A 230,686-nucleotide genomic window follows, 5' to 3' on the forward strand; every position below is an offset into this window, starting at 1 on the left:
TAATTGTTGGAAATTTTAAGGAACGAATTTACTATTTTAGTGATTCGTTCCTTTTTTTATTAATAAAACATGATTAAAATAATTCAAACATTAATACTAATTCGTCTTAGAAAATTTCTGCCTGCTAAGGATAAATTGGCTGTCATGATTTTTCTTTGTGGTTGCCTATTATATCTTTTCTGCTTAAATGAAAAGTTCCAAGTTTTACGAAACTATTCCCTTTTATTTTCTTTAGATATTTTTTTCTACCATCTTAATCGAAAAGATATTGAGTTGCTGAAACTAAATAAGAAATGGAAATTAATATTATTCGGAGAATATTTTATTTATAGTTTGCTCTATTTGCTTTTGCTTGTTATAAACAAAGAATATCTATTGGTTTTAATATATCTTGCTTTAATTACTGCGTATATTGTTGTTATTGTTCCTGAGTCTAATAATAAGATAATTAAATATCCTTTTAAATTATTTGACCCGTTTTGGCATATTTGCTGGAGAAGGAACAAGTTAGTTTTATTTCTTCCAATAACTGTCTTTCTTGTGATTTTAGGAGATTTATACAATAATGAAAACCTTATTATAGCTTCATTTTTTATAACATCATTATTTGGTGCATTGCCTTCTTTTCAAAGGGAATCTATAGAGAGTGTAAAAATTAGTTTTTATTGTGGTAAATATTACCTTAATAATCAATTCAAGACTGTAATTGTGAATTCATTAATGGTAACTATTCCATTAATTGTTAGTCTTCTTGTTTTTCAGAAATGGGAATTACTTTGTTTTGTCCCCTTAATTTTTGCAATTCCATTACTTAATATCATATTCAAATACTCATTCTTTAAGAATCAATTTCAACATCAACTTATGCTTGCTGTTTTTTTAAGCATGCTTCCGCTCGGAATACCTGTTATAGCTATTCCGTTTTTGTATTTAAAATCGGTTAAAACCATTAAAGCTATTCAGTATGCTTCAAATTGAAATAAAAAATAAGTCGTATAAAGACAAATTAGTTTTAGAAAATATTTCGATTTCTCTATCTAAAAATGGAATTTATGGAGTTGTAGGGAAAAATGGAGAAGGAAAAACTACATTATTTAAATGTATAATGGGGTTAACTTCTTTTGCAGGTTCTATTAACCATGCGAAAGAGCTTTCTCTTCATGGCAAAATTGCTTGGTGTCCTACGGAGCCTTTAATTTATGATGAATTAACTGCAAGAGAATTTGCGATTTTCTATCAGGAATTACTAAATATTGAGAATAATGATTTTCAAATGTTTGATGTGCCACAGGATAAATTAATTAAGGAGTTTTCTACAGGGATGAAAAAGAAAGCTTACATGAATGCTGTTTTACAGAAAACATATTCGATTTATATTTTCGATGAACCCTTCAATGGCTTAGATTTAGAATCTAATTATTTATTAATGAGTTATATTCGGGAATTATCAGAAACTAGTATTGTTTTTATTTCTTCTCATATTCTTGAAATACTGTATAAAGATTGTGATAAAATTTTTCTGCTAAAAAATAAAAAGATACAGGAGTTTGAAAAACATCAATATAATGAAATTTTAGAAGAATTATTCTCAAAATAAAATTGAGAATGCAGAGTTCCGTCCAATTTTTTTGGACGGAACTCTTGTAAGTTTGTTATAAAATAAGTTTTCGAGAAAATGATTTGTTGGATTTATTAATTAACCATTTAAAATTATGGAATTAGAAAATTTAAATTTAGTTGAGTTTAATGCTCAGGAAATAGAAGAAGTTGAAAGAGGGATATTGGGCAATTCTATTGACTGCTGTAGGGATGTCTTGCGTTGGTGCGGCATGGGTTTTTGATAAAGGAGAAGCTTATGGAAAGCATTTAGCTGAAAAATAATTGTTAAAAATCTTATCATGGAAATAATTGAATTAAAAGAGTTAACACAAAAGGAGTTAATTGAAATCGAAGCAGGATTTGGACCACTTTATTATGCCATTGTTGGTATATGGTCATTAGGTGTTAGCTATGGTTATTTAACTAATATATAATTGTAAAATGAAAGCTAAAAACAAAATTTACTCTTTGCTATTATATGCATTAGCAATTTTCATATTGTTAAGTATTTATATATTCCAAAAGGGAATGCTCTTTGGTAAAGCTTTGGCGGATTAGAAAATAACGTGAGAAATACTTAACTCTAGACCTCGCGTTTTTAATTATTGGAAGTTAATTAATAAGGTATTGAATATCCAGATATAAAAAATAATAATAAAGAAAACCCATCATTTAATGAGTATATTGGAATTTTATATTTTGGAAAGAAAATATCTTTTATTAGATCGTTATACTCAAAGATTAATTACTAAATAGCTATTAATTCCTTTGTTGACTTATTTCTGCTAAAATTTTAATTCATGGAAACAAATAAAGATTTAATTCTTAGAAGCATTAAATATCTGTCAGATTTTTTATCAGCTTTATTAAAACAAAAGCCTTTAGAAATTGAAGATATTGATGGTTATATTAACGAATTTACTTTGCAACACTTCGGTTTGTCACTAAAATTAGTTTTAGAAAAGCAAGCTGAAGAAATTGTGGATATAATTTCAGGGAATGTTGATTATGAAAATATTAAAGATTTTGCTGATCTATTATATATAAAGGTTGCTAGTGAAAACAACTTAGATTTTAAAAAGAAAATATCAGAAAAGATTATTCAATTGTATCAAATTTATCAAAGTAAATCAAATACTTATTCTTTTGAAATTAAGTTGAAAATCAATGAGTTGAAGGGTTAGTTTTTTTGTTTTCGGCTTTTCTGTGATTTTGGGAACAGTTGAACATTCATCATGAATGTCAGCTTTTAATTCATAGGAGTTTTTGAAGTAGTTTTATGTTTTTCAATTGAAATTTAAAAGAAAAATTTTAGCGATTCACATAAATATTAATTGTTAAAAAGAAAATTTACTAAACAATAGAGAGTATGCAAAATAATTTTTTTTCACAAAAAGACTTTTTTTTAAAAATAGTATTAACATCCATTATTGGGTTGTTTATGTTATATTTTATTGGATATGTAATAGGTCAAGCGTATTATTATTTCTGTCATTAAAGTCAAAAACAGATTTTTTGAGTTGTAAAACACCAAGAAGTCTTGGATATAATTTATACAATACTAATTCGAACGTCTTTTTTAATACTTTACTTATAAAGCCTGCTGTGGAGCAATTGTTTTTATTTGGGGGTATCTATCAGGTCATATCTTAAAATAAACCTATGAATTTTAGTTTAGATCCTATAAATACGCTCGAAAATTTAGTCGCAAAAAATAAAACTAAAAGTTTTTCGATTTACGTTATTATTGTTTTTGCAATTATAATATTTTTGGTGCTATTGCCAGTTATTAAAGTAGATATCAGTAGTCAAAGTCGAGGTATTATTCGCACTATGACTGACAATGTGCCTGTTACAACGATAGTTAGCGGTCGCGTAATATGGCTGTCGCTAAAGAATAATAACATTGTACAAAAAGGTGATACACTCATAAAAATTTCAAAAGAAAACTTAGAAACGGATAAAAGAACACAAGATACTTTGTCTGGTTCTGTTTCTGCACTTTTAAATGATGTTTCGAATTTACTACAAAATAAAACTTCAACTTTATCTACATCTGCGGCACGAGAGGATTTGTCTAAATTTCAGTCAGGTAAAAATGAATTACATAGTAAAGTTTCGCAGGCCCAAATAAATTACGACCGAAATAAAATATTGTATGATAAAGATATTATAGCAAAAGCTGATTTCGAAAAATTGGAGTACGAATTACGCTTAAATAAACAAGCTTTACAGAGTTATATAAACCAACAAAAATCTACTTGGGAAAATCAAAAAAGAGATTTAGAAGAACGATTAAAAAACCTAAATGGAACTGTTGCAAAAATAAAAGTAGAATCCAGTAATTATGTTGTTCTTGCCCCTATTTCTGGAACAATAGAAAATTTTTCAGGGATTCAAATAGGTTCCTATATAAATGCGTCACAATCTATTGCTACAATTTCGGCGGTAGATCGCCTTATTGTAGAGAATACTATTTCTTCCAACGATATTGGACTTATTAAAAAGAATCAGAAAGTAAAATTTCAATTAGATGCTTTTAATTATAATCAATGGGGTTTTTTAGAAGGGAAAGTAATTGATATTGATCGAAATATAACCATACAAGGAGAGCAGGCTTTTTTTAAAGTTCGCTGTGCTTTAGATTCAACAACACTACAATTAAAATCAGGTTATCAAGCCAATATCTCTAAAGGTATGACCTTAACCACAAGATACATTATAACTCGCAGAAGCTTGTTTGATTTATTATTTGATAAAATAGACGATTGGCTAAATCCAAAACAAGTATCATCAAAAAAATAATTAAAAATGGCTTCAATAAAAATAAAGCAACATGATATTAAAGATTGTGGTGCTGCTTGTTTGGCATCTATTGGAAACCATTTCAAGATTAATCTTCCTATAGCTAGAATTCGTCAGTATGCTAATACAGACAAAAGAGGAACAAATGTATTGGGAATTATTGAAGGTGCCGAAAAAATGGGATTTACCGCCAAAGGGGTAAAAGGTAGTTTAGATTCTCTGGATAAAATTCCACTTCCAGCTATTGCACACATCATTACAAAAGAGCAATTTCATCATTATGTTGTAATTTATAAAGTTGAAAAATCTAAAATCACCATTATGGACCCTGGTTTTGGTAAGATGGAAATTTATACTTTTGAAGATTTTCAAAAAATATGGTCAGGTGTTTTTATTCTTTTTGCACCTAATGATTCTTTTAAAGCCTCAAATGACATAACCTCTCCGGTAATGCGGTTTTGGAATTTAATTCAACCACACAAAATTATTTTAATTCAGGCTTTGGTTGGTGCCGTAGTATTTACTCTACTAGGATTGACGATGTCTATTTATATTCAAAAAATTACAGATTATGTTTTGGTAGGCGGTAATAGAAATTTACTCAATTTATTAAGTATTTCTATGATTGTAATTATCTTGCTTCAAGCTTACATTGGTTCGAAGAAAAGTATTTTTGTAATGAAAACGGGACAGTTAATCGATGCAAAATTAATTCTCGGTTACTATAAACATTTACTTCATTTACCGCAACGTTTTTTTGATACGATGCAAATAGGCGAGATTACATCCAGAATAAATGATGCTGTAAAAATTCGTTCTTTTATAAATGAAGTAGCGATCGAAATGATTGTAAATGTTTTTATTGTGATTTTCTCATTCGCTTTAATGTTTACTTATTATTGGAAATTAGCATTGGTTATTTTACTAGTGATTCCGTTTTATACTGCAATTTATTTTCTTTTGAATAAATTCAATAAGAAAGTCGAAAGAAAAATTATGGAGAATGCCGCTGAATTACAAACCCAATTAGTTGAAAGTATTACTCATGTCAGGACCGTAAAAGAATTTGGAATAGAAGAGTTTTCTAACATAAAAACGGAAAATAAATTTGTAAAATTATTGTTCACAACTTACAAATCAGGTTTAAATGTAGTGTTTGCGAATACTTCTACGCAGTTTTTAGCATCTGCATTTACAGTGGTTCTCATGTGGGTTGGATCTGGATATGTAATTGAAAGGTTTATTACTCCGGGAGAATTGTTTTCTTTTTATGCTTTAATAGGTTATTTTACTTCACCTGTCGCTTCTTTAATAAGTATGAATAAAACAGCGCAAAATGCATTAATTGCGGCAGACAGACTTTTTGAAATAATGGATTTGGAAAGAGAAGAGACAGAAAATAAAGTTGAATTAAATAAAGAGAATCTAGGAGACATAAAATTTGAAAATGTTTCTTTCCGTTATGGATCACGAATAGAAGTTTTTAAAAATTTCAATGCTATATTCAAAAAAAATGAGACAACAGCAATTGTAGGAGAAAGTGGTAGCGGAAAGACAACTTTGATTTCACTTCTTCAAAATTTATACCCAATAAAAGAAGGAAAAATTTATATTGGAGAATATGATATGCAATTTATCCATTACCAAAGTTTGAGAAAAATTGTTGGGGTAATTCCCCAACAGCTTAATTTGTTTTCAGGAAATATTATTGAAAATATTGCATTAGGAGATTCATTTCCAAATATTCAGGAGGTTTTAAATTTGTCAAAACAACTTGGAATAACAGATTTTGTCGAAAAGCTACCCAATGGTTTTGAAACCCAAATTGGAGAAAATGGTGCAATGCTTTCCGGAGGACAAAAACAGCGAATTGCAATAGCGAGAGCATTATACAAAAATCCAGAAATTTTATTAATGGATGAAGCGACAGCATCATTAGACACTAATTCTGAAAAAGTTGTAAAAGATGTTATTGACGACTTTAAATTGCAAGGCAAAACTATAATTGTTATTGCTCATCGTTTAAGTACAATCGCAAATGCAGATATAATACTAGTAATGAAGAACGGTGCTATTGTTGAATCTGGGAGTCATAATATCTTATTGGAAAAAAAAGGAGAATATTATAATCTGTGGAGTAAACAGAATTTATTTTAAATGTTTGTTAATTAATAAACATTTAGAATTCTACTTTTCCGAAGAAGCTTTAACTTTACTTTTTTAAAGACTATCATACCTTATAGGTAGTACAAAACCATTAAAAGTTACAATTATGGCGTCACTATTATTTTCTCCACTTAAGATAAAAGAAATTACATTAAAAAACAGAATCGTTATTTCGCCAATGTGTCAATATTCCGCAATCGACGGATTTGCAAACGATTGGCATTTGGTTCATCTTGGCAGTCGTGCCAGCGGTGGAGTTGGTTTAATCATTCAGGAAGCAACCGCAGTTTCTCCCGAAGCAAGAATTTCACCTTCAGATCTTGGAATTTGGAAAGATGAGCATATCGAGAAACTAAAAACAATCAACGAATTTATCGTTTCACAAAATGCCATTCCGGGAATTCAGTTGGCACATGCCGGCCGAAAAGCAAGTGTTTCTGCTCCTTGGGAAGGCAATAAAAAATTAGATTTCGCTCAAGGCGGATGGCAGACAGTTTCGGCAAGCGCGATTCCGTATCACGATGACGAACCGTTTCTTCCGGAAGCTTTAGACAAAAATGGAATCCAAAAAATAATTTCAGATTTCAAATCATCAACAAGACGAGTTGTTGAAGCTGGTTATAAAGTGTTGGAAATTCATGCGGCACATGGTTATTTATTGCACCAGTTTTTATCTCCACTAACCAATATCAGAACTGATGAATACGGCGGAAGTTTCGAAAATAGAATTCGTTTTACCTTAGAAATTCTGGAAGCAGTTCAAACCGAATGGCCTTCAGATTTGCCTTTATTCGTTAGAATTTCAGCAACAGATTGGGCAGAAGGTGGATGGAATCCGGAAGAATCTGTACAACTTTCGAAAATATTAAAAGAAAAAGGAATAGACCTGATCGATGTTTCGTCAGGCGGATTAGTTTCTTATCAAAAAATTCCTGTTGGACCAGGTTATCAGGTTAATTTTGCAGCTAAAATCAAAAAAGAAGCACAAATAATAACCGGAGCAGTTGGTTTAATTACTGAAGCCAAACAAGCCGAAGAAATTTTAAAAAACAATCAGGCCGATTTGGTTTTGTTCGCCAGAGAATCGCTAAGAAATCCAAACTTACCTTTAGATTTTGCCAAAGAATTAAACGACGATATTCAATGGCCAAAACAATACGAAAGAGCTAAAATTTAAATTCTATTAACCCACGACCCGAGCGATAGCGAACAGGCGAAGCAATTCACGAATTACAAAGCTTTCTTTTAAAATTAATTCGTGAATTCGTGGCGAAAAAAAATCTATACCAAAATGCAAAAAATAAAAACAGCACTATTATCATACGGAATGTCGGGGAAAGTTTTTCACGCTCCATTTTTAAATATTCATCCGGGATTTGAATTATTAGGTTCTTGGGAAAGAAGCAAAAAACTAATTCAGGAAGATTATCCAAGCGTAAAAAGTTATCCTTCAATCGATGATTTATTAGCAGACGATGTCGATTTGGTAATTGTAAATACGCCAGTTGGAACACATTTCGAATATGCTAAAAAAGTATTATTAGCAGGAAAACATGCCGTTGTAGAAAAAGCATTCACTACAACTGTTGCCGAAGCCGAAGAATTAGCAACAATCGCAAAAGAAAAAGGTTTGAAATTAGCCGTTTTTCAAAACAGAAGATGGGATAGTGATTTCAAAACCGTCCAAAAAATAATTAAAGAAGGAGTTTTAGGAGATTTGGTCGAAGCCGAATTTCATTTCGACAGGTATAATCCTTTATTGAGTGCAAAAGCACACAAAGAAACCGCAAATGACGGAGCAGGAATCCTGAAAGATTTAGGACCGCATTTAATCGATCAGGCAGTTTGTTTATTTGGTTCACCAAAATCGGTTTTTGGAGATATTCGTTATACAAGAGACAATTCTTTAGTAGACGATTGGATTGATTTATTGCTGATTTACGAAAATTTCAGTGTGCGACTAAAAGCAAGTTTCTTCGTTAGAGAAGCAAATCCGGCATACACAATTCACGGAAAAAAAGGTTCTTTCTTAAAACCTCGTGGCGATGTTCAGGAAGATGAATTGAAACTCGGCAAAAAGCCAAACTTAGAATCTTGGGGAACAGAATCTGAAACTTTACAAGGACTTTTGCACACAGAAATAGACGGAAAAGAAATCAGAGAGAAAATCCCAACACTTCAGGGAAATTACTTTTCGTTTTTTGATGGCGTTTATGATTCGATTGCAAACAACAAAGTCGAACCAGTTACAGCACAAGACGGAGTAAAAGTCATGCAAATTATCGAAGCTGCAATCGCAAGTAATGCGCAGCAAAAAGTGATTAATTTGTAAATAAAATTGCCCGCGGATTTGACGGATAAAACGGATCAACGCAGATTTTTTTTAAAATTACATTGTAGAGACGCACAGCAGTGCGTCTTTTTTTATGGTATAGATAGAAAACCTTAGTCCCTTAGCATCTCAGAATCTTAGTCTCTTAAAAACAACCTTTGTCCCTTTGCAACTCTGAACCTTTGCCCCTTTTAAAGAAATTTATAAACATACAACGTTATAAATTCACGAACTAGTCGGGTTTTATAGTCTGTAAAATTGCTTTTTAGTACTTTTATGGTATTAAATCTAAAATGCATTCACTTTGATCAATTTCAATCCATTATCATTATTCCAAACCAAGGGAAAAATCAAGAAAGTCTATAGAGAGGCAAAAGCTTCCTATTTAAACCGAATTCGTTTTGCTGTTGGAATGTTTTATTTCGGAATGGGTTTGAGTTTTGCAACTTGGGCGAGTAGAATTCCGGATATTAAAACCGCCTTGCATTTGACCGAAGGAGATTTGGGTTCAATACTTTTTGCGCTTCCAATGGGGCAATTGGTAATTATGCCTTTTTCGGGAAAAATGGTAACCAAATTCGGGAGTCACCGTATTTTAGTTTTCTCCTTAATAATGTATGTTTTGTGTCTGGCTAATTTAGGTTTGGCAACTTCAGCCTTACAATTATCGCTGGGATTATTTCTGTTTGGATTATTTGGAAATCTAGCCAATATCGCCGTAAACACACAAGGCGTTTATACAGAAGTTCTTTTTAGAAAAACCATTATGTCATCGTTTCACGGAATGTGGAGTTTTGCCGGATTTACAGGAGCTTTAGTTGGTTTAGGAATGTTAGCTTTAAACCTCACACCATTTCATCACTTTCTAATTGTTGGAGGAATTGTGTTGCTAATGGTTGCATTGAATTTTAAATTTTTAGTCAAAGCCAAAGAAAAAATTAAACATAAAACTTCTGAAAAGAAAAAGCTTTTTGTAAAACCTGATAGTGCCTTAATCTGGCTTGGCGTAATTGGTTTTTGCAGCATGGCAAGCGAAGGCGTAATGTTTGACTGGAGCGGAGTTTACTTTAAAGATGTCGTGAAAGCGCCCGGACCATTAGTAATTTTAGGATATACTTCATTCATGATTATGATGGCAAGCGGAAGATTTTTAGGAGATGGATTAATCAATAAATTTGGTCGTGAACGTGTGATGCAAATTAGCGGAATCATGATTTCGGCGGGACTTTTTACAGCAGTTTTTCTACCTTATATTATTCCTTGTACAATTGCTTTTATGGCAGTTGGTTTAGGAGTTGCGACAATTGTACCAACTGTTTATAGCATGGCAGGAAAAAATCCAACAGTTCCGCCAGGCGAAGCTTTAACCATAGTTTCAAGCGTAAGTTTTTTGGGATTTTTAATGGGGCCACCAGTTATTGGTCACATTGCAGAAACTTTTGGGCTTAAATTTTCTTTTGCTTTTATAGGAGTTTTTGGTGTTTTGATTGCCTTTTTGGTATCTAAAATAAGAACTACATAGTTTTTTAAGTTACTATTTGTCATTTCGACGAAGGAGAAATCACACTAGAAACTCTATGCCTAAAGTCGCCAATCTTTGTCGAGTTACGCGTGTGATTTCTGCTTTGTCGAAATGACATAAAATGAGAAAAAAGCTCCACTATCATTTTTATTTTAAAATTTAATTAAAAATAAAGCAATTTCTTGTTAATTTTTAAACTACATTTGGCTTCAAATCAATATTTGTTTTGTTGATTTTGAATTTCGCATAACTCTTTTCCAGAAACCAATTCTATCTTTTGATGTAAAGATTAAAATGTTTTAAACCAAAGCAATTTTAATCTAAAAACTATTTATCAAAAATAAGTTGGGGATTTCTATGGGAAAAAAATACGTGTTGCTTTTTATTTTATTGTCTTTTAAGGTTGCTTTTGCACAACAGGAAACTACATTCGTTGGAATAGTACTGGATTCGAAAACACAAAATCCTTTAGAAAATGTTGTTGTAAGTATTCAAAATTCGGCAGCGACAGAACTCACAAACAAAAACGGAAAATTTGAATTACATTCTGTAAAAACAGGCGAACAATTGCTTTTGCTACACAGTCAGGGCTATAAAGATTTACTTTTAAAAGTCCAGTCAAACTTTGGGCAAAAAGTAAATTTAGGAATACTTCAATTAGAAGATCGCTTTTCAGACGAAACACCTTCAGCCTTAATTTCTTTATTAGAAAGCGATTTATCAGACGATAGCAGTTCATCAGAAATGACTTCCGGTTTATTACAATCCTCAAAAGATGCTTTTATGCAAGCGTCCGCATTCAATTGGGGTCAAGCCCGATTTAGAGTTCGTGGTTTAGATAGTGAAAACGGAACCATGATGCTAAACGGCATGGTGATGAACAAAATCTATGACGGAAGACCACAATGGAGCAATTGGGGCGGTTTGAATAACGTGCTAAGAAATCAGGAATTCTCTGTTGGAGCAGCAGCTTCAAACTATACATTTGGTGGCGTTTTGGGAACACAGCAAATATTTACCCGAGCTTCAACGTATCGAAAAGGCACACAACTAACATTCTCAGGAAGCAATACAACTTACAATTTACGAGCAATTGGTACTTATGTCTCAGGAATGAATGCTTCTGGTTGGGCATTTGCGATTTCGGCAGGAAAACGTTGGTCAGGAGAAGGCTATTTTGAAGGAACAAATTTTGACGCAGAATCCTTTTTTATAAGCGTAGAAAAGAAATTAAACAAAAGACAATCTTTAAATTTTACCGGATTTTATACACCAAGTTCTCGCGCAAAAAACTCGGCAAACACAAATGAAGTAACACAATTAACGAACGAGAAATACAATTCATATTGGGGCTTTCAGAATGATGAGAAACGAAATGCCAGAATTAAGAAAGTCGAAGAACCGTTGTTAATGCTTAATCATTATTTTAAGATCAATGAAAAAACAAATCTGAATTCGAGCGTAATGTATCAGTTTGGAAAAGTAGGAAACAGCACCATAGATTATCAAAACACAAACAGCCCGGATCCTACTTATTATCGGAAATTACCAAGTTATTACAGTTCTCTTTATGCAAAAGATAATGGAGAATTCTCAGGAGAATTTACGCCGGATTATGAAAGTGCCGAGAAAAGTAAAATATCATTTCTCAAAAATCCTCAAATAGATTGGGAAGCAATATATCAGGCAAATCAAAAGCCAATTATAAATTCTAATGGAGTGATTACAGGTTATGAAGCTTCGCAAAGTCATTATGTTTTATATGAAGATCGAACCGACGATAATACAATTGCGGCAAATTCAAATTTAAACATACAGTTTTCAGAAAATAGTGCTTTTGATGGCGGACTTACCTTTAGAAATTTGAAATCCCATCAGTTTCAATATCTTTTAGATTTACTTGGAGGACAATATTTTGAAGATAAAGATACTTTTTACAGCGGAGATGCAGCACAATCAGATTCGCAAAATCCGAATCGTCAAGTAAAAGAAGGTGATATTTATGGCTATAATTATAATTTTACAGCAACTACAATTGATGCTTTTACGCAGTTTAAATTCTCCTATAAGAAGGTTGATTTTTATTTAGGACAATCTTATTCCTTTTCAAATTATCAAAGAGAAGGATTGTATCAAAACGGAATTTATCCAACATCTTCTCTTGGCAAAAGTGAAAAAGTCAATTTTGAAAATTTTGGTTTTAAAGGCGGATTCACGTATAAAATTTCAGGAAAACAGTGGTTGTTTTTTAACGGAATGCATCTTACAAGAGCGCCATCACTTCGGAACACATTTTCGAATTCACGTTTAAATAATTCTGTTGTTGACGGAATCGAAAATGAAAATATCAGTAGTGCCGAAGCGAATTATGTTTATCATTCTCCGAGGCTTAAAATGCGATTTACAGGATATTATACTTTGATAAAAAACACAACCAAAACTTCCTTTTTTTACGCCGAAGGAATTTTTGACAGAGGCGCAAGTTATAATAGTACAGATGCTTTTGTCAGCCAGACTTTAACTCATTTAGACAAGAAAAATATTGGGCTTGAACTGAGTTTTGAATATCAAATTTCAATAACATTAAAATCGACTTTTTCTGCTGCTTATGGCAATTATACCTACAATAGTAACCCAAATGTTTCAATAACAAATGATGCAAATGTAGCCAAAGGAGACAGTCAGGCAACTTTTGATTTTGGAGAATCTTATCTTAAAAATTACAAACAATCAGGCATGCCGCAACAAGCCTATTCATTTGGATTGGAATATCGAGATCCGAAATATTGGTGGCTGGCATCGAACATTAATTATATAGCGGAAAGTTATATCGATGTTTCACCCATTGCAAGAACAGCAAGGTTTTATAAAAATTCGATAAGCGGTCTGGTCTTTCCCGAAGCGACAGAAGAGCGCACATTTACATTATTAAAACAAGAAAAATTTGATCCAATGGTACTTTTAAATGTTTCCGGAGGGAAGTCGTGGAGAATCTCCCGAAAATACATTGGGCTTTTTGCGAGCATAAATAATGTTTTGGATTTAACTTATAAAACAGGCGGTTTTGAACAAGCCAGAAATGCCAATTTTAGAGCACTTAATCAAGATGTATCAAGTGGAACGCCGTCTTTTGGACCCAAATATTTTTACGGATACGGACGAACTTATTTCGTGAATCTGACCATCAGTTTATAAAAATTTAAAAACATATTTCTAATGAAAAATAGATTCTTAATTCTCTTTTTAGCATCATTATTCGCCTTTTTTTATAGTTGTAATAATGAAGTTGAAATTCCAAAATTAGCATGTACACAACCTGATTTAACGATAAATCAAACGGTTCAAAAAGTCAAAGATATGTCAGGTTTAGTTCCCAAACAATACAGTTATAATGATGTAATTGAGGCATACGTTGTATCAAGTGATCAGGAAGGAAACTTTTTTAAGGCAATTTCATTTCAAACTTTGGCAACGGACAAAACACCAGCAATAGGATTTAGTATTCCGGTTGATGTTTCAAATTCCTATATTGATTTTCGTATTGGAAATAAAGTTTACATAAAACTTAAAAATCAGTTTACAGATCTGTATTTTGAAGGTTTACGCATCGGAAGTTTGTATGTAAGTAATGCCGGAGATCCAACAATTGGGAGGGTTTCGCAAAATGATTATAAAAATGTATTAAATGCTTCCTGTACAATTATTGATGAAAGTCAGTTGGTTCAGACGGTTTCTATTGAAGAAGCATTAAACGAAAGTAAACTCAATACATTAATAGAATTAATAAATGTGCAATTTACGGAAGCAGCAATTGGACGACATTATTTTGAAGAATCAAATAATGTTGGAGGTTCTACAAATTGGAATTTAAGAGATAAAACAGGAAATCAAATTATATTCAGAACAAGTGGTTATGCCAGTTTTGCAGATCATTTTGTACCCGAAGGAAGTGGAAAAGTCAGAGGGATATTGACAAAATTTGGATCAGATTATCAATTGATGATCAGGTCAGAAGAGGATGTAGAAATGAACGGGAAAAGAAACATTCCGTTTTTTGATGAAGATTTTCAAACGGTAAAGAATAATGTGAATTTTGCTTTGCCGGGTTGGAGTAATATTGTGCAAAAAGCTTCAAAATTATGGAAAAGCATGTTGTATGCCGGAAACGGATATGCAGAGTTTAATACAACAAGTACAACAGCTGCCGAAAATGTTGCATGGCTCGTAACTCCAAAAATCAATTTAGGCGATTATAAAAATGTGGTATTTTCTTTTAGAAGCGCACAACATGATTTAAAAGTTGATTCGCCATTGAATTCATTAGAAGTTTATGTGTCAACAGACTTTAACGGATCAAGTGTTACTAAAGCAAATTGGACAAAACTAGAGGCTAATTTTCCATCATTGTCAACGCCTTCGCGACAGTTTATAAGTTCAGGAGGAATTGATTTGTCTTCATATTCGGGAAATATTCATATTGCATTTAAATACATCGGATCTGGAAAAGATAAAACGCTTAACGGTGCTTTTATGGTGGATGATGTTAGAATTTTTGGCGAAAAGTAGGTTGTGTTTTCTTTAAAAATATATTTAAAGTGTTGATTTTTAGATAATAATTTAATAGTGTACTGTTTTTGAGATTTAAACTGTTAAAAATTGATAGAATTTTGTATTTTGGTCATCCCAAACTAATACAAATACTACATGAAAACCTACTTTATCGCCATCATGATGATGGTTTTACCATGCATGCTGCACAGTCAGGACAGCCCGGTTCGATTAAAACAAATTAACATTGTCAAAACAAATTATCAAAACTCTAAAGATGGAGAAATCGTAAATAAAACGGTTTTGTTCAAAGACGGAAAAATCCAGACTATTACAACTTCTGATGTTATACAGCATTTCTTTTACAATCCTAAAGGACTTTTGGATATGACCGTAAAAGACAAAGTTGGAAGTGATTGGAAAGAAGTCGTAAATTACTCTTATGATGCTGATAATAACATTACAAAATTTGTAAAGAAATATCAGGAAGGACCTGATTATATTACTAAAGTTGTGACATTTGCTTATGAAGGCGCAAGGATAAAAGTAACAACTAAAAAAAGTACAAATCATCAGAATTTAGTTGATGATATAGAATATATCGTTGAAAACGGAATTATCGTAAGACGTACTTCACGTGATAGAAATAAAGCAATTATTGGTAAAATCGAATATGTTTACACCAATGATAATGTTGTAAAACATAAAGGTTTGGTTGGAGATAAAATTTCTAAAACCTATACTTTTGATGACAAAAAATCTGTAGATCAGTTAATTGTTCAAAGTCTTTTTGGAGATAATTATAAAGTAATTGTACCGATGATTTCTTATCATGAAGACGAATTTAGTTTTGAAGCAATCTCTTATAATAACGAAGTAAACTTTAGTCCATCGTCTGCAGTTTTAGTTGCTGTAAGTAGAAAATACAAATACAATAAATTAAATTTTCCGATTTCATGTTCTCAAATTGAAGAAAATGGAATTGTAAAAACTGAAAAAACATTTATTTACGAATAGTTTTTGTCTTTCGACTTAATTTAAAAACCATTTAAAAATTAGATTTTATTGAGATTAAGTTCTTGATATTTTTAATTTTTGAATGGTTTCTGTTTTTAGGAAACATGATAAAATGCTAATAAGAACTTAAAAAAGAAATTCTGTAAGCGTTAGTACCTTACAAATCATTAAATTTGCACCTTATTCAAAGCTATGTTAGAAAAAGAAGTTATAAATTTTGAGAGAACAGCCATTGTTGGTATTGTGACTCAAAACCAAAGTGAGGAAAAACTTAACGAATATCTGGATGAATTGGAGTTTTTGACTTTTACCGCTGGTGGTGAAGTTATTAAACGCTTTTCTCAAAAAATGGAGCGCCCAAACCCAAAGACTTTTGTTGGAACAGGAAAAATAGAAGAAATCAATCTTTTTGTAAAAGAACATGATATATCGACTTTAATATTTGATGACGAATTATCACCATCGCAGCAAAAAAATATTTCTAAAATTATAGATTGTAAAATCTTGGACAGAACCAATTTGATTCTGGATATTTTTGCGCAAAGAGCCGAAACTTCATACGCAAGAACTCAGGTTGAGTTGGCGCAATGTATCTATTTATTGCCAAGACTTTCGGGATTATGGACACACCTTGAGCGTCAAAAAGGTGGTATTGGTATGCGTGGTCCGGGAGAAACGGAGATCGAAACCGATAGACGTATTGTACGTGACAGAATTTCGTTATTGAAAGATAAAATCAAAACGATTGACAAACAAATGGGTGTTCAACGAAGCAATCGTGGCGCGATGGTGCGTGTTGCATTAGTTGGTTATACCAATGTTGGAAAATCGACTTTGATGAATGCTGTTGGTAAAAGTGATGTTTTTGTTGAAAATAAATTGTTTGCAACTCTGGATACAACAGTTCGAAAAGTGGTTATTAAAAACTTGCCATTTTTGCTTTCAGACACTGTAGGATTTATTAGAAAATTGCCAACACAATTGGTTGATTCTTTTAAAAGTACGCTTGATGAAGTTCGTGAAGCAGATTTGTTGTTGCACATTGTAGACATTTCGCATCCTGATTTTGAAGATCATATTGAATCTGTAAATCAGACTTTGCAGGATATAAAAGCACATGAAAAACCAGTTATAATGGTTTTTAATAAAATCGATGCTTATAAACATTTGACGATTGATGAAGATGATTTAATGACGGAAAAAACGCCAAGACATTATACACTTGATGAGTGGAAAACGACTTGGATGCATCGTTTAGGCGAAGATAATGCACTGTTTATTTCGGCGACGAATAAAGAAAATTTTGAGGAGTTTAGAGAAAGAGTTTATGAAGCTGTTCGTCAGATTCATATCACGAGATTTCCTTATAATAAATTCTTGTATCCGGATTATAAAGACGCAATCGAAAAAGAAGAAGAACAAGATCAAGAATAAATAGAAATTTTTACAGCAAAGAGCGCAAAGATTTTTATATTGAAAGTATCTCATAAAACACAAAGTTCGCAAAGCTAAATCTATATAGCTTTGCGAACTTTGTGTTTATTAAGCGCAATCTAAGAAAAGACTTTTGCGCTTTTTGCGGTAAAATACAGTTTCAGATTAAAATCCGAAATTAACTCCTAAGCCAAATACTTCTCTCGTTTGAAAACCTTGAAAAGCATTGTCATCATAAATTGCCTGAAAGGATAAATTAGCAGATAAAAATTTATTTACTTTCATGATAATATTCAATGAGTAATTGATATCTACGTTTTGAGGATCTTCTAAATAGTTAGAATATAAATTCAGAATATTTTCGGCAGTCACGTTGGTCATAATGGCTAATTTGTAATAAACAGAAGCATAAAAACCAAGTTCGTAACGCATCGTTTTATTCGCGTCTACACCAAAATAATCTCCACTAACATAAGGTAAACCTGTTGCCTGATCGATACCTGAAGTATAAGCACCATCAACAAAAGTGAACTTTGAGGTTAAAGGCGCAAAATTTATTTTCAGATTATCATCTTTTGTCCAGTAAATACCGGGACCGGTAGTAAGATAACCCGGAGACATGAATTTTGTATTTTCCGTTCTGATTTCTTTTCCATTCTCATCTTTTCCATACAAATAACCAGTTGAGAATTGAGTTCTGAAATTTAGAAAATAAGAGTAATACCATTGACCAAAAGCCTTTTTTCCAAGAATTGAATTGAATTCAAAGCGGTCATCAGTTTTCTTTTCGAAGTCAGCATTTTTAGTTTGCAAAAGTCCGTAAGACGCTAAAACTTTGTTGTCCCAGGTAAGATCGTTCTTTTTGTAATTGAAATCATAGTTGATTCCTAAAGTACCTGAAAAACTATCTTCACCTCCAGCAATCCAATTGTTGAAGCTTGATTGATTTAATAAAAGAGAAACGGTTCCTTTTGTTTTCCAGCCTTCACCTTCGATAGTGTCATTTATTTTCTTGACTGCTTTTTCGGTATTCTGAATTAATTCTTTTTCTGAATTTTGGGCTTGAACAAAAGTTAAGTTCGCTAAAACGAAGAGTAATAAAGCTAGCTTTCTCATGGTTTTTAATTTAAGTGTATTAACAAATATACTAAAAACCGAGAAAAGGTGTAGGATTTATTGTCTATAAAAGGAAGTTATTTCTTGGATTCTTTGTATAAAGGTACTGCAGAACAAGCTTCGCCATACATAATGCTTCTTGCAAATGGCTGTAAGTAAGTTGTCGCCAAAATATACGCGCGCATAGGAACTGGTTTTCTGGAACAGCCTTTTACAATAACGGGTTTGCTTTTGTATGCCGAGTAATCAATTGTAGGCAAGATTTCTTCGTATAAACTAGCGTCAAGATCTTCTATTGTTCCATTTACTACTTTTTTGGCAAATGGAGCTAATTGTACTGCTACTAAAATTAATGCCCAAGCAGGAACTATAGCATCTGTACTGCAATTTACTGCCACATATTGATCTTGATATTGTGACCAATCGTGATTTTTTAAATGCTCTCTAAAGTCTTTTTCTTTCAATAAAAAACCTTCTAAAAGCCATTGCGAAATATCAATTTGCACACGAGCTCCTTTTGGATAATAATCCTCAAGATCAAAAACTTCTAATGCGCTATTGGCAACTTTATTAATGATTTCTTCCATAAGTGAAGTCTTAAAGTTTTAAAGTTGAAAGTCACAAAGCCATTAACTTTTGACTTTATGACTTTCAACTTTATGACTATTTATTAAAGCATTCCTAATTCTAATTTTGCTTCTTCGCTCATTAAATCTTTACTCCAAGGCGGATCAAAAGTAATTTCAACATCAACATCTTTAATGTTTTCAATTGTTTTTACTTTTTCTTCAACTTCTCTTGGTAAACTTTCCGCAACAGGACAGTTTGGAGACGTTAAAGTCATTAAGATTTTTACTTCGAAATCAGTATTTACCATTACGTCATAAATCAAACCTAATTCGTAAATATCTACAGGAATCTCTGGATCGTAAATGCCTTTTAAAACTTTTACAATTGATTCTCCTAATTCGTTTGTGTCTATTTCTTGTTCCATTTTTTGTGTGTTTTACCATATAAGTTATATAAGTTCATTTAAGCATTGCACTTATTATTATATGGTTATTCTTTATTTGTTAATCTTCTAACCAACGGTATAATTCGTTGATATATGTTTTTTGACCTTCGTGATAAATATTTGTAACATTGAAATTTATCATTAGTCCTATCGGAGATTTTAAAAGCTTCATGTATGACATTAATTTTGCAATATGAATTGGTATAATTTTATCAACAGCTTTTAATTCCAGAACTAAGCAGTTTTCAATAAATAAATCACATCTTAAATCAGATTCCAATTTTACGCCTTTATATTCAACCGGAATTATTAATTCAGATTGAAAATTAATTCCTCTTAAAGATAATTCCTTAATCATACATTTATGATAAATATTCTCTAAAAGTCCGGCTCCAATATTTTTATGAACTTCAATTGCTGCACCATTTACATGGTAAATTAAATCAGTCAAATATTTCTTTGTAATCATGCTTTCTTAGCAAGATATAAAAATAAAAAGAAAGATAAAACTTACTTTAATTGTTTTTTACTATATAATAGAACTTCATTTAACAGCAAACTTAAATGTTCTTTATTTTGTTTGCAAAGTAAACACAAAGCTTATATTCTCTTATATAACTTATATGGTTTAAAAATTTAGTTTTTGTTTTTTGAATCAAAAGCCAAAGCGTACATTTTGATATTTTTAATCATCGAAACCAATCCGTTTGCGCGAGTGGCTGATAAATGTTCTTTTAAACCAATGTCGTCAATAAATTGAGTGTCGGCATTTATAATATCTTCAGCTTTTTGATTAGAGAATGCACGAATTAAAATCGCAATAATCCCTTTAGTTAAAATAGCGTCACTATCTGCAGTGAAAACAATTTTATCATCGTTTTGTTCACCTTGCAACCATACTTTTGATTGACAACCTTTGATTAAATTCTCGTCAGTTTTGTATTCTTCTTTGATTAACGGAAGACTTTTTCCCAATTCGATGATGTACTCATAACGCTGCATCCAGTCATCAAACATCGAAAATTCGTCTATTATTTCGTTTTGTATTTCTTTTATTGTCATAATTATTCTTTCGTAAAATCCAGTAGCAAATTTACCAATTTTTCTATTTCCTTTGGAGGATTGCCATTGTCGAAACCTTTAGTTTCATATGTTTTCTGATTCTGGACAACTTTTAAGTTTCCAATTGCAGCGCCATCATAAAAACGTTTTTCACTTGGAGCTTTTAGAGTTGGAATACTTTCTAAGTTAATCTTTGAAAATTCTGCTGCAATTTGTTTCCATTTTGCGTCGCTTATTTTGCTTTCTACAGCTTCGGTATTTTTACCATTTATAATAGAAACTGTTTTATTTTGAACCATTATCTTTTTGTAAAGACCACGAGACATTGCAGAATATTCTATTTGTGTACTTGTCATATCGGCTGTTTTTTGACTTGAACAACTTGTCCCGATGAAAATCGTTAAGAGCAATAAAGATAATATTTTCATATAAAGAGTTTTTTTTAGCTTAACATGGTTTTTGCTTTTTTAACCGCTTCAACCATTGTGTCAATTTCTTCGATTGTATTGTAAAAAGAAAATGAAGCACGAATAGTTCCCGGAATACAGAAAAAATTCATAATAGGTTGAGCACAATGATGTCCGGTTCTAACGGCAATTCCTAATTTATCGATAATTGAACCAATATCATAAGGATGAATTCCGTCAATATTAAACGAAACCACAGAAGCTTTATTTTTTCCGGTTCCGTAAATTTTCAAACCTTCAATTTCTAACAAACGCTTTGTCGCGTGCGCTAATAATGCATTTTCTTGTTCCTGAATATTATCAAAACCAATGTTGTTTAAATAATCAACAGCAGTTCCTAAAACAATTCCTCCAGCAATATTTGGAGTTCCCGCTTCAAATTTATGAGGAAGATCAGCGTAAGTCGTTTTCTCGAAAGTAACTTCTTTGATCATTTCTCCGCCACCTTGATAAGGAGGCAATTTATTTAACCATTCTTCTTTTCCGTATAAAATTCCGGTTCCGGTTGGACCACACATTTTATGCCCTGAAAAAGCATAAAAATCACAATCTAAATCCTGAACATCCGGTTTTAAATGCGGAACTGCCTGAGCGCCATCAATCAAAACAGCTGCACCAACCGCATGTGCTTTTTCAATAATATATTTGATAGGATTTATGATTCCTAATGCGTTCGAAATATGATTTACAGTAACAACTTTAGTTTTCTCTGAAAGTAAAGCGTCAAAAGCTTCCATGATCAATTCGCCATTTTCATTCATCGGAATAACCTTAAGAGTTGCTCCGGTTTTCTCGCATAACATTTGCCAAGGCACAATATTGCTATGATGTTCCAGTGAAGAAACTACAACTTCGTCTCCAGGTTTTAAAATAGAAGCAAAACCATTTGTTACAAGGTTGATTCCGTGTGTTGTTCCAGAAGTAAAAAGTACTTCATGCGAAAATTTAGCATTAATATGATGTTGGATTTTCACTCTTGAAATCTCATAAGCATCAGTTGCCAATTGACTTAATGTATGAACGCCACGATGAATATTGGCATTGATTTCCTGATAATATTTTGCGATTGCATCGATCACAATTTGTGGCTTTTGCGAAGTTGCGCCGTTATCAAAATAAACCAAAGGTTTTCCGTTTACTTTTTCCGAAAGTATCGGAAAATCAGCTCTTATTTTTTGGATGTCTAACATGTCTTATTTAGAAAAATTCTATTTACAAAAGTACTAAAACTAAATTGTTTTATGCGGCTATTCCATAATTTCCTTTTATGGCGCCATCAATTAGAAGCTGATATGTTGATTCTGTAAAATTTGATTCTATTTTGTAAACATTATGAGTTATAATTCTAAATTGACTCATAATATCGTGAACATAAATTAATTATATTGCATTAAAAACATCTAACTATAATTATGAAAAAATTTCTCAAATTACTTGCGCTTGTTTTAGTTCTTGCATTTCTGTATTTTGGATTCACAACTTATCCGAAACTTGATTTGATTTCCGGCTTTTCAGCCAAAAGTATTGCGTCGGGTCATTTTTTAGATCATAGATCGAAAGAATTAATCGAGAAAACCGACAATGATATTGATATGATTGATTTGGCAACAAATACAATTAATGATGCTGGAAAATTTGCAACTTCAAATGTTTATGGCTTAAAAGAGCGAAAAGCAATTTATCGCGAAGGACTTGGAGCAACTTTGATTAATGATGATTATGATGTTTCGAAGCCATATTTGCTTCCAAAGAGAACCAAATTGGTAAATAATCTTCCTTTTCCTTACGGGAATAATGAACCGAAGGATTCTGCTTTTTCGAATGTTGATTATTCAAAATTGAAGAAAGTCATTGATGATTCTTTCGATAAAAATGGAGGAAAAGCAAAACGTACTCGCGCCGTTGTAGTTTTATATAAAGACAAATTGATTGGCGAAAAATACGATACTGGTTTTAATAAAGACAGTAAAATTCTAGGTTGGTCGATGACAAAAAGTATTACAAGTTCTGCTTTTGGAGTTTTAGCCAAACAAGGAAAAATTGATATTTATAAACCGGCTCCAATTGCCGAATGGAAAAATGATGATCGTAAAATTATCACGATAAATGATTTACTTCATATGAATTCCGGTTTAGAATGGGAAGAGAATTACAGTACGATTTGCGATGCTACAAAAATGCTTTTTCAGGCCGAAGATATGGGGAAAGTTCAAATGGATAAACCGGCACAATTCAAACCAGATACACATTGGAATTATTCTTCAGGAACAACTAATTTATTATCCAGAATTTTAAGAGCACAATTTAAAACGCAACAAGAATATCTTGATTTTTGGTACAGTGCTGTAATTGACAAAATCGGAATGAATTCGATGATTGTCGAGCAAGATATGTCGGGAACTTTTGTTGGTTCGTCATACGGATGGGCGACACCACGGGATTGGTCGAAATTTGGATTATTATATCTCCATAAAGGAAATTGGAATGGAGAACAAATTCTGGACGAAAGCTGGGTAAAATATACAGCAACTCCAACAAATACTTCAGAAGGAAAATATGGTGCTCAGTTTTGGTTAAACGCTGGAGGGAAATTCCCTGATGTTCCTCGTGATATGTTTTATTGCAGCGGATATCAAGGTCAAATGGTGGCAATTATTCCGTCTCTGGATATGGTAATCGTGAGAATGGGAGTGAAGGAAGAAGAACCGGGATTTGATTTTAATGGCTTTTTAAAAGGGATAATTTCTTCGGTTAAAAAATAAATTTATAATGAAAAATTATCTATTACCTATTTGTTTTGTAATTATTGGTTGGCTTCTTGCAGGTTTTGGATTTACGACACCATTGGGACATCCAATAAGTACAATTTCTTTTTTCCTTGGATTAAGCCTTTTTTTCCTTGGATTTATATTGCTTTTTACAGTAAAAAAATAGTTTAGATACAGAAAACCCGACAGGTTTTTAAAACCTGTCGGGTTTGAATATAATGCCGAATAGAATTTTCTACAAATCAAATCCTAAATTCACGCCCAATTTCATGGCAATGATTTTAGTAATTCTTTGTTTTAATTCTGGTATTTTAATGCTTTCGATAACGGCATTTGAGAATGCGTACATCAATAAAGCTTTAGCTTCTTTTTTCGGGATTCCACGAGATTGCATGTAGAACATTGCAGTTTCATCAAGTTGTCCAACTGTACAACCGTGAGAACATTTTACGTCATCAGCAAAAATCTCTAATTGTGGTTTTGCGTTGATAGTAGCTTTATCACTCAATAAAATGTTATTGCTTTTTTGGAAAGCATTTGTTTTTTGAGCTTCTTTTTCTACCAAAACTTTTCCGTTGAAAACTCCTGTTGAACGATCAGAGAAAATTCCTTTATAATCCTGGAAACTTTCGCAATTTGGCGTTGCGTGGTTTACCAAAGTATAATGATCAACGTGTTGTTTGTCATTTAGGATAGAAATTCCGTTAAGGGTACTTGTCAATCTTTCACCAAAGTGATAAAAATTCAAATTGTTACGAGTCAAATTTCCTCCAAAAGAGAAAGTGTGCACATAAGCATGACTTTCTTGTTGTTGCGAAACGTAAGTGTTGTCAATTAAATTGGCTTCACTATTATCGTTTTGAATTTTGTAATAATCAACAATCGCACGTTTTTGAGCAAAAATCTCTGTAACCGAATTGGTTAAAACAGGATTTTCATTCAAACTTTGGTGGCGCTCGATAATTTGAACATGTGAATTTTCGCCCACAATAACCAAATTTCTTGGCTGAACCATTAATGCAGCTTCATTTCCAGTTGAGAAATACATAATCTCAATTGGCTTATCTGCAACTTTTTTCTTCGGAATATTAATAAAAGCTCCTTCACTTGCAAAAGCAGTATTCAATGAAGTCAAACTATCATCTTTACTTGCGATTTGATTGAAGTAAGTATCAATAATCATTTTATATTTTGGTTTGGTCAATGCCGATGACATCAAACAAACATCGATTCCGTCATGTGTTGTAGAAGATAAATGCGAACTAAAAACGCCATCGATAAATACCAATTTATAAGTGTCGATTTCGTGTAAAAAGTATTTTTTTACCTGATTAAATTCAATTGCATTTTCTTGCTTAGGAAAAACCGTAAAGTCATTTTTTAAGATGGCGTTTAGCGATGTATATTTCCAAGCTTCTTCTTTTTTGGTTGGGAAACCTTTATTTTCAAAGTTTTTTAAAGCATTTGTGCGTATGTCGTGTAAATCTGAATGTACATCGACACGCTCTTCAAAAGCCATAAAAGACGATACTAATTTTTCTTTTAAATCCATTTTGTTTTTGTTTCCTTCGGTGTTTCAGGTTTCAAGTTTCAGGTTGCCTGTTGTGACTTAATTCCTTTGAATCCGTATTGTTTCAGTTTCAGGTTTTCTACTGAAACTTATTTCCTTTGAAATCTTTTTTATTGAGATAAGTAATAAAGTTTTTTATTTTACCACTTAAATTTCCGTAATCTGTTTTTAAAGCTTCAAATTTTTGCTCCGAAATATATTCAAAATCAAAAACTCTATAAAGCTGAGATCTTGTTTCTCCTGCAGAACCTTTTGCTATTGATAGAAATTGTCGAAACTCTAAATTCCCATCTCTTTCAAATCCTTCAGCAATATTATCCATCACTGAGCCAGAAGAAGCTTTTATTTGATTTTTAAATCTGAGATCTGATCTTAACTCTGTATGAACTGCGATAAGATGAACTTCTTTCGCTAATCGTCGAGCTTCTTTCCAAATTTCTAAATCCTCAAATCTGTTAATTGTTGCCATATTTCTGTTTTTTAATGCTTAAGTTTAAACCTACAAATGTAGCTCAACTTGAAACTAAAAAAACATGAAACTTGAAACAAATTTAATTCTCTGCTTTAATCCAGTCGTATCCTTTTTCTTCCAATTCGTAAGCCAATTCTTTTCCGCCTGATTTTACGATTCTTCCGTTGTAAAGAACGTGAACGAAATCCGGAACGATATAATCTAACAAACGTTGGTAGTGTGTGATTACGATAATTGCGTTTTTCTCACTTTTCAATTTGTTAACTCCATTAGCAACAATTCTTAAAGCATCGATATCAAGACCAGAATCGGTTTCGTCAAGAATAGCTAATTTTGGCTCTAACATTGCCATTTGAAAGATTTCGTTTCTTTTTTTCTCTCCTCCGGAAAAACCTTCGTTTAAAGAACGAGATAAAAATTTACGATCGATTTCTAATAATTCAGATTTCTCACGAATTACTTTTAGCATTTCGTTAGCCGGCATTTCGGCTTGACCATTTGCTTTACGAGTTTCGTTGATTGCAGTTTTCATGAAGTTTGTAACACTTACTCCAGGAATTTCTACAGGATATTGAAACGAAAGGAAAACTCCTTTGTGTGCTCTTTCTTCTGGAGCAAGATCAGCAAGATCTTCTCCGTCAAGGAAAACTTCTCCGTCAGTAACTTCGTAGTTTTCGTTTCCGGCAATTACAGCCGAAAGGGTACTTTTTCCAGAACCGTTTGGTCCCATGATAGCGTGTACTTCGCCAGCTTTAACTTCTATATTAATTCCTTTAAGGATTTCTTTATCACCAATTGAGGCGTGAAGGTTTTTTATTGATAACATTGTTTTTTTTATTTTATATAAATGTCAATTCTATTTTTGTTGTTTGGTTTAGGATGTCTGCATTAAAATGTGCGTGTCCTAAATATTCCATGCCTAAATAATCGGCTGATTTTTTGAAAGGGATGTAAAAACTTTCTTCAATTTCATTGTCGTGTGAATTTGATATCACGCCAATTTTCTTTCCTCTAAGTTTTCTTCCGGTTTCTTTTTCAATTCGGATTAAATCCGAAAAACGATCAAAGAAAACCTTCATAATTCCACTCATATTATACCAATAAATTGGTGTTGCAAAAATTAAGGTGTCGTACTGTTCGAGTATTCTTCTTATTAAAGGAAGAAAATCATCCTCTTTGTTTTTGCTTTCGTAATCATAATAAGAAATACTATAATCACTTAAGTCAATTACATCGATTCCGGTATCTTTAGAAATTTCATCAACAATTCGGGTTGTGTTTCCGTTTTTTCTGGATGAACCTAAAATGATTACTTTTTTACCTTCCATTTTGCAATTAACCTACAGATCCTTCTAAAGAAATCTCTAATAATTTTTGAGCTTCAACAGCAAATTCCATTGGTAATTTGTTCAATACATCTTTACTGAAACCATTTACAATTAAGGCAATCGCTTTTTCAGTCGGAATACCTCTTTGGTTACAATAAAAAACCTGATCTTCTCCAATTTTACTTGTAGTTGCTTCGTGCTCTATTTTAGCCGATGGATTTTTACTTTCGATATAAGGGAAAGTATGCGCTCCACAATTGTTTCCCATTAAAAGAGAATCACATTGTGAAAAGTTACGAGCATTTTCAGCTCTTGGGCTAATTTGCACTAATCCACGGTAACTGTTTTGTGATTTACCAGCTGAGATACCTTTAGAAATAATAGTCGATTTAGTATTTTTACCTAAATGGATCATTTTAGTTCCCGTATCTGCTTGTTGATAATTATTGGTAACGGCGATTGAATAAAATTCTCCTACCGAATTATCTCCTTTTAATACACAAGAAGGATATTTCCAGGTTACAGCAGAACCAGTTTCTACTTGTGTCCAAGAAATTTTTGCGTTTGTTTCGCATAAACCTCTTTTAGTTACGAAGTTATAAACTCCACCTTTTCCTTCTTTGTTTCCTGGGAACCAGTTTTGAACGGTAGAATATTTAATTTCGGCGTCATCCATAGCAATTAATTCAACTACAGCAGCGTGCAATTGATTTTCGTCACGACTTGGTGCAGTACAACCTTCAAGGTATGAAACGTAACTTCCTTCATCAGCAATAACAAGAGTTCTCTCGAATTGTCCTGTTCCTGCCTGATTGATTCTGAAATAAGTTGAAAGTTCCATTGGGCAACGAACGCCTTTTGGAATATAACAGAAACTTCCGTCAGAGAAAACTGCTGAGTTTAATGCTGCATAGAAGTTGTCTTTTTGAGGTACAACAGTTCCTAAATATTTACGAACTAATTCCGGATGTTCTTTTATAGCTTCTGAAATTGGACAGAAAATAATTCCTTTTTCAGCCAAAGTTTTCTTGAAAGTAGTAGCTACAGAAACAGAATCGACAACAATATCCATAGCGACATTGTTCATCATTTTTTGTTCATCGACAGAGATTCCTAACTTTTTGTACATTTCAAGAAGTTCCGGATCTACATCATCTAGAGTTTTGTTTGGATCTACTTGTTTTGGAGCAGAATAGTATGATATTGCCTGAAAGTCAGGTTTCTCATAATGAACGTTTGCCCATTCCGGTTCGATCATTTCTTTCCATGCACGAAAAGCCTCGATACGCCAATCGGTCATCCATTGTGGTTCTTCTTTTTTAAGAGAAATAGCTCTTACGATATCTTCGTTTAAGCCAATAGGAAATGTATCTGATTCAATATCAGTGTAAAATCCGTATTCGTATTCTTTAGTTTCGAGTTCGATTTTTAAATCGTCTTCAGTGTATTTTGACATTTTTTAGTTTTTTAAAACGCTTAAAAAATAGAATTCCTTAAGCGTTTAAATTTTTGCTTTCGTTAAATTCTTTTTAATTTATAGCGAAAAAGATTCTCCGCAACCACAAGTTCTGCTGGCATTTGGATTATTAAATACAAAACCTTTTCCGTTTAATCCACCAGAGAATTCCAGAATTGTTCCGGCTAAATATAGGAATGATTTTTTTTCAACTGCAATTGTTATGTCGTTGTCTACGAATATTTTATCGTCGTCGCCTTTGGTTTTGTCAAATTTTAAGTCATAAGACAAACCAGAGCATCCGCCACTTTTCACGCCTACTCTTACGTAGTCGCTAGCAGCATCAAAACCATCGTCTTTCATTAAATCGATGATTTTCTTTTTAGCTGTATCAGAAACTTTTATCATTGTTTATGGTATTTGTTTTTATTTTCAACCGAATTTTCTTTAAAATCGTAATTTTAATATTACAATTTAAAACGCTGTAACTCAATGTTGAAATGAAATTATCTGCAAAGATACGACTTAAAAACCTTTTTCCATAACGGTTCACATTATTATAACAAATGTTAAAATAGATAGAACTTATTTTGATGTATTATCAAGAGAAATAAGATTTGAATGTTTAATGCTTAACGAAAAAGGGTTTCTTTTTTCTAAAGTTAAAAAACCGTATTTATACCTGTTTGTGCTGACAAATTATTGGTATTTTTGCAAAAAATTGTGAGTAATTATGAAAAAACAGTACAAAGATAAGTGGTTAAAAGCACTTTTAGCGGTGTTTTTTGTTTTTGGAATAGGTGCTACAGTCTTTATTTTTAGTAAAGAGTCAAATGAAATTGTTGAGAAAAGTAAAGAAGGATCAAGTAGTTCCGGAAATTTAAAATTAAGTCAGGAAGATCTTGCGCAAAAGAATATTTTGGATTCTTTAACGAATTTAAAGTTGGCTTATGATCAGGCTATACTTGAGAAAACGGAATTATCGCAACAATTAGAAATCGAAAGAAAGAACATTGAAAATTTGATGGAAATCATTAAAGTTTCTAAAAATCCTTCGGTTGAACAAATACATATTTATAGAAAACAACTTTCAGATATGAACACTGCATTAGTATCGAAAGGAATAGAAGTTAAAAATTTAAAATCTCAGAATAAAAGTTTATTAACTGAAATTGAAAGCCAGAATGTTGTCATGTACCAACAAAAAGCTGAAAATGACACTTTGATTTCCAAACAAAAAAAATTAGAATCAACGTTAAAAGATGCTTCGAGATTATCCTTAAATACCTTTAAAGTGATTGCGCTTCGCGAAAAAAAATCTGGTAAAGAACTGGAAACTGATAAAGCAAAAAGTGCAAAGAAGTTAAAAGTTAGTTTTTCGATCAATGGAAATTCTGTTGCTAAAACAGGAAAAAGAGTATTTTATATTCAGGTTCTGGATCAAAATAATACTGTTTTGGGCGAGAATAAACTAATAGAATTCGGCAATGATAAAGCGTTAGTTTATAGTTTTATTGTCTCAGTAGATTTTCAGGGAAAACCAGCAAATGTGTATGGAATTTTAGATTCTGGAGATGATCATTTTGTTAAAGGAACCTATTTTGTCAACTTCTTCGACAAACAAGAAATCATGGGAAGCGCTTCAATTACTTTGGAATAAAAATTTTTAGCCCGCGGATTTCTGCTGATTTAACAGGTTTTCGCTGTGTTTTATTTATATCAAGGCGTAAAAAATAATATGTGTAAATCTGCTAAATCCGTAAAATCTGTGGGCAATTTAACAACTAGAGTTAGTTTAAGGAGATTGGATTTCCTAGCTTTGTTTTCTTATTAGAAAATTACGCTTATGAAACTTTACCCTATAGAATCCGGAAATTTTAAGTTAGACGGAGGCGCAATGTTTGGTGTTGTGCCCAAAACAATCTGGAATAAAACCAATCCTGCCGATGCTAATAATTTAATTGATATTGCAGCTCGTTGTTTACTTATTGAAGACGGAAATCGGCTGATTTTGATTGATACCGGAATGGGTGACAAACAATCTGAGAAGTTTTTTGGTTATTATTCGCTTTGGGGATCGCATTCTATAGACAAATCATTGGCTAAATATGGTTTTCACCGACATGATATTACAGACGTTTTTATGACGCATCTTCATTTTGATCATTGTGGAGGAAGTGTACAATGGAATTCAGCTAAAACAGGATACGAACCGGCCTTTAAGAATGCTAAATATTGGAGTAACGAGAATCATTGGGAATGGGCGACAAAACCAAACGCTCGTGAAAAAGCTTCATTTTTGTCCGAAAATATTTTGCCAATGCAGGAAAGCGGACAATTGAATTTTATAAAACGTCCTGAAGCTGATTTTGGCTTTTCTGAAGAAATGAATTTTGGAATTTATTATGTTGACGGACATACCGAAAAGCAAATGATTCCGCATATTAAATATCAGGATAAAACCATCGTTTTTTGTGCCGATTTATTGGCGACAGCAGGACATATTCCGTTGCCGTATGTTATGGGTTACGATACAAGACCTTTATTGACAATGCCGGAAAAATCTAAATTCTTGAACGCAGCGGCGGATAATAATTATTATTTGTTCTTAGAACATGACGCACACAATCAAATTATAACAGTTGAACATACAGAGAAAGGTGTTCGATTGAAAGAAGTATTTACTTGCGAAGAGATTCTTTAAAAAGAACTTTAAATCATAAAAAAATCCCATTTGCCGAGGCGAATGGGATTTTTTAGTTTTAACTAATTGTAATTATTCTACAATCACTTTTTTGGCAGAAGCCGCATCCTGATTGATTAAGTATACGTAATAAACTCCTCTTGGAAGTCCTGATAAATCGATTGTATTACTTGTATTTGCTGAATCTAAAGTAAAGGATCTTACAAGCTGACCTAAAGTATTATAAACAGTAGCTTTTTCTAAAGTTACATTACTAATGGTTACTTCTCCTTTTGTTGGATTAGGGAACATCACTACTTTTTCAAAAACAGAATCTTCAATGCCTAAATTTTTACAAGTTGTAGAATAGGTTGCTGAAGTTTCTTTAATTCCAGACCATTTTGAATTCGAAAATTCTACATTGTCAACCTGAATACAAGAAAGTGTCTTAATTTGCAAAAAGCTTGTATAATTCATAGGATCAACCATTTTTTTCCCAGTAACAGGTGGTACAATGAAGTTTTCATTATTTCCATTTTGCACATTTAAAGTTGTCAACGGATTAAGAACAAGATATACCAAAACTAATTTCTTATTTTGGGATAAATCCAGACTTGTAATATTATTTGAAGCCGCATTTAAACGTGTTAATTCTGTATTGTGGCTAAGGTCTAATGAAGTTAAATTGTTACTATAACATTGTAAAATATCTAACTTAAGATTGTTTGAAAGATTTAATGCTGAGATTTTGTTTAATTCACACAACAAAGTAATTAGATTGGCGTGATTTGATGTATCCAATGTCGTTAAGTTGTTAGATCCGCAAGAAATAATTTCTAATTCATTGTTTGCAGTCAGATCAAGTACGCTTAATGAATTATAATCAGCCGATAAGTAGTGAAGCTTTTTATTTTGCGATAAATCAATTGTTGAAATTTGATTTCCTGCAAAACTCAGGTTGAATAATTCTTTGTTTGTGCTAAGATCTAAATTGGTAATCTTATTATAATTTAAATCTAACTTAAGAAGTAAAGTGTTTTGACTAACATTGATTGTACTTAAGTTGTTAAGAGAAAGATCTAAATAAGTTAAAGATGTAAAATCTTCGATTCCGGTCGCATCAGAAATATTAGAATTGGAAAGATCTAAATAGGTAACTTTTTTGATACTAGCACTTAGAACTTTTCCATTCTTGCCGTCTTTGTCAATGTCTAAAGCAATCAGTTTATCTTCAAAATTAGGATCCGGAATTGAAGTGTAAGCATTACAATCTACATTATAACTTGCTGTTGCATCTTTAATGCTTGTCCAAGTTGTAGTTGCATAATCAGCATCTTCAACCTGAATACAAGTTAAATCTGCATTATTACTAAAGTTAGATCCTGAAGAAAAATTGGTTTTATCTCCGTTTTTCAAGTTTAAGCTCAATAGTTTATTATTGTTGCAATCTAAAGTTGCTAAAAGTTTGTTTTGAGATAAATTCAAATTTGAAATTAAATTCCCTGAACAATCCAGATTTTTCAGATTAGTAAAACCTTCTATTCCAGTTAAATCTTTAATAGAACTATTTGAAACGTTTAGCGTAAGCAATGATGAAATACTACTGTTTAAAACAGTTCCGTTTGTACCATCGGTATCGATTCCTAAATCAATTAATTTGGCTTCAAAAGCAAGGTCTGGAATAACAGTAACTGAAGAACAATCTACAGTCGAAAATCCAGCAGAAGCATCTTTGAAACTTGTCCAATATGTATTAGAATATAAAGCATTATCTACTAAGATGCACTTTAAAAATGGGTTGTTTTTAAGATTGATAGATGTATTTGTTATCGACTGATTGTTTCCATTCTTTAAGTTTATACTTGACAATTTGCTATCAGTACAAATTATTGCTGTTAAAGAAGTGTTTTTAGAAAGATCTAAAGTTGTTATTTGATTTGAAGAACACCATAAAGATCTCAATTTTTGGTTTTTGGTAACGTCGATATCCGTTAATTGATTTGATAAACAAGTAAAGTATTGTAAGTTATTATTATGCGAAACATCTATACTTGTAAAATTATTATTGTTGATTGATAAGTTTTCAAGTGCAATATTTTTTGAAACATCTAATGTTGTCAAAGTATTCCAGCTAACATTTAAATACGTTAAAGCTAAGTTTTGAGAAACATCAACGCTTGTTAATTTGTTTGACATAACACTTAAACTTGTCAACGAAGCAAAATCCTGAATTCCGGTTAAGTCTGTAATAAATGATCCATAAAGATCTAACTCAGTTATAGAAGAAATTTTAGAGGTTTCAATTTTTCCGTTCGGAGTTCCTGAATCAATTCCTAAAGCAATCAATTTGTTTTCAAAATTTACATCTGGGATCAAAGTATATAAAATACATTCAGTGTTGAAACTTGCCGTTTCATCTTTGAAAAATATACTAGTACTTGCGTTTGCAAATGATGGATTATCTACTGAAATACAACTTAAAGTTGGGTTTTTAACTAATAAAGCACCTTGGAAATTATTGTTATTTCCGTTTTTTAAGTTTAATGTTCTTAATTTATTTTCGGAAACATTAATGTAAACCAGTTTTGTGTTTTTAGAAATATCTAAGGTCGTTATTTGATTTTTATTAGCCTGCAAAGTAGTAAGTTCTGTATTCGCAGTCAGGTTCAAAGCTGTTAGATTATTGCCATGAGTGTATAATTCGATTAGTTTTGAATTCTTAGAAACATTCAAAGAAGACAAGTTGTTAAACTGACAATTAAGATATTCAAGAGCAGTAAAATCTTCAATACCTGTTAGATCGTTTATTTCGCTTAATTGAACATTTAAATCTGTAACTTTTGAAATTGATGCAGTTAGAACTTTTCCGTTTTTACCATCAATATCGATTTTCAAATCAATTAATTTTTGTTCAAAATTAGAATCCGGAATTAATGTAAAAGCATTACAATCTTCTGTAAAATAAGAAGTCTTGTCTAATTTTCCATTCCAATTATCATTAGAATAAATAGCATTATCAACCTGAATACAGCTTAAAGCCGGGTTTTTTGTAAAATTAACGCTAAACCAATCTAAGTTGGTGTTGAAACCATTTTTTAAGTTTAAAGTATTCAAAGCATTGTTTGAAAAATCAATTTTAATTAAAGCTGGATTTTTCACAATACTCAAACTTGTAATTAAATTATAAGCAACATTTACATCAGTCAATGCAATATTGTTGTCTAAACTTAGAGCAGTGATTTGATTTGTGCTAGAGTTTAAAACGCTCAATTTTTTGTTTGCACTAATATCAAGAGCTGTTAAGGAATTAGTAGAACAGTTTAAAGTTGTCAAAGCAGCAAAATCCTGAATTCCGGTTAAGTCTGCAATTGAACTGTTTGAAATGTCTAATGTTGTAATTGATGCAATATCTTCAGTAACAACTTTTCCATTTTTACCATCTTTATCTATATTTAATAGAATCAATTTATCTTCAAAATTTGGATCAGGAATCAAAGTAAAAGGTCTGCAATCTGTATTAAATTCGGCTGTTGCATCTTTAATAGCGGACCATGTTGCAACAGAATAAGCAACGTCATCAACCTGAATACATTTTAAATCAGGATTGTTAGAAAAATTAGAAAAAGTAAGATCTAAATTCGTATTTCCGCCATTTTTTAAATTTAAGGAAGTCAATTTATTATTCTCACAAGCCAATTCAGTTATTTTAGGATTTTTAGAAATATCTAAGCTTGTTAATTGATTGTCTAAACAATCGAAAAGAACTAATTCTGTGTTTTTTGAAACATTTATCTCTGTCAATTTGTTATCGTTACACATGAAGTTCTGAAGCAAAATGTTATTAGAAACATCTAAACTTGTGATTTGATTGGTGTAAGCGTAAAAATTTACCAATGCTGTGTTTTTCGAAACATTTATACCAGTAATCTGATTGTAACCGCAATTCAAATCGGTTAAAGCCAGGTTGTTTTCAACATTTAAATCTGTCAGTTTATTTATTGAACAGGAAAGATCTTTTAGTGCAGTTAATGTCGAAATATCTAAAGTCGTTAATTTATTAGCGCTACATCCTAAAGTAGTCAACGCTGTATTTTTAGAAACATTTAAAGTAACTAATTGATTTTTTTGAGCTTGTAAATTTTCTAATTTAGTATTGCTTGATAAATCTAAGTTTGTTAAAAGGTTTTGAGAAACATATAAGTCTGTTAAAGCCTTAAAATCCTGAATACCTGTTAAGTCTGAAATAGAACTTTTAGAAACATTTAAAGATGTTAATGAAGCAATATTTGATGTTAGTACTTTTCCGTTTTTACCATCTTTATCAATATCTAAAGCAATTAGTTTATCCTCAAAATTAGGGTCAGGAATCAAAGTATAAGTGCTGCAATCTAAATTATAAGAAGCTGAAACGTCTTTTAAAGTTGTCCAATTTGCATCTGAATAAGTTACATCATCAACCTGAATACAAGTTAATTTTAGATTTGAAGTAAAAGTTAGATTTGCTTTATCTAATAAAGTATTGTTTCCGTTTTGTAGATTCAAACTTTCAAGACTATTGATGTTACAACGAAAGATTGTTAACAATGGATTTTTTGAAACATCTAAAGTTTTTATTTTATTTTCTTCACAAGAGAATGTTTTTAAAGCAGTATTTTTAGATACATCTAATACTTCTAATTGATTTCGACCGCAAGTAAATTCGCTTAAAGCTAAATTTGCAGAGACATCTAAAACAGGTAATTTGTTTCGTTGGCACCATAAGGTTACCAAAGTACTGTTGTTAGAAAAATTTAAACTGGTTAATGCATTATCTGTACAATAAATATTAGTTAACGCAGTATTAGCCGAAAAATCTAAACTTGTTAGTAAGTTATTATTACCATTAAAATATTCTAAAAGTGTGTTTTTTGAAGTATTCAATGAAGTCAACTTGTTGTTTCCGAAATACAAACGTTTTAGATTTACTAAATTTTCGATGTTTAAATCGGTAAGCTGATTTTTTTCAGCATGGAAACTGGTTAATTTTACATTGTTCGAAAGATTTACACTTGTTAATGCATTGTTTGAAAAATCAACTGCTTCTAAAGAAACAAAATCTTCAATTCCGGTTAAATCCGTAATACCGCTTCCGCTAACATTTAAAGCTTTAACAGATGCAATACTTGTTGTAATAACCTTTCCGTTTTTACCATCAGTATCAATACTTAAAGCAATTAATTTGTCTTCAAATTTTGCATCAGGAATTAATGTATAAACGTTACAATCCAGATTATAACTTGTAGTATTATCTTTTTGGATTTTCCAGTTTGCAAGAGCAAAATCAACATCTGCAACCTGAACACATTTTAATGTGCTGTTTAAATAGGTATTTACTTCTGTTAATTTATTATTTTTAGAAAGATCCAAACTTGTTAGTTTGTTATTATATAAGACTAACTTTTTTAGTTCTGTATTATTAGAAACATCAATCGTTGTCAAACCACTAGAAGTAGCAGATAGTTCGTTTAATAGTTTGTTGTTTGAAACGTCTAGTGATGTCAAGTTTTTACTAGAACATTCTAATACAGTTAAGTTTATATTATTTGAAACATCTAATGTGTTTGCTTCTAAATTGTTGCATTTTAATGTTTTTAAAGCTGTATTTTTAGTAACATTTAATTTCTGCATTTTGCTTGGTGGAGTAATCAATACTTCCAGAGCAGCAAAATCTTCTATACCGGTTAGGTCTTTAATGTCTACATAGTTTGTGTAATTCAAGTCAAGCTCCTTAATTGTAGTTGCAACAGCTGCTGTTAATACTTTTCCGTCTATTACACTACCAGCACCTTTAATGGCCAAATAACCTTCAAATGCCGGATCAGGAATTAAAGTATATTTTGGAGTTTCGCATACAGCCGAAAAATGCTTCCAGTCTTCCTTGCTCACAGACCAGTTAGCTTCTGAAAATTGAGGATCATCAACTAGAATACAATATAAACCAGGAGTCTTTTTTAAATATAAATTAGCAGGATTAATAGAAGTATTGGTTCCGTTTTTTAGATTCAATGTTTCTAAATACTCAGCATTTTCACAAATTAGCATTTTTAATGCGGCATTTTTTGAAAGGTCAAGATTGCTAATTTTTGTTTGTGAAATTGACAATACACTTAAATTGATATTGTTTGAAAGATCGATGCTTTGAATTTGAGAACAATAATTAAGATTAAGGTCTTTTAAAGCAATGTTTTGAGAAAAATCAAGATTAGGTAAATTACTAGATTGAAAACTAATTTTTTCCAATAACGGATTAGTACTAAAATCCGGATTTGTAATTTTTTGATCATTTAATTCCAAAGTTCTTAAGTTTTGGTTTTGAGAAAGATCAATACTTGTGATTAATCCTCCTCCGGCCATTCCTCCTCCGGAAATTGTCAGTGATCTTAACTTTAGATTTGCAGAAACATCTATACTCGTTAAAGGAGTTCTAACGAATGAAAGTATTTCGAGATTGACATTTTTAGATAAATCCAGTGTGCTTTTTTGTAATCCGTCAAATCTAAGATCATATAAAGCGAGGTTTTTTGACAAATCTACAGTTGTTACATCATTAAAAGAACATCTGAAATTCTGTAGCGCCGTAAAATCTTCAATACCGGTTAAATCTGTAATAGAGTTATTAGAAAGGTCTAGAGATGTTACGCCAGAAATATTTGCAGTAGGTACTTGTCCGTCTGCTGGTGCTGTATCATAACCTAAAGCTATTAATTTGTTTTCAAAATTAATGTCCGGTATTGCGGTGTTTTGTGCATAAATAGAAAAATTTGCTAATAACAGCAACAAGAGTAGTTTTGTTTTCATAGATTGAGTTTATGATTCAGTGGCGCAATTGTACAAATTACAATTGTAAATTCCTTACGGGAACCCGTAAAGCGGGGAATTAAAGATTTTAAAAAACAGTAAAATATAATTCATTAAACTAAAAAAATCCCATTCGCCGGGGCGAATGAGATTTTTAGTTTTAACAATTTAATTCTAACTTAATTTTAATTGGTTTTGAACTTCCAAACCTGACCAACAGTTTCCCCACCTTTATTATCTTTTACTACAACTTTCCAGAAATATTCTTTTGTAGCATTTAGGGTTACATCAAATGAAGTTGCACTTGTGTTTTCGCTAACTTTTACCGTTGGTGGATTTGTAGTTCCAAAATACACATCATATGTAAGAACATCTGTCGCATCGACGTCTGAAGCATTCCATTTTAAAGTTGCCGTTGCAGTATTCAAAAGAGAATTAACCGCCGGTTGTACTAATTCCGGAGAAAATGGTAAATGATTTACAACAGCTTCACCAGTAGTATAAAGCTTATAAGTAGGCGAATAAGCACTTGATAATCCTTTGCTGTCTGTAGCTTTTACTCTCCAGTAATACGGTGTGTTTTTGTCTAAACTTATCGAAGAACTATTCGCATTAACGTCGTTTGTTTTTACGATTTGAGTAAAGGCATTATCTTTTGCTACCTGAATTTGGTAGGTAATGACATCATTATTAGCATCTGTAGAAGCATTCCATTGAAAGCCAACGGTATTATCTACGCATAATTTATTATCAACCGGAGCTGTTAAAGCAGGAACAGTAGGAGCAACATTCACAACTTCAGGAGTTGCAGAATCATCACTTCCGCCGCCACATGAAACAAGCGAAAATCCAATAATTGACAGGTATATAAACTTCTTCATTTTTATTTTTTTATAATTTTTAGATATTCCGGAGTTTCTAAATAGACTTTTACAGCATAAATTCCTGAAGCTTGATTTTCAAGATTCAATAATGCTTTTCCATTTTCGATAGTATAAGTTTTACCAGAAATTAATTGACCTCCAAAATTGTACAACTCTATTTTAACTTCTGTTTTATTTGTTGGAATTTGAATTTCAAAACTTCCCGAAGTTGGATTTGGATATGCAGACAAAATTTGTGATTCGAAATCTGAAACAGAAACTTTTTTAGCAAAAACACCTTCACACGCTTTGGCAGTTGTAACTTCTACTACCGCATTTTTATCAACATTTACAGAGAAAGCTGCGTCATTGGTTTGAAACTGTTTAGCTCCATCAACAAAAACTGTAAATGGTGCAGTTCCTTGTGTAATTTCAACATCAACAGTTTTCGATGTTATGCTTGATTTTCCTGTAATAGTAACGGCTTTTGCAATTGTTAGATTAAAAGTTTGTTCATATACTTCTCCCGGAATTGTTACAATAACAGCATAAGTTCCTGGTGCCAGATTATTAACTTTTAGACTCTTGTTTGTAAATGTGCTGGTTTTTCCGTTTACGCTTGCAGTATATGAAAATTCGGCAGTTGCGGTTATGCTAATTTCGCCATTGTTTTCTCCAACACAAGATTCACCTTTTGTTTCTACAGTAAAGTTTTTTGAAGGTAAACTAAAGCTGCATTCTGTATTATAACTTGCAGTTTTATCTTTAAAAGTAGCCCAAGTTTTATTAGAATAATCAACATCATCAACAAGTATACAAGTTAAATTTGGATTATTTGTAAAAACACTGTTATACACAATTTCAAACTTTGTATTGTTGCCATTTTTTAAATTTAATTTGGTCATATTATTGCTTCCACATAACAGTTGCTTCATGTTTGGATTAGCAGATATGTCTAAACTAGCTATTTTATTACCGCTACAGTATAAACGTTCTAATACAGGGTTTTTTGATACATCTATGCTTGTTAGTTGGTTATACTCACAGGCTAAAAAAGTTAAGCCTGGTTTTTGAGATACATCTAATGTTGTTAACTGATTAAAAGAACATTGTAGATTCTCTAAAGCAGGATATTTAGAAAGATCCAGACTTGTTATTTGATTAGATTCGCAGGAAATAAATTTTAAAAGTTTATTGGCAGAAAAATCAATAGATGTTAGTTTATTATTACTCACATTAATAGAGGTTAGCTTTAGGTTTTTAGATACATCTAATCCAACAATTTTATCGTTTGAACTACAATCTAAAACTTCTAAATCAAGATTTTGAGAAAGGTCTAAACTTGTTAATAAACCTTGTAGGGGACTATAATTACCTTCTTCATTAGATGCAGCACATGCTAAACTCTTAAGTTTTTTGTTTGCAGTAACATCCAGGCTTGTCAATCTGTTTAGAGAACAATCAAGTTTCGTTAATTCTAAATTTTTTGATACATTAAGTGTTGTTAAATTATTTCTATAAAGATTTAATTCAGTTAAAGCTAAATTATTAGAAACGTCCAGAGTTTCTAATTTAGTTTGATAAGAGGTTAGTTTTCTTAAAGCTAAATTGTGAGAGATGTCAATTGTTTTTAGAACACCACTGTTATAAGAAGGTAATGTTAATTCTTCAAGTGCTGTAAAATCTGCAATTCCTGTCAGGTCTTCAATTTTTAGATTAGTGTAATAATCGCTCAAATCTAAAACCTTGATAATAGCAATTTTGCTAGTCAATACTTTACCATCTTCTACAGCATCAATACCTTTTTTTATTAGGGATTTTTCGAAATTAATATCTGGAATAAGAGTATATTTTACAGGAGCACATGGCGCATTTGTAAAAATTGTATAAGGATCAATATTTGATGTCCAATTTGCAGTAGAATAAGCAACGTCATCTACAATTAAACAGTATAAACTTGGAGTTTCACGAATAGAGAAATCAGTATCTTTTATTTTGGTATTATTGCCATTTTTTAAATTTAGCTCACTTAATAATATATTTCCAGTACAATTAAAATAAGTCAAATTAACATTTTTAGAAACATCTAAAGTTTTAAGTTGATTATAACTACCATTAAAAAAATCTAAATTTATACTAGCCGATACATTTATAGTTTGTATTAAATTTGATTGAAATTCAAGTTCAGTTAAACCAGTGTTAGCAGAAAGATCTAAACTTGTCAGTTTGTTATAAGCACAATTTAAATTCTGTAAAGAGGCTCCGCTAGAAGTTTTGAGGCTTGTCAATTTATTAGAAGAGCAATCCACAAATCTCAGTTTTGTGTTTTTAGACAAATCTAATGTAGTAAGTGAATTAGTTGTAATAAATAAATATTCTAATGTAGTATTATTTGAAAGATCTATAGTACTTAATTGGTTTCCTAAACATTTAAGATATCCCAGTACTTTATTTTTTGAAAGGTTTAAAGAGGTTAATTTATTATAACTTACTTGTAAAGTTCCTAAGTTTTCGTTTTGAGAAATATCTAAAGTAGTTAATAAATTACTAGTTAAATCTAAGAAGTTCAAAGAAGTGTTTTGTGAAAAATCTACATTTTCTAACTTATTAGCAGAAGCATTAAGATTGCTTCCTGCTTTATTGATAGTTAAACTAGTTAATAGATTATGGCTACAGTCAATATTTAATAATAATAAATTTTTTGAAAGATCAAGATTCGTCAAATTGTTATTATTGCAATACAATGAATACAAAGCACTAAAATCCTCGATTCCACTTAAATCGCTAATTGAGCTATTTGATATATTCAAAGATTGTAATGTATTGATTTTTGATGTTAATACTTTACCATCAATAGCACCAGAATCAATTCCTAAATCGATCAGTTTCTTTTCAAAATTTACATCAGGAATCATTGTGTATTGTGCAGGAGCTTCGGCAACATCTACAAGAGAAACATTATCAACCAAAATTTCAGAATCAAGAGATCCGTTTGTCCAGATATCTACTTCAATATTCTCAGAAGTAGGTGAATTATATTCAAATTCAATTTTTCTCCATTCAGTAGTTGAGAACGTAACGTCTGATTTTTTGACTATTTCTTCTTTGAATACGCCAGGTTTGTGGTAAACGCTAAAATCAATAGAAGAAAATGTACCTTTTACAACTTTGTGATACATCGTTACACGATATTTTTTACCAGCTTCTACAGCAAAATAGTCGGTATTTATGTAGTTGAATGTACCGCTGGCAATCATCATATTAGTACTTGATGTACCATTTTGAGCAGTTGTGCTTTGAGAAACATAACCACTTAAGAAACGATTCCAATGATCTGGTTGAGATGACGAAGACCAGGCTTCGAAGCTCCCATTTGGAACTAAGTTGGTTTGTGCAAAAATTGAAAAATTTGCTAATAACAGCAACAAGAGTAGTTTTGTTTTCATAGAGAGGGTTTATAATTCAGTCGCGCAATGATAAGCAATCCACATTAGTTTTCCTTACGGGAAACCGTACGTGTAATTTGTTTCTCCTTAAAATTTTATAAAAATGAAAACAGTATATTTATAGATGAATTGATTAAAAAAACATGATTTAAGCCGTTTGATTGGCTTTAGACAATACTTAAGAAAGTGTCAAAAATCATAAGGCATTGTTAATCGTTAGTTTTTTGTAACAAAAAATCATAATTTAGGCCCATCTTTTAACTTTATAATAATATACAGATACATGAGTCATATAAAACCCTTTACTTTATCTGCTTGGGTATTACTTGCTTTAGCAGGTAGCGCAACCGTACAAGCACAAGATTCAGCGCCTAAAGTTGTAATTACAGCACCTTTGGCAATTGTTAAAAAAGCGCCTGTTAGCGAAAACGAATTAAAGAGATGGAGTCACCTTGATTTAATTAAAGATTCGATTCCGGGAATGAGTGTTGATAGGGCTTACGCCGAATTATTACAAGGAAAAACAGGTAAAAAAGTAATTGTAGGTATAGTAGATTCAGGTGTCGATATTGAACATCCGGACTTACAAGGAATGATCTGGACAAATCCAAAAGAAATTCCTGGTAACGGAATCGATGATGATAAAAATGGATTTATTGATGATGTTCACGGATGGAATTTTCTTGGAAATGCTGTTCACGAAAATCTTGAATTAACACGTATCGTTAAAAAAGGCGATGACGGATCTGCACAATACAAAGCAGCTTTAGCACAGTATAATGAAAAGATAAGCGAACTTCAAGAAGATAAACAACAAGTTGATTTTTTAATAGATGTACATAATACTATTAAAAAGGAGTTAAATAAAGGAGATTATAAATTAGAAGATTTAAGTAAGATTACTTCAACAGATCCAAAAGTTTTGAGAAGTAAAGATATCATGACTCAGGTTTTTGGTAATGCAGGGCCAACTTTTAATCCTGAAGCTGATTTTGAAGAGTACAGAGAACAAGTTTACGATCAATTCAATTATAATCTGAACAAAGAATATGACGGAAGAAAAGTTGTAGGCGATAATCCGGAAGATCTTAAAAACAATCATTACGGTAATAATATAGTTTTTGGTCCGGATAAAGAAAAAGCACTTCACGGAACTCACGTTGCGGGAATCATTGCGCAAATTCGCGGAAATAATATTGGAGGAGACGGAGTTTCTAATAATGTTGAAATCCTTACAGTAAGAGCAGTTCCAGACGGAGATGAGTACGATAAAGATATTGCTTTGGCGATTCGTTATGCAGTAGATAATGGCGCAAAAGTAATCAACGGAAGTTTCGGAAAAAGTTTTTCTCCGCACAAACAATGGGTTTATGATGCGATAAAATATGCAGCAAAAAAAGATGTTTTAATTGTTCACGCAGCAGGTAATGACGGATATAATATTGATGAAACTAAAAACATCAATTATCCAAATGATTCTGAAGACAACATTAAAGAATTTGCTGATAATGTAATTACAATTGGAGCAATCAATAAAGAATACGGCGAAAATGTAATAGCTTCATTCTCAAATTTCGGAAAAATAAATGTTGACGTTTTTGCACCGGGAGAAGAAATCTACGCAACGGTTCCAAACGATAAATACAAATATTTGCAAGGAACATCAATGGCATCGCCAAATGCTGCAGGAGTAGCAGCTTTGATCCGTTCTTATTATCCAAAATTAAAAGCTTCTCAGGTAAAACATATTTTAATGGAATCCGGAGTTGCACTTCCAGCGAAGGTAGTTTTAGGTAAAAATCCAAATCCAAACGAAAAACCAGTTCCGGTTTCATCAGCTGAATCTTCGAAAACAGGTAAAATGGTTAATGCTTATAATGCTTTATTGATGGCAGAAAAAATGTCAAAGAAATAAAATTAAAATAAAATACTAACCTAATGGAAGAGTGGCAACTCTTCCATTTTTATTAAAACAATCATGCGAAAAATTATATTACTATCTTTTTTGAGTTTGGGTTTAAACTCTTTATCTGCGCAAAATGCTCCATATTGGCAACAACATGTCGATTATAAAATGGAAGTTTCGATGGATGTAAAAAACTATCAGTACAAAGGAAAACAGGAATTGGTTTATACCAATAATTCGCCTGATACTTTAAGAAAAGTTTTTTATCATTTATATCCAAATGCATTTCAGCCAGGAAGCGAAATGGATGCTCGTTTGCATTCTATAAAAGATCCTGACGGAAGAATGGTAAGTAAAGTAAAAGGTGCCGATGGTAAAGAGGTTAAACAAAGCCGAATTGAAACTTTGAAACCAAATGAAGTTGGATATCTAAAAATCACAAATCTTAAACAAGATGGAATAGTGGCTCAAATAAGAACCTCAGGAACTATTCTTGAAGTTACTTTGGCTAAGCCAATTTTACCTAATTCACAAACTACATTTACGTTAGATTTTGACGGACAAGTTCCGGTTCAAATTCGTCGTTCAGGACGTAATAATTCTGAAGGAGTTGAACTTTCGATGTCACAATGGTATCCTAAATTAGCCGAATTTGATTTCGAAGGCTGGCACGCAGATCCATATATTGCGAGAGAATTTCACGGAGTTTGGGGTAATTTTGATGTAAAAATCACAATCGACAAAGACTATACAATTGGAGGTTCAGGATATTTGCAAGACAAAAACCAAATTGGTCACGGATACGAAGATGCTGGTGTAACGGTTGTTTATCCAAAGAAAGCAAAAACATTAACATGGCATTTTATCGCGCCAAATGTTCACGATTTTACTTGGGCAGCAGACAAACAATATACACATGATGTTGTAAAAGGACCAAATGATGTTGATTTGCATTTCTTCTACAAAAATGATGAAAAAACAACCGGAAACTGGAAAAAATTAGAGCCGTTAATGGTTAAAGTAATGGATTTTTACAATCATAAAGTAGGCGCATATCCATACAAACAATATTCATTTATTCAAGGTGGAGATGGCGGAATGGAATATGCAATGTGTACTTTAATGTTAGGAAGCGGAACTCTTGAAGGTATTTTGGGAACAGCAACGCACGAAATGGGACATTCTTGGTTTCAACATATTTTAGCTTCAAACGAATCAAAACACCCATGGATGGATGAAGGTTTTACAACTTACATCGAAGACATGGCTTTGAATGAATTAAAAGGAGATAAAAAAGTAGAAAACCCGTTTAAAGGAAATTATACAGCTTATTACAACTTAGTAAATTCAGGAAAAGAACAGCCAGAAACTACTCACGGTGATCGTTATGACGAAAACAGACCTTACAGTATTTCATCTTATGTAAAAGGAAGTATCTTTTTGTCACAATTAGAATATGTGATTGGAAAAGAGAATGTAGATGCAACTTTAAAAAGATATTACAACGATTTTAAATTCAAACATCCAACTCCAAATGATATCAAAAGAACTGCAGAAAGAGTTTCCGGAGCAGAGTTAGATTGGTATTTAATTGATTGGACAGAAACGTTAAATACAATTGATTACGGTATCAAAGATGTTGCAGATAATGCTGGAAAAACAACGGTAAGTTTAGAGAGAATTGGAAGAATGCCAATGCCAATAGATTTAACTGTAGAATATACAGACGGAACATCTGAGAGTTTTTATATTCCGTTAAGAATGATGAATTTTATTAAGCCAAATCCAAATCCAAACGTAAAAAGAACAGTTTTGGAAGATTGGGCTTGGGCACAATCAAATTATAGTTTTACAATTGATAAAAGCAAAACGGCAATTAAAAAAATCACAATTGATCCAAGCGGATTAATGGCAGATATTAAAGCATCAAATAATGTTTATGAAGTAAAATAAGCTTCATTTGAACTCATAAAAAAAGTCTCGTTTAGTATTTAAACGAGACTTTTTTATTTTTATATCTTTATCTTTTAAGCTTATTGAGCCAAATGTTCCAACATATCTTTTGTCATAGTTTCAAGATCAAAAGTATGTTTCCAACCCCAATCTTTTCTCGCCTCAGAATCGTCGATACTTGCCGGCCAGCTGTCCGCAATTTTCTGACGGAAATCAGGCTCATAAGTAATCGTAAACTCAGGAATATGTTTTTTGATTTCGTTTGCAATTTCAGTTGGAGTAAAACTCATTGCGGCTAAATTGTATGAAGAATGTATTTTGATTTCTTCAGCCGGAGCTTTCATAATATTAATCGTCGCATCGATCGCATCATCCATATACATCATTGGCATTTTTGTCTCAGATGATAAAAAGCACTCGTATTTTTTATCGGCAATAGCCTTATAGAAAATATCAACAGCATAATCTGTAGTTCCGCCACCAGGAGGAGTTGACCAGCTAATTAAACCAGGATAACGGATGCTTCGAACATCAACGCCATAAATATTATGGTAATATTCACACCATCTTTCACCGGCTTGTTTACTGATTCCGTAAACCGTTGAAGGTTCCATAACAGTATATTGAGGTGTATTTTCTTTTGGAGTAGTTGGTCCAAAAACTGCAATACTTGAAGGCCAGAATATCTTTTTTATTTTTTTGGCTTTAGCCAAATTCAAAACGTGAAATAATGAATTCATATTCAAATCCCATGCAAAAGCCGGATTCTTCTCAGCTGTAGCAGATAAAAGTGCCGCCATCAAATAAATATCTGTGATTTGATGCACTTCGACAAGATGTTCAATTTGATTGAAATCTAAAGCATTCACCACTTCAAAAGGACCTGAATTAACAACGTCAGTATTTAATTTTCGAATATCAGAAGCAATTACATTTTCTGTTCCGTATAACTTACGTAGTTTTTGAGTCAGTTCAGTCCCAATTTGACCGCAAGCGCCAATGATCAATATTTTTGGATTCATTTTGAATAGTTTTTAGAGACGCAAATATAACGTTTTCGCAATTATTTTTACTTTTTAGAAAAACAAATTATAAATTTAACAAGGATGAAGTTCGTTTTTTGGATTATTCTCTGTGAGAGTATTATTGCAGGTTTTAATTTTAGAACGAATTTAGCCACGGGTTTGGCTGGTTAAACGGATTTAATGCGGATTGTTTTTAAAATCTTTATCTGGAAAATTTAACCGCAAAGTGCGCAAAGGTTTTTTTGTTTAGGATTACGCAGATTAAACGCAAAGTTCGCAAAGTTTTGTGTTGATTTAGCTTTGCGAACTTTGCGGTTATATGCACATTTTAGGTAATAAAACTTTGCGTGCTTTGCGGTAAAAACAATCTGCGTTAAATCCGTTTAACCAGCCAAATCTGTGGCCCAAAAAAACGCACCTGATTTATAGAATCTTTGGCAAAAAACAGACTTCGTAATTGTAAAATTACTTTGTAACTTTGTAGCTTAATGTTTTACCAAATGAAATATAAAATATCTCTTTTTCTGCTTTTAATTTTTGTACTGAATTCATGTCAAAATGAAGATGAAAGACGTCGAGCTGAGAATGAAAAAGAAGCAAAGAAAAACGAAATCATTTTTAATAATATAAATAAAGCCTGGACATTTATTGATGAACCCATCAATGAAGTTGCAGAACAAAAAGTAAGTTCGTGGGCCGAATGGCGTGATTTTCTTAAAGAAATTGGAGATAAACCAAGAAAAACGATTGGAGCTTTTCAAAAAAAATCAGCTGCAATTTCAAAAAAGGCATTTGCTTTAAACAACAATATTCCTGCAGAATTTAATGTTCCTCAGATAAAAAGCCGAATCTCAATTTTGATTACCAAAATCAAAATGATGGATTTATTTATTAATCTGAATACAATTCCGGATAAGAAAGTAACGTTTCTGATTGGAGATATTAACAAAGAATTGGTTTCATTAGAAAGACAAATGGATCAGGTTGTTGTAAAAAGTAAAATTCCAAAAGAAGAAGGAGAAGCAGATTTCTTGAGAATGTTAGATACAACGCGCGCTATTCCGAATTCGAATACAGCTCCGGTTCTTCCAGCGCAGAATATAAATAAAAAGTTACCAACAGTTGACTAAAAACGCCTTATATACAATGTATGATAATCTGCCTAAAAACGAGCAGATTGCCAAACAATTACTAGAACAAAATCAGATAAAAATGCATCTTAACGGATTGTTAGGATCAGCAGTTTCATTTGTCATACGCGCTGTTTTCAAGAAGACAGAGTTGCCTTTTTTGATTGTTCTGGACAATAAAGAAGAAGCCGCTTATTATTTGAACGATCTCGAGCAAATGATTGGCGAGCAAGATGTTTTGTTTTATCCTGCATCATTTCGACGTCCGTATCAGGTTGATGAAACCGATAACGCGAATGTTTTGCTTCGCGCTGAGGTTTTAAATCGAATCAATTCCCGAAAAAAACCAGCCATAATTGTTACGTATCCAGAAGCACTTTTTGAGAAAGTAGTTACACGTCAGCAATTAGACAAAAACACGTTGAAAGTCGCTTTGAATGATAAAATTTCGATCGATTTTATCAACGAAGTTTTATTTGAATATGAATTCAAAAGAGTCGATTTTATTACAGAACCCGGAGAATTTTCGGTTCGTGGAGGAATTGTCGATGTATTCTCTTTTTCAAACGATCATCCTTATAGAATTGAATTTTTTGGTAACGAAGTAGACAGCATCAGAAGTTTTGATGTAGAAACGCAATTATCTGTAGAAACACATAAAAAAATCACCATAATTCCGAATGTCGAAAACAAGATATTTCAGGAAAACCGAGAAAGTTTCTTAGATTATATTGCTGAGAAAACGGTTCTTTTTATTCAAAATACAGACGGACTTTTCAGTCAGTTAGACAAACAATTTGCAAGAGCCGAAGAAGCTTTTGAGAAACTTTCGAAAGAAATAAAACACGCTCAGCCGGAACAATTATTCTTAAATCAGGCTTCGTTTACCAAGCGAGCTTTAGATTTTTCGGTTGTAGAATTGGCTTCAAAACCAATTTTTAAAACAAGTAAAACATTCGAATTTCATATTCAGCCGCAGCCATCTTTCAACAAGCAATTTGATTTGTTGCTGAATAATTTAAGCGACAATCATTTTAATGGATACAAGAATTATTTGTTCTGTTCGAATGAAACTCAGGCAAAACGTTTTCATGATATTTTTGAAACTTTAGACGAAGCGAATTCCGAGAATATTCGCAAGCAATATCATACCGTTGTATTGCCTTTATATCAAGGTTTTATTGACGAAGAAAATCAAATTACGGCGTATACAGATCACCAGATTTTTGAGCGATATCATAAATTCAACATCAAAAATGGTTATTCTAAAAAGCAAAATATTACGCTTAAAGAATTAACCGCGCTTTCGGTTGGTGATTATGTAACGCATATCGATCACGGAATTGGGAAGTTTGGCGGATTGCAGAAAATTCAAGTCGAAGGAAAAACTCAGGAAGCCATAAAACTGGTTTATGCCGATAATGATATCGTTTATGTAAGTATTCATTCGCTTCATAAAATCTCCAAATACAACGGAAAAGACGGAACACCTCCGAAGATTTATAAGTTAGGATCGAACGCCTGGAAAATTTTAAAACAAAAAACCAAAGCGCGTGTCAAACATATTGCTTTCAACTTGATTCAGTTGTATGCAAAACGTCGTTTAGAAAAAGGTTTTCAATTTGCGCCGGACAGTTATTTGCAAAACGAATTAGAAAGTTCGTTTATCTATGAAGATACACCGGATCAAACTAAATCGACACAAGAAGTAAAAGCTGATATGGAAAGCGATCGCCCAATGGATCGTTTGGTTTGTGGTGACGTAGGTTTCGGAAAAACGGAAGTTGCGATTCGTGCCGCTTTTAAAGCTGTCGATAATAGTAAACAAGTTGCCGTTTTAGTTCCGACTACTATTTTGGCATACCAACATTATAGAACTTTTACAGAACGATTAAAAGATATGCCGGTTTCAATAGGTTATTTAAACCGATTTAGAACCGCAAAACAAAAAGCGCAAACCTTAAAAGATTTAGCTGAAGGAAAACTTGATATCGTAATTGGAACACATCAATTAGTAAACAAAAATGTAGTTTTTAAAGATTTAGGTTTATTGATTGTCGATGAGGAACAAAAGTTTGGTGTAAACGTAAAAGACAAGCTTAAAACCATTGCGGCAAATGTTGATACGTTGACATTAACGGCAACGCCAATCCCGAGAACGCTTCAGTTTTCGTTAATGGCGGCAAGAGATTTATCGGTAATTACAACGCCTCCGCCAAATCGTTATCCAATAGAAACAAATGTGGTTAGTTTTAATGAAGAAGTAATTCGTGACGCGATTTCGTATGAAATTCAGCGAAACGGACAGGTTTTCTTCATTAATAATCGAATCGAAAATATAAAAGAAGTGGCCGGAATGATTCAGCGCTTGGTTCCAAATGCAAGAGTCGGAATTGGTCACGGACAAATGGAAGGCGCCAAACTCGAGGAATTGATGTTAGGTTTCATGAATGGAGATTTTGATGTTTTGGTTGCAACCACAATTATTGAAAGTGGATTGGACGTTCCAAATGCCAACACGATTTTCATTAATAATGCCAATAATTTCGGATTATCAGATTTGCATCAAATGCGCGGTCGAGTAGGTCGAAGTAACAAAAAAGCATTCTGTTATTTCATCTGTCCGCCGTATTCGTCAATGACCGAAGACGCCAGAAAACGTATTCAGGCGTTGGAACAATTTAGCGAATTAGGAAGTGGTTTTAACATTGCGATGAAAGATCTTGAAATTCGTGGTGCAGGAGATTTATTAGGTGGCGAACAAAGTGGTTTCATTAATGAAATTGGTTTTGATACGTACCAAAAAATCATGAACGAAGCGATCGAAGAATTAAAAGAAAACGAATTCAAAGATTTATATCCTGAAGAGAATGATATTGAAACCAAAGAATACGTAAAAGATCTTCAAATCGATACGGATTTTGAGCTTTTATTTTCTGATGAATACATCAATAATGTTACAGAACGTTTGAGCTTGTATAACGAATTAGGTTCTGTAAAAAATGAAGCCGAATTAGTTATTTTCCAAAATAAATTAATTGACCGTTTTGGTCCAATGCCTCCGCGCGCTAATGCGTTGATGAATAGTATTCGCATCAAATGGATTGCGACAGCTGTTGGTATTGAAAAACTGGTGATGAAAAAAGGCAAAATGATTGGCTATTTCGTTTCAGATCAACAATCAGATTATTACCAATCGAAGCGTTTCCATAAAATGATAAAGTTTGTACAAACGCACAGTAATCTTTGTACTATGAAAGAAAAACAAACACCAAATGGTTTACGACTTTTATTGACTTTCGACAATGTAAAATCAACCAAACGAGCTTTGGAATTGATGGAAATGTTAGGAGAATAATTAAAAAAAGTTGCCACGAATTTCACGAATTAGCACAAATTTAAAAAGGAAAAATTAATTTTAATTCGTGTTCATTCGTGAAATTCGTGGCAAAAAATATTGAATTTAAAAGACTATTTGTCTTTATAGAATTTCTCTAAATGCTCGTTTTTATCTTTTTCTGCCTGAACCAAACGTTCGTAAAGTTCTACTACTTTGTCAAGAGGATTAAAAGTGCAATGATGATTTCCATGGTGATTTCCTACAGTTCCCTGGCTATTATCATAAAAATTATTAAAATAATTAAACACAGCTTCTTCCGAAAAATGTTCAATTGCTTCCACACTTACACCAAGTGCTTTTGCAACTTCTTTGAGTTTTTCGTCATCGATAGTTTCGCTATTTTCGATTGCAGAAACTGTCTGTTGACTGATTCCTAAAGCCTGAGCAAGTGCTTCCTGCTTCATGTCTTTCAGTTCACGAATACGACTGATATTTCTTCCTATATGATGTGGTTTTGTTATTGTGCTCATAGCTCAAAGATATTAAAATTCTGAAAGCAAAAATTGATTTCAGTAAAAAACAGTTCTGTTTTTGTAAGATACATTTTACAATAAGTAAGTGTTTTTAATTCCTCCAAAAAATTTATTTAACAAAAATACACTTTTCAAACAACTACTATTTAAATACAGGAATTAGTTAAACATAATTCGTGTTCATTCGTGAAATTCGTGGCAAAAAGCGATATGAAATCTTAAGTTTTATTTATCTTTTACTTAAGAGAAATCTTAGGACGAGAAAGTTTTCTTTGAATCAAAATTTTAAAGAAACTTCCACATGCAATATCAATTTATTCTTCTGTTTTTATTTTTTGGATTAACGACAATTTCAGCTCAGCAAACAAAGAAAATCGTTTTAAATGATTCTCTAAAATCAGAAACAATTGATCCTTTACGTCCTGCAAAAGCTGCATTTTATTCGGCTATTTTCCCCGGATTAGGACAAATTTATAATAAGAAATATTGGAAACTTCCTTTGGTTTACGGAGCAATTGGAGCGAGTACTTATTTTTATATCGACAGCAAGAAAAATTACAACATTTATCGAAACGAATACAAAAGCAGATTATTAGGGAATACAAGTGGTTCTGAATATTTGGCGAACTTAAGCAATAGTCAATTAATTGCTGCCCAAAAACAATATCAGCGAAATAGAGATTTATCGGCTTTGTTTATAGTTGGTTTTTATGTTTTAAATATAATTGATGCCAATATTGATGCCGCTTTATCTCAATTTAATGTGAGCGAACAATTAGCCTTTAAACCAGCAATAAATTTTAAAAATGAAAATGTGCAATCTAATTTTGGATTTGCCTGTGTATATTCGTTTTAAGCAATTTACTTTTGTCATTTTAAAGTCTTTTTTCTAAATATTAACCGCCCTCAAATAGTATCTTACTTTTTGAAGGTGGTTTCGTTTTCTTTAAAAACATGGGTTTTTTCCTTTCTTTTTGTTTTTGAGAATTGAATTTACCTTATATTTATAGGTCACTAAAATTGCTTGAATTCTTCTTTAATTAGTAATTAAGCATATTATTACCATTATTCTTATGACAGATATATTTAAAGATTTTATTTCTGAATTAGCAGAGGTTAATGCTCAGGATATGAGTAGAATAATGTCTTGTATTACTGCTCATAAAGTAAAACGAAATACCATTATTTTATCTCAGGGAGAAGTCTGTAATAAATTTTATTTTCTAGAAAAAGGCTGCATGCGTACTTATTATATTACACAAGATGGCCAGGAAAAAACAAGATTAATTTCATTTGACAATACTCCCGTAACTGCACTCACTAGTTTTATCAATCAAAAACCTTCTGTTGAATATATTGATGCATTAGAAGATTCGGAAATACTTTCTATCTCTTATGATGATTTTTTTATTCTTGTGAATGAAATTTCTAGTTGGGGATTATTTTATAGAAGAATGTTAGAATTAGCCTTTACTTTTCAAAATAACAGAATAGAAGATTTGGTTACACTATCAGCCAAAGAACGTTATGAAAAACTATTAAAAGAGAGACCACATTATATCCAACGTCTTTCGAATAGAATAGTAGCTAGTTATCTGGGTATTTCTCAGGAAACTTTAAGCAGACTCAAATCTAAATAACGATTTTGACATTTGTCAATGCAGACGTTTTTCTATCGGCCTAATTTTGTCCTATAAATCATCAGAAAACAAACTGATGTTAATAATAAAATTAAAAAGGTTTGATCATGAAAACACTATTAAGAAAACCACTTGGAAATACTTTAGAAAATGTAACTGATAAATTCAGTATCAAAGAACTCATAGAATTTGAACGTTTTTGCAGAGACAATGCACAATGGGAGGAAATGAAGAAATGTTTTGCAGAAAATTCTACTGTAACAATTTCATGGTTTAAAGGATCTGGACATGGTTTTGTCGACGCTTCAAGCAAAATGGAAACTTATGCTCCACACAAATTATTTGATACTTTGGTTTGGTTAAATAATGATAAAGCGGTTGCAATTACCATGGCAACAATTCAGATAAGACAGGAAATTGACGGACATTTATTAGAACTGCAATCTGATGTAAAACTACTGTACAAAACTCAGAAAATTAATGGTCTTTGGTCTATTATTTCTATGGAAGGAATTTACGAAAAAGATGCTTTAATTCCAGTTTCTCCTGCTGATGGTATTATAATTCCAAAAGAGGAAATCGCCAAGTTCAGACCAAGTTATGCTAATATGTCTTATGCTTTAAGCAAAAGCGGATATACTGTAGATGTTAATTTGCCTGGAATTGATAAACCGGAAAGTGTCACAAAATTGTATCAGGAATCTGAAGAATGGTTAAACTCTTAAAACTAGAAAAAATGAAAATTATCACGATAGAAGAACATTTTAGCTCACCAAAAATCAGTGAGAAAATGAAACAGTTTCAGCCACAAAGTAGTGACGCTGAAAAAAATAAAGACATGCAGGAATTGATAAAACATTTTTTGCCTACAAATGATGATATTGAAGATGTTGGTGCACGCAGAATTAAATTTATGGATGAAAGCGGTATCGATATGCAGGTCATTTCGTATGGCGGAGGAAGTCCACAAGGAATTGCAGACCCTAAAATTGCAATTGAACTTTGTGCTGAAGCCAATGACGAATTAGCACATTTAATAAAACAAAATCCAACTCGTTTTGCCGGTTTTGCAGCTTTGCCAGTTGCTGATCCAGTTGCAGCAACAGCTGAATTAGAACGTGCTGTAAAAAGTTTAGGTTTTAAAGGAGCTTTATTAGCGGGGACTTTTCAGGGCAAATTCTTTGATGAAGCTGAATTTTTTCCAATTTTTGAAAAAGCAGCTGAATTAGATGTACCCGTTTATTTGCATCCGGGAATTATTGAAAAAGAAGTAGCAGACCATTATTTTAGAAATGATAATTGGTCAAAATTAGTAAACGGAGTTTTTCCGGCTGCAGGTTTTGGCTGGCACATGGACAGTGGAATTCATGTAATCAGAATGATTCTTTCGGGAGTTTTTGATAAGTTGCCCAATTTAAAAATAATCTCTGGACATTGGGGAGAATTTGTTCCTGCTTTTCTCGAAAGATTAGACGAAACTTTATACAGTGAAATAACACATTTAAAACGTACGATTTCAGAATATTATAAAGAGCATGTTTATATCACGCCAAGCGGAATTTTCTCTGAAACTCAACTAAAATTTGCGATTGCACAAATGGGAGCGGATCATATCATTTACTCGGGAGATTATCCTTATTTGATAAAAACCGAAACAGGAGATTTTCTTAAAAACGCTTCAATTTCTGAAGAAGACAAAGCAAAAATAGGGCATCTGAATGTCGAAAAATTATTGAATTTATAATTCTTAAAATACAAGAGAAATGGAAAATACCAAACAACCAATAGAAGGTGTAACAACAGGAATATTAAATGTATCAGGAGCTGAATTGTATTATGAAACGAAAGGAAACGGACCAGTTTTATTAATGATTCCCGGAGCAAACGGAGATCATTTTATCTTTACGCCTATTCGCGAAATATTATCAAAAACATTTACAGTGGTAACTTATGACCGTAGAGGATTTTCAGGATCTAAATTAGTAGGCGAACAAGATTATACACATCGTATCGATACGGATGCAAATGATGCGGCAGCTTTAATTAAACATTTGACTAAAGAACCGGCTTTTGTATTTGCAAGCAGTTCAGGAGCTTTGGTTTCGCTTCAGTTGATGGTGCTTCATTCAGATATTATTAAAGCGCTTGTTCCGCATGAACCAACAGCTTTAAAATATCTTCCGGACTTTGAAAAATGGAAAGCGCAAAATCAGGCAGTTTATGATCTTTATAAAAAAGAAGGCGAAGGTCCAGCCAAAGAAAAATTCGTAAATGAAATAATTCCCGGAACACAAGACGGAGAATTCATGAAAGCTGGAAAAGGACCGGAAACACCAAACACAACGTATTGGTTTGAAAACGAAATAAGACAATATCCTCCGACTGATTTTGATACTGATAAATTAGAAGAAAATAAGGATAAAATTATTTTTTGCGTAGGAAGAGATTCGGTTAATACAATGCCGGCATGGCCTGTTACCAATTTAGCAAAACAATTTGGAACCGAAGTTTTATATGTTCCCGGAGGACATTTAGGATATGTACTTCATGCAGCTGAGTTTGCAAAAGATTTACTTGAAGGTTTGCAAAAAAGAGGTAAGCTTTAAAAAAGAAAAAAGTTGCCACGAATTCACGAATCATTATGTACATTGTTTTAAAATAATTCGTGAATTCGTGGCAAAAAAAATGCCGTATGAAATTTTTCATACGGCATTTACTTTATAAAAGAAAATTAAAATTATTTAACGATCAGTTTTTTAGTCACATTATATTCGTTTGAATTAATGTTTACAATATATAAACCTTCTGCTAAATTGTGATTAATTTGTCCTGAAGTCGAAAGTTTTTCTGTTAAAACAGTTCTTCCGTTCATATCAGAAACCGTAATTGTAGTTACGTCTCCAGTTTCTGATTCCGGTAACAAAACATGAAATTGATTATCGGTAGATGGATTAGGATAAATGCCAATTACTTTTTCAGATGATGAAACATCTTTAGAATTCACAACAGATTTTGAAGTAGAAACAGTTGTTGTTTCCAATTGCCATTGTGCACTGTACCAACCATCTTGAGAATTACCATATTGTGCAGATCCTGTTTGGTTTTCAACATGAATAATGTTTCCGGTTTGCCATCTGTTTCTTAATCTAACCCAAGTTCCGTCGATATAATCGCTAGACCATTGTGCACTCCAGAAAGTAGTATCGGTTATATTTGCCTGAACATTTCCGGTTTGACTTTCGATATTCATTAATTCGCCAGTTGCTACATTTTTAAGTACAAAATAAGTTGCGTCAATAGCTATTTTTTGCCATTTGTAATTGTTGTTTGCAACCGTTGCTCCATAACCTACATTTGCTCCGGCATCAGATAAATAGGCACCTGTCCATCTGTTTTTTATTGTATAATAAGTTCCTGTTGCAGTCGAAACTGTTACAGCACAAGTACTTGTTTTGCTTCCATCAACTGTAGTTACTGTAATAGTTGCTGATCCGTTTGCTACAGCAGTTACTAATCCAGATGAATTTACAGTTGCTACAGCGGTATTGCTCGAACTGTAATTTACAGATTTGTTTGTTGCATTTGCCGGAAGAATTGTTGGAGTCAATTGTTGCGTTCCACCTACAGATAATGATGCTGAAGTTGGACTCAAACTTACGCTTGTTACAGCTACATTTGTTGCATTTACCGTTACTGCACAAGTTGCTGTTTTTGCTCCATCCTGAGTTGTAACTGTAATTGTTGCAGAACCTGCAGCTACAGCAGTTATTAATCCCGAAGCATTTACAGTTGCTACAGCAGTATTACTTGAACTATAAGTTACTGCTTTATTTGTTGCTGTTGCAGGCGCAACTGTTGGCGTTAATTGTTGTGTTGCACCCACTAATAAAGTGGCAGTTGTTGGCGATAATGTAACTCCTGTAACCGCTACAACAGTTCCTGGATTTGAATCGTACCAAGTTGTATTCATGTACCAACCTGTTTTGTTTCTGTTTAAATCAGCTGTTTGACTTGTTCCGTCATTAAAAATTAAATTAGTCGAAGTTACATTTGTAAACGTGTAACTGTACCAACCATTTCCGGCATCGGTCATGTTTACGCCTGGCCATGAAGCATCAGCTAAAACGCCTGTTGGTAAAGCGCTCCAATAATAAATTTTAATTCCAGTTCCCCAATTTGATGGTTTGTAGAAATAAACTGTGAAATTAGTATTTGCGTTTACAGTAATGGCTGCAATTGCAGTTTTGCTTCCGTCTTGCGTTGTTACAGTAATATTTGCTGTTCCTGCTGAAACCGCTGTTACTAATCCAGATGAATTTACAGTTGCAACAGCTGTATTGCTAGAACTCCACGTTACGGTTTTGTTTGTTGCATTTGCCGGAGAAATCGTAGCCGAAAGCTGTTGTGTGTTTCCTGCATATAAACTTGCCGTTGTTGGCGAAACACTTACGGAAGAAACCGGAATTGCCGCAACTGTTATAGCTGAAGTTGCTGTTTTATTTCCGTCAACTGTTTTAACGGTAATAGTTGTTGTTCCTGCTGAAACCGCTGTAACTAATCCAGATGCGTTTACAGTTGCTACAGCTGTATTGCTTGAAGTCCATGTTACGTTTTGATTTGTTGCATTTGCAGGAGCAATTGTTGGATTTAATTGTTGTGTAGATCCTAAACCAACCGTCGCTGTTGTTGGACTAACCGAAACTCCTGTAACGGCTACAGTTGCAACATTTGTATTAGTTAAAACAATATATTGAAAAGCATTAAAAGATTGTGTAGCTCCAGAAACCAATGTTACGTTTGCACCAGTATAAGCATCTTTATAAGTTCCTGCTAATGCCGCCGGAATCACAAATGTTTTACTTGCATTTCTAAGATTGGTCATTACAATAACTTTCTCTGTTCCTAATGTTTTTGTAAAGGCACAAATATCATCACTTGCATAAGGTGTCATTGTACCACGTCTGATAGCGGCACTACTATTTCTAAAGTTAAGAATCTTAGCAAATTCCGGTGTGGCAGCGGTATTGCTCCAGTTGATTTTTACGCTTGTATAAGGCCACGGAATTACTTGATTAAAAGCTACTTCTTGTCCGCTTGTTAAAAAAGGAACTCCTTTCATATAACCCGAAACTAAGAAATTTGCCACTACTCCGGCATTACTTTTAAATACAGTAAAAGGAGCAGTATCGCTATTGTTTTCTGAATCATGGTTTGCAGTCCATCTTACTTCTTGCTGACTTCCTGTTGCATAGGTATATTCCATGTCATTTGTGGTTTGGAATCTTGTAGAAACCGGACCTCCGCCTGCAACATTTTTCAACGCATCATAAAACCATTTATCACCAAAATTCATATCAAATCCTGCCTGAAAATTTTGTAAACGATCTCCTTCGGCAAGCATTAATAAGTTATGAGAAGTAATACCTCTTAAGTTACTAATAATTTCTGTCCAGAAATCAATGGGAGGATTATTAGCAAAATCACAACGATATCCATCAATATTTGCTGCAAAAATCCAATAACGCATAGCATCTTTCATTGCTGCCCTAAGTGCAGTATTGTTAAGATCCAGTGCTGCTATATCGCTAAAATTTGCCAGCTGATTAATCGTTGTTCCGGTTCTTTGATAATATTCCGGATGAGATACGGTCCAGGGATGATCCCATGAAGTACCGTTTACAGCAATGTCAAGCATTACCGCCATACCTTTGGCATGGGCAGCATCTACCAGATTACGCATATCTGTAAGTGTTCCGTATTCAGAACCTACAGATTTGTAATCTTTGATACAATAAGGAGAATTAGAACTTCTTGAATCAGTTCCGTAAGGATAAATAGGCATCAAATAAAGTACATTGATACCAAGTGATTTAATTCGATCCAAATCAGACGTAACTGCGGCTAAAGTTCCGGAAGCACTATGCGGACGAATATGAACTTGATAAATATTTGCATCTCTCGGGTCCGGAACTCCTGTATATGGCGTACCATATTGAGCCGGATCTTGTGCATACACTGAACTTGCAAATAATAACAGAAAACAGACTATTGTTTTCGTAAAATGAAATAATCTTGGGGTAATTTTTATTTTCATGATTTTTTGTTTTTTGCATGCTTGTCAGCATTTCTAACTAAAATTCATTCTCACTCGCATTGTTTTTAAATTCGACAAACATTTTGTGGTTAATAGTTTTCAAGTAGTAAAATTTTTATTTTTTGTCCAAAAAAGGACATAGGTTTTGCCACGAATTTCACGAATTAGTACAAATTTTAGTCTGCAGTCTTAATTCGTGGAATTCGTGAAATTTGTGGCAAAAGCTTAGAAACTTAGTGTCTCAGAACCTTAGAACCTATTTATTATAACTTTTTCAATCCCTTTAATTCTGTAGCATTTCCTTCCTTAATGCTAATTGCAACACCTCCGCCCGGAGCTAAATACTGTTTTAAAATTGTTTTTGAGGTTACAACAACTTTAGTTACGGTATATTTTTGTGGGTTTTCATTCCAATTCGCTTCTTTCGCATCAGCGTAAATTGTAGCGATGAATTTTTTTCCGGCTGGTAAATAATCAAAAGTAATGTTGGCAGTTCTTGAGTTTTCGTCTGTGATTCCTCCAATAAACCAAGCGTCTTTTCCTTTTGCTTTACGAGCAATCGTGATATAATCTCCCGGTTCAGCTTCAAGAATATAACTGTTATCCCAATCTACAGCAACATCTTTGATGAACTGAAATGCATCTGGAAAACGCTCGTAGTTTCCAGGAATATCAGCTGCCATTTGCAACGGACTATACATCGTAACATAATATGCCAATTGTTTTACCAAAGTTGTATTCACACGTTGTGTACTTCCTGTTCCGTAATATGAAAGATCGGTCTGGAAAATTCCCGGAGTATAATCCATTGGTCCACCCATTAAACGTGTAAATGGCAAAATCGTGGTGTGATCCGGCGCTAATCCTCCCATAGATTCAAACTCCGTTCCACGTGCAGATTCTTGTGCAATCCAGTTTGGGAAAGTTCTGTTTAAACCTGTTGGTCGAACCGCTTCGTGACTGTCAATCATGATTTTATAATCGGCTGCACGTTTGGCTACATTAATGTAATGATTGACCATCCATTGTCCGTCATGATGTTCGCCACGCGGAATAATTTTACCTACATAACCTGTTTTTACAGCATCGTAACCATTGTCATTCATAAACTGAAAAGCACGATCTAAACGACGCTCATAATTTGTTGCTGATCCTGAAGTTTCGTGGTGCATGATAATTTTTACACCTTTTGAAGCTGCATATGCATGAACTGCTTTTACATCAAAATCAGGATAAGCGGTTACGTAATCAAAAACTTCCTCTTTCCAGTTGTTGATCCAGTCTTCCCAGCCAATATTCCAACCTTCGATCAGGATTGCATCAAAACCATTTTTAGATGCAAAATCAATATATTCTTTTGCGCGTTCTGTTGTGGCTCCGTGTTTTCCGTTTGGCGTCAGTTTGGTAAAATCATCTGTTAATTTTACGTTTGTTTCTTTTCCGAATGCCCACGTACTTCTTCCTGCTACAAAATATTCCCACCAAATTCCGATAAATTTTACCGGTTTTATCCACGAAACATCTTTGTAACTTGTTGGTTCGTTGAGGTTCAGGATTAATTTTGAAGCCAAAATTTCAGTTGCTTTATCGCTTACTACAATAGTTCTCCAAGGCGATTGCGCATCGGTTTGCATATATCCTTTTGCACCAACGGCATCAGGCGCTAAATGACTGCGCATTTTGTAATTTACGGCATCAACTTCAAGATACATTGCCGGATAATTGATCAAACCTGCTTCGTGAATGTTGATGTATAAACCGTCATCAGATTTCATCATTGATGGCGTTTGCACAGACAATTCTTTGATAGGCCATTGCGAATTGATATCGATCGTAGCTTTCTTCATTAACGAAGGAACTTCAGAAATTTTCGAAGTTGTATAAGCATATTCATTGGTATCATAATCTCCCGGAATCCAGAAGATTTTATGATTTCCAGCCAAATTAAATTCAGAACGTTCTTCTTTTATTACAAAATAATTCAAGTCATTTTGCTTCGGAAATTCATATCTAAAACCTAATCCGTCATTGAATAAACGGAAACGAATGCGAATATATCTGTTGTTATTTTTTGCTTGCGCCAAAGTGACAACCAATTCATTGTAATTGTTGCGGATTGTTTTTTCTTCGCCTAAAACCGGATTCCAAGTATCATCAACAGAGGATTGTGCTGTATTTGTAACGGTAAAACCATCCAAAAACGAAGGCAAATTTTGAAGTTCTAAACCCAAAGAACTTGGTTTTATAACTGCTTTTTGTTTATATGATAATTGGTAAGATGGAATTCCACCTTCTTTTAATTCAAATTTTAGAGAAAGATTTTTGTTTGGCGAAGTTATTTCCTGTGCCTGAACCCATAATGAGTTTGCACACACAAAAAGTAAAAGCGCTACTTTTTTGCCCAAACGAATTTGAAGCAGCATTTTTTGGGATTGAAAATTCATGTTATTTAGTTTTTTAGCAAACCTAATTTGTTTCTAAAGTTGCTTTTGTATTAGTTTTTCAATACTAAATATTGAAAAGGTTGTAGCGTTAAGTCGGCAGCAACAGTTACTGCATTTCCTGTAAAAGCATCTTTCCATGTTCCTTTTAATGAAGGAGTAACTAAATATTTAACGGCTGAATTAGTTAAATTAGAAAGAACCAGAACTTTTTCGGCATCTTTTACCATTGTAAAAGCGCTTATTTCATTACTGCTATATCCAGTAAAACTTCCTGTTTTTATGGCATTGCTTGAATTTCTGAAAGCGATAATTTTTTTGTATTCTGCCAAAACAGAAGCATCCGCAGTAGACCAGTCAATTGGAGTTTTTGCGAAATAATTGATTCTTTTATTATAACCAACTTCTTGTCCGTTGTAGATCATTGGAACAGATTTCATATAAGCAGCGACAACAAATGTAGCGATAGAACCTTCTTTACCTCCAAAAAGTTCGTAAGGAGTTCCTTCAGAAAGGTTTACGTCATGATTGCTTGTGTATCTTACAATTCTATTTTCGGGTCTGTAATTAGTCGCATATTCAGTTGCGTTTGAATCCTGAATAGTTGTAGCAGGTTTACTTTCTTTGAATACTTTTTCTAAAGTCGAGAAAAAGTTAAATCCAAATGTATAATCAAAACCCGAAACAAAATGACTCGCTTTTGAACCTTCAGCAAGCATTAAGATATTTTGATTTTTTTTGATGGTTCTTAATTTTGTGATTGCATCTGACCAGAAATTCTGAGGAACTAAATCTGCATAGTCACATCTGAAACCATCGATATTTGCATTGTAAACCCAGTAAGACATTGCGTCGATCATTGCATCTTTCATTTCAGCATTATTGAAATCTAACTGTGCAACGTCATTGTAATTTGTTCCCGGAGGAATAATAATTTCTCCTTTGTCATTCTTTTGATACCAGTTTGGATGTTGTGTAATCCATGCGTTGTCCCAAGAAGTATGATTGGCAACCCAGTCAAGAATTACGGCCATATTTTTTTTGTGCGCTTCTTCAACTAAAGTCTGAAGATCTTGCAAAGTTCCAAAATCAGGATTTACAGCTTTATAATCTTTCACAGCATAAGGAGAACCTAATTCCCCCGAAGCTTTTATTTTTCCAACAGGATAAACAGGCATTAGATACACAACATTTGCGCCTAATTCCTGAATTTGAGTAAGTCTGTCCTGAACACCTTTTAGAGTTCCTGCCTGACTAAAAGCACGAATATTTACCTGATAAATTATAGCATCTTCTTTTTTAGGCATTTTGTCAAATGATGCGCCATATTGTTGATAAGGAGAAGCCGGAGCTGAATCGTTATCTGACGAACTACACGATACAAATGCTAATGCAAGTATTAAAGTATAGACGATTTTTATATTTGATTTCATATTTTTTGAATTTATTTAACAAGCCCGAAGTTTAAAGATATCCTGCCTTTTGCTCAAGAAAGGCAGGTATCACTCAAACTAATCTAGCTTATTTTAAATGTTAGATTATTTTTTAACGATAGTACAAGTTGCAGTTGCAGGGTAGCCATTGCTTGCCGGATCTACTTCGTTTATTGTAAAGGTTACTTCATAAGTTCCTGCTTCTCCAATGGTATAAGCTGCTGTATTACCAAGGTTAATTGTATTTGTTGAAGAATCTGCAGGACCATAATTTACATCCCACGAATTATTTAATCTAAATTTTAAGGCTCCTGGCGCTAGAGTGGTAGTGATCTTCCATGTTTTGGTTTGGTGATCATAGCTCATTGGAGTACTTGCATCCCAACTTCCGGCTGTTGCTGTTCCAACAATTCCCCAAGAATAAGCGGTAGCGGTCCATTTTAAAGTATTTAAATTTACTTTTATCTGATACGAACCTGGTCCTGAAAGAGTAAAATCAGTATCACTCATGTTTTTTAGATCAGAGTTTGTAGCTCCTGCACCAAAGAACTGAGCCCAGTTTCTCTCTCTATTTATTTTAAATCCAGGACCTGCACCTTCAGGTAAAGTCATATAACCTTGAAATATTCCTACTTGTATTTCTTTTAATCCAGCTGCTGTTTCTATAGCCCAACCTTGATAACTTCCCGGCATATATATTTCGCCAAATACGACTACTTTTTCGTAAGGCGTAACGGTTATTGTAACTGGAGTTGAATAAATTCTATGATCCATAGTAGATTCAACACGAATTACTAATTCTCCGGGAACGTTAGGTTTTAGACCTAATTCTGTAGCAATTTTATTCAATTCGAGTACAGTAAAAGATTTGCTTAAAACATCTTGTCCAACTTCAACTCGTTTAGCTTTTCCCCAAGCTTCGCTTCCTTTGATATCGGTACTTAGATCAAATTGTAAAGCATAAGTAACGGGCGCAGCGATTGGATAAGTCACTTTTGGCCATGAAACAAGTAAGACTTGCTGATCAGATACATCTTCTTTAAGCACTATTGTACTCGATGAAACTTCAATAGCAGAAGGGAAAGTTACCGTTGCTAAGGTTGTTAGTTGTCCATCAGTTTCGCAGGAAGCTGCTAAAAAAAGCAAACTGCCTAGTACGAATAATTTATTTATATATTTTTTCATAATAGTTTTTGTTTTTAGTAACCTGGGTTTTGTTTAAGTCCAGGATTAGCATCTAATGCAGATGTTGGAATTGGGAACAATTTTCTGTAAGCAGGAGATTCTGGTCTGAATTCGTTTGCCAATAAAAATTTGTCAAAACGAATCATGTCTTGTCTTCTGTGACCTTCCCAGTTTAATTCAAAACCTCTTTCATCATAAATATTATCAAGAGTTGGGTTTGCGTCAAGAGCAGCTAAACCTGCACGTTTTCTTATTTGATCTACAAAAGGTTTTGCCGCACCAGGATTTCCTAAACGAACATTACATTCTGCCATCATTAAAATTACGTCAGCATATCTGTAAATTGGAAAGTCATTTGAAGCTCCTCCACCAGATATTGCTCCAGCAGGATAAAACTTAATGTTACGAACTCCAGCCTGAGGATCAGCTCCCGGATCGTCTAAAGAAGCAACATCAAGCGTATAATTAAATCCGCCTTTTTGTTCTCCAACTAAAAACTGTTTTCTTCTAACATCGTTTAAAGCATATTTCAGGAAGAAATCTTTAGGCACTATAGTTCCGTTCCAAGTATCAAATCCAAATAAAGATTTACCATGCGGACCATATAAACTACGATTGGTATAAATATTACGAGAAACAACATCAAGTGTAGCATAGATAGGTAAAATAGTTTCATCATCCGGCAATACATCTCCAAATAATTCGTAATATTTATTTCCTAATGGGCTGGCAGTATTTTCATCACCTGAGTGTAGTGTATATCCGCCTTCACTTACTTTATTACAAGCTGCCAAGCATTCGTTCCATTTTGCTTCTCCTGTGTATACTTTTGCATTTAGATATACTTTTGCTAATAAGGTATATCCTGCCCATTTATTGAATCTTCCGTAATATTTTCCTCCTTTTGTCACTGAAAGAAGTTCTACATTATCAGTCAATTCTTTTACAATAAAATCATATACTACTTTACGGCTTGCCTGAGGAATTTTATCTACTGTAGTATTGTTATCCGTATAAAAAGGAACATCTCCAAAATCGTCTATCAATAAATAATAAAAGAAGGCACGTACTACTTTTGCTTCAGCAATTTTTGAAGCATCAGCATTTGATTTTTCTAATAATTCAACCGCTAAATTGGCTTTGAAAATACCATTGTATAACCATCTCCATGTATTGTTAATAATGGACTCAGTTGGAAGCCATACATGTTTGTGCAAACGAGCAAAATCCTGTTGCCAGTTACCATCATTTCTATGCGGAATTACCTGCTCATCTGATGACATACAGTTCATGTCATACCAGCCGTTATCTGCTCCTGCATAACCAACACCTGGTACGCCTTTACGTTCAAAATCTCCTGGAATTTCTGCGTAAACACTTGCTAAGGCAAGATTTGCTCCTTCAGGAGTTCCATAAAAGCTGTCTGGTTGATATTTGTCGTATATATTTTCGTTGATATCAGAACAGCTAAAAAGGCTTAGGAAACATACGCTTCCTGCTATTACTATATTTTTAATTTTCATTTCTTTTTACTATTTAAATTTTACAGTCAAACCAAATGCAACACTTCTTGTACGAGGATAAATACCTTTATCCTGACCAAAATTATCAGCAGGGTCACCACTTGCGCTTACGTTCAATTCCGGATCAACACCTGTGTAATCTGTGATAAGAAGTAAGTTGTTTCCTGTAAGAGAAAGTCGAATATTGTCGATGTACTTATCAGTAAAACGGAAAGTATATCCTGCAGTAACATTATCCAGACGTATGAATGAACCATCTTCTAACCATATATCAGATCCGTATGGTGAAGAACGAATTCCTTTGTCTACAGCACTTTGTAAAATATTTGAACTACCGGTATTCTCAAGCATGCTTAATCTTTGATTAAGGGCGTTGTAAATTTTGTTTCCTCCGGAACCTCTCCATAACATAGATACATCAAAAGCTTTGTATCTATAAGTTGGGTTAAAGGCAAATGTATAAGTTGGTAATGCTGAACCTGCATTATAACGATCTGCGCTTCTTGCGCCTTGATCTATAAGACCGCTTCCATCACGATCCTTTACAGTTTCAACACCGTTTCCATTTACTCCGGTATGCTCTAAAGTGTAAAATGAACCAATTGGTTGTCCTTGTACTAAATATAAATTTGGCGTACCAGCCCAGCTTACATAATTAGTATTTAAAGGAATACCATTAATGTTGCCGGTTAAATTAAGCACTTCGTTTTTCATAAAGGACACGTTTCCTGCTAATGTAAGTGTGCTATTTTCTGATTTTATAACATCATAAGCAAGAGCAACTTCTAATCCTTTATTTGAAATGCTTCCTACGTTTGCTTTAATTTGATCGTATGGATAAGGCGGTTGTGGTACCGTGTAGTTGAATAATAAATTATCTGTTGTAGAATCGTAAACATCTACGCTACCTCTTAATCGATTGTTTAAAAGGGCAAAATCAAGCCCGATATTGGTTTGCTTTTTTGTTTCCCACTTCAAATCAGCATTTGCATTTTGAGAAATACCAAAATTGGTAATAAGAGATCCTCCAAAATATATAGTTCCGGCACTATCAACTAACGGCAATGAAGTTTGTGGTACAAGACCTTGTTGATTACCGGTTTCACCATAACCTACGCGTAATTTTAATTCAGAAAATAAATTCTGATTAGTCATAAATGATTCTTTGTTGATTTGCCATGCCACAGATGCAGATGGAAAATTCCCCCATTTATTATTTGCTCCAAACACAGATGAACCATCTCGTCTGATACTAGCTGTAAGTAAATAACGATCTAATAAAGAGTAGTTTAATCTTCCTAAATAAGAAACTAAAGTTCTGTCGTTTTTATAAGATCTGATATCTCCGGTTCTTACTTTAGACAAATCGCCAAATTGAAGTGCATTGTAACTAGCCTCATCACTGATAAAACCTCTTGCCTGAGTATAATTACCCTGATAAGTTTGGCTTTGCCATTCGTATAAAGCCAATGCATTAAAGCTATGGATTCCGAAAGTCTTTTTGTAGTTAAGACTAAGATTAGTTAATTTTTCGTTTTGTCTCTTATTATCAATATTAGCAAAACCGTTTTGCTCAACAGCATTAGCATCTGTTGATTTCGATGGCATGTAAAATCCTGTAGAAGAATTTGTCTTTCTCCAGCTTCCAAACCAGTTTGCTGAGAAACCTTTACCTAAATCTAATTCGGCCTTTAAACTTCCAAATAAATTGTCTTCTTGTCTTTCATTTGTAACTTCTTGTGCAGCTGCATAAGGATTTAAATAGTGAAATACCGTTGAATCTGTAAAATAACTTCCATCAGTATTAAAAACAGGATCTGTTGGTCTTGCCAATAATGCATTTGTAATTAAGTTTGATGAGTAACCTACAGTTCCAATATTACCAATACTGCTCGTTACATTATTTACTCCCGAATTTAAATTAAACGTCAATTTTAATTTGTCATCAAGAGCCAATTGCGTCGCTTGCAAACGACCAATATATTTTTGATTGCTTGAATTAATTACCACACCATCTTGCAAAATAGCTGTAATAGATGCTCTGTAATTAAATTTATCTGTTCCTCCACCAAATGATAATGTGTGAGTTTGAGTTATTCCTGTTTGAGTCAAAAGACCGTACCAATCTGTATTTGAGCCATGATTTGAAGATGCTGGAACACCAACACTTTGGGCTGTTTGCCACCATTGGTTAGAATCAAGCATATCCAATTTTTTTGGAATAAAATCTATAGAAGTATATCCATTATATTCCAAAGTAGTTTTTCCCGCTTTACTTTTTTTAGTAGTTACAATGATAACTCCAGGCGCTCCTCTGGAACCGTAAACTGCAGTAGCCGAAGCATCTTTTAAAACATCTATAGTTTCAATTTCAGAAGGCGGAACCTGATTTAATAAATCCATGTTTCCCTGAATTCCATCTACAACAACTAAAGGATCATTTCCTCCAATCAAAGAAGAGATTCCTCTAATACGAACGCTTGGTCCTGAACCTGGCTCACTACCAACTTGAGTAATGTTTACACCAGCTGCTTTTCCCGAAATCAAAGATAGCGGATTTACAATCGCACCTTGATTCATGTCTTTTGCAGCTATTGAAGAAACAGCTCCGGTAACATCTTTTCTGGCAGTAGTACCGTAACCAACTACAACAATTTCCTGTAAGTTTGTGGCATCAGGAAGAAGCTGTATATTGATAACGCTTTGGTTTGCGGTTACTTTTTTCTCTTTATATCCAATAAAAGTTACTACAATTACAGCCGTATTGCTTTCGACAGTAAGTTTGTATTTACCGTCAAAATCAGTTACCATTCCGTTTTTAGTTCCTTCTTCAAAAACAGATGCTCCAGGCAATGGCAAACCATTTTCATCCGTGATAATTCCGGAAACGGTTTGTTTTTGAAACTGAATAATTTCTGTTTTAAGTTCTGGCTTTTTTAGAATAATCTGAGTATCGCGAATTTTAAATTCGGTTGGAGTTCCTTTAAAAAGTTTATCCAAAACAACATATATCGACTGATCTTTTACAGAAATTGAAATCGTTCGATCTAAGTCGATGTCATTCAGTTTGTAAATAAACCTGAAATCTGTTTTTTGTTCTATGGTCTCAATAACCTTTTCGATTGTTGAATTGTTTAATTCAAGGGTTACTTTTGTTTTTTGGGCATAAGTATTCCCTCTAATGTTAAACATGGCGACCAAAATAAGTAGTGTAGTTAATTTCAATTTTAGGTCATTTTGGAACACTCGGTATAAAAACCCAGTATTCTTTGATTTTTTTTTCATAATTTTGTTAATTGATTGTAGTTAATTCGTTATATTCAATCACTTAGTTAATCGGAAATTGTTCGCAGCTCTTTCCGATTTTTTTATTTTAGTACTTTTCTTTCTTCATTTTTTTTCATTGGTTAGTGGTTATTTAATTAGTATTTGATTGTTTTTTATGGTGTAATTTATACCGTGAATGTCATTGAAATAACTCATAACTTTTTCAATAGATTCATCATTAAAACTTGCATTGAATTTCTCGTTGGCCAATTTTTCATTTTTGTTTACAATTGTAACATTGTAGCGTCTTTCCAATTTTGTAATAATGTTTTTGAAAGTCATATTTCTAAAGGTTAATCCGCCATTTATCCATGAAGTATAAATATCAGTGATAACAGCTTTGGTAGAAATCGCATTGTTTTCTCTGTTGAAACTTCCTTTATAACCAGGTTTCAAAACAGTATTTTTATTAGCGTCAAACTCTTCGTTTAAGCCATACATTCCAACAGAACCTTCTACTAAAACTACATCTGTTGCAGCATCTTCAGGATAATTCGAAACATTAAAATGAGTTCCCAGAACACGTACATTCAGGGCGTCAGCATTTACAATAAAAGGGTGTTTTTTATCTTTGGCAACATCAAAAAAAGCTTCTCCGTTTAGAAATACCTGTCTGTTTTCTCCGGCAATAAATTTCACAGGATATTTTAAAGTTGTTCCTGCATTCAGATGAACCATTGTTCCGTCAGACAATTGCAATTGGAATTTTTTGCCATATGGAATCTTAATAATGTTATAAGCTACTTTCTCTAAACCAGTATTAGCATCATAAACAATTTTATCTCCGTTTTGATTTCCAACAATATTTCCTTTGGCATCTTTTACCTGAGCCGAATTATTTTCTGATATAATTTGAGTTTGTCCATCTTCTAATTGTAATACGATATCAGAACTTTTGAAATCAAATTTTTGTTCAACAGGTTTAGTTGAAAGACTTTGTTTGTAGAAAAATCCAACTCCTAATAAAACAACAATAGAAGCAGCAATCGAAATGTATTTTTTGAAGTTTGATCTTTCAGGAGCAATTTGAATCGTCGTTTCATTTTCTTTTGAAGCTGACAAAATATTTAAGAAAATATCATCGGCAGTTTGTCTATCCATTTTTGGAGTTTCAATAAGAAGCGCCTGAATATCTTCTACAGAAGGGAAATCATCTGTAAGTTTATTTTTTTTATAATAGGCAACTACCTCGTTTGTTTCCTCGGGTGTACATTCGTTTAAAACAAACTTTTGTAAAAGACTTTTTATTTCAGAATTTGAATTCATTAAGAATTGATTTAAGGTCCGGTTCTGATATAATACAGTTGAAGTCTCGTTGAGTACTACTCAAACGTTGTAAATTTTTCAATTTTAACATTTGAGCTAATTGACAAACGCTGTAAAGTACTGATTTTGTTGAGGTTTATGCTAAAATGAATATTCTAAAAATTTTTATTTTATTTTTTGATAAACGGTTTTTTTGCCACTCTGAATAATGAATGATCACAAAATGTCGAAGTTTCTGGACGTAACGAAACCCGACAGGTTTTTAAAACCTGTCGGGTTTACTATGCGCAAAAAAATCTTTGACAAAGCCTCAGCGTTATACTTTGCGATCTTTGCGTAAACCTTTGCGTACTTTGCGGTTAAGCTTAAAATTAAAACAAAAAAAAATCACCCGAGAAGAGTGATTTTAATGGTTAATGTGGTTTTTTGGTTTAGATAATCTCGTCATGAACGTGAAAAAAGACTCGCATTGATTCTAATGCTTTACTCATTTGGTTCCGGACTGTATTTATAGAGATGCCAAGTTCCTGGCTAATTTCTTCATAACTCATTCCCTTCTTTCGAGACATTTTAAAAATCTGCTTTCGTTTGGGAGGCAATTGTTTCATGGCCTGTTTCCGAAGTTTTTTGCAATCTTCTTCCCGAATCGAATAATCACCATATTCATGTGATTTTTGACTTTCATAAAAAACGGCTTCTTTTAGCACTAAATCATTTGCTGCTTTATTTAGAGCATTAAATGCCTGATTTCGTGCAATAGTAAAAATATAAGCTTTAAAAGATTGGTCCGGATTTAGGTTCTCGCGGTTTTGCCAAACTTTCATAAAAACATCCTGTACATTTTCTTCAGCAGCCTCTTTTGATTTTAAAAGACTAACGCTGTAACCATAGATATCCTGATAGTATAAATCAAAAAGAGAACGAAATGCTTTTTCGTTGCCATTTTTGAGCTCACTCACCAATAATTGTTCGCTATGATTGTTTGTTTCTAACATTAATTTAATTAGTCCGTATTTAAATCTAATTATATTATGATACTGTCAAAATTGGTACTCTAATCTGCTGACGGGTTAGCAAATATATAAAAATATTATTCTCAGCATATAGTATTAAAAAAAACTTAATTTTATTTTTTTTAGTTCATTTCAGCCAAAATCGTAGTAAAAGCGTTGCTAAGTCTCTTTTTATCAAGTGTGTGACTTTTTAACTGATATTTTGTGTAATAATTACAAATAATTTTATTTTTTACGAATATTCTTATTCTGTAATAAAATGATTGATGATTTAGTAATAATTGGAGAAAGAAAAAATCCATTTATCTTTTGTTTAAAAAAGATAAATGGATTTTATAAAAGGAAGAATCAGATAAAGATTCTATTGTATCATATTTGATTAATTTTTCAAATCTTTAATTACTTTAAAAGCAACATCAACCTGATCTTCACCAACCAAAATTGTAAATTCATTTGAAGTCGAAATTACCTCGTTGATAATGATTCCTTCCCATGCTAAACGCTGAAAGATAAAGTAATAAATTCCCGGAACGACGATGTTTTCCTTAGGTAATTTTACTGTGATAGACGCTAAATTATCTAATTTCTGAATCAGTTTTTCGCGCATAAAGTGTTTTTCAACCAAATGATTCACACTACTACTTACTACAATATTAGTTTCGTTAACACCACGTGACGAAGTATAAAAAATATCAGATAAAGCGTTGATATCAGAGATTAAATCAGCTTGTTTGTTTAAAACAGTTTCTGATGCAGCAAAAGTGTAATCCGTCAATTCAGATCTTACTGTGATTTCACCAATATTCTTGATTACTTTATTGATTTTATGATTTAATTTAAAATCCAATTCTTCTGTAAGCCGTTTTAACGACATTACAACAGCGCCTTGTTTTACCTCTTTGCCAAATTCACTTTCCAATTCGGTCATAATGTTCCGCGAAAGAGAAGTTAGATTGATAATTCCAAGCGATAATGCATTTAATAAAAAGGGTTTTGTTTTAATGTAATTTTCGACGATTGAAGAAACGGTTTTCATAATTTTTTTTCTTTTTTTTTGTAACTTGATTGGGTTGGTTTAGTTAATATGGGTGTTATAAATTTATGCAAATATAAATAAAAAAACAATTTGTTATAATTATAACAATAAAAAATTATGTTAAAAGTGATAAAAAGCATCAGTAAGATGTTCAATTGCAAATGTTTCGCCACTTTTATGGATTGCAATGATGTCAAAACGGATTTCAATATTTTCTTCAAAATCCTTTTCCCTATCGTTTATGTAGGCATTTACTGCTTTTATAAGTAGTTGAATTTTTTTTGGCTTCACAAAATCTTGCGGAGAACCAAAATCCAGACTCGATCTTGTCTTCACTTCTACAATGGCCAAAATGGAATCTTTTTGGGCAATAATATCTATTTCGGCTTTTTGAAAAGTCCAATTTCGATCTAGAATTTTATATCCATTTTGTTGAAGATATTCTACGGATAGTTCTTCTCCTTTTTTTCCAAGTTCATTATGTTCAGCCATTTTTTAATTGTGAGTTATGAATTATGAGTTCGTAAGCAATTTGTAAGCAAAGACGCGAAATCACAAAGGTTGATTCAAACTTTGCAACTTCGCGTCTTTGCGAGATTATGATATGTGGTATTTTCTCTTATTTAAAAGAGATAAGAAACGACTATATTATTTTTGAAATGAAACTGTACTTCCAGTTTCATTTACATCAATAGAAATTATATTTCCCATAATTAAGGCTCGATTATCCTGAATATGTCCGGCTGGAAAATTAAAAATTACGGGAATATTATATTTTTTAGTTACATCGTCTACGATTTCAAGAGCATTTTTACCCCAAGGAACTTCATTGTCTTTCATTTTGGTCATTCCGCCCACAATAATTCCTTTAAGGTTTTCGATACATCCGTTACGTCTCAAATTCATCATCATTCGATCAATATGATATAAGTATTCATCAAGATCTTCGATAAATAAAATCTTATCCTTGCAATCAATTGCCGATTGTGAACCCAATAAACTATAAAGAATAGAGAGATTTCCACCAACTAATTCGCCAGTTGCTTTTCCAAAACGGTTCATTTTATCCGGAGCGATTGAGTAGGAAACAGGTTCACCAAACAAGCTCGATTTCATAGAACTTATAGCCGCCGGAGTTGCACGCGGAATCGTTACAGGCATAACACCGTGAATAGATTTATAACCCATCGTATTCAAATGATTGTGTAGAACTGTTACGTCGCTAAAACCAATAATCCATTTTGGGTGTTGTTTGAATTTGGTAAAGTCCAATAAATCGATCATTCTTACCGTTCCATATCCGCCACGAACACACCAAATTGCTTTGATATTTGGATTATCCAACTGATGCTGAAAATCGGCAGCACGTTGTTCGTCAGTTCCTGCCAGTTGATTAAAATCAAGTCCAATTGTAGTTCCAACAACAGCTTCTAAACCCCAACTATGCAATAAATCTATTGTAGGTTTTAGATTGTCATCAATGTTTTTTCTGGCAGTTGCTAAAAGCGCAACAGTATCTCCTTTTTGTAAATAAGGTGGTGTGATCATCTTTTGTTGGGATTGACAGGTAAATGAATGTAAAGCAAAAATAAGAAATACGAATGTACCAAAAGCAAAGCTTTTTCTGGTGTCTTGGAGTTTGTTCGTGTTCATGATTTCTTTTTGCTTAAAATTATAAATTATTTTTTAAATCGGGTTTAGATTAAGAGAATCAACCGCCATATTTGTTTTGCAATTCTTCTAATATTAATAGAAGACCTTTATCAGCTTCTTCAGATTGTACATTGGCAAATAGGAGGAAAGCTTTGTTGATTGTTTTACAAATATACACTTTGGTTAAAAAAGTTCCGGGATTTCCGTTATGAAAAGAATATTTCAATTTGCTTTTTTCATTAATTTCAGAATTCCATCCAAACGAAAATTCGGGTAAACCATAATGCATGTATTCGAATTCTTCTTTCGTAAACACTTTAGATTTTCCTAATAATCCCTGAAGCTCCATTTGAGTAAACTTGCAATAATCAGGCAAATTAACATTTATGTTTCCTGCTGATGAAAGCCAGTTTAATTTATAATTTAAGAAAGGTTTTTCAGGTTCGAGATTTTCATCATGTCCCCAAGGCTGATTTTTATCTTTTAAATTCGGCTGACCAAAACCAAAATCGATATTAAGACTTTTGCTCAATTCCTTTACTAATGACTCATAGGTTTTGCCAGTTGCTTTTTCGAGCATTAATCCCGCAGCAACATAACTTGGATTTGACCAATAAACAACTTGCTTTTCTGTAGCAGGATTCTGTTGCAAAAACCAAGCAATAAACTCATAACGCTGTTGCTGATTATCGCCTTTGATTTCTTCCTGAGTCGGAGTTTCATTTCCATACGACCAAGTGTTGATTCCTGCTCGAAAAGTGATGAAATCTTGTAACGTAAAATTGTAAGTCGCCGGATTGCTTTTGGCTTTTAACTCTGGATATAAATCAAAAAACTTAGTATCCCATTTTATTTTTCCTTGTTTAACTAAAGTTGCTGCAAGATAACTGGTTATCGTTTTGGTAATAGATCCCAATCTAAATTTATCATCGATTTTAGCCTTGTATTTTGAGTTTATTCTCTGATATCCCAAAGCTTGAATTTCTAAAATTGAATCAGCAGAAACTACTGCATAAGCAACTTCAGGAATATTATATTTTACCCTTATACTATCAACAAACGAACTATTTTTTTGCGCATTTGTGTTATTAAAAAGAATAAGAAATAGAAAGGGAAAAAATATGTTTTTCATTTTATCGAAAGAGAGATTTGAGTCAGCAAGTTACAAGAGATTCTGTGATATTCAAAAAAATGATTCAAAAAATAAATTAGAAATTTCTTACAAAACAATTAATTTGCCTACATTGATCCTTCTAAAGAATTATTTATGCAAACGCTCTCCTTTAAACTTTATATAATGGCATTTTTTTCATTGTCATTTGTACAAGCACAATCAAAAAAATATGCAATTCATACCGTTGCATTTTATAATTTCGAAAATCTTTTTGATACGCACGATGATCCAAATACAAATGATAACGAATGGACACCAACGGGATCGCAAAATTGGACAGAAGAAAAATACCAACAGAAATTAAAGAATCTTTCAAGAGTTTTATCTGAAATAGGAACGCCCGAAAACCCAAATGCGCCAACTATTATTGGAGGTTCTGAGATTGAAAACCGTGGCGTAGTCGAAGATTTAATCAAACAGGATAAATTAGTAGATTTTGGTTACGGAATCATTCATTTTGATTCTCCTGACAAACGCGGAATTGATGTTGTATTATTATATCAGAAAAAACATTTCAAACCCACATCTTATTCCAATATACCTTTATATATCTACAAAAATAAGTTGTCAATAAAGGAAGATAAAAAAGAGGAAACAGATGATGAATTCGAACCTAAAATTGAAAATAATAATCGAATATTTACACGAGATCAGTTATTAGTTACCGGTTTTCTGGAGGATGAAGAAATACATATTATTGTAAATCATTGGCCGTCAAGATCCGGCGGAGAAAAAGCCAGTAGTCCATTTCGGGAAGCTGCAGCAAACCTAAACCGGAAAATTATTGATTCTTTGCAACAGATTAACCCAAATGCAAAAGTCATTACAATGGGCGATTTAAACGACGGACCTTTTAATAAAAGCGTAAAAATAGCTTTAGGAGCCAAAGCAAAAAAGAGTGAAGTTCCAGAGTTTGGTGTTTTCAATCCGTTTGAAGAAATAGCAAACAAAGGAATGGGAACAATAGCTTTTCGAGATTCCTGGGATATTTTCGACCAAATTATAATTTCAGAATCACTCATAAAACCGGATTTCGCTACATTTAAATATTGGAAAGCAGGGATATTCAGTAGATCTTATTTGATTCAAAAATCGGGACAATATAAAGGATATCCGTTGAGACATACTTTGACAGAAGTTGGTTTTAGTGATCATTTTCCGGTTTATATTTATTTGATCAAAGAGATGAAATAAAACTTTTCCCTAACTTAGCTACTTAGAAACTTAGCACCTTAAAAAATGGCAATTGCAAAACCTTTTAATCTTACCAAATGGATCGATGAAAATCGTCATTTATTAAAACCACCAGTTGGAAACAAAAATCTTTATGTTGATTCCGGTGATTATATTGTGATGATTGTTGCAGGTCCAAATGCCCGAAAAGACTATCATTATAACGAAACCGAAGAGCTTTTTTACCAACTCGAAGGAAGTATCAAAGTTGTAATTCAGGAAGATGGCGAACGCAAAGAAATGGAATTAAATGCCGGTGATATGTATCTTCATCCAGCAAAAATCCCGCATTCTCCAGTTCGTTCAGAGGGTTCTATAGGTTTGGTAATCGAGCGCAAACGTGCCGGAAAAGGATATACTGACGGTTTGCTTTGGCATTGTGACAACTGCAATCATAAACTTTACGAAGTATTTTTTGAACTCCATAACATAGAGAAAGACTTCTTGCCACATTTCGAACATTTCTACAATTCAGAAGAACTAAGAACTTGCGACAATTGCGGAACCATAATGGAATCTGATCCGAGATTTGTGGCGAAGGAATAATTTATCTCAAAATTCAAACCCGACAGGTTTTTAAAACCTGTCGGGTTTAGTCGCAATTAAAAGTTTCAAAATTAGACTTTTAGTTTTTAGGAGCTATTTCCCTCTATCCGTTTCAATCTTTTTCTGGCTAAAGAAGCCAGAAAAAGGATTTCCACTTCTATCGAGGCTAGGAAATCACTATAAAAAGAATTTTAATAAGCTTAAAATATGAAAGATAAAATTGTAAATAATTCCAATGAAGAAGAAGATTTTTTGAAGGAATTAAAAGCAGATATAGAACAAGGTAAACTTGATTTTAAAAATGGAGATTTTATAACTCATGAAGAAATGTTAGAGGAATTGAGAAGAAAAAAGATTATTTAAGAACAATGATTAACACAATATTGTCATTTCGACGGAGGAGAAATCACACTAGAAACTCCACAAAGAAAATCGCCAATCTTTGTCGATCAGCGCGTGTGATTTCTCCTCCGTCGAAATGACAAAAGAAAAAAAATCCGTTTAATCTGTAAATCCCGATCATTATCGGGAGTGTCTAATTAACTCGTTTACAACTCAAATCTTTTCCCTTGTTCAGGATAAATAATCTTCAAGCCTAAGTCGTTTTGATTTTTAAGTTGCTCTTTAAGTTTGATAATATTTTTAGTTGGAGGTTTTAAGTGCGTAACAATAATATTGAAACCTTTCAAAGTGTCTTTTCCTGATAATTCTTCAAGAACATGAAGTTCTTTCATTAAGTAATTTGGAGTTAAATGTCCAAACAAAAATTTGTCAGGTTGCTCATTTGGGAATGAAACTTCAATAAAGATTCCTTTTAATTGTTTGCTTTTTACGAGAGGCGCAATCGCTGTCCAAAGAGATTTTAGTTTATCGCTTTTTTCAACAGAATCTGGTCCGGTATCTCCTAAATAAAGCACATAAGAATCTCCATTTCTAATCAGGAAAGCAGTACTTTCAAACGGATTCACGTGACTTAACGGGAATGCTTTCACGGTCATCGTTGTATTGTTGATTGGTGTTTCTTCTCCGATATTTAAAGTTTGAAAATGGTATTTTTTTAATGGAGTTCCAAGACCTTTGTCTCCAAAATTTGCCCACGTTTGATCATTAAAATAATGATTCTCCATCATTTCCATACATTTTTCAGTTGCATAAACCGTTTTTGAAGAATCAGCCGGTGAATTAATAATCAATCCCGAAACGTGATCTAAATGTGCATGTGAAATAAAATATCCTTTAATATATTTTCGCAAAACATCGCTGGTTGGAACTTTAAAAACCTTGTTTTCAATTGCTTTTTCGATTCCTGCATTTATGGTTCCTGCATCCAAAGAAATAAAATCGTTTGTATTTGTTGGTGCTACCAAATAAGCAGAAAGATTTTTTTCGTCAATACCACCTTTTATTCCCAAAGGAACAACCTGAAAAGCAGGCTTTTGTTCTTTTTGAGCAAATCCATTTATTGAAATTAAAAAGAAGCAGAGTAGAAGACGATTGAAAATATTCATATTTAAGTAATTTTGTTACCGCAAATTTCATGAATTATAGTGAATAAATTATAGCGTATTCCTTTAAATGCTATTAATTAACCCTAAATTTACTTTGATTTTAACAACGGATTTGAGTTTAAATTCAACTGTAAATAATATCTTTACAATAAAAATATAACAATTTTAACTAAAAAAGTTACAATGACAACAATAGCATCGCAATTTGGAATGAATGAGGCTCTGGAAAAATTGGGCATCAAATTGGTAAATGACGGAACATCAACGGGAACGCAGAATTTTGCTTCAGGTGGAAATTTAGATAGTTTTTCACCAGTTGACGGAAAATTAATTGCTTCGGTAAAAATGTCAACACAAGAAGATTACGAAAAAGTAATGCGTGCAGCAACAGAAGCTTTTAAAACATTTCGTTTAATTCCTGCACCACAACGTGGAGAAATTGTACGTCAGTTTGGGCAAAAGTTGCGCGAAAATAAAGAAGCTCTTGGTAAATTGGTTTCTTATGAAATGGGAAAATCATTGCAAGAAGGTTATGGCGAAGTACAGGAAATGATCGATATCTGTGATTTTGCTGTAGGTTTATCGCGCCAATTACACGGATTAACAATGCATTCTGAAAGACCAGGACATCGTATGTATGAGCAATATCATCCACTTGGAGTTGTTGGAATTATTTCGGCATTTAATTTTCCGGTTGCAGTTTGGTCATGGAATACTGCTTTGGCATGGATTTCAGGAGATGTTTGCGTTTGGAAACCTTCTGAAAAAACACCTCTTTGCGGAATTGCTTGTCAAAATATAATCGCGCAAGTTATCAAAGAAAATAATTTACCGGAAGGAATTTCATGTTTGATAAACGGTGATTATAAAATAGGTGAATTAATGACGGCTGATACTCGAATTCCGTTAGTTTCTGCGACAGGTTCAACCCGAATGGGAAAAATTGTTGCTCAAGCAGTTGCGGGTCGTTTAGGTAAATCGTTATTAGAATTGGGAGGAAATAATGCTATCATTGTAACTCCGGATGCTGATATTAAAATGACTGTTATTGGAGCAGTTTTTGGTGCTGTGGGAACTGCAGGACAACGTTGTACATCAACTCGAAGACTGATCATTCACGAAAGTATTTATGATAAAGTAAAAGATGCTTTAGTGGCGGCTTACCAACAGTTAAGAATCGGAAATCCGCTTGACGAAAATAATCACGTTGGTCCGCTAATTGACACTCATGCTGTTGAATTGTATGCTCAGGCTTTGAATAAAGTGGTTGCCGAAGGTGGAAATATCTTAGTCGAAGGTGCAGTACTTTCGGGAGAAGGTTACGAAAGTGGCTGTTATGTGAGACCTGCAATTGCTGAAGCTCAAAATTCATTTGCAATTGTACAACACGAAACATTTGCTCCGGTTTTATATTTAATTAAATATTCAGGAGAAGTTGATAATGCAATCGAGCTTCAAAACGGAGTTGCACAAGGATTATCATCTGCTATTATGACGAATAATTTACGTGAAGCCGAAAGATTTTTATCTGTGGTAGGTTCTGATTGCGGAATTGCAAACGTAAATATTGGAACTTCCGGTGCTGAAATTGGAGGTGCTTTTGGTGGAGAAAAAGAAACCGGTGGAGGTAGAGAATCTGGATCTGATGCTTGGAAAATTTATATGCGTCGCCAAACCAATACAATCAATTATACTACTAGTTTGCCTTTGGCGCAAGGAATCAAATTTGATTTGTAGATTCTTTTTAAGTAATCAATTATATAAAAAAGGCTTCCAATTTGGAAGCCTTTTGTTTTTTCTAACATTATAACAATTTGTTATTTCTTAAGAATAGTTTGATTGATTGAACCATTTGCAGTATAAATTTTTGCTAAATATGTTCCTGGAATTAATCCTGTCAAATCAATGCTTTGATTCCCTTTTTGTACTGTTTTTACTAATGTTCCTGACATATTATAAAGAAGAACTTTCTCTACTTGTTGATCAGAATCTGATAAATATAAAGTGTCTGTTGCCGGATTTGGGTATAAAATTACTTTAGTACTTTCTGTCGTTTCTGCTATTTCAGCCGTTTTTGCAAGACGTAATGTGCTTCCGCTATATTCAGTACTAATGTAGAAAAGGTTAGCTACAGATCCTTTTGTTATTGTATTTGTTCCTGCAGGAATTGATGCTGTTACGATTCCGGCAGAAGCAGTATAAGACACGTTATTTACTTTAACTGTTCCTGTAAAATTGGAATCAAAAACCAAAGTCAATGTTGATGCACTTGTTGTTGTGTAAGTAATTGAAGTACTTGATTCAATTTTTAAACGTGCCGTTAATGTTAATCCTGCATAAGTTACAGATCCGGCAGAAGAGTTCATGTTTCCTGTAATGGCATAAAATGAACTTGTTTTTCCAGATGTTGTAAAATTATGAATCTCGTTCGTGCTTGGATTACTAGTTGTTACTGTAATTGTTCCTGATCCTGTTGCAGGAGTTCCAGTTCCGGTTGTAGTAATTGAGTACGAAACGTTTGCTGTTGGAGTTCCTGTAATTGTGATTGTTTTTGCAGTTGTATTTTTCACAAAACTAATTCCCGAAGTTGGCAATCCAGTTACTGTTGCATCTGTAGCATTTCCGCCCCAAGTAAAAACTATTGTACCAATTGCTGTTCCGCTTGCGACAGTTTGATTGTTGTTTGTTGGAGATGTAAGTGTCTGACTTCCTGCAGCGGTTACAGTAATAGTTCCTGATCCTGTTGCTGGAGTTCCAGTTCCTGTAGTTTCTATAGAATAAGATATTGTAGCAGTTGGAGTTCCTGTAATTGTGATTGTTTTTGCAGTAGCATTTTTTACAAAACTAATTCCCGAAGCTGGTAATCCCGTTACTGTTGCATCAGTAGCATCGCCACCCCAAGTGAAAACTATTGTGCTTATTGCCGTTCCGCTTGTTACTGATTGATTATTATTTGTTGTCGAAGTTAAAGTTTGAGTACTTGTTGGTGGATTACCTTCGCCTTGCACTGCCACTAATGAACCTGTATAATTAGTAAGTGCAGATTTTAACGCTGAAATTACAAGTGATGATGTATCGTCAACACTATTGTTGAATGTCCATTTTAAATCTCCTCCAGAAACACGACCAGAATATTGTGTTACTTTATTTTTGGCCGCTGCAGGTTGATCGATAGTCAGGTTTTTCACGTACAAAGCAGCATTAGTATCAAAGTTGTTATACGTATTTGCTCCAGATTTTGATTTAATACTACTGCTTACAGTTTCGCCTCTTGTAGAGGCAACATAAGCATCAAAATCTGTAGTAGAACTTATTTTTCCTGAGATATTGTATAACGGATTTGTATCGCCATAAGCAACAAAACGCATATTATTTGTAGCATTATCAGCATCAAAAGTATTGTTGAAAGCTTTAATAGTTCCTCCTGCTTCACCGGAGAAAGTTCCCATTGTACCGGCATTATTTACTTGATTTGCTTCATCCCAAATATCAGAACCTTGCAAAGAGGTAAGCATCGGATGTTTGCTATTACGGTAATAATTTCCCTCTACAAAAAGTGACGATCCTAAAGTTGATCCCGCTCCATATTTTGAAACTCCGTCATAATAGTTGTTGTAAATATGTGCTGAATAATAACGAACACGTGGATGACGAGAATCGGAGTGGTCAAACCAATTGTGATGATATGTAATATATAATCCCGTTGTAGTTCCTTCGCTTAAGCCTAAAAGACTTGCTTTTCCGTTATCCCAAAAATGATTGTAAGACAAGGTTATGTAAGTTGACGATTTGTTATCTAACGCACCATCGCCTTTAATTTGGTCAGCGTCACTACCTGCATTTCCGTAGAATAAATCGCAATTGTGAACCCAAATATGGTCATTATCCTGTTGCATTCCTACATTGTCTCCTGCGGTACTATTGCAATTCATAAAACCAATATTGCTAACTTCGATATTTGAAGCAGTTTTAAGACGTACACCCCAACCATTTGCAACAGCGTCAGTTCCTACACCTTCGATAGTCACGTAGCTTGAAGCATTGTTTGCGTTTTCGATCACAACATCTCCACCTTCCATCACGGTCATATCGGTTATATTTCCAATTAAACGAATAATAAATGGTCGTGTATCTTTTCCTTTTTTGATAGCATAGAGAATGTTTTGTAAACCAACGCATGGATTTGCACTAGCTCCAGTAATATTCATGGAAATTGTGTTCTTTGTGTTTTGCGTAATGTAAAGAATAACAGCTCCATCTTTCGGCGTTCCATCCGCTTTGTATCCTCCTGGAACACGTCCACCGTCGAAAGCAAAACCATTTCGATCTTGTGCTAAAACAGTTAAATTATTGGTTGTAGATCCGGTTCCTTCTACGCCGGAAATCACCGGTTTTACTTTGATAGTGTAGGTTCCGGATTTAAGTCCGGGAATATCAGCTCGGAAATAAGTTCCGTAACTGCGAATAAGCTGATCGTCTATTTTTTGATCTGTAATTCCTTGTCCTGAATAGTAAACATTATACGTTTGAGCATTACTTACAGGATGCCATTTTACAAATGCAGATTCAAGCCAACCTGAAGCTTCGTTAATTTGAATCTGTTGTGCCCAAGTTGGCAGAGTGAGAAAAAATACGATCAGAATAAGTAGGTTTTTTTTCATAATTTTTTGGTTTGATGTTAGTTGTAAAAATGTATAATTTTAAATATCAAAAACTCAACGTTGAATTGTAATCGATTACACAAAAATATATCTTATTTTGGAATTACATATTTATTTTTAGTTAAAATCGATAATAATATAATTTTTTAATTATTAAAATGGTTATTATGTAATAAATTACACGAAATGCAATTTATTACATAACAATAGAAAACATTGTTAGGTGAGAATTTTGCTGATAATTTAAATTTGTAATAGAAGGTATTTTATTAAAAATATCAATTCTTACATTTTTTTAAATCCAAAAAATAAATATTTAATTTTTAAAGAAAAATAGTGTTAATTGAAATTTTTTGAATTGATTTTTTAGCTTATAAAAGTATTTTTAAGTAGAATTTAAATTAAATTTTTATGTTGAAATTGATCAGAAATTTAAATTTAGATATAATTGATTTGGAAAATATATAAGTTTAAGAAGATATTTTTGAGTAAAAATTGGGCATAAAAAAAGCCTTTTTGAATTTCAAAAAGGCTTCATTTTTATTGTTTGTAGCAACTATTTATTGCTTGCTAGTTTTGATAGTAATCTTAGGAATTCTATATATAACCAAACTAATGTAATCATTAGTCCCATTGCGCCATACCATTCCATGAATTTTGGCATTCTTTCCTGAACTCCTTTTTCGATTTGATCGAAATCTAAAAATAAGTTCAAAGCAGCAATGATAATTACGAAAACGCTAATACCAATACTCATCATTCCATTTCCGTAGTGAACAGGAGTAAATTTAAAAATCAAAGAAGCAATCCATGAAATCAAATAGTAAGTAGCAATTGCTAAAGCAGCAGCAATAACAACTGATTTGAATTGTTCCGTAACTTTTACAATTTTAAATTTATATAAACCTAAACAAACTAAAAAGGTTACTAATGTTGCACTAACAGCATTAATTACAATTCCAGGATATCTTAATTCAAATATTGCAGAAATACCTCCAATAAACAAACCTTCAAACAAAGCATAACCAGGAGCTAAATATGGTGAAGCCTGAGGTTTAAAAGTAGAAACTACAACTAGAATTAACCCAACAATTGCACCACCAATAGCTGGTAAAATTGGATTCATTCCATTAAAAGCCATCCACCATGTTATCATAGAAGAGGCACATAATATTAAAAATAGAATAGCTGTTTTATTGATAGTACCTGACAATGTCATTTCCTGATTGTAATCAATAATTTGTGCATGGTGTACTTCTTCAGCTTTTGAAACAGCATTTGATGAGAAACGCTTGTCGCTTAAAAATGGATTTTTTGAATTGAAGTTCATAGTTTTAATACATTTAATTGTATTCAAATATATGGAGTTTTTTCGAAGTCCTATAGTTTCGGCTAAATTTTTAACATGATTTTTTCGTCTGTTAAAATCCTTTTTAAAACAAAAAGTCCATCAAAAGAAACTCTTGATGGACTTGTATTTTATTTAATTAATTTTATTTCAATAAGTCTAACACTAAAGATGGAAATAAACCTAATGCAATATTTAATACAATTGAAATTATCGCAACTGCATAAATAAGGAAAGGTTTTCCGGTACGTTCTTGATTTGGCTCTTTAGAATACATTGCTAAAATTAGTTTGAAATAATATCCAACACTAATAATAGAATTGATAACAGCAACGATTACTAAAGCGATATATCCTGCTTGAATTGTTTGATTGAATAAGAATAACTTAGCAAAGAATCCAGAGAAAATTGGAATACCGGCCATAGATAATAATGAACCTGTAAGGATAGCAGCCAATAATGGATTTGTTTTTCCTAAACCGTGAAAGTTTGTAATATCTTCGTTATCCTGATTTTTGCATACATATAAAACAACACTAAAAGCAGCGATTCCGGCTAATGCATAAGCAGCTGTGTAATATAATAATACTCCTGCAGATGTTGCTACAGTTAATAAAGTCATCAACATAAAACCTGCATGTGAGATTCCTGAGAATGCCAACATACGTTTTACATTGACCTGACGTAAAGCCATTATATTTCCGACAGTCATAGAAGCTATTGAAATAATTACTACAATCGTTTCAAAAGTTCCTAAAAGATCCTGATTGTCTAAAGATGGAACTAAGTTTAATGCTGAAACTAATTTGTAAAGTGTTGCAATTGCTACAACTTTAGCCAAAGTACTCATTAACGCAGTAGTCAAAGCAGGAGATCCTTCGTAAACATCCGGAGCCCAGAAGTGGAAAGGAACTGCTGCAACTTTAAATAACATTCCGATAATCATTAAGATCATTCCAATTGGAAACCAGATTGGTAATTCGGCAGATAAAGAACTTTCGTGAATTTCAGCAACATCGAAACTTCCCATTGCTCCGTAGATCAAACAGATTCCGAATAAGATAATTCCAGATGCAAAAGATCCCATCAAGAAGTATTTCATACCAGCTTCGTTGCTTTTCAAATTCAAACGCTCGCTTGCAGCCAAAACATAAAGAGCAATTGATAAAATTTCGATTCCTAAGAAAAACATAGCTAAGTTTCCAAAAGAAACCATTGCAACTCCTCCAGCTAATAAAAATACTTTTATAGCAACAAAATCTGAAATTTTGGTAGGATGATTTTCGTAAAAATTATGACTTAATGCTACTAAGAAAATGGTTAAAATAATAAACAATGATGAAAACGCAGTAGAGAACTTACTTACCGTAATCATGTTATTGTAATAACTCTGCTCTAATCCAAATTCGTAAAAGTTAAGTGCCAAAACACCTAATAAACCAATAATGGTAATAGGAACGATGGCCTTTCTTAAATTAAGAATTTCAAACAATAGGCAGAAAATACCCAATCCTGTTATAGCTATTAATGTATTCATTTTTGCTTTTTTGATTTAGGAAATCTAAAACTAATGACGCCCTAATTTATTTTTATTTAAAATATTAATTTTTGTTGATAACGCTTAGAATTGTTTCTAAACTTGGTGTAATCAAATCTGTAATTGGTTTTGGATAAAATCCGAAGAAAATTAAAACCGCAATAATTACTACTAATGAAATTCCTTCATTAACAGAAACATCTGCAAAAGTTTTAGTATTAGTTTCTCCTAACATTACATTTTGAAACATTTTAAGCATATAATAAGCTCCTAAAATAATAGTTGTTCCGCCTAAAACAGCAAACCAAATATTAATTTGAGAAAGACTATACAAAACAGTAAACTCTCCAACGAAATTAAAAGTACTTGGTAAGGCTACAGAAGCCAATACCAAAATTAAAAACATAGAAGTAAATTTTGGAGATTGAGTACGAATACCTCCTAAATGTGAAATTTCTCTTGTTTCATATCTTCTGAAAATAATTTCTGCAGCATAAAACAATCCAACTACTACAAAACCGTGAGCGATCATTTGTAAAACAGCTCCACGTAAACCGTCAATAGTTAATGTGTAAGTTCCTGCAGCAATTAATCCAACGTGCGCAAGAGATGAATAAGCCAATAATTTCTTTAAATCTTTTTGTCTTAAAGCTACGATTGATCCGTATATAACTCCGGCAATTCCTAAAGCAATAAAGATATTCATGTATTCTTTTGCAGCCAACGGTACAATGGGCAATTGCCAACGAATAACACTGTATAATCCCATCTTTAACATGATACCAGATAAAAGCATAGTTCCAACTGTTGGTGCTTTTTGGTACACATTTGCTTGCCATGTATGGAAAGGGATAATTGGAATTTTAATAGCATAAGCCAAGAAGAAAGCTAAGAAAATCCAAAGTTGCTCAGAAGCTGATAAGTCTAATTTGTATAAATCTTCGATTAAGAAACTTCCAGCTTTTTGATATAAATAGATGAAAGCAACTAACATGAACAATGAACCTGCAAGTGTGTAGATAAAGAATTTAACTACTGCTTTTCTGCGTTCTTCGGCATCACCATTACCCCAAATAAGAGCAATGAAGTAAATAGGAATAAGTGCTAACTCCCAGAAAATATAATATAATAGACCATCTGCCGCAAGGAAAGTTCCTGTCATAGCAAAAGCCATAAATAAAATTAAAGCATAAAAAGCTTTTGAATTTTTGTATTCATTTCCAAAAGAAGAGAATATAATAATTGGCGTCAAAGCTACAGTTAATAGTAACATTGCGATTCCTAAACCATCAGCATTTAGCGCAAATGAAATTTTAGGTTGATTAATCCAAGCGTTAATCAAACTGATGTTTTCGCCTGCACAAAAATGATTTAATAAAACAATTGAACAACCTAAAGCCGCCAAACTAAAGAACAAAGCTACTTTTGATGCTAGTTTGTCACCAACAAAATAAGTGGCAAATGCACCAATTAGAAGAATAATTAATATAAGAGAAACGTTCATAGTTGTAAAATTATTTAGCTAAAAATATATAGGAAACAATGGCACAAAGCCCCAAAACAAATGCAAAAAGATATAATCCAATACTTCCGTTTTGTAGTTTTTTACCCTGAAAAGCTAGTTCGTTAGTTACTTTTCCTAATCCAAAAACAAGAGCAGATAAACCTGTCTCAATATAGTCTCTGAAAAATCTTGATAATCCGTTAATAGAGCGAACAAATATTGCATCGTAAGCTTCGTCTACATAATATTTATTGTATAATACTTTGGTTAAACCAGTAATATTTTCATCTGCTTCCGGAACATTATCTTGTTTGAAGTATTTAATGTAAGCAATTAAAATACCTAATAATCCACCTAAAACAGCAACTCCCATCAAAGTATATTCTGTTGTGCCTAAATGATGTTCTTCACCAGCTACTTTTGTGAAAAGAGGCGCTAAATATTCATTTAACCAACTATTTCCAGGTAAGCTAATGATTCCTCCAAAAGTTGCAAGAATAGCTAAAATAATTAACGGGAAAGTAATTAATCCGTCACTTTCATGTAAGTGGTGCTTTTGTTCTTCAGTTCCTCTAAAGTCTTTAAAGAAAGTAAGGAACATCAATCTAAACATATAAAATGCTGTCATGATTGAAGCAATAGATCCAACTACATAAAGTGGAATATTATGGTGGAAAGCAGTTAATAAGATTTCGTCTTTAGAAAAGAAACCAGAGAAAAACGGAACACCTGAAATTGCTAATGATGAAATTAACATTGTCCAGAAAGTGATTGGCATTGCTTTACGCAAACCACCCATTTTACGCATATCTTGTTCTCCGTGCAAACCGTGAATTACAGATCCTGAACCTAAGAATAAACAAGCTTTGAAGAAAGCATGAGTTATTACGTGGAATACAGCTACTTCATAAGCCCCAAATCCTAATGCTAAAAACATTAATCCTAATTGAGAAACGGTAGAATAAGCAAGTACTTTTTTAATATCAGTTTGAACTAAACCAATTGTTGCAGCAACTAATGAAGTTATAGCTCCAATAACAGCAATAACAGTTTGAACATCCGGTGCTAAATCAAATAAAAAGTTTAATCTTGTTACCATAAAGATACCAGCTGTAACCATTGTTGCAGCGTGAATCAATGCAGAAACCGGAGTTGGTCCAGCCATCGCATCAGGTAACCAAGTGTATAACGGAATTTGTGCAGATTTACCACAAGCTCCAATAAATAAACATAAAGCTGCTAACGAAAGCAACGGAATATTTAAGTTTGTTGCTCCGGCAATTGCAGTTTTTAAAGTTGCATAATCTAATGTCGAGAACATTGAACCAATAATGAACATTCCGATTAAAAGACCTAAATCTCCAATTCTGTTCATGATGAAAGCTTTTTTCGCAGCATCATTGTAATCTTGGTTTTTATGCCAAAATCCGATTAATAGGTAAGAACAAAGTCCAACACCTTCCCAACCAATAAATAAAACTAATAAGTTACTTCCAATTACAAGTGTAATCATGAAGAATACGAATAGATTCAAATACGCAAAAAACTTGTGCATATTTTCATCATCGTGCATATAACTAATAGAGTATAAGTGAATCAATGAACCAATACCAGTTACAAAAAGCAACCAAAGTAATGATAATTGATCTAATAAAAATCCAAGATTGATGTGTAAATTACTAATCTGAATCCAGTCAAATAAAGTAACCTGAATGGCTTGTTTCGTTTGGCTAATTTGATTGAAAAAGAAAAGCGTAACAGCAAAAGAAACTACTACAGCGGCAGTTCCGATGATTCCCGAAACTGTTTTTCCTAAGCTCTTGCCAAAGAAAACATTGATTAAAAATCCTAAAAAAGGAGATAAAACTAAAAGTAAAGCTAAATTGGTATCCATTTTTATTTATCCTTTTAAATTTTTTAAATTATCGATACTAATCGAACCTAAATTTCTAAAGATCGAAACTAAAATAGCCAATCCAACTGCAACTTCTGCTGCAGCAACTGCCATCGAGAAGAATACAAAGACTTGTCCTTGTGCATCTTGATGATAAGTTGAAAAAGCAACAAATAAAAGGTTAACAGCATTCAACATGATTTCGATAGACATGAAAACGATAATAGCATTTCGTCTGTACAATACACCAAAAATACCAATACAGAAAAGTACAACACTTAAAAAGATGTAGTTTTCAATACCTATTTGATTTAATATATTACCCATTATTTATTTAATTTTTCTTTTTTAGACAATAATACAGTTCCAATCATGGCTACTAAAAGCAAGATCGAAGCAAATTCAAACGGAACCATATATTCGTTCAATAATATTTTACCCAATACTTTGATCGATTGAAAATCTTCACCAGTTGAGTCATATTCACCAACAATTGGTTTAGAGTTAATGAAAATGGCAATCAATACAACACAAATCAAACAGAAAGAAACAATTGCGCCTAAACGTGTAATTCTAGGTCTGTGTACTTGATGGCGTTCATTAAGATTCATTAACATAATCGTAAACAGGAACAAAATCATAATTGCTCCGGAATAAACTATAAGATGAACTATAGCTAAAAATTGAGCATTTAATAATAAATAGTGACCAGCAATCGAGAAAAAACAAATCACTAAATAAATAGCACTATGAATTGGATTTCTGCTAAAAATGGTCAAAAAAGCGGTGATTACCGTAATAAACGCTAAGAAACAAAATATAATTTGTACAGTTGTTGCGTGTGCAAAATCAGGAATATGTATCATTTAGTTAGCATTATTAAGTTGAGCATTTTTGATAGCCACATCAAGAGGCATCACTAATCTGTCTTTTCCAAAAATGAAATCTTCTCTTTCGTAGCTAGCAGGAACTAATGTTTTCGAAGTAGTCAAATAAATGGCATCTTTCGGGCAAGCTTCTTCACATAAACCACAGAAAATACAACGTAACATATTGATTTCATATATCGAAGCATATTTTTCTTCTCTGTACAAGTGTTTTTCATCTGCTTTACGTTCTGCGGCTTTCATCGTGATTGCTTCAGCAGGACATGATAAAGCACATAATCCACAAGCGGTACAGTTTTCACGACCTTGTTCATCACGTTTCAACTGGTGTTGACCGCGATAAACCGGACTCATTTCACGAACTTGTTCAGGATAGTGAATTGTTACTTTTTTTCTGAATAAGTGTTTAAGTGTGATACCTAATCCTTTCACAATCGCCACAAGATACAATCGTTCCCAAAAAGTCATCTCTTTGTTAGAGACCATCTTTTTTCTACCCGATAATGATATAGTTTCTATTGACATTTTTAATGTATGATTTACGATTTACTATTTGTGTTCAACAAATCAAATCTGTTTTATTTTTATTTTGAAGCTAATCCTGCTATTCGCTGTATCTTTGTTTTTTTAAAGAAAAAAAACAAAGGATGCCGCTTCTATCAGGGCTAGGCATTACGGTTCTTAGAATCCTAAAGCTGCTGCAATATCATGTCTTAAAATAACAGCTCCGGTAATCATGATATTAATGATGGATAGCGGAATCAAAATTCTCCAACCTAAATTCATTAATTGGTCATATCTAAATCTTGGAATTGTCCAACGTACCCACATATAGAAAAATATGAAGAAACATAATTTTGCAAACAATGCTGCAATTCCTAGTAAATTAGCAATATTTACTCCTGCATGTTCAACCATCCAGCTCATTCCAGGATAGTTATATCCTCCAAAGAATAAAACAGAAATAATTGTTGAAGAGATAAACATACTTGCATATTCAGCAAACAAATAGAATCCCATTTTCATGGATGAATATTCTGTATGGTAACCTCCAATTAATTCAGATTCACATTCTGCTAAGTCAAAAGGAGTTCTGTTAGTTTCTGCAAACGAACAAATCAGGAAAATCAAGAATGATAAAGGCTGGTAAAATACATTCCAGTTCATTTCTTGTTGTTGAAGAGAGATTTCTTTTAAGCTTAAAGTCCCGGTCATCATCAACAAAGCAATCATTGATAATCCCATTGCAACTTCATAAGAAACCATTTGAGAAGCCGCACGAACAGCTCCCATCAAAGAGAATTTATTGTTAGAAGCCCATCCACCAATCATGATACCATAAACTCCAATAGAAAGAACTCCAAAAATGTATAATATACCAATATTAATATCGGTTGCCTGTAAATAAACATCGCGACCAAAAACATGTAATTTATCTCCCCAAGGAATTACAGCACTTGTCATTAAAGCCGTACTCATGGCAATTGCCGGTCCTACAACAAATAAGAATTTATTAGGTGTATTTGGGAAAAATTCTTCTTTCGAGAATAATTTCATACCATCAGCAAGAGGTTGCAATAATCCTCCCCATCCTGCACGGTTTGGTCCAACACGATCCTGAAGATAAGCTGCAACTTTACGTTCAGCCCAAGTAGAGTACATGGCCATAATCATTGTGATAGCGAAAACTACAACAATTACAACGCTCTTTTCTATAATAAACGTACCATCTACCATCGTTAAGAATTTTTGTTGTTAGTGTTTAATGGAATTTCAGCCATACTAATTTTTTTACGGTCAATATCTCTACCCATAAGGATAGTTTTTTCAGTATCGATTTCTACTTTCTCTAATTTTTGAGTGTAGTTATTTTGGTTGATAACAGAATCTTTTTCAAATTCTCTTGGTCCTTCAATAACCCAGTCATTTACATTTTTATGTTCAAAACGACAGCTGTTGCAAATGAATTCTTCTACTTCATGGTACTCATCTTTACGACCAGTTACACGTTGAATTTCTCCACCAAACATCCAAACAGTAGTTTTTCCACAACATCCAGGAGTAGTACATTCTCTGTGAGCGTTGTAAGGTTTGTTGAACCAAACTCTTGATTTAAAACGGAAAGTTTTATCTGTCAATGCTCCAACAGGACAAACATCGATCATGTTTCCTGAAAATTCATTGTCAATAGCTTTTGAGATTCCAGTTGAAATATTAGCGTGATCACCACGATCTAATACTCCGTGAACTCTGTTGTCTGTCAATTGATCTGCAACTTGCACACATCTTTGACATAAGATACAACGGTTCATATGTAGTTGAATATTTGGACCAATATCTTCTGGTTCAAATGTTCTTTTTTCTTCAATAAAACGTGATTTCGGATTTCCGTGCTCAAAACTTAAGTTTTGAAGATCACATTCACCAGCCTGATCACAAATAGGGCAATCTAAAGGGTGATTGATTAATAGAAATTCTGTTACAGATTTACGAGCTTCTGTTACACGATCAGAAGATTTACTGTTTACTTCCATTCCGTCCATACATCCTGTTACACAAGATGCCATAAGTTTTGGCATTGGTCTTGGGTCAGCCTCACTTCCTTTAGAAACTTCAACTAAACAACAACGACATTTTCCGCCGCTGCCTTTTAATTTTGAGTAATAGCACATGGCTGGCGGCACCAAATCTCCACCAATCATACGTGCAGCCTGCAGGATCGTTGTTCCTGGCTCTACGTCTATACTTTGACCGTCTATGGTTACTTTCATCTCTTATTGATTTGAATGTTGAAAGTCGGAATATTGAAAAGAATTGCTGTCCTTTTTGATATTATTAACTTTATAACTTTCTGCTTTATATTTCTTTATACGATTACTTTACCGCCTACTAAATGTTTCACTTGCGAGAAAGGTTCAGCAACAAAGTGATCTCTGTGTTTTATTTTTTCAGGGAAGCGAACGTGATATTCAAACTCATCTCTAAAATGGCGAATCGCTGCTGCTACAGGCCAAGAAGCTGCATCACCTAATGGGCAAATTGTATTACCCTCGATTTTGCTTTGAATACTCCATAATAATTCGATATCCTCTTCACGACCTTGACCGTTTTCGATTCTCCACAATATTTTTTCTAACCATCCTGTTCCTTCACGACAAGGAGTACATTGTCCGCAAGATTCATGGTGGTAAAAACGAGCGAAGTTCCAAGTGTTTCTAACAACACAAGCAGTGTCATTGTAAACGATAAATCCTCCAGAACCTAACATAGATCCGGTAGCAAAACCACCATCACTTAAGGATTCGTAAGTCATTAATCTGTCTTCTCCATTTGCTGTTTTAAAAATTAATTCAGCTGGTAAAATTGGCACAGAAGATCCTCCTGGTACAAATGCTTTTAGAGGTCTGCTAGAAGACATTCCGCCTAAGTATTCGTCAGAATTCATGAATTCGTCAACACTTAAGCCTAATTCAATTTCATAAACTCCCGGGTTTTTAATATGTCCTGAAGCAGAAATTAATTTAGTTCCTGTTGAACGTCCGATACCGATTTTTGCATAATCATCACCAGAATTGTTGATGATCCAAGGCACAGTTGCAATAGTTTCTACGTTGTTTACCACAGTTGGATTTGCCCAAAGTCCTGATACCGCAGGGAATGGTGGTTTAATACGAGGATTTCCTCTTTTACCTTCCAAAGATTCAATAAGTGCAGTTTCTTCTCCACAAATATAAGCTCCGGCTCCACAGTGAACGTGTAATTCTAAATCGTAACCTGTTCCTAATATATTTTTTCCTAACCAACCGGCAGCTTTAGCTTCGGCGATAGCTCTTTCTAATATTTTGAAAACCCACATATATTCTCCACGAATGTAGATATATGATAAGTTAGCGCCTAAGGCAAAACTTGAAGTAATCATTCCTTCGATCAATAAGTGAGGAATAAATTCCATCAAATAACGATCTTTGAATGTTCCCGGTTCAGACTCATCGGCGTTGCAAACTAAGTGTCTTGGTTTTCCTGATTTTTTGTCAATAAAACTCCATTTCATTCCTGCAGGGAAACCTGCACCACCACGACCACGAAGTCCTGATTTTTTTACTTCTTCAACAACTTCATCTGGTGTAAGTGTTTTTAAAGCTTTTTCTACAGAAGCATAACCACCATTTTGACGATACACTTCGTAGGTTTTGATACCCGGAACATTGATTTTATCTAATAATATTTTCTGTGACATCTTATTTATCGTGTAATATTATTTTATCATCTCTACAATCAGCGATTAACTGATCGATTTTTTCTTCTGTCAATTTTTCTTTGTAGAAATCTCCTAACTGCATCATCGGAGCGTATCCGCAAGCACCTAAACATTCTACACCAGCAATGGTAAACATTCCGTCTGGAGTCGTTTCTCCCATTTTAATGCCTAATTTTTCAGAAGTATAATCCATTAAATTTTCGGCACCGCTTAAACAACAACAAGAAGTCTGACAGAATTCGAACATGTATTTTCCAATTGGTTTTTGGTTATACATGGTATAAAAAGTAACCACTTCGTAAACCTCAATTGGTTTGATGTGCAAAATTTCAGCAACTTTATCCTGTAACTCTGTACTTAACCAGTTGTCGTGAGCGTCTTGCACTTCGTGTAAAACAGGTAACAAAGCCGATTTTCTTTTGTCTTCAGGATAATGACTGATCAATTCATTGATGCGAGTCATCAATGCTTCAGTCATGTTTATTTCTTGTTTGTAATGTTTACGTTCCATTTTTATTTTAGATTTTAGACTTAAAGTTTTAGATTTTTAATCTGCTGTCTTTAAATCCATATTCTGCAATCTTTTTTAAATTTCAGATCTAGATTTCTGATTATAGATTTTTCAATCTGCAATCTAAATCAACAATCTTTTTTAGGCGTCTAATTCTCCTGCAATAACATTTAAACTTGATAGAATAACAATTGCATCAGATAATAAAGAACCTTTGATCATTTCAGGATATGCTTGATAATAAATGAAACAAGGTCTTCTGAAATGTAATCTATATGGAGTTCTGCTTCCGTCTGTAACTAAATAGAATCCGATTTCTCCATTTCCTCCTTCTACAGGGTGGTAAATTTCTGCAACTGGTACAGGAACTTCTCCCATTACAATCTTAAAGTGATAAATTAAAGATTCCATTGAAGTGTAAACATCTTCTTTTGGAGGAAGGTAGTAATCAGGAACTTCTGCATGATATTCGTTTCCGGCTGGCATTTTTTCTAATGCTTGACGAATAATGCTTAAACTTTCCCAAACTTCAGCATTACGAACACAGAAACGATCGTAAGTATCTCCTGATTTTCCAACAGGAACTACAAAATCGAAATCTTCGTATGATGAATAAGGTTGTGCAACACGAACGTCGTAATCAACTCCGGCAGCACGTAAGTTTGGACCTGTAAATCCGTAAGCCATTGCTTGCTCTGCTGAGATTGCACCTACGTCTACGGTTCTGTCAAGGAAAATTCTGTTTCTTTCGAATAAGTTAACAAACTCTTGCCAAGCAACAGGGAAATCTTGTAAAAAGACATCTAATTTGCGGAAAGCTTCTGGTGACCAATCTCTTTCGAAACCACCAATTCTTCCCATATTTGTTGTTAAACGAGCACCACAAATTTCTTCGTAGATTTCGTAAACTTTTTCTCTAAATTGAAAAACGTACAAGAAACCGGTATAAGCACCAGTATCAACACCAAGAATCGAGTTACAGATTAAGTGGTCTGTAATACGAGCCAACTCCATTACAATTACTCTTAAGTATTGTGCTCTTTTAGGAACTTCAATATTTAGTAATTTTTCTAAAGTCATCCACCATCCCATATTATTAATAGGAGAGGAGCAATAGTTCATACGGTCTGTAAGAGGAGTAATTTGGTAAAAAGGACGATTTTCGGCGATTTTTTCAAAAGCTCTGTGGATGTATCCAATAGTTGGTTCAGCCTCAAGAATTCTTTCACCATCCATTAACAGGATATTTTGAAAAATACCGTGAGTCGCCGGGTGTGTAGGACCTAAATTTAGTACTGAAAGCTCGCTTCCGTCTTCGTTTAGTTTATCCTTAATTATTTTAGCATATCGATGCTCTGGTGGTAATAATAGTTCTGACATTTTATAATGTTGAATTATTTATTTTTTAGCAATTTGTTGTTGTTCTTCCAAAGAATCTATCGTCTTTATCTGTTCTTCCGCTGTCTTCCATTGGGAATTCTTTTCGCATTGGGAACGATACCATCTCATCCATATTCAAAATACGTTTCAATTGTGGATGTCCAATAAAGTCAATCCCGTAGAAATCGTATGTTTCTCTTTCCATCCAATTTGAACTCAGGAAAATATTTGAAATAGTTTTTATCTCTGGTTTTTCACCGTTTAAGAATACTTTGATTCTAATACGTTTGTTTTCGTACCAATTGTGTAAATGGTATACGATTGCAAATTGACGCTCTGTTTCATTGTCCGGATAATGAACACCGCATAAATCGGTTAAAAAGTGGAAACGTAAATCAGAATCGTTTTTCAAAAAAAGAATTAAAGCTGTGATTTTATCAGCAGAAGTTTCTAATGAAAAAATATCTCTTTCTTGGTGAAAGTTAAAAACACTTGTATCAAATGTTTCTGTAAGTTTATCTTGAATCAGGGTGTTTTCTAAAGCCATCTTATGAAATGTTATATGAAGCTAGTAATTCTTGGTATTCTGGTGAGCTTCTGCGTCTAACAGATTCGCTTTTTACCAAATCTTGAAGTCTCATTACTCCATCAACAATTTGCTCTGGCCTTGGCGGACATCCCGGAACGTAAACGTCAACTGGTATTACTTTGTCAATTCCTTGTAAAACTGAATAAGTATCGAAGATTCCACCTGATGATGCACAAGCTCCAACTGCAATTACCCAGCGAGGTTCAGACATTTGTTCGTAAACTTGTCTTAAAATAGGTGCCATTTTTTTAGAAATAGTTCCCATTACTAATAACATATCTGCCTGACGAGGAGAAAAACTCACACGTTCAGAACCAAATCGTGCTAAATCGTAATGTGACGCCATTGTAGCCATGAATTCGATACCACAGCATGAAGTTGCAAAAGGCAATGGCCATAATGAATTGGCTCTTGCTAAACCTACAACGTCATTTAGTTTTGTAGCGAAGAAACCTTCTCCAACAACTCCTTCAGGCGGCGCAACCATATTTACATTTGAATCGCTCATTTTTATTTTAGATTTCTGATTTTAGATTTTAGATTTGGGAATCGTAAAAGTTAAAATCAATTTTTTTAAATCAGTATTAAATTCAATTGAGGTTAAATTTTAAATTTTAATTCGAGATATATAATCTAAAATCAGAAATCTAAAATTTAAAATCATAATTATTCCCAGTCTAATGCTTTTTTCTTAATGATGTAGAAAAAGCCAACTAAAAGAAGTGACATAAACACGATCATTTTAAGCATTCCTTCAATTCCTAATTCTTTGAAGTTTACTGCCCATGGATAAAGGAAAATTACCTCTACATCAAACAATACGAACAAAATGGCAACCAGGAAATATTTTACCGAAAAAGGAATACGTGCGTTACCTACAGATTCGACACCACACTCAAAGTTTTTGTCTTTTACTTCAGAACTTCTTTTTGGGCCTAATTTTCCCGAAATAATGATTGTTCCTACCACAAATCCAATAGCTAAAATAGCTTGCATTAAAATAGGAATGTAACTGTATTGATCAGATTGCATAAACTTAGGGTTTTTACTTAAAGAATAAGCCACAAAGATAACTTTCAACTCTGTAAATCACAAGCTAAAAAAGGATTTAAGTAGGGTCGAAAAGGGTGTTTGTTTGTAATTTTTATCGATTATAAATAACAACTGTCTATTTTAAGATATTTTTAAGATTTGGGCAAAAAAAAAACGTCCCGATACTTCGGGACGTTTTCAAAACCATTCAGAGGCAAAAAAAATAAATTGCTATATTTTTCTTAGATTACTGCTACTTTAGCAGCAACTTTCCCTTTTCTTCCTTCTTCTTCTTCATAGCTTACACGGTCACCTTCGCGTAATTCTTCCGCGTTAATTCCTGAAGCGTGAACGAAGATATCTTTTCCTGTTTCTTCGTCTGTAATGAATCCATAACCTTTAGATTCATTGAAAAATTTTACTGTACCTGTACGCATTGTAATTGTAATAATAATTTATAATGAAGCAAATGTAATATATAAATTCATACAAAAGACAATAAGGTGTTAATTTTTTGTAAAAATTATTGATTCACAGTGTTTTCGCTATTTATATTGCATCAATTTTGATATGGAACTATTTTATTTAATATTTTGTAATTGTTAAATTAAATGTTAAAAAAGTAGCTTATAGTTTACAAAAAAATTGTATATTTTGCCAACTCGGTGATGTAAATCTATGTTTCTGAGGGAAAATACTTGTGTTTGCTGGTCTCGCATTTTTTGATAAGTATTTTGTTGATGTTCAAGTCAGAAGAAAAAGCAAAAAAAAACTACAACTAATAAGATTTAGCTGTAGTTTTTTATGTTTTTATATTTCTAAGAATTTAGATCAAATCAACTTTAATGTGTAATTCTTTTAATTGAGCATCGTCAATTGTTGCAGGAGCATCAATCATAACATCACGTCCTGAATTATTTTTTGGGAATGCGATAAAATCTCTAATCGTTTCCTGACCTCCTAAAATAGCAACCAATCTGTCTAAACCAAATGCTAAACCTCCGTGTGGCGGTGCTCCAAATTGGAAAGCATCCATTAAGAAACCAAATTGTGCTTTTGCTTCTTCTTCGGTAAAACCTAAATATTTAAACATTAATTGTTGAGTCGCTTTATCGTGAATACGAATAGATCCTCCACCAATTTCATTTCCGTTAAGAACCATATCATATGCATTAGCACGAACCTTTCCTGGTTCAGTTTCTAATAATTGCATGTCTTCTGGTTTTGGAGATGTAAATGGGTGATGCATCGCGTGGTAACGACCACTTTCTTCATCAAGTTCTAATAATGGGAAATCAACAACCCATAATGGAGCAAATTCTTCCGGATTACGTAAACCTAAACGAGTTGCTAATTCCATACGAAGTGCCGAAAGTTGCGCACGTGTTTTGTTAGCAGGACCTGAAAGTACAAAAATCATATCGCCAGGTTTTGCTCCTGTAATTTTTGCCCATTGTCCTAAATCATCCTGATCGTAGAATTTATCTACAGATGATTTAAAAGTTCCGTCGTCATTACATTTTGCATACACCATTCCTGATGCTCCAACTTGTGGACGTTTTACCCAGTCAATTAAAGCGTCAATTTCTTTACGAGTATAATTTCCTGCTCCCGGAACTGCAATTCCCACAACTAATTCAGCAGCATTGAATACTGGGAAATCTTTGTGTTGTGCAAATTCGTTTAACTCACCAAACTCCATTCCAAAACGAATGTCCGGTTTGTCATTTCCATATGTTTTCATGGCATAATCGTAGGTAATTCTTGGGAATTTATCTACTTCAATACCTTTAATTTCTTTTAGTAAATGTCTTGTAAGACCTTCAAAAACATTCAAAATGTCTTCTTGTTCCACAAATGCCATTTCGCAATCGATTTGTGTAAACTCAGGCTGACGGTCTGCACGCAAATCTTCGTCACGGAAACATTTCACGATTTGGAAATATTTATCCATTCCACCTACCATCAATAATTGTTTGAAAGTTTGTGGCGATTGTGGCAATGCATAAAATTGTCCTTCGTTCATACGGCTTGGTACAACGAAATCTCTCGCACCTTCAGGAGTCGATTTGATTAAGTAAGGAGTTTCAACTTCGCAGAAATCTAAATCAGATAGATATTTACGAACTTCCATTGCTACTTTATGACGGAATAATAAACTGTTTTTTACAGGATTTCTTCTAATGTCTAAGTAACGGTATTTCATTCTGATGTCTTCTCCACCATCAGTTTTATCTTCGATTGTAAATGGAGGCGTAAGAGCTGCATTTAAAATCGTCATTTCAGTTACCAAAATTTCAATATCACCAGTAGCAAGATTTTTATTTTTGGCTTCACGCTCAATAACAGTTCCTTTTACCTGAATTACAAATTCTCTACCTAAAGTTTTAGCCAGTTCAAAAACTTTTTCATCTGAACGACCTTTATCAAATAATAACTGAGTAATACCGTATCGGTCACGTAAATTAACCCAATTTATAAATCCTTTATCATTAGAGTTTTGAACCCAACCCGCTAGTGTAACTTCCGTATTAATATTTGAGGCGTTTAATTCGCCACAATTATGACTTCTATACATGATCAAAATTTTAGACTGCAAAAGTAAACACAAAATTCAAATTATACCATTTAAAATTAGAATTAACTATAAAAGAAAAATATCATTTTATTACATCAAATTCTGAGTTTAAATGAAGTAAAGGTTAGAAAGTGATAACAAACGACTTAACAAATTGAAAAATTTTTGTTAATTCTTAAATTTCTCAGCGGTAATTTCTTTAGATTTGGATCACTAAAAACAAATTTTAATTTATATGAACAAACTTTTTGTTACTGGTCTGTTGATTTTTAGCGCTTTGAATGTTATCGGTCAAGCCAAAAATCAAGTTAAATTTACAGCAAAAATTACGAATAGAAATAGTGACACCTTAGTCATTAAAGGAAATGATAACTTTAAACAAGTTATTCCGATTAACAAAAAGGAAATTTTTGTGGCTTCTTTTGATGCTCCAAAAGGATTTTATGTGTTTTCTGACGGAACTGAATCTTCAAGATTATATTTAAAACCAAATTCTGAGGTGAATTTAACGATGAATGCCAAAGAATTTGATGAAACTATTGTTTATAAAGGTAAAGGTGTTGACGAAAGTAATTTTCTGGCACAACAAGCTTTAAGAAATGAAAAGTTTGAAGAAGCTTTTACTAAAGAACCAGCTGAATTTACAGCACTTTTAGAAGCTAAGAAAAAGGAAGATGCTGAAAGTTTGGAGAAAGGCAAGTTTGATCCGGAATTTGTAACTGCGATGAAAAGTAATTTTGAGCGTTTCACTCAATATTCACTTGAAAATTATGAAAGAGCAGCAAAAGCAAATAAACTTACCGGAAAACCTTCGCCTGATTTTGATTATGAAAATCATAAAGGAGGAAAAACAAAATTATCTGATCTAAAAGGTAAATATGTTTATATCGATCTTTGGGCAACTTGGTGTGCGCCATGTAGAGCAGAGATTCCTTACCTTCAAAAAATTGAAGAAAAATATCATGGAAAAAACATTGAGTTCGTAAGTGTTTCAATTGATAAATTGAAAGACAACGAAAAATGGAAGAAATTTGTGGTAGATAAAAAATTAGGAGGTATTCAGTTATTTGCTGATAAAGATTGGGAATCTGAATTTGTTACGAATTATGGCGTTACAGGAATTCCAAGGTTTATTTTGATTGATCCAAACGGAAATGTTTTAAAAGCTGATGCTGCAAGACCGTCTGAACCAGAACTTCAAGCGCAGTTAGATACATTATTGAAGTAATTTATTTACCAAATTTACAACGTTATCGTAAATTTGTAGTTTTTATATAATCCCAGTAAAACCAATGCTTCGGCGTTGGTTTTTTTGTTTTTAGGATGTTTCCAATGTTAAGTTTTTATTCAATGTTACCAAATTGTTAAGTAAAAGTTTGTTTAATGTAAACATTTAACTATATTTGATAACGATTTGATAACATTAAATACCTAAAGATATGAAAAAGTGTGTAATTTTAGTTGCAATATTGTTCTCTGGAATTCTAGTTGCACAAGAGGTAAAACCTGAATTAGAAGTTGTTGGAAACAAAGTAAAAGCTACTTACTATTATGAAAATGGTAATGTACAACAAGAAGGCTTCTTTAAAGATGGTAAATTAGACGGCGTTTGGGTATCGTATGATGAAAAGGGAAATAAATTGGCTGTAGGAGAGTACACAGACGGAATGAAAACTGGAAAATGGATTTTCTTCAATGAAAAAAATCTTAGCGAAGTTGCTTATGAAAATAGTCAAGTAAGCTCAGTTAAAAATTTACAAAAAAATGCTTTGGCAAACAGAAATTAATACGATTTCGAACAACATAAAAAAAACCGCTCATTTAAAGCGGTTTTTTTTTGGTTAAGACATATTAGGAGATACATAAAATGTTTTGTATTAGCTAATTGTTTTAACCGCAAAGAACGCAAGTTTTTCTATTTATAAGATTTTATATAAACGCAAAGTTCGCAAAGCTATAATTGATAAAGCTTTGCGAACTTTGCGTTTGTAACCATAATAACAAGATAAAAAACTTGCGTTCTTTGCGGTTAAATTTTTATGCCTTTATTTTTTTGCAGGATTTATTTCTTCTTCCGTACCAAATTACAAAACCAGTTACTGGCAAAGCGGCTGCAGCTAAACTAATTATGAAAGCGATTATTTTTCCGGGTAGATCCAGAATTTGACCTGTGTGAATTCCATAATTCATTTCGACAACCTGCAATCCTAAACTCTTTTTTTGATAAGGATCACTTTGCATTAATTTTCCATCGCCAGGATGAAAATAATAATTACTCTGATGATCGTATCTTAAAGTATGCGGATAAGCTCCTGTATTTATTATGTCGCTTTTTTGTTGAGGAAAAGTAACAAAACACATTTCGGCTTTTGGCTGAAGTTTCATTGTTTCGATAAAAGCCCGATCGACAGCGGTAATCGAATTCATATCAAATTTAGTAGTATCGATTACGGGAGTTTTTGTTTCGGCAGCTTTATCGCCTCCAAAATTGAAAGTTTTATAAATTCCGTCGCCAACCCATTCGTATGTAAATGTTAAACCTGTAATAGCAATAATTACGGCTATTATCGAAATATAAAATCCAGAAGTATTGTGCCAATCATAGTTTACACGGCGCCATTTTGCAGACCATTTTACAGAAAAACTTCGCTTAATATCGCTTCGTCGTTTTGGCCACCATTGTATAATTCCTGAGATCAATAATAATATAAAGATGATTGTTGCGCCGCCAATAATGTGTTTTCCAATATAATCCGGCAAAAGCAAATACAAGTGAATGTATTCGACAATTATAAAGAAATCGGTTTTAGGATTTTCTGTTTTTAGATATTTGCCCGTGTACGGATTAAAATAAAGGTATAGATTCTCAGTGTCAGAATACTTATAGACAATTGCCGATCTATTTTTGCCATAGTAAGAAATCATGCTCGCTTTATTTTTTGGAGCAATTTCTTTGGCTTTTTCTTTTAAAACAGATGGTAATAAAAACGGCTTATTTTCGGGTTCAACAAAGCGCCATTCTTTACGGGTAATATCTTTTATTTCGTCATGAAAGCAAAAAATACAACCTGTAATACTTATAATAAAAACAATAAGCCCGGAAATTAATCCGAGCCATTTATGTAGAAAACGTACTTGTTTTTTGAAGCCCATTATTTGAATAAAAACGTAAAAGTATACGCTAAATCTATATGGGGCAAATATTTTATCTCTTTTAGCAGAAATCACCGCGTGAGTTATCGCAGATTTTTGTTAATTTTTGCGAGAGATTTATTTTATAACAACGACTTCTTTCTTCTGTTTTAAATGATAAGCGACATAAAGCGTTATTGAAGCCAGAACAATCCAGAAAACATCAATAAAGAAAACCTGAATTTTATTTTGCATAAATGAATTCCAAAACCAATTTCCGGAAACAATTCCGTTTGTAATAGGAATCAGAAATCCTAAAATACTTCCTGAGATCAAACAGAATCTGTTGGTAAATGCGTCGTTCTTTTTAAGAATAAAGAAGATTGTAAGCACTAACCATCCCACAAAATAAACAAGATATAAATTGTCCTGTGTCAACGGATAAAATATTTTGGTTACAATAAAAGCAAGTGCTGTAATAGGATACATGCTCAAACAAATCGCGAGATAAATGCGAACAACGGCAGCGTTAAAGCGTCTTTTTTTCTCTGGTAAATTATTTTTTTGTCTGGCAACTAACCAAATCATTACACCGGAAATAATCACAAAACAAGTGATAATTCCTAAAATGAAACTCACTATTTTTAAAGCATATCCGCCATAATCTCCAAAATGGATTCGGTACAAAACGTTTTTTACAACATCTAAATAGTTGTTTTGTGTAACAGGATTTTTTCTGGCGATTTCTTTTCCGTCAGCAATTCTGTAAATTACCTTTCCAATTCCGGTGAATTTTTTGTGAGCCAGCATTTCTCCTTCAACAATAACGTGCATGTTTGCATCGCCATAATTCTGAATAAAAACTCGGGTAATTTCAAAATCTTTCCAGTTGCTTTTCGCTTTTGCAACTAATTGATCGATGTTGAAAGGTGCGGCTAGTTTTTTATTGTCAAATTTATAAGCGGGATCGTTGTATTCTAATTCTTTGTATAATTTATCCTGATCGCCTTTGTACAAAGCCATTACGGCTGGAGCAACAATCAGAAGTTTTATCATAAAAAAAGCTCCCGTTACCGCATATACAAACTGAAATGGTAAACCAATCATTCCTAATGCTGTATGCGCATCTGTCCATAATGTTTTTAATTTTTCCTTTGGACGGAAAATATAAAAGTTCGAAACAATTTTTTTCCAGTGTAATAAAAGCCCAGTTACAATCGCAAATAAAAAGAATAATGCTGTGAAACCTGAAAGATAATAACCAACAGGATAAGGTATTTGAGCTAAGAAATGTAAACGATATAAAAATTCTCCTAATGAATAAGATTCTTCATAAGTAAAAGTTTTGAAGGTCTTAGTATCAAGATAGAAAAAGCTTCCTTCTTTTTGTTTGGCTGGAGCCAAAGTATCTTTGGTGCCTTCCATGTAAACGGCAACTCTTCTTTCGTTACTTGGTTTAGAAATAGTAATGTTTCTTCCGTGTAAGGTATATGCTTTGTCGAGTTTCTTTAAAGCCGTGTTGTAATCCAGTTGAATTTCTTTTGTAATTGCAGTAGATTCACTTCTTTCCCAATTGATAATTTCATCTCTAAAAAAAGAAAAAGATCCTGCAAAGAAAATAACAAAAAGCACAACACTGATTACGATTCCGCTAACAGTATGCGTATGAAAATAGATATTATAATTACGGTTATTCATAAGTTGGTTATTGCGCGGTTGGATTATAGGTTTGGCCTAAATAAATGAAAAGACAAAAAAGTAAACTTAATAAGAGGTAAATACCCCAGATTTTCCATCCATTTTTAGCTAAAAAAGCAATCACCATTAGAGCAACCCAAAGAATGAATCCGCTAAAAGCCATTGTCATTAAGATATTAGCGCGGTTAAACCAAGCCGCTAAAGCCAAATGAAATGTGACTGAAACAAAATAGCCGCCTAGAATGGCAGCAGTTATTTTGGCAAATCGTTGCCATTTTGATTGGGTTAGATATTTTGGATTTGCTGGCATATTTTGGTTAGAAATGGTTTAGTTGTAATAAAATTCTAATAAAGCAATTAAGATAAAAAGAGCCATTATAACTTTAATGTTGACTTTTTTTAAAGGTTTTAAAATGATAATTAAACTTCCAATTGCCATTAGCTGAATAAAAAACATCAATGTGCCACAACCTAACGATTGTGTAAAAAGCCATAATGAATAGGCGAGTAGTAAAAGTGCTAATCCGGTAATTTTGGTTTGCTTCGGATTTTTTTTCATCCATTTTTCAAAACCTAAATCATAAGATAAAACAGCTCTTTTTGAGGTGTAATAAAGAGTATAAAAAGCTAGAAAAACTATAAGGCTGGCTATTGTAATCATAATCTTTAAAATTTAAAAAACACCTTTCTCCTAAAAGAAAGGTGTTTGGAGTTTTTTTTATTAAAATCTGTATGAGAAATTCGCAGAAACGGATCTCATGTTTTTTGGGTGAATTGTAGACCAACCATCGTAAGTATCAACATTGGCAATATTGTCTAATTTTAATGTCAATGTAAATTTCTCTGTTCCGTAGAAAATAGAAGAATTTAAAACAGTATAAGAAGGAATTGCAAATTGACCTACAACGTTTCTATTCATAATTAAGTTTTTGTCGGCATAATTTCCACCAAAACCTAAACCAAAACCTTGTAAATCTCCTTGAGGAAATTTGTAGCTTGCCCAAAAGTTTGCTGTGTTTCTAGGTCCTGAACTCTCAGGTCTGTTTCCTACGAACGAAGGATCTCCAGCATTTAAGACAGCGTCTACATAGCTGTAACCAGCAACAATGTTTAAACCAGTAACTGGATTTGCAACGATTTCTGCTTCAAAACCTTTGTTTCTTTGTTCTCCATCTTGAAAAGAAGTTTGAGTTGGTACTCCGCCTGTAGAACCATAAACAGTATAAACCTGATCTGTTACTTTGATGTCATAATAGCTAAATGTTGCGTAAAGTTTGTCTTTAAAAACATTTAATTTCGTTCCAACTTCAAATTGATTAGCGTGTTCTGGTTTGAAAGTTCTTGGAATAGATGCGCCGCTTAAACCAATATCACTCGTTGGAGCTGTGTTAGTAAAGCCATCCATATAGTTGGCAAAAATCGAAACTTTGTCAATAATTGGCTGGTAAACTAAACCAAATTTTGGTGAAAAAGAAGTTTGATTAAAATCATCAGCATTTGTAGTAACGTCACCGGCAGTCATAAAACGGTCTACACGTAAACTGGCCATTGCAGATAATGCAGGAGTAATATTGATTACATCTGATGCATAAGCACTAATAACTTCTTGTTTCGTTTTGTTATTGTTTGCAGTAGTTTCTGCTATAAGTTTATCAGAACCAGCTTTTGTTAGGTTACCGCTGTCACCATTTGTAATATATTTTGCAGGATCAGTAATGCCGAATACATATTGGTTTACAGTTGCTAAATCTAAATTTCCAATATAAACTCTTCCATTAGATACGTATCCAGAACCATTGTCAACTTGACCTCTGTTAAAGTAGTCTAAACCAACAACAATTCTATTTCTTAAGTTTCCAAGTTTAAAATCGCCAATAAAGTTTTGTTGAATATCGGTTGTTAAAGTTGTTGTATTTTGATAATTCATTGAACGCCCTAAAACAATTCCTTGATTTACCTGTGCAGGGAAAAATTGTGTGCCTTCATATAAATAAGTATAATACCCTTCAGATTGAGATGATCCTCTAGATAGAACCGTTTGAGAAGTCCATTCATCAGAGAATTTGTAATTCATTTGTCCTTGAAGAGAGTAAGAAGGAGTTTCAATCGCAAGTTCATTACTTGTATAAGAACGTTTGTTATTATAACCCAATTCATCCATATTATGAACTCTTAACGGTGCACCTCTGTCTAAAAATAACATAGTAGGATTCGTCTGTTTATTGTTCATGAATTCAGTATTAATAAAGAACGAAAGTCTGTCACTAGCTTGGTAAGATAAAGATGGAGCAAAGAAAAATGATTTTCTAAATCCAGCATCTTGAAAGCTGTTTTCTGTATGATATGCAGTATTAACTCTGAAATTAATTTTGTGTTCATCGTCTACAGGAGTATTAATGTCTGCAGTTACACGGTTTAATCCATAGCTTCCTGCTGTATAGCTTACCTCTCCGCCAAAGTGATCGTACGGTTTTTTAGTAGTTAAGTTGATTAAACCTCCGTAAGAAATTAAACTACTTCCAAATAAAGTTCCAGAAGGTCCTTTAATAACTTCAATTTTATCAATATTTGCGGGATCTATACTTCCGTTATTCAACGCAGGTAATCCATTCGTCATTGTTGGCTGCACAGCAAATCCTCTTAGAGAGAAATATCCGGCACCGTCACCACCACGTCCGGTAGAAGCCCAAAGCGGAGATAATCCTGGTGCGTTTTTAAGAGCATCATCGATATTTGTAACCACTTGTTCTTTTAAAAGTTCGCTTGTGATAGTAGTGTAAACTTGTGGATTCTCAAGATTTTTAAGTGGTAATCTTGAAACTTGTTGTGTTTCTTTACGAGCTAATGGATTTTTTTTACCACTACCATTAATTACAATTTCGTCTAATTGTTCAGAATTTGAACTAATTGTGAAATCTTCTATTATTTCGTCACCCGCATTTAGAGAAATGCTTTTTTCTTTTGATGAATGTCCAACAGAAGAAACTTTAATTACATAACTTCCTGGTTTAAGATTTTTAATCTCGTAAAAACCATTACTGTCTGTATTTGTTCCTATTTTAGTTCCTTTTAGAACTACAGAAACATTGTCTGCAGCCTGATTGTTTGCTAAACTAATTTGTCCTTTTATGCTCGCTTTTTCCTGTGCAGAAATTGTAGTGCTTGCTAATAGAAAAAAACAAAAGCTTAAGAAAGAAATTGTAAATTTATATTTCATTTTTATTTCATTTTTATTTAGAATTGATTTTAATAGCGCAAATTTAAGTGTTGAATATCAACTATACAAGCTATTCTTATTTATTCTAAATAAAATATTTTTTAAAGGGTAAAATTTACGTTTATTTAAAAAATTAACATCTTAAGCATATTTTAATCTAATCTTAAGACAAAAAAGCCTGTTCAAATGAATGAACAGGCTTTTATTATTGTTGAAAATTATTACAATTACAATTCTAAAGCACGTTTAGCATCGCCATTCATTAATAATTCTACTGGATTTTCTAAAGCTTCTTTTACAGCAACTAAGAAACCAACAGACTCACGTCCGTCAATAATTCTGTGGTCATAAGAAAGTGCTACGTACATCATTGGATGAATTTCAACTTTACCATTTACAGCAATTGGACGCTCAATAATATTGTGCATTCCTAAGATTCCTGATTGAGGAGGATTGATAATTGGAGTACTTAACATACTTCCAAAAACACCACCATTTGTAATTGTGAAAGTTCCTCCAGTCATATCATCAACAGTGATTTGACCGTCACGAGCTCTAAGTGCTAATCTTTTGATTTCAGCTTCAATTCCACGGAAAGTTAATAATTCAGCATTACGAACAACAGGAACCATTAAACCTTTTGGTCCTGAAACTGCGATAGAGATATCGGCAAAATCGTAAGCAATTTTATAATCACCATCCATCATAGAGTTAACATCAGGATATAATTGTAAAGCTCTTGTAACTGCTTTTGTAAAAAATGACATAAAACCTAATCCTAAACCACCATGTTTTGCTTTGAAAGCATCTTTGTATTCGTTACGAATTTGGTTAATTGGCGTCATGTTAACTTCGTTGAAAGTAGTTAACATTGCAGTTTCGTTTTTAGCAGCAACCAATCTCTCTGCTACTTTACGACGTAACATAGATAATTTTGTACGCTCAGTTCCACGGCTTCCACCAGTTGGAGTTCCCATAGAAGGTACTGCATTTACAGCATCATCTTTAGTGATTCTTCCGCCTTTACCAGTTCCTGAAACAGTTGCTGGTGCTATGTTTTTTTCGTCTAATATTTTTCTTGCTGCCGGAGATGGAGTTCCAGCTGCATAACTTGTAGCTGCCGGAGCTTGTACTGGTGCTGCTTTTGGAGCCTCAGCTTTTACTTCAGCCTTTGGTGCTTCTGCTTTTGGAGCCTCAGCCGCTGGTGCAGCCGGAGCATCACCTGCAGGTTTTACACCATCAGTATCAATTAAACAAACTACAGCTCCTACTGCAACAGCATCACCTTCTTCTGCTTTAAGCGTAATAATTCCACTCATTTCAGCCGGTAATTCAAGAGTTGCTTTATCTGAATCAACTTCAGCAATAGCTTGATCTTTTTCTACATAATCTCCGTCTTTTACTAACCAAGTTGCAATTTCAACTTCTTTTATTGATTCCCCTGGTGATGGGACTTTCATTTCTAAAATCATCTTATTTTTTGTTTAAGGTTTTTATGGTTTCAGGTTTCAAGTTGTTAAACCTGAAACCTGAAACTTGAAACATTCTTTTTATCTGAATAAATTTTTATCGAAAACCATTCTAATTGCATCTGCATGACGACGTTTTGCACGTGTGTAACTTCCTGAAGCAGGCGCAGCATAAGCTTTTAACGAAGCTAATCTCCATTTTACAAGATCAAAGTTCATTAACATAAAGCTGTAAGCTCCCATGTTTTTAGGTTCTTCCTGAGCCCAAACATAATCATCAGCATTTGGATATTGTGCGATAATTGCTTTTAATTGCTCAACAGGTAAAGGGAATAATTGCTCGATACGAACAACTGCAACGTCATTTCTTCCGTTGTTTTCTCTTTCAGCAACAATGTCATAATAGAATTTACCAGTAACGAAAACTAAAGTTTTTACTGCTTTTTTATCTACTGCATTATCATCAATTGTTTCCTGGAAACTTCCTGTTGCTAATTCTTCAACTGTAGACACACATCTTGGATCACGCAATAAACTTTTTGGAGAGAAAACTACCAAAGGTTTACGGAAATTCGTTTTCATTTGTCTTCTCAATAAGTGGAAGAAGTTTGCTGGAGTTGTACAATCTGCAACATACATATTTTGTCTTGCACAAAGTTGTAAATAACGCTCCATTCTTGCAGAAGAGTGTTCTGCACCTTGTCCTTCATATCCGTGAGGTAATAATAAAACGATACCATTTTGGTTGTTCCATTTATCTTCACCACATGAAATATATTGGTCAATCATAATTTGAGCTCCATTAGAGAAATCTCCAAATTGTGCTTCCCAAATAGTTAATGCGTTTGGATTAGCCAATGCATATCCATAATCAAAACCAAGAACTCCGTACTCAGATAAAAGAGAGTTGAAAACGCCAAATTTTCCTTTTTTGTTTTCGATTCCGTTTAATAGAATTACTTCTTCTTCAGAATCTTCTACTTTTACAACAGCATGACGGTGAGAGAATGTACCACGCTCTACGTCCTGACCAGAAATACGAACATCAAATCCTTCTGTCAAAAGTGAACCGTAAGCTAATGCTTCTGCAGTTCCCCAATCGATAGTGTTGTTGTCGTATCCAGTTTTTCTATCGGTAACAATTTTAGTTATTTTACTGATGAATTTCTTTTCTGCAGGTAAAGTTGAAATTGTATTGATGATAGAATCCAATCCTTTTTTATCAAAAGAAGTATCTACTTTTTCAAGCATTTGCGTATCAGTTACCTGAACAAATCCATCCCATTCGTTTTTCATGAATGGAGTTATAATCGTCAAATCTTTTTTACGAGAAGCTTCTAAATTCACTTCCATTGTAGATTTGTATTCTTTTTCTAATGCATTTACATAAGAAGCATCGATTACGCCATCAGACAATAATTTCTCAGCATAAATATCTCTTGGATTTTTATGTTTTGCGATGATTTTATATAAAACCGGTTGAGTAAAACGAGGTTCGTCACCTTCGTTATGACCGTATTTTCTGTATCCTAATAAGTCGATAAATACGTCACGTCCAAATTGCATTCTGTAATCTAATGCAAAAGATACCGCGTGTACAACAGCTTCAGCATCATCAGCATTTACGTGTAATACTGGCGAAAGTGTAACTTTAGCAACGTCTGTACAATAAGTAGAAGAACGAGCGTCTAAATAGTTTGTAGTAAAACCAACCTGGTTGTTGATTACAATATGGATTGTTCCTCCAGTTTTGTAACCGTCAAGTTGTGCCATTTGAATGATTTCATACAAGATTCCCTGACCTGCAATTGCAGCATCTCCGTGAACGGCAATAGGTAATACTTTAGAGAAATCATCAGCATAATATTTATCTTGTTTTGCTCTTGTGATTCCTTCAATTACAGCTCCAACCGTTTCTAAGTGAGAAGGGTTTGGTGCTAAATTGATATTGATGCTTTTTCCTGATCTTGTTTTTTTGTCAGCCGTAAGACCTAAGTGGTATTTTACGTCACCATCAAAATATTCCTGATCGTAATCTTTACCGTCAAATTCGCCAAAGATATCCTGAGTTGATTTTCCGAAGATGTTTGCCAAAACGTTCAAACGACCACGGTGAGCCATTCCCATTACGAATTGTTCAACACCTTTTTCAGCAGCTTGTTCGATCAAAGCGTCTAAAGCCGGAATAATAGATTCTCCACCTTCAAGTGAGAATCTTTTTTGACCAACATATTTAGTATGTAAGAAGTTCTCGAAAGAAACAGCTTGATTTAATTTATCTAAGATAGTTTTCTTTTCTTCAGAAGAGAAATTAGGCTGATTAACATTAATCGCTAGTTTTTCCTGAATCCATTTTACAACGCCAGGATTTCTGATGTACATATATTCAATACCAATGTGTTGGCAGTAAATAGCTTTAAGACGGTTTACGATAGCTTCTAAAGAAGAAGGTGGTATTCCGATAGTTTGAGCAGCATCAAAAACTGTTGAAAGATCAGCAGTTGTTAATCCAAAATTTTCGATATCTAAAGTTGGAGACGAAGTTCTACGGTCACGAACAGGATTTGTTTTTGTAAACAAATGTCCTCTTGTGCGGTATCCATCAATTAATTTTAGAACGTTGAATTCTTTTTGTAGTTTTTCTGAAACTTTACTGTAATCTGTGTTGTCGCTAGTCACATATTCAACAATTTGTTGAACTGGATTTTCGTCATTATAAGTCGTTTGGCCAAAGTCGAAACCTTGAAAAAAACTTCTCCAGCTTGGCTCAACGCTATCTGGATTTACTAAATACTGATCATATAATTGTGCGAAAAACTCTGTATGCGCTGCATTTAAAAATGAAAACCTATCCATAATATGAGTGAATATACTTTTTGTTAAATAGAATGGCAAAAGTACAACAATCGCCTTTATTTAGATCTTTTTTTTACGTACTTTTACGTAAAAATTTGTTAAAATAAACGTTAAGTATGTGTATAAATCAAATTTCAATCGTTTTCAAAACATTTTTTGTGATTTTGATAGTCTCTTTTTCAAGTTCGGCAATTGCCCAACAAAAGTATGTGATAGACAACAGCAATCATTTTTGGGATAAAGTTCAATTTGGTGGCGGACTTGGTTTAGGAATTGGTTCTGGTTACACGGATATCTCTGTTATGCCAAGCGCAATCTACAATGTTAATGAAATTGTGGCTTTTGGAGTAGGTTTACAGTTTGGATATTTATCTTCAAAAAACTATTATGATTCGTTTGTTTACGGAGGAAGTTTGGTTACACTTGTAAACCCAATTCCCGAAATTCAATTGTCTGCAGAATTAGAGCAAGTGCGAATAAACACCAGTTATGATTCAACGCCATACCGACCTTCTTACTCTGATAATTATTGGAATACCGCTTTATATCTTGGAGCAGGTTACAGAACCGGAAGCGTAACCGTTGGTGCGCGTTATGATGTTTTGTACAATGCACAAACGAGTCTTTATGGTTCTGGATTTATGCCTTTTGTGAGAGTTTATTTTTGATTTAAAGTTGCTAAGGTTTTGAGTTGCTAAGTTTCTAAGTTTTTTTTATGAAGTATTATACTTATTGGTCTATTTCTGATTTACCAACTAATATAAGATCCTTTGAGGTCTTTTTTTGGGTTGCAATAGTTTCGTTTATTCTTTGGGTTTTAATTAAAAAATTCAAAAAGAACAATGATGATTATGAAAAGATAATATTATTGTGGACAACTGGAATATTTTTTAGTTTATCAGTAAGTATGTTTTTATATCTGAAATTTTTTATAAAAGATACTACAGACGAAAGAATTCAGAATGTTTTTAATTCCCAGAATGTACTAGTAGTTGAAGGTTTAATTTCAGATTTTGAAAGGCAAATACAGTTTAAGAAAATGGGAAGTATTACAACAGAAAGTTTTGTTGTTGATTCAATTCAATTTAGATATAATGATGTGTTATTAGGTCAATTTAATCATTTCGGTAAAACAAAAAACGGAATTTTTAGAGATCACTTACCTGTTAAAATAACATATGCAAAAGAAAATCACGAAATTATAAAAATAGAAATTGCTAAATAACGTATTAAAAAACCTTAGAACCTTAGCATCTCAGGGCCTCAGAACCTTACTACTTAAAATTTTTCCTAAACCATACTTTTTGCCATTCTCTTTTCAATACTAAAAAAGCAACCTGTTCTGCAAGAATTACCAAATCAGAACCGTCTAGTTTTTTGATTTCGTCTTCAGAAACATCGATGATATAAAGTAGGTTTAGATATTCAGCAAATTTGTACTGAATCATTCTGTAGATTTTTTCGTGAAGCTGAATTTTTAATTCATCCGGAGAAATGCTTAACGGAAAATCGATGCCTTCATTTGCCAAATTAAAGTCCTTATTAATTTGTTCAATCAGGTTTAGATATAGGTTTTCTTTTTCGGCATCAGCCAATAAAAAATCGGTATTTTCAGGAATTGGAAACATTGATGCTTTTTAAGAATTGACGCAAAGTTAAAACTAAAAAATCATTTAACGGTTGATTCTCTTTCAATGATTCTTGTAGGAAGTTCAATAATTTGATGTGTCACCGGTCGATGCTCTTTTATGTCCATAATTTCATCGATTAAAAGCGAAACTGCCTGATGTCCCATTTTAAATCCGGGTTGGTCAATTGTCGTTAGTTTTGGCGAAATAACCGTGCTCATAAACCAATTGCTGAATCCGAAAACAGCAACTTGTTCAGGAGTTTTTATTCCGGCTTCATTAAAATATTTTATAATACCGATGGCGACTAAATCTGTAATCGCAAAAATCGCATCAATATCCGGATTTTCAGTCATTACTTTTTGAGCGTTTTCGTAACCATCTTCAAAATCAGTATTGTTATCGCAAACATAAACCAGTTTCGAATCGTACTCAATTCCGTGCGCTTCAAGCGCTCTTTTATAACCTAAAAAACGATCAATAGAATTTTGCGGAACATAAGAGCCTCTAAAATGCGCGATTTTTTTATATCCTTTATTAATAAGATACGTCACGGCATCATAAGCCGCTTTTGCATCATTAATGACAACTTTTGAGCAATCAACTCTTTTGGCAATTTTATCAAAAAGAACAACAGGAGTATTTTTCCGAATCGCTTCATTAATATGAGTGAAATCATCGGTTTCATTTGAGAGCGACATTAAAACTCCGTCAACTCGTTTTTGAATTAAAAGAGCAAGTTGTTTTTTCTCGAGTTCGTATTTTTCGTTTGATTGTAATATAATGACCAAATAACCTCTTTTTTCGGCTTCTTCAAGAATACCATTTAATACGCTCGAAAAAAAATGATGTACCGTAGCCGGAATAATGACGCCAATTGTTTTGGTTTCATTAGTTCTAAGGTTTACCGCAACAGAATTGGGCATGTAGTTCATCGTTTCGGCCATTTCGATAACTCTGGCTCGTGTAGATTTACTAATATCTGTATACCCTTTTAAGGCTTTTGAGACTGTGGTAACCGAAATTCCCAAGGCTGAGGCTATATCTATTAATTTTGTGTCATTCATGAAATAAAAGTACTAAAAATAAACTGCATTGATAAAATTTTAAGTTCCGAAAACGTTTTAGGTCTTTTCGAAAACGTTTTCGATTTTTAATTCCTATATTCCTTATAATTAGTTATTAAGTTTGACAGTGATAACCATAATTACTAACTAACCGAACAAAAAAAATGAAAAAGCTACACCAGTATTTAGGTACATTACTTTTAATGTTTTGCCTGTTTTTTTTACCAAATAATCTATTTGCCCAAAATAAAGGCACTATATCAGGAAAAGTATTAGACGACAGCGGAGTAACCGTTCCGGGAGCAAATGTGACTCTTATGGAAACAGGAAAAAGCACTATTACAGATGAAAACGGAGGATATTCATTCTCTAATATCGACGCGGGAACTTATACAATTATTGCAACAAATGTGGGTTACAAAACTTTCGAAAAGCAAATTGCAATAAAAGAAGGAGAATCACTTGAGGTAAATTTACTTCTTGAAGGAGAATCACAAAGTCTAAAAGAAGTTGTGGTTACAGGATCATCAGCGCCAAGATCTAAATTGGAATCCAGCGTTGCAATTACAACAATGGGCGCAAAAGCAATCGAAGACAGAGCGCCATCAAGTACAGCAGCTTTGCTTCAAACTATTCCGGGATTTGTGGTTGAAGCATCTGGAGGAGAAATTGGAAATAACCTTTTTGCAAGAGGAATTCCTTCAGCGGGAGCGTATGAATATGTGCAAATTCAGGAAGACGGATTGCCGGTTTTTGAAGATGGAGCTTTGCAATTTGCTAACGCCGATACATTTTACAGATTAGACGAAACGGTAAGCAAAATGGAAGCTGTTCGTGGAGGTTCGGCATCAATTTTTGCCAATAATGCTCCGGGTGGAATCATCAATTTTATTTCGAAAACAGGTCAGAATGAATTTATGGGAAGAGCAAAATTCACGACTTCAGATTACGGAATGTTCAGAACTGATCTTAATTTATCAGGCGCTTTGATTAAAGATAAATTGTTTTTTAATGTTGGAGGTTTTTACAGAGCTGATAATGGTCTAAGAAACACCGGTTTTACAGCAAATAAAGGTGGACAAATAAAAGGAAACATCACATATAAATTTGATGACAACGATTATTTAAGAGTTAATTTCAAACACCTTGACGACAGAAATACATTCTATTTGCCAATTCCTTTGAAAAGTAATAACGGGAAAATTGAAGGAATTCCAGGATTTAATCCAAATTATGGAACATTAACGTCGGTAAATTTCAGTCATTTAAATGTGCCTCAATATGGCGGCGGAACTTTTAGCGCTGATTTAGAAGATGGTTCTCATCCGGTAATCAACTCAATTGGAGCCGAATTCAAAAAGAAAATATCTGAAAAAGTAACCTTCAAAAATGCTTTCAAACAAACAAGTATCGATTTAAATTACAATGCAATTTTTCCAAATGGCGGACCTTGGACACAAAGCGCTTATGCAACAGATGTTCAAAATACAACGGCAAGCAATCTAACGTATTCTTATGTAGATAACGGACAAAAATTAGATCCAAATGCTTTAATCATGAGAGCTGATCTTTGGCATATTGACAAAAAGATGAACAATTTTGCTAATAATTTCTCTTTCAATTTTGATTTAGATCCTGTAAAATTAACTGCGGGTTACTATTATTCAAACTGGAAATCAAACCAATATTGGAATTGGAATTCTTATTTAGTAGGCGTTTCGGATAATCCAAGATTGTTAAATGTAAAAGACAATACAACTGGAGTTGATCACACCTGGAACGGAATAGAAAGAATCACTTGGTTAGAAAGAGACGCTCAAACCAAAGGTCTTTTGAATGATATTTATGCTGATGCCGAAATTAAAGCGACAGATAAGTTGACCTTCAACGCAGGTTTAAGATACAACAAAGACAAATATTCAGGTTATAGAGACAACGCCAGATTTTTTGCAGAAAACTTAGGAGTTTTAGCAAATAATACAGCTGATGATAAAGTTACAACAGTAAAAGGAAATCCATATACATATTGGAGATATGATGTAAGCGAATGGTCTTATACAGCGGCAGGAAACTACAAATTCAATGACAATATGGCTTCATATGTTCGTTATAGCCACGGTTTTAGATCTCCAATCGAAGAATCATTTTATGATAATGCAGCAGATTTAAGCAAACTAGAAAATACAGAAGTAAATCAGTTTGAGTTAGGTTATAAATATTCTAATTCATTCTTTAATGTGAATGCCAATTTATTTCACATGGGTTTAAAAAATGTTGCTTTTACAGACATTTTATCTGATGGATCTTCTGAAAACAAATTTGCTGACGTAAATAATATTGGTCTTGAAGTAGAAACTAATGTGAGATATGAAATCGTAAAACTGAATTTCACATTCACAGTTCAAAAACCGGAATACGATAATTTTACAGGAACAAATGCTGATGGTTCAACTTTTGATTTTAATGGAAATACAGCTCGTAGAATTCCTAAATTCTTCTGTAACTTAAGACCGGAAGTAGATATTACAAAAGATCTTACGGCTTATGTTCAGTTTTCTTATTACGATAAAAAATTCACGAATCAGGATAACAAACAAGTTTTGCCGGCTTATAAAGAAGTTGGAGCAGGTTTAAATTATACCTATAATAATCTTCGTTTTGCAGTAGATGCTTCGAATTTATTCAATGAAATTGGTTTAACAGAAGGAGATCCAAGACAAACAACTTCTGCAGCAAGCGATGTGTTCATGGCAAGACCTATTTTAGGGCGCGCGTTTAGATTTTCGGTAGCGATTAATTTCTAAATTTATATTGATACAAACGCATTATAACGCGTTTTACACAACATACGGCAATGTAGAGGCGCACAGCAGTGCGTCTCCACACCGTAAACGTAAAACATCGGCAACAAATCACATCCGAAAAAAATGAAAAACATAGGAATTAAAATCTCTCTTTATCTTAATTATTTTGTCTTCGCCATTTTATTAAACAGCGTAGGTATTGTGATTCTAAAATCGCAAAGAAATTACGGAGTAGATGAAGTTCAGGCAAGTATTTTAGAAGCTTTTAAAGATATGCCAATTGCTATTGTATCCTTTTTTATAGCCTCTTTTTTACCAAGAATAGGCTATAGAAAATCGATGTTAATAGGATTAGGTTTAGTTACTCTGGCTTGTATTTCTATGTATTTTGGAAACTCATTTGATAATGCTAAAATTCTTTTTGCAACCGTTGGAGTTTCATTTGCTCTGATCAAAGTTTCGGTTTATTCCTTAATTGGAACTGTGACGGAAACCAAAAAAGAACACAATGCTTTGATGAGTAGTATCGAAGGTTTTTTTATGGTTGGGATTGCGTTGGCTTATTTTTTATTTCCTGCTTTTAATAATGAAAATGATCCTAATTCATGGCTAAATGTATATTGGTTTTTGGCTGCATTATCGTTCCTGTCATTTTTGTTTTTATTTTTTGTAAAATTCAAAGAACCGGAAGTTTCAGCAGGAGCAAATCTCAAAGATGACTTTCTGCAAATGTTCAAATTAATGGCAAAATTGCTTACCGTTATTTTTGTTATTAGCGTCTTTTTGTTTGTTATGATCGAACAGGGAATCCTTTCGTGGTTGCCAACATTCAATACAAAAGTGCTTCATTTACCAGAGAATATCAGCATAATGATGGCGAGTATTTTGGCAATTTCATTAGCAATTGGGCGAATGATTGCAGGAATTGTAACCAAAAAAGTCAACTGGATTTGGGTTTTAACGGTATGTATTTTTTCGGCAATGCTGATCGTGATTTTTGTACTTCCAAAAACAGTTGGTTTAGAAGTCAAAAACATCAATACGCTTTCGGATATACCTTTAATTGGTTTTGCATTTCCTTTAATCGGATTGTTTATTGCACCAATTTATCCTTTGCTAAATTCGATTGTATTAAGTGCTTTACCGAAGAATTTGCAAAGCTCAATGACCGGATTAATTGTAATATTTTCTGCTCTTGGCGGAACATTAGGTTCCAGAATAACAGGCTGGTTGTTTAAAAATGAAGGGCCGGAAAACGCATTTTATTTTACTTTAATTCCAATGTCTTTATTATTAATATCCTTTTTTATTCTCAAAAAAATAACTGCAAAAGATGAAATTTAAATTACATATAACCCAAACCATCGAAAAATTATTGGCTCAGGAAGATACTGACGGCGATAAAAAAATAACGATTGATGATCATGGTCCAAAGAAATTTTTGCTGTACGATCAGGATGGAAATCCTGCAGTTATTGAAGGAACTTATCAGCTTTCGAATTTATTGCAGGAATTGGCTTTGGCTAAAAAAAACAAAACCGAATTTGCCGAAATCAATCTGAATGAAATTACCGAAGATCCTGTAAAAAGGATTTCGAGAAAGATAAAAAACCTGTATTGGAAAGGTCTGACGCGAACAATTGATGCCGATGGCGTAAAGAAAATTTTGGAAGACAATAAGATCGAAAATGAATTGGCTTACTTGTATGTGCCTTTTGGTGATGAAATTGTTTTTGATTATTTCAAGAAATTAGAAGCTACAACGCCAAAATTAAAAGTGGTGCAAATGCCCAAAAATATTTCACCGGAATATGTGCTTTCGCTGAATAAACAACCCGGGATTTTAGCTTTGGCACTTCAAATAAAAAACAATGAAATTTCAGGCGTTCCGTTTGTGGTTCCTGGCGGAAGATTTAATGAAATGTACGGTTGGGATAGTTATTTTATTGCCAAAGGACTTTTGATCGACGATAAAATTGATCTTGCTTTAGGCATTGCCGAGAATTTTAAATATCAAATCGATCATTATGGAAAAATCCTGAATGCCAATCGAAGTTATTATTTGACGCGTACACAACCGCCACTTTATACGTCGCTAATTATTGATGTTTTAGAAAAGTCGAATCCGGATATTTTCTGGATTGAAAGACATTTAAAAACCGCCATAAAAGAATATCAAACCGTTTGGATGGAAGAAGGAAAACGTCTCACAGCCAATGGATTAAATCGCTATAAAGCAGAAGGAATCGGACTTCCGTTTGAAGTTGAAGAAGGACATTTTGATGATATTTTAGAACAATATGCGCCGAAATATAATTTGCCTACAAGAGAATTTGAAAAGAAATATCTTGAAAGAGAAGTTGTAGACGCTGAACTTGATAAATATTTTATTCACGATCGAAGTATGCGCGAAAGCGGACACGATACAACAAATAGATTGGTTGGAGTTTGTGCCAATTTAAATACGGTTGCGATCAATAGTTTACTTTATAAATATGAAACCGATATTGCTTTTTTAATTAAAAAGTACTTCAAAAATGAATTTCAATATTTTGAAGATAAGTCATTTTCAAGTGAATATTGGATTTCGAAAGCCAATTCGAGGAAAGAAAAAATCAATAAAATGTGTTGGAATTCAGAATTAGGATGTTATCTGGATTATGATTTCGTAAACGAAAAGCAACATTTCTTTGAAGCAGCGCCAACATTTTATCCGCTTTGGGCGAAAATAAGCACGCCAGAACAGGCTGAAATTTTGGTTAAAAAGACATTACCAAGGTTTAAAATGAAAGGTGGAATTGCAGGAAGTACCAAAGAATCTATTGCAGATGTTGACGAAAATGCGCCAATAAGACAATGGGATTATCCGTTTGGATGGGCGCCACATCAAATGCTTTTATGGGAAGGTTTGCTGAACTATAATTTCAACGAAGAAGCGCAGGAAATGGTTTATCGCTGGCTTTGGCTGATTACCAGAAATGCGGTTGATTATAACGGAACAATTCCGGAGAAGTTTGATTTATCGATCAGTTCGCATAAGATTTTCGCAGAATATGGAAACGTAGGTACTGAATTCGATTATATAACCGAAGAAGGTTTTGGCTGGATGAACGCATCTTACCAATACGGATTAACGATTTTAGAAGACGATTTAAAACAAAAACTATCAGATTTAGTTGATCCTGATGATTTGTTTTAATTATGTTCAATGATATTCATTCCGTAAGACAGGTGTCCCTACAGGACACTGCGCAAATGCGTTATTGTTTTTTTACCAACCAGATATTCCTAACGGAATAATTTATTTAAAATGACAAACCCGACAGGTTTTAAAAACCTGTCGGGTTTACTATGTGTTAAGAATTGCGGCTAAAAAAAACTAAACTTTTCGTCCCATTAAATTCTCGCCAAAAGTTCTAAGAATGTCTTTCTTTTCGGCGCTGATATCCAGTTTTTCTAAAGTTTCAAAAGCTTTAAAAGTGTACATTTCTATGGCATCTTGCGTTGCTTTTGAAGCACCTGATTCGTTAAAAATGTTTTTTGCAGTTTCTATTTTATCTGTATTATCGTCTAAATTCAAGCTGAATAATTTCTCTAATTCTGAAGCTTTTTCAGGTGATGAAAATTCACGTGCTTTTAGGTATAAATAGGTTTTTTTGTTTTCGATAATATCTCCTCCAACTTGTTTTCCGAAGGTTTCCGGATCTCCAAAAGCATCCAGAAAATCATCTTGAAGCTGGAAAGCTAATCCTAAATTCAATCCGAAATCATAAATTAAATCGCCTTCTTTTTCAGATGTTTTAGCTACAATTGCACCCATTTTCATGGCAGCAGCAACGAGAACAGCAGTTTTATATTCGATCATTTTTAGATATTCCGGAATCGTAACGTCGTTTCTTTTTTCGAAATCAACATCCCATTGTTGTCCTTCGCAAACTTCAAGAGCAGTTTTACTAAACAGTTTTGCTAAGTCTCTAAAAATCGATGGATCGTATTGTTCAAAATACTGATAAGCCAGAATAAGCATCGTATCTCCGGAAAGAATTCCGGTATTCAGATCCCATTTTTCATGTACAGTTTCCTGTCCTCTTCGCAAAGGTGCGTCATCCATAATATCATCGTGAACCAGTGAAAAATTATGAAAAACTTCGACAGCCATTGCAGCCGGAAGCGCCACATTATAATCGGTATCAAAAACCTCCGAAGCCATTAAAGTTAGCACGGGACGCATTCTTTTTCCGCCAAGGCCCAAAATATATTCAATAGGTTCGTAAAGGTTTTTAGGCTCTTTGCTGATGCTTTGATTTTCTAAATATTTGATAAAAAAATCCTGGTATTGGCTAATATCGTGCATAAAATATAATCTGAATTGCGAGCCTCAAAGATACAATTCATTATTAATTATTCCTTTTTTAAAAATTTAAAAGATGAGTTTCCATTAAAAAGAACTCTAAATCCCTTCATTTTAAAGGGATTAAAATAAATTATAAAAAAACTTGGAAACTTTTTTGGTGTTTAGAGTTTCCTGTTTATATTTGCACCGTTAATTGGAAACTTCGAACACTGTAAAAGTTTCCGTGACGAGTTTTAATAATTTATAAACTCAATAAAATCAAATATTTATGAAAACAACATGGACCTTAGATTCTAGCCAATCAGATGTTTTAATCAAAATGAGACATTCGATAATTGCTTATATGGGAGGAACGACTAATAAATTTGATGGCTACGTGAATATTGAAGACAATGAAATTGAGGATGCTTCGGTTGAGTTTTCATTAGATATCAATAACAAAAAAGATAGTTTTCAGCAAATCGATACTTATTTACAGCTTCAGGACTTTTTTGATGTAAATGAGCACCCGATTATTAGTTTTAAATCGACTTCATTTCAAAAAATAAACAACAACATCAACTTTTTTAAAGGCGATCTTACTATAAAAGATGTCACTAAAGTAGTTGAACTTGATGCTGAGTTTATTGGAATCAATACTTATAATGGAGAAAGAAAAGTTGCTTTTGAAATTAAAGGAGACATCAAACGTCAGGATTTTGGCTTGGATTATAACTCATTTAATCATAATGGAGGTTTGGCTTTAGGAAAAGATATTAAGCTTATCGCTAATCTTGAATTTAGCATATAAAACTTACATGTAGAATAAATTAATGTAAAATTATTACAAATAGAACGGAAACTATTTTTTTGATTTTAGTTTCCTAAGTATATTTGTAATGCAATTTGAAAGTTAAAATGAAAGAGAAAATCATATCAAAAGCAAGTGAGTTATTTTTAAAGCTTGGTTTTAAAAGCGTTACGATGGATGATATCGCTGGCGAAATGTGTATTTCTAAAAAAACGATTTACAAATATTTCTGTAACAAAGAAGTTTTAATCGAAGAGAGTACATCGACAGTTCATAAACAAGTACATGAGATAATCGATACAATTGTTGCAAAAGATTATAATTCAATTCACGAGAATTTTGAAATTAGAGAAATGTTTCGTGATATGTTTAAAAGCAATACGGATACGTCTCCAATTTATCAATTGAAAAAACATTATCCGGAAATATATCAAAATGTTTTATCGCACGAAATTGAACAATGCACTCAGTATTTTAGAATAAACATTGAAAAAGGTATTCGTGACGGATTGTATCGTGCAGATCTAAATATAGAGATTTATGTGAAGTTTTATTACACTTTAATTTTTCATATAAACGAAACTACGGTTTCAGAAAAAGAAGCACAAGAAATAGAATTAGAAGCGCTGGAGTATCACACCAGAGCAATGGCTACCGAAAAGGGAATACTGGAATTAGAAAAACAACTTAAAAAAATTACTATTTAATCATCAATCTATGAAACGAATAATTCTTATATTTTTGTGTTCAATTGGCTTGTCTGCCAACGCACAAGTCAAAACACTAACCCTGAAAGATGCTGTTATTTATGCGCTTGAAAATAAAGCTGACGCAAAAAAAGCAAAATTACAGGTTGAAAATAGTGAGTACAAAATTCAGGAAGTACGTTCAAGAGCGTTACCACAAATCTCTGCAAACGGAAACTTAACTTACAATCCAGTAATTCAGACAACGGTTATTGATGGAGCTGGTTTTGGTCAGCCAGGAACTACAATTCAAGCGGCATTTGGTCAAAAATGGACTTCAAACGCTGGGCTTTCATTAACTCAGACAATATTTGATCAATCTGTTTTTACCGGATTAAGAGCTGCAAGATCTACTCGTGAATTTTATCAAATAAACGATCAGTTAACTGAAGAACAAGTAATTGAAAGAGTTGCTAATAACTACTATTCAGTTTATGTACAAAAAGAAAGATTGGTTTTATTAGACAGTAATTACGTAAATACAACAAAAGTTCGTGACATCGTAAAAGGACAATTTGATAACGGTTTGGCTAAAAAAATTGACTTGGATCGTATCGTAGTTAAAATGTCAAACATTGATACAGAACGTCAACAAATTAAAAATCAAATTACTTTACAGGAAAATGCTTTGAAGTTTTATATGGGAATGCCTATTGAAGCGCAAATTGATATGCCAAAAGAAGAATTTGAAGTTGTTCCAGTTGCATTAACAGAAGTACCAAATGTTGAAAACAGAACTGAATATTTGCTTTTGAAAAAACAAGAAGAGCTTTTAGTTTACAATAAAAAAGCTGTTGAAGCGGGATATTATCCAACACTTTCTTTGACTGCAGGTTATAATTATATTGGTCAGGGTCCACAAATGCCTTGGTTTGCAAAACCTTCAGATGGTGTTTATTGGTCAGATTACTCTGCAATTGGATTAAATTTACATGTACCAATTTTTACAGGATTTGGAACTCGTGCTAAAGTAAGACAAGCCGATGTAGAAATCAGATCACTTCAGGAAGATATCAAAGACACAAAGCTTTCGCTTGATTTAGATTATAGAAATGCAATGGCTCAAATTGATAATAACCTTGTGACTATCAATAATCAAAAAGAAAACATGCGCTTAGCGACTGAGATCTTAAGCAATACAAAAAACAATTATCTTCAGGGATTGGCATCATTAACAGATTTGTTAGATGCTGAAAATGCACAACTTGAAGCTCAAAATAATTTTACCAGAGCAGTCTTGAATTACAAAATTGCCGAAATATCACTAATCAAATCAAAAGGCGAACTTAAAACTCTTATTAAATAACTAATTACAATGAAGAAAACTATTATAACAATCGTAATCATAATCGCAGCACTGGGTGTGATTGGATATGTCTTAAATAATAATAAGAAGGAGAATAAAGCAAAAACAGATATCGTAGCCGAGAAAAATGCTGCAGTTTCAGTAAAAGTAACTCCTGTAAAAACGGAAGAAATTTCACTGGATTTCGTTGCAAACGGAAACTTTCAACCAATTCAACAATTAACATTTTCTGCTGAGAAATCTGGAAAAGTAATTAGTGTTTTGGCTAAAGAAGGAGATTACGTAAAAGTAGGTCAGACTTTATTAACAATGAGAGGTGACGTTATTAATGTAAGTGCTCAACAAGCGCAAGCAGTTTACCAAAATGCAAAATCTGATTATAGCAGATATGAAAATGCTTTTAAAACTGGCGGAGTTACTAAACAACAATTAGATCAGGCAAAATTAGCGTTAACAAATGCTGAGTCTAACTTGAAACAAGCAAACATTAATGTTGGAGATACTAAAGTAAAAGCTCCAATCAATGGTTTTATCAATAAAAAATACATTGAGCCAGGATCTATCTTAACAGGAATGCCTGCAACTGCTTTGTTTGATATCGTAAATGTTTCTAAATTAAAATTAGTAGTTACAGTAAACGAAAATCAAGTTGCTAGTTTGAGAGTAGGAAACCAAATTAATGTAACAGCGAGTGTTTATCCTGATAAAACTTTTTCTGGAAAAATCACTTTCATTGCAGCAAAAGCGGATGAGTCTTTAAACTTCCCGGTTGAAATTGAAATCACAAATAATGTAAATAACGACCTGAAAGCAGGTATGTATGGAACTGCAAATTTTGCATCAAACCAACAAAAACAGCACCTTATGGTTGTGCCTAGAAATGCTTTCGTAGGAAGTGTTAGTAGTAACGAAATTTTTGTAGTTGAAAAAGGAATTGCAAAATTGAAAAAAGTTACAGCTGGAAGAATTTTAGGAGATCAGGTAGAAATCATCAACGGATTATCTGACGGTGAAATTGTAGTTACTACAGGTCAAATTAACTTACAAGACGGTAATACAGTAGAAATTATTAAATAATTTAAAGCATTAAGCTATAGGCTTTAAGCATTAAGCTTATTGCCTAGAGCCTAAAGCCTAAAGCAACAAATATGAAATTAGCCGAAATATCCATAAAACGTCCGTCGTTAGTAATTGTATTGTTTACAATTCTAATACTTGGTGGATTGTTCAGCTACAGCCAGTTAGGTTATGAGCTGATCCCGAAATTTGAACAAAACGTTATTACAATTTCTACAGTTTATCCGGGAGCTTCTCCAAGTGAGGTAGAAAATACGGTAACTAAGAAAATTGAAGATGCGATCGCATCGCTTGAGAATGTTAAGAAAATTGACTCAAAATCGTACGAAAGTTTATCTATTGTTTCGATTACACTTACATCAAATGCAAAAGTCGATTTCTCTTTGAATGATGCACAACGTAAAATAAACGCTATTATTAGTGATTTGCCAGATGATGTTAAAACACCGGCATTAACCAAATTCTCGCTGAGTGATTTGCCAATTATGACGCTTGGTGCCAACGGAAAAATGGACGAAGCAGCTTTTTATGACTTAATTGACAAAAAAATTGCGCCTATTTTATCTCGTGTTCAAGGTGTTGCTCAGGTAAATATTATTGGTGGTTCTGAACGTGAAATTCAAGTAAATCTTGATGCATTAAAAATGCAAGGTTACGGATTATCAGTTCCTCAGGTGCAACAAAACATCTTGACTTCGAATTTAGATTTCCCAACAGGAAACATCCAAACTCGTAATCAAAAAATATTAATTCGTTTAGCGGGTAAATATAAAAGTGTTACAGAATTAAGAAACTTAGTAGTTTCGTCTCAAAACGGAATTCAGGTTCGTTTAAGTGATATTGCAGATGTTCAGGATACTCAAAAAATTGCTGAAAAAATATCACGTGTAGATCAAAAAAGTGCCATCGTTTTACAAATCGTAAAACAATCTGATGCAAATGCTGTTGCGGTAAGTGAGCAATTATTGAAAACAATTGCTATTCTTGAAAAGGATTACAAAGAAAATCAACTAAAATTAGAAGTTGCAAAAGACAGTACTATTTTTACTCTTGAAGCAGCAGATTCTGTAGTTCACGATTTATTAATTGCAGTAGTTCTGGTAGCATTAGTAATGTTATTTTTCTTGCACAGTATTAGAAACTCATTGATTGTAATGGTTTCTATTCCGGCATCTTTGATTGCTACTTTTATTGGTATTTATTTAATGGGATACACATTAAACTTAATGAGTTTACTTGGATTATCTCTGGTTGTAGGTATTCTGGTCGATGATGCGATTGTGGTCCTCGAGAATATTTATCGACATATGGAAATGGGTAAAAACCGAATTCGTGCTTCTTATGATGGAACGGCAGAAATTGGTGGAACCGTAACTTCGATTACATTAGTAATTGTGGTAGTGTTCTTGCCTATTGCGATGAGTTCAGGTTTAGTATCTAATATTATCACGCAATTTTGTGTTACGGTAATTATATCAACTTTACTTTCGCTTTTAGCTTCATTTACTATTATTCCTTGGTTATCATCTCGTTATGGTAAACTAGAACATATTGAAGGAAAGAATTTATTTGGAAGAATTATTCTTGGTTTCGAAAATTATTTAACACGTTTCACAAACTGGATTTCTGTATTATTAACCTGGTGTTTGGATAATTACGGTAAAACAGTGATTCTTGTATTGATCTTATTCTTTGGATCTATTTTTGGACTTGGAGGATTTATTGGAGGAGAATTTTTCGCATCATCTGATAGTGGTGAATTCTTAGTTCAAATCGAAATGCCAAAAGATGCTTCGTTAGAACAAACAAACTTCATGACGCAAAAAGCTGAGGCTTACTTGAAATCTCAGGAATATGTTCACAGTCAAATTACAACGGTAGGACAAACCTCAGAAGGTTTTGGAGCATCGCAAGCTACGGCTTATAAAGCTGAGATTGACGTAAAAATGATCGAACAAAAAGATCGTACAGATGATGCTAACGTTTATGCTGCAAAAATTAAACGTAAGTTAGAAAAAGTACTAGTTGGAGCAAAAGTTAAAACGGTTCCTGTAGGTATCTTAGGAACTGCTGAAGATGCGACTTTAGGATTAATCGTAACAGGTCCTTCTACAGAAGCGGCAATGGCATTTGCTAAACAAGCGGAAGCAGAATTACGTACTATTCCAGGAACAACTGAGATCAAATTAACAGTTGAAGACGGAAATCCTGAGGTAAACGTAAAAGTAGATCGTGATAAAATGGCTGCTTTAGGATTAACGCTTCAAACAGTTGGTTTAACGATGCAAACTGCTTTTAGCGGAAATACAGACGGTAAATATAGAGCAGGAGAATACGAATATGATATCAACATTAGATACAATGCATTCGATAGAAAAAGTATTACTGACGTAAGTAATTTGATTTTTATCAATGCAGCAGGACAACAAATTAAGTTATCTCAATTTGCTGATATTACAGAAGGTTCAGGACCTAGCCAGTTAGAGCGTAGAGACAAATCAGCTTCTGTAACTGTAAAAGGACAAAACGTTGGGGTTCCTTCAGGAACAATTGTTGGAATCTGGCAGAAAAAGCTGGATAAATTGAAAAAACCTGCTGGAGTAAACTATATCTGGGGTGGTGACCAAGAAAACCAATCTGAAGGATTTGGTACTTTAGGAATCGCTTTATTGGCCGCTATTATTTTGGTTTACCTTGTAATGGTGAGTTTGTATGACAGTTTCGTTCACCCGTTTGTGGTATTGTTTGCTATTCCGCTTTCGTTTATTGGAGCTTTATTGGCATTAGCATTAACAAATAACTCATTAAATATCTTTACCATTTTGGGTATCATCATGTTGATTGGTCTGGTGTGTAAGAATGCGATCATGTTGGTCGATTACACCAACCAACGAAGAGCAGCAGGAGAATCAATCAGAACGGCATTAATTCAGGCAAATCACGCTCGTTTACGTCCGATCTTGATGACAACAATTGCGATGGTATTTGGTATGTTCCCAATTGCATTAGCATCTGGAGCTGGAGCCGAATGGAAAAACGGATTGGCTTGGGTAATTATCGGAGGATTAATTTCTTCGTTATTCTTAACCTTGATCGTAGTTCCTGTAATCTACCAAATTATGGAAGGTATTATTAGAAGATTATCTAAAGGAGAGAAAATCGATTACGAAGCTGAAATGGTTGCAGATTATGTGCACACCGAATTAAGTGAAGACGGTTTTAATCCTAAACATACCCATTAATTGATTTAATTTTAGATTGAAAAGTCCCAAATTCCGAAAGGAGTTTGGGATTTTTTTATACAATCAATCTAAAGGTTTAGAATTGAAATTTATAAAGTATAGAAGCAATACAATTCGCTTTTTAGTAAACATTGTTTCCCGCTTTCGGCTTTATCTTTTTTGAGACGAAGAAAAATCGTCTCAAAAAAGGATACCGCCTCGATCGGGGCTAACCTCAAACATTTGGCTTCTTTTAAACAATCAAAAAAAATCCAAACTCCTACCGATAATTCGGCATTAGAGTTTGGATTTTTTTATTTATTCCTTCTATCTAATCCAATTCTAAAATTTCGGAACGAGATTGGAATTTAATCCTCGTTATTTTTTCACAAGTTTCACGATTTTTACTTGCCCTTCAGCTTTTACTTTTAAGAAATAGAAACCAGAAGAAACATTCGATAAATCAATGTCAGCACGATCATTATCTATTTTTTTAGATAAAACATTTTCTCCAGAAACAGCATATATTTCTATTTCATCAATCACCGAAGTATTGTTTATTGTTAATAAATGTTTCACCGGATTTGGATAATACTTGAAATTCGGAAGTATAAAATCTGGTGTTGAAAGCGCACCATTTAATTTAGCTGTAACAGCGAGACGATCTTTACTTTCAATTCCGTTGATAGTTTGAGAAGCATAATAAGTCACTCCGTCCACAAGAACCGTTGTTAATGGCAATGGAGTTTCATTTATTTTACTGTTCTTCCCACCAGAAGGATTTTGACTGCTATACCATTGAATATTTTCTCCTTCAACGATTAAATCTGCTAAAGTTTGTCCGGGCTTAAATTCAATAGTAGTTGCATCTTTTCCTTCAACCAAAGGAGCAGGAGGTTCAATGGCAAAATCGAAGGTAACATAGCATCCGCTTGCATCCTGAACAATTGCACTGTAATTACCAACTTCTAAATTTGTGAATGTATTATTTGGTGTGAATGCATTCAAATTTGGCGAAATAGCATATAAATAAGGAGCCAGACCACCAGTGACAGTAATTGTTGCTGTGTGACCTTCTACATTTATAGAAGCAACCAGAGGCTCCGGTTGTTTTAATTCTACAGCGACCACTACAGAAGAACATCCGTTAACGTCTCTGGCAGATATAATATGAGTGCCTGCAGGGACATTAAAAATATTACTGGTTTGAAATGGACCACCATTTATTGAATAATCATATGGAGCTTGACCACCAGAAACAGTAGCTGTTATTATTCCATTTTGAACACAAGTTATTGGTGAGACAATTGTCGCTACTATACTTAAAGGACTTAACGGCGATAAAACAGCAACTAGCGAAGTGATATTATTTTGGACATCACGTACTTTTATCTCGTAATTTCCTGGAGCGAAAGTAGAAAATAGGTTTGAAGTTGAATAGGTAATTCCATTGTCAAAAGAATAGGTATAAGGAGCAGTTCCTCCAGCTGCAATTACTGATATGATTGCTGGATTATCACAACTTAAAGGAATTATGGTATAGGTTGCCAAAAGAGGAGATGGTGATAAAATATTAATTCCTGATTGTAAAAATATACATCCACGTGAATCAGTCACCTTTACGGAATACGATCCCGGTGTTAAATCTGTGAAAACATTAGAAGTTTGTTGCGGAATCACAATTGTTCCATTATTATTCTGAAGCGAATAAGTATAAGGAGCAGTTCCTCCTCCGAAAGTAGTAACAGTAATTTTTCCACCATTAGTATCTGTTGCATTTACAACGGTTGTTGATACTGATAAAAGAGTAGGTTCTACTATTGTTATTTTTGAAATCGTAGTACATCCTGCAGCATCTTTAACGGTTACATTATATGATCCGGCAGATAAATTATTAAAAACTTTAGAAGATGTAAATACAGTTCCCAAAGAATAAGTATAAGGAGCAGTTCCTCCAGCTACATTTGCTACTATTGTACCATCTTGAGCTCCGTTGCAATTTACGTCAGTTTTAGTCAAATCAAGTGTTAACGGAACAAATGTTTTTACTTTATAAGTAATCCTGCTTGTATTACCAAGAGCATCTTTTGCATAAAAAATATAATTCCCACCTGATTGTAAATTTGCAACACTATTAATTGTTCTATAGGTCACACCTGCATTAAACGAATAAAGATATGGCGCTGTACCTCCTGTTGCGTTAAGCGTTAAACTTTCCCCAGGATTTTCACAAGTAATAGGACTAACATTGCTTATACTTATCGAAATTGGTCCCGGAAGTACAAGCGTGGCGTCGACACTTTGAGACTCACAACCGTTAGCATCTTTAGCAGTTATAGAATAAGTTCCTTCCGGTAATCCGACATAGCCTACAGAAAGCGAATTATCAAATATTACTTTACCTGTAGCACTATTTTTAACTTTATATGTATATGGAGCAACACCATTGATAGTGCTCATTGTTATTACTCCATCAACATAACCGTCGGCTGTTTCGTATGTAACGGTAGCAGTTGTTTTTACTGCATCGTATGCTTTGACAGTATAATGAGTTTGCGCTTCATTACCAATTGCATCCTTCAATAATATTGAAAAAGTACCGGGAGTCAAATTAGTTCGTCCCGGATTACTACTTGTATAGGTGACACCTCCATCATAAGAATAAAGATATGGAACAACACCTCCGGAAGCCGTTACAATCAAAGAAGCATTTTTGATACAGCTAATAGGAGTTTTAACAGCACTTAATATAATTGGATTTGTTATCTTAACAATTACATTATCAATAGTAGTTTTACAACCATTCGCATCTGTAACGCTAAAAGTGTATGAACCTTCAGTCATGCCGCTATAGATTTTGATATTTTGATTTAGTGATACTTGTATTCCTCTCGTGTCATTTCTTACCGAATAAAGATAAGGAGCTTTCCCTCCGGTAGGATTTAATTTTATAAGTCCGCCAATTGCACCATCATTATTTAAAGACTTAATATCAATACCAAGTGTCAAAGCATTTGGTTGAGAAATTGTTGCAGAATAGGAAACAATACATCCTCTGCTATCTTTAACAGAAACATTATGAACGCCTCCGGTCAAAGAAGTGAAAGTTTTATTTGCTGAATACACACTACCATCTATAGCATAACTATAAGGCGATGTACCACCCGAAGCAGTTACGTCTATTGCTCCCGTTGCCGAACCATAACAGATCGCATTGGTAATATTTGCTTTAATAGCTATAGCTGTTGGTTGGTTAATTTTTACAGATGTAAAGAAAAGACATCCTAGTTTGTCTTTTACATAAGCGACATAAGTACCTGCAGCTAAATTTTTAAAGACATTACTAGATTGATATCCCGATCCAACTGAAAACATATAAGGAGCAACCCCACCATTTACCAAAATTACTATAGAACCATCACTACTGCCGTAACACTGGGCATTTACAATTTGAGGAGACATAGTTAAATTACGATATGGCGCCACAGTTAAAGTGCTTGAATAAATGCATCCCGCAGCATCTTTAACATTTACAGTATAAGTACCGGCATTTTTGTTAAAGTTATTACTCGAAACATATGGCTCATTATCTACTGAATACAGATATGGAGGAGTTCCGCCAATTACAGTAGCTGTAAGTATTGCACTACCATTACAATCAAGTGGTTTCGATATAGAAATATATGCATTTAACTTTTTAGCTGGATTTATTACAATTGTACTTGTGTTTGAAATTGTATTTGCAGCATCTTTTACAATTATATTATACGTTCCTTCAATAAGGTCAGTAAAGATATTGCCAGATTGATAAGTTCCTCCGCCATCTACAGAATAGGCATAAGGAGATTGCCCTCCGCTAGCAGTAACAGCTATTGTTGCGTTACTAACACAATCTAACGTTTTTGTAATAACTGCTGTAGAAGTTAAAGAATCCGAAACCTCAATAACTGTCGCAAATGTTGCGATACAGCCTTGAGAATCTTTTACTTGTACAAGATAATTTCCCGAAACCGAAGCCCTAAGAACATTGCTGCTTTGATAACTGTTTCCATCCAAAGAATATTGATAAGGAGCAGTTCCTCCAGAAGCCGTTATCGTTATTTCCGAACCAGAAGTCGTTAAAACCGCAGTTAAAACAGTTGGTTGAGTGATAACATAATCAATAGTTGATGCACAACCCACAGCGTCTCTAACTTTTATTGAATAAGTTCCCGAGATAAGTCCCGTAAAGGTATTATTACTTGAGTAAGCACCATTATTTATAGAGTATTGATAAGGAGCTTGTCCGCCAGAAGAGTTAATAGTTAAGGAAGCATCAGCACCTCCATTACAGGATATCGAAGTATTTGTAGCAGTTATAACTAAAGGCACAACAGGCTGTATTGTTGTAACTAGAGTTGAAGAAAGGCAACCATTACTATCTTTTACCGTTATTGCATAATTGCCCGGAGAAAGATTATAAAAAGTATCGGCAGATGCATAAACTCCACCATTAAGAGAGTAAAAATAAGGAGCTTGCCCGCCAATTGCCTGAACTCTTATTGTTGCCATACCGGTACAATCCGTTTGAGTAACAAATGTAGTCGCATTTACAGGAGTAGGATTATTTACTACAATTGTATTTGAATTTGAAAACGTATTTGCAGCATCTCGTACTTTTACCGTGTATGTTCCGGCAGATATGTTACTAAAAGTATTAGTCGTCTGATAAGATATTCCACCGTTTATTGAGTATACATATGGAGGTTGACCTCCGGCAGCATTAACCGTTATCAAAGCACCACTCATACAATCTAATTCTTTAGTAATAACTACTGAAGAAGTTAAAGGATCCGGAACCACAATATTTGTCGCAAATATTGTAGTACAACCTTTAGCATCTTTTACTTGTACAAGATAATTTCCTGAAACCAAAGCCCTAAGAACATTACTGCTTTGAAAACTATTTCCATCCAAAGAATATTGATAAGGAGCAGTTCCTCCAGAAGCCGTTACCGTTATTTCTGAGCCTGAAGTTGATATGTTGGCAATTAAAGCAGTTGGTTGAGTGATAACATAACTAATTGTTGCCATACAACCCAGAGCGTCTCTTACTGTTAGCGTATAAACCCCCGCAATAAGTCCCGTATAGGTATTACTGCTTGAGTAAGCACCGTTATTTAAAGAGTATTGATAAGGAGCTTTTCCACCGGAAGCGTTAATAGTTATAGAAGCATCACCAGCACCATTACAGAATGTCGATGTATTTGTAGCAGTTATAATTAAAGGTATAAGAGGTTGTATTGTTGTACTTACAGATGAAGAAGTACAACCTTTACTGTCTTTTACAATAATTCTGTAAGTGCCAGGCGAAACATTAGTAAAAACATTACTAACATTATAAGTTATTCCATTGTCTCTAGAATAAGTATAAGGAGCTTGTCCTCCTATTGCCGTTACCACTATTGTTGCATTATTCATACAATCTGCCGGTGTAACAGCTGCAGTAGCAATTACGTTAGCAGGCGGAGTTATAGTAACCTGATTTGAATTCGAAATATTATTTAAAGCATCCTTTACTCTTATAGTAAAAGTTCCCGTAAGTATATTCGCAAAAGTATTATTTGATTGATATGGAGTTGTTCCGTTTAGAGAATAAGTATAAGGAGGTTGTCCACCTGTTGCATTAGCCACTATTGTAGCCCCACTCATACAATCTAATGTTTTTGTAATAACTGCCGTCGAAGTCAAAGGTTGTAAGTCTTCAATACGAGCCGAAAAGTCAAAGGACTCACATCCTTTAGAATCTTTAAGACGCACAATATGAATTCCAGGGCTCAAATTTGAAAAAACATTGCCAGACTGATAAGCTGCAAAATCTACAGAGTATTCATATGGAGCAGTTCCCGCCTGACCATTTAGAGTTAAAGTTTGCCCCTGAACAAGAATATCAGGATATATAGGCGTTGGCTGTATAATATTAGATACTAATGTATATAGACAATTATTGGCATCTTTTACTCTGATAGTATAAGTTCCGGGACTAAGGTTTGGATAAACATTACCAGCACTATAAGGATTATTATCTAATGCGTATTGATATGGAAATTGACCACCATTAGCATTGATTGTTAATGTAGATTTATCCTTGGCACATACTAGCTGAGTATTTGAAGCCGTCGCGCTTAAAGGCGAAAACGGTTGTATTGCAACATTTAAAAGTGAAGAAATACAATTTTTTTGATCTTTTACAACGATACGATAAGTACCGGCAAGAATATTAGAAAAAGTATTATTAGTAACATAAGTTATTCCGCCATCAAGAGAATAAAAGTAAGGACCTTGTCCTCCAGTAGCCGAAACAGTTACAATAGCATTACTAATACAATCTATAGGTTTAATAGAAGTATTTACAGCTATTGGAGAAGGTGTACGTATTACTATTGGAGTTTCACTTGAAACTGTATTTGCCGCATCTCTTACTTTTACAGTATAATTTCCCGGAGGTATATTGATGAAAAAATTTTGAGTCTGATAGGTTATTCCTCCGTTTATTGAATATGAATATTGAGGTTGACCACCAGTGGCATTAATCGTTATTGTAGCGCCGGAATTGCAATCAGCTTCTTTAGTAACAGCAACTGCAACATTCAAAGGAGGTGAGACAGTTAACGGTACAGTTGTCAGGCAGCCATTAGAATCTCGTACATAAAAACTATAGCTTCCAGGCGTTATATTTGAAAAAATATTAGAAGCCTGATAATTCGCTCCGTTTAATGAATATTGATAAGGAACTGTTCCTCCCGTAGCTGTAATAATTGCATTTTGATTGTCAATAGATGTCAAAGCTAATAAAACCGCAGGTTCATGAATCTGAACTGGCTGAGGCATCGCAACACAGCCTAAAGCGTCTTTTACAATTACGATATGATTTCCAGAAGATAAATTAAGAAAATTAGCTATAGGATTACCATTATAAATCGTAAAAGGACCACCATCTAAACTATAAGCATAAGGCGTTTTTCCTCCCGATGGAACAACAGTCAAAGTACCATCATTTTGCCCATAACAACGAACAGGTGTTGTAATAGCTGTAGATATCAACTCTTGATATACTTTTAAATTAAAAGACTTAATATTAACTGTTCCGTTATTATCTATTCTGGCATAAATAGCCGTAGACGCTGCCAGACTAGTATAAGCTGTTGGTTGAGCAATTGCATTTGTATTGGCATTTGCATCCTGAGAACTAAGGTGATAACTAATAGTAGTTTCAGCAGGATTTAAATTATCAAGCAAAACCGACTCGTTAATCTTTAAATTAAACTGACTATCTCCATAACAATGTTCTATATCATTGATCTGAGCATAAAAAACAGTTGTAAATAAGAAAAGAAAACAAAGTAATGTTTTTTTCATAGTATTAAATTTGTTAAAGTGGCGTTAACAAATATATACAAAAAACGCAGTTTTCGAAAAATATAAAATAAAGATTGTTAAAAAAATAATATTGAATTTACAATTTCAAATACAAATAATGATTGTAATAATCGATAATTCCTTTGCCCTCAAGCAAAACATCAGCGCCAATAATGCCGTGAACCGGTTTTGCCTTAAAAGATTCTAAAGCTTCATTAACATGCGAAAGATCAAAAATCACAATCCCAAAATCCGTGTTTTTCCAACTTCCGAGTTGTAATTTATTATGTGCCGAAATCTGCGTTTTCATACCCGTTCCTCCAGCTCCGGAAGCTTTGGTTTTTGATTTTTTTGCGGTTAATTCAAAACGTTCAATACTTTCAAATCCAACGCAGGAATTTGATGCTCCCGTATCTAAGATAAAATTTCCGGAAACACCGTTGATTTTTGCTTTTACTAAAAGGTGTTGTGTTTTGGTAACTTTGAATTTTATTTTTTTGTAATTCTCTTTTTTGAGAATCTCGTGAAGATTTTCCATTTTCGATAATGATTGAAAACCAAAAATAAACCAATTACACTCAATAAACTAATGATGTAAAAGATATAATTTCCTGATTTTTCTTCTGTCGAAATAGAACCATAATACACAAAAGAACTCCAGTAATAAGGAGATTTCTTAGCATTTGGAATTGATTTGTCGTTTAGGAAATCAATTTTAGCATTTGAATTAGCTTCAAAATACGGAACATCATTTTTAATGTTCTTATAAAAATCAGCCATAAAAACCGATGTCGTATAATCGTTTACCTTCCATAAAGAAAACATTAAATTCTGAGCTCCGGCAAACTGAAAACCTCTTGCGACGCTCATCGCGCCTTCGGCTTTGTAGAGTTTTCCAATTCCGGTTTCGCAGGCGCTTAAAACCACTAAATCCGGATTAATATTCAAATTATATAATTCCGAATACAAAATTTCCTGATCATAAAATTTAATACTTGCTGGAGTTTCAATATCGCCCGAAGAAGCGTGTGTACTTAAATGCAAAATAGAATATTTGCTTGCATTATTTTTGAAATTAGAAAAACTCGCCTCAGAATTTTCTAAATATTTTCCTTTGAAATTACTTCGAATTGATTCTAATTCTTTCTTCGAATAACTCAATTCAAAAGCTGTTTTTTCGAAAATAGGAAAAACTCCTAAAACTGTTTTTTCTGATTTTAAAATCGGTTTAGAATTCAGATAATTACTAGCCGAATTATTATAAGCAATCTTGAAATCATTCAGTAAATAATGCATTTTGGCAAAATTAGTTGTGTTTGATTCTTGTGTAATTAAAGCTTCAAAAGGCAGAAAATTCAAAATCCCGTCAGGAACAATGATGAGGTTATTGTAAATTGCGTTTTGAGGCAATTTGAGAACATTATAAGTTACATTTCCGTAATGATTGTATCCGGAAATGTCATCTGTAATGTTGTTTGCATTGTTGAAATAATCTATAAACTGTACAATTTTTGGAATTGCAATGTCAGTGATATTAATATGATTTAAAGCAATTCGGTTATTCTGTAAAATGAAATAATAAAGCCTTTCAGAACCCATGAAATAGTAAAGTAATATCGCTTTATCTTTTTCCAGTTTTGATAAAAGGGCTTTTATGTCACAATTTTCAGGAATATAATTAGAGCTTTCCGTTTGGATTTTCTTCAGTGAAAGCATCAATTCATTTTGCTTTTTTATCGCCGAATTAATACTAGAAATATTAGCCAAATCTCCCTTTTGCTGTTCTTTTAGAATGTTATTATTTAAAGTTTGAAGTTGCTGTAAAAGCTGTTTTTCTTCTGCGGAAGCGTTTTTAATATTCGAACGATAACCCTTTAAAATACCTGATTTTGTTCTTTCAGATAATTGAAAAGCATCTTCCAGATATTTTGTTTTGTTTTGTTTTTTAAATAATTCATTATAAATCGAAATACATTTTTCAGTACGATTTCGGGCTCTGATTTGTGTAATGATTTTTGAGTTTTCATAAACCAAAACATTCATTAACAAATCTTCAATATCAAAAGAAAGTCTGAAAGTTTCAAGCGATTTCTTAAGCTGATTTTGTTTAAAGAAAATTTCTGCTTGTAAATCCAGAACATCAATTAAAACCGTTTCGGCATACAATTGATTTTGATTAGGAAGTATGTTTTTAGAATTGTAATTCGGAATTAAGATTTTAAAAATTGCCTGAATCTGTTTCGCACTTTCATCATATTTTTGTTCATCAAAAAGTAAAAGCGCTTTTTCATAATATAGTTTTGCAAGTTTTCTGGGTTGACGATTTTTTGTTTCTAAAAATAACTTTTCAGCTTTTGCTAAATAAGAAGATGCAATTTCAAAGTTTTGCCTTTGACGATTTAGAAGCGAAAGATTTCGATAAGAATTAGATAAAGTTTCGGATTGTTGCTTTTCATTTTTCAAATATTCAACAGCCAATTCAAATGATTTTTGGGCTTTTTGATGCGTTTCAGGCCTCATTAAATTTCCTGCGGAACTTAATAAATAACTATTCCCCAAATTATTCAATAAAATTCCTTTCTGGGAATTTGATAATTTCTCTGTTTTTAAAGTGCTTTCTAACAATTCAATTGCCAAAGAAATTTTACCCGAACTCTGATAAACATTCGATAAATTCAGAATCGCAGCAAATTTTTGTTTTGCAGCGTCGGGATAATTTTTAGAAGTATTTACAATAAAAAAGTATTGTTTTATAGTATTTTCGGCGCTGTCATAATCTCCCAAAACCGTATATAAATTGCCTAAAGGTTTTAGACAATATTCTATAATATCATAATTGCTAAGTTTGTTTTTCTGATAGATTTGCCAGGCTTTCTCGTAACTCGAAATCGCTTTTTCGGTTTGCCCGAATTGATTTTCATAATACGCTTTATTGCAATTTAAAACGACAATCGCCAATAATTCATCTTTAGTTTTTGGTCTTGAACTCTTCCAGAAATCAGCTTCAATAGTATTCAGGTTTTCTATGGCTTTCGCCGAAGGATTCGCCACAAAAGTATCAACCGCATTGTATATTTTATCTTCCTGATTCTGCGCTGACAGATTCAGACTGAAAAAAAGGAAAATTAAACCATATAAGTTATATAAGTTCATATAATAAATTGTGTTGATAGAGATTTGTCCGTCTGAGCGAAGTCGAAGACCTTTTCGTTATAAAGCCTTCGACTTCGCTCAGGATGACATTAGTATTTCATAAGACAAAGTAGATAATATGAACTTAAATAACTTATATGGTGAAAAAAAATATGGTGAAAAAAATTAAAACTTCCAGATTCCATAAAACTGAAAATAGTTGAAATTCTGTTCGAAGTTAATCACATATCGTGCGCCTAAACTTGGGCCAATTCGGGCAAAACCAGCCGTTAAATCAAATAAAAGTCCAGTCTTTAAATTATCAAATCCGCTTTTTATTGAGCTTGATTCTCGCTTTGTGTCAATTACGATTTGATCCGTTCCGCCTTCAAAACTTTCAATTTTCTTATTTAGAATTTGTTCAGATGAAATATCAAAATTCGCCTGAATTCCTGCGCCAATTCCAATATAAGTATTAATGTTATATCGCAGTAAAACCGGAACTTCCCAGTTTACATTTTTGTTTTCTGTTGTCGTTGTCGTGCGCTGAAATTGCTTTACACCATTTGGGTTTACCACCGTTTGATCGATTACGGTTGTACCACTTTCATATTTATTTAAAGCATTTATCCATTCGGCTTGCCAATAAAAACGATACGATTTAAAAGGCGAAATCGTTGCGCCAACAAAATAACTCGTTGATTTTTCAAGATCAGGATAAACATTATAACCCGCTTTTGCCCCAATCGAAATTCCGGGCAAGAATCGGGTAGTGGCATAATTGGTAATTATAGGTTCATTCTTGTCGAAAATAATAGCGGTTCGACTTCTGGTTTTTACTTTATGAAAGTCTTCATTGAACTTCATCGAGTATTTGACAAAACCTTTTGTACTGTCTTTTTCGTGTACATTTTTTTGCTCGCTTCCGGGTAAATAAATATTTTTGAAAGTAAAGAAAATCTGTTTTTGTTTGATGATTGTATCAAGACAACTTACGGTTGGTTCTTCGCCTTTTGGACAAATCGGACATTTGGGATACATATCTTCGACCTGAAATGTTTTCTTGTCAAACATATCCGGAATATCAGTTTCTAACCGAATCATTCTCGCCGGACCTTCGCCATTGTTTTGGAAACGGGTTTTAAAATTTACTCGTTTAAAACGTACTAATCTATAATTGATAAAACTTCCGTTAGAGCCCATTTTATTAGGATCGTGAGAAGTTACGATTTCCATTTCGAGATTTTTTATTTTATGGTTTTTATAACTTCTGTTTGGGACAAAAATACCGCGCATTGTAACCGTTGCACTTGTGTCTTTGATCATTTCCGGAGTAGTTTTAAAAGTATAAAATACATTACGGGTTTCACCCGGATTTGCATCGTCAAATTCTAAAACCGAAACATTATGATAGGTTTTATTGGCGTCTAATAATGATGCGTCAAGATCTTCTTCAGTAGTTGTGTTTCTATATTTTTTGGCTTTGAAAGTGTTTTCGGCTGAAGCCAAATATCGATTAGAATCTTCAAGATCGTTAACCGAAGCAACGGTATTTTCTTTTACTTCGCGTTCGTTTGCATAAGTCCTGAAATCGACCAATTCGAAATTATTGCTTTTGAATTGTTTCTCATTATAGAATAAATATAGTTTTCCGCTTGCTACATAATTCTCCATATTTTGATAACCTACTACGACTACCATTTCCTGATCCGGAATGGGATCGCAGTTTTTTAAGATTGCAAATCCGTTTTGATCTGCGATTGAAGCAATGTCTTTATAATTAGTATCGGTAATGTCGTTTATGGCGACTTTTTTAGGTCGTGTTGCAGGAGGTTTTCCGTTGTCGTAATTGTTGGTTACGGCAAGTCTTGTGGTATAAGTTCCTTTGTTTTTATAGACATGTTTCGGTTCTGCTTCCTTGCTGTAATGTCCGTCGCCAAGTTCCCATAAATACGAATAACTTGGTTTTGGAGCGCCCGCAATTGGTATTAATGGCGGAGTTTCCGGTTTATAAGTTACGGCATTTCCGTTTTGGATTAAACCAATATTGGCTCTTCGGGTTATGGTGTCTTTTACTTTGGTTTGTCCTATAGAGAGAATAGAAAATAGAATAAAGAAAATAGACGATAGTGGTTTCATAACTTGAGGTTTTTTAGCCCTGATAGTAGTGGAAATCCTTTTCCTGACTTCTTTAGGAAGGAAAAGATTGCAACGAATAGCAGGATTAGCTTCTTAAAATCAGCAGAATTAAATTTTAAAACTGGATTAAATGTAAAAAAAAGTGATGAGCAAATCACCACTTTTTCTTAAAAGTATTTTGTAAGTTACTGAATAGCATTGATTGCAGCTACCAGTTGAGCTTCTGTGCCGACTGTTGTTTCGGCTAAAGTAAAGGTGTAAACATCGTTGGCAGCAACGGTTACAGCTTTGATCGCATAGCGCCATTGTCCATTATCTTCGGTAACGAAAATCACGTGACAAGCTAAACCAATTGGGATTTGACCGTAGTGTTCGCTGAATAATCCAGCAGGCGTGTAAGTGTCCAGTTTAGCAAGTGCATTTGTCCCTTCGCCATCGTATGATAAGTAAATCGCGCTATTGTTGTTGTCGTAACCATCAGGAGCATCAGCAAGAATGGTTGTTTTAGGTCTTGGATCGCTATAAAAACGGTCAACGTTTGTCCATCCAAAGTTTCCAAAAGTTACGTAATAATTCGTTCCTTCGCCTTGAACTCCGCCTTTTCCGCCGCCAGTTCCGTCAGCATTTGGTTTGTTGGCATCTCTCCAGGCTAATTCTCCTTTGTCATCAATTACGCCTGTCCATAAAGTCATTGTATTATCGACACCATCTGTTAAAGCTGCCGGAACAATCATTGTCATGTAGCAAGTTGTTTTAAGTTCAACGCCGCCTTGTGTAGCTTTGATGAAGAATTCTCCGCCAGAAATCAATAAGTTTTTCTTTCCGTCGGCAGTGATTCCCATTGTTGGTTTGTTGGTAATTAACATGTTTCCTTTGTCAAAAAGTTCGATGTATTCGATATCAACTGCTCCGGTTACAGCGACTCCGTTTTTGGTTAAACAATCTCCGGGAATGTTCAGTTTAACTCCTTTTGCAGATGTTATAGTTACAACACCAGTTCCGGCTGTAATAGTAAATTTTTGGGTATTTTTCTTAACTCCTTGTTCGCTAATGCTCTTAAAAGCTGCTGCTGTTGGAGGTAAAACAAGATTGTTGTCATCGCCATCGCTATTGTCGCAACTTGCGAATGTGATTACTAATAAAAATAAAACTCCTAATTTTTTGAAATTTGTGTTCATGATTTCTAGTTTTTATAAATCTGTCCTGATTAGTATCAGGCGGTTTTTCAGATTTGGTTGTTAATTATCATTTTATATCCTTATATCAATTTGGGTTTGATATTGTTACCCTTGTTTTGAAAATTTATTTTTTCAACTTGTATTCTAATGTTATATCAACTTGCTTATAAAATTGTTACCCCTGTTTTTTATTTTTTTTAATTTATGCTGAAAGGCATTTGTCTTCAAACAAGTTTCCGTCTTCGTCTACGGCAACCAGAATGTTTTTCTTTCGCGAAAGCGTAACAATCAAATACAACCAAACAATTGCCCAAAGTCCAAAAGTGATACAAGTAAGAAAGAGATGAAGCGAATGGTTAATGTTCTTTTTTTCTTTGGATAAAACTACATATGGTAATTTTTCGTTGTGTTCGATAATTACAAAACCATTTCGTTTTTTGGCAGCAATCATTTCGTTAAACTGATTTAAAGTTTTTTCGTTTGTAAATTGATACGTTTCCATTTTTCTTAATTTTTGAATTAATTTTTTTGCCACGAAAGAGCACGAATTTTAAATTAAATAATCAGTGTCAATCTGTTTAATCAGTCTAATCTGTGTGCTATTTTCTTCCAACAAATAATCTGGCAAAAACATATTGTTACGTTATATCAACTTGACTTTATAATTGTTACCCTTTTGAATGAAATTTATTTCAGATTCTTTTTCTTAAATTAGCTAACAAAAAGTTTTTTTATGAGTCAAAATAAAATTCATCCTGATCAAATGTATATTGAAGGACTTGCTGCAAATGACTCGGCAATCATTCAGACGATTTACAAAAAGTTCGTTCCTAAGGTTGTTATGTTCATTATGAACAACTCCGGCGATAAGGAACACGCACAGGATGTGGTTCAGGAAGTCATGATTTTACTTTTTAATCAGGCCAAAGCCAATACACTTCAATTGACTTGTCCGTTTGATGCTTACTTTTTTTTATTGTGTAAAAGAAAATGGCTTAACGAACTCAAAAAAACTTCGAATAAAGGGGTAACAATTAATGAAGATGCAGTATCTATGAATGAATCTGCACTGGAATTAATTGGGCAAACGGAAGAATTTGACGAAAAACAACAGCTTTTTGACACGATGTTCCAGAAACTGGGCGATAAATGTCAGGAGGTTTTAAAGTTGAGTTTTACCACAAAATCAATGGAAGAAGTTGCTGAGAAACTAAACGTAACGTATGGATATGTCCGCAAGAAAAAATCGTTGTGCGTTGGTCAATTAACTCAGTGGATTCAGGAAGCCAAAAATTTTAAATCTCTAAAAAATAATTAGTCATGAACGAAGAGCGCTACATATTATTCGATCAATATCTTCAAGGCGAACTGACGATTGATGAAAGAAATAAGTTTGAAAATCAATTGTCTCAAGATCCCGGAATGGCTTCGGAATTTGAGATTTTTAAAAATCTTCATACTCAATTAGAAAATAAATTTGAACATGAAGAAGAAAGGGAAGCGTTTAAAGCAAATTTAAAAACGATTTCAGACAAACATTTCAATACCAGTAAACCAAAAGTTATAGGATTAAATGCCTGGTATTTTGCGGCCGCAGCTTCTGTAGTGATTCTATTTGGATTGTTCTTTTTTAATTACAATCAGAATCCGGGTTTTGAAGATTATAATCATCCCGAACAAGCTTCATTTACAGAAAGAGGAGAAGCAAAAGAAACGTTGAAACAAGCCGAAACAGCTTTTAACGAAAGAAAATATTCAGAAGCAATTCCGCTTTTTGAAACTATTTTAAAAGAAAACAAAACACCCGAAGTTCAATATTTTTATGGCGTTTCATTATTAGAAGAAAGTCATTATAAAAAAGCCGAAGCCGTTTTTAATGAATTAATAGCCGGAACTTCTGTCTATAAAGAAAAAGCAAAATGGAATCTGGCTTTATCCAAATTAAAACAAAAAGATTACAAAAGCTGCAAAGAAATCCTGCAGACAATCTCTGAAGATTATGAAAATTACGACGACGTTCAAAATCTTCTCGAAGACTTAGATTAAGATTTTATAAAACACAAAGATCTTTACATATGTTTAAACCCGACAGGTTTTCAAAACCTGTCGGGTTTATCGTTTGACAACAAACAGAAACAGAAACAGAAACAGAAACAGAAACAGAAACAGAAACAGAAACACAAAACAAATAAAAAAATCCATTTAAATCCGCGTTTTCACGAAGTGAATCCGCGTCATCCGCGTGCCATTTACCGCCATCACATTCAAATTGGGAAAGTTTTTAATATTGTCGTAATTTTGAACTTTTAAAAAATTACAACAATTGAATTCAACACCTATAATTACCGACACGCACACACATTTATATTCAGAAGAATTTGATCAGGATCGTGACGAAATGATGCAAAGAGCTATAAACGCCGGAGTAACACGTTTTTTTATTCCTGCAATCGATGCCGCTGCAACACAATCTATGTATGATTTAGAGCAAAATTATCCTGATTATGTGTTCTTAATGATGGGTTTGCATCCCACTTACGTGAAAGATAATTACGAAGAAGAGCTGAAACATGTAGAAACCGAACTGGCAAAAAGAAAGTTTTATGCCGTTGGCGAAATCGGAATTGATTTGTACTGGGATAAAACGCATTTAAAAGAACAACAAATCGCTTTTAAGAGACAAATTCAGTTAGCAAAACAATACAAATTACCAATTGTGATTCATTGTCGTGAAGCTTTTGATGAGATTTTTGAAGTTCTGGAAGAAGAGAAATCAGATGATTTATTTGGGATTTTCCATTGTTTTTCGGGAACACATGAACAAGCGCTTCAGGCGATTTCTTACAATATGAAGTTGGGAATTGGTGGAGTTGTGACGTTTAAAAACGGAAAAATCGATCAGTTTTTAAATCAAATCGATTTGAAACATATCGTTTTAGAGACAGATTCACCTTATTTAGCGCCAATTCCGTATCGTGGTAAACGTAACGAGAGCAGTTATTTGGTAAATGTTATTAGCAAATTAGCAGATATATATGACGTTTCTGAAGAAGAAATAGCAGAAAAGACAACACAAAATTCTAAGGACGTTTTTGGGATTTAATACGTACCTTACAATAGTTTAATTTTTTTTTTGTTCTTTTGCCCACTTAAAACCAATATAAATAATGCAGAGATTTGATGCCATTCGACCGTTTTATGATTCTGAAATAAATGAAGCACTTCATGATGTTGTTAATCATCCGATGATGAAAACCATGATGAACTTTACTTTTCCGGAAGTACAAGATGAGGTTTGGAAAGAGCAACTTAAGAAAACACATTCGATTCGTGATTTTCAATGCAACTTTATTTATAATACAATACAAAAGGTTTTAGAGAAAAGTTCTGAAGGGCTTACAACTTCAGGATTTGAAAAACTGGAACCAAATACTTCTTACTTATTTATCTCTAATCACAGAGATATTTTACTAGATACAACCTTATTAAATGTTTGCCTTTTTGAGCATGGATTAGTCATGACAGCATCTGCAATTGGCGACAATTTGGTTAAAAAAGCATTCCTGAGCACTTTGGCAAAACTAAACAGAAACTTTTTGGTTCTAAGAGGTTTAACGCCACGAGAAATGTTGCAAAGTTCTAAATTATTGGCCGAATATATGGGACAATTATTGCTTCGCGAAAATCGTTCGGTTTGGATTGCACAAAGAGAAGGACGTACAAAAGACGGAAATGACGAAACCAATCCAGGCGTTTTAAAAATGATTGGAATGGGTTCTGATGAAGCCAATTTGATGGATTATTTCAAGAAATTAAAGATCGTTCCCGTTTCGATTTCATACGAATACGATCCTACAGATGTTTTGAAAATGCCACAATTAATGGCCGAAGCAAAAAACGAAGTCTACATAAAAGATAAAAACGAAGATTTCATGACCATTATAAGTGGTGTCATGGGAACTAAGAAAAGAATACACATTTCTGTTGGAGATGTTCTGGATACTGAAATTGATCAGATTGTTGCCGAAAATGACAATTCTAACAAACAAATTCAGGCTTTGGCACAAGTTATTGACGATTCGATTTTGAAGAATTATCAGTTATGGCCAACTAATTTTATTGCTTACGATATCTTGAACGAAACAGATAGATTTGCTCATTTATACAAAGAAAATGAGAAATCGTTGTTTGAGCGTCGTCTTGAAATGCGTATAGGTTGTGATAATCCGGTTACAAGACAAGGATTTCTGTCAATGTATGCAAATCCTGTTGTGAACAAATTAAAATACCAAGATGTCATCTAAAGCTAAAATATTGCTGATCTATACCGGTGGAACCATTGGTATGAGTAAAGATTTTGAAACTGGCGCACTCAAAGCGTTCAATTTTGGTAAACTATTACAAAAAATTCCTGAAATCAAACAATTAGATTGTGAGATTGAATCAGTTTCTTTCGAAAACCCAATAGATTCATCCAACATGAATCCTGCAATGTGGACGAAAATTGCTGAAATTATAGAAGAGAATTACATCGCTTATGATGGATTTGTAGTACTTCATGGTTCAGATACAATGTCGTATTCAGCATCTGCATTGAGTTTTATGCTGGAGAATTTGTCAAAACCAGTTGTATTTACAGGTTCTCAATTGCCAATTGGTGATTTGCGTACCGATGCAAAAGAAAATCTGATTACAGCAATTCAAATCGCTTCATTACAAGAAAACGGAAAACCGGTAATCAACGAAGTTTGTTTGTATTTTGAATATAAATTATACCGTGGAAACCGAACTTCAAAAGTAAATGCAGAACATTTTAAAGCTTTTACTGCACCAAATTATCCTGAATTAGTAGAATCCGGAGTTCATCTTAAACTAAACAGACATTTATTTCTTCCTGTAAAAACAGATGCTAAATTGATCGTTCATAAAAACTTGGACAATCATGTTGCTATTATAAAAATGTTTCCGGGAATGAGCGAAATTGTTTTATCGTCAATTTTAGCCATTAAAGATTTAAAAGGAATTGTATTAGAAACTTACGGTTCCGGAAATGCACCAACCGAAGATTGGTTTTTGAATTTAATTCAAAAAGCGATTCAGTCAGGTTTACATATCGTCAACGTTACACAATGTTCTGGCGGAAGTGTCAATATGGGACAATACGAAACCAGTACAGCTTTAAAATCTCTTGGAGTTATCTCAGGAAAAGACATTACTACAGAAGCTGCAATTACAAAATTAATGTATTTGTTAGGACATAATATTCCTCAAAAAGAATTTAAAGACGTTTTTGAAACTGCTTTACGCGGAGAGATTTCGCTGTAAAATTTTTCACCATATAAGTTATGTAAGTTCATTTTAGTAAAGTTTTCGATCTAGTTTTGTCATTTCGAGGAACGAGAAATCACACATATAACTCGACAAAGCAAACATAAAGAAACCCGACAGGTTTTTAAAACCTGTCGGGTTTATTATGCGCAACAACCTTTGTCAAAGTTTAAAACTTTGACAAAGATTTCCAGTAATTGAATAAGCTCATAATTTTAGTACAACTAATACTAAAATGAACTTATATCATTTATATGGTGAAAAAAATCAGTTTTTATAACGAACGGGACAAGTTCCCAATTCTTCTTCAGAACTACGGTTTTTATAATACACATAAACAATTACAGAAACTATACAGATTATTCCCTGAATCGCAACTGTATTTCTTGTTCCAATAATGTGTGAAACATACCCAATTATTAAACTTCCCACAGGAATCATTCCCTGATACGCCATTAAATAATAGCTAATACTTCTGGAACGCATATTTACCGTACTTTGCGTTTGAACGTAAATGTTTATAGATGAGGTTTGTGCCATCATTCCCACGCCGCTCAAAGCCATACAAATAAGCGCAACAGTCAAACTATTTGAGTAAGCAAGTATAATGATGCTAAAACCTAATAATAAACTCGCAGAGATCATTATTTTGCCCATATTATCCGCTTTTTTAAGATTTGCCAGATAAATAGCCGATACAATTGAACCAATTCCGGCGGCACTTTCGAACCAACTAAAAGTCTGAGCGTTTCCGCTAAAAATATCTTTGGCAAAAACAGGCATTAAAGTATTGAAAGAAATCACAAATAAACTACTGCACATTAACATTAAAAGCATTTTCGCCATTTCGGTTTCTTTTTTCACATAATCCAAACCTTCAAGAAAATCGTCTAACATTTTCATTTTATCAGTCGCTTTGATATGCGGAGTAATTTTCATCATCAATAAAGAAATCAAAACCGGAATATAACTTAAGAAGTTTCCAATAAAACAAATGTCCTCACCATAATTGTGCAGAATAATTCCGGCTAAAGCAGGACCAGCAATTCGGGCAAAATTGTTCAAAGTAGAGTTTAAGGCAACCGCGTTTGGCAAATCTTCTTTGTTGTCCACAATATCGATCATCATAGTTTGACGACAAGTCATATCAAAGGAGTTTATAATTCCCTGAAAAAGGCTTAAAGCCAAAATAAAATTGATATTGTAAATTTTTAAGTAAATCAATAAAGCCAAAGCTCCAGCCTGAAACATAGCTAAAGATTGCAATAAAATCATGGCTTTATGTCTGTCATAACGTCCAATAATACTTCCGGCTAACGGCGCAAGAAATAAAGACGGAATCATACTTAAAAAAGTCGTAAGACCAAGTAAGAAAACAGAACCTGTCACGCTGTAAACCATCCAACTTACAGCCGTTTTTTGAAGCCATGTTCCAATTACAGAAACGGATTGTCCATAAAAGAATAACTTGAAGTTTTTTGATTTTAGCGCTTTAAACATGATGCCTGATATTTTTTACAAAGTTCGGGATTATGATTTCATTAGAAAAATTAATAATTTTACTGATAATGAGTATTAAAACTTATCGATATGGAGATTTATCAATTAGAATATTTTATTAAAACAGCTGAAGTTCTTCATTTTACAAAAGCTGCCGAATTGTGTTTTGTAACACAATCAGGATTATCACAACAAATAAAAAAACTGGAAGAAGAACTTGGAATGCCTTTGTTTATAAGGATTGGCAAGAAAGTCCAACTTACCGAAGCGGGTTCTGTTTTTTTAATTCATGCTAAAAAGGTGATCGAAAATGTACAAAATGGGAAACAGGCAATTGACGATTTGAATGAAATGATTGGCGGAGAATTGCGAATAGGCGTGACTTATATTTTTGGATTACTGATTCTTCCCGTGATTAATGCATTTGCAAAAAGATATCAAAAGCTAAAAATTGTCGTCGAATATGGTACAACAGAAGCATTAGAACAGAAATTACTTCACAATGAACTGGATTTGGTTTTGGTTATTTCATCGCATGAAATAGGGCTTCCGCTTCAAAAAGTACCTTTGTTTACTTCAAATATGGTTATGGCGGTTTCAAAAACACACTCTTTGGCGGCTTTAGACAAAATTGCTTTTAAGAAAATAGAAGGAATACCGCTGGTTCTTCCCGGTAAAGGTTCGAATTCGAGAGAATTTGTAGAAGAGTTGTTTACCAAAAATAAAATGAAACCTAAAATTTCGATTGAATTAAACTCGATTCATGCTTTATTGCAAATGGTACAAGACAGCGATTGGGCAACAATTGTAGCAGAAAAGGCTCTAAAAGACTGGGATAATCTAAAAGCAATTGCCATTACGGGAGTTCCTACACAAAGAGATTCATTCATGTTAACGATTGAAGGAGCGTATCAAAAAAAGGCAGTAAAACTATTTATGGAAGAATTTAAGAAAAGTATGTAAAGTAATGTCCGATTTTGTTTTTCTAACTCATTTTTTTTTGTGTTATTTGCAAACCAATTTAGAGAGGTGTCCGAGTGGTTTAAGGAGCTAGCCTGGAAAGCTAGTATATGGGTAACTGTATCGAGGGTTCGAATCCCTTCCTCTCTGCAAAAAGCCTTTTGTAAATTTTACAAAAGGCTTTTTTTATAATACCACCGGAATATAAATGTCAAATTTAGCTCCGTGATCTAGTTTGCCTGTTGCGGTAATAATTCCTTTGTGGTTTTCTACAATTTTTTTTACAATTGTTAAACCAATTCCGGTTCCTTTATATTCTGTTTTGCTATGAAGTTGCTGAAACATTTCGAATACGCGATTTTCAAATTGCGAATCAAATCCAATACCATTATCGGTAATTGTAATATGGCAATAATCATTAACCAACGGAATATTTTTAGTATTAGGTTTGGTATAATAACTTTCGATTTTAATATGCGGCGTTACTTCGCTTTTTGAAAACTTAAGAGAATTACTAATTAAATTGCTTATAAGTTGTTCAAACTGAAACGGAATTATAAAAGCCTTACAGTTTCCGGATAATTCTATAATTGCTTTTTTTAATACTATTTCTTCTTTTAAATCTTCCAGAACTTTATTGATAACATCATTAAGATTAGTGTTTTCAAATTTCTTTTCGGTTACACTTGTACGGGAATAATTCAATAAATCATTTATAAGCGCTTGCATGTGAGAAGCGGCAACTTCGATTCGTTCAAAATAATACTTTCCTTTCTCAGTTAAATTTTGATTTTCATCTGTCGAAATTCGGTTCGAAAAAACCTGTATTTTCCGTAAAGGTTCCTGAAGATGATGACTGGATATATACGTAAAAGCTTCCAATTCATTATTGGCAAGAATTAATTCGGAAGCACGTTTTTCTTTCTCTTTATTTTGAAAAAGAAGCTCAGAATTGGCAATACTTAATTCATCTGCCCGTTTTTGTTTCTCTTTGTTTTGATAAGCAAGTTCAGTATTTGCAATAACAAGTTCGGCAGCACGATCTTCTTTTTCCTGATTTTGATAAGCAAGTTCTGTGTTTGCAATAACTAATTCGGAAGCACGTTTTTCTTTCTCTTTATTTTGAAAAAGAAGCTCAGAATTGGCAACACTTAATTCATCTGCCCGTTTTTGCTTCTCTTTGTTTTGATAAGCAAGTTCAGTATTTGCAATGACAAGTTCAGCGGCACGGTCTTCTTTTTCATTGTTCTGAAAAGTAAGTTCTGTATTTGCAATCAGAAGTTCAGCGGCGCGTTTTTCTTTCTCTTTATTCTGATAAGCAAGTTCAGTATTTGCAATAACAAGTTCGGCAGCACGATCTTCTTTTTCCTGATTTTGATAAGCAAGTTCTGTGTTTGCAATAACTAATTCAGCAGCACGTTTTTCTTTCTCTTTATTTTGAAAAAGAAGCTCAGAATTAGCAATACTTAATTCATCTGCTCGTTTTTGTTTTTCATTGTTTTGATAAGCGAGTTCAGTATTTGCTATGACAAGTTCGGCGGCACGTTTTTCTTTTTCTTCGTTTTGATAAGCAAGTTCAGTATTTGCAATAACAAGTTCGGCAGCACGTTTTTCCTTTTCTTCGTTTTGATAAGCCAGTTCGGCATTGGCAATAACGAGCTCTGAAGCACGTTTTTTTCGTTCCTCTATTTGTCGCGCAAGTCTTTTATTAACGAGCAGTAATTCATCATTATGATTTACTTTAGTTCGTTCTGGAAAAATTGTACTTTCAGGCAGAATGCTCTTTTTTTTGCTCATGATTTCTAGCGCATTTACCCAAATATAACCTAACTGAATTTAATGGCTTCCTTTTAAACTTAATAAGTCAATTTATAATTTATAAATAGCGTTAATGCTCAAAATTTATATTTGTAAAATTTAAGTTTTTTCTTATTTTTTAAAATTAAGGTTAGCGATTTTATTAAAAATTATATAGAATAAAAACAGGTTATTAGAAGGCGTTTTTACTGGTATTTCATGATTTTATTTGATTTTGCGTCTGAAATTATTTTCAAAACAATGTATCATTTTTAGTTTATCATCGTCTTGATTTAAAACGCCTGAATTGTCTGATTTACAAAATGGCCAAGAAGTAAAAAGATTCAGCAAACAATCATCAATCAAAAAACGTCAATCAAAATCATGAGAAATTTTATTTCTAAATCACTAATAATCCTCTTTTTAATTAGTCTTACAACTAATGCGCAAAATCAAAAACTTTCAGATAGTATAGATCTTTTTTTGAAAGATAAAATGCAAAAACTTCATATTCCGGCGCTTCAACTTGCCGTTGTTCAACATGGAAAAATAATAAAACGCAGCAGCTACGGAATTGCTAACATCGAAAATTCGGTAAGCGCAACAGACGAAAGCATGTTCTCGATTAATTCCTGTACAAAAGCATTTGTAGGCGTTGCAGTAATGCAGCTTCAGGAAGAAGGAAAACTTAATATTAATGATCCTATTTCAAAATATTTAGAGTATTTGCCTGTTGCGTGGCAAGGTTTGACAATTAAACAATTGTTCTCTAACATTTCCGGACTTCCTAATATTATTGATGAATATGAAAATTTATTAGGAAATACTGAAGCTGCTTCTTGGGAAAAAGTTAAAACATTGCCTATGGAATTTAATACGGGAGATCATTTTCGTTATAATCAAACGGGTTATGTTATTATTGGCAGAATTATTAATAAAGTGAGCGGAATGCATTTTACTAAATTCATAGAAGATCGTCAGTTCAAAGTAGCAGGAATGAAGCTAACTCGTTTTGGAGATTCTTCTGATGTTATTCCAAATTCAGCTGGAGCTTATACTACGCAGGATAATGTAAATGGAGATTGGATTACGACAAATGACGTTAGAAATTGTTTTATGAAATTTCCAGAATTCTTTAGAACAGCGACAGGAATAATTTCGACTTCTGATGAAATTGCAAAATGGATTATTGCATTGCAAAATGGTTCATTATTAAAGCAAAAATCAAGCTTGGATTTGCTTTGGCAGCCAGCAATTTTAAACAACGGACGTGTTGGAGGTTTTAATAAATTGGTAAACGGATATGCTTTGGGTTGGCCAGTAGCAGCGAGAGCAGAACATCCTGCAGCAGGACCAATTGGAGGTATGAGATCTGCCTTTTTTGTTTATCCAAATGATGATTTATCGATAGTTGTTTTAACGAATCTTCAGGGAGCAAATCCGGAATGGTTTATAGATGAAATTGCGGGTTATTATATTCCTTATATGAAAGAATCAAACGGATTTGGATTATCTCCTTCATTAAAAAAATTAAGAAAAGAATTAATGAAGCAAGAATATAACAATGCTTTGAAAGTTGCAGAAAATCTAAAAAAATCTGATTCTAAATTTAATTTAGGCGAAAATGAATTAAATGATTTTGGATATAAATTATTGAGCGAAAACAAACAAACAGACGCGTTGAAGATTTTTAAATTAAACGTAGATCTTTACCCACAAAGCGGAAATACATATGACAGTTATGCAGAAACTTTGGCTAGTTTGGGAAATAAAAAAGATGCTATAAAAAATTATAAAAAAGCATTTCAGCTGAATCCAAAAAATAAAAATGCTCAGGAACAAGTAAAGAAACTGGAAGGCATATAAACCATATTTTTAGTTCAAAGCAAACCCCTTATGAAATTCATTCATAAGGGGTTTGCTTTTTAGAATTTTCTTAAAGCTTAATCTCAAACAAACTAAAAGAACCTTCTTTATAATGTTCCGGTAATTCGCTTGTCCATTCGATTGTGCTGATTCCTTTGTATTCGAAACCGCAACTTGTGTAGTATTTATTTATTCTCTCGTTGCCGCTATGTGTGTCAAGTCGAATGTACTGTTTGTTGTTTTCTTTTGCATATGTTTTTACCCATTCAATAATTTTTTTTACATACGATTGTCCTCTAAATTTTGGATTTGTCGCAATACGATGAAGATAAACCGCAGGATCTTTTGCAGCTTCTTTCCAGATAATTAAATCATTAAAAGTTAACACAAATGTACAAGCAACTTCATTTCCTTCTTTGATTACAAAATGACGATTTTCAGTAATTTCGTTTTCGATTAGAGATCTTTCAAAACCTCTCCAACTTTTATTATTGACTGTTTTTTGGTATGATGTAGCTTCATTATAGATATCAAAAACAGCATCGATATCTTCATTTGTAGTTTTAAAAAATTCCATTATTGGGGTGTATTCTGTAGATTAATCAATCCTGTAAAGATAAATTTTCAGATTCTCAAAGTTGGATGAATTATATTAGTTTTAACTTTTTTCATCAGAATTTAACCAAACGACCTTTTGTTCCGATTCGTGATTTTGTCCAATAATATCGCGATATAAATCTGGTCTTCTAGCTTTTATGTAGCGATTTCCTCCGGCTTGAATGTATTTTTCAGGACTAATTATTGCTGTTGCAAAAGAGTCATCAAAAGTTCTACATTCTGCGAGAATATCTCCAAAAGGATCAATAATCATCGAACAACCATTTTTGAGTTGATCGTCATCCATACCAATTGGGTTTGAGAAAACAGCATAAATAGCATTATCATAAGCTCTTGCAGGCAACCATTTCATTAACCAATCGCGACCTTTCATGCCGTCAAATTCCAGTCTTAAAGAAGTTGGATCAGCTTTACGGTTTTCCCAAAGTTGAGGTGCAACAAAACCTGCTCCAGGTCGGGTCGAAGGTGTGCACATTGTTACATGCGGCATAAAAATAATATCGGCTCCCAGAAGTTTTGTTGCGCGAACATTTTCGATAATATTGTTGTCGTAACAAATTAGAATTCCGCATTTCCAGCCTTTAATTTCAAAGATGCAATAACGATCTCCAGGCGTTAAATATGGATTTATAAACGGATGAAGTTTTCTGTATTTTGCGACCAAACCATTTTTGTCAACACAAACGTAAGCTTTAAAAAGATTGTCATTTTCATCCTTTTCAAAAAGTCCCGCAAGAATTATAATATCATTTTTTTGGGCAATTTCGGTTAGTTTTAAAATGCTTTCTCCACTCGGAATAATTTCTGCCAAGTCCAGCATTTGTTCTTTCGATAAATGTCTTGCAAATGTATATCCCGTAATAGAACATTCATGAAACGAAATCACGTCGCAACCTTCATTGGCTGCTTTTTGTGAAAGCTTTTCGATTACAGATAAATTATAGTTTTTGTCGCCACTTTTGTTTTCAAACTGTGCGGTAGCTATTTTTAGATTTTCCATTTTTGATACTATTATTTTGAGTCAAAAGTAGTATCGATGAAATTCTATAAATTGTACAAAACCGACATTTTAAAGGGAACCAATCGGAAAGGTTCGAATAAGATTATTGGTTAATTTTCCGCTGCAATGCAAGTATTCTTTTGGAGATATTCCGGTATGTTTTCTGAAATCTTTTATTAAATGCGATTGATCCGAAAATCCTGCATCATAACAAATAGTTGTCAGATTTGTATCTGCAGGTTTGTCTTTCAATAATTTTAAAAAATGATGCAACCTTACAACGTTGCCAAATTTCTTCGGGTTTAACCCAATCGATTCTTTAAATTTTCGTTCAAGATGTCTTTCGGTATAACCGGTATATTTAACCAATTGCGCTACAGAAAAATGTCCTTTGTTTGAAATTATAAAATCGAGTGAACTGTTTACGATCAATTGGTTTGATTCTGATTTTTTAGAGATCAGATTGCTGAAAAAATGATTTAGAAATCCAATTCTTGTCTGATTATTACTTTGTTCCGATAGCTTTTCCTGAAGAATCAATCCGTTTTCTCCAAAAACATCATCAATAGAAATAATAGAATCCAGAAATTCATTGGCAGGAATCCCTAACAATTGATGAATTCCGTTAGGCTGAAAAACAACAATTATTAAAGTGATTTCATCGTTAGAATAAATGTCTTTGAAGCCATTAAGTTGTCCGTATAAAAAAGAATTTGGCAGATAATTTTTTACTTCATAATTCGTAATATCAGCGATAAGTTTACTTTTAAAAGAAAATACAACGCCAGTATTACCATCAGAAAACAATCGAAGTTTTTGGATAGCAGTTTCCTGATTATCCAAAAAAAGATAATGTTTGATATAGGGAGATAGCTCTTTTGAAGGTAAAACTTGCATCGTTTAGTTGTTGATTATTAAAAACCGAACTTGTCCGTAATAATTGTGGCGCCTTTCTTTTCCAGATCAGATAACATTTCTTGTTTTCTAAATTCAACGTCGTCTCCCGTCGCGATGTATTCTTGCAAAAGTGCTACTTCATAACCGTTTTCAAGTGCATCAATTGCGGTTTGTTTTATACAATATTCTGCCAGAAAACCACATAATATAAGTTTACGAATAGCATTTTTTTTCAAGTAAATTTTAAATTCTTCTGATGAAAAACTACTGTGTTTTGTTTTCGAAATTAATTTGAAAGAATCATCAAAATCTATGTCAATTTCATGACCTTTTGTGCCTTCGATACACATCGAAATTCCTTCTCCGAATTGATTTTCCTGATAATTCGAAAAATAATTACAAACTTATCTTTGGCGAATTGTTTCGTTAATCGATTCAATTGTGTCTTGACTTCTTTGATTTGATGAATAGGATGGTTTTTTGCATAATTTCCATCAATATCTGTAAAGTCTTTTTGGGGATCAATAATTACTATTAATTCTTCAGATGTTAATGTCATCGCTTTTAATCTTTTTGAAGTTTGAATCGTGAAGAATCAGCTTTTGACAAATTTAAGGATATTTTTTCGATTATAGTTTTTCCGATTCTTTATAGATGTTTCTGTCTATCGTGATTTTTAATCTGGCAAACATTTCGGTAATATCAAAGCCTTCTTTTTTGTATTCGGACTGAACAGCTTCTTTTGCTTTTTTTAAAACAGTTTCATTTTCCCAAACGGCAATCGTCATAAAAATAAAATTTCCTTGTTCATCGATGCGTTCGTAAGCTTCGTCTTTTATGAATCCGTTTAAGTTCCTGATGAAGTTTCTGTTGATGGCTACTCTTTCCAGAAATTCTTGTTTTGATTGTGCCGGAACGATAAATTTATCGATAAAGATTTGTTTCATGTTTTCTGATTTTTTGGTTTCGATTTTTGAAGTAATTGTTGTTGATTGAGCATTTGTTTCATAACTAAACAATGTCAAAAAAACAATTCCGATTAAAAGATGTGTTTTCATAATTCTTGATTTTTGTTGTTGTAAAATTCAAGATTACAGAAACCAATTAATTGTAAAAAATCATTGATTTACCAGAAAGAAGGAAATTTAAAAAATTCAGACGGAGTTTGTCCTGTAAACAATTTGAAGTCTTTATTGAAGTGAGATTGGTCAAAATATCCGGCATCAAATGCAAGTTCGATGAGGTTTTGATTGTTTCGTTTCTGATCGATAATTGCTTTTATTCTTACGACATAAGAAAACTGTTTGGGTGATGAACCTATTGTTTTTCGGAATCTTTTTTCGAAAGCATCCTGACTGATATAAAGCATATCTGCAAGTTCTTTTATCTTAATAATGCCTTTTTTAGATTGGATTATTGCGATTGCATTTGAGATTAATTGATCTGGTTTGTAATCGTGTAATCTTGACAAAAGAAATTGTTCGATTACAGCAATTCTTTGATTGTTGGTTTTAGCTTCGGTCAAAAGTTCTTCTATAATTGCTGTTTTTTGCTGTGGAAAGAAATTATCTAATGAAACGCTTTCTTCAAATAATTCGTGAAGAGGTTCTTTAAAAAAGGCTTTGTCTCCAACTTCTTTAAAATGAACAATAACTGTAGTAGTGTCTTTTGAATAATTGATTAAACGCGCCGATTTTCGCATGCCAGAAATCGCTGTAAGAGGTAAGTTGTCCCGACTATTTCCTTTAATATAATTGACATCGCCTTTACATCGAAAAGCAATTGTAAGCGATGTTCCCGGCAAAACCCGATTGATTAATTCATCCTGACTTTCGATTATTCGATAAGTTTTTATGAATGGTTTTAATTGTTCTGTTGGAATAAAATCTACAATTTTCATTTCCTATGTAGTTTACTATTAGTAAAGATAAGGAAAAGTGTTTTTAAAGTAAAAAGTCTGTTTTTGTGTGAATGGGTTTAGGAAATCAAAAAAGTCTTAATCCTGCAGAATCATTTTTACTTTTGGTAAAATGCGGTCGACAAATAAAGTATAAGCTGCCGCCGAAGGATGTAAGCCATCTGTAGCAACTAAAGCCGGGTTGTCCAGACCTTTTTGAGTTATATCAGTTATGGAAAGAAAAGCGACTGAATTGGTCGTGCAATAATTCTCGGCAAAAGTATTGTATTGTTTGATTTCATTTGAAATTCGGGTGCCTTGGCCTTGCATTTGGTTTGTACCAAAGGGAGTATAGGCATAATCAGGAATCGAAAGAACCAGAACATTTTTTTTATCGCCCTTAGCAAGAGCGATTGCTTTGTTGACTAATTCGGGAAATTCCTTTTCATAAATAGAAAAATCTCTGCCTTGATATTGATTGTTAACACCAATTAAAAGCGTAACCAAATCATAATTAGAATCTGGATTTTGTGCGTTTATTGCCGAAATTAAATTAGTAGTTGTCCAGCCAGTTTGGGCAATTACTTTTAATGAAAAACTGGATTGTGGGTAAATTGCTTTTAAACTTGCTTTTAGCTGTTCAGGATATCGACAAGTTTCGCAAACACTTTGACCTATTGTATAACTGTCGCCTAAGGCAAGATAATTTATATTGGAAGGAATAGTAGTACTTAGAGTTCCTGTTGCAGGAGGAGGCGTCGTTGTGGTTTCTGAAGGACTTTCGTCTGTACTACAACTTAGGAGAAATATAGAGAGTATGATAGTAACTATTTGTTTGAAATGTGGTTTCATAATTTGGGTAAATTAAGTTTCGGGTCATTTTAAACAAATAGTTACGTTAAATAACTTGCTTTGGTTTTTATACCATTTCTGTTTTCATCAGAATTTCTTCTTCAATGGCATTCCAAAGTCCGATTCGTTTTTCTAATGCAAGAATTGAGATTTCTTCAACTTCTTTCCATTTTTGAGCATCATCTTCACATAAATCAGTGATCATTTGCATTGCCATTGGTCCGTGTTCGTCGGCATCTAATTCTATATGTCTTTCAAAATAATATAGAAGTTTACTTAAGTCAGTTTCCGGAAGATTTTTTTGAAAGTTCTTCAAGATTGCAGTAAACATACTCGGAATCAAATCTTCTCTTCCAAAAGTAAATGCTGCTGCTATTTCGTGTGGTTTTCCTTCTTCGATAACTCTAAAAGTAAAATCTAAAAATGCTTTTGTATTTGGATGTAATGAACTTTGTTTTATGGCAACAAAAATATTGTGCAATGAATTTACTTCAGACAAAAAGGTGTTAATTCCGGTTGTATCTGCACCACAATCCTGCATTGCTTCAAGATACATTTCATAATGACTTTGTCTTCTTCCGTCAATACTTAAATCTGTTTCTTCGGCAAGAACAATCTCGTTGATTAAATATCTTGTTTCAGGATTTTTTGTAGCAAACCAAGGTGTTGTTGTGCAAGTAAGTTTGGCTTGTAAAGCTTTTAATAATGACATAAAATCCCAAACTGCAAAAACGTGTGTTTCAAGGAAACTATGTAAATCGTCAATACTTTGAATTTTATTGTATAAAGAATGTTGTAAAAGTTGATCTTTTTGAGGTTGAATGCTATTGTTGATAGTCTCAATATTCATTTTCGTAATTTTTTGCAAAGATAAAAAGCTTCTCGGTTAGAAGAAGCTTTTTGTATAGTTTTTATATATTTTTTAATAGTTGTTTATTATTTAAATGCTGGAATTCCAGTTACATCCATTCCTGTAATTAGCAAATGTATGTCGTGAGTTCCTTCATAAGTGATCACACTTTCTAGATTCATCATATGGCGCATAATCGAATATTCGCCTGTAATTCCCATTCCTCCTAACATTTGTCTGGCTTCACGTGCGATATGAATTGCCATGTCGACATTGTTTCGTTTTGCCATTGAGATTTGAGCAGTTGTAGCTTTTCCTTCATTTCTCAAAACACCCAAACGCCAGGTTAATAATTGTGCCTTTGTAATTTCGGTAATCATTTCTGCCAGTTTTTTCTGCTGTAATTGAGTTCCGCCAATTGGTTTTCCAAACTGAATTCTCTCTTTTGCATAACGCAAAGCAGTATCATAACAATCCATTGCAGCTCCAATTGCTCCCCAGGCGATTCCGTATCTGGCCGAATCTAAACAGCCAAGTGGTGCGCCCAATCCTGATTTATTTGGTAATAGATTTTCTTTAGGAACTTTTACATTATCAAAGATCAATTCTCCTGTAGATGATGCACGAAGCGACCATTTATTATGTGTTTCTGGCGTTGTAAAACCTTGCATTCCGCGTTCTACAATTAATCCGTGAATTCTGCCTGTTTCATCTTTTGCCCAAACTACAGCAATATCTGCAAAAGGAGCGTTCGAAATCCACATTTTGGCACCATTTAAAAGATAATGATCTCCCATATCTTTAAAATTGGTAATCATACTTCCGGGATCAGAACCATGATCAGGTTCGGTTAAACCAAAACAACCCATGAATTCTCCTGTTGCCAGTTTTGGTAAATATTTCATTCTTTGTTCTTCGTTTCCGTATTTCCAAATAGGATACATTACCAATGAAGACTGAACAGATGAAGTAGATCTTACTCCGGAATCACCGCGTTCAATTTCCTGCATTATTAAACCATAAGAAATTTGATCTAAGCCAGCGCCACCATATTCAACAGGAATATAAGGGCCGAAACCGCCAATTTCGCCAAGTCCTTTTATAATTTGTTTTGGAAATTCTGCCTTTTGAGCATACTCTTCAATAATAGGAGAAACTTCTCTCTTGACCCATGCACGAGCTGATTCACGAACCAATTTATGTTCGTCTGTCAATAGATCGTCAAGGTTGTAATAATCTGGGGCTTGAAATAAATCTGGCTTCATTTTTTGATAGTTTAGCAAAAACAAATTTACGCAATATAAATATAACAAAACAGACTTAAATTGTTATATTTTTTAAAACAAAAAGAAGAAAATTAGTAATAAGACAAATTAATTATAGTTTATTGATAATTTATAAGCTATTTTTGAGTTTCCAAAAACAAAATAAATGAGGCTGATCATCTCTTTTTTACTCTTTTTTGTTCTAAATGCAGCATTTTCACAAAAAAATGCTATAACGGAAAAAGAGTATTTGATATTGCAAGATAAAATCCGACTTAATTTTAATGCAAATGTCGATAGTGCTGTTGTATATGCTAACCAAATGGCTAAATCTAATGATTTTAGACATAAAGCATTTGCAAACGGATCATTAGCTTTTTCTTTACAATTAAAGGGAAAAACAAAAGAATCTCAGGAAAAATATAAGTTGGCGATTGGTTATTTGAGTAAAATTCCTTCATCAAGAGATAAAACGCAATTAGAATCCTATATTCTAAATTTTGGAGGATTGGCAGAATGGAAAAGAGGTAATTTTAGTGAAGCCATTGAGCAATATCAGAAAGGAATGAAACTTTCTGTGCAAATAGGCGATATAATGCAAATTATCAAATTCAAAATGAATACTTCCGTAATTAATGAGGCAGTTGGGAACTATCAATTGGCCATTAAAAACATGAGACAACTAGATATATTTATTGATAAAAATGAAAGTCTATTTACCAAAGAAGATTTTTTAAATAGAAAAAGCAATATCAGTGTCAATCTAGGTAGTTCTTACGAAAGTTATTTTGTAAAAAATCAAAAAAAAAGATTTTTGCTTGATTCAGCAGAATATTTTTATAAAAAAGCGATTACATATTCTAAAAATAATCCCTACACCAAAATCACCTCAAAGCTAAGCTTAGGTAATGTTTATAATTGGAAAAATGATTATAAAAATGCTGAAAAAGCGTATTACGATGTTGTGTTTTTATCTCAACAAAATGACAGACAAGACTTATTGTGTTTTGCTAATTATAATTTGGGAGACATTTATTTTTCAACAAAAAAATATGATAAAGCACTTGTGTTTTTTAAAAAATGTGATTCAATTGCCGCTATAACAAACATAAATCAATTAGATTATTTAAAGTCTAATTACTATCAGGCAAAAATTTACAATATACTCAAGCGACCTGAATTAGCTTATAAACATTCTAAAATCTATCTGGATAATTATGAGGAATTCGAAACAAAATTAAACGACGAAGCATTAGAGGTAAACTACAAACAAGGAGTTGGTAATCTAACGGATGAAATGGTTACTATTGAGAAGAAATATAAAAATGATGTTTTCTTAAATAGAGGACTAAAAGTTTTTTATGTACTTGTTTTTGTTGTAATTGTGTTTTTATTAATAAAAAATATCAGAGATAAAAATAAAGCTCATAAAAAAATGAATGCTTTAATCGAAGAGTTTAAAGCCAATATAGAGAAGAGAAATAATCCTGAATTTGAACAAAAAGAGGTAGAAGTAGTAGAAGAACTCGTACTTGAGCCTGAAGAAGTTCATCTCAAGAAAGAAAATGTCAATCTAAGTATTGATGAGGCTAAAGAAAATAAAATAGTAGAGAAATTACTGGCGCTGGAAAGCAAGTTAGAATACTTAAATGCTGATTTTACATTGCCTTATGTAGCCAAAAAAATCAAAACAAATACAACCTATTTATCTTATGTTGTTAACAAACGTTTTGGTAAATCATTTGGAGAATATTCAAATGAACTTAAAATTAATTATGTAATCAACGAGATGATTACTAATCATATGTATCGTAAATACTCTACTCAGGCTATTGCAGAAAGTGTAGGTTTCAAGAATGCAGTTTCTTTTGCAAAATCATTCCGAAAAAGAACCGGGGTTTCTCCAGCTCAGTTTGCAAGTAATATTTAGTTTAGAAATAAAGGAATAAGTTATTTTTGAAATTCCAAAAACAAACTCATGAGACTGATTGTTAGTTTTTTATTCTTTTTTATTCTCAGTGCTACTTTTGCTCAGCATACAAAATCGATGACTGAAGAAGAATATGCAATTTTGAGACATAAAATCAGGCAAAACTTTAATGCAAATACAGATAGTTCTCTTGTATATGCGAATCAAATGGCAAAATCAAATAACAACAAACATTTGGCTTTTGCAAATGCAGCATTATCAGTTTTATGGCAGAATAAAGGAAAAACAGAATTATCAAAAGAAAAATATAAAAAAGCACTTTATTATCTGGACAAAGTACCTGATTCGAAAGATAAGATACAATTGCAATCCTATGTGTATAATTATGGCGGATTAGCGGAGTTTGACAGAAGAAATTTTAGAGCTGCAATTGAAAAATTTCAACAGGGAATTAAACTTTCAGAAAAAATAGGAGATATTAACCAACTGGTTAACTTTAAGGCTAATATTGTTTTGGCTAATGAAGTAGTAGGAAACTATCTATTAGCGATTAAGAATGCAAAAGACCTTGATAATTTTCTTCATGAAAATAAAGATTTATTCGATAAAGAAAGTTTTCTGAATAAAAAAAGTAACATCAATCTTAGTTTAGGAGGTTCTTATGAAGATTACTTTACAGCAAATAAGAGTAAAAGATTCTTGTTAGATTCGGCAGAGTATTATTATAAGAAGACGGTTGATTATTCAGAGAATTATCTTTTTAATAAAATCACTGCAAAATTAAACTTAGGAAATGTCTACAATTGGAAAGGTAATCTAAAAGAAGCCGAAAAAGCCTATTATCAAGTTGTACTTCTTTGCGAAGAGAATGATCAAAAAGAGTTACTGTGTATTGCTAACTTTAATTTAGGAGATGTCAATTACACACAAAAAAAGTATGATAAAGCATTGTTTTTTTATAAAAATACCGATTCGCTTGCGATTTTAAGTAATTCGAATGAGTTAGATTACCTAAAATCTAATTACTATCAATCAAAAATTTATACAATTCTTAAAAAACCGGAATTGGCTTATGCACATTCCAAAATTTATTTAGATAGTAAAAAAAAATATGAGGCAAAATTAAAGAAAGAAAGATCAGAAGTAAATGAATTACAAGGCATCGACAGTCAGACAAAGGAAATGATTGCGGTTGAACGAAATTATAAGGAAGATCTTTTTTTAAATAAAAGCCTGAAAAGTTTTTATATATTTTTAATTATCGGAATTGTTACGCTCTTAGTCAAAAGCAATAGAGATAAAAATAAAGCTAATAAAAAGATGAGTGCCTTAATACAGGAACTTAAAGCAGATATAGAAAAGGAAAATGGTAGTTTTGCTAAAGTAAAATTGCTTGAATCGATAAAAACTGAAAATGCGAGTTTATGCATTGATGTGACTAAAGAAAATGAAATCGTCGAAAAGCTTTTAGAGCTTGAAAGCAATTTAGAATACTTGAATACCGGTTTCACATTGGCTTATGTTGCCAAAACAATCAAAACAAATACAACTTACTTATCTTATGTAGTCAATAAACGATTTGGAAAATCATTTGGAGAATATACCAATGAACTAAAAATTAATTATGCAATTAATAAGATGATCACCAGTGAAACTTATAGAAAAAAATCTACACAGGCTACTGCAGAAAGTGTAGGATTTAAAAACGCAGGTTCTTTTGCAAAATCATTTCGCAAAAGAACCGGAGTATCTCCGGCTCAATTTGCGAATAATATTTAACTTTCTAATGAATAAAGTTTTTTTGTATTAAGATAAGGAAAAGACTATCCTTGACCAACTCCGCCATTTTTTGCAGGGTCTCCTTCTTGCGCTGGTGGAATTGGATTAGTAACTGGATTACCATCTCCTCCACGAACGATTTTTTGTTGATTTTTAGATAATTTTTGTGCTCCAAAATCTTCTAATTTTAATGCTCTATTTGCCATGTTTTTATGTGTTAAGGTTATTACATTGTCAAAACTAGACAAAAAGCAAAACCCTTAATCGAGAATGGCGTTTTCCGGGTTTTAGTAAAATTTTAATCAATGTAATTATTTGATTTGCAGTATTTTAAATAGATCATTGTGACTTATATAATTTATAAATTGTATGTAGTATAATTGATAAAATGTCTGTTTTTATGATTATTTTTCGAATAAAAACAGCAATATTTGTACTGTAATTATGATTTTAAACACCCGAAAAAGATGTTAAAACTTGTCCAAAAATTTCTCCAAATAAATAGATACTCGGAAATTAAAAATGAGTTTAAGGATCTGTTTCTTTCTCATCCTAATTATCCAAGTCTATTTGCTATAACAGATTCTTTTGATTTACTATCTATAGAGAATGCTGCGGTAAGAGTTTCAAAAGAGCAGATCGTTGATTTGCCTTCAAATTTTTTAGCATATTTTAAGGAAGAACTTATATTGGTAGAAAAGGCTAAAAATTTTGTACGTATTAATAGTCAGAAAAAAAGAAACTATAAAATGGCTTACGAAAAATTCCTTTTAGACTGGAATGGAGTAATTGTAGCTATAGAACCTAATAATGTAGTAGCAAGAGAAAATTTAAAAATAGAATACAATGGATTAAAATATTTTTTACCTCTTTTGCTTTTAACAGGTTTATCATTTTTTTATAATACATATAATTGGTTTAGTCTTATTTTTTTAGGAATATCAATTTTAGGATTGATTGTAAGTGTTTTAATCGTTCAAGAGAAATTAGGGTTTAAAAACAGTTTAATTTCAAAAATTTGTAATCTAAGTTCTAACTCTTCTTGTGATTCAGTTATAAATAGCAGCATAGGAATTCAAAATAAATGGATTAATTTTTCAGATTTGCCATTGTTATTTTTTAGTGCAAGTTATATATCAATTTTGATTCAGCCTCTAAATTCAGCAATTTTCATAGGTTTCTTGAGCTTATTGGCGATTCCTGTTATAGTTTCCTCTATTTGGATTCAAAAGTTTGAAATTCAAAAATGGTGTGTAATGTGTCTGATAGTTTCATTTTTGATCTTTGCGCAAAGCGTGGTTTGGTTTTCATCAGATTTGTTTACGTTGAGTTTTAGTTTAGAAAATATTTTTCCATTCTTTTTTTCATTGATACTTCTGATTCCAATTTGGTACGTTGTTAAATCAATGGTAAAAAGCATCTTAAGCAATGAAAATTCGCTAAAAGAATTAAAAAAGTTTAAAAGAAATTATTCTTTGTTGAACTTCTTAGCTAAGAAAGTACCAAATACTAAAGGGTTTGAAGATTTAAGAGGATTAAATTTTGGAAACAGAAACGCTGTGGTAAAGCTTTCGATAATAATAAGTCCAAGTTGCGGACATTGTCACAAAGCGTTTCAGGAAGCATTTGATTTGGTTTTAAGATATCCTGATAAAATATTTTTGAATGTTCTTTTTAATATTAATCCGGAAAATGCGGATAATCAATATAAAGTTATTGTCGAAAGACTTTTATCAATAAACAGATCAACACCGGGAAAAACGGTTGAAGCGATTTCGGACTGGCATATTAAAAAAATGAGCCTGAAGAAATGGATGAAAAAATGGCATGTTGATTCTATTAGTATGATGATAACACAGGAAATAAACAAACAATATGAATGGTGTTCTAAGAATAATTTTAATTACACACCAGTTACAATTGTAAATGACAAATTGTTTCCAAGCGAATATGAATTAAGCGAATTGAAATACTTTTTGAATGATTTTGTTGAAGAAGTAGAAATTTTCGAAAAAACAGCATAAAAAAACAGACATAATCTTCAAGTGTCTTAAAATGATTGAAGGTCTATTATTAAAAAACAAAAAACACAAACCATGTTAGAAAAATTTTTAAAAGCAGAAGGTACTAAAAAATTATCAAAAGAAGAACAAAAAAATACTGCAGGCGGAACCGACCCTGAAGTTGGAATGTGTTGGGATATTAATAGAGGATATTATAAATGCTTGTAAAAAGAAAATCGTGTGGAGAAGTTTAAAAGCTTCTCTGCATTTCACAAGAATGAAAGAATAAAAATAAGTTGTTGTTTTGAATAAATGAAGGATAACCCAAACTATTAAATCTACTAATTATGTTAAAAAACATTTTAAACTTAGAAGGAGCTCAGGAATTAAGCATTTTCGAGAAAAAGAGTATTAATGGTGGTGCTTATCCGGTCGAGCCAATTTGTGGATACGTTACATGGAGCGCAAGCGAAACGGTTTGTTTGAATTATAATCCTTATTACAGACCTGTTTATCTAGGGAATAATAAGTGCTCAATTGTGGGAGATGCTTGTTAAATTGAGTTAGAAATATAAATAAATATAGAATGTTAAAGAAAATTTTAAATCTTGAAAACGCTCAGAGAATCACAAAAAATGAGCAGAAAACAATGCAGGGAGGAATTCCTGAATGTTGGATTTATGCGATTGAAGCGGGATGTGTTTTAATACCTGTTGGAGGCACTTGTCCTATGGATACGTTGCCGGGTATTTGCGACTCGATTCGTCTTTGTTGTTAATTTTTAACTTTTTTAGAAGTAATTGCGATATAGCCTTTTTTAGAATTTAGTCATGTTTTTTTTAATTTGTAGGCGCTCGATCGTGGAACATTGAGCAAATTCCCCACATTGATGATTGGTGTTGGGATTCTTAGGGAAATTGGTCACTGAGTTGATTTTATTTGGTTAGGGTTAACCAGTGCCATGTCCTAAAGAAATTGGATTACTGATAATAACGTTTTTAAATACCTAACAGAAAGGAAAATTATTTCCTTTCTGTTTTTTTTTTAGATATATATAAAGAAAAATAATCTTAAATTGCCCTGAATAAACTATTACAAATTGAAAAAATTTACCAATTACATACAAGCTGATTTCAAAGATTGCGGCCCTACATGTTTAAAAATAATCGCAAAACATTACGGTAAAACAATCAATATTCAGGAGTTAAGAGATATTAGCGAAACGACTCGTGAGGGAAGTAATTTGCTTTTTTTAAGTGACGCTGCTGAGAAAATTGGGTTTAGAACTCTTGGTGTAAAAATGAGTGCCGACAGATTAGATGAAGCTCCGCTTCCGTGCATCTTGCATTGGAATCAGAATCATTATGTGGTACTTTATAAAATAAAAAAAGACACTTATTATATTTCAGATCCGGCATTCGGTTTAATCGAATACAATAAAGAAGATTTTCTAAAATTCTGGATTGGAAACAATGCTGATGAAACTACTGAAGAAGGAATCGCATTATTAATCGAAGCAACACCAAAATTTTATCAATCAGAATTTGATAAAGAAGAACACAAAGGATTAGGCTTTAAATTGCTGTCTCAATATGTTCTGAGATACAAATCATTTCTTATACAGTTAAGTATTGGATTATTTGCCAGTAGTTTGCTGCAGCTAATATTCCCGTTTTTAACACAAAGTATTGTAGATATTGGGATTCAGAATCAGAATATCCATTTTATTTATTTGATACTTTTTGCACAATTGTTTCTTTTTGCCGGAAGAATTGGTTTAGAACTTATCAGAAGCTGGATATTGTTGCATCTTTCGACCAGAATCAACATTTCGCTGATTTCAGATTTCTTTATAAAATTAATGAATCTTCCTATTTCGTTCTTTGATGTGAGAATGACAGGAGATATCATGCAGCGTATTAACGATCACCGAAGAATCGAAAAAATTCTGACCACTTCGTCTATAAGCGTTTTGTTTTCTGTGATCAATATGTTTGTTATGGGAGGCGTTTTGGCGTATTTTAACCTGCAGATTTTCTTTGTATTTTTTGTCGGAAGTATCTTTTACTTCGGATGGATTACTTTGTTTTTAAAACGTCGAGAAGTACTGGATTACAAACGTTTTGCCGAAGTTTCGCAAGAACAAAGCAAAGTAATGGAACTTATCAACGGAATGCAGGAAATCAAACTCCACAACGCCGAAAAACAAAAACGCTGGGGTTGGGAATATGTTCAGGCAAGACTTTTTAGAGTTTCGATAAAAGGATTGATTTTAGAACAAACCCAAACCATTGGTTCCTCTGTAATCAACGAACTAAAGAATATTTTTATCATATTCTTATCTGCAAAATTAGTAATTGACGGATCGATAACTCTGGGTATGATGTTGGCGATTAGTTCAATTGTTGGAAGTTTAAACGGACCAATCACCCAGCTTATAGAATTTGTGAGAGAGCTTCAGGATGCAAAAATCTCTTTGGCGAGATTGTCAGAAATTCACGAAAAAGAAGACGAAACCGATCAGGAAGAACATCAAACCCACGAAGTTCCGTATGACTCGGATATTGAGATAAAAAACCTTTCGTATCGTTATTTAGGATCTGATATTCCGGTTTTGGATGATTTAACCCTTAAAATACCAGCCAATAAAGTAACGGCAATAGTTGGTGTTAGCGGAAGCGGAAAAACCACTCTGATGAAATTGCTTCTTAAATTCTACGAACCCGAAAAAGGGGAAATCAATATTGGCAATTCACAGTTGAGAAACATTTCGCAAAAAGCCTGGAGATCCAATATTGGCGCAGTAATGCAGGAAGGTTTTATTTTTAATGATACAATAGCCAATAATATTGCCATTGGTGTTGACAAAGTCGATAAAGAACGCTTGGTATATGCTTCAGATGTAGCCAATATAAAAGAATATATATCGAGTTTACCACTGGGTTATAACACAAAAATTGGCTCAGAAGGAACCGGAATGAGTACCGGACAAAAACAAAGATTATTGATTGCAAGAGCGGTTTACAAAAACCCCGAAATATTATTCTTTGATGAAGCAACATCAGCATTAGATGCCAATAATGAAAAAGAAATTATGCGAAAACTCGATATTTTCTTCAAAGAAAAAACCGTTGTGGTCATCGCACACCGTTTAAGTACGGTTATGAACGCAGATCAGATTGTGGTTCTGGATAAAGGAAAAATTATCGAAATAGGATCACACTCGGCATTAGTACAACAAAAAGGAAATTATTTTGAATTGGTTCGTAATCAATTACAATTAGGAAATTAAAACATGGCAGAAGATACATTTGAATTAAGAAGTGAAGAAGTACAGGACATTCTCACCAAAGTACCACATTGGATGATACGTTGGGGAACTGTTGTAATATTTGCCATTATATTTTTGCTGTTTTTCGTGTCCTGGTTCATCAAATATCCGGACGTTGTAAATACCGAAATTATAATCACAACCAATATTCCACCGGAGAAAATCGTCTCGAAATCATCGGGTAGAATCGAAGCTATTTTGGTACAGGATAAAGCCATAGTTGCTAAAAATACCACATTGGCGATAATCGAAAATACGGCAAATTATAAAGATGTTTTTTTATTAAAAAGCATAGTGGACAAATACAATGTCAACGATTCAAAAAAAGCATTTCCGTTTGCATTGCTCAAAAATGCGCAGTTGGGAGAAATAGAAAGCGCATTTGCAGTTTTTCAAAAAGATTATCAGGCCGAACAATTAAATGAAGATTTACAGCCTTTTGAAGTCGAGAACAGAGCACAGATTTCAGAGAAAGTTCAGATAAAGGAAAGACTGGAAATTCTGCAACAGCAAAAAGTGATAAACGAGAGCGAATTACAGCTTCAGAAAAATGAAATTGCACGATTTGAAACCCTTTTCAATAAAGGAATTATTTCGGCACAGGAAATGGAAGCCAAGAAACTGACTTACTTGCAGGCTCAGAAGAGTTATAGAAGCTTGTTATCGTCGATTTCGCAATTAAAATCCACTTTGATCGATAATACAAAATCAAGTCAGAGTTCGCAGATAAACAGCACCAAAGAAGAAGTTAATCTGGGACGCAATATGGCACAATCATTTTATCAGCTTAAAAAAGTGATAAAAGACTGGGAAATGGCCTATACGCTAAAAACATCTGTAAGCGGTGTTGTTACGTTTTTGCAGGTTTGGACAGAGAATCAAACGATAAATGTTGGCGATAATGTTTTTTCTATAATTCCCGACGCTAGAAATGGTTTTGTTGGAAAAGTAAAAGCACCGGCGTTGAATTCAGGAAAAATAAAAGTTGGTCAAAAAGTAAACATCAGACTGGCGAATTTCCCTGACAGAGAATTTGGAGTTCTTAGAGGGAAAATCAGAAACATTTCTTTGGTTCCGGACAAAGACGGAAATATACTTCTTGACGTTGCACTTCCAAACGGATTGCAAACTTCTTATAAAAAACAAATTGTATTTCAACAGGAAATGAAAGGAAGTGCTGAAATCGTAACCGAAGATTTGAGACTTATCGAAAGAATTCTGTATCAGTTCAAGAGCATTTTTGAACAGGTTTAAAATTCGTTTTTGTTTTAAATACTTACTTTATTAACAAATTTTGTAGGTAATGTTTTTATTTTTTAACTATATAGTTAGTTTTTGTTGTTTGTAATGAATAGTTTTAATTGGATTTTTATTTGTCGATCATTTAAAGTTTTTACTTAAAAAATGATCCTTTGGTTAGATTTAAAACATTAAAAATATTCTTGCGCAAGATTAGACAGGAGACTCAAATGTCTTTAATTGATTGGGTTATAACTAACAAAAAAACTAGAATTATGTTAAAAAAGATTTTAAACTTAACTGGAGTAGAAAAGTTAACTGACAAGCAGAAGAAAAACATTACTGCTGGAGCTTGGAGATATTCAGATGCAACCGGAAATTGTGTTAGCCCAAGTGCTACTTGCGGAGGTATTTATCCTGTAAAATATCCAGGAAGCTGGTGTTGTGAAAAATAGTATATAAAGTATTTTTTAATAGAGAGAAGGCTTGCTTTCTCTCTATATAATTTTAGAATTAAACCAAATTATAAATTAACCCCGAATTACCTGTTTAATGAAGAGAATTTTACTCCTTATTCTTGTTTTATTATTTCAAAACTCTTTTTCAAAACCCATAACTGAAACCCAAAAATTAGCTGCAACTTGTAAAGTTTGGGGTTTTCTAAAATATTATCATCCGAATGTTGCTAATGGAAATTTTGATTGGGATGAACAGCTTTTCAAAATATTACCAAAAATAGAAGAAGCAAAAACAGATGTAGAATTTTCAAATGTTATTGAAAAATGGATTAATTCTTTGGGGAAAGTTAAAGCTTATAAAGCTGAAATCTCAAACGAAAAAGTTGATTATTTTGATAAAAACTTTGATCTTTCGTGGACACAAAATCCAGATTTTTTTTCTAAAAGTCTTTCTCAAAAACTCAAATTTATTGAACAAAATAAAATTCAGGGGAGACAATATTACGTTGAACAAGGAATTGCATTTAGAAATGAAGTAGAATACACGGAATTCGATGATAAGGACAAAAACTTCCGTCTTTTGCTTTTGTTTCGTTTCTGGAATTATGTCGAATATTTCTTTCCGTACAAATATCAAATGGATCAAAACTGGGATTCGACTTTGATAGAATTTTTGCCCAGAACAATTAATCCTGTTTCTCAAACTGATTATTATTTGTCATTAAAAGAATTTAGTGCTAAACTAAATGATACTCACGCTTTGTTTGGAGCAAATAAACTATTCGATATTTTTGGCTGGAAATTTATTCCTTTTAAGGTCAAATTTATTGATAACAAAGCAATTATTGTTGGTTTTGAAAATGAATCGTTATCTATGATAAACGATTTAAAAATAGGAGATGTTATTACTAAAATTGATGGAAAATCAATTGCTGATCTTTTAAAAGAAAATCAAAAATATATTGAAGGATCAAATTATGCTGCAATCTTAAACAATATCGAATGGACGGTTTTTGGAGGGAATGCTGATACTTCCGAAATTGAATTTATAAGAAATGATAAAATAGCCACAAAAGCAATAAATCGATATGCCTATAAAGATTTGAAAATTAATTACGAAAACAATAGCGAGAAATATAAACTATTAGACGATAATATTGGATACGTTAATATGGCTGTATTAACTACAGATGATGTTCCGGTTATGATGGAAAAGTTTAAAAGTTCAAAAGCTATAATTTTTGACATTCGTAATTATCCTCAAGGAACTAATTTTGCTATAGCGGAATATTTAAATCCGGAACCGAAAGATTTTGTAAAATCAATGGATGTTGATTTAAGTTCTCCGGGACGTTATATTTGGAGAAAAGAAGATAGTCCTTGCTGGAAAATTAATCCGGATTACTATAAAGGAAATGTTATTCTTTTAGTGAATGAAAAATCGATAAGTCATTCTGAATTTACTGCCATGACATTAAAAGTTGCTCCAAAAACGACTATAATTGGCAGTCAGACTGCAGGGACGGATGGAGCAAATTACAGATTCGAAATTATAAAAGGTATTTGGTCTTCGTTTACAACTTACGGTGTTTTTTATCCTGATAAAACAGAAGTTCAACGTATAGGAATCGTGCCTGATATTGAAGTAAACCAAACTATTTTAGGTATTCAACAAGGAAAAGACGAGATTCTGGATCGCGCAATTCTTTTTGCTAAAAACGGGAAATAAAAATTGATTTTAAGCTCAAAAAATGTTAGCATTAAAAAACAAAAAATGGACTCTTTTAATGGTTTTCGTGGTACAATCTGTTTTGTATTCTCAAAAAACTAAAATTTTATACGATGTTTTTAGCATTTCTGGAAAGGTTATAGATTCAAAATCAAACGATAAAATTTCGCATGCTGATCTTTATCTTCTTAATTGCAATAAAAGTGTAGTCGCTAATTCAGAAGGAGATTTTCAATTCAATATTTCTAAAAGTAGTTTTAATGATAAATTAATTATTTCGGCTTTAGGATATTCTTCAGACACCATTATGGTTTCAGAACTTGAAAACAGGCAAAGTGAGTCCTTGCAGATTAAATTGAATAAAGAAAAAGACGCTGAGGTTTTGTTGAATGAAACAATTGTGGTTTCGTCTAAAAAGAAATCAAATACCTTGTCTGCAAAGGCAATCTTAAGCAGAGCAAAGGAAAATATTGAAAAGAATTATTATCAAAAGTCATTCAATCAGAAATTCTTTTTTAGAGCTCAAACCAAAAAAGATAGTGTTTTTACAGTAAATGAAGAAGCATCAATTGACACCTACAGTCCAAATGGAATTAAAGTTTCGGATGATGCTGCAGCAAATTATTTTGGAGAAATTCTACAATTTCGAAAGAAAGTAGATTCAGAAACAATTGAAAATTGGAAAGGAATCGGGTATTTTGGAGTGGTGATTTTTAGGAACATAATGTTGAGCAATCAGAATTTGCTATATGAAACAGAAGACTTCGAATTAAAGAAAGAAGGAACAACAACTTATGGAGGTAAAAAAGTGTATGTAATTAGTTTTACAAATTTGGCACCTTCTATTTTTTCTACTGGTTTTGGAAATCCTGCAGCACAATCGGCAATAGGATTTATTTATATTGAAATAGATTCTTTTGCAATTGTAAAATTTGAACAATATGTAGTTTTAAATAGAAATAGATCAAATGATAATGATGATATTGTAATAGAATCGTCATTGAAAATGACTCAAACATATAAAAATGTCAACGGCCATTATTTTATTAATTACTGTAATGAAAAGGTAGAAAGTAATTATTTTTCAGTGTCAAATAAAAAACTATTAAGCACTGAGAATTCGGATTATGATTTAATGTCGGAGGATATTATTACAGAAAAAGTATCGGTAATAAAAAGACCAATAGATCTTCTAAAATTGGACCCAAAATTTGTTGAAGATGTTGAATATTGGAAAAACAATAATTTTATAATCGAAAATAAGAAGATAGAATTTTAAAACTTACATTTTCAAATAAAACTCTTTTGTAAGTTCAATGTATTCTGGAGTATAAACATGTCTGTCGATTTCGATAATTAATTCATCGATTTCGACTTCAGGATTTTCATTTCGGCTAAAAGCCAATAAACTACGTTTAATTTCAGACTTTGGAGTTCCTTTTACGCGGGTAATTTTTAGTGGGTATAATTCAGATTCCTTTGCTAAAGCAATGAAGTTTTCTTCTTCTTTAAAAGGAAGAATTACGGCAAATATTCCGTGTTCAGAAAGTAATAAATCGGCAGCTTCAATTAGTTCTTCAAAAGGCATTGCATCTTGAAAACGAGCTAAATCACGTTGTTCATTTTCTGTTTTATAATCTTCTGAGTAAAAAGGAGGATTTGAAACAATTAGATCGTATTCGTCTTCTGGTTCATCAATAAATTCGTCTAAACCTGCATGAAAGCAAAATAACCGATCTCCCCAAGGTGAACTTTCAAAATTTCCAACAGCTTGTTCGTAAGCATCTTCATCAATTTCCAGAGCATCAATTTGTTCAGCATGAGTTCGCTGAGCAAGCATCAAAGCAATAATTCCGGTTCCTGCACCAATGTCTAAAACACTAAACGGATTGTGATTTATCGGAGCCCAAGAACCTAATAAAACCCCATCTGTTCCTACTTTCATAGCGGTTTTATCTTGTGCAACAGAAAATTGTTTGAATTGAAACATCAGATTTAAAATTTAAGATTAACGAATGCTGATTTTTCTTTAATAAGAAAGTGAAATTTTTATTTTCGGTTAAACAAATGACCGATTAAACAGATCAACTTTTTAAAGGTACATTTCCACCAATCCTTCAGGCAGATTCATGATAACTTTTTTGTTTTCACGATCAATTTTTACAAGAAAATGATCGATCATCGGAATTAGCATTTCGACTTCGCCATTTAAAACTTCAAAAAGAGGTTGAGCGGTTGAATCGTTTACGGCAACAATTTTTCCAAAAACGCCTAAACGTTGATCTTCAATTTCAAAACCGATAACTTCGTGAAAATAAAATTTATTGCCAGAGAGTTTTGGCAACATGCTTAACGGAAGATAGATCGCGTTGCCAAGTAGAGCATCGGCTTCTTCCTCATTATTTACATCTTCAAAACGAATTCTAAGAAAATCGTTTTTATGTAAAGAACTTGTTTCAATAAAAAAAGGAACCAAGTGTTTGTTGCATTCAACAAACACTGATTCCAGATTTTCGTATAACTCAGGTTCGTCCGTGTCTAAATAAGCCAGAACTTCACCTTTGAAACTAAATTTTTTAGCGATTTTACCTAAATAAAAACATTCTTCTTTACGCATTCTCGCTAAATATAATTATGCTTCAGTTGTTTCGTTATTCTCTTCAGCAGCAGGAGCTTCTTCAGTTGATGCTTCAACTTCAGTAACTTCTTCTTCAACTGCAGGAGTTGCAGCAGCGATAGCATCAGCTTCAGCTTGAGCTGCAGCAGCTAAACGTTTAGCGTTAACTTCTTGTTCTGCTTTAAAAGCTTTAGCTTTAGCATCAGCTTGCGCTTTTGTTAAACCGTCTTTTTTAGCATCAACTTTTCCAGCTTTAGCTTCTAACCATGCAGCTAATTTAGCATCAGCTTGCTCTTGAGTTAAAGCTCCTTTACGGATACCTCCATCAAGGTGGTGTTTCAATAAAGCACCTTTGTAAGAAAGAATTGCTCTAGCAGTATCAGTTGGTTGTGCACCATTGTGTAACCATTTAACTGCGCTATCAAGGTTTAAGTCGATAGTTGCTGGGTTAGTGTTTGGATTGTAAGTACCGATTTTCTCTAAGTATTTACCATCTCTTTTTGAGCGTGCATCTGCAGCTACAACCCAGTAAAAAGGTTTTCCTTTTTTACCGTGTCTTTGTAATCTAATTTTTACTGACATAATCGTATGATTAAATTTTGAGGTACTCGACCTCCGTTAATTAAGGGCGCAAAGATATAATTTTTTTGTGAATAATACGTTTTAAAGCCTATTAATTATGGTTGATATGGATTTTTGCTAATTTATAGACCCTTTTTGACTTTCCTTTTTTTAAATTATTTATCTTAAATGTAATACATTTGCGTGAAATTTATTTTTTTATGAAAAAATATTATTACCTAATAATTACTGCTTTTTTACTTATATCTTGTACAGAAGATATAAAATTCAATACTCCGGCCTTTCAGGGTTTAAAAAACAACGTTTTCTGGAGAGCTCAAAATTATACCGCTTCTTCAAAAACAAATGGAGATTTAATTATTGAAGGTAGATTAGGGGCGGATGCGGTAAGTCTTAAACTGCCTTCTCCAACACCAAAGACTTATATTTTAGGAGTTGATAATTTAACAACGGCTTCTTACCTAAATAGGTTTACTGCTGGTACACCAGTATTTACGACGGGAACAAACAAAGGAAGCGGGCAAATTGTAATTACAGAATTTGATGCCCAAAAGAATACTATTTCCGGAACATTTAGATTTACTGCACCAAATACAAATGAAAAAGATCTTGAAAATCCAAGTGTAACTTTTACAGAAGGCGTTTTTTATAAGATTCCTTATACTCCGACAAGTAACTTTTAATGATTGGATTTTTGATTTGCGATAGATTAGTTTTGTTGCAATTTGATTTTTTAAATCAAAATAAAAACATAAATAAACTAATATATAGTAGATTAGAGAAAAATAAGACTACATTTGCTACATTATTATAAATAAGTACATATGAACATTTTTGTTGGAAGCCTTCCATTCAGTATTGAGGAAGCAGATTTAAGAGAGTCTTTCGAGGCTTACGGAGCAGTAGATTCAGTTAAAATCATTACAGATAAATTTACTGGAAGAAGCAAAGGTTTTGGTTTCGTAGAGATGCCAAACGATGCGGAAGCTCAAAAAGCAATTGATGAATTGAACGGAGCTACTGTTCAAGGTCGTGCAATTGTAGTTAATAAATCTGAACCGAAACCTGAAGGTGAAAGAAGAAGCTTCAACAATAACAGCCGTGGTGGAGATTCACGCGGAGGTTATGGTGGAGGAAACAACCGTGGTGGAAATGACCGTGGTGGTAACAGAGGAGGATATTAATATTTTTTTCTAAATATATAAAAGGGATCAACTTATGTTGATCCCTTTTTTTATGCAGTAAAATTTGTTTCAAGTTTCAAGTTTGTTTTGTTTCAAGTTCCAACAACCTGAAACTTGAAACCTGAAACAATTTTTTTATAGATTCGCTACAAGCCAGTCTCCAACTTCGCTGGTTTTGTATGCTTTAGATTCTTTTGGAGCTAAATCTTCGGTAACAATTCCTTGTTCTAATGATTTGTTTACAACCGCTCTGATAGCTTCGGCTTCATCTTTTAATCCAAAAGCATCTTCAAACATCATTGCGGCAGATAAAATAGTAGCCAAAGGATTAGCAATATTTAATCCGGTTGCTTGTGGGTAAGATCCGTGAATTGGTTCGTATAATGAAGTGTGTTCTCCAACAGAAGCAGAAGGCATTAATCCCATTGAACCTGAAATTACTGAAGCTTCATCTGTTAAAATATCTCCGAATAAATTCTCAGTGATTAATACATCATAAGAGTTTGGCCATTGAACTAAACGCATTGCTACAGCATCAACAAATTCGTATGAAACGGTAACTTCAGGATAATCTTTTTCCATTGCCTGAACAGTTTCTCTCCATAAACGAGAAGTTTCAAGAACATTAGCTTTATCAACGCAACATAATTTTTTGCTACGTGTCATTGCAAGTTCAAAACCTTTTTTAGCCAAACGCTGAACTTCTGCTCTTGTATAAACGCAATTGTCGAAAGCAGTTTCTCCGTCGTCTCTTCTTCCTTTTTCTCCAAAGTAAATTCCACCTGTTAATTCTCTTAAGAAAACTAAGTCAGTTCCTTCGATTCTTTCTCTTTTTAAAGGAGAATTATCAATCAAAGAAGGGAAAGTAAAAGTAGGGCGTACGTTTGCAAATAATCCTAATTTTTTACGCATCAATAATAATCCTTGCTCCGGACGAACTGGCGCACTTGGATCGTTATCGTATTTTGGGTGACCAATTGCTCCGAATAAAACAGCATCGGCAGCCATACAAATTTCATGCGTTTCATCAGGATAAGGAACTCCAACAGCATCAATTGCACAAGCTCCTGTAAGAGCCGGTGTCCAGGTTATTTCGTGATTGAATTTTTTTGCAATAGCATCAGATACTTTTACGGCTTCATTTATTACCTCAGGACCAATTCCGTCTCCTGCTAAAAGGGCTATGTTAAATTTCATTTTTTATTTTTTAAAAAGGTTCTAAGATTTTAAGTTGCTAAGATTCTAAGGTTTTTAGTCTTGTCGGCTTAGTTTTATTTTTTAAAGGCTTTGAAATACTAAGACTCTAAGCTCAAAGAAAAAATCTTAGCAACTTAGAGTCTTAGCACCTTAGTGCCTTACGCTACTACATTAAGCATTTTTTGAGTTGCAATAATCGCTGCAACTGTTTGATCAGAATCTAATCCTCTTGTTTTAAATTCTTTTCCGTTGTTTGTCCAGGTTATGATCGTTTCGCATAAAGCATCAGAACTACTTCCGGGAGGAATTCTGACTGCGTAATCGATCAATTTTGGAAGTGTTAGTTTTTTGCTTTTATAAATTTTAGATAAAGCATTCATAAAAGCATCAAACTGACCATCGCCTTGTGCGTGTTCTTCGATGATTTCTCCGTCAAGATTTAGACTTAATGTTGATGATGGACGTGTCCCTTTCGAATGCATTAACACGTAAGACTGTATGGTGATTTTTTCTTGGTAAGTATGACTGTCCAGAACATCTGAAATAATGTACGGAAGATCTTCTTTGGTAACAGTTTCTTTTTTGTCACCTAATTCGATAATTCTTTGGGTTACCAATTTCAAATCTTCCTGATTTAATTTTAAACCTAATTCCTGAAGGTTTTTTTCGATATTGGCTTTGCCTGAAGTTTTTCCTAAAGCATATTTTCGTTTTCTACCGAAGCGTTCCGGAAGTAAATCATTAAAGTATAAATTGTTTTTATTGTCACCGTCAGCATGAATTCCGGCAGTTTGTGTGAAAACATTATCACCAACAATTGGTTTATTGGCAGGAATTCTATAACCTGTAAAAGTCTCAACTAATTTACTTACGGTATAAAGAGAAGTCTCTTTTATATTGATGCTTACTTCTGGTAAATAATCGTTTATTACAGCAACAGTGCTTTCAAGCGGCGCATTTCCGGCGCGTTCTCCCATTCCGTTTACGGTAACGTGAAGTCCGTTTATGCCTGCTTTTATAGCTTCCATAACATTTGCAACACTCAAATCGTAATCGTTATGTGCATGAAAATCAAAATGAATTTGTGGATATCTGATTCTAATTTTCGAAATAAATTCAAAAGCCTGAGACGGAATTAAAACGCCTAAAGTATCAGGTAATAAAATTCTTTTAACAGGTTGAGTTGCTAAAAAATCAAGAAACTGAAAAACGTATTCTTGTGAATTTCGCATTCCATTGCTCCAATCTTCCAGATAAACATTGGTTTCAATATTATTTTCTTTCGCTAAAGCGATGATTTCTCCTATTTCAGAAAAGTGTTGTTCCGGAGTTTTTTTAAGTTGATGCGTCAGGTGATTCATTGAGCCTTTGGTCAACAAATTCTGTACTTTGGCACCCGCTTTTTTCATCCATTCAATAGAAACTCCTCCGTCTACAAACGAAAGTACTTCTATTCTGTTAATATATCCTCGTTCTTCTGCCCAGGATGTAATGCCTTTTACGGCTTGAAATTCTCCTTCGCTTACGCGAGCCGAAGCAATTTCGATTCTATCAATATTTAATTCCTCCAACAATAATTGCGCAATGGTTAGTTTTTCTGCAGCAGAAAATGATACTCCCGAGGTTTGTTCACCATCACGGAGCGTCGTGTCCATTATTTCAATTTTTCTTTTTTCCATATTGATATTCATATTTCTAATGGGTTGGATAATATTGATATATCCATACTTTAATTTTAACGGAGATTTTACGGATTCGCTTTGCGAAGACGCAGATTTTCGCGGATTTTTACTTTAGCTAAAAAATAAAATCAGTTTTTTTCAGCGTTTTTGCGATAGCAAATCTGTTTCATCCGCGTTCTATTTTTTCTCATTTAATTTAGAAAGACCCGGCAAGTTTCAAAAACCTGTCGGGTCTAATAGATCGAACGAGATTTTATTAATACGGAAGTTTATCGGCGAAAGCCACAATATCTTCTTTAATATTTTGTAAATAATCAATGTCATCAAAGCCATTAATCATGTTGTTCTTTTTGTATCCGTTAATGGCAAAAGATTCTGATTGACCAGTTGACAATAAAGTAATTGTTTGGTTTGGCAAGTTGATTTCTAATTCCGTTTTTGGATCAGCTTCGATTGCTTTAAAAATTGTGTCTGCAAATTCTGGGCTAACCTGAACTGGTAAAACTCCAATATTTAAACAGTTTCCTTTGAAGATGTCCGCAAAGAAACTCGAAACTACAGCACGAAAGCCGTAATCGTAAACTGCCCATGCAGCGTGTTCTCTTGAAGATCCTGAACCGAAGTTTTTTCCTCCAACAAGGATTTTACCGCTATAAGTTGAATCGTTCAAAACGAAATCAGCTTTTGGAGAATCGTCTCCGTTATATCTCCAGTCTCTGAAAAGATTATCTCCAAAACCTTCACGCTTTGTAGCTTTCAGGAAACGAGCCGGGATGATTTGATCTGTATCTACGTTCTCAATTGGTAGTGGCACAGCACTACTAGTAAGTATATTAAATTTATCGTATGCCATTTTTTCTTTTGCTTTAGGCTGTTTTTTTTGCTTTAAGCTATAGGCTTTATGCTTTAAGCTTTTTGTACAGCGTTTATTCGTATTGTTTTTTTTGCTTAAGGCTTAGAGCCTAAAGCTTAAAGCGCTTTAAAAAAGCTCTCTAGGATCTGTTAGTTTTCCGGTAACAGCAGCAGCGGCAGCCATAATTGGACTTGCTAATAATGTTCTTGAACCAGGACCTTGACGACCTTCAAAGTTTCTATTTGAAGTACTTACCGCATATTTTCCTGCTGGAACTTTATCATCGTTCATTGCTAAACACGCTGAACAACCCGGCTGACGTAATACAAAACCAGCTTCGGTAAGAATATCTAGAATACCTTCTTCTTTAATCTGAGCTTCAACAACGTGAGAACCCGGAACTAACCAAGCGGTAACATTATCTGCTTTTTTTCTTCCTTTTACAATTTCGGCGAAAGCCCTAAAATCTTCAATACGTCCGTTTGTACAACTTCCTAAGAAAACGTAATCAATTGGTTTTCCAATCATCACATCATCTTCCTGGAAGCCCATATAAGCTAACGATTTTTTATAAGTTTCCTCACCGCCTTCAACTTGATTAGCGTTCGGAATATGTTTTGAGATACCAATTCCCATTCCAGGGTTAGTACCGTAAGTAATCATTGGTTCAATGTCTGAAGCTTTGATATTTAATTCGGCATCAAAAACAGCATCAGCATCAGTTTTAAGAGTTTTCCAATATTCAACAGCTTTTGTCCATGCTTCACCTTTAGGGGTAAATAATCTTCCTTCAAGGAAATCAAAAGTAGTTTGGTCAGGAGCGATCATACCACCACGAGCCCCCATTTCGATACTTAGATTACAAACAGTCATACGACCTTCCATAGTCATGTTTTCGAAAACATCTCCGGCGTATTCAACAAAATAACCTGTTCCTCCAGAAGTAGTTAATTGAGCAATAATATAAAGTGCAACGTCTTTTGGACCAACACCTTTACTTAATTGACCGTTTACGTTGATACGCATTTTCTTTGGTTTTGGCTGCATAATACATTGAGTAGAAAGCACCATTTCAACCTCAGAAGTTCCGATACCAAAAGCAATCGCTCCAAAAGCACCGTGAGTAGACGTGTGAGAATCTCCACAAACAATAGTAGCACCTGGCAAAGTAATTCCGTTTTCAGGACCAACTACATGTACAATTCCATTTTTAATGTGACCTAAACCCCAGTGCGAAATTCCGTATTCGGCAGCATTATCTTCAAGCGCTTTAAGCTGATTTGCAGATAGTGCATCTTCAACTGGTAAATGTTGGTTTATGGTTGGTGTATTGTGATCTGCAGTTGCAAAAGTACGCTCCGGGTATAAAACCTTAACGCCTCTGGCTTTTAATCCTAGAAAAGCAACAGGACTCGTAACTTCATGAATGAAATGGCGGTCAATAAAAAACACATCTGGTCCATCTTCAATTTTACGCACTACATGTGAATCCCATACTTTGTCAAATAATGTCTTACTCATTTTTTATTTTTTTTAATTGTAATTCTATAACCACAGCAATTCCTGCTTATTATAATAGGAAAACAAAATTAGAAAAAGATGTAAGGGCGTCAATTTGAATATTTCATTATATACGATACCCAAACTTAAATACAAATTGCGATTGACTTTTTTGCAATGAGATTTGGTTGTAGAATGAATATAAATTGGTTTTGCTTTTTCTTTTTTGGTTAATTTTGAGTTGATTGCTTTAATTTTAATAGTTGGCAAATTTATCTCAAAATCAATAGAAAATATAAGTTTTTATTCAAAAAAATGTAACAAAATGAGTTAAAATAGTAATAATTGTTAGGTTTGATTTGTTTTAAAGGTTCTGTTTTTTTGAATTCTAATGGCTTTAAATGCCAATTTTTGAAGTTTTTAAATATTCTAAAATTCATTAAAATACTACGACATCCAAGAAGTGTATTTTTATGAAAATTTATGATTTTTAATGTAAAAAGGGATCTGTTAAAGAAGATAATTTTAAAGACTAATTCAATGAGTTTTTAAACTCTAAAGGTGTTAAGTTGGTTTTCTTTTTGAAGAGTTTGCTAAATGATTGCGGATATTCAAAACCCAATTGATACGCTATTTCTGCCACAGAAAGATTAGTAGAAATCAGAAAGTCTTTTGATTTTTCGATAAGTTTCGAATGAATGTGTTGTTGCGCATTTTGTCCGGTTAAATTTCGGAGCATGTCGCTGAGATAATGTGTAGAAACGTTGATTTGTGAAGCAAGAAAATCTACAGTTGGTAATCCTCTTTTTAGAGTTTCGGCATTATTGAGATAATTATCCAGAGTATCTTCTACTTTAAGTAATAAATCGTGACTGATTGTTTTTCTGGTAATGAATTGACGTTTATAAAAACGATTACTATAATTAAGCAAAACATCAATATATGAAACGATAACATCCTGACTCATTTCGTCTATTGCGGTATGAAGCTCTTTGTCAATGCTGGTTAATAATCCTATAATGGTTGTTTTTTCGCTATCAGAAAGATGAAGCGCTTCATTAGTATCATAAGAAAAGAAGCCGTATTTTTTGATGTTTTTCCCTAAAGGATAATTTCTAATAAAATCCGGATGAAAAAGCAGCGTATAACCGTGATATTCGATTCCTTCTTCGCTATCTGTAAAAATCAATTGATTAGGCGAAGCAAACATTAATCCGCCTTCATTAAAATCATAATAACCTTGGCCGTAGCCCATTTTTCCGTTAGTCGAAAACTTATAAGATATCTTGTAAAAATCGAGTAAAAAAGAAGTATTTGTTAAATCAGCATTTATGACAAGTTGCGTGTTATCGACTAAACTTATCATAGGATGAAGCGGTTTAGGAAGCTTCAATAAACTATGAAATTGCGATATAGAGGAAATTTTTGCCGGATTATTATTTTTCTTTTCCATGATATAAATGTATAAAAAATTCAAAAACGAATACCGCACAGCTTATCAAAACCTGAGCGGTATCAGTAATAAATTATGCTCCTAAAAATTGTTTGCCAAATGCAGCACGAAAAACTTCGTCACCTTGTTCTTGTCTTTGTTTGTAAAGTGCTTTTGCGTCTTCTCCCGCCACATATCTCAGTTGGGTTTTTCCGTCTGTTGCAGCTTCGTAAACAACATCTGCAATTTGTTCAGGTGTTGATGCCATTTCAAACATTACATCTACATTTTCAAACATTTTATTTGCCATTGCTTCATATTCAGGTTTAACTCCAGTGTCAAGAGAACCATGAAGAAATTCTGTTTTAATACCGCCCGGAGAAACCGTTTTAATATTGATTCCAAAAGGATTTAATTCATAAGCCATACTTTCGCTCCAGCCTTCTAATCCCCATTTTGTTGCATGATATACAGATCCTAAAGGAAAAGATATCAATCCGCCAATAGAAGTTGTGGAGATAAATAAGCCGCTTTTTCTTTCTCTGAAATACGGAATAAAAGCATTGGTAACACGAATTACGCCTAATAAATTTGTGTTTAATTGTTTTGTAATTTGATCGTCATTAAAGCTTTCCAAAGGACCAATCAAACCGTAACCTGCATTATTAAAAACGATATCAATGTCGCTTAATTCCAATGCTTTTTTAACGGTGCTTTGTATCTGGTCAAAATTCGTAACATCTAATGGTAAAAGAGTTACGTTGTTTAAATTAGAAAGTTCAGTTTCTTTTTCAGGATTTCTCATTGTTGCGATAACATTCCATCCTTTTTGTTGAAATAATTTTGCTGTAGCTTTTCCTAAACCTGATGAAGCGCCTGTGATAAAAATAGTTTTCATAATAATTTGTTTTAAATTGATAGGGCAAAGTTCTGGATAGAGTGGAGTTTAAAAGTGTTCATTTTGGTACAATGAGTATCCAAAATGAATAATCAAAGTTTTTAACTTCAAATAATCGAAATTTTATCATTTTTATCGCTTTTTAACAGTTTCTAATAATGATTTTGATTAATGCTTTTTGTGCAATTCTTTATTTTCTTAAGCGAAAAAAAAGCGTAAATTTGAACTTCCTCCATTTTCCATAAAGCAATTTTTATAATCCATATAATCAGAGATTTATATTTGGAAAGATTGGAATTTGGAACTTAATTTTGCCTTTTTAAACTTATGTATTTAATATTCGATACCGAAACTACTGGATTACCAAAACGTTGGGACGCTCCAATTACTGATTCTGATAACTGGCCTCGCTGTATTCAGATCGCCTGGCAGCTTCATGACGAAATGGGGCAACTTATCGAACATCAGGATTATTTGGTTAAGCCTGACGGATTTAATATTCCGTATGATGCAGAACGTATTCACGGGATTTCTACAGAATTGGCTGAAGCCGATGGAATCACTTTGGCCGAAGTTTTGGAGAAATTTAATATTGCATTAAGTAAAACGAAATTTATTGTAGGTCAGAATTTAGGTTTCGACGTCAATATTATGGGAGCCGAATTTCATAGAATGGGTGTAGATTCTGCTATGAGTTCAATGCCGGTTTTGGATACATGTACAGAAGTTACGGCTTCATTATTGAAACTTCCGGGAGGTCGTGGAGGTAAATTTAAATTACCAACATTAACAGAATTACACGAATATCTTTTTAATAAACCTTTCGCAGAAGCGCACAACGCAACTGCCGACGTTGAGGCAACTACGCGTTGTTTTCTGGAGTTAATTAGAAGAGAAGTTTTTACCAAAGAAGAACTGGATGTTCCGAAGGATTATTTTAAAGATTTCCAAACTAGAAATCCACAGGAATTTCCGTTAATTGGTTTAAAACATATCAATCTTAAAAAAGCTTCTGATAAAATCAGAGAGCAGTTAAAAGCTTTAGAATCTGTTGGGCAAGAACCTACAGTTTCACATTCTGACAGAGAAGATTTTAAAGAAGCAAAATACGCGCATTTACACAATCATACTCAATTTTCGGTTTTACAATCGACTATAGGTATTGGTAATATTGTTGCGGCTACAGCCAAAAACGGAATGCCTGCCGTTGCAATGACGGATACAGGAAACATGATGGGAGCTTTTCACTTTGTGAGCGCCGTTATGAATCACAATAAAGCAGCATCGGGAAAAAATAAAGCTTTGGTTGAAGCTGGTGAAGAACCAACAGAAACCGAAATAAAACCAATCGTAGGTTGCGAATTTAATGTCTGCGACAATCACTTAGATAAAAGTAAAAAAGACAACGGAAATCAGGTTGTATTATTAGCCAAAAACAAAAATGGTTATCACAATCTGGCAAAAATGTCTTCGATTGCTTTTACAAACGGATTTTATTATGTTCCGAGGATTGACCGTGCGATTGTTGAAAAATACAAAGAAGATATCATGGTTTTGTCCGGAAATTTATACGGAGAAATTCCGAGTAAAATTCTGAACATCGGTGAAAACCAAGCCGAAGAAGCTTTGATTTGGTGGAAAGAACAATTTGGCGATGATTTTTATCTCGAGATTATGCGACATAATCAGGAAGATGAAAATCGTGTAAATAAAACCCTGATTGAGTTTTCTAAAAAACATGATGTCAAATTAATTGCAACAAATAACACCTATTATTTAAATAAAGAAGATGCCAACGCACACGACATTTTATTGTGTGTAAAAGATGGTGAAAAACAAGCGACGCCAATTGGTCGTGGTCGAGGTTATCGTTACGGATTACCAAATCAGGAATACTATTATAAGACTGGTGAAGAGATGAAAAAACTCTTTGCTGATTTGCCTGATTCGATTATTAATATTCAGGAAATTATAGACAAAGTCGAAACTTACTCACTTTATCGTGATGTATTGCTTCCTAAGTTTGATATTCCAGAAGAGTTTGTAGTTGTCGAAGATGAAGCTGATGGCGGAGTTCGTGGAGAGAATAAATATTTGCGACACCTTACAATGGTTGGTGCAAAAAAACGATACGGAGAAATTACAGAATCTATTCAGGAACGTCTGGATTTTGAGTTATTAACGATTTCCAATTCAGGATATCCGGGTTACTTTTTGATCGTTCAGGATTTCATCGCCGAAGCCAGAAATATGGACGTTTCGGTTGGACCAGGCCGTGGATCTGCTGCGGGATCTGCCGTAGCATATTGTTTAGGAATTACCAATATTGACCCTATTAAGTACGATTTGCTTTTTGAGCGTTTCCTAAATCCTGACCGTGTATCCATGCCCGATATTGATATCGATTTTGATGACGAGGGTCGTGGTCGTGTTATGGATTATGTAATTAATAAATACGGTCAAAATCAGGTTGCGCAAATTATTACTTATGGTAAAATGGCAACCAAATCTGCGATTCGTGATACGGCTCGTGTACTGGATTTACCATTATTTGAAGCCGATAGAATTGCAAAACTGATTCCGGCAATGATGCCATCAAAATGGAATTTGGCGCGTTTTATTTCTGAAAGCGAAGATGAAGTTAAAAAAGCCCTTCGATCAGATGAATATGATAATGTAAAAGAATTGATCGCTATTGCCAATGAAGATGATTTGGCTGGAGAAACAATTCAACAGGCAAAAATTCTTGAAGGATCGATGCGAAATACCGGAATTCACGCCTGTGGTGTAATTATTACGCCATCGGATATTACGAATTTCGTTCCCGTTACCACAGCAAAAGATTCTGATTTATATGTAACACAGTTTGATAACTCGGTTGCAGAAAGTGCAGGATTGCTGAAGATGGACTTCTTGGGTCTGAAGACCCTTACCTTAATTAAAGATACCGTTAAACTGGTAAAATATAGAAACGGAATTGATTTGGATCCGGATACATTTCCAATTGATGATGTTGAAACTTATGCACTTTTCCAGAGAGGAGAAACGGTTGGAATCTTCCAATACGAGTCACCCGGAATGCAGAAATACATGAAGGATCTGAAGCCAACGGTTTTTGGAGATTTAATTGCCATGAATGCACTATATCGTCCGGGACCTTTGGAGTATATTCCATCTTTCGTAAGAAGAAAAAATGGCGAAGAAGAAATCAAATACGATTTAGATGCCTGTGAAGAATATTTAGGAGAAACCTACGGAATTACCGTTTACCAAGAGCAGGTAATGCTTTTGTCGCAATCGCTGGCTGACTTTACAAAAGGTGAGGCCGACGTTTTGCGTAAGGCGATGGGTAAGAAACAAAAAGACGTACTAGACAAAATGAAGCCGAAGTTCGTAGAACAAGCGGCGAAAAAAGGTCATGATGCAAAAGTTTTAGAGAAAATCTGGAAAGACTGGGAAGCATTTGCGAGTTACGCCTTCAACAAATCGCACTCGACTTGTTATGCCTGGATTGCGTACCAAACCGCTTATTTAAAAGCGCATTATCCTGCCGAATATATGGCAGCGGTACTTTCGAATAACATGAATGATATTAAACAAGTATCATTTTTCATGGAAGAATGTAAGCGAATGGGATTGCAGGTTTTAGGTCCAGACGTAAACGAATCATACTATAAATTTACCGTAAATGATGAATATGCGGTACGTTTTGGTATGGGAGCGATTAAAGGAGTAGGTTCCGGAGCTGTTGCAACTATTGTAGAAAACAGAAAAGACGGTAAATATAAATCGATTTTTGACTTGGCAAAACGTATTGATTTGCGTGCAGCCAATAAAAAAGCAATTGAAAACTTAGCGCTTGCGGGAGGTTTTGATTCATTTGAAGGAACAACCAGAGCACAATATTTTCATGATGATGGTGACGGAATTACATTTTATGAAAAAGCGATGCGTTACGGATCGAAGTTTCAGGAAAACGAAAACTCATCTCAGGTAAGTTTATTTGGAGAAGCAAGCGAAGTGCAAATTGCAGAACCTGTTGTGCCTCCATGCGAAGATTGGAGCACAATGGAAAAACTAGCCAAAGAAAAAGAAGTTGTTGGGATTTATATTTCCGGACATCCTTTGGACGATTTTAGATTTGAGATGAAATACTTCTGTAATTCCCGATTGGAATGGTTGAAAAGTATGAACGAATATGTAGGTAAAAATCTAAATTTTGCCGGAATCATAAATAACGTACAGCATCGTGTGGCAAAAAACGGAAAAGGCTGGGCAGTATTTAATTTAGAAGGATACGACGAAAGTTACGAGTTTAAGATTTTTGGTGAAGAATACTTAAAATTCCGCCATTTCCTGATTCAGAATAATTTTGCTTTCATAAAAATATTAATAAAAGACGGTTGGGTAAATCATGATACAGGTAAAAAATCTGATCCTAGAATGCAGTTTGTTGAGGTTAGACAATTGCAGGATATCTTAGAAGCTTTTGCTAAAAAGCTAATTTTATTATTGAATATAAAAGATTTACAGACAGAGTTTATTCACAAGTTAAGTGATTTGTTTAATCAGAATAAAGGAGATAATTCAGTGACTTTTGAAATCATGGAATTAGAGAGAATAAAACGTCTCGTTGAGGTCGAAACAACAAATGAGTTTGAAGAAACCGAAGATGCTGTTTTTGCAGACGAAAATGAAGATAGTGATGCATCACTTGAAGATACTAAGACCAAAGAAGTAAATGAAGTTGAAGAAATAAAAGTTGTAACCAAATTATCAATGCCAAGCCGTAGGTTAAAAATTAAGATTTCTGCTGAACTATTACAGGAATTGGAGAAAATGCAGATCAATTTTAAGCTAAATTAAATTTTAACAGTTAAAATTTAGCAGAATACATTTTTTTTTAGTTAAAAATATGCATGCATAATACTTTTTTAGTAATATTGCGTAAAATTACAACGATTTCGTTCCAAGTCTAACAAAGCAAACTTTAGACATATGTTAAAATATTCTATGTTTGTAAAAATTAATTAAATCAGAATTATGAAAAAGAACCTATTTTTATTAGGATTATTAGTTTGCTCTATGGCCACAATGGCGCAAACAGAAAAAGCAGACAAACCAGAAAGCTGGTATTTTAAAGTTGGTGGATCTTATTTCAATCAAACTGCTTCGACTGAATTTCCTGTTGTTGGTGGTCAATTGCCAAACAGAGATGTTTATGCAGGTACATTAGCAAATAATAAATTGGTATCTAGAGAAGGAATTACAGGTTCTTTTGGACAAGGTTTTAGAAGTGGAATTACTGCTGGTTACCGTTTTTCTCCACGTTTAGGAGTTGAGATGGCTGCAAATTACTACGTTAGTAATTCTAAAACAATGGCACAGACTACAGATAGACTTATTTCTTATAATCCAGCATCAAGCCCAGCAGCAACTTACTTAAGTTTTACTGCAGAAGGAGAAATCAAAGCTTTTGATTTAGCTCCGGCACTTGTAATGTTTTTAGGAGAAGCTCATGGTTTTGAACCATATACTAAAGTTGGAGTTATCGTTCCAATTCACGGTACATTAGACATTAAAACAGACAGACAATACACAACTTTTGTAAATGGTGCGCAAGTTGCTTCAACAAATGCTTATTCAAAAGACGTTGTTAAACCAAATCCATCACTTGGATTTATGGCTTCTATCGGTACATCTTATAAATTAGGAAAACACATTTCAGCTTTCGCAGAATTAGAATACCGTAACTTTACTGTACACGGAAAAACTAAAGAAACTGAAATATATACTGAAAATGGTGTAGATAAATTAAATACTCCAACTACTTTCCGTCCTGATGCATCATATTCTGCAAGTCACACTAAATATGTAGAGACAATCAATTCTACATCAAATAGTAAAGTAACTAATGCAGCTGGATTTGATAATACTAAAGCTACTGACGATGTTAGTACTTACGTTGGTATTTCAGGTTTAGGTTTGACTTTAGGTCTTAAATACAGCCTATAATTCTAAAGAGATTTATACTTTATAAAAAAGAGGATATTCAAATGAATATCCTCTTTTTTTTTGTCATTTCTAACGCAAGGAAAAAATCACAAAAGAAACTCCGCAAAGAATGTTTATCAATCTTTGTCGAATCAATTGTGTAGAATGGATTAAAATCCATCCCTACAATATAAATCGAGCCGAAGGCTCTTTATATAGAGTTCCGGAGGAACGAATTATTTTGTAGCAAGGGATTTTAATCCCTTGAACGCGACGTAACCATAATATTTGCCATCCCAATTTCTAAAATATTTTTCAGGAGCTAATCCCGCACCCGAGCCTGAAAGTGCGAACTGGCGAAGCAATCCGTTACAATCTTTTGTGCCTCCCGATAGCTATCGGGACCGCCACAAAAGGATTTCCACTTCTATCGGGGCTATGATAATCATTTTGATAAAAACTTTTTCGTTTAATTACGCCAAACCCGACAGGTTTTAAAAACCTGTCGGGTTTATAAGATAGTAGGCAATTCACAATCAACAATTATTTCGAATTCCTAAACTCCTTTAAAACTTCATCAATAACCCAGGTTGTTCTGGCGGCCGAAGTTCCTTTTGAAGGAGAAACACCTTCATTGCCTAAAAGTTCTTCAACAACAGTTTCTATAAAAGGCTGTTGAATATGAAGCGGATTTTCGATTGTAATACTTTCTTTCTCGCCATTTGTATATTGAATATGAATTGGATCATTTCCGAAAGTAGAGAAAGAGATTTTTCCTTTATCGCCAACGATATCAGTATTATCATAACGCTCAAAACTGGCAAAATTCCATAAACCAGTTCCATGAATTCCATTTTCGAATAAAAAAGACATAGAAACAGAATCTTCGGCAGGATAAGCAAGAAGTTGTTGACTCGCATGTCCGCGAACAGACTTTATCGGACCTAAAGCATAATCAAGAAAATCTAAAGTATGACAAGCCAAATCGACAAAAATTCCACCACCGGAAATATGCGGCAAAACCGTCCAAGGCAAATTAATATCGTCATCGTAACGAGCTTCAAACGGATGATATAAAATACAATTTACGTGTCTGATTTTGCCAATTTTGTTTTGATCGATAAGTTCTTTTATTTTTAAAAATCTCGGTAAACGTCTTCTGTAATAAGCCACAAACAAAGGAACGTTATGTTCTTTGCAAGCACTAATCATTTCGTTGCATTCTTCAAAGTTTAATGCCATTGGTTTCTCAACGTAAACGGGTTTTCCTGCTTTGGCACACAAAATAGTATATTCTTTATGAGACGATGGAGGAGTAGCAATATAAACAGCATCAACTTCAGGATCATTGATTAAATCAACAGCATTTGAGTACCATTTAGGAACATTGTGGCGTTTGGCATAATCTTCGGCAAGAGCCGCATCTCTTCGCATAACAGCAACCAAAGCTGAGTTTGGTGTTTTCTGAAATGCTGGTCCGCTTTTTACTTCAGTTACATTACCACAGCCAATAATTCCCCATTTTACAATTTTCATTTTTCTGGTTTTTTAGTTAATTCAAATTTAAAAAGTTTGTCATGAATTACGCGAATTATTTTCACGCAGATTTTGGAGGATTTAATTTTACCGCAAAGTTCGCAAAGCTGGTTCAATACAAAGCTTTGCGAACTTTGTGTTTTTACAAAGCCAAGCTGATACAAAATCTTTGCGTGCTTTGCGGTAAAATTCTTCAGCTACAACAAAAAAGCCACGAACTCACACATTATTTTCTCGCAGATTTTGCAGATTACGCAGATTCCATGCGTAAAAAATCTGCTTAATCTGGAAAATCTGCGAGAGTAAATATTAGATAAAAAATAAAGCCACGAACTCACAAAATAATTCGTGAAATTCGTGGCTCTAAAAACTATAGACTAAAGTTTACTTTTTCGATAAAGCCTTAAATCCCATATTATAAAGCGTGAATGCTTGAATATCTACATTTTCCTGAATTGTCGCCGCAACAGATTTTCCAGCTCCGTGACCCGCTTTTACATCGATACGAATCAAAACCGGATTATTACCTGTTTGTTTGTCTTGTAATTCAGCAGCAAATTTAAAACTATGCGCAGGAACAACACGATCATCATGATCACCAGTTGTAACCATAGTTGCAGGATATTGAACACCTTTTTTAACATTTTGAACTGGAGAATAACCTTTAATGTATTCAAACATTTCTTTGCTATCCTGAGAAGTTCCATAATCGTAAGCCCATCCTGCACCCGCAGTAAAAGTATGGTAACGCAACATATCCATTACACCAACTGCTGGCAACGCTACTTTCATAAGATCAGGACGTTGAGTCATTGTTGCACCAACTAATAAACCACCGTTAGAACCTCCGCGAATTGCTAAGAAATCTGAAGAAGTATATTTTTGAGCAATCAAATATTCACCTGCAGCGATAAAATCGTCAAATACATTTTGTTTTTGCAATTTAGTTCCTGCATCGTGCCATTTTTTACCATATTCACCACCACCTCTTAAATTGGCAACAGCATAAATACCGCCATTTTCTAACCAAACTGCATTTGCAATGCTAAAACTTGGCGTTAAGCTAATGTTGAATCCACCGTAACCATAAAGAATAGTTGGATTTTTACCATCTAATTTTGTTCCTTTTTTATACGTGATAATCATCGGGATTTTAGTTCCGTCTTTTGAAGTATAGAAAACTTGTTTAGATTCGTACTCTTCACTTTTGAAATCAACTTTAGGTTTTTGATACACTTCAGATTTACCTGATTTTGGTTCCAGAGAATAAATCGTTCCTGGAGTTGTATAGTTTGTAAAGCTGTAGTATAATGTTTTATCGTGTTTTTTTCCATGAAATCCACCTGCAGTTCCTACCGCCGGAAGTTTGATTTCACGAATTAATTTTCCGTTATAATCGTATTGTTGTACAAACGAAACTGCATCTTTAGTATAATTAGCAAAGAAATAACCGCCACCAGTTGAAGGCGCTAAGATGTTTTGAGTTTCTGGAATAAAATCTTTCCAGTTTTCAGGTTTCGGATTTTTTACATCAACAGAAACAACGCGGCTGTTTGGTGCGTTTAAATCTGTTTCGATAAACAATTTATTACCATCATTTTCAATAATAGAATTTGAAGTATTAAAGTTGTCTACAATAGTAATAATTGGACTATTGGCAACAGTTAAATCTTTAATATATAACTCGTTTCCGTAAGTCGAATTTGCTGCAGTAATTACTAAAAAACGATCATCATCAGTAACAGAACCGCCAACATATCTGCGTTTTTGATCTGCACCAAAAACAACTTTATCTTCTTTTTGAGAAGTTCCTAACTTATGAAAATATAATTTATGCTGATCTGTTTTTGCAGACAATTCGCTTCCTTTTGGTTTCTCATAACTAGAATAATAGAAACCTTCATTTCCATGCCATGAAATACCGCTAAATTTTACATCAACCAAAGTATCTTCCAAAACTTTCTTAGATATTGCATCGATAATGATTACTTTTCTCCAATCGCTTCCACCTTCAGAAATTGCATAAGCAGCTTTTGATCCATCTTTAGAAAAATCTAATCCGCCAAGCGAAGTAGTTCCGTCTTTAGAAAAAGTATTTGGATCTAAGAAAACTTCCTCTTTACCATCTTGTCCTTTTCTGTAAACAACAGATTGATTCTGAAGTCCGTTATTTTTTGAGTAATAAGCAAATTTTCCTTCTGTAGTTGGAGCGCCAATTTTTTCGTAGTTCCAAAGTTTTTCCATGCGTTTTTTTAATTCATCACGGAAAGGAATTTTGTCCAAATAGCCATAAGTAACCTCATTTTGCGCTTTTACCCAAGCTCCGGTTTCGGCTGATTTATCGTCTTCAAGCCAACGATAAGGATCGCTTACTTTTGTATCAAAATAAACGTCAACAGTTTCTCCTTTTTTAGTTTCAGGATATTGAATCTTATTCTGTCCAAATGAAATTCCTGCGGTTGTGATAGCCATTATAAGAAATGTTTTTTTCATAATTTATGTTTAACAGTTGTAACAAAAATAACGCTTTTTGTGAGATGGGTAAAAATATTTAACCGCAAAGGTTTGTGAAAATTTTAACCGCAAAGTGCGCAAAGATTTTATTTAAATGAGATGGTTAGAAACCGCAAAGCCCGCAAAGCTTTATAAATAATTTAACCGCAAAGTGCGCAAAGATTTTATTTAATTGGAATCGTTAGAAAACGCAAAGCCCGCAAAGCTTTGCGGGCTTTGCGATTTTATAAAATCTACTATGTTTAAAAAAACCTTGCGAACTTTGCGGTTAAACCAAAAGATTATAAATTAAAATTAACTCCCAGAACGATATTTCTTCCAATATTTGGAATACCGTCTGTTTTTAATCTTGAAAGGTGAGCAATGTATTTTTTATCGAATAAATTGTTTCCGTTCAGGTTCACATCAAAAGCATGTTTACCCAATTTTACCGTTCCGCCAAAACCAAGATTTACTAAAGTATAACCGTTTGAAGCCGTTTCGAAACCACTTACATTATTCTGATTAAAAGTAGAAGAAACGTTTACAGAAGCATAACCTTCCTGGAACCAATCTTTGATTTTGAACTCTGTTCTTAAAGTATTATTCCAGTTGTTTGCCGGAATTAAAGGTAAATAATCACCGTTTTGTTTTTTACCTGTTACAGTTTCAAAACTGGTTTCAAAATGCAACCAATCCAATGGATGCGGGTGAAAATGCAAACCAACTTCACCACCATACAAATTAGCATTGTCCTGAATATAAGCAAAAACATCATTGTTATCGCGTATTTCTCCAGTTGGCGAAGTATAGATATAGTTGTTTATATGATTATAAAATCCGTTAATGAAAAACTCAAAGTGAGTGTTTTTATATTCTAAATTTAAATCCGTCTGAACGTTTTGTTCCGTTTTCAAATCAGCTTTTCCAATTTCATATCGGTTAGTTCCTTCGTGAACTCCGTTAGAAGTTAACTCAGCTAAATTTGGTGCTCTAAATCCAGAAGCCACATTCAATCGAAGTGTTAAAGGTTCAGCCAATTTTGTTTTATAACCCAAAGAAGCATTAAAACTGTCAAATGATCGGTCTAATGGTAAAAAATAACCTTCTTCACCTTCAGTTCCGTGCGCGATAGAAGTTATTTTTCTATTGTCAAAACGTAATCCGGCTTGCAAAACATTGCTTCCCCATTCGTAATTTGCAGTTCCAAAAGCACCAAAATCATTTGTTGTAGCGTCAGGAATTAAATATTCTTCACCAGAATTTTTGTTCGTTTGATGCATTCCCTGAACGCCAAAAATAGCTTCAATTTTACCAAATTTAGGGAAATGATATTTAGCATTATAATTAAAAGTATTCAGTTTCATATGAAGAGAAGCTTCGTTGCTGTCTTCAAACTCACTTCTGTCATTTGCGATATAACCTAAATCAACATCTAATTTTGAGTTTTGAAAAAAGATAACGTTGTTTAAACTCAATAAATGGTTGAAAATTCCTTGTCTTGGAAACTCCGTGTTTTTGCTTGTAGATTGTTCTCCAATTCCATTATCCGGCATTCCAAGATCAAGTTTATTGTAATTGTATCTCAAAACACTTGAAAAACTAGAGTTGCTATATCCAATTCCGGTTTTAAAATCAGTTTCATTATAACGCGTGTTTGTTACACGTTCTCCGTCGGCAATTTTGTAATCAGAATGCGTGTTGAAACTTCCGCGAGCCAGAAATTTCCAGTTGTCGCTAGAAGTTTTTAATCCAATAGAAGAGTTACTTCCTTGTGTATTCGTGAAATATTTTTGGCTGAAATTAGCTTTAAACGTATTCGCATCAGCAAATTTTTCAGGATTAAAATACAAAACTCCACCCAGAGCATCAGAACCGTACAATAAAGAAGCAGGTCCTTTTATAACTTCAACACTTTCGATTCCGGCATCATTTAAACCTAAACCATGTTCGTCTCCAAACTGTTGATTTTCGATACGAACACCTTGAGAATATACCAAAACACGATTTCCGCTAAGACCGCGAATTACCGGTTTTCCGATAGAAGTTCCTGTTGAAATTTGCGAAACTCCAGGAATTGTAGCCAAACCTTCGATCAAAGTCGAAGTTCCTTTTTGTTGAAGTGTTTTAATACTTTCATGCTCGACTTTCATTACGTTTTGAGATTGTAATTTGTTGAAAGGCGTTGAAACTACAACTTCGTCCATTTCAAAAATAGATTCCGTAAGCGTTACATCCAGCGTATTTTCTTTTAATAATTTATCGATTGTTTTATTTTGAGTTGTGTACCCAACAAAAGTAAAGGCAAGTCTAAAGCTTCCGTTTGGAAGATTTTTGAATTCGTATTTTCCGTTTTCGTCAGTTTTCGTTCCTTTATGTAATTCAGGCGCATAAACAGAAACATTTGACACTGGTTTGTTTTCAAGATTGGTTACCGTTCCTGAAACAGAATTTTGAGCCGAAAGCAGGCCCGAAAACCCTAAAATAAGGGCTAATATTATTTTTTTCATTTGAAAATGATGCTATAGTTAATTGATTTTTTCTTTGAAAATAAAAACTAAAAAGAATAGTAACATTTGCCGATTCTGAAAGTTTCAGAATGGGGAAATCGACTAATTTTTTTGAATTAGATTAAAAAGGATTTTGATTTTATTTCGAGTAATCGAAAATTTAAGAAACTATAGCTTGAGGCGGACCACGTAATAAATAAGCGCTTTCTGAAAACGAATATATTTTTTCTGAAAGAGTAAAGAAATAAGGGATTTCTTTATTGAATGTGTGAAATTCAAAGGAGATTTCGTCTGGAGAAATATAACTTCCAAAAGCAAAATGACATACAAAACATAGGTCATAATTATGGTGCTGATGCGTTATTTCGCCACTTGGATCACTGTAATCGTGATGACATTGCTTTTCTGAAAGTTGCTTTACAATATGCTCATAACTGTGTATCGACTGAAACAATATTGAGAACAATATTGTTAGAGCGAAAGAAACACTTAATATGAGCTGCTTTTTCTTCATGCAAGGCAAAGGTATAAAAGAGCAATGAAAAAATGCGATGTTTTTTTGATTCTGTTGTTTATTTATTGAAAAAAGTGCAACAAATGGTTTTATTCGTCGTTAAAAAGAGAATAATTACTTTCTAATTGTCTCCTGAACTAGCATTATATTATATTTGTAAGTAAAATAAATATACCTTAAAAAAACGTTTACTTGAAAAACTCTTTAAAACCAAAATTCGATATGCGATTCCTTTTTAGTTGTTTGTTTTTAGTGTCGTTTTTAAATGGGTTTTCGCAAGAAGATACAAAACCTAAAATTGAACCGATAGTAAAAATAGACTCGTTATATCGTGAAGATCAGTTTTATTTTTCGGTTACCTATAATCTTCTGACACAGATTCCGCAAGGCCTTAAACAGAATAAATTTTCTGCGGGACTTTCTTCCGGATTCCTGCGTGATATGCCTTTAAATAAAAAAAGAACCTTTGCAATCGCTGCAGGTTTAGGTTTAAGTTATCAGAATTATTTTCAGAATCTAACAATTTCTAAAACTCCTGACGGATCACGAGCTTATGAAGTAAGTGATTATAATGATATTACGTCAAATAAATACCGTCAATATTTAGTCGATCTTCCAATCGAGTTTCGCTGGAGAAATTCGACTTACGAAAGTTATAAATTCTGGAGAGTTTATGCCGGAATTAAATTGAGTTATGTTATATCCAATAAATCGGTATTAGACAATGGCGAAGCGACTTATTCAGTAAAGAACAATCCTGATATTAATAAATTTCAATACGGAGTTTATCTCGCCACAGGTTATAATACCTGGAATGTTTATATTAATTATGGTTTAAATACGTTGTTTAAAAAAGACTTAAAAACGACTTCCGGACAAAATATCAATGTACAAACGCTAAATGCAGGATTGATATTCTACATTTTATAGCCATAAATACAGAAATAATAACTGCGGTAATATACCGATAAACGTCCCAATTAATAGTTCATTTGGTGAATGCGCTTCCATTTCTAATCTTGAAGAAGCAACAATTCCAGTCAATAAAATCAATAACGCAGACCAATAAGGATTTTGCATTTGCAAATGAATATTCAGTCCAATTACAAAAATTGCAAATCCGCTAATTGCCATCATATGCAAACTTGCCTTGATTTTGAAAAGCGAACATACCAACGCCAAAATTGTACTAAACAAAGCACCAAGAAAAAAGAAATGCAACTCTGGATAACGCGTAATCAGAATGCTTCTTTTTACCAGCAAAATATACAAAAAGCACTGTAAAATAAGTGGAATTTTGCGCTGCGAAGTTTCATGAACCATCACAGATTTTACATGTCCTGTTGAACGTAATAACAAGAAAAACAAAACAGGAACCAGAATCGTAATAATCAGAATTTGAAATAAAACATAATATTTTTCCTGATTTGTAAAGATGTCATTTTTACAAAAAAGATAAAATAATGTGGCATACATCGAGATGAAAATTGGATGTAAGATATAGGAAAATATAGGAAGTATTTTTTTCAAAACGTTGAATTTAGTGGTGTTAAGCAAATATAATGAAATAATGTTTTTTGCCACGAATTTCACAAACTTTCACATTTTTTTAATTTGGCTAGCTTTTGTTTCACGCAGATTTTACAGATTTAAGCAGATGTGCACAGATTTTTTTATCAAATAAATCGGCTTAGATCTGCTTAAATCTTTTTAAATCTGCGTGCAAAAAACAGTTCGTTACAAGAAAAATTACCCCAAATAATTAGTGAAAATTTGTGAAATTGGTGGCAATCCTTTTTTTAAATTTGACAAAAGAAAACTTCTAAATGAGCATAAACCTAAAAAGCCTTCTCTCAGTTCTTGACGCCAAATGGATTGGCTCAGACGCTGATATTTTTGTCGATCATATTTCGATTGACAGCCGTTCGTTGCAAAACGGATCACAAACGTTATTTTTTGCCTTAACAGGCGTTAATAATGACGCTCATTTGTATATTCCTGAATTGATTGAAAAAGGAGTTCAGAATTTTGTAGTGCAATATATTCCTGAGAATTATTCGGGAAAAGCGAATTTTTTATTGGTAAAAAATTCTCTGGATGCTTTGCAGGAATTTGCGAGTTATTATCGCGATCTTTTTGATTTTCCTATTATTGGTTTGACCGGAAGTAACGGGAAAACTATCGTAAAAGAATGGCTTAATTTTTTACTAAGTCCGGATTATAATATCATCAGAAGTCCTAAAAGTTATAATTCTCAGGTTGGCGTTCCATTGTCAGTTATTGCAATTAATGCGAAACACAATTTGGGTATTTTTGAAGCCGGAATTTCGACGGTAAATGAAATGGTTAATCTCGAGAAAATCATTAAACCAACTATTGGCGTTTTGACCAATATTGGATCTGCGCATGACGAAGGTTTTCAGAATCTGGAACAAAAAATCAACGAGAAATTATTGCTTTTCAAAAAATCAAAAGTGATTATTTATCAAAAAAATGAAATTGTTGATTTGTGTTTAAATGATTTCGTAAAAGAAAATAATTTAGAAAACAGAAAGATTTTTTCGTGGAGTTTTACCGATAATTCTGCCGATGTTTTTATTCTGAAAAAAGAAAATAAAAGCGATACAACGATTATTCAATATCAATATAAAGGAGAGAATTTCAGTCTTGAAATTCCGTTTAGTGATTCCGCTTCGATCGAAAATGCAGTTTCTTGTTTGTTGGTTTTGCTTTATTTCGAGTATGATTTTACTACGATTCAAAATCGTATGCAAATGTTGTATCCGGTGAGAATGCGATTAGAAGTAAAAAACGGAATCAACAATTGCAGTATTATCGATGATAGTTACAGTTCAGATTTTCAATCGCTAAAAATTGCCTTGGATTTCCTCGAAAGTCAGAAGAAAAAGAACGCTTCAAAAACAATTATTTTATCTGATATTGTTCAAAGCGGATTTTCAAATGAAGAATTATATACTAAAGTTGCACAACTTGTTTCTGATAATAAAGTAAATCGAGTTATTGTAATTGGAACTACTATTTCTTCGTTTGCTGCTAAATTTTCGAATTGTATTACTTTTCAAAATACAGCTGAATTTATTGCTGAAATCGATAGCTTAAACTTTAATAATGAAACCATTTTAATAAAAGGCGCGCGATCATTTCAGTTTGAGCAAATTGTTTCTTTGCTCGAAGAGAAAACGCATGAAACGGTTCTTGAAATCAACATGGATTCTATTAGCCATAATCTAAATTACTATAAATCAAAATTGGGCGATGATGTAAAAATCATGGTTATGGTAAAAGCTTTTGGTTATGGAAACGGAGGTTTGGAAATCGCAAAATTACTCGAACATCATAAAGTAGATTACTTGGGCGTGGCTTTCGCCGATGAAGGAATTTCACTGAAAAATGGCGGAATCAAATTACCAATTATGGTTCTAAATCCTGAATCGACCAGTTTTCCTTCGATTATTCAGTATGAATTAGAACCTGAAATTTATAGTATAAAGGGATTAAATGCCTTTTTGAAAATTGCTCGTGAAAGAGGTTTAAAAGATTTTCCAATTCATATTAAACTTGATACAGGAATGCATCGTTTAGGTTTTGAAGAAAATAATTTAAATGAATTGATCGAAACTTTAAAAGGAAATTCATCTGTAAAAGTAAAAAGTGTTTTGTCGCATCTTGCAACAAGTGACGAAGAAAAGCATTTTGAATTTGTGAATTTGCAGATTAATTTATTTGATAAATTGTCTTCAAAATTAATTTCAGAATTAGGCATAAATCCAATTCGTCATATATTAAATACGTCTGGAATTAGCAATTTCCCGAATGCACAATTTAATATGGTGCGTTTAGGAATTGGATTATACGGAGTTTCTAACGATCCGGCTGAACAAAAATATCTGGAGAATGTTGGAACTTTAAAATCAATAATATCTCAGGTTCGCACGATTCCAAATGGTGATAGTGTAGGTTATGGCCGCCGTTTTATGGCAAAGAAAGAAACCAGAATTGCGACAATTCCTATTGGTTATGCTGATGGAATTTCGAGATTATGGGGCAATGAGGTTGGATATGTATTAATCAAGAACCAAAAAGCGCCAATTGTTGGCAGCGTTTGTATGGATATGTTAATGGTCGATGTGAGTACAATTGATTGCAAAGAAGGAGATTCTGTGATTATTTTCGGCGAAAGCCCAACTGTTGTTGAAATGGCAGCGGCATTAAAAACTATTCCGTATGAAATTATGACCAGTATTTCGCAACGCGTAAAAAGAGTATTTTTTAGATAGATTTTGAAACTTTGCAGAAAATTCCGTATTTTCGATATCAATTTAATTATAAACTAAATAAACAATTATGGGGATGTTTTCAGAATTTAAGGAATTTGCAATGAAAGGCAACGTAGTCGATTTGGCTGTTGGGGTTATCATTGGAGCTGCTTTTGGCAAAATTGTGAGCTCGTTAATTGAAAATGTAATTACACCATTAATCTTAAAACCAGCATTAGACGCCGCACATTTGTCTACTATAGAAGAGCTGACGGCTTTTGGAGGTGTTAAGTACGGTTTGTTTCTTTCGGCAGTAATTAACTTTCTAATTGTTGCTTTTGTTTTATTCTTAATTATTAAAGGAATAAATCATGCAAAAAAGAAAGAAGTTGTTGTTCCGCCGCCAGCAGGACCAACTCAAGAAGAGTTATTGACGCAAATTAGAGATCTATTAAAAAATAAATAATATACCGCTACACTAAGTCTAACTTAACCGCTTCTTGATTGAGGCGGTTTTTTTTATGATTGTTTGATTTGTAACATTTTGTTATTTTTTGTGAAGCACATTGTTTTGTTTTTTATTATAGCTACTTTTGCAGAGTAAATTAGATTAATTCATACTAAAGATATAAAAATGAGAATAGCCGTTGTAGGTGCCACTGGTATGGTTGGCGAGATAATGCTTAAAGTTTTAGCAGAAAGAAATTTTCCTGTTACAGAGTTAATTCCTGTTGCATCTGAGAAATCAATTGGAAAAGAAATTGAATATAAAGGAGCAAAATATAAAGTTGTTGGATTGCAAACGGCAGTTGATATGAAAGCTGATATTGCTGTTTTTTCTGCTGGAGGAGATACTTCATTAGAATGGGCGCCAAAATTTGCAGCTGCAGGAACAACTGTTATTGATAACTCATCGGCATGGAGAATGGACCCAACCAAAAAATTGGTAGTTCCGGAAATCAATGCTTCAATATTAACAAAAGAAGATAAAATTATTGCAAATCCAAATTGCTCAACTATTCAAATGGTTTTGACATTGGCTCCATTGCATAAAAAATACAACATCAAGAGAATCATCGTTTCTACTTATCAATCAATCACCGGAACTGGTGTAAAAGCGGTAAGACAATTAGAAAATGAGTACGCTGGAATTCAAGGTGAAATGGCTTATAAATATCCAATTCACAGAAATGCGATTCCACATTGCGATAGTTTTGAAGAAAACGGATACACTAAAGAAGAAATGAAATTAGTTCGTGAAACTCAAAAAATCCTTGGCGATAATACCATTAGAGTTACAGCAACTGCAGTTCGTGTTCCTGTTGTTGGTGGACATAGCGAAGCGGTAAATGTTGAGTTTACAAATGATTTTGATGTAAATGAAGTTCGCGAAATCTTACATAATACTGATGGAGTAGTGGTTCAGGATAATTTAGACACATTTACATATCCAATGCCATTATATGCAGAAGGTAAAAATGATGTTTTTGTTGGAAGAATCCGTCGTGACGAAAGCCAGCCAAACACTTTAAACATGTGGATTGTTGCTGATAACTTGAGAAAAGGTGCTGCAACAAACACAATTCAAATCGCTGAATATTTAATTCAGGCAGGTTTGGTATAACTAGAGATTAAACAAAATTGTTATAAAGAGAAAGCCGTAATTGCAGCAATGTAATTACGGCTTTTTTGTGTTTTATAGTTTACTTTTGTTATTAAGAGAAGATATAATATGGGACTAGATTTACAACTTTTTTCAATTTCAAATAAAGCAGATTTTGTTCTCGAAAAAGCAAAATTAGATATCAATTATGCAATAGATTTTGATAAAATTCTAAATACGGAGACTTTACAATTACATTTAAAAATGGTTCAGGAAAATCCTGATGGAACTTCTGAATTTGCATTAAAAGAACTTATAGAGGATTCAGTTAAAGTCGTAAATTATTATCCGAAGAAGAATATTCAAAAACATACTTTTTATAGTAAAACAAGAGCATATGCAACGCTTGGTTATCTTTTGACGCAATATTTAAAGGATAAATATAAATTAGAAACTTCCGAGATATTCTATAAAGGAATTGCTATAGAATGCAAATCGCAATGGACAAGATTTGAATATTTAGACAATACAAAAACTTCAGAAATAAGCAATTTACTGGACAAGATCGAGTTTGAAGAACTCTTAAAGTATTATGATTACAAATCGATGTCTGAAGATGTTTATAAATTAATCACTCCGGAAAAATTTAATTTATTAGAAGAGGAATTCAATCTTCTTAAAGAATTTTATAAGAGCGCGAAAGATCTTGATTCTTTTGTAATTATTAAGATTAGTTAAGTAATTTTAAGTTGAAATATTGAAGTTATGAGAACAGAAACTAGCCATTTTTGGCTTGGAAAATTTAAATCAGAAGAAGATTATTTTGATTTTACAGGCGAAGACGAAAGCTATTACGAAAATGATAATGATATAGAGGATAAATACATATCTGAGTTTGCAAAATCTCAAGGTGAGAACTTTTTAGATCATGATTTTATAGAAAGCGGATTTGAAAATGAAGATATTCCGTTTGAAGAGAAATTTTTGCAATATTCTTATGCAGAAGAATGGATTGTTGAAGTAAAACAAAGGTTGATTGCTCTAAATCAAAATTCGGAAGAAATAAATACGGTTGTGTTTATTTCGAAAAATCAAATTAAGAATCCAGTTTCGGTAACGAATTCAAAATTTGATTTATTATATATTGGAGAAATCGAATATGAAATTTGAGTTTAAAGTTTTAAAGAAAATAACGAAAAGCGTATCTTAGCTAGTATAAATATAAAAGAAATGAACTTCGATAATTATAAAATAATTCCCAATTACAAGACCAATCAAGCCCATTTATTCCTTGCTGAAAACGAAGATATTTTGGCTTGCGAAAAAACGCTAAATATTGATTTTGACAATGATTACAAAGAATATGTTTCAACTTATGGAAGCGGAATTCTTGGCGGAACTTATGTCCGAATCTATCTTCCGGAAACTATTATTTTGACTTTGGCAGAATGGAAAGACCGCATAACCGAATATTGGTTTTGGGATGAAGGAAAGGATGTTTTGACGAAAGACGAAGTTTTAAATTCAATTAGAATTGGAGATACTTATGACGGAGATGAAATTATCCTTTTTAAAAGCGAATATTTCGTTTTGCCAAGACATAGCGAAATGATTTATAAAACAGGAAATACACTAGAAGAAACGATAACCTGGTTGTGTTCGTCAGGAATTTTAACCGAAGCATTTTCTGAAAGAGAATTTGAACCTTTTGATCCGGATGATTTGGCAAATAATTAAAAAGCATAAAAAAAGCGAGAACTTAAATTCTCGCTTTTTTATTATTTAGTATTCAGGTGCTAATTCTAGCTCTAATCCTTCTAATTCTGTAGTAATTGGTATCTGACAGCCTAAACGACTATTAGATTTAACATAAAACGCTTCCGAAAGCATAGCTTCTTCTTCATCTCCCATTTCTGGTAATGCAATATCATTAAGAACGTAACACTGGCAAGAGGCACACATTGCCATTCCTCCGCAGGTTCCTTCAACAGGAAGTTCGTATGCTTTGCATAACTCCATTATGTTCATTGCCATATCAGTTGGAGCTTGTAATTCGTGTATAACTCCTTCTCGATCTTTAATCTTTATTAATACATCCATTTTTATTATTTGGAATTTTGGTTCGGATTTGATAACATGAACAAATCCTTATTTAAATTAACTTGTTGGTTTTAAGCTAAAGGCGTATTCTTTTCTTTCGTTTTCTTTAGAATGTATTTTAATTCCCAGAATATTACCTCCCTTATCTAAAATTGTTACTACGGCAATTATAGAATAATAATCTCTATCTGATTGGAAAATTAGAGTTCCTTCGTAAGTTGTATTTACTACTCCTTGTTTGTCAGTTTGCGCAGCTATTTTTCTTGGATGAGAAAATTCAGCAGAACTGTAGGTTGCTTTATTTGAGAATTTTGCTTTTCCGTCGCAAAGATCATATAAAAAATCAAAATTACCAATTCTAAGACTTCCTTCTTCATTGGCTGGTATTGTCGAGAATATAATTTTACCTGAATAATCAAAATCTGACCATTCTTCATTTTCATTCAACCAGGCCTTATCTACAACTAATGTTGTTGCACTTTGTTGAGCATAACTTACTGTCAGGAAAAAAAACAATAAAAATAGAGAGTAATACTTCTTCATAAACTTAAGATTTAGAGGTTGTTTCACAAATTTAAGTTAAAAATGTAAAAAAAGTTCACTAAAAGCCTTAAATCTTTGGATTGTTTTTTGCTAAATCTGCAAATTAATGCTGTATTCTTATTGTTTTTTTATGATTTTATAAGTCAAATCGCTTTAGCGCTATTATTCTTGTTAAATCAATATCCTTAAAAAAGGCTAAACAATATATCGATTGTATTACATAATATTTACCACAGTTTCTATTTGTGGAGCATATTTTTTTATAGTTGTTTCGACTCCTGCTTTAAGTGTCATTTGGTTTACACTGCAGCTAATACATGCTCCTTCAAGACGAACTTTGACATGTTTGTCATCGTCTATAGAAATTAGTGTAATGTCTCCTCCATCAGAATTTAAAAAAGGTCTGATTTCATCTAGAGCCAATAATACGTTGCTTGTTAATTCTTCTGTTGTCATAATTTTATCAATTAGAAAATTAGTCAATTAGATAATTAGAAAATTCACTTTGAAGTAAAATTATCTCATTATCTAATTTTCTAATTATCTCATTAGTATTGTCTTATTATCTAATTTATTTTTTTACTGCTGAACAACCTGCCATAGTTGTAATTTTAATGGCTTCAGTTGCAGGTAAAGTATCGTTTCTGTTTACTGTTTCCTGTACAACATTTCGAGTTATTTCTTCAAAAATGGTTTCGATTACCGAAGCCGTTTGCAAAGCTGCAGGACGACCATAATCTCCTGCTTCACGAATTGATTGTACAATTGGCACTTCTCCTAAGAACGGAACATTCAAATCTTCTGCAAGATTTTTTGCACCTTCCTGTCCAAAGATATAATATTTATTGTCAGGTAATTCTTCTGGTGTAAAGTAAGCCATATTTTCGATAATTCCCAAAACAGGAACATTGATATTGTCTTGCATGAACATTGCAACTCCTTTTTTAGCATCGGCAAGAGCCACAGCTTGAGGCGTACTAACTACTACAGCTCCTGTAATAGGTAATGATTGCATGATCGAAAGGTGAATATCTCCAGTTCCCGGAGGTAAATCGATAAGCATAAAATCTAATTCTCCCCAATCTGCATCAAAAATCATTTGGTTCAAAGCTTTAGCAGCCATTGGACCTCTCCAGATTACAGCCTGACTTGGAGCGGTGAAAAAACCGATAGAAAGTATTTTGATTTCATAACTTTCAATTGGTTTCATTTTTGATTTTCCGTCAACGGTAATCGAAGTTGGTTTTTCATTTTCTACATCAAACATAATTGGCATAGAAGGTCCGTAGATATCAGCATCTAAAACACCAACGCTAAAACCCATTTTTGCAAGCGTTACCGCAAGATTTGCTGTAACAGTAGATTTTCCAACTCCACCTTTACCAGAAGCAACGGCTATTATATTTTTGATTCCCGGAATTGCCTTTCCTTTTATTTCGTTAGGATTTTCCTTGGCTTCAACTTTAATGTTTACTTTAACTTTTGCTTCAGAAGAAATCAAATCATGAATTGTTTTTTTGATATCGTCTTCGGCTCTTTTTTTAATGTGCATCGCCGGTGTATGTAATAGTAAATCTACCACAACTTCATCGCCAAAAGTTAGTACATTGGTAACAGCACCACTTTCGACCATGTTTTTTCCTTCTCCTGCTATAGTGATTGTTTCTAAAGCTTTAAGAATTTCTTTCCTATCTAATTTCATTTTAATCGTCTGTTTTCTATTGAGGGAAACCAATTAAAGAACTGTATTTATTTAAACTGATTTCAGTCTACAAAGATAACAGTTTATGTTCGGATTCAAATGCTTTTAAATTGTATTTCTTGATATTAGGATTGGTCAAAATGATTCTGAGCGATTGTCTTTCTTTTCTTTCGAATAAAAAACAACAATTTTTTGTTTGATATCAGTAAACTAAAGTGTTTTTAAAGTTAAAATATATGAATTTTAGGATAAATTTTCAGAAAAAGGTGATTAAAATATCAATAATCTTAGCTATATTTGAGTACCCTAAATCTATGATTTCTATTGTTTAAAAAAATATGCGAAAGCTTGTTTGTGGGTGAATTACGAGTTTTCGATATTTTTAAGTGAAATTATTTTCTAAATTTTAAATCTAAAAATATGCGAAATTTTACTTCTTTATCTGTAATTATTACCGTTAGTTTTTTGATGTTTTCTTTTGAATCTTCAGCAAAAAAAATCCCTTTAAAATATAAAACAACGGAATCTGAAAGTGTTACTTTCGATAAAAATTATGTTTTGAATCTTGCTGTAACTGAGGGCGCAATTAATGATTTTTATAAAAAATATCCCAAACTAAAAAAATACCAAAATGACGTTTTAGACCTTTATAAAAAGAAAGAGTTTAAGTCGATTTGGTATGATGATAGAAATATTAGTGAATTTGGATCTTTATTGTATCACAAAGTAAAACAGCTAAATGAGCAGGGAATCAAAGCTACAATGCCTTACAGAGATTTGATAGACGATGTTTTTAATGAAAATGTAACCGAAGATCTACCTCAAATCGACACAGAACTTTTGCTGTCTAATATGTATGTGTTTTATGCCAGCAATGTTTATTCAGGAGTTGATCCCGCTACTTTAAAAAAGATTGGTTGGTTCTTGCCGACAAAAACAATTTCTTATACCAAAATATTAGATTCTCTTATGGTTGATCCAGCAAGATTAAACAAAGACGAGAATCTTTTGTATGGACAATATTATAAGCTTAAAGCAGTCTTGAAAAAATACCGTACAATCGAAAAAAACAATCAATGGAAGAAAATAGAAATTGATAGTGCAAATTACAAAGATTTAAAACCTTTTGATAGTGGCGTTGCAGTAAAACAAATTAGAGAACGTTTGTTTGTTGTGGGAGATTTGGCGCAAGATTCTAAAAGAGATGTATATGACGAGGAAATGATGGCAGGTATTTTAAAATACAAAAAACGATACGGACTCACCTTAAATTATACTTTAACCAGAGATCATATCAATCAAATGAATGAGCCAATTGGTAAAAGAATTAAAACCATAATGCTAAATATGGAACGTTGTCGCTGGATACCGGCAAATCTGGCACAGGCAAACGAATATATAATGGTGAATATACCATCGTTTAGGTTGGTTTATGTTAAAAACGGAAAATATGATTTAGTATCAGATGTTTTTGTGGGAACGAGAATGACCGAGACAGTAATCTTTAGCGGAATGATGGATAGAATTGTATTTAGTCCGTATTGGTATGTTCCGCAAAGTATTATTAAAAATGAGCTAAAACTCAAAATGGCCGAAGATAAAAACTATCTCGCAGATCATAATATGGAATGGAATGGAGGGAATGTTCGACAAAAACCAGGGCCTAAAAACTCGTTGGGATTAGTTAAATTCATGTTTCCGAATCCTAATGATATTTACCTTCATGATACACCGGCAAAAAGTTTATTTGAATTTGAAAAACGTATTTTTAGCCACGGTTGTATCAACGTAAAAGAAGCAAAAAATCTGGCACTCGAAATCTTAAAAGACGATCCGGATTGGCCAGTTGATAAAATAAATCAGGCAATGAGTGGCGAAAAAGAAACGACTTGCAAGCTTAAAAATAAGATTCCAATCTATATAGGTTATTTTACAGCTTGGGTAAATGATGATGGCGAAATTGGTTTTTATCCTGATGTATACGACAGAGATCCACAATTAGATAAATTACTGTATTCATCAGATTCTGTTGCTGCAAAATAAAACATTTATTAGTCAGATATTAAAGAGAAAAACCCGCCAGATTTTATTAGTCTGGCGGGTTTCTTTTAAAAAAAATGGTCTACAAGTTTATTCGTATTTTAAGTATTTTAAGATATCTATTTTGGTAACCTGATAAGCTTTTGTCAAGACAATTAGTAAAGTCAGAACCATTAAAGAAATCAATGCAATAGTAAACGGAACAACCGAAACGCCAATTCTGAAAGCAAAATTTTCAAGCCATTTTTGCAATAAGATATAAGCCGGAATAATTCCGATACCAAATCCTATTAAGCAAAACAGAACATACTGTTTCGATAATGCTTTTAATAAAACATCTGTTTCTGCGCCCAAAGTTTTTCTGATCGCAATTTCTTTTAATCTTCTTTCCATTGAGAAAGATGCTAAAGCAAACAATCCAAAAATGGCAATGATGATTACAACAAGATTCAAAATGAAAAACAAATCCTTTTGTTTTACTTGTTCTTCATAAGTTTTAGCAAATCCTTTATTGACAAATTCATAATCAAAAGGATAATCAGGATTTACATTTTTCTCCCAATATGTTTTTAGTTTAGCTAAAGTTTCAGTCAGATTATTTGGAGAAACTTTTACATAAACATTATCAAAGTTATTCCATTTTAAAGTTTTCATATTGATAAAAACCATTGGCGGAACCTTATTTTGAAGTCCTGTAATATTAAAGTCTTTGACAATACCAACCACTTTAAATTTTAAGTTTCCTTTTTCATTTCCCCAACCTGATGTGATTACTGTATTTATAGGGTTTTTAAGTCCTAATGTTTTAGCCAGAGTTTCATTTATTAACCAATTATCAATAGTGTCAGAAGCGAATTTAGAAGATAAATTTCGGCCTTCGACAATTTTAATTTTCATCATTTCAAGAAAACCAAAATCCATTTCTACGTTTCGTGGTTGAACAAAAACACCATTGTGTGTAAAACCGGAACTTGAGTTTGTGCTGTTCCCAAAAGTACCCGCAAAAGTAGAAACATCCTCAACTCCTGACATTTTACCGATTTCTTGTTTTGCAGTAAAATATTTCTGAGCCTTATGGTTATAATCGGTAGATTTAAAAGGAATTCTGATAACCTGATCACCGCTAAAACCAAGATTTTTATTCATCATATAATCAACCTGAGAATTTACAATTAAGGCACCAATGATGAAAAAAGCTGCAATTCCAAATTGAAAAATAAGCATTGAATTTCTAATCCAGATACCACTTTTGCTTCTTGAAAAGTTTCCTTTTAAAACCTTCAAAGTTTCAAAATTCGATATATAAACGGCTGGAAAAATACCTGCAAGAATGATTACTAATCCAAATATTAAAAGAAGCTGCAGATAAAATTCGCCGCCATTCATAGTCAAAGATTTCTTCAAAAAGGTATTGTAATAAGGCAAAGAAAGTTCTACGATTGCCAGCGCAAAAATAATTGCCAAAACAACAATAATAGCAGTTTCAAAAATAAACTGAGCAATAATTTGATTTTTGCTTGCGCCAACAATTTTACGAACACCTACTTCTTTGGCACGTTTTATAGCCGAAGCTGTTGCTAAATTGATATAATTTACAAGCGACAAAATCAAAATCAAAACAGATAATCCTGCCATTATGTAAAGAAGCTGTAGATTTCCTTTTCCTTCAGGAGTTGTAGTTCCGGAAGCTTTTGTGCCATGCAGGTGTAAAGTTTTTAACTGATCAAGAATAACTTTGATTTCGCCATTTTCTTTGATGTATTGCGCCACAGTTTGACCACTTTCTTTAGCATCTTTTAAAGTTCTGTTTACAAAATTGACATTATGCATTTTCTTTAAAACTAAAGCAGGATCAACACCTTTTTTGATTTTAATCATCAAACCATAATTGAAATTTCCCCATTGATTGAAATCCTGTTCACGCACAAGTCCGCCAAAAACATAATTTGGTTCAAAAGACGACGGTTTTACAATGCGATAAACAGCTTTTACGATATAAGATTTATCATTGTAAGAAATTGATTTTCCAATTGGATCATCATTTTTAAAAAGTAGATTCGCTTGTTCTTCCGCAATAGCAACACTATTTTTCTCTTTTAAGATGGCTTTTTTATCTCCTTTTATAATTGGAAAAGGGAAAAAATCAAAAAAGTTCTCATCAGAAACCATGATTTTTTTATCGATTACTTTTTGATTCTGATATTTTATAACAGACTCACCATACCAAATGTTTAAAAAACAAATTTGTTCAATTTCCGGAATCGTTGCTTTACAGGTTCTTCCAAAAGGAATTGAACTTGTTGCCCAAGTATCTCCGGTTCCACCAATTACATTCAAAACCTGATAAGAATTTTCTTTTTCAGGATTCCATTGATCGTATGAGTTTTCGTTGTTCCAATATAAAATTGCAAAAATAACTCCCGCAACTCCAATGCTTAAGCCAAGGACATTTAAAAACGAAAACAATTTGTTTTGCTTTAAATGATAAATAAATATTTTAAACCAGTTAAAAATCATTGCTTATTTTTTTATAGTTCTTTGATTAGTTTTAGATAATAGCCAATATTTTGCAAACAAAACCTACCAGGAAAGTGATTACAGTGATAATAAAGTTGATCATTTTAAAATTATTTAGCGTCCATAAAAACATCTACATTTCTCTGATTTAATCGCTCAGAGAATATAACACCATCTTTCATATGAATCGTTTTTTGCGAAAACGAAGCGTCATAATCAGAGTGTGTAACCATTAAAATTGTGGCACCTTTTGCATGCAAATCAGTCAAAAGTTCCATAACTTCATTACCATTCTTACTGTCCAGATTTCCGGTTGGCTCATCGGCAAGAATGATTTTCGGGTCATTTACCAAAGCTCTTGCAACAGCAACCCTTTGTTGTTGTCCTCCAGAAAGTTGTTGAGGATAATGTTTCAAACGGTGCGAAATATTTAATTTCTCAGCAATAGCTTCAATTTTTTGTTTTCTTTCAGATGCTTTTACATTGTTGTAAAGCAACGGCAATTCGATATTATCATAAACAGAAAGCTCATCGATCAAATTGAAATTCTGAAAAATGAATCCGATATTTTCTTTACGAACCTGAGCTCTTCCTTTTTCTTTTAAGCCAATCATTTCCTGACCTAATAATTTATAACTTCCGTCAGAAGCGCCGTCCAAAAGACCAATGATATTTAATAAAGTCGATTTTCCGCAACCAGAAGGTCCCATGATAGTTAAAAAATCACCTTGTTTAATTTCTAAATTAATGCCACTCAAAGCTGAGGTTTCTACTTCTTCAGTTCTAAAAACTTTGGTTAAATTTTGAATTGTTATCATATTTTTTAAGGTTTTAATTGTTGATGATTATGTTTTTTGATTGATGATTGAAATTAATTATTAATTGTAAATTGTTGATTATTAATTATTAATTGGGTATTGATGATTTGATTGATGATTGAAACTTATCGTTAATTGTAAATTGGGTTTGAAACCTGAAACTTTAAACCTGAAACAAATTTACTGCGCCTGCGAACTACTAATGGATAACTCCTCAATGTCTTTATAATCAGCATACGACGAAGTAATTACAGATTCGCCTTCTTTTAAGCCATCCAGAATTTCATAATACGAAGGATTTTCTCTGCCTAGTTTTATGTTTCTTCTTTCGGCTTTATTGCCTTTAACTACAAAAATCCATTTCCCTGCGGTTTCCTGATTAAAACTTCCTTTTGGTATAACCAAAGTTTTATTCTTCTCGGACAAGATTAATTTCACTCCAAAACTTAATCCGTCTTGTAAAACAATTTCTTCCTTAGATGTAAAAGCCAACTCTACAGTAAAATGACCACTTTTAACTTCAGGAATTACTTTCGTAACTAAAACTTCAAGAGTTTTTCCTTTAAATTCGACTTGACCTTTTAAACCTTCGCGAACTTTTTCCAGATAAAATTCATCAACATCAGCCGTAAGTTTGTAACCGCGTTTTGAATCTATTTTTCCGATGCTTTCTCCAGCCTGAAAGGTTTTACCCAAAACAGGTTCAAATGAAGTCAATCTACCAGTTTCCGGAGCAGTAATTAAGAAGTTCTTTTTGTTGTTTCTTAAAATATCCAAACTTTTCTCCATAGTTTGAATCGAACGATTTATTTGCGAAATCTGAATTTGATTCGTTTGTTTTTCTTTCTGAATACTTTGCTGAATCGTTCTTTTGCGTTCCTCCTGAAAACGAAGACTTTCTTTAAAAGTATTCCAGTCGTTTTTTGAAATCACATCTTTATCATATAATTTGGCGTTCATATCATATAATCTTTTGGCGTCATTATAATCATGTTCGATTAAAACCAAATCTTTATTAAGACTTAATTCCTGATTTCTAATGTTCAGTTTTCCCGTATTCAAATTATTGATTTGCTCAATAATTGCCGTTTCCTGAGTCAGGTAATTAAGTTCCGTATTTGGATTGTATAAACGCGCCAACGATTGTCCTTTGGTAACCATTGCGCCATTTTCGACAAAAATCTCTTTAACAGATCCGCCTTCAGTAACATTTACCAACATTACATTTAAAGGCTCAACTTTAGCCTGAAAAACAACAAAATCTTCAAAAAAAGCTTTTTCGATTTTTTGAATAGAAAGTTCATCTGATTTTACATTCAGACTTCTTTTTGTGCTAAAGGAGAAAAAGATAATAACAGCCAAAACTAAAAAAACAGCAATTGCTATTGTCAGATATCTAAATTTTCTATTTTTACGAGGGATTACCGTGTCCATTTTTTAAATAATTTACTGATAGTCAATAGGTAAATACTGTGCCATAAAATTTATTATTTGTAAAGCCTTGATTTTAAAGAAGCTTTGAAAACCAGTTAAAAAAACGACTGTTCGATAATGAACAGTTGACCGTTCGATATCGGACAAAAAGAGACAGCATGCGAAAAAAACAAGCCCAAATATTAATCGTTGACGATCAGGAAGAAATTCTTTTTTCGGCAAAAATGATACTCAAAAAGCATTTTGAAACTATTTTCACGACAAATAGTCCAAAAAAAATCATTTCGCTTTTAAGTGAAAATGATATAAATGTGGTTTTGTTAGACATGAATTACCGAATTGGTTTTGAAGATGGGCGAGAAGGAATACATTGGCTAAAAGAAATTAAAACACTTTCGCCACAAACAATTGTGATTTTAATGACCGCATTTGGTAAAATTGAAACTGCCGTTGAAGGAATAAAAATTGGAGCTTTTGATTATGTTTTAAAACCGTGGCATAACGAAAAATTATTGGAGATAATAGATAAAGCGGTTGTCGAAAGTAGAAAAAACACCAAAAAAGTTGTTGTCGAAAAAACTGAAAAAAGATACTTCGTTGGAACTTCACAGAAAATAAAACAAGCTTATTCAATTGCTGAAAAAGTGGCTAAAACCGATGCAAATGTTTTGATTTTAGGCGAAAACGGAACTGGTAAATATGTTTTTGCGGAGTTTATTCATGAGAATTCAGAACGTAAAAATCAACCTTTTGTTCACGTTGATTTAGGTTCTTTAAGTGATAATTTATTCGAAAGTGAACTTTTTGGATACGCAAAAGGGGCTTTTACAGATGCAAAAATAGATACACCCGGAAGATTTGAAATGGCGTCAGGCGGAACTATTTTTCTGGATGAAATTGGGAATATTCCGCTTCATTTGCAAGCTAAATTATTGCATGTTCTGCAAACCAAAACAGTTACGCGTTTGGGCGAAAGCAAAGTCAGGCCATTAAATGTTCGAATTGTTGCAGCAACAAATAGTGATATTAAAGCTGAGGTCAAAAACAAAACATTCCGCGAAGATTTATTGTACCGAATTAATACAATGGAAATTCATTTGCCGTCATTACGCGAACGAAAAGATGATATTGTTCCGATGGCTCATTTTATTCTAGATCAGATTGCCGAAAAATACAATCAGGAAAACTGGAAATTTGAAGATAATGTAGCGCCATATTTAGAAAAATATCCCTGGAAAGGAAATGTGCGTGAAATGGAAAATAAGATCGAACGCGCCTTGATTTTAGCAGATAATAATACAATTTCTGTACAGGATTTAGACATTTTGAACTTTGAAGATTTTCAGGAAAACGACGAAAATCCATTATCTGAAATGGAAAGAAATGTTATCGAAAAAGCCTTATTTAAACACAACGGAAACATCAGTAAAACAGCCGAAGAATTAGGTTTGTCAAGAGCTGCATTATACAGAAGAATCGAAAAATACGATTTAAAAAATGGTTAAGCGCAGTATGATTTTACCGCAAAGCACGCAAAGTTTTTTTTTTGCTGTGTTTGTAATTGGCTGTATTAAGTTCGCAAAGCCGTTGTAGCGAACCTTGCGTAAATCCTTTGCGAACTTTGCGGTTAAATAATTAGCAAGAAAAAAATAAAATAATGAAAAACTGGAAGTTTTATAATGCATTGTTTGTGAGAGTATTATTTGTAATGATGCTCTTTTTCTTTTGCGTTTATTTAATCTATAAAATGTTTTATTACAATGCGTTTTTAGTTGGTTTTTTTGGCGCTGTAATGTTGTTTGAAATGTACTTTTTTGTCAAAAACAGATTATCGTTTTATGACAGAACATTACAATCTATATTAAAAAATGATTTTACGACTAATTTTCCGGAAGCCAATAAAAGAGAAAGTTTCAAAAGTTTGTATCTTCTTTATGACGCTTTAAAAGTGCGACAACAAGAACAAACTTCAAAAGAACTTGTTTACCAATCTATTTTGAATAGTATTGATACAGCGACTTTAATTTTAGAAAAAGAAAATGACGAATGGAATATTTTTTTGATGAACGATTGTTTTTCGAACTTATTTAAAGTTCCAAAAGTCAGTCATTGGAAATATCTTAAAAACTATCTGCCATCGCTTTGTTCAGAAGTCGAAAATGTTGGTTTTACAGATTTAAAATCGGCAATTTCGATTAAAATAGAAGAACAGGATTTGCAGACTTTTATGTTGCAAACTTCACACGCAAAAACATACAATAAAGAGTATTTTATAATTTTATTGGATAGTATTCAGCGTGTAATTGAGAAAAAAGAGAAAGAAGCCTGGATTAATCTGATGAAGATTATTTCGCATGAATTAATGAATTCCCTAACGCCAATTCGTGCGCTTTCGCAAAATTTACTCCACATTGTTGATCAGGATAAACTAGAAGACGACGATTTTGATGATATCAAAAGTAGTATTTCGACCATTATTAATCGAAGCGATCATTTGCAGGTTTTTGTCGAGAATTATCGAAAATTAGCCATGCTTCCGACGCCAACAAAAATAATGACACCAATAAATGCGCTTTTTCAGGATTGCCTCCGAATTATGGATCCGATTTTAAAAGCAGAAAATATTGAATTGATTAACGAAATTCATAGTTCGCGTTCTATTTTGATAGATAAAAATCAGATGGAACAAGTGATTATTAATTTAATTACAAACAGTATTTATGCCTTAAAAGAAAAGAGCGAAAAGAAAATGTTTTTATCCAGTTATACAGAGAATAATAGGTTTTTTATAGTCATTTCGGACAACGGAAAAGGAATCGATCAGGAAATTAGAGACAAAGTATTCTTGCCATTTTTCACCACCAGAAAAGACGGCGCCGGAATTGGATTAACACTTTCGAAAAATATTATTGAAGCCCACGGCGGTTATTTAAGCTACCAAACCGATGAAGATAAAACGAGTTTCGTGATTTCTTTGATTTAGAATTTGAACCATATAAGTTATGTAAGTTCATTTTAGTTTGGACTTAAAGCAGTTTCAGAATCTTTGTCAAAGTTTTAAACTTTGACAAAGATTGCGCATTACAGATTTTCAGACATAAGAATAAGTGTCACGATTAAATGAACTTAAATAGCTTATATGGTGAAAACCTTTAAAATTCAATTTCAGGTGTCCAAAAGTGTTTTTCGAGATCTATAATTTGATTGTTTTCTACAACAATGCCTTCGCTTTCCAAAAGTTGCTGCATTAAATTGGTTCCGTCAAAATGGTGTTTTCCAGTCAAAAGACCTTTTCTGTTTACAACTCTGTGCGCAGGAACATCATCCATATTGTGACAGGCATTCATTGCCCAACCTACCATTCGGGCAGAACGTGCGGTTCCTAAAGCTTTCGCAATAGCGCCATAAGAAGTTACTTTTCCGTATGGAATTTGTCTGGCGATTGCATAAACTCTTTCGAAAAAATTATCTTCAGCCATACTTTTAAAATTAACCGAAATAGTAACTCAGAATATTAAAAAGCGTTGCAATGGCAATTAATCCTGTGATGCTACCAATAATAGTATTCATGTTTCGCATGATATAATCGGTTTTCTTTTCTATTTTTCCAAAGAAACCAATGTAGCTGTATAATGCTGCAAAAGAACCCAAAACAGATCCGAAAACAAAAGTAAAAATAATGTTATTTTCAAATGCAAAAAGGTGATAAGAAGCTAAAGTAACACTCACAACCACATAATATGGAATTGGAAAAAAGTTCAAACCCGAAAGCAACATTCCTAAAAAGAAACGACTTTTTTTACTGTGTTTTTTTATCTTGGATTTTTTGGCTTTTGGTTCTTTAGCAAAAAACAAAAAGTAAATCGTTAAGATTGAGAAGATAACAAAACCAATTTCGCGTAAAAGCGTTACAACATCCGGACGATTATCAATTACCTGAGCAAATAAAACGGCCAGAGAAACCTGAAAAAAGATCACCAAAATGGCTCCGGCAACAAACCATAAAGCATTCTTTTTGCCCTCTTTCAAATTTACTTTGGCTGCGGTCATGTTGATTAATCCCGGGGGAATAATCCCAATGAAAGCGGCAAGAAAACCTGAAAGTAATGGGGTAAGTAATGCCATTCAGTTATTTAATGGGTTTGAAAAATCGTTTTTAAAATTAAAATTAGTCTTTAATTTTAAAGCGAATATACGTAATTGCCTTATTAATTTCTAAATATTGTTTTTCGTAAAAAGTCTGGAAAGCAGTAACTTCTTCAGGACTTCCTTCGTTTGTATATACGTTATGGTTTGCATATAAAACTTCGTGTCCTTCACCGTGAAGCAATCCAAGAGTATAACCGTGCATGAATTCACTGTCGGTTTTTAAGTTTACGACACCGTCTTTTTTAAGGATTCTTTTGTACAATTTCAAAAACTCCGAATTAGTCATTCTGTGTTTTGTTCTTTTGTATTTGATTTGTGGATCCGGAAAAGTAATCCAGATTTCATCCACTTCATTTTCGGTAAAAATATGATTGATTAATTCGATTTGAGTACGAATAAAAGCAACATTATGTAGACCGTTTTCTACAGCGGTTTTTGCACCTCTCCAGAAACGAGCACCTTTAATATCTATTCCAATAAAATTTTTGTTAGGATATCTTTCTGCTAATCCAACAGAATATTCTCCTTTTCCACATCCTAATTCTAAAACTAATGGATTGTCATTTTTAAAGAAATCAGAGTTCCATTTCCCTTTCAAAGGCATTAAATCGCCTACAACTTCTTCTCTGGTTGGTTGAAAAACGTTTTGAAACGTTTCGTTTTCTCTGAATCTTTTTAGTTTATTTTTACTTCCCACTTTTACAAAAATTTTCAGCAAAATTAAGGAATATAAACGAATGAAAATAGCCGAAACACGTTTAAAGTTTATTAGCCACGAATTCCATGAATTAGCACGAATTTTTTGCCACAGATTACACGGATTAAAAAGATTTTTTAAAATATTCTGTTACTATTCCGTTAGGAGTTAAATGTCGGTAGAAAATCAGATTAGTAGACCCAATAAAGATGTCCTGTAGGGACTACACCAGTTATGTTTATTAGCCACGAATTCACGAATTTTAATTGTTGCTTATTTCAATATTAATTCGTGAATTCGTGGCTAATTTTATACTGTAAATATATATTTATCCGTAATGTGCCTCAGTAATAGGTTTTAATTTTGGATCAAGAGTTTCATCGTGTTGCGATAAATCAAGTCCAATATGTTCATTTTCTTCAGAAACACGAAGCGGAATAATGAAGTTGGTTACTTTAAACAATAAATAAGCTCCGAAGAAAGTAAAGATCGAAACTAAAACCAGCGCCATCATATGGTGTGCGAAAACATTCCATCCGCCGTGAAGTAAACTTGCGTCTTCGCCATGAGCGAAAATTGCCGTTAAGATCATTCCCATAATTCCGCCAACACCATGACAGGCAAAAACGTCAAGCGTATCATCAAATCTTTTAGAGAAACGGCAGTTTACAACAGAATTTGAAACTAAAGCAGTTATAAATCCGAAAAACATACTTTCAGGAACCGACACAAATCCTGCGGCTGGCGTTATAGCAACCAGACCAACAACGGCTCCAATACAAGCTCCAAGAGCCGAAACTTTTCTGCCATTCATTCGATCAAAGAAAACCCACGTTAACATCGCAGCGGCTGATGATGTTGTTGTAGTTGCAAAAGCCATTGCAGCAGTTCCGTTGGCAGCAAGAGCAGAACCAGCGTTGAAACCAAACCATCCAAACCATAACATTCCGGTTCCTAATAATACAAACGGAATATTGGTTGGTATATGAGCGCTATTTTTTCTTTTTCCTAAAACCAAAACTCCCGCAAGAGCTGCAAATCCTGAGCTCATGTGTACAACAGTTCCTCCGGCGAAATCTTTCACGCCAAAATAAGTTCCTAAAATTCCTGTTGGATACCAAACCGAATGGCACAAAGGCGCATAAATAAAAATGGTAAACAAACTAATGAATAATAAATACGATATAAAACGAACGCGCTCTGCAAATGAACCTGTAATAATTGCCGGAGCAATGATCGCAAATTTCATTTGGAACAAAGCAAACAACATAAACGGAATCGTACTTGCTAATTTTTTATGAGGCAAAACGCCCACATAATCCATAAAAGCAAAAGTTGTTGGATTGCCAAAGAAGCTATAAAAATGATCTCCGGAACCAAATCCTACAGGATCACCAAAAGCCAGACTAAAACCAACGACAACCCATAAAAGAGTGACAACGCCCAAACAAATGAAACTTTGCAACATGGTCGAAATCACATTTTTTCTACCTACCATTCCTCCGTAGAAAAACGATAATCCCGGTGTCATAATCAAAACCAGACAGCAAGAAGTTAACATCCAGGCAACATCGGCAGGAACGATATGATCGGTTGTGCCAAATTCAGACAATACATAACTATTTTGAGTAACAGTTGGCCAAAATGCGCCGGTAATACAAACAATACTTATAATAATAAAGGAAATGATCCAGCGTTTTTCTATTTTCATTTTTCAAATACTTTATTTAACCCTATTTTTTTTGGGGTCAAAGTTAAAAAAAAATAAAGATTTTGATTTCAAGGGCTAATAAAATAGAGGTGTAGCTTTTATTTTAGTCAATATTGTAAAATTCGAACCATTTTTTTGAGACAATCTTATTTTGAACTTCCAAAATAGGATTAATATTGTCAATTATATTATAATTAAATTGATACCGAGTTCGCTAAAGTGCTAGAAAAGTTAGGATTATAAGAACAAAGTTCAAAAATGTTTATTTTTTCTGAAGCTTTGCAATCAAAACATCTTCGATTGGCGCTTTTACTTTAATGATGGCATCAATATCATCATTCGGAATCGTCATTGATAAAACATAATGCTGAATTTTCCATTCTTTCCCCACTTTTACCAAAACACCTGAACCGCGACAAATTTTCATTTGCGTATTTAGCAATTCGTCAAACCATGCAATTTTTCCGGTTTTATCAAAAAAGATATGACGTTCAAGAGCCGTAAAATTCCAAGTTGTTCCTTTGTCAAAAAAAGGTTTTGCCCATACTTTAAAGTCTTTTTTAATCCAGTTTTCAGTAGCGTCCGTTCCAATGAAAATCGCATCATCAGCCATTAAATTAAAATAAGTATCAAATTTCACATCGGCGGCAGCCTTATGCCAAGCATCGATAGTTTGATTGACTTTGTCTTTTTCAGAAGTTTGCGCATTTGCAAAAGAAGCAACGAATAATAGAAGTAGAATTGATTTTTTCATAATAGGTTTTGTTTGAGTTTAAAGGTAAGAATGATTTTTAAACGATAGAAGGTTTCACGCAGATTTTGGAGATTTAAGCTGATAAGACGCAGATAAAATTATTCATTAAATTTAATCGCGCAAAGACGCAAAGTTTTGTTTTAAAGTCAAAGATTGAAAAGTTCCGGAGGAACGGTGCATTTTGTAGAGACGGATTTCAATCCGTTATAGGCAAATGAAATTAATCGCGCAAAGACGCAGAGTCGCAAAGTTTTGTTTTAAAGTCAAAGATTGAAAAGTTCCGGAGGAACGGTGCATTTTGTAGAGACGGATTTCAATCCGTTATAGGCAAATGAAATTAATTGCGCAAAGACGCAGAGTCACAAAGTTTTATTTTAAAGCCAAAGATTGAAAAGTTCCGAAGGAACGGTCCATTTTGTAGCAACGGATTTTAATCCGTTGAAAGCAACATAAACCCAATATTTGTCATTTCGACCGGAGAGAGAAATCACACTAGAAACTCCGCATAGTATAGAGCCAATCTTTGTCGAGTTACGAGTGTGATATCTCCTTCGTCGAAATGACATAAAATGAGAAAAAAATCAGTAATTATCCGTTCGATCCGTAAAATCCGCGGGCAATATTTTTGCACAAAACTTAAATTAACTTACAACACTTATATGGTATAAGATGATTTAGTATATTTGAGTGCTTTAAAAATAGACATCATGAATCCAAAAATACTTATCAGTTCCGTAATCATTTCCTCACTACTTTTTGTTTCCTGCAAAAAGGAATTGGAACCACAAGAAAACACACCAACTTCTGAATTAGTTAAATTAGGATTGGCAAAAGACACAGCAAAAACGAAATCGGTAGTTCAAATGCCGGCAACAAATCCAAATACAGTTTTGGGAGAAACCAAAGGATTAAATCCTGCTCACGGACAACCCGGACATCGTTGCGATATTGCCGTTGGCGCACCATTAAATTCAGCACCAACGCAACAAGGGCAAACTGCAAATGCGCAACCTGTACAAACGGTTCAAATGAATCCAAGCCAGCAACAAGTAGTCACTACAACAACTGCGGCTCCGGTAAAAGTGGCCAAAGGAATGAATCCGTCGCATGGTCAACCGGGACACAGATGTGATATTCCTGTTGGAGCGCCTTTAAATTCTCCGGTAGCGAAGCCAGTTGCTGCGACTTCTGCGCAAGGCTCAAATACGACACAAAGTTTTACTGTTACGCCGCCGGCCAATAATGCAGTTCCCGCGTTATTAAGTACCGAAGAAGCAGTAGCTGACGGAATGAATCCAGCGCACGGAAAACCTGGACATCGTTGCGATATTGCAGTTGGAGCACCATTGCCAAAATCATAATATAACGCCAATAATAATCTGGGCGTGCCACCAATAAAAAAAGGGGTCAACTATGCAATCGCTTAGTCGGTCCCTTTTTTTATTGCTGTCAGGCTATCACTTCCGCCGCGGCGGATAGCTCTATCCCTCACGCTCACGTAAACAAAGAAATGTAGTTTTATGATATGAGATTCGTTCCAATTTTCCGTAGAGACGCACAGCAGTGCGTCTAGCATTTTTAAACACAATCCCTTTGCGATCTCAAAGCAAAGCATAATTTACAAAACTTCGCGACCTTTGCGAAATCCTTTGCGAACTTTGCGGTAAAATCTTTTTTTATTCAATTTCAAAAATCGCCTGAATTTCAACAGCCGAATTTATCGGTAACGAAGCCGCACCAATTGTAGCTCTCGCATGTTTTCCTTTTTCACCAAAAACCAAAGCCGTCAAATTCGAAGCCGAATTCATAAGCGCAGCATGTTGCGTATATTCTGGAGTAGTATTAAAATATCCCGTTAATTGCACACATTGTTTTACTTTGTTCAAATCGCCACCACAAGCTTCTTTTAGAACCGCAATAACGTTTAACATCGTTTGATACGTTGCTTCTTTGGCTTGTTCGTCTGTAACTGTTGCACCAACTTTTCCTGGATTCAAGATCTTTCCGTCTTTCAAAGCTACTTGATTAATGTATACTTTATGATCAGAAATCGTAAACGGAACATAATTCCCAACCGGTTTTGGAGCTTCAGGAAGAACGATATTATTGTCTTTTAAAGTTTTGTTGATATCGATTTTAGTTTCTGTAGAAGTTGTTTTTAGAGTTTTTATATTCTCAGTATTTTTCAATCCAGACGCTGCTCTAGCCAAAGCTTTTCCCTGTTCTTTAGCCAAATTCAATTCGCTTGGCGACGGACGAGTTCCAACAGGCGATCCAGCCAATGAAGTTGCCCCAAACGGAGTATTTCCTTGCGGAACCGTTTTGTCCAAAGTTGCCGTTCCCATAATTCCTGTAGGCACGATTATCATTCCGTGAGAAGCAAGAATATTCCAGAAAGATAAAATCGCAGCTTCTTTTCCTGCTCCGGATCCAGCCGACATAAATACAGTTGCTGGTTTTCCTTCTAAAGTTCTAGAAGTCCAAAGCGGAATACTTTGACTGAAAAAATAATTCATATCAGCGCTAATATTTGCAAAATGCACCGGACTTCCAAAAGCGATTCCGTCATAATTTGCCAATTCTTCGATCGTTGCAATTGGCAATTTCTCTACATCGGCGTTTAGTTTTTCTTTTGCATTTATCGAAGGAACACGTTTTATAGTTGCTTTTGTATTTGGATATTCCTGAATTCCTTCAGCAATAGCTTTTGCCATTTTATACGTTCCACCGTTTTGAGAATAAATCAAAATCAGAACATTTGTTTCAGATGATTTTACTTGTGCATTTACGCCAAAACTTAACAAAACTGCGGTTAGTAATACGAGTAGTTGCTTTTTCATGAGTTTATTTTAAAAAATTATTATAGAGAATCCCAATCAATTCGCTTGTTTTCCTTCAAGAATTAAGTTCGTTTTTTGGGACTGCAAATTTACCTCTTACAATAGCGAAAAGCGTTATTATTATCTTAATTTTATTTTCTAAGGGTTTTTCAGAGGTTCACAAAGAATAAACGATAAGAGACTTTGAATAAAAATCAAAAAGATCTAACATCTGAGTAACCACAATCTTTGTCATTTCGACGAAGGAGAAATCACATTCGATGATCGACAAAGATTGAGTCATTTGTTTGTGGAGTTTCTCGTGTGATTTCTCCTTCGTCGAAATTGTAAAAGTCACTTATTTCGGTAACGGATTTATCATTTCAATTGGTCTTTTTCCGTCAATACCTTGATGTGGTCTTTCATGGTTATAATAATATAAATATTGCAATAGCTCTTCTTTTAATTCTTCTTGAGAATCAAAATCCGTATCCCTTAATAAATCATCTTCGAGAGTTCTCCAGAAACGTTCAACCTTGCCATTTGTCTGTGGTCTGTAAGGTTTTGTGTACCTATGAGTAATTCCTAATTCCATCAGCATTCTCTCAAAAGGATGCTGATATTTTTGTTTACTTGTTTTGATTCCAAATTCAGGTCCATTATCAGACAATACTTCTTCAAATTTTATCTCATAATGATCACTCAGGATGTTTAAACATTTTAATGTGGCAAACATAACGGTTAAAGCGGTAATATCAGGAATCACTTCAGCCCAGGCAATCCGGCTGTAATCATCAATTACACAAACTAAATATCGTTTTTTACTTTCTCCTCTTATGATACTTTTACTTAAGTGATGACAATCAATATGCCCAAGTTCTCCCATTCTTTCCTTGATTATTTTTTGATGATTCTTTTTAATCTTCGGAGTTAATCTATTGATTTTATTACGTTTTAAAATATTATAAACTCCAGAATATGATGGTGTATGCTTTCCTAATTTGGGCCTTAAGATACTAACAATTTCATATTTGTTGTTTCCTTTTTCTCGTAATTCAATTACTTTCTGCTCTATAAAAGCTAGCGGTCTTCTGGTTTTATATCTGGGACCTCGTTTCTGAGGAAGCAGATCCAATGATTTCCCACTTTGCTTATATCGATTATAATACTTTAAAAAACTCTTGCGGCAAGTGTCATTTGCTGCATAAAAATCCATTACCTTTTTATACAAAGGATGAGTTTTATTTTTTACCTGCTCATATTCTTTTATTAAAAAACGATACTTCTCTAAATAGTTTCGTTCTAAAGTGGAATCCTGACTATTATTTCTCATCGTAACAAAATTTATTAAAGTTAAATTTTGTTACCGAAATATCTAACCTTTACAGAAATGACAAAAAATAAGCATAAGCTTTTGAAATTTTTAAAAAGAGAAGAAAGCATTAGATATAAAAAAAAAATGGCATTATCTAAATCTCAGATAATGCCATTTTTGTATTTGTTGGTATATAAATTAAAACGCTTTCTGTTTTTCGAAAGTCGTCGTAAGTGATTTTTTTGCTTTAGCCAGCGCACCACTAAAAGCCTTTTCAAGCGTATCAGAGTGTTCTGTAACCGTTATGGGTTGTAATTTTACTGGGCGAACTTCAATCACACATTTTTTATCGTTTAAGCTGAATTTCTCTCCGTTTTCATCTCCAAAATGTACTTCGATGCGGGTTATTTTTTCCTCAAAACGCGCTAAACCTTTTTCTAATTCTCCAGAAAAATAAGCTTCTAATCTTTCGTGTCCTTCGATGTTCTTGTCGGTATTGATTTGAATTTTCATATGGGTTTATATTTAATGATTGTTTCTCAAAGCTATCTTTTTTAGAATGAAAACACAAGTGAGTTAATAAAACATTAAGAAAATAATTACGCTTTTTTTAAGCCGAGTTTATCATTTTATAACGAAGAAATCTTGTAGAGTTTGTCATTTCGAGCGAAGAGAGAAATCACACAAGAAACTCCGTCACGTTTTCATTCCAATTGTCAGACTAAGCGAAGTCGAAGTCCCGCAACAACAAACAAACTGAAAATTCACAACTTTTAAAATCAACAAAGAAAACCCGTACAAACCAAGACGTTTTTTGGTATCTTCGCAGTCCTAAAACTTTCAGATTATGAACTTGACTAAATTTTTGCCCGTGTGGTACGCTGGCGGTATTGGAAACAACTGCAACGCTCTGAAAGGCGTAGGACAGCTAACCCATACGGGTTTTATATTACCTAAACTTTCAGATTATGAGTCTAAACACCCTTTCAAAAGAAACCGAATTGCGGTTAAACGAATTTTTCAACCAAGCGACAGATCCTAAAAGTTTCGCAAAAGCAAT

General features: G+C 33.2%; 183 protein-coding genes and 1 tRNA gene (2 of these 184 cut by a window edge). 78 read left to right on the plus strand and 106 right to left on the minus strand.

Annotation, left to right across the window (positions count from 1 at the left end):
- The 14 genes from WN975_RS20195 to hflX form a co-directional block, all read left to right on the plus strand.
- Positions 1-3: the 3' end of a class IIb bacteriocin, lactobin A/cerein 7B family gene (locus tag WN975_RS20195; protein ID WP_337968056.1), read on the plus strand. It extends 135 nt beyond the left edge of the window; the window shows 3 of its 138 coding nt (coding positions 136-138); the start codon falls outside the window, past its left edge; the stop codon is at positions 1-3.
- 66 nt (positions 4-69) lie between these two features.
- Positions 70-978 (plus strand): hypothetical protein, encoded by a 909-nt coding sequence (locus WN975_RS20200; RefSeq protein WP_337968057.1) that lies wholly within the window; start codon positions 70-72, stop codon positions 976-978.
- Positions 965-1,597 (plus strand): ATP-binding cassette domain-containing protein, encoded by a 633-nt coding sequence (locus tag WN975_RS20205; protein WP_337968058.1) that lies wholly within the window; start codon positions 965-967, stop codon positions 1,595-1,597. The genes WN975_RS20200 and WN975_RS20205 overlap by 14 nt, the downstream gene beginning before the upstream one ends.
- 301 nt (positions 1,598-1,898) lie before the next feature.
- The gene (locus tag WN975_RS20210; RefSeq protein WP_337968059.1) at positions 1,899-2,033 is read left to right on the plus strand and encodes a hypothetical protein; all 135 of its coding nucleotides are present in this window, start codon (positions 1,899-1,901) and stop codon (positions 2,031-2,033) included.
- A gap of 366 nt (positions 2,034-2,399) precedes the next feature.
- Entirely contained in the window at positions 2,400-2,783 is a 384-nt protein-coding gene (locus tag WN975_RS20215) for a hypothetical protein (RefSeq protein ID WP_337968060.1), read from the plus strand.
- Between the two features lie 478 nt (positions 2,784-3,261).
- The gene (locus WN975_RS20220; RefSeq protein ID WP_337968061.1) at positions 3,262-4,404 is read left to right on the plus strand and encodes an HlyD family efflux transporter periplasmic adaptor subunit; all 1,143 of its coding nucleotides are present in this window, start codon (positions 3,262-3,264) and stop codon (positions 4,402-4,404) included.
- A gap of 6 nt (positions 4,405-4,410) precedes the next feature.
- Positions 4,411-6,561 (plus strand): peptidase domain-containing ABC transporter, encoded by a 2,151-nt coding sequence (locus WN975_RS20225; RefSeq protein ID WP_337968062.1) that lies wholly within the window; start codon positions 4,411-4,413, stop codon positions 6,559-6,561.
- A gap of 115 nt (positions 6,562-6,676) precedes the next feature.
- On the plus strand, positions 6,677-7,747 hold the full coding sequence (locus WN975_RS20230) for an NADH:flavin oxidoreductase/NADH oxidase (RefSeq protein ID WP_337968063.1): 1,071 nt from the start codon (positions 6,677-6,679) through the stop codon (positions 7,745-7,747).
- A 114-nt stretch (positions 7,748-7,861) separates the two neighbouring features.
- Positions 7,862-8,902 carry a Gfo/Idh/MocA family oxidoreductase gene (locus tag WN975_RS20235; RefSeq protein WP_337968064.1) on the plus strand — a complete coding sequence of 347 codons (1,041 nt, stop codon included), beginning with the start codon at positions 7,862-7,864 and terminating at the stop codon, positions 8,900-8,902.
- Between the two features lie 304 nt (positions 8,903-9,206).
- Positions 9,207-10,424 carry an MFS transporter gene (locus WN975_RS20240; protein ID WP_337968065.1) on the plus strand — a complete coding sequence of 406 codons (1,218 nt, stop codon included), beginning with the start codon at positions 9,207-9,209 and terminating at the stop codon, positions 10,422-10,424.
- Positions 10,425-10,781: 357 nt separating this feature from the next.
- Positions 10,782-13,619: a carboxypeptidase-like regulatory domain-containing protein gene (locus WN975_RS20245; protein ID WP_337968066.1), complete on the plus strand. Its 2,838-nt coding sequence runs from the start codon at positions 10,782-10,784 to the stop codon at positions 13,617-13,619.
- Between the two features lie 21 nt (positions 13,620-13,640).
- Positions 13,641-14,990 (plus strand): DUF5689 domain-containing protein, encoded by a 1,350-nt coding sequence (locus WN975_RS20250; RefSeq protein ID WP_337968067.1) that lies wholly within the window; start codon positions 13,641-13,643, stop codon positions 14,988-14,990.
- Between the two features lie 138 nt (positions 14,991-15,128).
- The gene (locus tag WN975_RS20255) at positions 15,129-15,989 is read left to right on the plus strand and encodes a hypothetical protein (RefSeq protein ID WP_337968068.1); all 861 of its coding nucleotides are present in this window, start codon (positions 15,129-15,131) and stop codon (positions 15,987-15,989) included.
- Between the two features lie 192 nt (positions 15,990-16,181).
- A complete protein-coding gene (gene hflX, locus WN975_RS20260; protein ID WP_337968069.1) occupies positions 16,182-17,423 on the plus strand; it encodes a GTPase HflX in 1,242 nt (413 codons plus the stop codon).
- A gap of 165 nt (positions 17,424-17,588) precedes the next feature.
- On the opposite strand, the gene WN975_RS20265 is transcribed toward hflX, so the two are convergent.
- The 7 genes from WN975_RS20265 to WN975_RS20295 all read right to left on the minus strand — a co-directional run bounded on the left by WN975_RS20265 (position 17,589) and on the right by WN975_RS20295 (position 22,273).
- Positions 17,589-18,539 carry a DUF3078 domain-containing protein gene (locus WN975_RS20265; RefSeq protein ID WP_337968070.1) on the minus strand — a complete coding sequence of 317 codons (951 nt, stop codon included), beginning with the start codon at positions 18,537-18,539 and terminating at the stop codon, positions 17,589-17,591.
- A gap of 77 nt (positions 18,540-18,616) precedes the next feature.
- The gene (locus WN975_RS20270; RefSeq protein WP_337968071.1) at positions 18,617-19,126 is read right to left on the minus strand and encodes a DUF2480 family protein; all 510 of its coding nucleotides are present in this window, start codon (positions 19,124-19,126) and stop codon (positions 18,617-18,619) included.
- Between the two features lie 83 nt (positions 19,127-19,209).
- Positions 19,210-19,533: an SUF system Fe-S cluster assembly protein gene (locus WN975_RS20275; RefSeq protein WP_099710273.1), complete on the minus strand. Its 324-nt coding sequence runs from the start codon at positions 19,531-19,533 to the stop codon at positions 19,210-19,212.
- 79 nt (positions 19,534-19,612) lie between these two features.
- Positions 19,613-20,023: a GxxExxY protein gene (locus WN975_RS20280; RefSeq protein WP_337968072.1), complete on the minus strand. Its 411-nt coding sequence runs from the start codon at positions 20,021-20,023 to the stop codon at positions 19,613-19,615.
- Between the two features lie 167 nt (positions 20,024-20,190).
- The gene (locus WN975_RS20285) at positions 20,191-20,616 is read right to left on the minus strand and encodes a SufE family protein (RefSeq protein WP_337968073.1); all 426 of its coding nucleotides are present in this window, start codon (positions 20,614-20,616) and stop codon (positions 20,191-20,193) included.
- Positions 20,617-20,618: 2 nt separating this feature from the next.
- Positions 20,619-21,044, minus strand: a complete 426-nt coding sequence (locus WN975_RS20290) for a hypothetical protein (RefSeq protein ID WP_337968074.1) — start codon at positions 21,042-21,044, stop codon at positions 20,619-20,621.
- A gap of 14 nt (positions 21,045-21,058) precedes the next feature.
- On the minus strand, positions 21,059-22,273 hold the full coding sequence (locus WN975_RS20295) for a cysteine desulfurase (RefSeq protein WP_337968075.1): 1,215 nt from the start codon (positions 22,271-22,273) through the stop codon (positions 21,059-21,061).
- Positions 22,274-22,495: 222 nt separating this feature from the next.
- Here WN975_RS20295 and WN975_RS20300 point away from each other — a divergent pair, with 222 nt between their 5' ends.
- The gene (locus tag WN975_RS20300) at positions 22,496-23,845 is read left to right on the plus strand and encodes a serine hydrolase (RefSeq protein ID WP_337968076.1); all 1,350 of its coding nucleotides are present in this window, start codon (positions 22,496-22,498) and stop codon (positions 23,843-23,845) included.
- A 7-nt stretch (positions 23,846-23,852) separates the two neighbouring features.
- Entirely contained in the window at positions 23,853-24,017 is a 165-nt protein-coding gene (locus tag WN975_RS20305) for a hypothetical protein (RefSeq protein WP_337968077.1), read from the plus strand.
- A gap of 69 nt (positions 24,018-24,086) precedes the next feature.
- Here WN975_RS20305 and sufD read toward each other — a convergent pair whose 3' ends face one another.
- From sufD to WN975_RS20335, 6 genes are all read right to left on the minus strand, one after another.
- The gene (gene sufD / locus WN975_RS20310; RefSeq protein ID WP_055097568.1) at positions 24,087-25,403 is read right to left on the minus strand and encodes a Fe-S cluster assembly protein SufD; all 1,317 of its coding nucleotides are present in this window, start codon (positions 25,401-25,403) and stop codon (positions 24,087-24,089) included.
- Positions 25,404-25,500: 97 nt separating this feature from the next.
- Positions 25,501-25,890 carry a four helix bundle protein gene (locus tag WN975_RS20315; RefSeq protein ID WP_099710280.1) on the minus strand — a complete coding sequence of 130 codons (390 nt, stop codon included), beginning with the start codon at positions 25,888-25,890 and terminating at the stop codon, positions 25,501-25,503.
- Positions 25,891-25,972: 82 nt separating this feature from the next.
- Positions 25,973-26,719, minus strand: a complete 747-nt coding sequence (sufC, locus tag WN975_RS20320) for a Fe-S cluster assembly ATPase SufC (protein WP_059114661.1) — start codon at positions 26,717-26,719, stop codon at positions 25,973-25,975.
- A 13-nt stretch (positions 26,720-26,732) separates the two neighbouring features.
- On the minus strand, positions 26,733-27,221 hold the full coding sequence (locus WN975_RS20325) for a flavodoxin family protein (RefSeq protein WP_337968078.1): 489 nt from the start codon (positions 27,219-27,221) through the stop codon (positions 26,733-26,735).
- Between the two features lie 7 nt (positions 27,222-27,228).
- Positions 27,229-28,677, minus strand: a complete 1,449-nt coding sequence (gene sufB / locus WN975_RS20330; protein WP_337968079.1) for a Fe-S cluster assembly protein SufB — start codon at positions 28,675-28,677, stop codon at positions 27,229-27,231.
- A gap of 78 nt (positions 28,678-28,755) precedes the next feature.
- Entirely contained in the window at positions 28,756-29,085 is a 330-nt protein-coding gene (locus tag WN975_RS20335) for an iron-sulfur cluster assembly accessory protein (RefSeq protein ID WP_055097560.1), read from the minus strand.
- Positions 29,086-29,410: 325 nt separating this feature from the next.
- On the opposite strand from WN975_RS20335, the gene WN975_RS20340 reads away from it, so the two are divergent.
- Together WN975_RS20340 and WN975_RS20345 are read left to right on the plus strand one after the other, a co-directional pair.
- Positions 29,411-30,337, plus strand: coding sequence for a hypothetical protein (locus tag WN975_RS20340; RefSeq protein ID WP_337968080.1), 927 nt, complete (start codon positions 29,411-29,413; stop codon positions 30,335-30,337).
- A 186-nt stretch (positions 30,338-30,523) separates the two neighbouring features.
- Complete coding sequence (locus tag WN975_RS20345; RefSeq protein ID WP_337968081.1) at positions 30,524-31,381, plus strand: MBL fold metallo-hydrolase; 858 nt, start codon at positions 30,524-30,526, stop codon at positions 31,379-31,381.
- Between the two features lie 72 nt (positions 31,382-31,453).
- On the opposite strand, the gene WN975_RS20350 is transcribed toward WN975_RS20345, so the two are convergent.
- From WN975_RS20350 to WN975_RS20360, 3 genes are all read right to left on the minus strand, one after another.
- On the minus strand, positions 31,454-38,197 hold the full coding sequence (locus WN975_RS20350) for a T9SS type A sorting domain-containing protein (RefSeq protein WP_337968082.1): 6,744 nt from the start codon (positions 38,195-38,197) through the stop codon (positions 31,454-31,456).
- Positions 38,198-38,382: 185 nt separating this feature from the next.
- A complete protein-coding gene (locus tag WN975_RS20355; protein ID WP_337968083.1) occupies positions 38,383-39,078 on the minus strand; it encodes a hypothetical protein in 696 nt (231 codons plus the stop codon).
- Positions 39,079-39,080: 2 nt separating this feature from the next.
- Entirely contained in the window at positions 39,081-42,506 is a 3,426-nt protein-coding gene (locus tag WN975_RS20360; RefSeq protein WP_337968084.1) for a T9SS type A sorting domain-containing protein, read from the minus strand.
- Positions 42,507-42,789: 283 nt separating this feature from the next.
- Here WN975_RS20360 and WN975_RS20365 point away from each other — a divergent pair, with 283 nt between their 5' ends.
- A complete protein-coding gene (locus WN975_RS20365) occupies positions 42,790-44,421 on the plus strand; it encodes a S8 family peptidase (RefSeq protein WP_337968085.1) in 1,632 nt (543 codons plus the stop codon).
- A 63-nt stretch (positions 44,422-44,484) separates the two neighbouring features.
- Positions 44,485-46,365, plus strand: coding sequence for a M1 family metallopeptidase (locus WN975_RS20370; RefSeq protein WP_337968086.1), 1,881 nt, complete (start codon positions 44,485-44,487; stop codon positions 46,363-46,365).
- Positions 46,366-46,445: 80 nt separating this feature from the next.
- Here the strand turns inward: WN975_RS20370 and WN975_RS20375 are convergent, their stop codons facing one another.
- Positions 46,446-47,387 (minus strand): L-threonine 3-dehydrogenase, encoded by a 942-nt coding sequence (locus tag WN975_RS20375; protein WP_337968087.1) that lies wholly within the window; start codon positions 47,385-47,387, stop codon positions 46,446-46,448.
- Positions 47,388-47,890: 503 nt separating this feature from the next.
- Here WN975_RS20375 and WN975_RS20380 point away from each other — a divergent pair.
- Both WN975_RS20380 and mfd read left to right on the plus strand, forming a co-directional pair.
- Positions 47,891-48,520: a hypothetical protein gene (locus WN975_RS20380; protein ID WP_337968088.1), complete on the plus strand. Its 630-nt coding sequence runs from the start codon at positions 47,891-47,893 to the stop codon at positions 48,518-48,520.
- A complete protein-coding gene (mfd, locus tag WN975_RS20385; RefSeq protein ID WP_337968089.1) occupies positions 48,513-51,878 on the plus strand; it encodes a transcription-repair coupling factor in 3,366 nt (1,121 codons plus the stop codon). The genes WN975_RS20380 and mfd overlap by 8 nt, the downstream gene beginning before the upstream one ends.
- A 113-nt stretch (positions 51,879-51,991) precedes the next feature.
- Here the strand turns inward: mfd and WN975_RS20390 are convergent, their stop codons facing one another.
- Positions 51,992-52,390 carry a helix-turn-helix transcriptional regulator gene (locus WN975_RS20390; protein WP_337968090.1) on the minus strand — a complete coding sequence of 133 codons (399 nt, stop codon included), beginning with the start codon at positions 52,388-52,390 and terminating at the stop codon, positions 51,992-51,994.
- 304 nt (positions 52,391-52,694) lie between these two features.
- On the opposite strand from WN975_RS20390, the gene WN975_RS20395 reads away from it, so the two are divergent.
- From WN975_RS20395 to WN975_RS20415, 5 genes are all read left to right on the plus strand, one after another.
- Positions 52,695-53,249 carry a DUF5683 domain-containing protein gene (locus WN975_RS20395; protein WP_337968091.1) on the plus strand — a complete coding sequence of 185 codons (555 nt, stop codon included), beginning with the start codon at positions 52,695-52,697 and terminating at the stop codon, positions 53,247-53,249.
- Positions 53,250-53,466: 217 nt separating this feature from the next.
- On the plus strand, positions 53,467-54,033 hold the full coding sequence (locus tag WN975_RS20400; RefSeq protein WP_337968092.1) for a Crp/Fnr family transcriptional regulator: 567 nt from the start codon (positions 53,467-53,469) through the stop codon (positions 54,031-54,033).
- Between the two features lie 107 nt (positions 54,034-54,140).
- Positions 54,141-54,758 carry a hypothetical protein gene (locus WN975_RS20405; RefSeq protein WP_337968093.1) on the plus strand — a complete coding sequence of 206 codons (618 nt, stop codon included), beginning with the start codon at positions 54,141-54,143 and terminating at the stop codon, positions 54,756-54,758.
- An 11-nt stretch (positions 54,759-54,769) separates the two neighbouring features.
- Entirely contained in the window at positions 54,770-55,777 is a 1,008-nt protein-coding gene (locus WN975_RS20410; protein WP_337968094.1) for an amidohydrolase family protein, read from the plus strand.
- Positions 55,778-55,796: 19 nt separating this feature from the next.
- Positions 55,797-56,639, plus strand: a complete 843-nt coding sequence (locus WN975_RS20415) for an alpha/beta fold hydrolase (protein ID WP_337968095.1) — start codon at positions 55,797-55,799, stop codon at positions 56,637-56,639.
- A 131-nt stretch (positions 56,640-56,770) separates the two neighbouring features.
- On the opposite strand, the gene WN975_RS20420 is transcribed toward WN975_RS20415, so the two are convergent.
- The 12 genes from WN975_RS20420 to WN975_RS20475 all read right to left on the minus strand — a co-directional run bounded on the left by WN975_RS20420 (position 56,771) and on the right by WN975_RS20475 (position 76,136).
- A complete protein-coding gene (locus tag WN975_RS20420) occupies positions 56,771-60,127 on the minus strand; it encodes an Ig-like domain-containing protein (RefSeq protein WP_337968096.1) in 3,357 nt (1,118 codons plus the stop codon).
- Positions 60,128-60,390: 263 nt separating this feature from the next.
- Positions 60,391-62,571, minus strand: coding sequence for a glycoside hydrolase family 97 protein (locus tag WN975_RS20425; protein WP_337968097.1), 2,181 nt, complete (start codon positions 62,569-62,571; stop codon positions 60,391-60,393).
- 50 nt (positions 62,572-62,621) lie between these two features.
- Entirely contained in the window at positions 62,622-64,001 is a 1,380-nt protein-coding gene (locus tag WN975_RS20430; RefSeq protein ID WP_337968098.1) for an alpha-amylase family glycosyl hydrolase, read from the minus strand.
- A gap of 105 nt (positions 64,002-64,106) precedes the next feature.
- Complete coding sequence (locus WN975_RS20435) at positions 64,107-65,186, minus strand: SusE domain-containing protein (RefSeq protein ID WP_337968099.1); 1,080 nt, start codon at positions 65,184-65,186, stop codon at positions 64,107-64,109.
- Positions 65,187-65,200: 14 nt separating this feature from the next.
- A complete protein-coding gene (locus WN975_RS20440) occupies positions 65,201-66,709 on the minus strand; it encodes a RagB/SusD family nutrient uptake outer membrane protein (RefSeq protein WP_337968100.1) in 1,509 nt (502 codons plus the stop codon).
- A 9-nt stretch (positions 66,710-66,718) separates the two neighbouring features.
- On the minus strand, positions 66,719-69,934 hold the full coding sequence (locus WN975_RS20445) for a TonB-dependent receptor (RefSeq protein ID WP_337968101.1): 3,216 nt from the start codon (positions 69,932-69,934) through the stop codon (positions 66,719-66,721).
- A gap of 189 nt (positions 69,935-70,123) precedes the next feature.
- The gene (locus WN975_RS20450) at positions 70,124-71,302 is read right to left on the minus strand and encodes a DUF4974 domain-containing protein (RefSeq protein WP_337968102.1); all 1,179 of its coding nucleotides are present in this window, start codon (positions 71,300-71,302) and stop codon (positions 70,124-70,126) included.
- A 431-nt stretch (positions 71,303-71,733) separates the two neighbouring features.
- The gene (locus WN975_RS20455; protein ID WP_337968103.1) at positions 71,734-72,297 is read right to left on the minus strand and encodes an RNA polymerase sigma-70 factor; all 564 of its coding nucleotides are present in this window, start codon (positions 72,295-72,297) and stop codon (positions 71,734-71,736) included.
- 397 nt (positions 72,298-72,694) lie between these two features.
- Entirely contained in the window at positions 72,695-73,351 is a 657-nt protein-coding gene (locus tag WN975_RS20460) for a hypothetical protein (protein ID WP_008466087.1), read from the minus strand.
- 120 nt (positions 73,352-73,471) lie between these two features.
- Entirely contained in the window at positions 73,472-73,843 is a 372-nt protein-coding gene (locus WN975_RS20465) for a YraN family protein (protein WP_099710303.1), read from the minus strand.
- 156 nt (positions 73,844-73,999) lie between these two features.
- Complete coding sequence (locus tag WN975_RS20470) at positions 74,000-74,899, minus strand: LD-carboxypeptidase (RefSeq protein WP_337968104.1); 900 nt, start codon at positions 74,897-74,899, stop codon at positions 74,000-74,002.
- Positions 74,900-75,062: 163 nt separating this feature from the next.
- Positions 75,063-76,136: a serine hydrolase domain-containing protein gene (locus WN975_RS20475; protein ID WP_337968105.1), complete on the minus strand. Its 1,074-nt coding sequence runs from the start codon at positions 76,134-76,136 to the stop codon at positions 75,063-75,065.
- 165 nt (positions 76,137-76,301) lie between these two features.
- Between WN975_RS20475 and WN975_RS20480 the strand changes: the two genes are divergently transcribed.
- The 3 genes from WN975_RS20480 to WN975_RS20490 all read left to right on the plus strand — a co-directional run bounded on the left by WN975_RS20480 (position 76,302) and on the right by WN975_RS20490 (position 78,320).
- Complete coding sequence (locus tag WN975_RS20480) at positions 76,302-77,372, plus strand: endonuclease/exonuclease/phosphatase family protein (protein WP_337968106.1); 1,071 nt, start codon at positions 76,302-76,304, stop codon at positions 77,370-77,372.
- Positions 77,373-77,417: 45 nt separating this feature from the next.
- Complete coding sequence (locus tag WN975_RS20485; RefSeq protein ID WP_337968107.1) at positions 77,418-77,957, plus strand: 3-hydroxyanthranilate 3,4-dioxygenase; 540 nt, start codon at positions 77,418-77,420, stop codon at positions 77,955-77,957.
- A gap of 207 nt (positions 77,958-78,164) precedes the next feature.
- The gene (locus tag WN975_RS20490) at positions 78,165-78,320 is read left to right on the plus strand and encodes a hypothetical protein (RefSeq protein WP_337968108.1); all 156 of its coding nucleotides are present in this window, start codon (positions 78,165-78,167) and stop codon (positions 78,318-78,320) included.
- A gap of 185 nt (positions 78,321-78,505) precedes the next feature.
- Here WN975_RS20490 and WN975_RS20495 read toward each other — a convergent pair whose 3' ends face one another.
- Positions 78,506-79,465 (minus strand): 3',5'-cyclic-nucleotide phosphodiesterase, encoded by a 960-nt coding sequence (locus tag WN975_RS20495; protein ID WP_337968109.1) that lies wholly within the window; start codon positions 79,463-79,465, stop codon positions 78,506-78,508.
- Between the two features lie 183 nt (positions 79,466-79,648).
- Between WN975_RS20495 and WN975_RS20500 the strand changes: the two genes are divergently transcribed.
- Positions 79,649-81,202: an aldehyde dehydrogenase family protein gene (locus tag WN975_RS20500; protein ID WP_337968110.1), complete on the plus strand. Its 1,554-nt coding sequence runs from the start codon at positions 79,649-79,651 to the stop codon at positions 81,200-81,202.
- Positions 81,203-81,282: 80 nt separating this feature from the next.
- Here the strand turns inward: WN975_RS20500 and WN975_RS20505 are convergent, their stop codons facing one another.
- From WN975_RS20505 to aspS, 18 genes are all read right to left on the minus strand, one after another.
- Complete coding sequence (locus WN975_RS20505; RefSeq protein ID WP_337968111.1) at positions 81,283-84,126, minus strand: T9SS type A sorting domain-containing protein; 2,844 nt, start codon at positions 84,124-84,126, stop codon at positions 81,283-81,285.
- A gap of 556 nt (positions 84,127-84,682) precedes the next feature.
- On the minus strand, positions 84,683-85,456 hold the full coding sequence (locus WN975_RS20510; protein ID WP_337968112.1) for a Bax inhibitor-1/YccA family protein: 774 nt from the start codon (positions 85,454-85,456) through the stop codon (positions 84,683-84,685).
- Positions 85,457-85,619: 163 nt separating this feature from the next.
- Positions 85,620-87,011, minus strand: a complete 1,392-nt coding sequence (locus WN975_RS20515) for an NADH-quinone oxidoreductase subunit N (protein ID WP_337968113.1) — start codon at positions 87,009-87,011, stop codon at positions 85,620-85,622.
- Between the two features lie 64 nt (positions 87,012-87,075).
- Positions 87,076-88,515, minus strand: a complete 1,440-nt coding sequence (locus WN975_RS20520; RefSeq protein ID WP_337968114.1) for an NADH-quinone oxidoreductase subunit M — start codon at positions 88,513-88,515, stop codon at positions 87,076-87,078.
- Positions 88,516-88,525: 10 nt separating this feature from the next.
- Positions 88,526-90,409, minus strand: coding sequence for an NADH-quinone oxidoreductase subunit L (gene nuoL, locus WN975_RS20525; protein WP_337968115.1), 1,884 nt, complete (start codon positions 90,407-90,409; stop codon positions 88,526-88,528).
- A gap of 6 nt (positions 90,410-90,415) precedes the next feature.
- A complete protein-coding gene (gene nuoK / locus WN975_RS20530) occupies positions 90,416-90,736 on the minus strand; it encodes an NADH-quinone oxidoreductase subunit NuoK (protein WP_017494599.1) in 321 nt (106 codons plus the stop codon).
- Positions 90,736-91,275, minus strand: coding sequence for an NADH-quinone oxidoreductase subunit J (locus WN975_RS20535; protein ID WP_140503541.1), 540 nt, complete (start codon positions 91,273-91,275; stop codon positions 90,736-90,738). Before WN975_RS20535 ends, nuoK begins: the two co-directional genes overlap by 1 nt.
- Positions 91,276-91,821, minus strand: coding sequence for an NADH-quinone oxidoreductase subunit I (locus tag WN975_RS20540; protein WP_337968116.1), 546 nt, complete (start codon positions 91,819-91,821; stop codon positions 91,276-91,278).
- 156 nt (positions 91,822-91,977) lie between these two features.
- Positions 91,978-93,033, minus strand: coding sequence for an NADH-quinone oxidoreductase subunit NuoH (gene nuoH, locus WN975_RS20545; RefSeq protein WP_337968117.1), 1,056 nt, complete (start codon positions 93,031-93,033; stop codon positions 91,978-91,980).
- A 2-nt stretch (positions 93,034-93,035) separates the two neighbouring features.
- Entirely contained in the window at positions 93,036-94,067 is a 1,032-nt protein-coding gene (locus tag WN975_RS20550) for a 2Fe-2S iron-sulfur cluster-binding protein (RefSeq protein WP_099710317.1), read from the minus strand.
- A 95-nt stretch (positions 94,068-94,162) separates the two neighbouring features.
- A complete protein-coding gene (gene nuoF / locus WN975_RS20555) occupies positions 94,163-95,533 on the minus strand; it encodes an NADH-quinone oxidoreductase subunit NuoF (protein WP_099710318.1) in 1,371 nt (456 codons plus the stop codon).
- Between the two features lies 1 nt (position 95,534).
- A complete protein-coding gene (locus WN975_RS20560; protein ID WP_099710319.1) occupies positions 95,535-96,065 on the minus strand; it encodes an NAD(P)H-dependent oxidoreductase subunit E in 531 nt (176 codons plus the stop codon).
- Between the two features lie 141 nt (positions 96,066-96,206).
- On the minus strand, positions 96,207-97,445 hold the full coding sequence (locus WN975_RS20565) for an NADH-quinone oxidoreductase subunit D (RefSeq protein ID WP_099710320.1): 1,239 nt from the start codon (positions 97,443-97,445) through the stop codon (positions 96,207-96,209).
- Positions 97,446-97,470: 25 nt separating this feature from the next.
- Positions 97,471-97,992 carry an NADH-quinone oxidoreductase subunit C gene (locus WN975_RS20570; protein WP_337968118.1) on the minus strand — a complete coding sequence of 174 codons (522 nt, stop codon included), beginning with the start codon at positions 97,990-97,992 and terminating at the stop codon, positions 97,471-97,473.
- 1 nt (position 97,993) lies between these two features.
- Positions 97,994-98,542 carry an NADH-quinone oxidoreductase subunit B gene (locus WN975_RS20575; RefSeq protein WP_133523515.1) on the minus strand — a complete coding sequence of 183 codons (549 nt, stop codon included), beginning with the start codon at positions 98,540-98,542 and terminating at the stop codon, positions 97,994-97,996.
- Positions 98,543-98,700: 158 nt separating this feature from the next.
- Positions 98,701-99,066, minus strand: a complete 366-nt coding sequence (locus WN975_RS20580) for an NADH-quinone oxidoreductase subunit A (protein ID WP_230714226.1) — start codon at positions 99,064-99,066, stop codon at positions 98,701-98,703.
- Between the two features lie 242 nt (positions 99,067-99,308).
- Positions 99,309-99,503 (minus strand): cold shock domain-containing protein, encoded by a 195-nt coding sequence (locus tag WN975_RS20585; RefSeq protein WP_007137066.1) that lies wholly within the window; start codon positions 99,501-99,503, stop codon positions 99,309-99,311.
- 389 nt (positions 99,504-99,892) lie between these two features.
- Positions 99,893-101,644 (minus strand): aspartate--tRNA ligase, encoded by a 1,752-nt coding sequence (gene aspS / locus WN975_RS20590; protein WP_337968119.1) that lies wholly within the window; start codon positions 101,642-101,644, stop codon positions 99,893-99,895.
- A gap of 235 nt (positions 101,645-101,879) precedes the next feature.
- On the opposite strand from aspS, the gene WN975_RS20595 reads away from it, so the two are divergent.
- Together WN975_RS20595 and WN975_RS20600 are read left to right on the plus strand one after the other, a co-directional pair.
- On the plus strand, positions 101,880-102,872 hold the full coding sequence (locus WN975_RS20595) for a TlpA disulfide reductase family protein (RefSeq protein WP_337968120.1): 993 nt from the start codon (positions 101,880-101,882) through the stop codon (positions 102,870-102,872).
- Between the two features lie 211 nt (positions 102,873-103,083).
- Complete coding sequence (locus WN975_RS20600; protein WP_099710325.1) at positions 103,084-103,431, plus strand: membrane-binding protein; 348 nt, start codon at positions 103,084-103,086, stop codon at positions 103,429-103,431.
- Positions 103,432-103,681: 250 nt separating this feature from the next.
- On the opposite strand, the gene WN975_RS20605 is transcribed toward WN975_RS20600, so the two are convergent.
- From WN975_RS20605 to WN975_RS20635, 7 genes are all read right to left on the minus strand, one after another.
- The gene (locus WN975_RS20605) at positions 103,682-104,797 is read right to left on the minus strand and encodes a PepSY-associated TM helix domain-containing protein (protein ID WP_337968121.1); all 1,116 of its coding nucleotides are present in this window, start codon (positions 104,795-104,797) and stop codon (positions 103,682-103,684) included.
- Between the two features lie 117 nt (positions 104,798-104,914).
- Complete coding sequence (locus WN975_RS20610) at positions 104,915-106,474, minus strand: PepSY domain-containing protein (protein WP_337968122.1); 1,560 nt, start codon at positions 106,472-106,474, stop codon at positions 104,915-104,917.
- Positions 106,475-106,481: 7 nt separating this feature from the next.
- Entirely contained in the window at positions 106,482-106,784 is a 303-nt protein-coding gene (locus WN975_RS20615; protein WP_337968123.1) for a hypothetical protein, read from the minus strand.
- 18 nt (positions 106,785-106,802) lie between these two features.
- Entirely contained in the window at positions 106,803-107,135 is a 333-nt protein-coding gene (locus tag WN975_RS20620) for a hypothetical protein (protein WP_337968124.1), read from the minus strand.
- A gap of 60 nt (positions 107,136-107,195) precedes the next feature.
- Positions 107,196-109,691: a TonB-dependent receptor gene (locus WN975_RS20625; RefSeq protein ID WP_337968125.1), complete on the minus strand. Its 2,496-nt coding sequence runs from the start codon at positions 109,689-109,691 to the stop codon at positions 107,196-107,198.
- A 227-nt stretch (positions 109,692-109,918) separates the two neighbouring features.
- Positions 109,919-111,163, minus strand: coding sequence for a 2-oxoglutarate dehydrogenase complex dihydrolipoyllysine-residue succinyltransferase (gene odhB, locus WN975_RS20630; protein WP_121327584.1), 1,245 nt, complete (start codon positions 111,161-111,163; stop codon positions 109,919-109,921).
- Positions 111,164-111,241: 78 nt separating this feature from the next.
- Positions 111,242-114,016, minus strand: a complete 2,775-nt coding sequence (locus tag WN975_RS20635) for a 2-oxoglutarate dehydrogenase E1 component (protein ID WP_337968126.1) — start codon at positions 114,014-114,016, stop codon at positions 111,242-111,244.
- Between the two features lie 116 nt (positions 114,017-114,132).
- Between WN975_RS20635 and WN975_RS20640 the strand changes: the two genes are divergently transcribed.
- Positions 114,133-114,684: a hypothetical protein gene (locus WN975_RS20640; RefSeq protein WP_337968127.1), complete on the plus strand. Its 552-nt coding sequence runs from the start codon at positions 114,133-114,135 to the stop codon at positions 114,682-114,684.
- Positions 114,685-114,731: 47 nt separating this feature from the next.
- Positions 114,732-115,241: a hypothetical protein gene (locus tag WN975_RS20645; RefSeq protein WP_337968128.1), complete on the plus strand. Its 510-nt coding sequence runs from the start codon at positions 114,732-114,734 to the stop codon at positions 115,239-115,241.
- 49 nt (positions 115,242-115,290) lie between these two features.
- Here WN975_RS20645 and WN975_RS20650 read toward each other — a convergent pair whose 3' ends face one another.
- Together WN975_RS20650 and WN975_RS20655 are read right to left on the minus strand one after the other, a co-directional pair.
- Entirely contained in the window at positions 115,291-115,644 is a 354-nt protein-coding gene (locus WN975_RS20650) for a hypothetical protein (RefSeq protein WP_337968129.1), read from the minus strand.
- Positions 115,645-115,685: 41 nt separating this feature from the next.
- Entirely contained in the window at positions 115,686-116,711 is a 1,026-nt protein-coding gene (locus tag WN975_RS20655; RefSeq protein ID WP_337968130.1) for a LacI family DNA-binding transcriptional regulator, read from the minus strand.
- Positions 116,712-116,875: 164 nt separating this feature from the next.
- Here WN975_RS20655 and WN975_RS20660 point away from each other — a divergent pair, with 164 nt between their 5' ends.
- The 3 genes from WN975_RS20660 (at position 116,876) to WN975_RS20670 (ending at position 122,714) form a co-directional block, all read left to right on the plus strand.
- Positions 116,876-119,515 (plus strand): TonB-dependent receptor, encoded by a 2,640-nt coding sequence (locus tag WN975_RS20660; RefSeq protein WP_337968131.1) that lies wholly within the window; start codon positions 116,876-116,878, stop codon positions 119,513-119,515.
- Positions 119,516-119,638: 123 nt separating this feature from the next.
- Positions 119,639-120,859, plus strand: coding sequence for an MFS transporter (locus WN975_RS20665; RefSeq protein WP_337968132.1), 1,221 nt, complete (start codon positions 119,639-119,641; stop codon positions 120,857-120,859).
- A complete protein-coding gene (locus WN975_RS20670; RefSeq protein WP_337968133.1) occupies positions 120,849-122,714 on the plus strand; it encodes a trehalase family glycosidase in 1,866 nt (621 codons plus the stop codon). The genes WN975_RS20665 and WN975_RS20670 overlap by 11 nt, the downstream gene beginning before the upstream one ends.
- A 180-nt stretch (positions 122,715-122,894) precedes the next feature.
- Here the strand turns inward: WN975_RS20670 and WN975_RS20675 are convergent, their stop codons facing one another.
- On the minus strand, positions 122,895-123,869 hold the full coding sequence (locus tag WN975_RS20675; protein ID WP_337968134.1) for a polyprenyl synthetase family protein: 975 nt from the start codon (positions 123,867-123,869) through the stop codon (positions 122,895-122,897).
- Between the two features lie 268 nt (positions 123,870-124,137).
- Here WN975_RS20675 and WN975_RS20680 point away from each other — a divergent pair, with 268 nt between their 5' ends.
- The 5 genes from WN975_RS20680 (at position 124,138) to WN975_RS20700 (ending at position 131,030) form a co-directional block, all read left to right on the plus strand.
- Positions 124,138-124,659, plus strand: coding sequence for a YceI family protein (locus WN975_RS20680; RefSeq protein ID WP_337968135.1), 522 nt, complete (start codon positions 124,138-124,140; stop codon positions 124,657-124,659).
- A 107-nt stretch (positions 124,660-124,766) separates the two neighbouring features.
- Complete coding sequence (locus WN975_RS20685; protein WP_337968136.1) at positions 124,767-125,366, plus strand: TetR/AcrR family transcriptional regulator; 600 nt, start codon at positions 124,767-124,769, stop codon at positions 125,364-125,366.
- A 10-nt stretch (positions 125,367-125,376) separates the two neighbouring features.
- A complete protein-coding gene (locus tag WN975_RS20690) occupies positions 125,377-126,711 on the plus strand; it encodes a TolC family protein (RefSeq protein ID WP_337968137.1) in 1,335 nt (444 codons plus the stop codon).
- 9 nt (positions 126,712-126,720) lie between these two features.
- Entirely contained in the window at positions 126,721-127,788 is a 1,068-nt protein-coding gene (locus WN975_RS20695; protein WP_337968138.1) for an efflux RND transporter periplasmic adaptor subunit, read from the plus strand.
- Between the two features lie 71 nt (positions 127,789-127,859).
- Positions 127,860-131,030 carry an efflux RND transporter permease subunit gene (locus tag WN975_RS20700; protein WP_337968139.1) on the plus strand — a complete coding sequence of 1,057 codons (3,171 nt, stop codon included), beginning with the start codon at positions 127,860-127,862 and terminating at the stop codon, positions 131,028-131,030.
- A gap of 357 nt (positions 131,031-131,387) precedes the next feature.
- On the opposite strand, the gene WN975_RS20705 is transcribed toward WN975_RS20700, so the two are convergent.
- The 6 genes from WN975_RS20705 to WN975_RS20730 all read right to left on the minus strand — a co-directional run bounded on the left by WN975_RS20705 (position 131,388) and on the right by WN975_RS20730 (position 145,358).
- On the minus strand, positions 131,388-138,407 hold the full coding sequence (locus WN975_RS20705; RefSeq protein WP_337968140.1) for a T9SS type A sorting domain-containing protein: 7,020 nt from the start codon (positions 138,405-138,407) through the stop codon (positions 131,388-131,390).
- A 97-nt stretch (positions 138,408-138,504) separates the two neighbouring features.
- A complete protein-coding gene (locus WN975_RS20710) occupies positions 138,505-138,945 on the minus strand; it encodes a retropepsin-like aspartic protease (protein ID WP_337968141.1) in 441 nt (146 codons plus the stop codon).
- Positions 138,897-141,560, minus strand: coding sequence for a CHAT domain-containing protein (locus WN975_RS20715; protein WP_337968142.1), 2,664 nt, complete (start codon positions 141,558-141,560; stop codon positions 138,897-138,899). Before WN975_RS20715 ends, WN975_RS20710 begins: the two co-directional genes overlap by 49 nt.
- A 165-nt stretch (positions 141,561-141,725) precedes the next feature.
- Positions 141,726-143,678, minus strand: coding sequence for a PKD domain-containing protein (locus WN975_RS20720; protein WP_337968143.1), 1,953 nt, complete (start codon positions 143,676-143,678; stop codon positions 141,726-141,728).
- Positions 143,679-143,863: 185 nt separating this feature from the next.
- Positions 143,864-144,856, minus strand: a complete 993-nt coding sequence (locus WN975_RS20725; protein ID WP_337968144.1) for a hypothetical protein — start codon at positions 144,854-144,856, stop codon at positions 143,864-143,866.
- Between the two features lie 202 nt (positions 144,857-145,058).
- Positions 145,059-145,358, minus strand: a complete 300-nt coding sequence (locus WN975_RS20730; protein WP_337968145.1) for a hypothetical protein — start codon at positions 145,356-145,358, stop codon at positions 145,059-145,061.
- Between the two features lie 231 nt (positions 145,359-145,589).
- On the opposite strand from WN975_RS20730, the gene WN975_RS20735 reads away from it, so the two are divergent.
- The 5 genes from WN975_RS20735 (at position 145,590) to WN975_RS20755 (ending at position 150,181) form a co-directional block, all read left to right on the plus strand.
- On the plus strand, positions 145,590-146,174 hold the full coding sequence (locus WN975_RS20735; protein ID WP_337968146.1) for a sigma-70 family RNA polymerase sigma factor: 585 nt from the start codon (positions 145,590-145,592) through the stop codon (positions 146,172-146,174).
- Positions 146,175-146,176: 2 nt separating this feature from the next.
- Entirely contained in the window at positions 146,177-146,902 is a 726-nt protein-coding gene (locus WN975_RS20740; RefSeq protein ID WP_337968147.1) for a tetratricopeptide repeat protein, read from the plus strand.
- Positions 146,903-147,179: 277 nt separating this feature from the next.
- Positions 147,180-147,959 (plus strand): TatD family hydrolase, encoded by a 780-nt coding sequence (locus WN975_RS20745; protein ID WP_337968148.1) that lies wholly within the window; start codon positions 147,180-147,182, stop codon positions 147,957-147,959.
- Between the two features lie 64 nt (positions 147,960-148,023).
- Positions 148,024-149,160, plus strand: a complete 1,137-nt coding sequence (locus WN975_RS20750) for a 1-acyl-sn-glycerol-3-phosphate acyltransferase (RefSeq protein WP_337968149.1) — start codon at positions 148,024-148,026, stop codon at positions 149,158-149,160.
- On the plus strand, positions 149,150-150,181 hold the full coding sequence (locus WN975_RS20755; protein WP_337968150.1) for an asparaginase: 1,032 nt from the start codon (positions 149,150-149,152) through the stop codon (positions 150,179-150,181). The genes WN975_RS20750 and WN975_RS20755 overlap by 11 nt, the downstream gene beginning before the upstream one ends.
- A gap of 270 nt (positions 150,182-150,451) precedes the next feature.
- On the opposite strand, the gene WN975_RS20760 is transcribed toward WN975_RS20755, so the two are convergent.
- Complete coding sequence (locus WN975_RS20760; RefSeq protein WP_337968151.1) at positions 150,452-151,684, minus strand: MFS transporter; 1,233 nt, start codon at positions 151,682-151,684, stop codon at positions 150,452-150,454.
- Between the two features lie 90 nt (positions 151,685-151,774).
- On the opposite strand from WN975_RS20760, the gene WN975_RS20765 reads away from it, so the two are divergent.
- Both WN975_RS20765 and WN975_RS20770 read left to right on the plus strand, forming a co-directional pair.
- On the plus strand, positions 151,775-152,647 hold the full coding sequence (locus tag WN975_RS20765) for a LysR substrate-binding domain-containing protein (protein WP_337968152.1): 873 nt from the start codon (positions 151,775-151,777) through the stop codon (positions 152,645-152,647).
- Between the two features lie 60 nt (positions 152,648-152,707).
- A tRNA-Ser gene (locus tag WN975_RS20770) sits at positions 152,708-152,794 on the plus strand.
- Between the two features lie 36 nt (positions 152,795-152,830).
- Here WN975_RS20770 and WN975_RS20775 read toward each other — a convergent pair.
- Positions 152,831-154,441 (minus strand): ATP-binding protein, encoded by a 1,611-nt coding sequence (locus WN975_RS20775; protein WP_337968153.1) that lies wholly within the window; start codon positions 154,439-154,441, stop codon positions 152,831-152,833.
- A gap of 384 nt (positions 154,442-154,825) precedes the next feature.
- Here WN975_RS20775 and WN975_RS20780 point away from each other — a divergent pair, with 384 nt between their 5' ends.
- Complete coding sequence (locus WN975_RS20780; RefSeq protein ID WP_337968154.1) at positions 154,826-156,307, plus strand: serine hydrolase; 1,482 nt, start codon at positions 154,826-154,828, stop codon at positions 156,305-156,307.
- 70 nt (positions 156,308-156,377) lie between these two features.
- On the opposite strand, the gene WN975_RS20785 is transcribed toward WN975_RS20780, so the two are convergent.
- The 9 genes from WN975_RS20785 to WN975_RS20825 form a co-directional block, all read right to left on the minus strand.
- The gene (locus WN975_RS20785) at positions 156,378-156,884 is read right to left on the minus strand and encodes a GNAT family N-acetyltransferase (protein WP_337968155.1); all 507 of its coding nucleotides are present in this window, start codon (positions 156,882-156,884) and stop codon (positions 156,378-156,380) included.
- An 81-nt stretch (positions 156,885-156,965) separates the two neighbouring features.
- The gene (locus WN975_RS20790; protein ID WP_337968156.1) at positions 156,966-157,925 is read right to left on the minus strand and encodes a nitrilase family protein; all 960 of its coding nucleotides are present in this window, start codon (positions 157,923-157,925) and stop codon (positions 156,966-156,968) included.
- Between the two features lie 69 nt (positions 157,926-157,994).
- The gene (locus tag WN975_RS20795) at positions 157,995-158,822 is read right to left on the minus strand and encodes a helix-turn-helix domain-containing protein (RefSeq protein WP_337968157.1); all 828 of its coding nucleotides are present in this window, start codon (positions 158,820-158,822) and stop codon (positions 157,995-157,997) included.
- Between the two features lie 17 nt (positions 158,823-158,839).
- Complete coding sequence (locus WN975_RS20800; protein WP_337968158.1) at positions 158,840-159,172, minus strand: isochorismatase family cysteine hydrolase; 333 nt, start codon at positions 159,170-159,172, stop codon at positions 158,840-158,842.
- A 279-nt stretch (positions 159,173-159,451) separates the two neighbouring features.
- Complete coding sequence (locus tag WN975_RS20805; protein ID WP_337968159.1) at positions 159,452-159,880, minus strand: hypothetical protein; 429 nt, start codon at positions 159,878-159,880, stop codon at positions 159,452-159,454.
- A gap of 68 nt (positions 159,881-159,948) precedes the next feature.
- Positions 159,949-160,722: a helix-turn-helix transcriptional regulator gene (locus WN975_RS20810; protein WP_337968160.1), complete on the minus strand. Its 774-nt coding sequence runs from the start codon at positions 160,720-160,722 to the stop codon at positions 159,949-159,951.
- A 96-nt stretch (positions 160,723-160,818) separates the two neighbouring features.
- Positions 160,819-161,571, minus strand: a complete 753-nt coding sequence (locus WN975_RS20815) for an SGNH/GDSL hydrolase family protein (RefSeq protein ID WP_337968161.1) — start codon at positions 161,569-161,571, stop codon at positions 160,819-160,821.
- Between the two features lie 67 nt (positions 161,572-161,638).
- Positions 161,639-162,421 (minus strand): DUF3050 domain-containing protein, encoded by a 783-nt coding sequence (locus WN975_RS20820; protein WP_337968162.1) that lies wholly within the window; start codon positions 162,419-162,421, stop codon positions 161,639-161,641.
- An 86-nt stretch (positions 162,422-162,507) separates the two neighbouring features.
- On the minus strand, positions 162,508-163,686 hold the full coding sequence (locus tag WN975_RS20825; RefSeq protein ID WP_337968163.1) for an acyl-CoA dehydrogenase family protein: 1,179 nt from the start codon (positions 163,684-163,686) through the stop codon (positions 162,508-162,510).
- Positions 163,687-163,852: 166 nt separating this feature from the next.
- On the opposite strand from WN975_RS20825, the gene WN975_RS20830 reads away from it, so the two are divergent.
- Positions 163,853-165,616 (plus strand): AraC family transcriptional regulator, encoded by a 1,764-nt coding sequence (locus WN975_RS20830; RefSeq protein WP_337968164.1) that lies wholly within the window; start codon positions 163,853-163,855, stop codon positions 165,614-165,616.
- Positions 165,617-165,664: 48 nt separating this feature from the next.
- Positions 165,665-167,395 (plus strand): AraC family transcriptional regulator, encoded by a 1,731-nt coding sequence (locus WN975_RS20835; RefSeq protein WP_337968165.1) that lies wholly within the window; start codon positions 165,665-165,667, stop codon positions 167,393-167,395.
- Positions 167,396-167,439: 44 nt separating this feature from the next.
- On the opposite strand, the gene WN975_RS20840 is transcribed toward WN975_RS20835, so the two are convergent.
- Positions 167,440-167,601, minus strand: a complete 162-nt coding sequence (locus tag WN975_RS20840; protein ID WP_337968166.1) for a hypothetical protein — start codon at positions 167,599-167,601, stop codon at positions 167,440-167,442.
- Positions 167,602-167,862: 261 nt separating this feature from the next.
- On the opposite strand from WN975_RS20840, the gene WN975_RS20845 reads away from it, so the two are divergent.
- From WN975_RS20845 to WN975_RS20885, 9 genes are all read left to right on the plus strand, one after another.
- Positions 167,863-169,419: a vitamin K epoxide reductase family protein gene (locus tag WN975_RS20845; protein WP_337968167.1), complete on the plus strand. Its 1,557-nt coding sequence runs from the start codon at positions 167,863-167,865 to the stop codon at positions 169,417-169,419.
- A 72-nt stretch (positions 169,420-169,491) separates the two neighbouring features.
- Positions 169,492-169,626 (plus strand): hypothetical protein, encoded by a 135-nt coding sequence (locus tag WN975_RS20850; RefSeq protein ID WP_337968168.1) that lies wholly within the window; start codon positions 169,492-169,494, stop codon positions 169,624-169,626.
- Between the two features lie 119 nt (positions 169,627-169,745).
- Positions 169,746-169,955 carry a hypothetical protein gene (locus tag WN975_RS20855; RefSeq protein WP_099710381.1) on the plus strand — a complete coding sequence of 70 codons (210 nt, stop codon included), beginning with the start codon at positions 169,746-169,748 and terminating at the stop codon, positions 169,953-169,955.
- A gap of 29 nt (positions 169,956-169,984) precedes the next feature.
- Positions 169,985-170,176: a hypothetical protein gene (locus WN975_RS20860; protein ID WP_099710382.1), complete on the plus strand. Its 192-nt coding sequence runs from the start codon at positions 169,985-169,987 to the stop codon at positions 170,174-170,176.
- 321 nt (positions 170,177-170,497) lie between these two features.
- On the plus strand, positions 170,498-172,690 hold the full coding sequence (locus tag WN975_RS20865; protein ID WP_337968169.1) for a peptidase domain-containing ABC transporter: 2,193 nt from the start codon (positions 170,498-170,500) through the stop codon (positions 172,688-172,690).
- Between the two features lie 3 nt (positions 172,691-172,693).
- Positions 172,694-173,983 (plus strand): HlyD family efflux transporter periplasmic adaptor subunit, encoded by a 1,290-nt coding sequence (locus WN975_RS20870; RefSeq protein WP_337965930.1) that lies wholly within the window; start codon positions 172,694-172,696, stop codon positions 173,981-173,983.
- 260 nt (positions 173,984-174,243) lie between these two features.
- Positions 174,244-174,423, plus strand: a complete 180-nt coding sequence (locus tag WN975_RS20875; protein WP_337968170.1) for a hypothetical protein — start codon at positions 174,244-174,246, stop codon at positions 174,421-174,423.
- 97 nt (positions 174,424-174,520) lie between these two features.
- Positions 174,521-176,155, plus strand: coding sequence for a S41 family peptidase (locus WN975_RS20880; RefSeq protein WP_337968171.1), 1,635 nt, complete (start codon positions 174,521-174,523; stop codon positions 176,153-176,155).
- Between the two features lie 22 nt (positions 176,156-176,177).
- Entirely contained in the window at positions 176,178-177,434 is a 1,257-nt protein-coding gene (locus tag WN975_RS20885; protein ID WP_337968172.1) for a carboxypeptidase-like regulatory domain-containing protein, read from the plus strand.
- Positions 177,435-177,437: 3 nt separating this feature from the next.
- Here WN975_RS20885 and WN975_RS20890 read toward each other — a convergent pair whose 3' ends face one another.
- From WN975_RS20890 to WN975_RS20900, 3 genes are all read right to left on the minus strand, one after another.
- Positions 177,438-178,145, minus strand: a complete 708-nt coding sequence (locus WN975_RS20890) for a methyltransferase (RefSeq protein ID WP_337968173.1) — start codon at positions 178,143-178,145, stop codon at positions 177,438-177,440.
- A 102-nt stretch (positions 178,146-178,247) separates the two neighbouring features.
- Complete coding sequence (gene rimM, locus WN975_RS20895; RefSeq protein WP_337968174.1) at positions 178,248-178,772, minus strand: ribosome maturation factor RimM; 525 nt, start codon at positions 178,770-178,772, stop codon at positions 178,248-178,250.
- 15 nt (positions 178,773-178,787) lie between these two features.
- A complete protein-coding gene (locus tag WN975_RS20900; protein ID WP_099710391.1) occupies positions 178,788-179,354 on the minus strand; it encodes a 30S ribosomal protein S16 in 567 nt (188 codons plus the stop codon).
- 200 nt (positions 179,355-179,554) lie between these two features.
- Here WN975_RS20900 and WN975_RS20905 point away from each other — a divergent pair, with 200 nt between their 5' ends.
- Both WN975_RS20905 and WN975_RS20910 read left to right on the plus strand, forming a co-directional pair.
- Entirely contained in the window at positions 179,555-180,037 is a 483-nt protein-coding gene (locus WN975_RS20905) for a DUF6252 family protein (protein ID WP_337968175.1), read from the plus strand.
- A 141-nt stretch (positions 180,038-180,178) separates the two neighbouring features.
- Entirely contained in the window at positions 180,179-180,538 is a 360-nt protein-coding gene (locus tag WN975_RS20910) for an RNA-binding protein (RefSeq protein WP_089350002.1), read from the plus strand.
- 135 nt (positions 180,539-180,673) lie between these two features.
- On the opposite strand, the gene leuB is transcribed toward WN975_RS20910, so the two are convergent.
- From leuB to WN975_RS20940, 6 genes are all read right to left on the minus strand, one after another.
- Positions 180,674-181,735, minus strand: coding sequence for a 3-isopropylmalate dehydrogenase (leuB, locus tag WN975_RS20915; protein WP_337968176.1), 1,062 nt, complete (start codon positions 181,733-181,735; stop codon positions 180,674-180,676).
- Positions 181,736-181,893: 158 nt separating this feature from the next.
- Positions 181,894-183,414, minus strand: a complete 1,521-nt coding sequence (locus WN975_RS20920; RefSeq protein ID WP_337968177.1) for an alpha-isopropylmalate synthase regulatory domain-containing protein — start codon at positions 183,412-183,414, stop codon at positions 181,894-181,896.
- A gap of 259 nt (positions 183,415-183,673) precedes the next feature.
- Positions 183,674-184,270: a 3-isopropylmalate dehydratase small subunit gene (gene leuD / locus WN975_RS20925; protein WP_337968178.1), complete on the minus strand. Its 597-nt coding sequence runs from the start codon at positions 184,268-184,270 to the stop codon at positions 183,674-183,676.
- 126 nt (positions 184,271-184,396) lie between these two features.
- A complete protein-coding gene (gene leuC, locus WN975_RS20930) occupies positions 184,397-185,791 on the minus strand; it encodes a 3-isopropylmalate dehydratase large subunit (protein ID WP_337968179.1) in 1,395 nt (464 codons plus the stop codon).
- A 511-nt stretch (positions 185,792-186,302) separates the two neighbouring features.
- Positions 186,303-187,223 carry a helix-turn-helix transcriptional regulator gene (locus WN975_RS20935; RefSeq protein WP_337968180.1) on the minus strand — a complete coding sequence of 307 codons (921 nt, stop codon included), beginning with the start codon at positions 187,221-187,223 and terminating at the stop codon, positions 186,303-186,305.
- A gap of 73 nt (positions 187,224-187,296) precedes the next feature.
- Positions 187,297-188,100, minus strand: a complete 804-nt coding sequence (locus tag WN975_RS20940; protein ID WP_337968181.1) for an SDR family oxidoreductase — start codon at positions 188,098-188,100, stop codon at positions 187,297-187,299.
- Positions 188,101-188,427: 327 nt separating this feature from the next.
- Here WN975_RS20940 and dnaE point away from each other — a divergent pair, with 327 nt between their 5' ends.
- Positions 188,428-192,966, plus strand: coding sequence for a DNA polymerase III subunit alpha (dnaE, locus tag WN975_RS20945; protein ID WP_337968182.1), 4,539 nt, complete (start codon positions 188,428-188,430; stop codon positions 192,964-192,966).
- 177 nt (positions 192,967-193,143) lie between these two features.
- Positions 193,144-194,115 carry an outer membrane beta-barrel protein gene (locus WN975_RS20950; protein WP_337968183.1) on the plus strand — a complete coding sequence of 324 codons (972 nt, stop codon included), beginning with the start codon at positions 193,144-193,146 and terminating at the stop codon, positions 194,113-194,115.
- A gap of 522 nt (positions 194,116-194,637) precedes the next feature.
- On the opposite strand, the gene WN975_RS20955 is transcribed toward WN975_RS20950, so the two are convergent.
- The 4 genes from WN975_RS20955 to WN975_RS20970 form a co-directional block, all read right to left on the minus strand.
- On the minus strand, positions 194,638-195,630 hold the full coding sequence (locus WN975_RS20955; RefSeq protein ID WP_337968184.1) for a Gfo/Idh/MocA family oxidoreductase: 993 nt from the start codon (positions 195,628-195,630) through the stop codon (positions 194,638-194,640).
- A gap of 384 nt (positions 195,631-196,014) precedes the next feature.
- Positions 196,015-198,123, minus strand: coding sequence for a prolyl oligopeptidase family serine peptidase (locus WN975_RS20960; RefSeq protein WP_337968185.1), 2,109 nt, complete (start codon positions 198,121-198,123; stop codon positions 196,015-196,017).
- Positions 198,124-198,425: 302 nt separating this feature from the next.
- Positions 198,426-200,633 carry a TonB-dependent receptor gene (locus tag WN975_RS20965; protein WP_337968186.1) on the minus strand — a complete coding sequence of 736 codons (2,208 nt, stop codon included), beginning with the start codon at positions 200,631-200,633 and terminating at the stop codon, positions 198,426-198,428.
- A gap of 160 nt (positions 200,634-200,793) precedes the next feature.
- Positions 200,794-201,147: a hypothetical protein gene (locus WN975_RS20970; RefSeq protein ID WP_337968187.1), complete on the minus strand. Its 354-nt coding sequence runs from the start codon at positions 201,145-201,147 to the stop codon at positions 200,794-200,796.
- A gap of 192 nt (positions 201,148-201,339) precedes the next feature.
- Here WN975_RS20970 and WN975_RS20975 point away from each other — a divergent pair, with 192 nt between their 5' ends.
- On the plus strand, positions 201,340-202,077 hold the full coding sequence (locus tag WN975_RS20975; protein ID WP_338140825.1) for a porin family protein: 738 nt from the start codon (positions 201,340-201,342) through the stop codon (positions 202,075-202,077).
- On the opposite strand, the gene WN975_RS20980 is transcribed toward WN975_RS20975, so the two are convergent.
- A complete protein-coding gene (locus WN975_RS20980; RefSeq protein ID WP_337968188.1) occupies positions 202,072-202,677 on the minus strand; it encodes a hypothetical protein in 606 nt (201 codons plus the stop codon). The genes WN975_RS20975 and WN975_RS20980 overlap by 6 nt on opposite strands.
- A gap of 296 nt (positions 202,678-202,973) precedes the next feature.
- Between WN975_RS20980 and WN975_RS20985 the strand changes: the two genes are divergently transcribed.
- From WN975_RS20985 to WN975_RS21010, 6 genes are all read left to right on the plus strand, one after another.
- Positions 202,974-205,445, plus strand: coding sequence for a bifunctional UDP-N-acetylmuramoyl-tripeptide:D-alanyl-D-alanine ligase/alanine racemase (locus tag WN975_RS20985; protein ID WP_337968189.1), 2,472 nt, complete (start codon positions 202,974-202,976; stop codon positions 205,443-205,445).
- Between the two features lie 67 nt (positions 205,446-205,512).
- Complete coding sequence (gene mscL / locus WN975_RS20990; RefSeq protein WP_099710405.1) at positions 205,513-205,890, plus strand: large conductance mechanosensitive channel protein MscL; 378 nt, start codon at positions 205,513-205,515, stop codon at positions 205,888-205,890.
- A gap of 168 nt (positions 205,891-206,058) precedes the next feature.
- Positions 206,059-207,048: an aspartate-semialdehyde dehydrogenase gene (locus WN975_RS20995; protein ID WP_099710406.1), complete on the plus strand. Its 990-nt coding sequence runs from the start codon at positions 206,059-206,061 to the stop codon at positions 207,046-207,048.
- 108 nt (positions 207,049-207,156) lie between these two features.
- Complete coding sequence (locus WN975_RS21000) at positions 207,157-207,765, plus strand: DUF1877 family protein (protein ID WP_337968190.1); 609 nt, start codon at positions 207,157-207,159, stop codon at positions 207,763-207,765.
- Positions 207,766-207,792: 27 nt separating this feature from the next.
- Positions 207,793-208,197 carry an immunity 22 family protein gene (locus WN975_RS21005; protein WP_337968191.1) on the plus strand — a complete coding sequence of 135 codons (405 nt, stop codon included), beginning with the start codon at positions 207,793-207,795 and terminating at the stop codon, positions 208,195-208,197.
- A gap of 60 nt (positions 208,198-208,257) precedes the next feature.
- Positions 208,258-208,764, plus strand: coding sequence for an SMI1/KNR4 family protein (locus WN975_RS21010; protein WP_337968192.1), 507 nt, complete (start codon positions 208,258-208,260; stop codon positions 208,762-208,764).
- A gap of 45 nt (positions 208,765-208,809) precedes the next feature.
- Here WN975_RS21010 and WN975_RS21015 read toward each other — a convergent pair whose 3' ends face one another.
- The 4 genes from WN975_RS21015 to WN975_RS21030 all read right to left on the minus strand — a co-directional run bounded on the left by WN975_RS21015 (position 208,810) and on the right by WN975_RS21030 (position 211,372).
- Positions 208,810-209,127, minus strand: a complete 318-nt coding sequence (locus tag WN975_RS21015) for a 2Fe-2S iron-sulfur cluster-binding protein (protein WP_099710409.1) — start codon at positions 209,125-209,127, stop codon at positions 208,810-208,812.
- A gap of 57 nt (positions 209,128-209,184) precedes the next feature.
- A complete protein-coding gene (locus WN975_RS21020; RefSeq protein ID WP_337968193.1) occupies positions 209,185-209,670 on the minus strand; it encodes a hypothetical protein in 486 nt (161 codons plus the stop codon).
- A gap of 216 nt (positions 209,671-209,886) precedes the next feature.
- On the minus strand, positions 209,887-210,126 hold the full coding sequence (locus tag WN975_RS21025) for a NifU family protein (RefSeq protein WP_026982674.1): 240 nt from the start codon (positions 210,124-210,126) through the stop codon (positions 209,887-209,889).
- A gap of 115 nt (positions 210,127-210,241) precedes the next feature.
- The gene (locus tag WN975_RS21030; protein ID WP_099710411.1) at positions 210,242-211,372 is read right to left on the minus strand and encodes an Mrp/NBP35 family ATP-binding protein; all 1,131 of its coding nucleotides are present in this window, start codon (positions 211,370-211,372) and stop codon (positions 210,242-210,244) included.
- Positions 211,373-211,792: 420 nt separating this feature from the next.
- Between WN975_RS21030 and WN975_RS21035 the strand changes: the two genes are divergently transcribed.
- Positions 211,793-213,415: a L,D-transpeptidase family protein gene (locus tag WN975_RS21035; RefSeq protein WP_337968194.1), complete on the plus strand. Its 1,623-nt coding sequence runs from the start codon at positions 211,793-211,795 to the stop codon at positions 213,413-213,415.
- An 87-nt stretch (positions 213,416-213,502) separates the two neighbouring features.
- On the opposite strand, the gene WN975_RS21040 is transcribed toward WN975_RS21035, so the two are convergent.
- The 3 genes from WN975_RS21040 to WN975_RS21050 form a co-directional block, all read right to left on the minus strand.
- The gene (locus tag WN975_RS21040; RefSeq protein WP_337968195.1) at positions 213,503-215,929 is read right to left on the minus strand and encodes an ABC transporter permease; all 2,427 of its coding nucleotides are present in this window, start codon (positions 215,927-215,929) and stop codon (positions 213,503-213,505) included.
- A 110-nt stretch (positions 215,930-216,039) separates the two neighbouring features.
- On the minus strand, positions 216,040-216,747 hold the full coding sequence (locus WN975_RS21045; RefSeq protein WP_337968196.1) for an ABC transporter ATP-binding protein: 708 nt from the start codon (positions 216,745-216,747) through the stop codon (positions 216,040-216,042).
- A 180-nt stretch (positions 216,748-216,927) separates the two neighbouring features.
- Positions 216,928-218,181, minus strand: a complete 1,254-nt coding sequence (locus tag WN975_RS21050; RefSeq protein ID WP_337968197.1) for an HlyD family efflux transporter periplasmic adaptor subunit — start codon at positions 218,179-218,181, stop codon at positions 216,928-216,930.
- Positions 218,182-218,339: 158 nt separating this feature from the next.
- Here WN975_RS21050 and WN975_RS21055 point away from each other — a divergent pair, with 158 nt between their 5' ends.
- A complete protein-coding gene (locus WN975_RS21055; protein WP_337968198.1) occupies positions 218,340-219,686 on the plus strand; it encodes a sigma-54 dependent transcriptional regulator in 1,347 nt (448 codons plus the stop codon).
- 152 nt (positions 219,687-219,838) lie between these two features.
- Positions 219,839-221,164 carry a HAMP domain-containing sensor histidine kinase gene (locus WN975_RS21060; protein ID WP_337968199.1) on the plus strand — a complete coding sequence of 442 codons (1,326 nt, stop codon included), beginning with the start codon at positions 219,839-219,841 and terminating at the stop codon, positions 221,162-221,164.
- 169 nt (positions 221,165-221,333) lie between these two features.
- Here the strand turns inward: WN975_RS21060 and WN975_RS21065 are convergent, their stop codons facing one another.
- The 5 genes from WN975_RS21065 to WN975_RS21085 all read right to left on the minus strand — a co-directional run bounded on the left by WN975_RS21065 (position 221,334) and on the right by WN975_RS21085 (position 225,492).
- Positions 221,334-221,660, minus strand: a complete 327-nt coding sequence (locus tag WN975_RS21065; protein WP_337968200.1) for an MGMT family protein — start codon at positions 221,658-221,660, stop codon at positions 221,334-221,336.
- 10 nt (positions 221,661-221,670) lie between these two features.
- The gene (locus WN975_RS21070) at positions 221,671-222,306 is read right to left on the minus strand and encodes a LysE family transporter (RefSeq protein ID WP_337968201.1); all 636 of its coding nucleotides are present in this window, start codon (positions 222,304-222,306) and stop codon (positions 221,671-221,673) included.
- Between the two features lie 43 nt (positions 222,307-222,349).
- Positions 222,350-223,027, minus strand: a complete 678-nt coding sequence (gene trmB / locus WN975_RS21075) for a tRNA (guanosine(46)-N7)-methyltransferase TrmB (RefSeq protein ID WP_337969011.1) — start codon at positions 223,025-223,027, stop codon at positions 222,350-222,352.
- A gap of 328 nt (positions 223,028-223,355) precedes the next feature.
- Positions 223,356-224,738: an ammonium transporter gene (locus WN975_RS21080; RefSeq protein ID WP_337968202.1), complete on the minus strand. Its 1,383-nt coding sequence runs from the start codon at positions 224,736-224,738 to the stop codon at positions 223,356-223,358.
- Between the two features lie 262 nt (positions 224,739-225,000).
- Entirely contained in the window at positions 225,001-225,492 is a 492-nt protein-coding gene (locus tag WN975_RS21085) for a nuclear transport factor 2 family protein (protein ID WP_337968203.1), read from the minus strand.
- Positions 225,493-226,199: 707 nt separating this feature from the next.
- Between WN975_RS21085 and WN975_RS21090 the strand changes: the two genes are divergently transcribed.
- Entirely contained in the window at positions 226,200-226,853 is a 654-nt protein-coding gene (locus WN975_RS21090; RefSeq protein WP_337968204.1) for a hypothetical protein, read from the plus strand.
- 315 nt (positions 226,854-227,168) lie between these two features.
- Here WN975_RS21090 and wrbA read toward each other — a convergent pair whose 3' ends face one another.
- The 3 genes from wrbA to WN975_RS21105 form a co-directional block, all read right to left on the minus strand.
- Positions 227,169-228,332, minus strand: a complete 1,164-nt coding sequence (gene wrbA / locus WN975_RS21095; RefSeq protein ID WP_337968205.1) for an NAD(P)H:quinone oxidoreductase — start codon at positions 228,330-228,332, stop codon at positions 227,169-227,171.
- Positions 228,333-228,669: 337 nt separating this feature from the next.
- Positions 228,670-229,644: an integrase core domain-containing protein gene (locus WN975_RS21100; protein WP_337964803.1), complete on the minus strand. Its 975-nt coding sequence runs from the start codon at positions 229,642-229,644 to the stop codon at positions 228,670-228,672.
- 180 nt (positions 229,645-229,824) lie between these two features.
- Positions 229,825-230,139 carry an HPF/RaiA family ribosome-associated protein gene (locus WN975_RS21105; protein WP_099710424.1) on the minus strand — a complete coding sequence of 105 codons (315 nt, stop codon included), beginning with the start codon at positions 230,137-230,139 and terminating at the stop codon, positions 229,825-229,827.
- A 455-nt stretch (positions 230,140-230,594) separates the two neighbouring features.
- Between WN975_RS21105 and WN975_RS21110 the strand changes: the two genes are divergently transcribed.
- A protein-coding gene (locus tag WN975_RS21110) for a hypothetical protein (RefSeq protein WP_337968206.1) crosses the window boundary here: on the plus strand, positions 230,595-230,686 show its 5' portion. 145 nt of this gene lie beyond the right edge of the window; only the first 92 of its 237 coding nucleotides appear in the window; its start codon is at positions 230,595-230,597; its stop codon lies beyond the right edge, outside the window.

It is taken from the genome of uncultured Flavobacterium sp., assembly GCF_951805225.1.
Classification (GTDB): Bacteria; Bacteroidota; Bacteroidia; order Flavobacteriales; family Flavobacteriaceae; genus Flavobacterium.

What these genes read in the sequence shown, in the direction of transcription:
- WN975_RS20910 (WP_089350002.1), top strand. Translation starts at nt 180,179, where the DNA reads ATGAACATTTTTGTTGGAAGCCTTCCATTCAGTATTGAGGAAGCAGAT.
- WN975_RS20210 (WP_337968059.1), top strand. Translation starts at nt 1,899, where the DNA reads ATGGAAATAATTGAATTAAAAGAGTTAACACAAAAGGAGTTAATTGAA.
- WN975_RS20995 (WP_099710406.1), top strand. Translation starts at nt 206,059, where the DNA reads ATGAGAATAGCCGTTGTAGGTGCCACTGGTATGGTTGGCGAGATAATG.
- WN975_RS20795 (WP_337968157.1), bottom strand. Translation starts at nt 158,822, where the DNA reads ATGCAAGTTTTACCTTCAAAAGAGCTATCTCCCTATATCAAACATTAT.
- nuoH (WP_337968117.1), bottom strand. Translation starts at nt 93,033, where the DNA reads ATGGTAGATGGTACGTTTATTATAGAAAAGAGCGTTGTAATTGTTGTA.
- WN975_RS20595 (WP_337968120.1), top strand. Translation starts at nt 101,880, where the DNA reads ATGAACAAACTTTTTGTTACTGGTCTGTTGATTTTTAGCGCTTTGAAT.
- WN975_RS20820 (WP_337968162.1), bottom strand. Translation starts at nt 162,421, where the DNA reads ATGAATATTGAGACTATCAACAATAGCATTCAACCTCAAAAAGATCAA.
- WN975_RS20340 (WP_337968080.1), top strand. Translation starts at nt 29,411, where the DNA reads ATGAAAAAACAGTACAAAGATAAGTGGTTAAAAGCACTTTTAGCGGTG.
- WN975_RS20985 (WP_337968189.1), top strand. Translation starts at nt 202,974, where the DNA reads ATGAGCATAAACCTAAAAAGCCTTCTCTCAGTTCTTGACGCCAAATGG.
- WN975_RS20470 (WP_337968104.1), bottom strand. Translation starts at nt 74,899, where the DNA reads ATGATCACACCACCTTATTTACAAAAAGGAGATACTGTTGCGCTTTTA.
- WN975_RS21045 (WP_337968196.1), bottom strand. Translation starts at nt 216,747, where the DNA reads ATGATAACAATTCAAAATTTAACCAAAGTTTTTAGAACTGAAGAAGTA.
- WN975_RS20495 (WP_337968109.1), bottom strand. Translation starts at nt 79,465, where the DNA reads ATGAATATTTTCAATCGTCTTCTACTCTGCTTCTTTTTAATTTCAATA.
- WN975_RS20410 (WP_337968094.1), top strand. Translation starts at nt 54,770, where the DNA reads ATGAAAATTATCACGATAGAAGAACATTTTAGCTCACCAAAAATCAGT.
- WN975_RS20645 (WP_337968128.1), top strand. Translation starts at nt 114,732, where the DNA reads ATGAAGTATTATACTTATTGGTCTATTTCTGATTTACCAACTAATATA.
- WN975_RS20635 (WP_337968126.1), bottom strand. Translation starts at nt 114,016, where the DNA reads ATGGATAGGTTTTCATTTTTAAATGCAGCGCATACAGAGTTTTTCGCA.
- leuC (WP_337968179.1), bottom strand. Translation starts at nt 185,791, where the DNA reads ATGAGTAAGACATTATTTGACAAAGTATGGGATTCACATGTAGTGCGT.
- WN975_RS20705 (WP_337968140.1), bottom strand. Translation starts at nt 138,407, where the DNA reads ATGAAAAAAACATTACTTTGTTTTCTTTTCTTATTTACAACTGTTTTT.
- WN975_RS20365 (WP_337968085.1), top strand. Translation starts at nt 42,790, where the DNA reads ATGAGTCATATAAAACCCTTTACTTTATCTGCTTGGGTATTACTTGCT.
- WN975_RS20490 (WP_337968108.1), top strand. Translation starts at nt 78,165, where the DNA reads ATGAAAGATAAAATTGTAAATAATTCCAATGAAGAAGAAGATTTTTTG.
- WN975_RS20790 (WP_337968156.1), bottom strand. Translation starts at nt 157,925, where the DNA reads ATGGAAAATCTAAAAATAGCTACCGCACAGTTTGAAAACAAAAGTGGC.
- WN975_RS20280 (WP_337968072.1), bottom strand. Translation starts at nt 20,023, where the DNA reads ATGATTACAAAGAAATATTTGACTGATTTAATTTACCATGTAAATGGT.
- WN975_RS20355 (WP_337968083.1), bottom strand. Translation starts at nt 39,078, where the DNA reads ATGAAGAAGTTTATATACCTGTCAATTATTGGATTTTCGCTTGTTTCA.
- WN975_RS20885 (WP_337968172.1), top strand. Translation starts at nt 176,178, where the DNA reads ATGTTAGCATTAAAAAACAAAAAATGGACTCTTTTAATGGTTTTCGTG.
- WN975_RS21025 (WP_026982674.1), bottom strand. Translation starts at nt 210,126, where the DNA reads ATGACAACAGAAGAATTAACAAGCAACGTATTATTGGCTCTAGATGAA.
- WN975_RS20810 (WP_337968160.1), bottom strand. Translation starts at nt 160,722, where the DNA reads ATGAAAATTGTAGATTTTATTCCAACAGAACAATTAAAACCATTCATA.
- WN975_RS20295 (WP_337968075.1), bottom strand. Translation starts at nt 22,273, where the DNA reads ATGTTAGACATCCAAAAAATAAGAGCTGATTTTCCGATACTTTCGGAA.
- WN975_RS20460 (WP_008466087.1), bottom strand. Translation starts at nt 73,351, where the DNA reads ATGAAAACCGTTTCTTCAATCGTCGAAAATTACATTAAAACAAAACCC.
- WN975_RS20360 (WP_337968084.1), bottom strand. Translation starts at nt 42,506, where the DNA reads ATGAAAACAAAACTACTCTTGTTGCTGTTATTAGCAAATTTTTCAATT.
- WN975_RS20510 (WP_337968112.1), bottom strand. Translation starts at nt 85,456, where the DNA reads ATGAACTTCAATTCAAAAAATCCATTTTTAAGCGACAAGCGTTTCTCA.
- WN975_RS20245 (WP_337968066.1), top strand. Translation starts at nt 10,782, where the DNA reads ATGGGAAAAAAATACGTGTTGCTTTTTATTTTATTGTCTTTTAAGGTT.
- WN975_RS20345 (WP_337968081.1), top strand. Translation starts at nt 30,524, where the DNA reads ATGAAACTTTACCCTATAGAATCCGGAAATTTTAAGTTAGACGGAGGC.
- nuoK (WP_017494599.1), bottom strand. Translation starts at nt 90,736, where the DNA reads ATGGGTAATATATTAAATCAAATAGGTATTGAAAACTACATCTTTTTA.
- WN975_RS20285 (WP_337968073.1), bottom strand. Translation starts at nt 20,616, where the DNA reads ATGACAATAAAAGAAATACAAAACGAAATAATAGACGAATTTTCGATG.
- WN975_RS20920 (WP_337968177.1), bottom strand. Translation starts at nt 183,414, where the DNA reads ATGGAAAAAAGAAAAATTGAAATAATGGACACGACGCTCCGTGATGGT.
- WN975_RS20325 (WP_337968078.1), bottom strand. Translation starts at nt 27,221, where the DNA reads ATGGAAGGTAAAAAAGTAATCATTTTAGGTTCATCCAGAAAAAACGGA.
- WN975_RS20660 (WP_337968131.1), top strand. Translation starts at nt 116,876, where the DNA reads ATGAAAAAGCTACACCAGTATTTAGGTACATTACTTTTAATGTTTTGC.
- WN975_RS20875 (WP_337968170.1), top strand. Translation starts at nt 174,244, where the DNA reads ATGTTAAAAAAGATTTTAAACTTAACTGGAGTAGAAAAGTTAACTGAC.
- WN975_RS20405 (WP_337968093.1), top strand. Translation starts at nt 54,141, where the DNA reads ATGAAAACACTATTAAGAAAACCACTTGGAAATACTTTAGAAAATGTA.
- WN975_RS21100 (WP_337964803.1), bottom strand. Translation starts at nt 229,644, where the DNA reads ATGAGAAATAATAGTCAGGATTCCACTTTAGAACGAAACTATTTAGAG.
- WN975_RS20850 (WP_337968168.1), top strand. Translation starts at nt 169,492, where the DNA reads ATGTTAGAAAAATTTTTAAAAGCAGAAGGTACTAAAAAATTATCAAAA.
- WN975_RS20600 (WP_099710325.1), top strand. Translation starts at nt 103,084, where the DNA reads ATGAAAAAGTGTGTAATTTTAGTTGCAATATTGTTCTCTGGAATTCTA.
- WN975_RS20375 (WP_337968087.1), bottom strand. Translation starts at nt 47,387, where the DNA reads ATGAATCCAAAAATATTGATCATTGGCGCTTGCGGTCAAATTGGGACT.
- WN975_RS20455 (WP_337968103.1), bottom strand. Translation starts at nt 72,297, where the DNA reads ATGTTAGAAACAAACAATCATAGCGAACAATTATTGGTGAGTGAGCTC.
- WN975_RS20550 (WP_099710317.1), bottom strand. Translation starts at nt 94,067, where the DNA reads ATGAAAGTAACCATAGACGGTCAAAGTATAGACGTAGAGCCAGGAACA.
- WN975_RS20965 (WP_337968186.1), bottom strand. Translation starts at nt 200,633, where the DNA reads ATGAAAAAAATAATATTAGCCCTTATTTTAGGGTTTTCGGGCCTGCTT.
- WN975_RS21030 (WP_099710411.1), bottom strand. Translation starts at nt 211,372, where the DNA reads ATGAAATTAGATAGGAAAGAAATTCTTAAAGCTTTAGAAACAATCACT.
- WN975_RS20305 (WP_337968077.1), top strand. Translation starts at nt 23,853, where the DNA reads ATGAAAAATTATCTATTACCTATTTGTTTTGTAATTATTGGTTGGCTT.
- WN975_RS20390 (WP_337968090.1), bottom strand. Translation starts at nt 52,390, where the DNA reads ATGAGCACAATAACAAAACCACATCATATAGGAAGAAATATCAGTCGT.
- WN975_RS21050 (WP_337968197.1), bottom strand. Translation starts at nt 218,181, where the DNA reads ATGGACACGGTAATCCCTCGTAAAAATAGAAAATTTAGATATCTGACA.
- WN975_RS20720 (WP_337968143.1), bottom strand. Translation starts at nt 143,678, where the DNA reads ATGAAACCACTATCGTCTATTTTCTTTATTCTATTTTCTATTCTCTCT.
- WN975_RS20615 (WP_337968123.1), bottom strand. Translation starts at nt 106,784, where the DNA reads ATGCCAGCAAATCCAAAATATCTAACCCAATCAAAATGGCAACGATTT.
- WN975_RS20430 (WP_337968098.1), bottom strand. Translation starts at nt 64,001, where the DNA reads ATGAAATCAAATATAAAAATCGTCTATACTTTAATACTTGCATTAGCA.
- WN975_RS20230 (WP_337968063.1), top strand. Translation starts at nt 6,677, where the DNA reads ATGGCGTCACTATTATTTTCTCCACTTAAGATAAAAGAAATTACATTA.
- WN975_RS21040 (WP_337968195.1), bottom strand. Translation starts at nt 215,929, where the DNA reads ATGATTTTTAACTGGTTTAAAATATTTATTTATCATTTAAAGCAAAAC.
- aspS (WP_337968119.1), bottom strand. Translation starts at nt 101,644, where the DNA reads ATGTATAGAAGTCATAATTGTGGCGAATTAAACGCCTCAAATATTAAT.
- WN975_RS20880 (WP_337968171.1), top strand. Translation starts at nt 174,521, where the DNA reads ATGAAGAGAATTTTACTCCTTATTCTTGTTTTATTATTTCAAAACTCT.
- WN975_RS20215 (WP_337968060.1), top strand. Translation starts at nt 2,400, where the DNA reads ATGGAAACAAATAAAGATTTAATTCTTAGAAGCATTAAATATCTGTCA.
- WN975_RS20560 (WP_099710319.1), bottom strand. Translation starts at nt 96,065, where the DNA reads ATGGAACGTAAACATTACAAACAAGAAATAAACATGACTGAAGCATTG.
- WN975_RS20370 (WP_337968086.1), top strand. Translation starts at nt 44,485, where the DNA reads ATGCGAAAAATTATATTACTATCTTTTTTGAGTTTGGGTTTAAACTCT.
- WN975_RS20710 (WP_337968141.1), bottom strand. Translation starts at nt 138,945, where the DNA reads ATGGAAAATCTTCACGAGATTCTCAAAAAAGAGAATTACAAAAAAATA.
- WN975_RS20755 (WP_337968150.1), top strand. Translation starts at nt 149,150, where the DNA reads ATGTCATCTAAAGCTAAAATATTGCTGATCTATACCGGTGGAACCATT.
- WN975_RS20760 (WP_337968151.1), bottom strand. Translation starts at nt 151,684, where the DNA reads ATGTTTAAAGCGCTAAAATCAAAAAACTTCAAGTTATTCTTTTATGGA.
- WN975_RS20290 (WP_337968074.1), bottom strand. Translation starts at nt 21,044, where the DNA reads ATGAAAATATTATCTTTATTGCTCTTAACGATTTTCATCGGGACAAGT.
- WN975_RS20610 (WP_337968122.1), bottom strand. Translation starts at nt 106,474, where the DNA reads ATGAATAACCGTAATTATAATATCTATTTTCATACGCATACTGTTAGC.
- WN975_RS20855 (WP_099710381.1), top strand. Translation starts at nt 169,746, where the DNA reads ATGTTAAAAAACATTTTAAACTTAGAAGGAGCTCAGGAATTAAGCATT.
- WN975_RS20270 (WP_337968071.1), bottom strand. Translation starts at nt 19,126, where the DNA reads ATGGAAGAAATCATTAATAAAGTTGCCAATAGCGCATTAGAAGTTTTT.
- WN975_RS20235 (WP_337968064.1), top strand. Translation starts at nt 7,862, where the DNA reads ATGCAAAAAATAAAAACAGCACTATTATCATACGGAATGTCGGGGAAA.
- WN975_RS20890 (WP_337968173.1), bottom strand. Translation starts at nt 178,145, where the DNA reads ATGTTTCAATTCAAACAATTTTCTGTTGCACAAGATAAAACCGCTATG.
- WN975_RS20970 (WP_337968187.1), bottom strand. Translation starts at nt 201,147, where the DNA reads ATGAAGAAAAAGCAGCTCATATTAAGTGTTTCTTTCGCTCTAACAATA.
- WN975_RS20695 (WP_337968138.1), top strand. Translation starts at nt 126,721, where the DNA reads ATGAAGAAAACTATTATAACAATCGTAATCATAATCGCAGCACTGGGT.
- odhB (WP_121327584.1), bottom strand. Translation starts at nt 111,163, where the DNA reads ATGATTTTAGAAATGAAAGTCCCATCACCAGGGGAATCAATAAAAGAA.
- WN975_RS20680 (WP_337968135.1), top strand. Translation starts at nt 124,138, where the DNA reads ATGAAAACAACATGGACCTTAGATTCTAGCCAATCAGATGTTTTAATC.
- WN975_RS20840 (WP_337968166.1), bottom strand. Translation starts at nt 167,601, where the DNA reads ATGGCAAATAGAGCATTAAAATTAGAAGATTTTGGAGCACAAAAATTA.
- WN975_RS20715 (WP_337968142.1), bottom strand. Translation starts at nt 141,560, where the DNA reads ATGAACTTATATAACTTATATGGTTTAATTTTCCTTTTTTTCAGTCTG.
- leuD (WP_337968178.1), bottom strand. Translation starts at nt 184,270, where the DNA reads ATGGCATACGATAAATTTAATATACTTACTAGTAGTGCTGTGCCACTA.
- WN975_RS20845 (WP_337968167.1), top strand. Translation starts at nt 167,863, where the DNA reads ATGTTAAAACTTGTCCAAAAATTTCTCCAAATAAATAGATACTCGGAA.
- WN975_RS20350 (WP_337968082.1), bottom strand. Translation starts at nt 38,197, where the DNA reads ATGAAAACAAAACTACTCTTGTTGCTGTTATTAGCAAATTTTTCTATT.
- WN975_RS21060 (WP_337968199.1), top strand. Translation starts at nt 219,839, where the DNA reads ATGAAAAACTGGAAGTTTTATAATGCATTGTTTGTGAGAGTATTATTT.
- WN975_RS20700 (WP_337968139.1), top strand. Translation starts at nt 127,860, where the DNA reads ATGAAATTAGCCGAAATATCCATAAAACGTCCGTCGTTAGTAATTGTA.
- WN975_RS20870 (WP_337965930.1), top strand. Translation starts at nt 172,694, where the DNA reads ATGGCAGAAGATACATTTGAATTAAGAAGTGAAGAAGTACAGGACATT.
- WN975_RS21010 (WP_337968192.1), top strand. Translation starts at nt 208,258, where the DNA reads ATGAACTTCGATAATTATAAAATAATTCCCAATTACAAGACCAATCAA.
- WN975_RS20435 (WP_337968099.1), bottom strand. Translation starts at nt 65,186, where the DNA reads ATGAAAAAATATATAAATAAATTATTCGTACTAGGCAGTTTGCTTTTT.
- WN975_RS20640 (WP_337968127.1), top strand. Translation starts at nt 114,133, where the DNA reads ATGTGTATAAATCAAATTTCAATCGTTTTCAAAACATTTTTTGTGATT.
- WN975_RS20425 (WP_337968097.1), bottom strand. Translation starts at nt 62,571, where the DNA reads ATGAATTTTCAATCCCAAAAAATGCTGCTTCAAATTCGTTTGGGCAAA.
- WN975_RS20400 (WP_337968092.1), top strand. Translation starts at nt 53,467, where the DNA reads ATGACAGATATATTTAAAGATTTTATTTCTGAATTAGCAGAGGTTAAT.
- WN975_RS20955 (WP_337968184.1), bottom strand. Translation starts at nt 195,630, where the DNA reads ATGAAAATTGTAAAATGGGGAATTATTGGCTGTGGTAATGTAACTGAA.
- WN975_RS20535 (WP_140503541.1), bottom strand. Translation starts at nt 91,275, where the DNA reads ATGATACATATTCCTGATTTTGCACACGCAACAACTGTACAAATTATA.
- WN975_RS20900 (WP_099710391.1), bottom strand. Translation starts at nt 179,354, where the DNA reads ATGTCAGTAAAAATTAGATTACAAAGACACGGTAAAAAAGGAAAACCT.
- WN975_RS20835 (WP_337968165.1), top strand. Translation starts at nt 165,665, where the DNA reads ATGAGACTGATTGTTAGTTTTTTATTCTTTTTTATTCTCAGTGCTACT.
- WN975_RS20935 (WP_337968180.1), bottom strand. Translation starts at nt 187,223, where the DNA reads ATGGAAAAGAAAAATAATAATCCGGCAAAAATTTCCTCTATATCGCAA.
- WN975_RS20250 (WP_337968067.1), top strand. Translation starts at nt 13,641, where the DNA reads ATGAAAAATAGATTCTTAATTCTCTTTTTAGCATCATTATTCGCCTTT.
- WN975_RS20585 (WP_007137066.1), bottom strand. Translation starts at nt 99,503, where the DNA reads ATGCGTACAGGTACAGTAAAATTTTTCAATGAATCTAAAGGTTATGGA.
- WN975_RS20450 (WP_337968102.1), bottom strand. Translation starts at nt 71,302, where the DNA reads ATGAATTCAAATTCTGAAATAAAAAGTCTTTTACAAAAGTTTGTTTTA.
- WN975_RS20500 (WP_337968110.1), top strand. Translation starts at nt 79,649, where the DNA reads ATGACAACAATAGCATCGCAATTTGGAATGAATGAGGCTCTGGAAAAA.
- WN975_RS21015 (WP_099710409.1), bottom strand. Translation starts at nt 209,127, where the DNA reads ATGGATGTATTAATAAAGATTAAAGATCGAGAAGGAGTTATACACGAA.
- WN975_RS20220 (WP_337968061.1), top strand. Translation starts at nt 3,262, where the DNA reads ATGAATTTTAGTTTAGATCCTATAAATACGCTCGAAAATTTAGTCGCA.
- sufC (WP_059114661.1), bottom strand. Translation starts at nt 26,719, where the DNA reads ATGTTATCAATAAAAAACCTTCACGCCTCAATTGGTGATAAAGAAATC.
- WN975_RS21005 (WP_337968191.1), top strand. Translation starts at nt 207,793, where the DNA reads ATGAGAACAGAAACTAGCCATTTTTGGCTTGGAAAATTTAAATCAGAA.
- WN975_RS20300 (WP_337968076.1), top strand. Translation starts at nt 22,496, where the DNA reads ATGAAAAAATTTCTCAAATTACTTGCGCTTGTTTTAGTTCTTGCATTT.
- WN975_RS20725 (WP_337968144.1), bottom strand. Translation starts at nt 144,856, where the DNA reads ATGAACACAAATTTCAAAAAATTAGGAGTTTTATTTTTATTAGTAATC.
- WN975_RS20960 (WP_337968185.1), bottom strand. Translation starts at nt 198,123, where the DNA reads ATGAAAAAAACATTTCTTATAATGGCTATCACAACCGCAGGAATTTCA.
- WN975_RS20315 (WP_099710280.1), bottom strand. Translation starts at nt 25,890, where the DNA reads ATGGCAACAATTAACAGATTTGAGGATTTAGAAATTTGGAAAGAAGCT.
- WN975_RS20520 (WP_337968114.1), bottom strand. Translation starts at nt 88,515, where the DNA reads ATGAACGTTTCTCTTATATTAATTATTCTTCTAATTGGTGCATTTGCC.
- hflX (WP_337968069.1), top strand. Translation starts at nt 16,182, where the DNA reads ATGTTAGAAAAAGAAGTTATAAATTTTGAGAGAACAGCCATTGTTGGT.
- WN975_RS20670 (WP_337968133.1), top strand. Translation starts at nt 120,849, where the DNA reads ATGAAATTTAAATTACATATAACCCAAACCATCGAAAAATTATTGGCT.
- WN975_RS20775 (WP_337968153.1), bottom strand. Translation starts at nt 154,441, where the DNA reads ATGAGCAAAAAAAAGAGCATTCTGCCTGAAAGTACAATTTTTCCAGAA.
- WN975_RS20265 (WP_337968070.1), bottom strand. Translation starts at nt 18,539, where the DNA reads ATGAGAAAGCTAGCTTTATTACTCTTCGTTTTAGCGAACTTAACTTTT.
- WN975_RS20735 (WP_337968146.1), top strand. Translation starts at nt 145,590, where the DNA reads ATGAGTCAAAATAAAATTCATCCTGATCAAATGTATATTGAAGGACTT.
- leuB (WP_337968176.1), bottom strand. Translation starts at nt 181,735, where the DNA reads ATGAAATTTAACATAGCCCTTTTAGCAGGAGACGGAATTGGTCCTGAG.
- WN975_RS21035 (WP_337968194.1), top strand. Translation starts at nt 211,793, where the DNA reads ATGCGAAATTTTACTTCTTTATCTGTAATTATTACCGTTAGTTTTTTG.
- WN975_RS20785 (WP_337968155.1), bottom strand. Translation starts at nt 156,884, where the DNA reads ATGGAATTTTTTAAAACTACAAATGAAGATATCGATGCTGTTTTTGAT.
- WN975_RS20860 (WP_099710382.1), top strand. Translation starts at nt 169,985, where the DNA reads ATGTTAAAGAAAATTTTAAATCTTGAAAACGCTCAGAGAATCACAAAA.
- WN975_RS20420 (WP_337968096.1), bottom strand. Translation starts at nt 60,127, where the DNA reads ATGAAAATAAAAATTACCCCAAGATTATTTCATTTTACGAAAACAATA.
- WN975_RS21055 (WP_337968198.1), top strand. Translation starts at nt 218,340, where the DNA reads ATGCGAAAAAAACAAGCCCAAATATTAATCGTTGACGATCAGGAAGAA.
- WN975_RS20665 (WP_337968132.1), top strand. Translation starts at nt 119,639, where the DNA reads ATGAAAAACATAGGAATTAAAATCTCTCTTTATCTTAATTATTTTGTC.
- WN975_RS20800 (WP_337968158.1), bottom strand. Translation starts at nt 159,172, where the DNA reads ATGTGTATCGAAGGCACAAAAGGTCATGAAATTGACATAGATTTTGAT.
- WN975_RS20730 (WP_337968145.1), bottom strand. Translation starts at nt 145,358, where the DNA reads ATGGAAACGTATCAATTTACAAACGAAAAAACTTTAAATCAGTTTAAC.
- WN975_RS20780 (WP_337968154.1), top strand. Translation starts at nt 154,826, where the DNA reads ATGAGAAATTTTATTTCTAAATCACTAATAATCCTCTTTTTAATTAGT.
- nuoL (WP_337968115.1), bottom strand. Translation starts at nt 90,409, where the DNA reads ATGGATACCAATTTAGCTTTACTTTTAGTTTTATCTCCTTTTTTAGGA.
- nuoF (WP_099710318.1), bottom strand. Translation starts at nt 95,533, where the DNA reads ATGTCACAGAAAATATTATTAGATAAAATCAATGTTCCGGGTATCAAA.
- mscL (WP_099710405.1), top strand. Translation starts at nt 205,513, where the DNA reads ATGGGGATGTTTTCAGAATTTAAGGAATTTGCAATGAAAGGCAACGTA.
- WN975_RS20620 (WP_337968124.1), bottom strand. Translation starts at nt 107,135, where the DNA reads ATGATTACAATAGCCAGCCTTATAGTTTTTCTAGCTTTTTATACTCTT.
- WN975_RS20815 (WP_337968161.1), bottom strand. Translation starts at nt 161,571, where the DNA reads ATGAAACCACATTTCAAACAAATAGTTACTATCATACTCTCTATATTT.
- WN975_RS20225 (WP_337968062.1), top strand. Translation starts at nt 4,411, where the DNA reads ATGGCTTCAATAAAAATAAAGCAACATGATATTAAAGATTGTGGTGCT.
- WN975_RS20465 (WP_099710303.1), bottom strand. Translation starts at nt 73,843, where the DNA reads ATGGCTGAACATAATGAACTTGGAAAAAAAGGAGAAGAACTATCCGTA.
- WN975_RS20570 (WP_337968118.1), bottom strand. Translation starts at nt 97,992, where the DNA reads ATGGCTTTAGAAAACACCCTGATTCAAGATAAACTTACAGAAACATTT.
- rimM (WP_337968174.1), bottom strand. Translation starts at nt 178,772, where the DNA reads ATGCGTAAAGAAGAATGTTTTTATTTAGGTAAAATCGCTAAAAAATTT.
- WN975_RS20200 (WP_337968057.1), top strand. Translation starts at nt 70, where the DNA reads ATGATTAAAATAATTCAAACATTAATACTAATTCGTCTTAGAAAATTT.
- dnaE (WP_337968182.1), top strand. Translation starts at nt 188,428, where the DNA reads ATGTATTTAATATTCGATACCGAAACTACTGGATTACCAAAACGTTGG.
- WN975_RS20485 (WP_337968107.1), top strand. Translation starts at nt 77,418, where the DNA reads ATGGCAATTGCAAAACCTTTTAATCTTACCAAATGGATCGATGAAAAT.
- WN975_RS20950 (WP_337968183.1), top strand. Translation starts at nt 193,144, where the DNA reads ATGAAAAAGAACCTATTTTTATTAGGATTATTAGTTTGCTCTATGGCC.
- WN975_RS20475 (WP_337968105.1), bottom strand. Translation starts at nt 76,136, where the DNA reads ATGAAAAACATATTTTTTCCCTTTCTATTTCTTATTCTTTTTAATAAC.
- WN975_RS20625 (WP_337968125.1), bottom strand. Translation starts at nt 109,691, where the DNA reads ATGAAATATAAATTTACAATTTCTTTCTTAAGCTTTTGTTTTTTTCTA.
- sufB (WP_337968079.1), bottom strand. Translation starts at nt 28,677, where the DNA reads ATGTCAAAATACACTGAAGACGATTTAAAAATCGAACTCGAAACTAAA.
- WN975_RS21105 (WP_099710424.1), bottom strand. Translation starts at nt 230,139, where the DNA reads ATGAAAATTCAAATCAATACCGACAAGAACATCGAAGGACACGAAAGA.
- WN975_RS20395 (WP_337968091.1), top strand. Translation starts at nt 52,695, where the DNA reads ATGCAATATCAATTTATTCTTCTGTTTTTATTTTTTGGATTAACGACA.
- WN975_RS20205 (WP_337968058.1), top strand. Translation starts at nt 965, where the DNA reads ATGCTTCAAATTGAAATAAAAAATAAGTCGTATAAAGACAAATTAGTT.
- WN975_RS20765 (WP_337968152.1), top strand. Translation starts at nt 151,775, where the DNA reads ATGGAGATTTATCAATTAGAATATTTTATTAAAACAGCTGAAGTTCTT.
- WN975_RS20505 (WP_337968111.1), bottom strand. Translation starts at nt 84,126, where the DNA reads ATGAAAAAAAACCTACTTATTCTGATCGTATTTTTTCTCACTCTGCCA.
- WN975_RS20565 (WP_099710320.1), bottom strand. Translation starts at nt 97,445, where the DNA reads ATGTCAGAACTATTATTACCACCAGAGCATCGATATGCTAAAATAATT.
- wrbA (WP_337968205.1), bottom strand. Translation starts at nt 228,332, where the DNA reads ATGAAAAAGCAACTACTCGTATTACTAACCGCAGTTTTGTTAAGTTTT.
- WN975_RS20575 (WP_133523515.1), bottom strand. Translation starts at nt 98,542, where the DNA reads ATGAGCGATTCAAATGTAAATATGGTTGCGCCGCCTGAAGGAGTTGTT.
- WN975_RS20440 (WP_337968100.1), bottom strand. Translation starts at nt 66,709, where the DNA reads ATGAAAATTAAAAATATAGTAATAGCAGGAAGCGTATGTTTCCTAAGC.
- WN975_RS20540 (WP_337968116.1), bottom strand. Translation starts at nt 91,821, where the DNA reads ATGTCAATAGAAACTATATCATTATCGGGTAGAAAAAAGATGGTCTCT.
- WN975_RS20750 (WP_337968149.1), top strand. Translation starts at nt 148,024, where the DNA reads ATGCAGAGATTTGATGCCATTCGACCGTTTTATGATTCTGAAATAAAT.
- WN975_RS20275 (WP_099710273.1), bottom strand. Translation starts at nt 19,533, where the DNA reads ATGGAACAAGAAATAGACACAAACGAATTAGGAGAATCAATTGTAAAA.
- WN975_RS20825 (WP_337968163.1), bottom strand. Translation starts at nt 163,686, where the DNA reads ATGAAGCCAGATTTATTTCAAGCCCCAGATTATTACAACCTTGACGAT.
- WN975_RS21080 (WP_337968202.1), bottom strand. Translation starts at nt 224,738, where the DNA reads ATGAAAATAGAAAAACGCTGGATCATTTCCTTTATTATTATAAGTATT.
- WN975_RS20675 (WP_337968134.1), bottom strand. Translation starts at nt 123,869, where the DNA reads ATGCACGATATTAGCCAATACCAGGATTTTTTTATCAAATATTTAGAA.
- WN975_RS20605 (WP_337968121.1), bottom strand. Translation starts at nt 104,797, where the DNA reads ATGGGCTTCAAAAAACAAGTACGTTTTCTACATAAATGGCTCGGATTA.
- WN975_RS20415 (WP_337968095.1), top strand. Translation starts at nt 55,797, where the DNA reads ATGGAAAATACCAAACAACCAATAGAAGGTGTAACAACAGGAATATTA.
- WN975_RS21020 (WP_337968193.1), bottom strand. Translation starts at nt 209,670, where the DNA reads ATGAAGAAGTATTACTCTCTATTTTTATTGTTTTTTTTCCTGACAGTA.
- WN975_RS20940 (WP_337968181.1), bottom strand. Translation starts at nt 188,100, where the DNA reads ATGAAAACTATTTTTATCACAGGCGCTTCATCAGGTTTAGGAAAAGCT.
- WN975_RS20685 (WP_337968136.1), top strand. Translation starts at nt 124,767, where the DNA reads ATGAAAGAGAAAATCATATCAAAAGCAAGTGAGTTATTTTTAAAGCTT.
- sufD (WP_055097568.1), bottom strand. Translation starts at nt 25,403, where the DNA reads ATGGATTTAAAAGAAAAATTAGTATCGTCTTTTATGGCTTTTGAAGAG.
- WN975_RS20380 (WP_337968088.1), top strand. Translation starts at nt 47,891, where the DNA reads ATGAAATATAAAATATCTCTTTTTCTGCTTTTAATTTTTGTACTGAAT.
- WN975_RS20690 (WP_337968137.1), top strand. Translation starts at nt 125,377, where the DNA reads ATGAAACGAATAATTCTTATATTTTTGTGTTCAATTGGCTTGTCTGCC.
- WN975_RS20905 (WP_337968175.1), top strand. Translation starts at nt 179,555, where the DNA reads ATGAAAAAATATTATTACCTAATAATTACTGCTTTTTTACTTATATCT.
- WN975_RS20335 (WP_055097560.1), bottom strand. Translation starts at nt 29,085, where the DNA reads ATGATAAAAGTTTCTGATACAGCTAAAAAGAAAATCATCGATTTAATG.
- WN975_RS21085 (WP_337968203.1), bottom strand. Translation starts at nt 225,492, where the DNA reads ATGAAAAAATCAATTCTACTTCTATTATTCGTTGCTTCTTTTGCAAAT.
- WN975_RS20830 (WP_337968164.1), top strand. Translation starts at nt 163,853, where the DNA reads ATGAGGCTGATCATCTCTTTTTTACTCTTTTTTGTTCTAAATGCAGCA.
- WN975_RS20740 (WP_337968147.1), top strand. Translation starts at nt 146,177, where the DNA reads ATGAACGAAGAGCGCTACATATTATTCGATCAATATCTTCAAGGCGAA.
- WN975_RS20805 (WP_337968159.1), bottom strand. Translation starts at nt 159,880, where the DNA reads ATGAAAACACATCTTTTAATCGGAATTGTTTTTTTGACATTGTTTAGT.
- WN975_RS20650 (WP_337968129.1), bottom strand. Translation starts at nt 115,644, where the DNA reads ATGTTTCCAATTCCTGAAAATACCGATTTTTTATTGGCTGATGCCGAA.
- WN975_RS20655 (WP_337968130.1), bottom strand. Translation starts at nt 116,711, where the DNA reads ATGAATGACACAAAATTAATAGATATAGCCTCAGCCTTGGGAATTTCG.
- WN975_RS21070 (WP_337968201.1), bottom strand. Translation starts at nt 222,306, where the DNA reads ATGGCATTACTTACCCCATTACTTTCAGGTTTTCTTGCCGCTTTCATT.
- WN975_RS21000 (WP_337968190.1), top strand. Translation starts at nt 207,157, where the DNA reads ATGGGACTAGATTTACAACTTTTTTCAATTTCAAATAAAGCAGATTTT.
- WN975_RS20480 (WP_337968106.1), top strand. Translation starts at nt 76,302, where the DNA reads ATGGCATTTTTTTCATTGTCATTTGTACAAGCACAATCAAAAAAATAT.
- WN975_RS20515 (WP_337968113.1), bottom strand. Translation starts at nt 87,011, where the DNA reads ATGAATACATTAATAGCTATAACAGGATTGGGTATTTTCTGCCTATTG.
- WN975_RS20580 (WP_230714226.1), bottom strand. Translation starts at nt 99,066, where the DNA reads ATGCAATCTGATCAATACAGTTACATTCCTATTTTAATGCAAGCTATT.
- WN975_RS21090 (WP_337968204.1), top strand. Translation starts at nt 226,200, where the DNA reads ATGAATCCAAAAATACTTATCAGTTCCGTAATCATTTCCTCACTACTT.
- WN975_RS20255 (WP_337968068.1), top strand. Translation starts at nt 15,129, where the DNA reads ATGAAAACCTACTTTATCGCCATCATGATGATGGTTTTACCATGCATG.
- WN975_RS21065 (WP_337968200.1), bottom strand. Translation starts at nt 221,660, where the DNA reads ATGGCTGAAGATAATTTTTTCGAAAGAGTTTATGCAATCGCCAGACAA.